The following is a 230686-nucleotide window of genomic DNA, read 5'->3' on the forward strand; positions in this document are numbered from 1 at the left end:
TTTACTGCCGCCGAGGTATTGGCATACACCACGACAGTGCGCTCCGGATGGCTATCGCAAAATGCCGCAAATTCATCCGCCGGGCAACCGAGATCCAGCGAACATTCGGCATTAAGGGTTGGCATCAATACGTGTTTTTCAGGATTGAGTATTTTGGCCGTTTCGCCCATAAAACGCACGCCAGCTACCAATAGAGTTGAGGCCGGATGGTTGTTACCAAAACGCGCCATTTCCAGTGAGTCAGCGACACATCCGCCGGTTTCCTCAGCTAATGCCTGAATTTCGGGATCGGTATAGTAGTGAGCGACTAACACGGCATCACGTTGCTTTAGCAGTGTTTTAATTTTCTCACGGTAAAAAGCTTTTTGATCCACATCCAGCGGGACAGGTCGCGGAGGGAAAGGATAAATAGCCGCATTTACATCAAAAGTTTCGCTCATCGCTCACATCTCTAATTGCCCGTTATTCCGAAGCCACTATACCTTTGAGGCTGCTAGCAGAATTGGTCTGTTTTTTATCCTAAACAAAATACTCAATATCTAGCAAAAAGTCGCTCAATTTTGTCTGATAATGGCAAAAATGTTTAATGGAGTTAAAAATGAGAGGAGAAATTAAGTCACGGAAAGGATATTAGAGGATTATAGGGGGGATATTGAGGATAAGAAGGGGATAAAAAGATTTTTGAGTGAAATGAGTGCGAGGGAAAAGATTGGCTGGGGGAATGATTGTGGGTCATGCGGGATGACTCGCCCTGCGGGTCAACGCTGCCCCGTTGCTGTCTCGCTTCGCTCGGCGCGAACCTGAATGCAGGTCTCACCCACACGATTATTGTGTAGTATGCGGCTTCTGAGTCTGGGGGGATATTTCGATACTTGAGAGAATGGTGGGTCGTGCGGGATTCGAACCTGCGACCAATTGATTAAAAGTCAACTGCTCTACCAACTGAGCTAACGACCCGCTGTCATGCGGTACTACTTACTCTTTTCTGTAAAACATAATGGTGGGTCATGCGGGATGACTTATCCTGCGGACTCGCCCTTTGGGTCAACGCTGCGCGTTGCTGTCTCGCTTCGCTCGGCTCGGCTCAAACCTTTACGGTTCTCATCCCTGCGATTTGATACCCTGATAATGCTGACATAATGGTGGGTCGTGCGGGATTCGAACCTGCGACCAATTGATTAAAAGTCAACTGCTCTACCAACTGAGCTAACGACCCATTATGTATTACTATTTGATGACGATTCAGTGCCAGGCGTGCGGAATAAATTCTACTCGAGGCATTTTAGACAAAACAGGAAGAGGAATATCTATTCGATGATTTCAACTTCTTACATTCAAACCAAACTGCGAAAGAATGGTGGGTCGTGCGGGATTCGAACCTGCGACCAATTGATTAAAAGTCAACTGCTCTACCAACTGAGCTAACGACCCGCTGTCATGCGGTACTGCTTACTCTTTTCTGTAAAACATTATGGTGGGTCGTGCGGGATTCGAACCTGCGACCAATTGATTAAAAGTCAACTGCTCTACCAACTGAGCTAACGACCCATTATGTTTACTGCGGACTATAATTTCCTGCTGCTTTAACGTTTTACAAGTTGTCTTGGCAACGGCGGCATATATTACTAATTTCTCTTCACAGTGCAACTTAAATTTCTGTAAAGACGTCTAACTGCTTGTTCTTCGCTCGCTAAAGCCCAGAAATTAGTCAATAAGACCAATTCCTGGGCTCGAAAAAGGCTAAAGAGCAGATAAACGTTTCTGTGCCTGTTTAGCAGCATCAGTGTTGGGATATTGCTTGATCACTTGTTGATAAACCGCCTTCGCTTTATCGCTTTGGCCTTTATCCTGCATGATCACCCCAACTTTAAACATGGCCTCTGAACTTTTTGGCGACTTCGGATAATTCTTTACAACAACAGCATAATAATATGCGGCATCGTCTTTCTTACCTTTGTTGTAATACAACTGACCTAACCAATAATTGGCGTTAGGTTGGTAAGTCGACTTTGGATACTGTTTCACAAAACCTTGGAAAGCAGTGATCGCTTGATCATATTGCTTTTTCTCAAGAGCCAGTGAAACGGCTGCATTATAATCGCTATTTTCATCACCAGTATTTGCTGCAGGTGCTGCTGTACTAGCTGCGCCTGAAGCTGCAGTATCAGTTCCTGCCGCTGTATTATCTGTCGCAGCGCCAGTCGCCGCAGACGCTGCAGTAGATGCCCCCTGACCACTACTCAGAGAATCCATCTGCTGGTAAATCTGCTTTTGCCGCTCAACAATTTGATTGAGCTGATACTGATTTTCTTGGATCTGACCGCGTAAACTATCAACATCGCGTTGCGAATCAGACAGTTGTTGCTGAAGTTGAGTTAATAGCTGGCTGTGAGCGTTAGAAATACGCTCAAGTTGCGTGACTCGATCTTCTACCGAGCCGGAGCCGACATTACTGATTGGCGCTTGGGCAGTAGCGGCCCATGGGACCGCTACGCCAACCAGTAACGACAGACCCACTAAGTGACGTCTGAAGTTACTGTTCATGCGATTCTCTTAGTAAACCAGAACTGCACGACGGTTTTTAGCGAACGCTGCTTCGTCATGGCCCAATACTGCTGGTTTCTCTTTACCGTAAGAAACGATAGAGATCTGGTCAGCAGAAACGCCTTTACCTTGCAGATACATTTTCACTGCATTTGCACGACGCTCGCCCAACGCGATGTTGTACTCTGGCGTACCGCGTTCATCCGCGTGGCCTTCAACAACAACTTTGTAAGATGGGTTGCTACGCAGGAATGCAGCATGTGCATCCAGCATTTGAGCGAAGTCAGAACCGATATCGTATTTATCGAAACCGAAGTAAACGATATTGTTCTTTTGCAGTTCTTGCATCTGAAGGCGCGCTTGCTCTTCGGAAGACAGGTTGCTGCCGTTTTCTGTACCAGTGCCAGCGCCCATGCCAGATTGGTCATTATTTGCGCTTTTGTTGGAACTACAAGCTGCTACAGCCAGAACTGGCAAAGCCAACATTAGCCCTTTTAGCACTTTGTTCAGTTGCATCTCTTTGATCCTTTTTTATAGTTTGCCATACATACGTATTTACACATGCATCACAGATACGGCGACCAGGCAGGAGATTTGACCTGTCCATCAGTTGCCGGAAGACGCGCTTTGAAACGCCCATCAGTCGAGACCAGCTGTAACACGGCTCCCAGCCCTTGTGTCGAGCTATAGATAACCATGGTGCCGTTAGGCGCGATACTAGGCGTTTCATCCAGGAACGTGTCCGTTAATACTTGAACGGCTCCCGTTTCTAGATCCTGTTTGGCGATGTGTTGTGCCCCGCCATTGGAACTCACCAATGCCAAGAATTTACCGTCAGGGCTCACATCTGCGTTCTGGTTCTGAGAACCTTCCCACGTGATTCGCTGTGGCGCACCGCCATTAATATTCACTTTATACACTTGTGGACGCCCGCCCTGATCCGAGGTATAAGCCAGATTTTGGCTATCCGGGAACCAGCTTGGTTCAGTGTTATTGTTACGGCCATCAGTCACTTGGCTAATTTGGCCAGAGCCCAAGTCCATAACATACAAGTTCAAGCTGCCGCTTTTAGACAAAGCGAAGGCCAGTTTGGTGCCGTCTGGTGAGAAGGCTGGTGCACCGTTATGACGTGGGAATGAAGCCACTTGTCTAATTGCGCCATTCGCCAGCGTTTGAATAACTAGCGCTGATTTGCCACTCTCAAAAGTAACATAAGCAATTTTGCTGCCATCTGCTGACCAAGCTGGTGACATCAAAGGCTCCGGAGAACGGTGAACCACAAACTGATTGTAGCCATCGTAATCAGAAACACGTAATTCGTGAGGGAACTTGCCGCCGTTAGTTTGCACTACATAAGCAATACGGGTACGGAAAGCGCCTTTAATCCCGGTCAGCTTTTCAAATACTTCGTCGCTGGCAGTATGCGCGGCATAACGTAACCATTGTTTGGTCACTTTATACTGATTTTGCGCCAAAACACTGCCGGCTGAGCCTGAAGTATCCACTAACTGGTAAGAAACCACATAGCTGCCATCAGCACTTGGCTGAACTTGGCCGACAACCACGGCATCAATGCCCAGCGCCGTCCAAGCTGCGGGGGTAACTTCAGCCGCTGTGGAAGGTTGTTGTGGCATGCGTGCCGCATCAATTGGGTTAAATTTACCACTGTTACGTAAATCCGCGCCGACAATAGCGCCAATTTCTTCTGGTGGTGTACCTGGCCCCATCCATTTGAATGGAACAACCCCAATTGGACGGGCTGAGTCTACCCCTTGGGTAATCTCAATGCGAACTTCTGCGTGTAACACCGCCGCCCATAAAACTAAAAAGCCTAGCGCAACTCGAAATGCCTGCTTCATCTTATCTCCCTTATCCGAGCGGGATGCCCGCGATAATTAGCAGAATTTTAACAAACCAACGCAAACAAAACTACATAATCCATGGTTGATTAACAACGTTATATCCCTGTCAATCAAACTTTATTGCGGTTTAAAATCAAGTGGAACATTCTTAAACACTTCATAAACATCCTGACTTGGAGGTTTAGGGATTTTAGCAAGTTTGGCTGCGGCGATGGCGGCCTGACACAGTGCCGGGTCTCCTCCTTCCGCCTTAACATCAATTAATAGACCGTCTGGTGCCAATTTAATTCGCAGATTACAGGTACGGCCTTTGTAAAGATCTGCATCATAAAATTTACTTTGGATCGCGGCGGTTACCTGGCCCTGATAGCCACTGATATCACCGGCGGATGCCCCGCTCTTTTTACCACCGCCTTTACCGGCAGCAGCAGCGCCTGCACCTGAGCCACTTTTCGGCGCATTCTTGGAGTTTGCCAAGCCACCGAATAAACTATCGACATCGGTTGCCGCAGCCGCTTCTGCGGCGGCCTTTTTCTTAGCCTCAGCCGCAGCAGCTTTTTTAGCATCAGCGGCGGCTTTCTTCTCAGCATCCGCAGCAGCTTTCTTCTCGGCAGCCTTTTTCGCATCTTCTGCCGCTTTCTTCGCGTCAGCATCAGCTTGTTTCTTCGCAGCAGCGGCGACAGCGGCCTCTTTTTTGGCCTCAGCTTCGGCTTTCTTCTGCGCTTCGGCCTGCGCTTTCACCAGTTTATCGGCTTCTGCTTTGGCCTGAGCCGCAGCAGCCTCAGCTTGCTTTTGTTCTTCTTTTGCTTTTGCCGCCGCGGCAGCGGCCGCTTTCTGTTGTTCAGCCGCCTCTTTTTGCTGTTCTGCAGCTTGTTTTTTCGCTTCTTCAGCCGCCTGCTTAGCATCTTCTTGTGCTTGCAAACGCTCTTTTTCCAATTCTTTCAGTCGTTGTTGTTCAGCCGCCTGTTTTTGCTGCAATTCTTCTGCTTGCTGATCGGCTTTCTTCTGGCGTTGCTGTTCCGCCCGCTTGGCGTCCGTCTGCTGCTGTTGCTGACGGTTATATTGCTCTGTCACCGCACCTGGGTCGACCATGACGGCGTCAATAACTTCACCGCCAGCACCGCCGCCGCCCATTTCAGTCGTCTGCGTCAGAGAGCCCCAAATCAACAGGGCAATCAATATGATGTGCAGAACCACCGACACTATAACAGCGCGATTCAGCTTATCATTTTGCTCGGTTGCCTTACCCACGCTCGATTTCCACACTCGATGTCCGCGCTCTATTGCTAAAAAACGGAACTGCCAAAAACAGGGTCGCTACTGACTGAAGTGACTATCAACCCAGTCAATATCAACGCAAATTTATATCGGTTGAGTCATTAAGCCCACCGACGTTACTCCAGCCTGATGCAGCATATTTAGGGCCTTAATAATTTCATCATAAGGAACCTCTTTTGCCCCGCCAATCAGGAACACGGTCTTCGGATTTGCTTTCAATCTTGCTTGCGCCTCTGCCACGACTTGTTCTGAGGGCAGTTGCTCCATGCGCTGATGGTCAATCACCAGCGAGTATTGGCCTACACCTGAGACTTCGACAATCACCGGAGGATTATCATCGCTGGAGACAGTTTTCGAATCCGTCGCATCAGGTAAGTCCACCTCAACACTTTGCGTAATAATCGGTGCTGTCGCCATAAAAATCAGCAATAACACCAGCAAAACATCGAGCAAGGGAACAATGTTAATTTCAGACTTAAGCTCGCGCCGTTTACGACCACGTACTCGCGCCATACAACCCCCTACTTATTTGCTCTCGGCGCTGGCGAAAGCCTGACGATGCAGAATAGCAATGAACTCTTCCATGAAGTTGTCATAGTTTTGCTCAAGTTTATTCACTCGCAAATTCAGGCGGTTATAAGCCATAACTGCAGGGATAGCAGCGAACAGACCAATCGCCGTAGCAATCAGTGCTTCTGCAATACCCGGTGCGACCATTTGTAATGTCGCCTGCTTGACTGCCCCCAGAGAAATAAAGGCATGCATAATCCCCCATACTGTACCAAACAGGCCGATATACGGACTGATTGAGCCGACAGTACCCAGGAACGGAATATGTGTTTCTAGCGCTTCTAACTCACGATTCATCGAGATGCGCATGGCACGGGAAGCACCGTCAATCACCGCTTCGGGTGCATGGCTGTTTGCACGATGTAAACGCGCAAACTCTTTAAACCCGGAATGGAAGATTTGCTCGGATCCCCCCAGCGTATCGCGGCGAGCCTGACTTTCTTGATACAGGCGAGACAGCTCAATGCCAGACCAAAATTTGTCTTCGAAAGCTTCTGCATCGCGGGTCGCAGCATTCAGAATACGCGTTCGCTGAATGATGATCGCCCAGGAAGCAATAGAAAAGCCCATTAATACCAGCATGATAAGCTTAACAAATAGGCTTGCCTGCAGGAATAAATCCAGAATGTTCATGTCAGCCACTACTTAAACTCCGCGACAATAGACTTAGGAAGCGCTCTTGGCTTCATTTGGTGTGGATCGATACATGCGATCAATACTTCTGCACTACTCAGAAGATTGCCATGTGAGTCGAGAATTCGTTGAGCAAACGTGAGAGAAGCTCCACGCATTGCGGTAATTTCACTCTGAACCTCCAGCATATCATCAAGACGTGCAGGCGCCAGATATTCTACCGTCATGCGGCGGACAGCGAAAGCGACATGCTCACTGAGCAATTGCTGCTGGTGAAAATTGCGTTGGCGCAACATTTCAGTGCGCGCCCTTTCGTAAAAGGCAACGTAGCGCGCGTGGTAAACCACGCCACCAGCATCAGTGTCTTCAAAATAGACACGTACCGGCCATCGAAACAACGTATTACTCACTCTACTTCCCAGTAATGCAATTAACGGACACACTATACTGAAGAGCGCTAAGCTTTGGAATCACTTGCGAGAATAGAACGAAAATAATTATGGGCCAGGCGGCCCATAAAGGAGAGATTGTGTTCAGATTAGGCGAAACGCAGCAAGATTAGACAAAAAAGTAGAATAATCCCGCGCCCAAGATCACAATTGCGGGAAGTGGTGAGAAAAAAGCTCGCAACCACACCCGTTTTGGACGAAAACCGACGCCATGAATCACACCGGTACACACGGCCCACACAATAAAGAATTCTTGCCAAACCTCAAGTGAGCTGGTGGCCGCCGCAAAGCGCGTAGGGTCCCAAAACACACAGAAAGCCACAGCAAAGGCGAGCAGCAGTGAAAGGGCCCGGAGTGGGCCCTTGTCCATGAGGAAATATAGCTTATCGGACAACATCATCTTTGCCATTATTAGCGGCTTTCGCTGCTGCATTGGCTTCACTCTGCTCCAGCGCCAGAGCAGTAATGATACCAAAGGAGCAGGCCAGAAGTGTCCCTAGAATCCAGGCAAAATACCACATGCTTTATGCTCCTTAGTACAGTGAATGCTTATTGTTTTCGATAAAGTCTTTATCAATGCGCCCAAACATCTTGTAGTAACACCAACTGGTGTAAATCAGGATGATAGGAACAAAGATTATCGCAACAATGGTCATCACTTTCAGCGTTAACAGACTAGATGTTGCATCCCACATTGTCAGGCTAACATTTGGCACGGTGCTTGACGGCATAACAAACGGGAACATGGTGACCCCGGCCGTCAAGATAACACAGGCAATAGTCAGTGATGAGAACAGGAAGGCCCAAGCCCCTTTTTCAAAGCGCGACAGCAAAATGGTGAACAGTGGCAAAATCACGCCCAGTGCTGGCAGCGCCCACAGGCTTGGATACTTGTTGAAGTTAATCAACCATGCCCCCGCCTGATGTGCCACTTCTTTGCGCATCGGGTTAGATTCAGCTGCTGTATCCAACACTGAAGTCACAACAAAGCCATCAATACCTTTGACTAACCAAATACCGGCCAGCAAGAAGGCCACCCCCATCACTAATGCAGAGATCTGCGCAGCAGCACGGGCGCGTAGGTGTAGCTCACCGCGAGTACGCATTTGCAGGTAAGTCGCACCTTGAGTGACCAACATGGTTAAGCTGACTACCCCGGCCAGTAAGCCAAACGGGTTGAGTAACTGGAAGAAGTTACCGGTGTAGAACAGCCGCATATAGCTGTCCATATGGAACGGCACACCTTGCAGCAAGTTACCGAACGCCACACCGAACACCACTGCAGGCACGAAGCTGCCGACAAAAATGCCCCAGTCCCACATGTTGCGCCAGCGATTATCCTCCAGCTTAGAGCGGTAATCGAAACCGACCGGGCGGAAGAATAACGCCGCCAGCACCAGAATCATCGCAATATAGAAGCCGGAGAATGCGGCGGCATACACCATTGGCCAGGCCGCAAACAGCGCCCCACCCGCGGTTATCAACCAAACCTGATTACCATCCCAGTGCGGGGCAATCGAGTTAATCATAATACGACGTTCTGTATCATTCTTACCGATGATACGCAGCAGGATACCGACACCCATATCGAAACCATCGGTGACTGCGAAACCAATCAGTAGCACACCGATCAGCAGCCACCAGATAAATCGTAATACTTCATAATCAAACATAAGTGGACTCCTGTTTACCGTGCTTCCTGCACTGGGGCAGTCGGCTGTTCAAAATGATAGCGGCCAGTTTTCAGGCTGCTAGGCCCAAGGCGCGCGAATTTGAACATCAGGTACATTTCTGCTACCAGGAACAGCGTGTACAAACCACAAATTAGCCCCATGGAGAATAGAATATCTCCTGCACTGACCGATGAGTTTGCAATTGCTGTCGGCAGCACTTCACCGATGGCCCATGGTTGGCGACCATATTCCGCCACAAACCAACCTGCTTCTACTGCAATCCACGGTAATGGAATACCGAACAGTGCGGCACGCAGTAACCATTTCTTCTCACCAATCCGGCCACGAACCACGTTATAGAATGACAGGCCGATGATAAGCAGCATCAGGAAGCCACAGGCCACCATGATGCGGAAGGCGAAATACAGCGGCAGAACACGTGGGATAGAGTCCTGTGCTGCGAGCTGGATCTGTTCTTCAGTGGCATCAGTGACATTTTGTGTATAACGCTTCAGTAACAGACCGTAGCCCAGATCTTGTTTGGCCTTACTGAATGCTTCACGCACGGCAGGATCAGTATTACCCGCACGCAATTTTTCTAGCAGACTGTAAGCATGGATACCATTACGGATACGGACTTCGTGCTGAGACATCAAATCACGTAAGCCGATAACCGGTGTATCCAATGAACGGGTTGCAATTATCCCTAGGGCGAATGGAATTTGCACCGCAAAGCGGTTTTCCATGGTTTCCTGATTAGGGATCGCAAATAGAGTGAAAGCTGCCGGCGGTGGCTGGGTTTCCCATTCAGCTTCAATGGCAGCCAGTTTGGTTTTCTGCACGTCACCCATTTCATAACCAGATTCATCACCCAGTACAATAACAGACAACACGGCAGCTAAACCAAAGCTCGCAGCGATAGCAAAAGAACGTTTGGCGAACGGAATATCACGGCCTTTTAACAGATAATAAGAGCTGATACCCAGAACAAACATCGCGCCGGTGACATAACCTGCGGCCACAGTGTGAACGAATTTCACCTGAGCAACTGGGTTGAGCACCAACTCTGAGAAGCTCAGCATTTCCATACGCATAGTTTCAAAGTTGAAGTCAGATGCAATCGGGTTTTGCATCCAGCCGTTGGCAACCAAGATCCACAGCGCCGAGAAGTTAGAGCCTAAAGCTACCAACCAAGTTACGGCTAAATGCTGGTGTTTACTCAGACGATCCCAACCAAAGAAGAAGAGACCGACAAAAGTAGATTCTAAGAAGAACGCCATTAAACCTTCAATGGCCAGAGGGGCACCGAAGATATCACCGACGTAATGTGAGAAATATGACCAGTTAGTCCCGAATTGGAACTCCATAGTCAGACCAGTAGCAACACCCAGAGCAAAGTTAATCGCAAATAACTTACCCCAGAACTTGGTCATATCTTTGTAGATTTGCTTGCCAGACAGCACATAAACCGATTCCATAATTGCCAACATAAACGCCATACCTAGCGTTAGTGGGACAAATAAGAAATGGTACATTGCCGTTAAGGCAAACTGTAACCGTGACAGTTCGACAATATCAAACATCTTGACTCCTTGCTCCTCGCAGGAAGACTCCGACTTGCGGCAACTTAACCTCCATTATATTGGAAGTTTCGTTATTAGCCGCAGTGAATGCCCAAAAAAACACAACAAAAATAACAATATCAACTACCCAGTATTACACCGCGGTAATAGTACGCTTCTAATCCCACACAATAAATAGGATTTTACGTGACCCAGCTTTGAGTTCTGGATACAGGTCAACAAATAGGCCATTTGCCCATCATGCCGTAGTTTGATCCAGGGCAATTTAAGCCCATATGAACATTATTGCCATATTCAAAAGTTGATTTAGAACAATTAATTCTTTTTCATGTTAATTAAAAGTTTGATTGTTTTTATATAATCCCGAGCTGTTAATAAAATGTAATTTTATAGTTTAGCGAATGCTTTATTACGTCGTTATTATGCGATCTAGATTAACTTTTAAATTTAATATTTTCAGGGTGAGTTAAATCACATTTCTGCACTTTATATGAGTATATTAGTCCATCCTGAGGGAAGCGTTCGCAAGTGTTGCCATTTTGTTGCATGATGAAGTGCAATTACTCAATAAAATATTGCATCCTCAACCATGAAAAACCTAGCGCTCACCAGCTTACTCTGTCTCAGCCCGGCCGCTTTCGCCGCGCAACAGGTCGATATAACCATCTTGGGCACCTCTGATTTACATGGCACTTTTGTGCCGTGGGACTATGCCAGTGACAGTGAAAATCTGGCGGGTAGCCTGAGCCAGATTGCCACTAAAGTGGATGAAATTCGTGCCGAACAACCGAATATCATTCTGGTAGATGCCGGCGATACTATTCAGGGGAATTTTGTTGAAACCTTCAAAAATGAACCTATTAGCCCGATGATCCTGGGCTTCAATGCTTTGAAATATGATGCATGGGTGATGGGCAATCACGAGTTTGATTTTGGCCTCAAAGTGCTGTCTAGCTCTGTTAAGCAATTCGATGGTGCCGTGCTGGCGGGCAATATCTTCTGGGATTCGGGTAAACCCTACCTCCCCTCTTATAAAATCATTGAACGCCAAGGGGTTAAAATCGGCATCATCGGGATGGATACTCCCATGACGGCTGAATTTGCTCAGGGCACCTCTCGCATCAATGGCATCCATTTCACTAACCCGGTGCAGGAAGTGAAAAAGGTTATCCAGCAAATCCAACCTCAGGTGGATGCTATTGTTCTGGTGGCCCATATGGGGATCGACAATGAAAATCAGCGGCCGGGAACCGGTGTCGGCGATATAGCCCAAGCCAACCCCGAGCTGGCGGCCATCGTCGCTGGCCATATGCATGTGAAGATTGATAAAGCAGTGGTAAATGGCGTTATTATTACTGAGCCGGATAAATATGGCCGCGCGCTGTCGCGTATTGACCTGAAATTTGAACAACGTGATGGAAAATATCATCTGATAGAGAAAGACAGCTACACCTATCCCATCAAAGACATTGAGTCAGATACCGCGCTGGAAGCTATCTATCAGCCCTACCACGACATTTTGCGTGCCAATGCAAATCGAGTCATTGCTCAATTGAGTGGCAGCAACCTGGTACCACCGGATGAGATTAAAGGCATTCCTCAGGTGCATGTGCAAGACACAGGTATCAGCGCGCTGTATCAGGAAGCCGCGCATTATTATGCGCCGCGGGCGCAAGTCATCGCCTTACAAATTGATAATGACCGTCCCAAAATGAATGTGGGGGATATCACGGCTAAAGACATTGCATTTAACTATCAATATGCTGGCGGTGAAATCACGGTTTATGCTTTGACTGGCAAAGAGTTAAAGCAATATATGGAGTGGGCGGCTGGCTACTTTAATCAAGTCAAACCGGGCGATGTCACTTACAGCTTTAATCCGCAGCGCCGTGCCTCTAAATACTCCACCAACGACTTCTTTGCTGGCGTGACCTATACCATTGATTTACGCCAACCTGTAGGCTCGCGCATCACCAACTTGCGTCTTAATGACGGCACGCCAGTGGCGGATACCACTCCTATTCAGCTGGGGATGAACAGCTATCGGATGGGCCATTTGACACAAAAAGGTGGCGTGCTCGAAGGGCGGACATTCCCGATATTGTCGGACAGCAAAACCGAATACGGTGAAGAAGAAGGCACTATCCGCAATCTGACGATTCGTTACCTCACAGAGATTAAAGCGGGGAAATATGAGGGAAAACCTCAACAACGCTGGCATTTGGTCGGATTAGAGGGCTATGCCACAGAGCGGCAGATTGTTAAGCAACTGATTAATGATGGCAAAATTGCCGTGCCAACCACCGCGGATGGCCGCTATACCAATATTGCATCAATAAATGTCCAAGATAAGTTGCTTAAAGATAAAGCCAGTTACAGCGCCGCGTTGTCAGTATTGCAGCAAAAGGTTTCTAACAGTAGTGATAAGCAGGCTAAACAGCAGGCACAAACAGATATTGTATTAATCACTGCTTTGAATAAGTTCTGATGGAGCATTAAAAAGGCCACCGAGAGGTGGCCTTAGAGTGCTCTCAAAGTCAAATGAAGGGGAATCGTGCCGCTGGGGTCGTAGTCGCGTATGCGACCGGAGTGCCCCGAGGTGCGGTAAACCCTTCACTCACTAAGTTACTTGTCATTAACCTCAAGCCACCGCAAGGTGGCCTCAGGTGTCGAACTAACACTGAAACCAGTGCACTCGATGTTATTTATTACTTTGGTATACCGCTTTCACGGCATTGCCAATTTCAGCCAGGCTGCGGACAGTTTTCACGCCCGCTGCTTCCAGCGCAGCAAATTTATCATCCGCAGTCCCTTTACCACCAGCAATGATGGCACCAGCATGGCCCATACGTTTGCCTTTTGGTGCAGTTACACCGGCGATGTAGCCCACAACAGGTTTGGTCACGTGCTCTTTAATATAAGCTGCCGCTTCTTCTTCTGCATTACCACCGATTTCACCGATCATGACGATGACTTCAGTTTGCGGGTCTTCCTGGAACAACTTCAGAATATCGATAAAGTTAGAACCTGGGATTGGGTCACCGCCAATACCTACACAGCTTGATTGGCCAAAGCCGATGTCAGTCGTCTGTTTTACCGCTTCGTACGTCAAAGTACCGGAGCGAGAAACGATACCGACTTTACCTGGCAAGTGGATATGGCCTGGCATAATACCAATCTTACACTCACCTGGGGTGATAACACCCGGGCAGTTCGGGCCAATCATGCGCGCATCGGATTGATCTAATTTGACTTTGACCACCAGCATATCCAACGTCGGGATGCCTTCGGTAATACAGATAATCAGTTTGATACCGGCGTCGATAGCTTCCAGAATTGAATCTTTACAGAACGGCGCGGGCACATAGATAACAGATGCTGTGGCACCGGTAGTTTCTACGGCTTCACGTACTGTATTGAACACTGGCAGCCCCAGATGCTGGGTTCCGCCTTTGCCCGGCGTCACACCGCCAACCATTTTTGTGCCATAGGCAATCGCTTGCTCGGAGTGGAAAGTCCCCTGGCTACCGGTAAAACCCTGACAAATAACTTTGGTGTTTTTATCAATTAAAATAGACATTATTTAGCCCCCACTGCCGCTACAACTTGCTGAGCCGCATCTGTCAGGCTGGTCGCAGCAATGATATTCAAACCGCTGTCTGCCAGTTTTTTGGCACCCAGTTCGGCATTATTCCCTTCCAGACGAACCACCACCGGCACGTTGACACCCACTTCTTCAACCGCACCAATGATGCCGTCAGCAATCAGGTCACAACGCACTATGCCGCCGAAAATGTTAACAAACACCGCCTTCACTTTGTCATCAGACAAAATGATTTTAAAGGCTTCAGTCACGCGCTCTTTGGTGGCACCACCGCCAACATCCAAGAAGTTAGCCGGATCGCCACCGTGCAGTTTCACGATGTCCATCGTCCCCATCGCCAAACCAGCACCGTTGACCATACAGCCAATGTTGCCATCCAGCGCAACGTAGTTCAGTTCCCACTGTGCAGCATGGGCTTCGCGCGCATCTTCCTGGCTTGGGTCGCGCATTTCACGCAGTTCAGACTGGCGGAACAAGGCGTTACCATCAGCACCCAGCTTGCCATCCAAACAAACCAAATCGCCCTGCTTGGTAATAACCAGCGGGTTTATCTCAACCATGGCCAAATCACGTTCCAAGAACATGGTTGCCAGACCCATAAAGATCTTGGTGAACTGAGCAACTTGCTTGCCGGTCAGACCCAATTTGAATGCCAATTCACGGCCTTGATAAGGCTGCGGGCCAGTCAACGGATCCAATGCGGTTTTGTGGATCAGTTCTGGCGTTTCTTCGGCAACTTTTTCAATTTCAACGCCGCCCTCGGTGGAGGCCATAAACACCACACGACGGGAGCTACGGTCAATAACCGCCCCCAGATACAGCTCTTTGTCGATATCAGTCGCAGCTTCAACCAAAATTTGGTGAACCGGCTGACCATGGACATCAGTTTGATAAGTAACCAGTTTTTTACCTAACCACTGTTCAGCGAAAGCACGAATATCTTCTTTGCTGTTGACCAGTTTCACACCGCCCGCTTTACCGCGGCCACCAGCATGTACCTGACATTTAACCACCCACGGGCCAGCACCGATTTTAGATGCGGCTTCTTCTGCTTCACGCGGTGTAGTACAAGCGTAGCCAGTTGGTGCTGGCATGCCATACCGAGCAAACAGTTGTTTTGCCTGATATTCGTGTAAATTCATGATGTTCTATCCATATAAGGTCTGAGATGGGCCGAAGCCTTCCAGGTAGCCTGATTGCGCGCAGGTAGGTCATCAACACCTTGCAATCAGACTGACCTTGTCATTTATCTTTTTTATACGTCGAGCAGTAAGCGAGCTGGGTCTTCCAGCATCTCTTTCACTGTCACCAAATAACCAACGGATTCACGGCCGTCAATCAAACGGTGATCGTAGGACAGTGCCAAATACATCATTGGCAGAATCACTACCTGACCATTTACCGCCATAGGTCGGTCTTTAATGGCATGCATGCCAAGAATTGCACTTTGTGGTGGGTTAATGATCGGAGTCGACATCAGTGAGCCGAATACGCCGCCATTGGTAATGGTGAAATTACCGCCGGTCAGTTCTTCAACTTTCAGTTTGCCGTCACGGCCTTTTACGGCCAGTTCTTTGATTTTCTTCTCAATATCAGCCATACCCATGGTGTCTACATCACGTAGCACTGGAGTTACCAAGCCGCGCGGCGTCGAAACCGCAATGCTGACATCAAAGTAATTGTGATAGACCACATCTTCGCCATCGATAGAAGCATTCACTTCTGGGTAGCGTTTCAGTGCTTCGACCACCGCCTTGATATAGAAAGACATGAAGCCCAGACGAACACCATGGCGCTTCTCGAAAGCCTCACCATACTGTTTACGCAAGTCCATGATTGGCTTCATGTTAATTTCGTTAAACGTGGTCAACATGGCGGTGCTGTTTTTAGCTTCCAGCAGGCGCTCAGCAACACGTTTACGCAGCCGCGTCATTGCCACGCGTTTTTCACTGCGGCCCGCGATAGGTGCGACAGGTGCTGCGGTTTCAACTTTGGTTTCTGCTGCTACTGGTGCCGACTTGCGGCTTGCCAAATAACTCTCGATATCTTCACGCGTCAGACGGCCACCAACACCACTGCCTTTGATTGCCGCGGCATCCAGAGAATGCTCAGCAATCAGGCGGCGAATCGCCGGGCTGAGGGTATCGTTGCTTTCTTCTTCCAAGCTAGCCGTCTGGCGCTGAGCAGGAGTGGACTCGGTGCTTTGGCTTTTCTCTTCTGTCGGCAGGCCAGAACTATCACTTGGGCGAATGCGGCCCAGCACTTGGCGTGAAACAACCGTAGCACCTTCATCTTCCAAAATCGCATCCAAAATGCCGTCCTGACTTGCAGGAACTTCCAGAATCACTTTGTCTGTTTCAATCTCAACCAGTACTTCATCACGTTTGACGCTATCGCCCGGTTTTTTGTGCCAAGTTGCAACAGAGCCATCGGCGACAGACTCAGGGAGGTCAGGAACATTAATATCTACGCTACTCATTCTCTATCCTTTATGTGTTAACCGGTCGCTATTCAACTGTCAGCGCGTCATTAACCAGAGCTTGTTGTTGTTTCTGGTGTACGGAAATGTATCCAACTGCCGGCGAAGCGGACGCTGGGCGGCCTGCGTAACGCAAGGAGGCACCAAATGGAATCACTTCACGGAAATTGTGTTGGCTGCAATACCAAGCCCCTTGGTTCAGCGGCTCTTCCTGACACCAAACGAAATCATGCACATGAGCAAATTGTTCCAACACCGCTTGCACCGCTTGATGTGGGAACGGATAAAGCTGCTCGATACGCACGATAGCAACATCGGTTTGCCCATTTTTGCGGCGCTGTTCCAGCAAATCATAATAAACTTTGCCAGAGCACATCACGACGCGTTTAACGCCTTTCGGATCCAGCTCGTCAATTTCACCAATCGCCGGCAAGAAGCTGCCATTAGCCAATTCATCCAGTGATGATACCGCCAATGGATGACGCAACAATGACTTAGGTGACATGACCACCAGCGGACGGCGCATACCACGTAATGCCTGACGGCGAATCATGTGGTAAACCTGTGCTGGTGTTGATGGGATACACACCTGCATATTTTGTTCGGCACAAAGTTGCAGATAGCGCTCCAGGCGAGCAGAGGAGTGCTCTGGACCTTGCCCTTCATAACCGTGCGGCAACAACATGACCAAGCCACACATCCGGCCCCATTTCTGTTCGCCAGAACTGATAAATTGGTCAATAACAACTTGAGCGCCGTTGGCAAAGTCACCGAACTGCGCTTCCCAGATAGTCAGAGTGCGCGGTTCTGCTGTAGCATAGCCATATTCAAACGCCAAAACAGCCTCTTCCGACAACACTGAGTCCCATACCTGGAAATCACCTTGTCCACTGTGTACGTTAGCCAGCGGCACGTAAACTGAGCCATTTTTCTGGTTATGAATCACCGCGTGGCGATGGAAGAAAGTACCGCGCCCGGCATCTTCACCCGATAAACGAATCGGGATGCCCTCGTCGACCAAGGTGGCATAGGCCAATGTTTCCGCACCGCCCCAGTCAAATAGCTTCTCGCCGCTGGCCATCAAGGCGCGATCGCCATAGATTTTGGCAACCCGAGATTGCATTTCAATGGCTTCTGGCGCATGGCTGATACGGCGCGCCAGATCTTGCAGCCGCTTCATATCAACTTTGCTAGGATACTCTTCATCCCATTCATGGTTCAGATACGGTGACCAAGTAAAGGATTGCAGATTCATCGGACGCCATTCTTCCACGACACAATCGCCGTGATCCAGTGCATCGCGATACAGGTTGACCATTTCCGTGGCATCTTCCAGGCTGGCGATATTTTGCTCGGTCAGCTTGTCAGCATAGATTTTGCGCGGCGTCGGGTGTTTTTTGATCTTCTGATACATCACTGGCTGTGTTGCACTAGGCTCATCGGCTTCGTTATGCCCATGGCGACGGTAGCAAACCAGGTCAATCATCACGTCACGTTTAAAGGTGTTACGGAAATCCAACGCCAGACGGGTAACAAACGCTACAGCTTCAGGATCATCAGCATTCACGTGGAAAATCGGTGCCTGCACCATTTTAGCAATATCGGTACAGTATTGAGTCGAACGTGCATCCAGTGGATTCGAGGTGGTGAAACCAATCTGGTTATTGATAACGATGCGCACTGTCCCGCCCACTTCATAGCCACGGGCCTGAGACATGTTCAAGGTTTCTTGTACGACACCCTGCCCAGCAATCGCCGCATCACCATGAATGGTGATTGGCAGCACCATATTGCTGCGCGCCTCATCTAAACGGTCACGACGAGCTCGCACTGAGCCAATAACAACTGGGCTGACAATTTCTAGATGTGATGGGTTAAAGGCCAGCGCCAGGTGAACCAAGCCGCCTTCGGTTTCCACATCAGAAGAGAAACCTTGGTGATATTTAACATCACCCGTGCCTAAATGCTCTTTATGCTTGCCGGCGAATTCATCGAACAAATCTTCCGGCTTTTTACCCAACACGTTAATTAATACGTTCAAGCGGCCACGGTGCGCCATTCCCAGAACCACTTCACGTGTTCCATTTTTACCGGCATGGCGAATCATTTCTTTCAGCATGGTGACCAGCGAATCGCCGCCCTCCAGAGAGAAACGCTTAGCACCAGGGAATTTGGCCCCTAAATAACGCTCCAAACCTTCAGCTGCAGTCAGTTCACTCAGGAAACGGCGCTTCTCTTCATCGCTGAATATGGGTTTCCCGACCACCGACTCAATACGCTGCTGGAGCCAACGTTTTTCTTCGGTGTTGGTGATGTGCATGTATTCAGCGCCAATAGAACCACAGTAGGTCTGTTTCAGAGCTGCATACAGGTCAGACAGCTTCATGGTTTCTTTGCCTATAGCAAAAGAACCGACATTGAAGGTGTTCTGGAAATCGGCTTCGGTCAGATGGTGATAGGCAGGATCAAGGTCTGGAACAGACTCCTGCTTCCACAAACCGAGTGGGTCAAGGTTGGCATGTTGATGACCGCGGAAGCGGAAGGCGTTGATTAACTGCAACACCTTGACTTGCTTGGCATCATTTTCAGGATCGCTGATAGATGTGTTGTAACGAGAGGGATCCTTCGCCAAGCGACGGAAATACTCACGTGTTTGAGAGTGGAACTGATCAGGTTTTACACCCGTTGTAGGTAGTTGTAGAAAAATTGAACGCCAACTATCATCAACGGAACCAGGATCGGTTAAAAAGTCTTCATAGAGCTGCTCTATGTAGGACTGGTTCGCGCCCGCCAGATAGGAGGAATCCAGCCAGGCCTTCATTGCGCCGTTCTGCATCATGATCCCTTAAGCTTTGAAGCTTCAGTTTTCGCCGTGGTTAACATATACACCGTAATATCAACGGTTTGCCGTAAAAACGGTTCACTCGATGTGCTCAATGCACATTCTGTTATGGACCTTAACGGTCCCGTTCAAGGAACCTCTAAAAACTGACCGCTCGCCCGTTTTTAGAGATTCCCTACCTTATGTAACCCGGGAAACACATTCCCCGGGTTAATAAACTCACATCATGCACTACGTTGCAACAACATAGATTTAATGTGGCCAATGGCTTTGGTCGGGTTAAGGCCTTTAGGACAAACACTGACACAATTCATGATGCTATGGCAGCGGAAAACACTAAAAGCGTCGTCCAGATCATCCAAACGTGCTGTTGTCTCAGTATCACGGCTGTCTATCAGGAAGCGATAGGCCGCCAGTAACCCTGCCGGGCCAACAAATTTATCCGGATTCCACCAGAATGACGGACAAGATGTTGAGCAACAGGCGCATAGGATGCATTCATACAGGCCATCCAGTTTTTCGCGCTGTTCCGGAGACTGTAAATGCTCACGTGCCGGCGGATTTTTGCCATCATTCAATAGGTAAGGTTTAATTTTCTCGTACTGAGTATAAAACTGCCCCATATCGACCACTAAATCCCGCACCACCGGTAACCCCGGCAATGGGCGAATCACAATCTTTTTATTGCCCTTTTGCAATGCCGACACTGGCGTAATACATGCCAAGCCATTTTTGCCATTCATATTCAAACCGTCAGAGCCACAAACCCCTTCACGGCATGAACGACGAAACGATAGCGTCGGATCTTTTTCTTTTAACTGGATAAGGGCATCCAGCAACATCATATCCCGACCTTCTTCCGCCTCTAACGTGTAATCCTGCATATGCGGCGCGTTATCGACATCCGGGTTGTAGCGATAAATTGAGAACTCAAGTTTCATGACTTTTTCCTCCGCAACGGGTTAGGTTTCACCCTATCAACACAACACATGCCTTAGTAAGAACGCACTTTCGGCGGGAATGCCGCGCGTAGCTTAGGTTGCATGTTTACCTCACGGCGGGTCATGCTTTCAGTGCCTGGCAAATACAGCGAGTGACACAGCCAGTTCGCATCATCACGTTCCGGGAAGTCAAAGCGGCTATGTGCGCCACGGCTTTCGGTACGGAAATTTGCAGACACTGCGGTGGAAAACGCCGTCTCCATCAAGTTATCCAACTCCAGGCATTCAATACGCTGGGTATTGAACTCGCTAGAAGTGTCATCCAGGCGGGCATGGTGTAGACGTTCACGGATAGTTTTCAGCTCCTCCAACCCTTTAGCCATCGCGTCCCCCTCACGGAACACCGAGAAGTTATGCTGCATACAGGATTGTAATGCTTTACGGATTTCAACCGGATCTTCACCTGAACGGGTGTTATTCCAACGGTTCATACGATCCAAGGAAGCTTCAATGTCTGAATCACTGGCATCGCGGCTGGTACCCTGCTCCATCAATGACTCTTGCAGATGCATACCGGCGGCACGACCAAATACCACCAAGTCTAGCAATGAGTTACCACCCAAGCGGTTTGCGCCATGGACGGAAACACAGGCAATTTCACCTACCGCAAACAGACCAGGGATGACAACATCTTCACCCTTTTCATTGACGGTGATGGCCTGGCCGGTCACTTTGGTTGGAATTCCACCCATCATGTAATGGCACGTTGGGATAACCGGAATAGGTTCTTTGATTGGGTCAACATGCGCAAAGGTACGAGATAGCTCAAGAATACCCGGCAGGCGGGACTCCAGCACATCTTTACCCAAGTGATCCAATTTCAGTTTGGCATGAGGCCCCCACGGGCCATCACAACCGCGGCCTTCACGGATTTCAATCATAATGGAACGCGCAACAACATCACGACCCGCCAAATCTTTGGCGTTCGGAGCATAACGTTCCATAAAGCGCTCACCGTGTTTATTCAGCAGATAACCGCCCTCACCACGACAGCCCTCGGTGACCAATACACCCGCCCCGGCAATGCCGGTCGGGTGGAACTGCCACATTTCCATGTCCTGCACCGGAACGCCGGCACGCAAGGCCATACCTACCCCGTCGCCGGTATTAATGTGCGCATTGGTAGTTGATTGATAAATACGCCCAGCACCACCGGTCGCCAGCACCGTGGCGCTTGCTTTAAAATAAACTACTTCACCGGTTTCAATGCAGATGGCAGTACAGCCGACAAAAGCGCCGTCCTGATTCTTCACTAAATCCAGCGCATACCATTCGGAGAAAATGGTAGTGTGATTTTTTAGATTTTGCTGATAAAGGGTGTGTAGCAGCGCATGCCCGGTACGATCGGCTGCTGCCGCAGTACGCGCCGCTTGCTCGCCACCAAAGTTGAGTGACTGCCCACCGAATGGCCGCTGATAAATGCTGCCATCTTCTAAGCGCGAAAACGGCAAACCCATGTGTTCCAGCTCAAGCACCGCTTCAGGGCCAGTTTTACACATATACTCGATGGCATCCTGGTCACCGATATAGTCGGAACCCTTTACCGTGTCATACATGTGCCATTCCCAGTTATCTTCATGGGTATTGCCCAATGCGACCGTGATGCCACCTTGCGCAGATACGGTATGAGAACGGGTTGGAAATACTTTCGATATCAGGGCACAAGACAGCCCCATTTGTGAAATTTGCAGTGCTGCGCGCATACCCGCACCACCCGCACCGATAACAACAGCATCAAACTCTCTGACTGGCAGTTTCATTTAAGCACCCCACACCACAATTGTTCCATACAATAGGTAGACCAGCAGCGTAATCACCACGGCCAGTTGTAACACCAGTCGTACCGCTAGCGGCTTGATATAGTCCGTTAATACCTGCCACAGACCAATCCAGGCATGAGCCAGAATCGACAGCAAGGTCAGCAGGGTAAATACTTTTGTGATGTGCGAAGCAAAGAAGCCACGCCAGATTTCGTAGGTAATGTCTGGGACAATGACAACAAAGCCCAGAATATAGAGAACATACAGAGTGATGACGATCGCAGAAGCACGTAGTAACAGCCAGTCGTGTACTCCATTACGCCCTAACGCAGAAGCATTGCTTACCATACCAGGACTCCAGCTAAAACTGACAGCACCAAGGTTAACACCATTGCTACTTGGGCGGAGCGGGTCCCCGCGGCCAAGCTCTCTTCGATATAGCCGAAATCCATTAACAAGTGACGGATGCCACCGCAAATGTGATAGGCCAGCGCAGTGAGTATTCCCCAGAAGATGAATTTAACAAAAAAGCTATTCATGACAGCCGCCGCTTGCATGAATCCTTCTTGCGAGGAGACAGACAAACCTAACAGCCAAAGGAGGATACCAACGGCAACGAAAGTTATTACGCCAGAGACTCGGTGTAAAATGGACGCTATCGCAGTAACAGGAAATCGAATCGTTTGCAGATCCAAATTGACAGGTCTTTGTTTTTTCACGGTTTTGCCCACACAGCTCTTATTATTTTCCTTCCTCCGGGCCTGGGTGGGGATCAGACAGCGTTAAGAGCCGAAACCCTTCACACCGCACACTTAAACATAACATCCTGCATGCTTAAATGACGTGTTTGATATAACGCTGGGTGCTCCTACTTCAGGGTAATCCGGAGACCTGGCGGCAGTATAGGGGGTTCACATTCTTATTACAATTCCCACACAAACTGATTGGTAACATTTCCCCTGAACAGTGATTAGGATCACGATTTACACAATTTATATAAAATTAATTATCTGATTTGACAAAGAATAAACATTTCCATTACAACTAGGGTAGAAATAAGCCCTATGATGCACTAAAGGTCTGCGGATACACTTCCCCATAAGCTTAAGTTATGCAACAGTGTACTGAGTCAATATCCCCATAGATATCGTAGGCAATGAACCATAAACTATAAGCATCTGACAAATCGTTAACAACTTTGTAACGTCGCCATCAATCTAACCCTTCGGATTGCAGGCCGCATTGGCGAGACACTCTGTACCCTAAATCATGTTGTTACAGTGAATAAAACAGAGCAGTGCTGATGAGAAGATGGCCCCCGGGCCTCTAAGACATTTCAGTTGTTAGGGGTTTTAAAATAAGCGCTAAGGAGACTGTAAATGGCTGACAAAAAAGCGACGCTGAATCTGACAGGCGAAGCTGCGATCGAACTGGGGGTTCTATCCCCAACTCTCGGCACTGACGTGATCGACGTCCGCACCTTAGGTTCCAAAGGGTATTTTACCTATGACCCCGGGTTTACCTCTACCGCATCCTGCGAATCAAAAATCACGTTTATCGACGGTGATGAAGGGATCCTACTGCACCGTGGCTATCCTATTGATCAATTAGCAAAAAATTCTACTTATCTGGAAGTTTGCTACATTCTTTTATACGGCGAAACCCCCACCGCTGAAGAATATGAAACCTTCAAAGCAACAGTGACCCGCCACACCATGATCCACGAGCAGATAACCAGTCTGTTCCGCGGATTCCGCCGTGACTCACATCCGATGGCGGTATTATGTGGGGTGACAGGCGCGCTGGCGGCTTTCTACCACGATGCGCTGGATGTCAATAACGAGCGGCATCGTGAAATCACCGCCTTCCGTCTGCTGTCCAAAATGCCGACGGTCGCCGCGATGTGTTACAAATATTCCATCGGCCAGCCGTTTGTGTATCCGCGCAATGACCTGTCCTATGCCGGCAACTTCCTGCGCATGATGTTCTCTACCCCTTGCGAGGAATATGAAGTTAACCCGGTACTGGAACGCGCGATGGATCGTATTTTCATCCTGCACGCCGACCATGAGCAAAACGCCTCAACCTCTACCGTGCGTACTGCCGGTTCTTCTGGTGCGAACCCATTTGCTTGTATCGCCGCAGGTATTGCATCCCTGTGGGGCCCTGCCCATGGTGGTGCAAACGAAGCTTGCTTGAAGATGCTGGAAGAGATTAAAACCGTTGAGCACATTCCAGAATTCATCCGCCGCGCGAAAGATAAAAACGATTCGTTCCGCTTGATGGGCTTCGGGCACCGTGTGTATAAAAACCACGACCCGCGCGCCACTGTCATGCGCGAAACCTGCCATGAAGTATTGAAAGAGTTAAAACTGGAAGACGATCTGCTGAAAGTGGCGATGGAGTTGGAGCATATTGCGCTGAATGACCCTTACTTCATCGAGAGAAAGTTATATCCAAACGTCGATTTCTATTCAGGTATCATCCTGAAAGCACTGGGTATTCCGTCCTCCATGTTCACCGTCATCTTCGCCATCGCCCGCACCATCGGCTGGATTGCTCACTGGAATGAAATGCACGATGACGGCATCAAAATTGCCCGTCCGCGTCAGCTTTACACCGGTTATGCCGAACGTGATTTTAAGAGCCAATTGAAGAAATAAGCCAATTTAGTCTGCTGCTTAATTCGCAAAACGCCACCTTCTTGGTGGCGTTTTTTATTTTAAAATCAGTGGATTGCGCCACCAGAAATATGCAAATCATGATCAATTTGCAATGCAATCGAGATTGCCAATTCCAATGCTATCATCACAGAGTGCTCTGACATACTTGGCGCTCCGGGGTGATTGACTGCTTGTTCCGGTAAATAAGGGATATGAATAAAACCGCCCTTAACTTCGTCATTAACCTGATGTAACCGATGCAATAACCCATACATAACATGGTTACAAACATAGGTTCCGGCCGTCTGGGACACCGACGCAGGGATACCGGCCTCGCGAATAGCCTGCACCATGGCCTTGATAGGCAAACGGGTAAAGTAAGCCGCGGGGCCATCTTCTACAATTGGCTGGTCTACAGGCTGATTACCCAGATTATCCGCAATGCGGGCATCATCGATATTAATCGCCACCCGTTCGAGACTAATATCAGCCCGCCCACCCGCCTGACCAATGGCCAGCACCAGTACCGGCTGAATATCATCCATAGCGGCATTCAAAGCGGTCAATGCTGCGCCAAAAGCACAAGGTAACTGACGGGCGACCACTTTGACGCCACCGAGCATCAGGTCATTAAGTTTTTTGACCACTTCCCAAGAGGGATTCACTCTTTCGCCGTCAAAGGGCTCAAACCCGGTGATTAATACACTTCTCATCGCCCCTCCTAGAGAAACATCAGGAAATAAAGTAAAAATACGTTAACAATCAAAAGAGTCAGCCCAGTTGGGATCTGAACTTTGATAACCGCATGTTTGTCCGGCAGCTCCAATAATGCAGCCGGAACAATGTTAAAGTTGGCGGCCATGGGGGTCATTAGAGTACCGCAGTAGCCAGAGAACATGCCGATAGCCGCCATAACTGCCGGGTTACCACCATGCTGCAACACCAAAATGGGGATACCAATACCGGCGGTGACGATCGGGAAAGCTGCAAAGGCATTCCCCATGATCATGGTTAACACCGCCATGCCAATAGCATAGACAGCCACGGCAATAAAGCGATGATTTACCGCCAGATATTCCTGCGTCAAATGGGCAATCGCCGTGCCAACACCGGCGGAGGTAAACAACAGGCCAAGAGTCGCCAAAATCTGCGGCAAGATAAATGCCCAGCCAATAGAATCCAACAGACGCCGAGCTTCCTGCACCGGTTGCGCAGCAGTTTCGCGGGTCATCACCACCGCAATCAGCAAGCCCAGCACACAGCCGACAGTCATTGAGAATAAGGTCACCAAAGTGGCATGGTTGCCGCTACCAAATAACCACAGATCCAGCGCAGGAATATTATTAAACAGCAGTACGCCGATAACCGTCACGATCGGAATAGTCAGTGCGGGAATAAACAGCTTGTTCCCCAGGCGCTTAGCGCTCACTTCGCGTTCTTGCTCAGTACGCTGATGATAACTGCCCAGTTTTACCCCGCCAAAACCGGCGATTAACGCCATGATGATGACCACCACGCCGACCGCGATATGTAGAATCCGTTTCTCATCCGGCCCCTCACCCGCCAATGTGTTAGCCAGGCGGTAAGTCCAGTCTCCGACCAGGAAAATCAGGCCGTACAACCCCCAAAATAACCCGGTGGTGATGCGGCGCGGGTTGGCTTTATCTCGAAATGACATTCCGGCCACTATCAGTAAAACGACGCCAGCCAACCAGTATAAATATTGCTGTTGAAAAATCATTGGCCGTCTCCCTTGCTTGCCAAGGCAGACTGATTCAGCGCCGTTAATTCAGCGGCAAGATGTTTATCCAAACGTTGTAAGCGGTAGGCATGAATAAGGAACGCGCAAATCGCCGTCGGAATGCCCCACAGCGCGATATGCAACGGCTCGGTTTGGATACCGCCGGACTCCAGCATAAAGTTGTGCATAAAAATGATGGCACCGAAAGCAACAAAAATATCTTCACCAAAGAACAAGCCAACGTTATCTGTCGCCGCTGACATCGCCCGCAGGCGATAACGTACTTTCTCCGGCAACTCGCCATAACGGGTTTTGGCCGCCCCCTCCGCCATTGGCGCTAATAGCGGGCGCACCATCTGCGCTTGCCCCCCGAGGCTGGTTAAACCCAGCGCCGCCGTGGCTTCACGCACAAACAGATACACAATCAGCAGACGGCCTGAGGTGGCGCTTTTAATGCGCGAAATCCAGGCCTGTGCCCGCTCTTTCAAACCATGGCGTTCAAGCAGACCAATCACCGCCAGGGGCAGTAACAGAATCAAGGGCAGATTGCGGGTGTTCAGAAAACCCTCGCCCAGTTTTTCCAAAATGGTGGCCAGTGGCATAAGTGCCGCCAGCCCCGTGATTATCCCGGCACTGATCACCACCAAAACTGCGTTAATGCGCAGTAAGAATCCGATTATAATCGCCGCGATCCCAATCAGCGGCCAAAGATTTACCGTTTGTTCCAAGATGACTCTCCTGTCCTAAAATAGAGTAAAAAACTGCTATCGATAGATTTTTATCGCAATGCTATTCCACCCGGGCCAGGCGGTTATGATTTTTTGTTGTCCTAACATGTTGTTATTGTTTAACTATTGCGCAGTGATCGTAATATTTTCCTGCTGAAAACTGTCTCGTAAACGGCGGGCGAAATTCAATGCATGGGCACCATCACCATGGACACATACTGTGTCGGCTTGCACCGGCACCCAACTGCCATCACGAGCCTGAACCCGATGGCGCTGCACCATGGCTAGGGTTTGTGACAAAGCCAAATCGTCACTTTCGATAAGTGCATCGGGCTGACTACGAGGAACTAACGTGCCATCGCCTTGATAGCGGCGGTCGGCAAACACTTCCTGCCGGGTGACTAAACCCGCGCGATCACCGGCGCGAATCAATTCACTCCCCGCCAGCCCCACTAGGCGCAATAGCGGGTTGACGGCCTTAACCGCCAGAGCAATAGCATCCGCCAGCAACGGATCACGTGCCGCTTGGTTATACAACATGCCGTGAGGTTTCACATGTTGCATAACCCCCCCTTCGGCTTTCACGATGGCCGCCAAAGCCCCCAGTTGGTAAACCACTTGGGCATAAACTGTTTCAGGCGGTAACTGCATGATTGTACGGCCAAAATTCTCACGATCTGGAAAGCTCGGATGTGCGCCGATAGCCACCCCATACTCAATAGCCCAGCGCACTGACTGGCGCATAGTTGCTGCGTCTCCGGCATGAAAACCGCAAGCAATATTGGCTGAACTGACTAATTGCAGCAGCGCCTGATCATTGGCACAGCCTTCGCCCAAATCGGCATTTAAATCAACTTTCATTGGGCCTCCGTGGCATCAAACCCTTGCTCTAAGCCCCATTCGATCTGTTGCAAAAAATGTTGTTGTTCTAACTTGGCGCGCAGCGCCTCTTCGACGGTACAGGGCACGAAATGGACGGACTCCCCGAGTCGAAGTTGCGCCAAGTGGTACAGATCCGCTTCAATCACGCAAGCAATACGCGGATAACCGCCGGTCGTTTGTGCATCCGCCATCAGCACGATGGGTTGCCCGTTATGCGGCACTTGCACCACTCCGGGTAACAAACCATGGGACAACATCTCGCGTGATGTCGTGCGCGCGAGCTCACGCCCCGTCAGGCGATAACCCATTCGGTTACTTTGTGGGCTAAGTTGCCAGGCTTCACGCCAGAATGCCCCCTGTGACACATCATCAAACTCATGATATTCCGGCCCCTGAACAGCTCGCACACGGTTACCAAATAACAATTGTTTGATACCAACTGATTCACGCGGTAAACGTGTCGGCTTCCCTAGTGGTAGGCAGTCACCCTCTCTAATCAACCGCCCCTGATAGCCACCAAAACCCGCTTTCAAATCGGTGCTGCGCGAACCCAGCATTTCCGGCACATCAATCCCGCCAGAAATCGCCAAATAACTGCGCATTCCACGATGCGGAACACTGAGTTTTAACTGTTGGCCCGGTTTGACTGGATAACGCCATCCAGTCCAAAGCAATTGGTTATCCAGCATCGCCTCACACCCTGCACCAGTGACCGCAATCCAGCCCGGTTGGCTAAATTCAGCCGCAAATTGGCCCAGGGTAATTTCCAGACCCGCAGCACCGGCAGCATTGCCTACCAGCATATTTGCCATATTTAACGCCGGTGAATCGAGAGCACCACCCTGACTGATACCTAACCGACGAAAACCGCCGCGCCCGCTATCTTGTATCGTGGTATAAATTCCGGAACGAATAATCTTCAGCATATGCCCTCCTTTAAGGGCAGGAAGCGCACATTGTCACCAGGCCGCAGCAAAGTTGGCGGCATTTCTAGCGGGTTAAATAGTGCCAGTGATGTGCGGCCAATCAGCTGCCAGCCACCGGGAGTGGCCAACGGATAGATGCCAGTTTGGCTGCCACCAATGCCGACAGTGCCCGGTGGAACCACCAAACGTGGCTCAGCGCGGCGGGGGGTTGCCAGTGGTTCGGGCATCCCACCTAAATATGAAAAACCGGGCTGGAACCCGAGAAAATAGACGATATAATTCGCCTGTGCATGGCACTCCACCACCTGGCGTTCAGTCATCCCGGTATGACGCGCCACCTCAGCCAAATCAGGCCCGGCTTCACCGCCATAAATCACCGGAATGGTGATATCGCGCGATTCAGGGATAAGTGACTCACTCTCTTCCCACCAGTGTTGTAGCCGCTCAATAGCATCCAGCGCGGTATTGTGTGGGTCTGTCAGCAATAAAGTCAGGTTATTCATGCCGGGGATGGCTTCAAGGATATCGGGATGGTGAATTAGACGATCAGCTAAACCCCAAATCCGCTGCTGACTTGCTAATGTTATTGGCGGTTCTAACTCCAAAACCACCGCACTTTCTCCCAATAAATAGCATCTCGCTCGTTGCACTCCTGTCCCCTATTATTTTTATATAAATACTCGTTATAAGTTTATATTTATGCGTTAGCACCTAGCTGCTGTCAATAGAACTGAATTAACCAATAGCTGCCAATAATCATTAAGCCCGGTGAAAAGGTGAAAATTAACCACTATAATTGCTTATTTTTATGGGTTTTTAGCAATAACAGCGCAGGCTACGCGATTTTTTCTTATTTAGAATCAGCATAAAACAGAGGAATATTTTGGGAAATTGCTGTTTTATCATCGCACTGCGTTTAGATGAGTATTTCAGATGGCCGCGCAGTGACAAAACCTTGTTTTAAGTAAGGTTTAATGCGTGTTTGTGGCGAGAGTTTTGACTGCGAATTATGCAACTAAATTTATCATCAGTGCATAATTCGCATTGGATTAAGCTGGGTTAGGAATATCAATAAAGATAACGTCAAGTTGATGATGGGTGGCGAGCCATTCACCCAATGCTTTGATACCATAGCGCTCCGTCGCATGGTGTCCTGCCGCATAAAAATTCACCCCCATTTCACGGGCGATATGAATTGTCTGCTCCGAAACCTCGCCGGTTATGAATGCATCAACACCAAACTCAGCCGCTTGCTGAATGTAACCTTGCCCCCCCCCAGTGCACCAAGCTATACGGCGCACATCAGTTGGCGCGCGATCACCGCAATGCAAAACTGGGCGCTCCAATAATGTTTCCAGCCGCTCACGTAAAATCACTGCGTTTAACGGCACATCAAATTCACCAAAGGGCAGCAGAGATTCAATGTCCCCCAAGACCCGGATACCCAGTAATTTAGCCAGTTGCGCGTTATTGCCTAATTCGGGATGGGCATCCAGCGGCAAATGGTAGCCATACAGATTGATATCATTAGTGAGCAATGTTTTCAGGCGGTTACGTTTCATTCCCCGCACCGCTACCGGTTCATTTTTCCAAAAATAGCCGTGATGCACCAAAATGGCATCGGCTTGTAGCCCCACGGCAGCATCCAGCAGCGCCTGACTGGCTGTCACGCCGGTGACAATGCGCTTGACCTGCTCGCGCCCCTCAACCTGCAAACCATTGGGTGCATAGTCTTGAAAAGCTGAGATATTCAGCTGATTACTCAGTAGAGTTTCGAGTTCAGTATTACGCATTATTTAACTCTCATTAATCTGTGTGTTATAACACTCAAATATCATCAGAACTTCTGGCTATCGCCTTGTTCCATCAGGATAAAATTAACCCCCATATCATTGCCTTGGGCTAACTCGCTAGCAATCACTTTGCGCACATCCAACCCCTGCTGGAGTGAGGGTTTAATGTGGCTAATGACCACCGGCAAATCTTTTAGCGGCTGGCCCTCGCCACTGTATTTCTCAAGATTTTTCAATTCCTTCAGCAACCACTTTGGCGTCATATGGCCATACAACTTGCTATCATCCAGCTCATTCGGGTACGAAACTTCAATTATGATCCCTTTCAATTGCTGCTGTTTGACCTTCTCTGCCAATTTACGCCACACCGTATCCAAATGTTTCGATTTCTCGATTTCATCCGGGCCGGTATCGCCAAAATAGGCAAAAGCGGCATTGTTACTGCTGATAAGCAACATGGAAGATGGCGATTTATCATGACTCAAAGGGTACATTTCACCCGTTAAGTGGGTCAGTCCCAAGCTCAATGATTGAGCCGGGCGCACCAATTGCATCCGGTAAGTGCCCAAACGCGCGCCACTGCCACTGTCAGTAAAATTGGGCCATACGCGCCAGTTAAAATAGTAGTTTCTCAGCACATCAATAGTATCGGCTGATGCATAAAGCGTTTTTTTGCTGTCTTCCGGTGACCCAATAATCAGGCCGGAGACATGGTCAAGATGGGCGTGACTAATAAAATAGCTGTTAATCCGCTGGCGAAAAATATATCCCTGCCGTGTTAGCGGCGCGGCGATGCTATCCGTAACATCGGAAAAATTGCCTTTTTCCAATGCCTTAGCTATGCCCGGCAGCACAGAGCCAGCGTCGAGTGCCAAATAGAGCGGCTGGCTATCATCACGGATCAGATATGATGTCAGGTTACCATCACTGACACCGCCATCAACCCCTAGCGCCACCACTTCAAAACCCGCGGCTGCCGATGCACTATAGAGGCTAAAAGAAACAACCAACCCGGCGCTAAGCAACCCGTGACGATATTTTTGGCGGTGAATGCTGCTGTCAGAGAGTGCCGGTTGAGTCGAAATATAGGTCAAAAACATGAAGGCTCCTGGTGATTAGGGATCCTTGCTGCCATCCCGCTTAGCGGCGTCAAATGCCGCGAGTGTAGCCAATCTGGCCTGCTTATGGTCCACCAGCGGTGGTGGGTAATCCAATGGTTGCTGTTGTCGCTGCGCCCAACGCCACGGCTGGTGAATATCACTGTCGGGTACCGCCGCCAATTCTGGCAACCAGCGGCGAATAAAAACGCCGTCTTTATCAAAACGCTCGCCCTGCGTGGTGGGATTAAAAATACGAAAATAGGGCGCGGCATCTGTCCCGGTTGATGCTGCCCATTGCCAGCCACCATTATTAGCGGCTAAATCACCGTCTAATAATTGCGACATAAAATAACGCTCGCCTTTGCGCCAGTCGATCAGCAAGTCTTTCACCAAAAAACTGGCGCTAATCATCCGCAAACGGTTATGCATCCAACCTGTTTCATTTAGCTGCCGCATTGCTGCGTCGACAATAGGATAACCTGTCCGCCCCTGCTGCCAGGCGATTAATTGCTGTTCTGAGTGATTCCATAATACTGCATCAGTCCAGCCAATAAAGGGATGATGCTGGCATAACCGAGGATAAGCTACCAATAAATGACGATAAAATTCACGCCAAATCAATTCATTAAGCCAAGTAAATGCCCCGCCCTCAGCATTTTCCACCCAATCTGGGCATTCAGCACGTAGGCGATTAACACATTGACGGGGCGAAAGAATCCCCAACGCCAGATAAGGTGACAGGCAACTGGTGCCCGCCACGGCAGGGAAATCGCGTTGTTGTTGATAGTCTTGCACATCCTCGCGGCAGAAACTGCGCAGGCGCTGTAGCGCCGCCTCTTCACCCGCCGGGAATAACTGATTGTCTACTGGCTGTTGCGGATAATCGAAGGGGGCCAAAAGCGGCGAAGTGGCCACGGCCGGGGTGGTCCGAGGTTTCGGTGCCGGTACACTTCGGCAATCACTCATCAGTAAACGCTGAATGAATGCCCGGCGAAATGGGGTAAAAACTTTGTACATTTCATGATTACCGGTCAGGACACTGCCCGGTGGCAATAACACACTGTCATGAAAACGGTGGCAAGTAATAGCTCGGCGACTCAGTCGCGCCACCAATGCTTCATCGCGTAGCTGTTCATTCAACTCATACTGTTGGTTATAAAACAGCGCATCCACTTGTTGTTGTTGGCAAAAATCATCCAGCCAGATAATAGAATCCTGAAAATCATCACACTGATGATAATAAAACGCAATTTCCCGCGCGCTGAGTGCATCGCGCAGCAGCTGTAGATTTTGCAGTAAAAATGCCGCCTGGCGCGGTGCCATATCATGCTTAGCCCATTGCACGGGGGTCGCAATAAACACTGCAATTACGGTCGCTTGCGGATCCTGGCATGCTGCATGCAGCGCCAGATTATCGGTTAGGCGTAAATCATTACGAAACCAAATAAGATGTGTTGCCATGCCCTATTCTTGCTCCGAGTAAAAAGTAAAATAGTGCTGCCCGGCCAAATAATCATTTGGAAATTCATGCAAATATGCAGTTATCTGGGCGATAGGTACACTCAGTGGTAATTCACCTAAGCGGTATTGGCCAATCAGTCGCGCCAATGCTTGGCGCTGGGGGGAGGTGAGATAAGGCCGAAAATAGCCCTGCACATGCATTAACACATTGGTGTGATTAGCTGGCGTGGGTGAGTGCGCGAGTATATGCAGCAGACGCTGACGATACTCAGCAGTAAACTCAATAAGTGATGAGCATTTATCCATTCCCGCAATAAAAGGCCCTATTTCTCGGTATTCCGGCTGTGAATGCGCTAATAACACCAATTTATATCGGCTATGAAACTCCATCAATTTGCCACGGGTTATCCCCGCTGCACACAGCGCATCAAGTTCATCACGTGCGCGGCAATATGCAAAACTTGGCATCACCTGATTGCTTTGCGGCATTTTATTCTCCATCGGCCCATAAAAAAGGCCCACGAGCATTCACTCATGGGCCTTTCACTTTACTGCAATTTACCGTTGCAAACCTGATAGTTTAGCAATCAATAAAAATCTTGTGGCGCCATTTCAGACTGTGCCAACCACACCGGTTTATCACTGGTTTTTATCCAGACACGGTGTAGGTAGCTGTAAAAGCGGGCGCGATCGCGGCGAAAAAGCATGACAGGCAGCGCCAATAACCCCACCAGAATCACGGTGATACGCCGCAAAATAACCTGATGTAATGGATATGCATTGTACATGGACATAATAATCCTCCTTTAAAACGCCTTTATGTGGCCAGCCACTTTAATTAATGGTGCCCGATGGCTGCGTGGCGTTGAAAATAAACAAAATTGTAAATTGAGCAAAATTTTACCGTATTGCTTGCCGACTTGCCACTCATCCGACCACTAAATCACATAAAAAGTAGAAAAAAAATACCAATTCCGTAATTTTGTTACAGAGAAGTTAAGTCAACTCTGTCATGTGTTGCGCGATGGTTGCTGGGTATTTATGAATTAGAAAACTAAATGCATTCCCCCCCAAAATACCCATCTGGCTAAAGCAATTTAATACTATCCACTCTGACTGGTTAATTTACATGCACTTTTTGCTTATATTTTGAGCGTTTTTATACTTTTTTTACACCTCCCGGCATTTTTTTATCAAGAACTTTTCTTACAACTTCCTAAGCTGTTGTTAACAAAAACCTGATTATCAAACTTGGTCAGCAAAAGCTGAGTTAGCAAAAATAATGCCTGTGGAGGTATATCGTGAGTGTCAGCATCATTTGTGGTGCGCTACTGGTTCTGCTGCTGTTGGGCTATCTGGTTTATGCCTTGTTTAATGCGGAGGACTTTTAAATGGCGGCATCAGGATTTCTGCTTATCGCCAGCTTCATGCTGGTGTTATTGGTGCTGTCCCGTCCGTTGGGGAGCTTTTTGGCGCGCCTTATTGAAGGCGAACCTTTCATGCCACTGCAACAAATCGAGGCCGCTTTATGGCGTTGCAGCGGGGTAAAAAATGAAGAAATGAATGGCTGGCAATATGCGCTGGCCATTCTCCTGTTCAATGTGCTGGGCATTGTGCTGCTGTTCGCACTGTTAATGATGCAGGGCTCACTCCCCTTGAATCCGGAAAATATGCCCGGAATGTCATGGCATCTGGCGCTGAATACCGCAGTGAGCTTTGTCACTAACACCAACTGGCAAGCATACAGCGGGGAAAATACCCTCAGCTATCTCAGCCAAATGGCCGGCCTGACAGTGCAGAATTTCCTCTCGGCGGCGACCGGCATTGCGGTTGCTTTTGCCCTTATCCGAGCATTTTCCCGCCATTCAGCCAACACTTTGGGCAATGCTTGGGTTGATTTGGTGCGTATCACCTTATATGTCTTATTGCCGATTGCCCTGGTCATCGCCCTGATTTTCGTCAGTCAGGGAGTACTACAAAATCTGGATGGCTACCTACATATCACCACATTGGAGGGGGTAAAACAGACCTTACCGATGGGGCCGGTGGCATCACAAGAAGCCATTAAAATGCTGGGCACCAATGGCGGCGGCTTCTTTGGGGCTAACTCAGCCCATCCCTTTGAAAACCCGACAGCATTTAGCAATTTTGTGCAAATGCTAGCCATCTTCCTGATCCCCTGCGCCCTCTGTTTTGCATTTGGTCACGTGGTCGGCGATAACCGCCAGGGCCACGCGCTTATCTGGGCTATGTCACTGATTTTTGTGGTGGCGGTAGTGGTGGTGATGTACGCCGAACTGGCCGGTAATCCGCATTTAATGCCATTGGATGCGGACAGCAATATCAATATGGAGGGCAAGGAATCGCGCTTCGGTATTCTGGCGAGCAGCATGTATGCCGTGGTCACGACAGCAGCATCTTGCGGTGCGGTTAATGCGATGCATGACTCCTTTACGGCGCTGGGGGGCATGGTGCCGATGTGGTTAATGCAGATTGGTGAGGTGGTGTTTGGCGGCGTCGGCTCCGGTTTGTACGGCATGCTGCTGTTTGTGCTGCTGACGGTCTTTATTGCCGGGCTGATGATTGGCCGCACTCCTGAATACCTGGGCAAGAAAATTGACGTATTTGATATGAAAATGACCGCACTGGCCATTCTGGTCACCCCCGCTATCGTGCTGTTGGGTACTGCACTGGCGCTGGGTACCGATGCTGGTCGCGCCGGAATACTCAATCCCGGAGCGCATGGCTTTAGTGAAGTGCTCTACGCCCTCTCATCCGCGGCCAACAACAACGGCAGCGCTTTTGCTGGCCTGAGTGTCAATACGCCATTTTACAACCTGTTACTGGCGGCGGCGATGTTCTTGGGTCGATTTGGGGTAATTCTGCCGGTGTTGGCGATTGCCAGTTCACTGGTGGCGAAGAAACGGCAACCGGCTGGCAACGGCACCCTTCCAACCTCTGGCCCGCTGTTCATCGGCTTGTTGGTGGGCACCGTGTTATTGGTGGGCGCATTGACCTTTATCCCAGCGTTGGCCTTAGGGCCGGTCGCCGAACATCTGCAAGTTTGGTTAACACATTAACGAGAGAATGACTATGACTCGCAAACAACGCGCCATTTTTGAGCCTGCACTGGTTCGTACTGCGCTTCTTGACGCTGTGAAAAAACTGGACCCGCGGGTTCAGTGGCGCAACCCGGTGATGTTCGTGGTGTATCTGGGCAGCGGGCTAACCACCCTAATTTGGCTGGCCATATTAAGCGGCCAAACAGCTGGCAGTGCCATATTTACCGGCAGTGTCGCGCTGTGGCTGTGGTTTACAGTGCTGTTTGCCAACTTTGCCGAAGCACTGGCCGAGGGGCGCAGTAAAGCACAGGCCGAAAGTCTGCGCGGAGTGAAGAAAACCAGTTGGGCAAAAAAACTCGCAGAAGCCCGCGTTGATGCACCACAGCAGAAAGTCGCAGCCGACAGTTTGCGTAAAGGTGACCTGGTGCTCATCGAAGCGGGTGATACCGTGCCGTGCGATGGTGAAGTCCTAGAGGGCGGCGCATCGGTGGATGAAAGTGCCATTACCGGTGAATCTGCGCCGGTTATCCGTGAGTCCGGTGGTGACTTCTCCTCCGTGACCGGCGGCACCCGGGTGCTATCTGACTGGCTAGTGGTCGAGTGCAGTGTTAACCCCGGCGAAACTTTCCTTGACCGCATGATAGCCATGGTCGAAGGCGCGAAACGCCGCAAAACGCCAAATGAAGTCGCCTTGACCATTTTACTGGTGGCGCTGACCATCGTCTTTTTACTGGCAACCGCGACTTTATACCCCTTTTCGGTTTTCAGTGTTGCAGCGAATCAGGCCGGTTCACCCGTCACCATCACCGTGTTGGTCGCGTTGCTGGTTTGCCTGATCCCCACCACCATCGGCGGGTTGTTATCTGCCATTGGCGTGGCCGGGATGAGCCGCATGCTAGGGGCCAATGTCATCGCCACCAGCGGGCGCGCCGTCGAAGCCGCCGGTGATGTTGATGTGCTGCTGCTGGATAAAACCGGCACCATCACACTGGGCAACCGCCAGGCATCAGAATTTTTGCCGGCCCCGGGGGTTAGCGAACAACAACTGGCCGATGCCGCGCAACTCTCATCGCTGGCCGACGAAACCCCGGAGGGCCGCAGTATCGTGGTGCTGGCTAAACAGCGTTTTAATTTGCGCGAGCGCGATTTACACAGCCTAAACGCCACTTTCGTGCCCTTCTCAGCACAAACACGGATGAGCGGCGTCAGTGTACAAGACCGGATGATTCGTAAAGGCGCCGTCGATGCTATTCGCCGCCATGTGGAGTCCAATCAGGGCCATTTCCCACGGGCGGTAGAAGAGGCGGTAGAAAGTGTAGCCCGCACCGGGGGCACGCCATTAGTCGTTGCCGATGGCCCGCGCGTATTAGGGGTGGTCGCCCTGAAAGATATTGTTAAAGGCGGCATTAAAGAACGTTTTGCTGAACTGCGCAAAATGGGCATTAAGACCGTGATGATAACCGGTGACAACCGCCTGACCGCAGCGGCGATTGCCGCCGAAGCTGGGGTCGATGATTTTCTGGCCGAAGCCACCCCGGAAGCCAAATTGGCCTTAATTCGTCAATATCAGGCCGAAGGCCGACTGGTGGCAATGACCGGCGATGGCACCAACGACGCGCCAGCACTGGCGCAGGCTGATGTCGCAGTGGCGATGAACTCAGGGACCCAAGCCGCCAAAGAGGCGGGTAATATGGTGGATTTGGACTCAAACCCGACCAAATTGATTGAAGTGGTGCATATCGGCAAGCAAATGCTGATGACCCGTGGCTCGCTGACCACCTTCAGTATCGCCAACGACGTCGCCAAATATTTTGCCATTATCCCGGCTGCATTTGCCGCCACTTACCCACAGCTCAACGCCTTGAATGTTATGCAATTACATTCACCGGCCTCGGCAATATTGTCCGCCGTTATCTTTAATGCGCTGGTGATTGTGTTTCTGATTCCATTGGCCCTCAAAGGGGTCAGTTACAAAGCAATGAGCGCCGCCGCTCTGCTGCGCCGCAATCTGTGGATTTACGGCTTGGGCGGCTTACTGGTGCCCTTTGTCGGTATCAAGCTCATCGACCTGGTACTAACCGCGTTGATAATGAGTTAATCGCTCGATAAACAACCTTAGCCACGGCCACTGCCGCCTTGGGTAGTGGCCGGTTATCCGCTCTAAATTGAGGTAATAAAAGATGTCAGCAACCACCAACATGTCATCAACAGCTCGCATGTCCTACCTGCGCCCTGCATTGGTTTTACTGATATTACTGACACTTATCACCGGAATAGCTTATCCTTTGCTGACCACCGGGTTGGCAAAACTGATGTTTTCATCACAAGCGAATGGCTCACTGGTGATGTTGGGTGATGAAGTGGTCGGCTCCAGCTTAATCGGCCAAAACTTTACTCAACCGGGTTATTTTGCCAGTCGCCCATCGGCAACCTCCGATATGCCTTATAATCCAATGGCTTCCGGTGGTAGCAATTTGGCTATCAGCAACCCGAATCTGGATAAAATCATCAGTGAGCGCGTTAAATTAGTGCGCCAAGCAAATCCGAGCCAAACTGGGCCAGTACCTGTTGACTTGGTCACCACATCCGCCAGTGGTCTTGACCCGCAAATTTCACTGGAAGCGGCCTATTATCAAGCGCCGCGCATTGCCAACATTCGCCAGATGCCGCTGTCTGAGGTAAAGCAGTTAATTGATAGCAACATACAAAAAGCGACGCCTAATTTCTTTGGTGAATCCGTGGTCAACGTGCTGAATCTGAATATGGCGCTGGATGCCCAAAGTCACGTGAAAGTTCCGGCGAGTCCGGCAAAATCTTAAGGACATAACATGGTGGATGCAGAACCAACCCGCCCAAACCCCGACAGCCTGCTTGCGGTGGCGAATGAAAAATCCCGTGGTCGGCTAAAAGTCTTTTTTGGGGCTTGCGCGGGGGTGGGTAAAACCTACGCCATGCTACAAGAAGCCCAGCGCCTGCGGGCACAGGGGCTGGATGTATTAGTTGGAGTGGTGGAAACCCACGGGCGCAGTGAAACCGCCGCATTGCTGGCAGGGCTGGCCATGTTGCCGCCAAAGCGCATTCATCACCGTAATCGCCAAGTGCGCGAATTTGATTTGGATGCCGCCCTCGCCCGCCATCCGGCCTTGATCCTTATGGATGAACTGGCGCACAGTAATGCCCATGGCTCGCGCCATCCCAAACGCTGGCAAGATGTCGAAGAGCTGCTGGATGCCGGCATTGATGTACTGACCACGGTCAATGTACAGCATTTGGAAAGCCTGAATGATGTGGTCGGGGGCGTAACCGGAATTCGGGTGCGGGAAACGGTACCCGACCATATGTTTGATGAGGCCACGGAAGTGGTCTTGGTCGACCTCCCCCCCGATGACCTACGCCAGCGCCTCAATGAGGGGAAAGTGTATATCCCGGGGCAAGCCGAACGCGCTATTGAGCATTTTTTCCGCAAAGGTAACTTGATTGCCCTGCGCGAGTTGGCGCTGCGCCGTACTGCTGACCGGGTTGACGACCAGATGCGCGCTTTTCGTGACACTCAAGGGCGCGAACGTGTCTGGCATACCCGCGATGCCATCTTATTGTGTATCGGCCACAATAGTGGCAATGAAAAACTGGTGCGCACAGCCGCCCGGCTGGCGGCGCGGCTGGGCTGTATCTGGCACGCGGTATATGTTGAAACGCCCCGGCTACACCGCTTACCCGAAGCCAAGCGCCGCGCAATATTGCGCAGCCTCAAACTGGCACAAGAGTTGGGGGCTGAAACCGCGACCTTATCGGAGCCCTGTGAAGAACAAGCAATATTACGCTACGCGCGCGAACACAATTTGGGCAAAATTATTATTGGCCGCCGCACAGAGAAACATTGGAAATTACGTGGCAGTTTTGCTGACCGCTTGGGTAAACTTGGGCCGGATTTAGATTTGGTGATTATTGCACTGGAGGGCGATACCCCCAGCAGTGTTGTCAAGGAGACAGACTCGCGCACCTTCACCGAAAAATGGCGGATGCAATTACGCGGCTGTGCCGCCGCCATCGGCCTGTGCGCGCTGATCACGATATTATCACAGTGGCTAATACCGGGCTTCGACCAAGCCAACCTAGTGATGGTTTATCTGCTCGGCGTGGTCATTATTGCACTGTTTTATGGCCGCTGGCCTTCGGTGTTGGCAGCATTTATCAATGTTGCCAGTTTTGATCTATTTTTTGTCCAACCGCACTGGTCACTGGCGGTCACTGATGTGCAATATCTGCTGACATTTGCCGTCATGCTGATTGTCGGTATCGTGGTGGGTAACTTAACCGCCGGTGTGCGTTATCAGGCCAGAATTGCCCGCTATCGAGAGCAACGCGCCCGCCATCTGTATGAAATGTCTCGCGGTTTAAGCCGCACCCTCACCGCGGCGGATATCGCCAAAACCAGCCGCCATTTTCTTTCCAGCAGTTTCCAAGCTAAAACCGACTTGCTGTTGCCACAAGAAGATGGGCGTTTACAACAAATCACCACCGACGAGGGCGGCGCGCTTTCTGTGAATGAGGCCATTGCCCGCTGGAGCTTTGACCGAGGCGCGCCAGCTGGCGCGGGTACCGATACCTTGCCGGGAGTGCCCTACCAATTACTGCCGCTCACTGCATCACAGCAAACTTACGGCGTGCTGGCGATTGAACCGGCCAACCTACGCCAGTTAATGGTGCCTGAGCAACAGCGCTTGCTGCAAACCTTTACCAGCTTGATTGCCAATGCCTTGGAAAGGTTACATTTGGCCCGCAGCGCCGAATTGGCAAAACTGGATGCGGAACGCGAGCAACTGCGCAACTCCTTGCTGGCCGCACTTTCCCATGATTTACGTACACCGCTGACAGTGCTATTTGGCCAGGCTGAAATCCTGACACTCGATTTGGCCGCCGAAGGTTCGCGCCATGCGCCACAAGCCAACCAAATTCGCCAGCAAGTATTAAGCACCACCCGGCTGGTTAACAATTTGCTGGACATGGCCCGTATCCAATCTGGTGGTTTTAATCTGCGCAAAGAATGGCAGTCACTGGAAGAAATCGTCGGCAGCGCCTTGCATATGCTGGAAACAACACTGAGTCACCACCAGATTCGTGTCGAGCTACCCGGTGACATGGTATTGATTAATTGTGATGGCAGCTTGCTGGAGCGAGTGTTTATTAACTTACTGGAAAATGCCCATAAATACGCCGGTTATGATGCATTGTTGGGGATCCGCGCCACCGTGCAAGGTGAGTGGCTGAATGTTGAAGTTTGGGACAACGGCCCCGGTGTCACGGCTGGGCAGGAGCAACTGATTTTTGATAAATTTTCTCGTGGTAACAAAGAGTCAGCAATTCCTGGGGTGGGCTTGGGTTTAGCCATATGCCGTGCCATTATTGATGTACACGGCGGGCGTATCTGGGTGGAAAAGGGTCAAGACGGCGGCGCGAGTTTCCACTTTACCTTACCCCTGGAAAAACCCCCGGAAATTGATGGTGAAAATATTGATACTGAAAAGTGATATATCCTAAATAATTCAAATTGCCGCCAGGCGGCCAACGCGCCAGCAGTTTGCCGTGTGACAAGCCAGAGGAGAATTGACCATATCCCCGACTAACATCCTGATTGTTGAAGATGAAAAAGAGATCCGGCGCTTTGTTCGCATTGCACTGGAGAGTGAGGGCTGGCGTGTATTTGAGAGTGATACACTGCAACGCGGCCTGATTGAAGCTGGAACACGCAAGCCGGATCTCATTATTTTAGATTTGGGCCTGCCGGATGGTGATGGCCTGAGTTATATTCAAGATCTACGTCAGTGGAGCGCTATCCCGATTATTGTGTTATCTGCACGCAACAGTGAAGAGGACAAGGTCGCGGCACTGGATGCCGGTGCGGATGATTATTTGAGTAAACCCTTTGGTATCAGTGAATTACTCGCGCGAGTGCGTGTTGCCCTGCGCCGCCACAGTGGCGGAAGTCAGGAGAGCCCATTAATCAATTTTTCGGATATCAGTGTGGATTTGATTAACCGCCAGGTCACCCGCGCGGGAGTTGACCTCCATCTGACGCCGATTGAATTTCGTTTACTTTCGGCATTATTAGCGAATGCCGGCAAGGTCATTACCCAACGCCAGTTACTCAGCCAAGTTTGGGGGCCAAATTATGTCGAACACAACCATTACTTGCGTATTTATATGGGCCATCTTCGCCAAAAATTAGAAACCGACCCGACCCGACCTAAGCATCTGTTAACCGAAACAGGTGTCGGCTATCGCTTTATTCCGTAGCCGCGATTAATCACCAGATTGGGGATTGATAGTGGGAAAAAACCGCCCAGCGGAGTAGCATCAGGTTTTTTAATGATAATGGGTTTTATTTATTATGAGCACCTGGTTAATTTATGCCCTCCTGTCTGCCCTGTCGGCCTCTTTAGTCGCCATCTTCGGTAAAATTGGCCTACAACATTTGGATGCCAATACAGCAACCGCGGTGCGTGCGGTGGTCATGGCACTCTTCTTAGTCGGCGTCGTGATTATTCAGGGAAAATTTAATCTGGTCGGCACAGTATTAGCCGATAAAAAAGCACTGCTTTTTGTGGTACTCAGTGGTGTTGCCGGTGCATTATCCTGGCTATTCTATTTTATGGCGATCAAAAACGGGAATGTCTCGCAAGTGGCCCCAATTGATAAACTCAGTGTAGTTTTCGCCGTCATTTTGGCCTTTATTCTGTTTGGCGAAAAAATCTCTTTGGTTGCAGGGTTAGGGGTCGCCCTGATTACGGCGGGTGCGTTGATGGTTGCCTTGGGATAATCTCGGGCAAAACAGATTATTCACTGTGGTTTTGGCGAGTCAGAATCAAACGGCAATAAGCTCTCCGCTTGATTCTGCTGCATTATAGCCAGCGATACGACGTTACTGTTTACCGGCTAATACGTCACTGACAATATCGACGGCTTCCTGCTCAATCTTCTCGCGGTGCTCAGCGCCCAAGAAACTTTCACAGTAAATTTTGTAAGCATCTTCGGTACCCGATGGGCGCGCGGCAAACCAACCGTGCTCGGTCATGACTTTCAGCCCACCAATAGAGGCACCATTACCCGGAGCGGTGGTTAAACGCGCGGTGATAGGGTCACCGGCTAAAGTGCTGGCTTTCACCATCTCAGGCGACAACTTGGCCAGCGCATTTTTCTGTGCCTGCGTGGCCGGAGCCTGGATCCGATTATAACTTGGTGCGCCAAAACGCTGTGCCAAATCATCATAATGGTGCTGTGGATTTCGGCCGGTAACCGCAGTGATTTCAGCCGCTAACAGACACATAATAATGCCGTCTTTATCCGTCGACCAAGGTTTACCGTTGAAGCGCAGGAAAGAGGCTCCAGCGCTCTCTTCACCACCAAAGCCAAAGCTGCCATCGTGCAACCCATCAACAAACCATTTGAAACCGACCGGGACTTCCACCAGCTGGCGGCCCAAATCAGCCACCACTCTGTCAATCATCGCACTGGAGACTAACGTCTTACCCACCGCCACATCAGCGCCCCACAATGGGCGATGCTGGAACAGATAATTGATGGCTACCGCCAGATAATGATTCGGATTCATCAACCCGGCTGGCGTCACAATACCGTGGCGGTCATAATCAGGATCATTGGCAAAAGCTAAATCAAATTTATCCCGCAACGCCAGCAGGCCCGCCATCGCGCATTCTGATGAGCAATCCATGCGGATAACCCCGTCGTGATCCAGATGCATAAAGCGGAAAGTCTGATCAATAGCATCATTCACCAGCGTCAGATCCAACTTATAATGCTCGCCAATGCGCTGCCAGTAGGCAATGCCAGAACCGCCGAGTGGATCGACACCGAGCTTCAGGCCCGCATGTTGAATGGCTGGGATATCAACAACATCGACCAAACCCTCCACATACGGCTGAATCAAATCCTGCTCCCGCAGATGATTGCCACGCCAAGCTTTATCCAGCGTCTGGCGTTTGACGCCCTCTAATTTCAGGCTGAGTAATTGGTTAGCACGCTTTTCAATCACCGAAGTCAAATTGGTATCGGCCGGGCCGCCATTGGGTGGATTGTACTTAATGCCGCCATCTTCCGGTGGGTTGTGTGATGGGGTGATGACAATACCATCCGCCAAATCTTTACCCTGCGCGTTGTAGCAAAGAATGGCATGGGAAATCGCCGGCGTTGGGGTGAAGCCGTTATCCTGCTGCACCACCACATCCACACCATTCGCCGTCAGCACTTCCAACACCGAAATAAAAGCCGGTTCAGACAGCGCGTGGGTATCTTTACCCACATAACACGGGCCAGTAATCCCGTGCTGATGGCGCACTTCGGCGATAGCTTGAGCAATCGCCAGAATATGAGTTTCATTAAAACTGTGGCGCAATGAGCTGCCACGATGGCCCGACGTGCCAAACTTAACCGCATGGGCTGGGTTTTCAGCCTCAGGTTGCAATACATAATATTGCGATGTGAGTTGAGCAACATTAATCAAATCGCTTTGCTGAGCAGCTTGCCCAGCACGAGGGTGATTAGCCACAGTCACGACTCCCTATCAGCTTGCACTTTTACCCTAATGGCGCATTCAAAGCCAACAACGGTAAAAGAGGATGGTTAAATGAAATCAGATAGTCCCGCAGACTTTCTCAGCCAGCTCCGGCGGGAACTGCATTGTCAACATGATATGTTGCACCATGCTGCGCTTACGCTCAGTATTGGTATTGGTTATCACCCAGTATGGCGTACCAGGCACATGTTTAGGCTTGGTATGCGTCCCATTTTGCAACAAAGTCTGTTGATCACCGGCAAAATAAACACGGGTACGGCCATGTAAAGATTCAGTCGCTTCGGCAAATGCCAGAGCATCCAAAGTATATAATGTCGACAGCACCAACATAAAACGGTTCACCGCCCGGTTTTGCTCAGCATACTCATCAGATAACAATAATTCACGCACGGCACGCACCCGATCCCGTGGCGCGGCAGCCGCTACCGTTTGAGCGACATCATGGCGGCTATCTGAGTGATGGGGAGATACGCTAGGTTCCGGCTGACCGGCAGTAAATTTCAGCATGCGCCGTAAAATGTCGGATGCGCTCTCACCAATGTGCTGGGTATGGCTGGCGATGTAGCGATAAAGTTCTTCGTCGAGTTCAATAGTTTTCATCTTTATCCAGTACGGTTTTCTACTTTCTTATGTATATCTTAGGATTATAAAGTCAAAGCGCGCTAACGAGTACCTTTATCATGGCTTTATCCGCGATAAATCCCCATCACATCAACCACAACTGAATAATCCGCATGAACCCTAATGGTGGAGCAGCACACACTTGCTCAGTCATGATACCCTAACCGCAATATCTCTCAGTATGAACTTCACCATGAAATTAAATTTCCGCTTACAAAAAGCACAGTCTCCCACACCGTCCCTGCCGATAATCCTGATCCATGGGTTGTTTGGCAATCTTGATAACCTCGGGGTGCTGGCTCGCGACTTACATAAAGACCATGATGTGATTCAGGTCGATTTACGTGACCACGGTTTATCCCCCCGCACGCCGGAAGTGAATTATCCCGCGATGGCGCAGGATGTGCTAGAACTGATGGATAATCTCGCGCTAGAAAAAGCGATAATTATCGGCCATTCCATGGGGGGAAAAGTGGCGATGGCAATGACCGCCATTGCCCCCGATCGCATTGAAAAACTGATCGCCATAGATATCGCCCCCATCAATTATCAAGTCCGCCGTCATGACCAGATTTTCGCCGCAATTAATGCTGTCAGTGCCGCAGGGGTGACTCAGCGCCAGGAAGCCGCTCAACTGATGCGCGCATTAATCAAGGAAGAGGGCGTTATTCAATTCTTATTGAAATCATTCCACCACGGCGAGTGGCGTTTTAATGCTCCGGCATTATGGGAGCAATACGAAAATATTGTCGGCTGGCAACCTATTGCACCCTCGCCCCACCCTATTTTGTTTATTCGCGGTGAGTTATCGCCCTATATTCAGGATAGTTATCGCGCTGAGATTGCCCGTCAATTTCCACAAGCCCGTGCCTATGTTGTTGCCGGAACCGGTCACTGGGTCCATGCAGAAAAACCAGATTCGGTATTACGTGCAATTCACCGTTTTATTGATGATGACAATGCTGGCGAAAAATAGCGCAGAATAAAAAACGTCCTTGCGCGCTGGATGTTGATTAAAAATCATACCCTGGGGAAAAGAAATGTATTTCCTGTGGAAAAATTGTGCAAAAAAGAATGAATTAGCCCAATCTAATCGCAGTAAACCATTGTCGTTGCTCGGTTGGCTGGGGTATTATGGCGCGCTATAAATTTGCTGCGCAGTGTGGTGGCAAATGCAAATTCAGGCTGTTGGTTCATACCCTAATGGATTGGAGTCGCGGTGTTATTCGCCGCTTCAAATCAGAAAACTACCGGCCTGAAACGTGTAAACCGAATCGTCAGAAATTTCTGATGTAAATCCCTTGTAGTACCGCTACCTATGGCAAAAGAACAAACGGACCGCACGACGCTGGATCTGTTCGCAGATGAACGCCGTCCGGGGCGCCCGAAAACAAACCCATTATCCCGTGATGAACAGCTTAGAATTAATAAGCGAAATCAACTACGGCGCGATAAAGTACGTGGCTTACGACGCGTGGAACTGAAGATTAATGCCGATGCCGTCGATGCTCTCAACAGCCTTGCTGAGCAGCGTAACATCAGCCGCAGTGAACTGATTGAACAGATGTTGCTGGCTCAATTAGCGCACTCACAAGAAGGGTTTTAACCCTACCGGTTATCACGACGGCGTGGCGTAAGTGATTGCGCCACGCCAATATCCTCACCCTAAATTTAAACACACCGGATTAGAACGTTTCCCAGTTGGCATGGTTATCCACCTTGGTCACCGGCGTCGCCACCAGTATCTTGACCCGCGGCTTAACCGTCGCTTTTGCCTGCGCATCTTCTGCGCGCAATTTAAACACCGCCACCGCTTGGTTTAGCTGAGTCGCTTGTTCCTCAAGTGAAGCCGCCGCACGGGAAGCTTCTTGTACTAATGCGGCATTTTGCTGAGTCACACTGTCCATTTCAGCCACCGCCTGCCCGACCTGAGCTATCCCTTTACTTTGCTCATCAGAGGCAGAAGCAATTTCCCCCATCAGATCAGTAACATTAGTGATGGAGCGGACAATTTCATCCATCGTTACCCCAGCACTTTCTACCAATGCGGAACCGCTGCTCACCCGGTTCACTGACTCCGTGATTAAACTATCAATCTCTTTTGCCGCCTGCGCACTACGCTGGGCAAGATTGCGTACTTCACTGGCGACCACGGCGAAACCACGACCTTGCTCCCCCGCCCGGGCCGCTTCCACAGCAGCATTCAGCGCCAGAATATTAGTCTGGAAAGCTATACTGTTAATCACAGTTGTGATTTCCGCGATTTTGCGTGAACTGGCCGAAATCTCATCCATGGTATGCACCACATCGGCCACCAGCGCTCCGCCTTTTTTCGCCGTAATAGAAGCATTTGCCGCCAATTGGCTGGCATGATGGGCATTATCTGCATTGTGTTTTACCGTGGCGGTTAACTGCTCCATGCTGGCAGCCGTCTGTTCCAATGCCGCCGCCTGCTGCTCCGTGCGTGATGATAAATCCGTATTGCCAGCAGAAATTTCTGCCGCCCCGTGATAAATCCCATCAGTGCTGTTACGGATAGCTTTGACCGTATTCACCAAGCTGCCTTGCACATCACGCAGCAGCGGAAATAATTGCCCGACACAGTTGCGGCCAAAATCAGCAATGGGCTGACCCAGTTGGCCTGAAGCAATCACCCGAAAATGGGCGCGGATATCATCCAATGGGCGAACCATGTTGACGAGCAGATAGCGGTCTGTTGCCAATAAAATCACTAATCCTGCCACCAAAGCAGCAATTAATATCATGCTGCTCACTTTTGTCAGATGCGTAAATTGCTCTTTAGCCACCCCAATGGCCTTTGATGCCGCCTGATTAAAACTCTCCGCCACAGAACCATATTGGCGGCTCAGCGCGGGGACGGTCTTTTTCGCTACATCTTGATAAACCGCACTATTATTATCCATCGCCGCCTGATAAAGCGGCATAACACCTTGCTCAATTAATCCACTCCACCCATTAATCACGGCACTGACTAACGCGGGGTCAAGCTGTGCATGGTCAATGGCTTTAAACTGCGCTAGCGCTTTTTTCAGATTCTCAAGTGCTACATTGGATGATTTAAGTTCTTTATCGGCATCGGTCAGGTTACCGCTCTGACGATAATCCACTGCACGGGCAAGGCGTGTCACCATCCGAAAGTATTGTTCCGTCCCCTGATTCACCAAATTCATGTTTTCCACCAACACGCTATTAGCATTAGAGGATTGTGTCAGTTGGTTCAGTGATAACAATGTATAAGCGGATACCCCACCCCATAGCAGGCAAAATGCCCCAAGTACCCAAAGTAGTGCGGCTCTGATAGTAATATTTCTTAACAACTGCATGCTCGTTCCCCTTATATATCGGATAGTTACCGTTAGACGCTCGGGTGTTATTTGATGACCGAAAAGCAATAAAGGACGCTCCATACAGCTCACGACAACTCCTTTCCCAGCAGACTTTCATCTGATGGTTCTCCCCCTGGCACCGCAAATTGCAACCTTTCAGTTACACGAAGGTTATCGGCAATGGTGTTATAAGGTTGAGCGACTCACAAAAATTTAATATCGCATAAACTTGATATCGGCATGGCGAGATTTTCTGGCATTATATCGCCCTATACATGTGTTATATTATCGGGCAGAGTGCTTGGTAATTTTCACAATTATTTGAATTTAAAAGGTATTAAGTTATATGGCAACTGTAGGCATTTTCTTTGGCAGCGATACTGGCAATACCGAAAACATTGCCAAGATGATCCAAAAGCAACTGGGCAAAGAGGTTGCTGAGGTTCACGACATTGCCAAAAGCAGCAAAGAAGATTTGGAAGGCTTCGATATTTTGCTGATCGGGATCCCAACCTGGTATTACGGTGAAGCCCAGTGCGATTGGGATGATTTCTTCCCGACACTGGAAGAGATTGATTTCAATGGCAAACTGGTCGCCTTGTTTGGTTGTGGTGATCAGGAAGACTATGCAGAATATTTCTGTGATGCGATGGGAACCGTGCGCGATATTATTGAACCGCGCGGTGCTGCAATCGTCGGCCACTGGCCAACCGCCGGCTATCACTTCGAAGCCTCCAAAGGCTTAGCGGATGATGATCACTTTATTGGTTTAGCCATTGATGAAGACAGACAACCAGAACTGACCAATGAACGTGTGCAAGCTTGGGTAAAACAAATCAGTGAAGAACTGAATTTGGCCGAGATCGCAGGCTAATTTGTCATGCCCGCTAAATCCTTCAAGAAGCAGCCAGGCAACCAACGCCTTGCCGCTTGAAGTGTAACGGGTAAATCGGAAACGCGAGGTTGATGTTCTACATTGCCGCGCGTTTTCGTTACCGCCCCACACTCGCCATACTCTGTTAAGCCACCCACAAATCCGCATCTTCATCCGCGCAAAATGAAAATAAACCGCTACAAATTTGTAACGTTACGTCTGGCGGCCATATACTTAAATGATGCAACAATCCCATTCATCAATACATTGCATGATTAATCTGACAAAGTGTGCAATTATACCTTTGTTAACAACCACGGTTTTCATTTGGGGCTAGCAGTTCTATAATGAGACGCAATTGTAATTATTGCGCCACGGATGTCATAGGCTGAACAGCCTTAATTTGAATCGATAGTAACAGGACTGAATCCGCATGACTGACAACAACAAAGCCTTAAAAAACGCTGGCCTTAAAGTAACACTGCCCCGGCTTAAGATTCTGGAAGTGTTGCAAGACCCGGCATGCCACCACGTCAGCGCGGAAGATCTTTATAAAAAGCTGATCGATATCGGTGAAGAAATTGGTTTGGCGACGGTGTATCGAGTCCTAAATCAATTTGATGATGCCGGTATTGTTACCCGCCATAATTTCGAGGGCGGCAAATCAGTCTTTGAGCTGACGCAGCAGCATCATCACGATCACCTGATTTGCCTGGATTGCGGTAAAGTGATTGAGTTTAGTAATGAATCCATTGAGTCACTTCAACGTGAAATTGCTAAACAGCATGGTATCAAGCTGACCAATCACAGCCTGTATCTGTACGGCCACTGTGAAACCGGCGATTGCCGTGAAAATGAGTCTGCGCACGATAAAGTATAGAGATTTTAAGCACTGAGATTTTAAGTACCCAATAGCCTTAGGGTGTGTTTTTAATCCGGACCAGAACATACCCCATCCGCAAGATGGCCGCCTTTCCCGCCCAGCTATCCGAGATAACCTCGGTCGGGAGTCAGGTGGTCATTATTATTTATACCCTCCGCCCACAATTCCCTGCATAAAATAAATCTAACGCAAAAAAAAACCCCGGACTTGCCGGGGGAAAACCATCAACTCAACTTCACTTAATAATGTTTACCTAAAAATCGGATAAACAGGAGTTAACATCAGACACAGCGGTTTAAAACAAAAATCAAACTTTAACCGGCTCCGCGCGGCTACTACGTTTACCATCCGGGCTGCTCGAGCGGATCAGCATGTCACCGCTGATTTTAGGCTGAACCTTGGCATCATATTTGTGCCATTGCTGGCCGCCATCAGTGGAATACTCAATAATCAGCCCCGGCAAGGAGATATTGGCTTCCAATACACCGTTGACAACACGCGCCCCCGGCACCGGCAAGCGGTATGCAATACCGGCTTTATCCAATTTTGCCAGTTCGCGTTGACCCATGAGATTAGCAAATAGCTGCCAATCGGCATTTAACGCTTTGGTATCAACCATGTGCGTTGCGCCGCTGTACTCGCGACCCGCTTTATAATCCTGCTCCCAAGAAGCACGATGCCAGGCCCGTTCAGCCAGAGGTAATACCCGTGGGAAAATCATGTACTCCATTTGCTCATCCGTCCGCACGGTTTCATTCCACGATTGCCCAGAAATACCGTGCACACCCGGCCATGGCTTATCACTCTTCGCACTGAAGTGATTACCGTCGCGGTCAACCGAAGTTTCAGCATTTTGTGGCATGTTATCGGGGGCGAAACTAAAGACTTTAGCTTCATCATTAAAACGAGTGGCCCAGTAGTAACCGCGTTCATTTGGGTTAACTTCATACGGCATATCGAAATAAACGTAATCCGGATTTGAGGCCACCACTTCATAACCTTTGTTGGCCCAATCATTGATGGAATCGGCACCGCCCCAATAGAGAGTATCCCAGAAGTTAACGCCAACCCGTTTGGTGGCAAAGGCTTTGGCATCTTTGGCATCTTTCAAACCATCTTGCCAGGCTTGCATTTTTTCGATGCCATGGGCATTAACCAGCTTGCTGACTTCAATGGCAAAGTGGCTGGAAAGGTGCTCAACATCCTGAACTTTGCCTTGCTTGACCCAATCCTGACATACCTGTGATTTGGCCCACGGCTTATCTTCCACACTCTTATCAATGATGCCTTTACCCGGCTCAAGCGGGCTATTTTTATCCTGGAACCCGGCACCCAGACGAATGTTTTTCGCCTCATCACCGCCGAAATGCCAGGTGGTCAGCGGCATCCCCGCTTCTTTGTGCATCTGGGCCATTTCGCCAATCACTTTGTCGACAAAGCGTTTTGAAGAATCCAAGCATGGGTTCAGATAACTTTTACGCTCATAGAACTGAACCGAAGTGGTGTTAGAGTCATCTGTCGGGTCAACCAAGCGGAATTCGTTAGCTTCTTGCTCTTTGCCCTGCTTCATCAAATTGTTGTAACGCGCCTCCATCGATACCACTGCCGCACGAGCATGAGCGGGCATATCAATTTCAGGAATGACTTCAATCTGGCGAGCTTTGGCGTATTTCAGAATTTCAATATAATCATCACGGGTAAAATGGCCGGAACCCAGATTATTGCTCTCTGGGCCAGAACCCAATTGCGGCAGTAAACAGGTGTTTTCCGTCAAATCGTGGCAGCGCTTGCTCCCCACATCTGTCAATTCTGGCAGCCCTGGGATCTCAATGCGCCAGCCTTCATCATCACTCAAGTGGAAGTGGAATTTGTTCAGCTTATATGCCGCCATCTGGTCCAGTAAACGCAGCACCGCATCTTTAGTTTTGAAGTTACGGCCGACATCAAGGAAAACACCACGATATTCAAAACGCGGCGCATCTTTTGCTTCCAATGTCGCTATTTTCTGGCTGCCATCCGTCGGCACTAAAGAAAGAATCGATTGCAAACCATAGAACACCCCGGCGGGGTCAAAACCAATAACTTGCGCCCCCTGCTCGCCGATTTTCAGCTCATAGGCACCGGAAACGGCTAATTCGCCATTAAAGGCCGCCGGCTGGATTGAGGTTTTAATCGGGAACCCGGCAGAGTTGGCCGTCAGGCCGAGTAATTCAAAACGCTGCTGGGCAGCCTCGGCCGCGGGCTTGGGTAATGCACTCAAATCCAGAGCCACACCTTTAGTTAAATCAGCATCTTGGGCGTGAATCTTCACTTCCATAGGGGTGGGGATAATCTGCCCGCGCAGGTTTGCCGCCGCCAATGTTTTTACCGCTTCATTTTTGCTAAAGCGCGATTGCGGTGTCATCAGCACATTATTATCGTCTTTGGTGCGCTTCCATTGATCGCCGGTAAATTGAGTCAAATACTCGTTAATATCCTCAGTATCAGTGCTTTTTAGCACTTTTGGCTGCGCATCACCTGAAGTGGCATACCAACGCGGCATAAAGTCGGTGGCAAATAACTGCCAGTATTCGCCAGTGATAGGGATTTCAACCGCTTGATTCGCCGGGAAGCCGGTAAATTTGGCGCTAGGCTCAATTTTGTGTAGGTCACCGGTCAGGTGAGTAATGGTAAATTGGTCGTTATCTACCGTCAGGATCTGACGAATGCTATGGAAGTAAATGGCCCAGTCCTGGCCTTTTATCTCATCCCCGGTGTTGGTCAGAGTAATTAATACCTTATTACATGAGGCCCAGTCAGCACCCAATTTAGCGCAATCCACGCCATTTTCAGCAGCACGGTTATCCAGCACTTTATAGTTAACTTTCAACGTGCTGAGCTGATCAACAATCTGCTGATTGGTGGTGTCCGCATGTGCGTACCCCATCAAGCCAAAGGTTGCGGTTATCGCCGCTAACGCATTTAATCTGAATTTGTTCATCACTAACCTCATCCTTAATAAATAACCGTTGCCAAAGCCACTACTGAAGTATTGTCGCTGACAGAATTATTGTTAGTTCAACTGCCTGATATGGATTAATTTTTGTTGTGGATTAATTGTTGTGGATTAATTATTGCTGCGAATTTCTTGCCAAAGCTTGCCACACTGCGCGTCATAAGCCTGGCCATTGCCCGTATGGGCCGCATCAATACAGCGCTGATAATCCAATACGCGGACAGTCTCTTTGTCGGTAAAGGCTTGGTGCGCTTTCTCTTGTTTCAAAACATTCAGCACCGCTTTGCAGGGAATTAATCTTTCCGGCTGGCCTTCGCTAGCATTGATACAGGCGCTGTATGCTTGCTTCAGTTTACTGTCTTCTGGCTGAACCGGGCCAGGTGTGGCACAAGCAGTTAATCCCATCACCGCGGTAATAATAAAAAGTATTTTTTTCATGCTGACACTCCATTATGACCCCGGCACACCGGCCGGGGTTGGCAATCAAACGGGTAAAATCAGAAGATGGTAAATGGCGCAATCACGATAAATTTAACGTCTTTTTCATCTTGGAAGATGTTGCCGAAACCACCGCCATAGCTTGGGATATTGGTGTGATTGTCATACATGGTGTAATGCAGTTTGAATAATGTGCCTTTCGCCCGGCCCTCTTGCAGGGTGTAGAGAATATCAAAGTTCCAGGCGGATTCTTTCAAACGCACACTCTGGTCAAAGATTGGATTGGTGCTGGGTTTTGCATCCCAGCCATAAGCATAGGAAGTCCCGACTGACCAACCGGCCATATTCCAGTTTTTCAGGTCATACATCACGCCGCCGAACAGCGCTTTTTCGCCATTGGCATTGAAGTCAGAGCGGGAATCCCACCACACATCCAAACGGCCATTTGAAGTCGCGTAACCTGGCGTCATCCGCTGTAGGAAGTAACCTTGGTTACCATCAGCTTTGGCCCAAGTCCCCTCTAAACGCCAGTCAAATGGACCGGTGGTGTAGCCCAAGGTCAGTGCTTGTAACCAAGCCAGGCCGTCATAGACGTCATTAACATCTTTAAAACCGCCGTCAACTTTGTCTTTTGCCCCGTAGAACTGGTAGGAAGTGCGCAAATCATTGCCGGCAACTGGGAAAGCATAAGATGCCTTGGCAAAGTATTGATCCATATAATCTTTGGCCTGACCGAATGCCGCTTCCAGTACCAATTTATTTTTGAAGTCGTATTTGGCACCAAATGAATGCAGGTAGCTCACACCGGTTTTACCATCGGCCTGCCTGAAGTTGTACATATTCTGATACCACGGCGCTTTATATTCATCAGTCCACATGTAAGACATGGACAGAGCACCGGCGGTATCGAAATCAAATTTCGCGCCGCCCTCGGCACCACGGTAAGTGCCCGGCATAAAGCTCCAATGTGGTGCCAACAGTGTTTGGCCCGTTGGTTGGATATAACCGCCACGCGCCCAGAAATCGCCTAACTTGAATTTGGCGGCCGCCTTGTAAACACTGACGCCACTCTTATCACCCGTCCATTTTTCGTCCCAGCGCGTTTTGGCATCACTGAAACCAATTTCGTTTGGTGCCGCCGGGCCACTGTTAGTCATTTCCACTGCGCCGAAAGCGGCTAAGTCGATGCCGAACATCTCTGCGGCATAACCGGAAGAGAAGTCCAAATTGGCATTAAATGTCGAGTGGTGCAGGTTCGCGACGTACTTGCCATACTCTGCGCTACCTGGCTTTAAATCCTTACGGTCACGCTGACGCTGCCAATAGTAAATCCCCCCCGTCAGGGTTGAATCATCAACAAAGCCTTCAGCCTTAGCCTCTGGGGTCGCCATAAACCCCGTACCTAACAATGCACCCGCGACTGCGAGCGCTAACGTTTTACGTTTAGCACCGTGCGTAACCATATGAAAAAATTCCTCTTTGACATCACATTTAAAGTGCCGCCCTGTGTCCACCACAGCTCACAGGTTTAGCCTCAAAAAAACCCTAGTGGGTAAAATTTTGCTGGAGAGAAATCTCCACCAGCAGTTACTCATAAAAAACAAACTTCACTGTCGAAATACACACTCGCGAAGATTGCTGCTGGAATACAGACTATTTTTCGCGACGCGAATTATCAATCAAAAATGGAGCTAATTATTCAAAGTATGACAATGAGCACATAACTGTGAAAAAATATTACAGAGTTCACAAAAGCTTAAAAAACAATGCATAACATGCTATTTTAAAGGCGAAATCGTCTCATATTGACATCTTGAATGGTTTCAGCTTAACCAATAAAACATAAGATTTATGCGAGTAAAATCGTGATTTTTTCTTAGTTAATTCGTAAAGCGAATATTTAAGAAAGACTTACGGAGAGCAGCTTAAGGGAGAGAAAGGAATGCAATCAGTCGACATTGACCAAAGAATAGGATGGCGAGCGGGAAAATAGACAGCATCAGGTCATGTTTAGTAAAACGAACAATACTCGGATAACAGAGATAAAAAAGGCGTGGACTTAGCCACGCCAATTGAGGTGAGTCTGAGGACTAAAATCAGTTAGTGACTTTAGCAGCCCACGTATCACGCAGACCGACAGTGCGGTTAAAGACCAGAGCTTCTGGGCGCGAATAGCGGCTATCTGCACAGAAATAACCTTCACGTTCAAACTGATAGGTTTTTTCTGGTGCGGCATCAGCCAGGCTAGGTTCAACAAAGCCCTGACGGATAATCAAAGACTCAGGGTTGATGGTTGACAAGAAGTCTTCCGCCGCCGCCGGGTTTGGTACATTAAACAAACGGTCATATAAGCGAATTTCAGCAGGCAGCGCATGTTTAACCGAAACCCAATGGATAACACCTTTCACTTTACGGCCGTCGGCAGGGTCTTTGTTCAAGGTTTCTGGGTCGTAGCTGCAATAAAGCGTGGTGACATTACCTTGCGCATCTTTCTCAACACGTTCAGCTTTGACAACATAGGCATTACGCAGGCGCACTTCTTTGCCCAAAACTAAACGCTTATATTGCTTATTAGCTTCTTCGCGAAAATCAGCGCGATCGATATAAATTTCGCTATCGAATGGGACTTGACGGGTGCCCATTTCTGGATTGTTCGGGTGATTTGGCATCGTCAGCCACTCTTCCCCGGCCGCACGATTTTCAATAACGACTTTGATAGGGTCGAGAACAGCCATAGCCCGCGGCGCATTTTCGTTCAAATCGTCACGAATGCAAGACTCCAGCGCCATCATCTCAACGTTATTATCCTGCTTGGTCACACCAATACGGCGGCAGAACTCGCGGATGGATGCGGCGGTATAACCACGGCGGCGTAAGCCGGAGATAGTTGGCATACGTGGGTCATCCCAGCCCTCGACAACCTTTTCAGTCACCAACAGGTTCAGCTTGCGCTTCGACATAATGGCGTATTCGAGATTCAGGCGAGAGAATTCATACTGACGCGGATGACATTCAATGGAGATATTATCCAGAACCCAATCATACAAGCGACGGTTATCCTGGAACTCTAATGTACAGAGTGAATGCGTAATGCCTTCGATCGCATCAGAAATACAATGGGTAAAGTCATACATCGGGTAGATGCACCACTTATTACCAGACTGATGATGTTCGGCAAACTTGATGCGATACAGCACCGGGTCGCGCATAACAATAAACGGTGACGCCATGTCAATTTTAGCACGCAAGCAAGCGGTACCCTCAGCAAAGCCACCGGCACGCATTTTTTCAAACAGCGCCAGATTCTCTGCCACACTACGGTCACGATACGGGCTGTTTTTACCCGGTGCCGTCAGAGTGCCGCGATATTCGCGCATCTGCTCGGCGGTCAGTTCATCCACATATGCTAGGCCCTTGTTAATCAGCTCTACAGCATACTGGTACAATTGATCAAAATAGTCTGAGGAGTAACGTACATCACCGCTCCAGGTGAAACCTAGCCACTCTACGTCGTGCTTAATTGACTCCACGAACTCCACGTCTTCTTTCACCGGGTTGGTGTCGTCAAAACGCAAATTACATTGCCCTTGGTAGTCTTGTGCAATACCAAAGTTCAGGCAAATAGACTTCGCATGACCAATATGCAGGTAGCCATTTGGCTCCGGCGGGAAGCGGGTATGAACCGACGTGTGTTTGCCGCTCGCTAAATCTTCGTCAATAATCTGACGGATAAAATTACTCGGGCGGGCTTCTGCCTCACTCATTGTTCTATTCCTCAATGCAAACGCAACAAATATAACCGCATATAATCCAACAAGCCCGGCCCGGAAACAACCGTTTGTTACAGTAAACAAAACAAAAAAACGGGAAGAGATTGCTCTCTTCCCGCTGCTTAGACTAAAACTTAAACTGGTTATTCAGAACCTCAGTCCCTTTTAACCGCACGTCTTAAGCCCGTTATTTGCCCTGAATCTCAAACAGTTGGCTTTGACCGGCAACAACAGAGTCACCCGCCAACAGCGTGATACCGGCATAATCATCAATATTACTGACGACAACTGGACTAATCATTGAGCGCGCATTAGCGTTGAGATAAGCCAAGTCCAGCTCCAGCACCGGTTGACCCGCCACCACAGTGGCACCCTCTTCAACCAAGCGCGTGAAGCCCTGGCCGTTAAGTTTCACGGTATCAATCCCGATATGAACCACAATTTCAGCGCCGGTTTCAGTTTCCAGGCAGAAGGCATGGTCGGTATTGAAGATTTTTACGATAGTGCCGTTCGCCGGAGAAACCACCGTTTTATCGGTTGGACGAATAGCGATGCCCTCACCGACGGCTTTGCTGGCAAAGGCTTCATCAGGAACCTGATCCAGAGCCACAACATCACCGGTAATAGGGGAAACCAAGACCAAAGAAGCTGTTTTCGCTGTGTTAATGACCGCCTGAGGTTTAGCCGCAGCAGGAGCAGAACTCGTCGCCGCAGGAACTGCCCCACCCGCCAATACTGTGCGCATGGCTGAAGCAATCAACTCGGCACGAGTACCAACAATAACTTGCACACTTTGTTTGTTCAGACGAATAACACCTGAAGCGCCCAGGCGTTTAGCTGCGCTGTCATTGACCAATGCCGAATCTTTCACATTCAAACGCAGGCGCGTAATGCAAGCATCAATACCGGTCAAGTTATCTGAACCGCCGATGGCACCAATATAACGACGGGCCAACCCATTAATTTCGCTTTCGTTCACTTCTGGCGTTTTATCAACATTCACGTCATAACCATCTTCTTCACTGCCCTCAACGGCCAGTTCACGCCCTGGAGTCAGTAAATTGAATTTCTTGATAGTGAAACGGAATACCAAATAGTAAATAACAAAGAACACCAAACCTTGCGGGATAAGCATGTACCAATGCGTCGCCAGCGGGTTGCGGGAAGACAGCACCATATCCACCAGGCCGGCACTGAAACCAAAACCGGCAATCCAATGCATGCTGGCGGCAATGAACACCGAAATCCCAGTCAACACGGCGTGGATGAAATACAGCACCGGTGCAACGAACATGAAGGAGAACTCAAGGGGTTCAGTGATACCGGTGAAGAAGGCTGCAAATGCCCCCGCCAACATGATACCCGCCACTTTCGCTCTATTTTCCGGGCGGGCGCAGTGATAAATCGCCAGTGCCGCACCGGGTAAACCGAACATCATAATAGGGAAGAAACCTGCCTGATAACGGCCAGTGATACCCACCACCGCTTTGCCGCTATCGATAGACTGCTGGCCACCGAGGAAGTTAGGAATATCGTTAATACCAGCAACGTCAAACCAGAACACCGAGTTGAGGGCGTGGTGCAGACCAACAGGAATCAGCAGGCGGTTGAAGAAGGCATAGATACCCGCCCCCACAGAACCCATATCTTTAATGTATTCGCCGAAAGTAACCAATGCGTTATAAATCAATGGCCAAACGTACATCAAGATGAAGGCAACTACGATCATCAGGAAAGACGTCAGGATCGGCACCAGACGACGACCGCTGAAGAAGGAAAGCGCTTTTGGCAATTCAACGCCGCTGAAGCGGTTGTACAGCTCAGCAGAGATAATCCCCACCAGGATACCGACAAACTGGTTGTTAATTTTGCCGAAAGCAGCAGGAACTTGGTCAACCGGGATCTTTTGAATCATCGAAACCGCGGCCGGCGAACACAATGTCGTTAATACCAAGAAGCCAACAAAGCCGGTCAGTGCAGCAGCACCGTCTTTGTCTTTTGACATACCATAAGCCACACCAATGGCAAACAGCACGGACATATTATCGATGATGGCGGCACCGGACTTGATAAACAATGCCGCGAGCGCATTATCACCCCCCCAGCTGACCGGGTCTATCCAGTAGCCCACACCCATCAGTATCGCGGCTGCAGGCAGTGTGGCCACTGGGACCATCAGAGCCCGACCCACTTTTTGCAAGTAACTAAGAATATTCACCTTTCCCCCTATTCGTCCGATATCGGACCCTTTAAGTAGTTTATTTATTTGACTCACTACCTTTTTGAAAAACGCATGGCACACTTTCTATTTATTCATGGCACGTATTACTCATTGCGGAGTGTAAAAAATTTATTTCGTAACGCAAATTAAAACCCCCTATTCTGTGATAAATGTCACCAAAAACCAGTGAAAAAGCACCAATACACTAGCTATGATATAAAACTTATTTTATCATCCGAAAAATGAACAAAGCATCGTACCAACGCATGAGTCAAAATCTGAGTTACGCTTATCTGAATGATTCAATCCGCGTAGAGTATAGCCACTATTAGCAATCAAAGAGGTGCAAGATGAGACTTATCCCACTGAAAAACACCACAGAAGTTGGTAAATGGGCCGCACGTTATATCGTTAACCGTATCAATGCATTTAAACCGACCGCTGACCGCCCATTTGTTCTGGGGCTGCCAACAGGTGGTACGCCGATGGAAGCGTACAAGCACTTGGTTACACTGTATAAAGCCGGGGAAGTGAGCTTCAAAAACGTCGTTACTTTCAACATGGACGAATATGTTGGGCTGCCGCAAGAACACCCGGAAAGCTATTACACTTTCATGCACAGCAACTTCTTTGATCATGTGGATATCCCTGCTGAAAACATTAATCTGTTGAATGGCAACGCGCCTGATATTGATGAAGAATGTCGTCGCTACGAAGAAAAAATAAAGTCTTACGGCAAAATTCACCTGTTCATGGGTGGCGTTGGCGTTGACGGCCATATTGCTTTCAATGAACCGGCGTCTTCTTTAGCCTCTCGTACCCGCATCAAAACCCTGACCGAAGAAACCCGCGTTGCTAACTCGCGCTTCTTTGGTGGTGATGCAAACCTCGTGCCGAAATATGCACTTACCGTAGGTGTGGGCACCTTATTGGATGCAGAAGAAGTCATGATTCTGGTGACCGGCCGTGGTAAAGCACAAGCCTTGCAAGCCGCAGTTGAGGGCAGCATCAACCACATGTGGACCATCAGTTGCCTGCAACTGCATGCCAAAGCCATCATGGTGTGTGATGAGCCGTCCACGATGGAGTTGAAGGTCAAAACCGTAAAATATTTCAGCGAATTAGAAGCTGAAAACATCAAGAATCTGTAACAGTTATTAGGGGGCTAAGATGTACGCTTTGACTCACGGCCGTATTTATACCAGCCATGAAGTACTGGATAATCACGCAGTTGTCGTGGCTAACGGATTGATCGAACGTATCTGTCCTGCCGATGAACTTCCGGCTGGCATTGAGGTACGCGACTTGGGTGGCGCCATTCTGGCCCCCGGTTTTATTGATGTGCAACTTAATGGCTGTGGCGGAGTGCAATTCAATGACTCACTTGACGCCATATCCGAAAAGACGCTGGAAATTATGCAGCGCGCAAATGAAAAGTCCGGCTGCACCAGCTTCCTGCCGACATTGATTACTTGCAGTGATGAGTATATGAAGCACGGCGTAAATGTTATGCGCTCATATCTCCAAAAAAACCGGCATCAGGCTCTGGGCTTGCATCTGGAAGGGCCTTATATCAGCCCGCAGAAGAAAGGCACACATAACCCAGCATTTATCCGCCAACCTAGCGCTGAGATGATTGACTATCTGTGTGCAAATGCGGATGTCATTACCAAAGTCACCTTGGCGCCAGAAATGGTTGACAGCAAATATATTCGCCAACTAACAGAGGCGGGGATTGTGGTGTCCTCTGGTCACTCAAATGCCACTTATCAACAAGCTCGTCAAGGTTTTGCGGCCGGTATTCGCTTTGCCACACACCTTTATAATGCCATGCCTTACATTTCAGGGCGTGAGCCGGGCCTTATTGGGGCAATTTTCGATACGCCGGAAGTCTACACCGGTGTCATTGCTGATGGTCTGCATGTGGATTGGGCCAATATTCGCAATGCGAAGCGATTAAAAGGTGAGAAATTAGTGCTGGTCACCGATGCAACTGCACCCGCAGGTGCCGAAATTGATCAATTTATTTTTGCTGGTAAAACAATATACTATCGCGATGGTTTATGTGTGGATGAGAATGGCACACTAAGCGGCTCAGCACTGACCATGATAGAAGCGGTACAAAATAGTGTTGAACATGTTGGCATTGCACTGGACGAATCATTGCGTATGGCCACACTTTATGCGGCCCGCGCTATTGGCGTGGATAAGCAGTTAGGGAGCATTGAAGTCGGCAAAGTCGCCAACCTAACTGTCTTTACCCGCGATTATAAAATCACTAAAACTATCGTTAACGGTAACGAGGTTTTAAAATAAGCGAGTAATTTTATTAATGAGCACTGGCGGACTGTCACAAATTGGCAATGTAGATCTTGTGAAACAACTCAATGGTGCCGTGGTTTATCGGCTCATTGACCAGCAAGGCCCGATTTCGCGCATTCAAATTGCCGATCTCAGCCAGCTAGCACCCGCCAGTGTCACCAAAATCACCCGCCAACTGCTGGAGCGCGGGCTTATCAAAGAAGTTGATCAGCAAGCCTCCACCGGTGGCCGTCGTGCGATTTCTATCGTGACGGAAAACCGCCAGTTCCACACCATCGCCGTCCGCTTGGGCCGCCACGACGCCACTATTACATTGTTTGATATGAGCGGTAAGTCGCTGGGTGAAGAGCACTATTCGCTACCCGAGCGCACACAAGAAACGCTAGAACACGCGCTGTTTAATATCATCAGTCAGTTTATTGAGACTTATCAGCGCAAATTACGTGAATTGATTGCCATTGCGGTCATTCTTCCAGGCTTGGTTGAGCCGAGCAAAGGTATTGTGCGCTATATGCCACATATCAGTGTTAGCAACTGGCCATTAGTTGAAAATCTGCAAAATCGCTTTAATGTCACCAGTTTTGTCGGCCATGATATTCGCAGCTTGGCGCTAGCTGAGCACTATTTTGGTGCAACTCGTGACTGTGAAGACTCCATATTAGTTCGTCTGCACCGCGGTACAGGGGCGGGTATTATTGTCAATAGCCAAATATTTCTTGGCAGCAATGGTAACGTCGGTGAAATCGGCCATATCCAGATTGACCCACTGGGTGAGCGCTGCTATTGCGGTAATTTTGGTTGCCTGGAAACCGTCGCCTCCAATGCTGCGATTGAAAACCGCGTACGCCACCTGCTCGCTCAGGGCTATCCCAGCAAACTCACATTAGATGACTGCCAGATTGGCGCAATTTGCAAAGCGGCTAACAAAGGCGATTTGCTGGCAAGTGAAGTGCTTGAGCATGTGGGCCGCTACCTCGGTAAAGCTATTTCGATTGCAATCAACCTCTTTAATCCACAAAAAGTGGTCATTGCCGGTGAAATTATTGAAGCCGACAAAATCCTGCTCCCCGCCATTCAAGGTTGCATAAACACCCAAGTATTGAAAAATTTCCGCCAAAATTTACCTATTGTCACCTCGCAACTTGACCACCAATCAGCTATTGGGGCTTTTGCGCTAGCCAAACGGGCGATGTTAAACGGCGTGTTATTGCAACATCTGTTGGAAAATTAATTCCTCATAGATTAAGACGGCAGCAGGGTCAGTTACCTCATTGGCCATGTTATAGTGACCCATTGCTGCGGCTAAAAGAGTAATTTAAACAATGACAATTAAAAGCGTTATTTGCGATATTGATGGTGTGTTGTTGCATGATAATCACCCTGTCCCCGGTGCTGATGTTTTTCTGGCCCGCATTCAAGAAGCCGGAATGCCGCTGGTTATTTTGACCAACTATCCGTCACAAACCGCTCAGGACTTGGCTAACCGATTCAGTTCAGCCGGGCTGGAAGTGCCGGAGAGCGCGTTTTATACCTCCGCGATGGCCACCGCCGATTTTCTGCGCCGCCAAGGTGGTAAGAAAGCTTATGTGGTGGGCGAAGGTGCATTGGTTCATGAATTGTACAAAGCGGGTTTTACCATCACTGATATCAATCCTGATTTTGTTATTGTCGGTGAAACCCGCTCTTACAACTGGGATATGATGCATAAAGCAGCCTATTTCGTTGCAAATGGCGCGCGTTTCATTGCCACCAACCCAGATAGCCATGGTCACGGTTTCGCCCCTGCCTGCGGCGCATTGTGCGCGCCTATCGAGAAAATTTCGGGCCGTAAGCCATTTTATGTCGGCAAACCCAGCCCGTGGATCATCCGCGCGGCACTCAATAAAATGCAGGCGCATTCAGAGAGCACCGTGATTGTGGGTGATAACCTGCGCACCGATATTTTGGCAGGCTTCCAGGCCGGCCTTGAGACCATTTTGGTTCTGTCGGGGGTGTCGACGTTAACGGATATCGAAGCTATGCCATTCCGCCCAAGCTATGTTTACCCCTCGGTGGCAGAAATCGATATTATTTAATCTTAGTTGGCGGTCATGGCCGCCACTCTTCCCTAAGCTTCATTCCCTTTTTTAGTGCATTGCACCAAAGTTTCTTGCCATTCCTCCCTGTTTTGGCGCATTTTCTTTTTATGCCCTAAGAACCGCGCCTGCTATAGCGATAAATCTATGGCGCTATAAATTGGCGTGTTTTTTGCATTACTTTCTACAAATTATTCGGATGACTGCATCGTCATGGGGCATAACTTGCATCAATCATAAGCAAGTCGGTAAACATAGTTCCAGCGATGAACGATTCAAATTCAACATCATCACCGCCAAAGCAGAGAAGTTAGGGAGATTATTATGTGTTCTATTTTCGGGGTCCTCGACCTTAAAACCGACCCCATTGAGTTACGCAAAAAAGCGCTGGAAATGTCACGTTTAATGCGCCACCGCGGCCCAGACTGGTCTGGGGTGTGGGCAAATGATAAAGCCATACTCGCCCATGAACGCTTATCTATTGTTGACGTCAATACCGGTGCCCAGCCACTGTATAATGCAGCTCACACGCATATTCTGGCGGTAAATGGTGAAATCTATAATCACCAAGCATTGCGCCAACAATATGGTGACCATTATGAATTCCAGACCGGCTCTGACTGTGAAGTCATTCTGGCGCTGTATCAGGAAAAAGGGCCAGAATTCCTTGATGACCTGCAAGGTATGTTCGCTTTCGTCTTATACGATACAGAAAAGGATGCTTACCTGATTGGCCGTGACCACTTGGGGATTATTCCGCTGTATATGGGCCACGACGAACACGGTAATATGTTTGTCGCTTCAGAAATGAAAGCATTGGTTCCGGTGTGCCGCACCATTAAAGAATTCCCGGCAGGGAGCTATCTTTGGAGTCAAGATGGCGAGATTCGCGAATATTATCATCGCGATTGGTTTGATTTCGATAATGTAAAAAATAACGTTACTGACAAAGTAGAATTGGCGAATGCATTAGAAGAAGCGGTAAAAAGTCATTTGATGTCGGATGTGCCCTACGGCGTGCTGTTGTCAGGTGGCCTGGATTCTTCCGTTATTTCTGCCATCACCAAAAAATTTGCCGCTCGCCGCGTTGAAGATGATGAGCGCAGTGAAGCCTGGTGGCCACAACTGCACTCCTTCGCCGTAGGTCTGGTGGGCTCACCTGATTTGCGCGCGGCACAAGAGGTCGCCAATCATTTGGGGACGGTGCATCATGAAATCCACTTCACTGTGCAAGAGGGTCTGGATGCTATCCGCGATGTGATTTATCACATTGAAACCTATGATGTCACCACGATTCGCGCCTCAACCCCAATGTACTTAATGTCCCGTAAAATCAAGGCGATGGGCATCAAGATGGTGCTATCTGGTGAGGGCTCCGATGAAGTGTTTGGTGGTTATCTCTATTTCCATAAAGCACCAAACGCCAAAGAATTACATGAAGAAACAGTACGCAAACTATTAGCCCTGCACATGTATGACTGTGCCCGCGCCAACAAAGCCATGTCGGCCTGGGGCGTTGAAGCGCGTGTACCTTTCTTGGATAAGAACTTCCTTGATGTCGCGATGCGCATTAACCCGCAGGACAAAATGTGCGGTAATGGCAAAATGGAAAAACATGTCCTGCGTGAATGTTTTGAATCCTACCTGCCACACAGCGTCGCATGGCGTCAGAAAGAACAATTCTCTGATGGTGTCGGTTACAGCTGGATTGACACATTAAAAGAGAAAGCCGCTGAGCAAGTGACTGATCAACAGATGGAAACTGCTCACTTCCGTTTCCCATACAACACACCGTCGTCAAAAGAGGGTTATTTGTATCGCGAAATTTTTGAAGAGTTATTCCCACTGCCAAGTGCAGCTGAATGTGTACCTGGTGGCCCGTCAGTCGCTTGTTCATCAGCCAAAGCTATAGAGTGGGACGAATCATTCAAAAGCATGGATGACCCATCAGGCCGCGCTGTGGGTGTCCATCAGGATGCTTATAAATAATCGAACATAATGCAGGGCGTGAACCTGCCTGCAACTGATTATTATCTTCTTAAAGCCACCCGAGGGTGGCTTTGTTTTTTGTTGGCAAATTCAACAATTAATCATTATAAGTGCTGCTTTAATCACCAGACTGTTCACAAGCCAAACAAACGAACCCTTTCAGCGCTTTTTTGGGAAAAAATTAGTTGACGCAATTCGGCCATATACGCATAATGCGCCCCGCAACGCCGATGAAGGTAATGCGGAAAAAAGATGGCTACGTAGCTCAGCTGGTTAGAGCACAGCACTCATAATGCTGGGGTCACAGGTTCGATTCCCGTCGTAGCCACCATCTTTTTTTCCATGAATGCGGGAGTGGCGAAATTGGTAGACGCACTAGATTTAGGTTCTAGCGCCGCAAGGTGTGCGAGTTCAAGTCTCGCCTCCCGCACCATTACTCGTTCATCGGTTTGTCACAGCGGATGGGATATCGCCAAGCGGTAAGGCACCAGGTTTTGATCCTGGCATTCCCAGGTTCGAATCCTGGTATCCCAGCCATCTTTTTTATCGGATGGAAGCCGTAAGACAACCAAGAGTTGCATTGTAGTCAATCAGAAAAAAGAATTGTATTTCAGTTGGGATATCGCCAAGCGGTAAGGCACCAGGTTTTGATCCTGGCATTCCCAGGTTCGAATCCTGGTATCCCAGCCATACAATTTCTCAAGATTAAAGTTTTTAAGATGGCTACGTAGCTCAGCTGGTTAGAGCACAGCACTCATAATGCTGGGGTCACAGGTTCGATTCCCGTCGTAGCCACCATTTTGGGGTATCGCCAAGCGGTAAGGCACTGGATTCTGATTCCAGCATTCCGAGGTTCGAATCCTCGTACCCCAGCCAAATTTAGAAAAGCTCGCTTCGGCGGGCTTTTTGCATTTTAGGATTTCGGTTAATAGTCGCTCTGCGCTTCGCTGGACTCCTCCGCCACAACCACCAGAGTTACAAAGGGATTACGCGCTGGCAGCCCCTTTGTCGATGAAGTCCCCGTCAGGGAGCGGGCATCAATCTCATATCATCCAAACCGGCCCGTTTTTCCCTAAGTATTCAGCTTAAAAAAACAAAAACCGACTACAATCCCAATGCATATCTCAACGCATGTTCTTTCAACTTGCCAGCGCGCTGAGCGGCCATCAATGCCAAATTGCGGGCGAACTTAATCGGAGGTAAATCATTACTAAATGTGGTGTAAAACAGATCCATACCACTTTGCATAACCAGATTATCGGTACGGCGACGGCGCTGATAACGCAGTAACACCTGCTCACTGTGCCAAGATTCGGCCTGTTCGCGGGCCTGATTCAATACATCCAGCAACGCATCAACATCCCGATATCCCAAGTTAACCCCCTGCCCGGCCAATGGGTTAATGGTATGAGCAGCATCACCCAGTAATACCAGACCCGGCTGCACGTATTGCTGCGCATGACGGCGAACCAGTGGGAAAGAACCCGCGGCAATAGCCTTAACAGCTCCCAGACGGGATGGGAAAGCAGCCGCAATCTCCTGATTCAATTGTGCCATTGGCATCATTTGAAGCTGACGAATACGCGCTGGGCTGTCATACCAGACCAGCGATGCCCAATTATCAAACAAGGGGAGAAATGCGCGCGGGCCGCTGGGAAAAAACTGTTGCCAGGTGGTGTCTTGCTGGGTGGTATCCGTTTTGACGGTAATTAACAGACAAGATTGGCGATACTGCCAACCACTGGTGCCAATCCCGGCTAAACGCCGCACCAGAGAATTAGCACCGTCAGCGCCTATCACTAAATGGCTCTGTATCACTTGCTGTGCATCTAATGTTATCTCCCAGTAGTCGTCTACTCTGGCTATCGTTTGTAGCCGTGACGGGCATAACAACGTCAAATTGGGGCAATCTGCCATTTGGTGCCAGAGCGCTAACTGCAAAACGCGGTTCTCAACCATAAAACCCAGTTCAGGTAAAGAGAGCGAAGCTGCATCAAAGACAACCTGTGACCCCGGCTGCTCCCACGTCTCCAGCCGGCGATAAGGCGCAGACCGCATCTGCTGAACATCTGACCAGGCCCCAAGCTGTTGCAGCAAAGACACCGAGGTACATCCAATCGCGGAAACCCGTAAGTCCGGCACACTATCAGCATCAAACGGCTCGGGAGCTTCATGTTCCAATAGCGCCACTGACCAACCCGTTTGTGCCAGCCCCAGTGCCGCGGCGGCACCCACCATACCGCCGCCCACGACCACAACATCATAATTTGGTTGCGATTTATTCATTTCGGCCATGCTTTAAAAGTGATAAATAACACCTGCGCTGGCAAGTGTCTTGTTTGGCCTAAGTGTACCGGATTTTTCATCGCCCAACAGAATAAGTAAGCCGTTATGCGGTGGTCATCGCAACAGCAAGTGACTACAATAGCCCTATAACCACGGAGCCTTTGCGCTGCCGGCTATACTATTAGGGTGCATGGCACAGAGCATGACACCGCGCAATGTGACTTTTATGATGAATTTTTTGGCGGTAGATAGGCAATGACGAAAAAACTACACATCAAAACTTGGGGCTGCCAGATGAACGAATACGATTCATCTAAAATGGCTGATTTACTGGCCAGCACCCATGGCTACCAGCTAACCGACATCCCAGAAGAAGCTGATTTGCTGCTGCTAAACACCTGTTCTATCCGCGAAAAAGCGCAAGAAAAAGTATTCAGTTTGTTGGGCCATTGGAAGCTGCTAAAAGAAAAAAATCCGGCGCTTATCATTGGTGTTGGCGGTTGCGTGGCATCCCAAGAAGGTGAGCACCTGCGCCAGCGCGCCCCTTGTGTTGATGTGATTTTCGGGCCACAAACTTTGCATCGTTTGCCTGAAATGATTAACCACGTCGCAGGCACACACAGCCCGGTGGTAGATATCAGTTTCCCGGAAATTGAAAAATTTGACCGTCTACCAGAACCACGCGCTGACGGCCCGACAGCATTTGTCTCCATCATGGAGGGGTGCAATAAATACTGCACATTCTGTGTCGTACCTTATACCCGTGGTGAGGAAGTCAGCCGCCCAAGTGATGATATCTTGTTTGAAATCGCACAGTTAGCTGCCCAAGGTGTGCGGGAAGTAAACCTGCTCGGCCAAAATGTGAATGCCTATCGTGGCGCCACTTATGATGGTGAAATCTGTAGTTTTGCCGAGCTATTGCGGCTAGTTGCGGCCATTGATGGCATTGATAGAGTGCGTTTCACCACCAGCCATCCTATTGAATTTACTGATGATATCATTGATGTTTATCGGGATACGCCCGAGCTGGTCAGTTTCCTGCATCTGCCGGTACAAAGTGGCTCTGACCGCATTTTGACCATGATGAAACGTGCCCATACCGCCTTGGAATACAAAGCAATTATTCGCAAACTGCGCCAGGCGCGGCCTGATATCCAAATTAGCTCTGATTTTATTATCGGCTTCCCCGGTGAAACTCAGCACGATTTTGAGCAAACCATGAAACTGGTCGCCGATATTCGTTTTGATACCAGCTACAGCTTTATTTACTCCTCACGCCCTGGTACGCCTGCGGCCGACCTTCCGGACGATGTGTCCGAAGAGGAGAAAAAACAGCGGTTGCACATCCTGCAAGAGCGCATTACTCAGCAAGCAATGGAAATCAGCCGCGAAATGGTTGGCACTGTGCAGCGCATTTTGGTGGAGGGGACATCGCGTAAAAACGTGATGGAACTGGCGGGGCGCACTGAAAATAACCGGGTAGTGAACTTTGAGGGCACTCCGGAGATGATCGGTAAGTTCGTGGATGTGGAAATTGTTGATGTTTATGCCAGTTCACTGCGCGGCATCTTACTGCGCACCGAAGACCAGATGGACTTGCGCACTCATGAGTCCCCGCAATCAGTAATTGCCCGCACCCGCAAAGAAAATGAGATAGGTGTCGGCCTATACCAGCCCTGATTTTTCGAGCCACCCCGCACAAACAGGTACTGCATTGTCAGTGCCTGTTTTATTTTAGTGGGATATTGCGCAGATTCAGTTTTTTTAAGTTGCACCAACCAGTAACCCCCATTTGAATAGCGCCCAAAAGCACAGATTCACAAGCCATAAACTTGCGTCAGTAAGGCGCACCATGAATAATTCATAAATGACATGTATGATTGGCGTCATATCAGTGATATCCGCAGTCATAAGAATTACAGCTAGGCTTCAAATAAACCGGCCCTAAGTGACCCAGAGGAACGCAGTGACTCAGAGAAACAGTTTGCACGTAGTGACACAAGAAATCTTGCTGGAACCCGCCGATAATCAGCGCCTGCTGAGTTTGTGTGGGCCTTTTGATAACAATATCAAGCAGTTGGAACGCCGATTAGGTATTGAAATTAATCGTCGCGATAACCGCTTTAAGTTAGTCGGTAAGAATATCTGCGTTGTTGCCGCGGCAGATATTCTGCGCCACCTGTATGTTGATACCGCCCCTATCCGTGGTGTCATCCCTGATATTGACCCCGAAGATATCCATCTTGCGGTGAAGGAAAGTCGTGTACTGGAGCAAACCGCCGAAAGCGTGCCTGATTACGGAAAAGCCGTAAATATTCGGACTAAGCGCGGCATGGTCAAACCGCGAACGCCAAATCAAGCACAATACATCGCCAATATTCTCGATCACGATATTACTTTCGGGATTGGCCCGGCCGGGACGGGTAAGACCTATCTGGCCGTCGCCGCCGCAGTCGATGCTCTGGAGCGCCAGAATGTACGGCGGATTTTGCTGACCCGCCCCGCCGTTGAAGCAGGTGAAAAGCTGGGTTTCTTGCCCGGTGACCTCAGCCAAAAAGTCGACCCTTATCTGCGGCCACTTTATGATGCATTATTTGAAATGTTGGGCTTTGAGCGCGTTGAAAAACTGATTGAACGTAATGTCATTGAAGTCGCGCCCCTGGCCTATATGCGCGGCCGCACACTCAATGATGCGTTTATCATTTTGGATGAAAGCCAGAACACCACCATCGAGCAGATGAAAATGTTCCTGACGCGCATTGGCTTTAACTCCAAAGCGGTGATTACCGGTGATATCACGCAAACTGACTTGCCGCGCCACCAGAAATCAGGCTTAAGCCATGCCATTGAAGTGTTATCTGAGGTAGAGGAATTAAGCTTTAACTTCTTCCATAGCGAAGATGTGGTGCGCCACCCAGTTGTCGCCCGCGTGGTTATTGCTTATGAAGCCTGGGAAGCCGCAGAACAAAAACGCAAAGAGGCTATCGCCGAACAACGTAAGCGGGAAACTCACACCCCATCTGAGCAGGAGGCTCCGTGAGCCAAGTTATTCTCGATTTACAAATTGCCTGTGCCGACAGCCAGGGGTTACCGACCGAAGCAGATTTTCAGCATTGGCTGGAAGCGGTGTTACCGCAATTTCAGGAAATCGCGGAAGTCACTATCCGCGTGGTTGATGAAGCAGAAAGCCATGAGCTCAATCTGACCTATCGCGGTAAAGATAAACCGACCAATGTCTTGTCTTTTCCATTTGAGGCCCCACCTGAGATTGAACTGCCATTACTGGGCGATTTAATCATTTGCCGCCAGGTAGTTGAACAAGAAGCGGTTGAACAAGAGAAAGCACTATTGGCTCATTGGGCGCATATGGTTGTTCATGGCAGTCTCCATCTGCTAGGGTATGACCACATCGTTGACGATGAAGCAGAAGAAATGGAGTCAATTGAAACTGAAATAATGCAAAGTCTAGGTTATCCAGACCCTTACATTTCAGAAAAAGACCCAGAATAAACCTTACTCCATCAGATATAATTGTCTAATGGGGATAAGTAAAAAGCTGTCGGCGGTGTGTGTCTAGCGCGGCCGATAATAATATTAATCTATACCTCAAAAACTTGAAGTTGCAGCTAGGCGGCAGGAGAATTCATCCCAATGAGCTTACTTAGGTAAATGATTTGGCTGAGTAAATGTAGCTAACAATCCTGCGCTTTCAAGTACGAAGGGTAAACATAGGTAAACTTAACTAAAACGCCATGAGCGACGACCACTCACAAAACAACGATAGCCCCAGTCCCAAGAAAGGGTTCTTTACTCTCATCCTTAACCAGTTATTCCACGGTGAACCTAAGAACCGTGGTGATCTGGTAGAGCTTATCCGTGATTCTGAGCAGAATGATCTGATTGACCCCGATACCAGAGACATGCTGGAGGGGGTGATGGATATTGCCGAACAGCGCGTACGGGATATCATGATCCCCCGCTCTCAGATGGTCACACTAAAGCGCAATCAAACGCTGGATGAGTGCCTGGATGTTATTATTGAATCTGCACACTCCCGCTTCCCAGTTATCAGTGAAGATAAAGATCACATTGAAGGCATTCTGATGGCCAAGGATTTGCTGCCGTTTATGCGCACAGATTCCGAGCCATTCAGCATTGATAAAGTCCTACGCACAGCGGTTGTAGTACCGGAAAGTAAACGTGTTGACCGGATGCTGAAAGAGTTCCGCTCTCAGCGCTATCACATGGCAATTGTCATTGATGAGTTTGGCGGTGTTTCAGGCCTGGTGACCATTGAAGATATTCTTGAGCTGATCGTTGGCGAAATTGAAGATGAGTATGACGACGAAGAAGACAGAGATATTCGTCAGCTCAGCCGGCACACTTATACCATTCGTGCGCTGACCCAAATTGAAGATTTCAATGAAGTATTCAACACCCATTTCAGCGACGATGAAGTGGACACCATCGGTGGTTTGGTCATGCAGGCGTTTGGTCATTTACCCGCCCGCGGTGAAACCATTGAAATTGAAGGTTACTTATTTAAAGTTGCCATGGCGGATAGCCGACGTATCATTCAGGTTCATGTAAAAATCCCGGATGATGCTCCGCAACCCAAACTGGAAGAATAAATCCTCGATGCCTATCGCTTCATACCTTCAACGCCAGTGGGTTCGCGCCCTACTGGCGCTATTTTTTGGCGCCTGCGGTACGCTGGCCTATTCGCCATTTGACTACTGGCCAGCGGCCATTATTTCGCTATTTGGCTTACTCAGCCTGACATTGAATCGCAACACCAAACAAGCCGCTTTTATCGGCTTTTGTTGGGGTATGGGGCTATTTGGCAGTGGTATTAACTGGGTGTATGTCAGCATCGCTGAATTTGGCGGAATGCCGACTGCCATCAATATCTTCCTGGTGGTATTGCTAGCGGCGTATCTTTCGCTCTACACCCTGCTGTTTGCCGGGTTATTAGCACGAATATGCCCGAAAACTACATGGTGGCGGCTCGCCATTGCTGCGCCAGTGGTGTGGCAACTGACTGAATTCTTACGCGGCTGGGTCTTGACCGGCTTCCCATGGCTACAGTTCGGCTACAGCCAAATTAACGGCCCACTGCGTGGTATTGCGCCGATTCTCGGTGTCGATGGCATTACCTTTATGCTGATGTCGATTAGCGGATTACTGGTTTACGCCTGCTATCGACGCCGCATCACTGCTGCAATTATCGCCGCCGCTATGTTATTGCTGCCGTGGCCGCTGCGCCAGTTACATTGGTTCACTCCGGAGCCTGAACGGGCGGTCAACGTGGCGATGGTGCAGGGTAATATTGCTCAATCAATGAAGTGGGACCCTAAAGTCCTGCTCTCAACCCTGCAAATCTATCTGGATGAAACTCGCCCATTTATGGGTAAAGCGCCGATTATTATCTGGCCGGAATCTGCCATTCCTGATATCGAAACAGATCAAATCGGCTTTCTGACGATGGTGGATGACCTGATGCGGGCTAACCACAGCAGCTTAATCACCGGTATTGTTGATGCCCGGCCGCGACCAGAGGGCAAAGGTTACCATTTCTTTAATAGCATCATTGTGTTAGGTGATAAAGCTCCCTACCAATACCCGACCCACAACCGCTATAGCAAACACCACTTGGTTCCCTTTGGTGAGTTTGTGCCGCTCGAGTCTCTGCTGCGCCCGTTAGCTCCATTCTTTGATTTACCCATGTCATCATTCAGCCGGGGCAGTTATGTGCAACCGCAGCTCAATGTGGCCGGGTTTAACCTGACCGCCGCTATCTGTTATGAAATTGTTTTGGGCCAACAGGTTCGTGATAACTTCAGACCTGATACCAACTTCTTGCTGACTGTCTCCAATGATGCTTGGTTTGGCCACTCTATTGGCCCATGGCAGCATTTCCAGATGGCCCGCATGCGCGCCCTTGAATTGGGTCGTCCGCTGTTGCGCAGCACCAATAATGGTATTACGGCCGCAGTCGGGCCAAGTGGTGAAATCTTGGCGCAGATTCCACAGTTCACCCAGCAAGTGCTGGAAGTAAAAGTCACCCCAACCACCGGCATAACACCCTATGCTCGGTTTGGTTCGTGGCCAATGTGGATTATCACCTTGGTTCTCGGAGCATTGACGCTATACCGCGCTATTCGCGGCCGTTCAGATAAAAAATAAACCGCTCTACGGGCATGTCATTGATATGCCCGTCATCACTTTAAACTCCCCCATTATCAGTATTGCGAATCGTTATCACTGCTGTTATCTTGCCGTGCAGTACAAATAATTAGCATGATTTGCAATTTGAGAGTCTTATGTCACTAAATCCTGAATTTATCCTCACGACTGAAGCACAGTTAAGTGAGCATTACGCCGCACCTAATCAGAATGTGTTAAATAAGCAAATAGATCACATTGATGATTACGCCAAAAAACTCATTGCCGCCGCACCTTTCGCCGTGCTGGGCACCTTGGGTAGCAACGGCATTGATTGTTCACCTAAAGGCGGGGAAGCGGGTTTTATTCATGTACAAGATAGCAAAACGCTGATGCTGCCAGATAGACCGGGCAATAATCGTCTGGATGGTATTCGCAATCTGCTCCATAACCCATTTATCGGTATTTTGTTCTTGATCCCCGGCTGGACGGAGGGTTTCCGGGTTAATGGCCGAGCAAAAATCTCCATTGACCCGCAATTGTGCGCACGTTTTAGCCAAAACGGCCAACCTGCTCGCAGCGTGTTAGTGATTGAAGTCGATGAAGTGTTTATTCACTGTGGGCGCGCCATCACCTTTGCTGATCTGTGGAACCCTGAGAAACACGTCGGTAAGGAAAGTGTTCCGACGGCACTGGAGGTCTTTAAGGCCCATCTGGCTATCAACAATCAGCTACTAAGCTAATCAAAGAAATCAAGCTAACATGTTGTTAATTTGAGCAATAGTTAAATCAGTCAACAGTAGCGAGTACCTGATGACTGATTAACTCACTCGCTGTCCCCGCATCACATTTTATCGCCCTCGCTAAATAAGCTATTTCTCCCCACTCTCCCCGTGACTGGCACAGACCTTGCATTATTTCTAATCAAATAGTGTGAGCCATCCGTCAATATCTACTGGGTATTGAGCTATCAAAGGTGATGGCCCCACTGGCGAGGCAAAAGCCAGTTTCAGGTGAAGCAGCACCGTTATTTGCTTGCACATTTATGGGGCGCACCACGCACTGGAATAGTGCGAAGCTGTTTTATTGCCTCTATTTGGTGCGATTTGCGTCTCAAAAAACAAACATTTATTCATCATTTACATAACAATTAGCTATTTTTTAAAGATAATCTGATACAAGTAACAACGAAAATAGCGCGTTGACCAACAAATATCTGTGGTTATGCCAGCACAACAAAATAAGACGATTTTTAGTTTTTCACCTTTTTAACATGACTACATTTTAAGTATCACAACATCAAAGGAGTTGGACCATGCATATGCGTAAATTGGCGTTAGCGCTACTGTTAGCTGGGATAACAAGTGGCGTAGCCCAAGCAGAAGAAGCAAAACCAGAGCAAGCCGCAGCAAAGGCAGAGGCTTCTGTTGACACCTTGAAGAAGATCAAAGATAACGGCGTTATCGTGGTCGGTCACCGTGAGTCCTCCGTTCCATTCTCTTATTACGATAACCAACAAAAAGTGGTGGGTTATTCACAAGATTATTCCAATCTGATCGTCGATGCGATTAAGAAAAAACTTAATGCACCAGACTTACAGGTAAAACTGATTCCAATCACTTCGCAAAACCGTATCCCACTGTTACAAAACGGGACTTTTGATTTCGAGTGTGGCTCCACTACCAATAATCTGGAACGCCAGCAACAAGCCGCGTTCTCAAACACCATTTTTGTTGTCGGCACACGTTTGCTGACCAAAAAAGGATCTGAAGTTAAAGATTTCAAAGATTTAGCTGGAAAACCAGTGGTAGTGACATCAGGCACCACCTCTGAAGTCCTGCTCAATAAATTGAATGAAAAAGACAAAATGAACATGCGCATCATCAGCGCCAAAGACCACGGCGATTCTTTCCGCACCTTGGAAAGTGGCCGGGCAGTGGCCTTTATGATGGATGATGCCTTGCTTGCTGGCGAACGCGCCAAAGCCAAGAAACCTGATCAATGGGATATCGTCGGGGCTCCGCAATCTCAGGAAGCCTACGGCTGCATGCTGCGTAAAGATGACCCAGCCTTTAAAGCACTGCTAGATGAGACTATCGCCACGGCACAAACCTCTGGTGTGGCTGAGAAATCCTTTGACCGCTGGTTCAAAAATCCAATTCCGCCTAAAAATCTTAACCTGAACTTCTCACTGTCTGATGAAATGAAGGCGCTGTTCAAAGCCCCGAACGATAAAGCATTGAACTAACAATAATAATCAGGGTGGGCGGTGCCTGCCCTACAGATTGATGATGGACCGATTGGTAGACAGGATGCGGGGTGGCCGTTCCCCACTCCGCATTTTTTTGTTACCCCTCGCGAGGCCGAAACGCATTGAATCATCAGTCATCAGGATGGCTTATTCATCCTTTTAAGGGAGTTTTTTATGTCAATAGACTGGAACTGGGGTATTTTCCTGCAACCTGCCCCTTTCGGTAATACCACCTATTTTGGCTGGATTTGGTCCGGCTTTCAGGTCACTGTGGCCTTATCATTATGCGCCTGGGTTATCGCTTTCTTTGTCGGCTCATTATTTGGGATTCTCAGAACAGTTCCCAATCGTATTCTGTCAAGTATCGGCGCCTGCTATGTCGAGCTGTTCCGCAACGTGCCGCTGATTGTGCAATTCTTTACTTGGTATCTGGTGGTGCCTGAACTCTTGCCGGTCAATATTGGCATGTGGTTCAAAAGTGAATTAGACCCGAATATACAGTTCTTCCTCTCATCAATGATGTGTCTTGGCTTATTCACCGCCGCCCGCGTTTGTGAGCAGGTACGCGCCGGGATTCAATCACTGCCTCGTGGGCAGAAAGCGGCGGGGTTGGCGATGGGATTGACCCTACCGCAAACTTATCGCTATGTTTTATTACCCAATGCTTATCGGGTGATAATCCCCCCGATGACCTCAGAAATGCTCAACCTGGTAAAAAACTCAGCAATTGCTTCAACCATCGGGCTGGTAGACATGGCCGCACAGGCAGGAAAATTGCTGGATTACTCAGCTCATGCCTATGAATCCTTCACCGCCATCACCCTTGGTTATGTACTGATCAACGCCGTGATCATGCTGTTGATGCGATTAGTTGAAAAGAAAGTGCAGTTGCCCGGCAATCTGGGGAGTAAATAATGTACGAGTTTGATTGGAGCTCCATCGCCCCTGCCCTGCCATACCTGCTGCAAGGCCTGGCGGTCACCGCCAAAATAACCCTCATCGCCATTGTCTTTGGCATAGTTTGGGGCACGGTTTTAGCTGTCATGCGCCTGTCGCCGATTAAAGCGATCAGTTGGTTTGCCACCGCCTATGTCAACGTGTTCCGCTCTATTCCGTTGGTGATGGTGCTGTTATGGTTTTATCTGGTGGTCCCGAGCTTATTACAAAATGTGCTGGGCTTATCACCAAAAACTGATATTCGCCTCATCTCCGCCATGGTAGCCTTTTCATTATTTGAAGCGGCTTATTACTCAGAAATTATCCGGGCCGGGATCCAAAGTATCTCTCGTGGGCAATCCTCCGCGGCACTGGCGCTGGGCATGACCCAAGGTCAGTCCATGAGATTGGTTATCCTGCCCCAAGCTTTCCGCGCTATGGTGCCATTACTGTTAACCCAAGGGATCGTGTTATTTCAGGATACATCGCTGGTGTATGTCCTTAGTCTGGCCGATTTCTTCCGCACCGCGACCACCATTGGTGAGCGGGACGGGACCCAGGTTGAAATGGTGCTGTTTGCCGGTTTGGTGTATTTCGTTATCAGTTTTGCCGCGTCGATGCTGGTTAACTATTTGAAGAAAAGGACTGTTTGATGATTTCCCTGAAAAATGTTTCTAAGTGGTACGGCCACTTTCAGGTGCTGGCTGACTGCACCACCGAAGTTAAAAAAGGTGAGGTCGTGGTGGTCTGCGGCCCTTCTGGCTCAGGTAAATCAACCTTAATCAAAACTGTTAATGGGCTAGAACCTATTCAAAAAGGCAGCATTACAGTTAATGGTATTGGCGTGAATGATAAAGGTACCAATTTGGCGCAGTTACGTTCCAAAGTTGGCATGGTATTCCAACATTTCGAACTGTTCCCGCACCTGTCTATTATTGAAAACCTGACTCTGGCCCAAATCAAAGTCCTCAAACGCGATAAAGCAGAGGCGCGAGAAAAAGGGCTAAAACTGTTAGACCGCGTCGGTCTTTCCACTCATGCCGATAAATTCCCTTCTCAGTTATCGGGCGGCCAGCAACAGCGCGTCGCGATTGCCCGCGCATTGTGTATGGACCCCATCGCCATGTTATTTGACGAACCGACCTCAGCCCTCGACCCAGAAATGATCAACGAAGTGCTGGATGTCATGGTCAAACTGGCATTGGAGGGCATGACCATGATGGTCGTGACCCACGAAATGGGCTTTGCGCGTAAAGTGGCCAATCGGGTTATTTTTATGGATGAGGGGAAAATCGTCGAAGACAGCAACAAAGATGATTTCTTTAACAATCCTAAATCTGACCGCGCTAAAGACTTCTTAGCAAAAATCCTACATTAATCGCCACCTCCCCTGCACCCGTGGGGGAGGAATTTGCGCTTGTTCTCCTTTTACGCCCAGCGAGATTGCTTATCCGCTTTATTATCAGCATCCTCCTCTTAATGTTGCGACGAAAAGAGGAAACATGATGCCCCGCCCGATTATCATTGATTGCGACCCCGGCCATGACGATGCTATTGCACTGATTTTGGCACTGGCCTCCCCCGAACTGAATGTAAAAGCCGTGACGACCTGTGCCGGTAACCAAACCCCCGATAAAACCTTGCGCAATGCGCTACGTATCCTGACATTACTTGAGCGCCAAGATATTCCGGTTGCCGGCGGGGCACTCAAACCATTGCTGCGCGAATTAATTATTGCCGACAATGTCCACGGTGAAACGGGCTTAGATGGCCCATCATTGCCCGACCCAGATTTCTCACCGCAGCCGGAAAATGCCGTAGAGTTAATGGCAAAAATAGTGCGCGCCAGCCCTCACCCAGTGACCATCGTGGCAACCGGCCCGCTGACTAACGTGGCGTTATTACTGGCCGGACATGGCGCGCTGATAGCCAAAATAGACCGCATCGTCATCATGGGCGGAGCCGTAATGTTAGGAAACTGGACACCCGCGGCTGAATTTAACATTTTTGTTGATCCCGAAGCGGCTGACCGAGTCTTTAAATCGGGGATCCCCATCACCATGGCGGGGTTGGATGTGACCCATCAAGCACAAGTGATGGATGAGGACATTGACCGCATTCGCCAGTTGAATAACCCAGTAGCTGAAGTGGTGGCGGGCTTATTAGATTTCTTTATGTTATACCACCGCCAAGAGCGCTGGGGTTTTCAAGGCGCGCCACTGCATGACCCCTGCACTATCGCCTGGTTATTGGCTCCGGAATTATTCACCAGTATTGAACGTTGGGTCGGTATTGAAACCCGCGGTGAATATACTCAAGGCATGACTGTCGTCGATTATTATCAACTCACCGGTCATACGCCGAATGCTGAGGTTCTCATGGGCATTGACCGAAAAGGATTTATTGACTTACTGGTCGAGCGAGTGGCCCGTTACGCGGTATAGCGCATGACACTCCGCCAGCGCGGAGTGTCTCTCTTTGGCCCACAGGAACTTAAGGCTGGAATGGCCGACGCGTAAACTGGTCATGGCCACATTTTGGGCAGACGGGAAGCACTTCAGGGGTATAGAAAGCTAGGTGATAATGGCATTTTTCACAGACTAAATTGCCTAATCCGACCACCTCGCCACTATGATAAACCCCATGATGACTGACATCTTTAAACACCTCACGCCACTCTAATTGCGTTTTGTCGGTGATATCAGCCAGTTCCTGCCATAAACTTTCTTTAATCACCCGCATAAATACACTGTCAGTAAACTCATCCTTACTTTCTTCATAGCTGCGAGCAAACTCCTCCAGATCACGCCGCACCGCCTGAATGATTTGCTCAACTTCACTGCGGGTTAACTCCTCTACCGAGTCCAACCGCTGTTCGGCACTCTCCACCAGCTTATCGATATCACGTTCACCATTTTTCAAGCGTTCAGTCAGTGATGCCACTAACTCTCGATAATATTGAGCTACCTTGTTCATACAGTCTCCTCGATCCACGGTTGTGATAAAGCAAAAGTTGTGACAAAGAAAATAGAGATAAAGTGCTTTATTTCGCCTGCTTGGCTGACCTCGCAGTTATTATCTGCTCCTACTAAGCCTGATAGTAAAGCTAACGTTAATTATTTTAGTCGTAAATGACTGAGGTCACGTCATCTTCAGGTTTTTCTCATGCTACTTTGATGATTTCTGCCATTCACTGCGCAGAAAAAGCCTCCTGTAGGATGCAGAGTGTTGTTGCCGCTGCCGCTTATCAGCTATGCTATGCGGATCTCTCTTTATGATACGAAACAGATGATGCTACAGGCGTAGCTGTTTTTCACTATAGGACCACCGGCCGCCATGCAAGAGCAATACCGCCCAGAAGATATCGAAACGCAAGTACAGCTTCACTGGCAAGAGAAGCAAACTTTTAAAGTCACTGAAGATACCAGCAAAGAAAAATATTACTGCCTATCCATGCTGCCGTATCCATCAGGGCGCCTACATATGGGGCACGTGCGTAACTACACCATTGGTGATGTTATCTCCCGTTACCAGCGCATGCTGGGCAAAAACGTGTTGCAGCCCATCGGCTGGGATGCATTTGGTCTACCTGCTGAGGGCGCTGCGGTAAAAAACAACACCGCGCCAGCACCTTGGACTTACGACAACATCGAATACATGAAGAACCAGTTAAAATTACTGGGCTTCGGCTACGACTGGGATCGCGAGATTGCGACCTGTAAACCCGATTATTATCGTTGGGAACAGTGGTTCTTCACCAAGTTGTATGAAAAAGGTATGGTCTACAAAAAGACCGCGGCGGTTAACTGGTGCCCCCACGACCTGACAGTCTTGGCGAACGAGCAAGTGATCGACGGCTGCTGCTGGCGCTGTGACACCAAAGTTGAACGCAAAGAAATCCCACAGTGGTTTATTAAAATCACCGATTACGCGGATCAACTGCTTAATGATTTGGACCGGCTTGAAAGCTGGCCTGAACAAGTTAAGACCATGCAACGTAACTGGATTGGCCGCTCTGAGGGCGTTGATATCGTTTTCGACGTCGCAGATAGCGAAGAGAAACTCTCCGTCTATACCACCCGCCCGGACACCTTTATGGGGGTGACTTACGTTGCCGTGGCTGCTGGTCATCCATTGTCATTGCAAGCCGCTGCCACCAATCCGCTCTTGGCTGATTTTGTTGCTGAATGCCGTAATACCAAGGTTGCCGAAGCTGAAATGGCCACCATGGAGAAAAAAGGCATGGCGACCGGGCTGTATGTCATCCACCCATTGACTGGCGAGAAATTGCCAATCTGGGCGGCAAACTTTGTCTTGATGGATTACGGCACGGGCGCAGTGATGGCGGTGCCAGGCCACGATGCGCGTGACTGGGAGTTTGCGACCAAATATCACCTGCCCATCAAGCCGGTTATTTTAGCCGCTGATGGTAGCGAGCCAGATTTAAGCCAGGAAGCCATGACCGAGAAAGGTGTCCTGTTTAACTCGGGTGAGTTTGATGGCCTGAATTATGAAGATGCCTTCAATGCTGTCGCTGACAAACTGGTCGCACTTGGTGTCGGCGAGCGCAAAGTCAACTACCGTCTGCGTGACTGGGGGGTCTCCCGTCAACGTTACTGGGGCGCACCTATCCCCATGATCACTCTGGAAGATGGCACTGTTGTGCCAACACCAGAAGATCAACTGCCGGTTATCCTGCCAGAAGATGTGGTGATGGATGGGATTACCAGCCCAATCAAAGCCGACCCTGAATGGGCTAAAACCACCGTCAATGGCATGCCTGGCCTACGCGAAACCGATACCTTTGACACCTTTATGGAGTCATCTTGGTATTACGCGCGCTATACCTGCCCACAATTTGATAAGGGCATGCTGGACCCGGCCGCGGCTAACTACTGGTTGCCCGTTGATCAGTATGTTGGTGGCATTGAACATGCCATCATGCACCTAATGTACTTCCGCTTCTTCCATAAATTGCTGCGTGATGCAGGTTTGGTTGATTCTGATGAGCCCGCCAAACGCCTGCTGTGCCAAGGCATGGTGTTGGCTGATGCATTTTACTACACTGGCCCTAACGGTGAACGTATCTGGGTTTCACCGGTTGATGCTATTGTTGAACGTGATGACAAAGGCCGTATTGTTAAAGCGACCGATGCTGAAGGCCATGAGCTGGTGTACGCTGGCATGAGCAAAATGTCGAAATCGAAAAATAACGGTATCGACCCGCAAGTCATGGTCGAGAAGTACGGTGCTGATACCGTGCGTCTGTTCATGATGTTTGCTTCACCGGCAGAAATGACCTTGGAGTGGCAGGAATCAGGGGTTGAAGGCGCTAACCGCTTCCTAAAACGCGTCTGGCGTCTGGCCTTTGACCACACCGCCAAAGGGGCCACCGCCCCACTGGACATCGCCGGCCTGACGGAAGAACAAAAATCCTTACGTCGTGACTTGCATAAAACCATCGCCAAAGTCACTGATGACGTGGGCCGCCGTCAAACCTTCAACACCGCCATTGCGGCGGTGATGGAGTTGATGAACAAATTGGGCCGTGCTCCGCAGGACACTGAGCAAGACCGCGCTCTGCTGCAAGAAGCATTACTGGCAGTCGTGCGGATGCTTTATCCATTCACCCCTCACGTTTGCTTTACCTTGTGGCAAGCTCTGGGTGGCGAGGGGGATATCGATACCGCACCATGGCCAATTGCTGACGAACAAGCGATGGTCGAAGACTCTAAATTAGTGGTCGTACAGGTGAATGGTAAAGTGCGAGGCCGAATTACTGTGCCTGCCAATGCCACTGAACAGCAAGTGCGTGAACGCGCTAGTCAGGAACACTTGGTGGCTAAATACCTGGATGGGGTTACCGTGCGTAAAGTCATCTATGTCCCTGGCAAACTGCTTAACCTGGTTGTAGGTTAAGGCAAGGAGGAGTTGTGCGACATCGTATTCTGACGCTGTTGCTGGGGTTGGCGGTGCTGGTCACCGCTGGCTGTGGCTTTAATCTGCGCGGCACCACTCAGGTGCCACCTGAACTGCAAAAGCTAATCTTGCAAAGTAGTGACCCATATGGCCCATTAACTCGGGCGATACGTCAACAATTGCGTTTAAACAATGTAACCATTGTTGATGACCCAATGCGTAAAGATTTGCCGACCCTGCGGATTCTCGGTTCCACCGAAAATAAAGATACTGTGTCAATCTTCCGCGACGGCGTCACGGCTGAGTATCAGTTAGTGTTGCATGTTCAGGCGCAAGTGCTGATTCCAGGTCATGATATTTACCCAATTCGGGTCAATATCTTCCGCACTTTCTTCGATAACCCGTTAACGGCGCTGGCCAAAGATGCTGAAGCTGAGGTTCTACGTCAGGAAATGCGTGACCAGGCGGCGCAGCAGTTAGTACGCAAACTGTTAGTCGTACATGCTGCAGAAGTTAAAAACGCGCAGGAAAATGGCGCGACGCTGACCGGCAGTCACCCGGCTACGGATACCGCAAAAACCGCGGATGTCGAAGAGATTAACATTGGCAAACCGGCCATCAGTACTACAGCCCAATGATCCGAGTTTACCCTGAACAACTTGTCGCGCAGCTCCATGAGGGGCTGCGCGCTTGTTATCTGTTATGTGGTAACGAACCTTTACTGTTACAGGAGAGTCAGGATCACATTCGCCGTGTGGCAGCATCACATAATTTCAGCGAACACTTCAGTTTTTCACTGGATGCCCACACTGAATGGGAGAATATCTTCAGTCTCTGTCAGGCGCTGAGTTTATTTGCCAGCCGTCAGATACTGCTGTTGAATTTCCCCGACAGTGGATTAACGGCCGCCATGAATGAGCAATTAGTGAAATTATCTGGTCTATTGCACCCAGATATTTTGCTGATATTGCGGGCCAACAAACTCACTAAAGCCCAGGAAAACAGCGCCTGGTTCAAAGCCCTCAGCCCAAATGGTGTGGTCGTCAGTTGCCAGACACCTGAGCAAGCGCAGCTTCCGCGTTGGGTGAACACCCGCGCCAAGAACTTGAATCTAGAAATTGATGATGCTGCTGTCCAGCTACTATGTTACTGCTATGAAGGTAACTTGCTGGCATTATCCCAGGCCTTGGAACGGCTGTCACTGCTTTACCCCGACGGCAAGCTAACACTGCCCAAAGTCGAGCAAGCCGTCAACGATGCTGCACATTTCACCCCTTACCACTGGCTTGATGCCTTGCTGGCCGGGAAAAGCAAACGTGCCTGGCATATTTTGCAACAGTTACAGCAAGAAGACAGTGAACCGGTTATTTTACTGCGCACACTTCAGCGCGAGTTATTGCTGTTGTTAACACTAAAACGCCGGATGGAACAGGCACCTTTGCGAACATTATTTGACCAATTCAAAGTGTGGCAAAATCGCCGTCCGATGATGACTCAAGCACTACAGCGCCTCTCCATGCAACAACTGCAACAAGCCGTGCATTTATTAGCGCAAATGGAGGTTCGCCTAAAACAGGACTATGGCGAGTCGATTTGGCCCGAGTTAGAAACGCTGTCTATGCTGATATGTGGAAAAATTTTACCTGAGAGTTTTTTTGATGGCCAATAAATCCCCGACACGCGCCCTGCATGCCCTGTTCGGTGGTACTTTTGATCCGATTCATTATGGCCACTTAAAGCCCGTTGAAGCATTAGCTCAACAAGTGGGTTTGCAACACATTATTTTGTTACCCAATCATGTCCCCCCCCATCGCCCGCAACCTGAAGCTAATGCACAGCAGCGGTTAAAAATGGTCGAACTGGCCGTGGCCGGCAATCCACTGTTCAGTGTTGATTCACGTGAGTTATTGCGCGATAGCCCATCATTCACGATTGATACACTGGAATCACTACGTAAAGAACGTGGTGCTGAACAACCTTTAGCGTTTATTATTGGGCAAGACTCATTATTGTCGCTTTATAAATGGCACCGTTGGCAATCTTTGCTGGATGTGTGCCATTTGTTAGTTTGCGCTCGTCCTGGCTACTCACAAACCCTGGCCACACCTGAGCTACAGCAATGGCTTGATGACCATCGTGTTTTTGACTCACAGGCACTGAGTCTGCAACCACATGGGGCAATCTATCTGGCAGATACACCTTTACTGGATATTTCTGCTACCGACATTCGCCATCGGCGTCATAATGGTGAAAGTTGCGATGATCTGCTGCCGCGTGCTGTACAGCGATATATTGAGTTACAAGGTTTGTATCGCGGCTGAGGGTTTATATCGCGATGCATTGACCCATGTTATACTCCGCCGCTAAATTTCAGGTATTCGCTGAAAACCCCTGTGAATTAGCATAAACAGCTGGCTTTCAGCGGCATCCTGCCGATAAATACATCATAACAGTTCATTACCGGTCACCGTCCACGGGATATCCCGCGAAACAGCACCAGAGAACGTTATGCACAGAAATCACCCGAGGGGGAACCTTTGCAAGGTAAAGCGCTCCAAGAATTTGTTATCGACAAGCTCGATGATTTGAAAGGCCAAGACATTACGACTCTGGATGTGCAGGGTAAATCCAGTATTACTGATTTTATGATTATCTGTACTGGCACCTCCACTCGCCATGTTATGGCGCTGGCAGATAACCTGGTTCAGGAATCGCGCGCAGCTGGCATGATACCTTTGGGTATTGAGGGTCAAGGTGTCTCTGACTGGGTTGTGGTCGATTTAGGCGAAGTGATTGTGCATGTCATGCAAGAAGAAAGCCGCCGTATGTACGAACTGGAAAAACTCTGGAGCTAAGCGGTGAAACTGCAACTGGTGGCCGTCGGCACCAAAATGCCAGACTGGGTGCAGACAGGTTTTCTTGATTACCTGCGCCGCTTTCCCAAAGATATGCCCCTCGAGCTGGTAGAGATACCTGCCGGGAAACGGGGCAAAAACGCCGATATCAAACGCATTTTGGAAAAAGAAGGCGAGCTGATGCTGGCAGCGGTTGGCAAAAACAACCGCATTGTTACGTTGGATATCCCAGGAACGCCCTGGGAGACCCCGCAGTTGGCTCAACAATTAGAACGCTGGAAGCAGGATGGCCGTGATGTCAGTCTGCTGATTGGCGGGCCGGAGGGATTAGCCCCAGCCTGTAAAGCCGCCGCCGAGCAGAGCTGGTCGCTCTCTCCGCTGACGCTACCCCATCCTTTAGTGCGCGTTTTGGTGGCTGAGAGCCTCTACCGTGCCTGGAGTATTACGACCAATCACCCCTATCATCGGGAATAAGTGGGCGATGAACCTGAGTCAAGTGATGGATCTAAGTAAGATGCTAGTTTTGCGCAACACGCTGGTTTTGGACCATATGAAGTAGCTGCGGGATGAAAAAAGAACCTAATCCTTTTCGCGACTATTCGGCTGAATCAGCCTTGTTTGTCCGCCGTGCCCTCGTGGCTTTCCTCGGTATCCTGCTGTTAAGCGGGATATTGGTTGCGAACATGTACAATTTGCAGATAGTCCGTTTTGAAGACTATCGCACCCGCTCCAATGAAAACCGTATTAAACTGGTTCCTATCGCCCCCAGCCGCGGCATGATATTTGACCGTAACGGCATCCCACTGGCGATGAACCGGACAATTTATCAGTTAGAACTGATGCCGGAAAAAATTGAAAACCTCTCTGCAACCCTCAATGCCCTGCGCCCGATAGTTGATCTGACGGATGAGGATATTGCCAATTTTGAAAAAGAGCGTAAGCGCTCACGTCGCTTCACCTCCATTGCGGTGAAAACTCCCCTTTCCGAGGTGCAAGTGGCCCGTTTCGCGGTTAATCAATTCCGCTTCCCCGGCATTGAGGTCAAAGGCTACCAACGCCGCTTCTATCCCTATGGTTCGGCACTCACTCACGTCATCGGCTATGTTTCTAAAATTAACGACAAAGACGTAGAACGCCTGGATAAAGAGGGCATTCTGGCTAACTATGCTGCAACACACGATATCGGCAAGTTGGGAATTGAGCGCTATTATGAATCGGTCCTACACGGAAAAACCGGTTATGAAGAAGTTGAGGTGAATAACCGTGGCCGTGTTATTCGCCAATTGCATGAGCAGCCACCACAAGCCGGGAAAGATATTTATCTAACACTCGATTTGCACCTGCAAACCTATATTGAACAATTGCTAAGTGGCAGCCGTGCCGCTGTTGTGGTCACAGACCCGCGCAGCGGTGGCATCTTAGCTTTGGTGTCCAATCCAAGCTATGACCCAAATTTGTTTGTTGATGGTATCTCCAATAAAGATTATCAGGGGTTATTGAATGACCCTAACCGCCCATTAATAAATCGCGCCACTCAAGGTGTTTATCCACCCGCATCGACGGTCAAACCTTATATCGCCGTTTCTGCACTGAGCGCCGGAGTTATCAACAAAAACACCAGCTTATTTGATCCCGGCTGGTGGCAGTTGCCGGGTTCAGAAAAACGCTTCCGTGACTGGAAAAAATGGGGCCACGGCCGATTGAATATCACCAAAGCACTGGAAGAATCAGCCGATACGTTCTTCTATCAGGTCGCGTATGACATGGGGATTGACCGTCTATCCTCATGGATGAGCAAATTCGGTTATGGTGAATATACCGGCATCGACTTATCAGAAGAACGAGCTGGCCTGATGCCGACTCGAGAATGGAAGCAGAAACGCCATAAAAAGCCGTGGTATCAAGGGGATACCATCCCAGTAGGGATCGGGCAAGGCTATTGGACGGCCACACCAATCCAGATGGCAAAAGCCCTTATGACACTGATTAATGACGGGGCGGTGAAAACACCGCACTTGCTCCAAAGCACCCGCATTGATGGCGTGTTAGTGCCTTATCAGCAGGAAGATAACACCCAAATTGGTGATATCCACTCCGGTTATTGGGAAATTGCCAAAGACGGTATGTATGGTGTAGCCAACCGTGCGAACGGTACCGGGCGTAAATTCTTTGAAGGAACGCCCTATAAGGCGGCGGCTAAATCAGGTACGGCACAGGTTTATAGCTATGAAACCTATAATGCCCACAAAGTGGCAGAGCATTTACGTGACCATAAATTGATGGTTGCATTTGCGCCCTATGAAAATCCGACAGTATCTGTTGCCATGATCTTAGAAAATGGTGGTGCCGGGCCTGCGGTGGGGACGATTACCCGCCAAATCCTCGACCATATTTTGTTGGGCGATAACAACACCGAATTACCGGATGCAGCACCTCTGCCTCCGGGCGTTGAAGCAGATTAGTTGCAGCGGATTAAGGTAACTCATGACTGATAATCAACAAAAAGGCTCTTTGTGGTACAAAATGCACATCGACCTGCCGTTTCTGATTTGCGTACTGGCGCTGCTGGCTTATAGCGCTTTCGTCATGTGGAGCGCCAGCGGGCAAGACATGGGCATGATGGAGCGCAAAATAGGCCAAATTGCCATGGGGCTGGTGGTGATGCTGGTGATGGCGCAGATACCGCCGCGCGTCTACGAAAGCTGGGCTCCCTATCTTTATTTCGTGTGTGTTATTTTATTGGTCCTGGTCGATGCATTTGGTCAAATCAGTAAAGGGGCACAGCGCTGGCTCGATTTAGGGTTTATCCGCTTTCAACCCTCTGAAATTGCTAAAATTGCGGTTCCCTTGATGGTTGCCCGCTTTATGAACCGCGATGTCTGCCCGCCGTCGTTGAAAAATACCGGCATTGCCCTGATTTTGATCTTTATGCCGACTTTATTGGTTGCAGCACAACCCGACCTCGGAACTTCTATCTTGGTGGCTGCCTCCGGCTTATTCGTTTTATTCCTTTCCGGGATGAGCTGGCGCTTAATCGCCATTGCGGCCATTTTGGTTGCTGCATTTATTCCCATTCTCTGGTTCTTCCTGATGCATGACTATCAGCGCGATCGCGTGATGATGTTATTGGACCCGGAAAGTGACCCACTCGGCGCGGGCTATCATATTATTCAGTCTAAAATTGCTATTGGTTCCGGTGGGTTATCTGGCAAAGGCTGGCTTCACGGCACTCAGTCACAATTGGAATTCTTACCTGAGCGCCATACCGACTTCATCTTTGCCGTGCTGGCAGAAGAGTTAGGCTTGATTGGTGTGCTGGTGTTATTAGCGCTCTATCTGTGCCTGATTATGCGGGGTTTGGTGATTGCCGCCCATGCACAAACCACCTTCGGCCGAGTTATGGTCGGTGGATTAATGCTGATACTCTTTGTCTACGTGTTTGTTAACATAGGAATGGTCAGTGGAATTTTACCGGTGGTTGGCGTACCTTTGCCATTGGTCAGCTACGGAGGCTCGGCACTGATAGTGCTGATGGCCGGGTTTGGTATCGTGATGTCGATACATACTCATCGAAAAATGTTATCTAAGAATTTATAGAGGTGAGCAATGCGTAAGGAATGGCTTTGGGTCGGCATCGCAGGCGTGTTGTTATCAGCATGTACCAGTCAGCCCCCGGCACCGCAGCAACAAGTGCAGCAGACATACAATGGCCCAGTCGAAGAGATAGGCGGTGCAGAGCCACGATATGAGCCGTTTAATCCTAATTTTAATCAGGATTATAAAGTAAACGGCCAATCCTACAGCATCGTCAAAGACCCGCAGAACTTCAGTCAGGTTGGTCTGGCCGCGTGGTATGGAGAAGAGGCAAACGGTAACAGCACGGCGACGGGTGAAATTTTTGACCCAAATGCCTTGACCGCGGCTCACCCAACTTTGCCTATCCCTAGCTATGTGCGCGTCACTAACATCAGCAATGGCCGCCAAATTGTGGTGCGCGTAAATGACCGTGGCCCCTATACCCCAGGCCGAGTGATTGATTTATCCAAAGCCGCCGCTGACCGCCTGAATATTTCGAATAACACCAAGGTGAAGATTGATTTTATTAATGTGGCTCCTGATGGCTCATTATCAGGCCCTGGAATGGTCGGCACCACCATCGCCAAGCAAAGTTATGCGCTACCAACCCGCCCTGACCTGACCTCCAGCGGTATGGGCACGCCAATTCAGCAGGATGCTCCCGCCGTAAACACTGCGGTACGGCCTATCGATAATAGCCATTTATCTGGCGCTGATGCCACACAGCCGGTTGCACCACAAAGCAGTGGGTTCCTGCGCGCATCAACCCCCGTCCCGGCTGGCGTACTGGAAAGCTCCGAGCCGGTAAGCCCACCGGTGGTCGCCAATCCGGGCCCGGTGACCTCACCAGTGGCGACCGCCGCCGCCCCATCGTCCGGTGGTTATGTGGTTCAAGTGGGGGCATTAAGTGATGCCGGGCGAGCTCAAACCTGGCAGCAAAGTCTGAGCCAACGTTTTGGTGTGCCGGGAAAAGTCGCCACCAATGGCAGTGTCCATCGTGTTCAACTGGGGCCATTCAGCAGCCGCCAACAGGCGATTGCACTGCAACAGCGTCTGTCAAATGAAGCGCAGCAGCAGTCATTTGTGGTCGCTGCCCCTTAAAACATACATACCTTGTAGCAATTTAAGGTTCGTCGAATAAAAATAACCGTAACTCTCTGTGCAAACAGAATGTTACGGTTTAAAGCATGACTATGACCGCGCGGATAAATCTGCCGGTAAAATATATAAACGCCGCAGAGTACGGGGTTCACAGGGTGTCTGTGACAACCTCATCTGATATGATGTGGCACGTTTTTAACTTACTTCCACGGATGTTGTTGTCCTGATCATGAAATATGTAACTACTTCTCGCATTATCAAGAGCCTGGCGCTCGGCACTGTTATCGTTATGAGTGCAGCATCTGCTGCGAACGCTGATGACGTCAATTTAAAAACCATGATCCCCGGCGTCCCACAAATCGATGCAGAAGCCTATGTTCTGATTGATTACAACTCCGGCAAAGTATTAGCAGAAATGAATGCGGACGCGCGCCGCAACCCCGCCAGCCTGACAAAAATGATGACCAGCTATGTTATCGGTCAAGCCATCAAAGCGGGTAAAATCGGGCCAGAAGATATGGTGACCGTGGGTAAAGATGCTTGGGCGACCGGTAATCCAGAGTTCAAGGGCTCCTCGTTGATGTTCCTAAAGCCTGGTGACCGAGTGCCTGTATCTAAATTGACCCGGGGTATCAACTTACAATCGGGTAATGATGCTTGTGTGGCTATGGCCGATTATGTTGCGGGCAGCCAAGACTCATTCGTTAATCTGATGAATAACTACGTTAATGCTCTGGGCCTGAAAAACACCCATTTCAAAACGGTTCACGGCTTAGATGCTGATGGTCAGTTCAGCTCCGCCCGCGATATGGCTTTGATCGGCCAAGCTTTAATTCGTGATGTGCCGGATGAATACGCCATTTATAAAGAGAAAGAATTTACCTTCAACAATATCCGCCAAACTAACCGCAATGGCTTATTGTGGGACACCAGTTTAAACGTTGATGGCATTAAAACCGGCCATACCGAAGCGGCGGGTTACAACCTGGTGGCATCGGCCACTGATGGACAAATGCGCTTGATTTCCGCGGTGCTGGGTGGTCACACCTTTAAAGGCCGTGAAACAGAAAGTAAGAAACTGCTGACTTGGGGCTTCCGCTTCTTTGAAACAGTTGCGCCACTGAAAGTGGGCAAAGAATTTGCCTCTGAGCCAGTCTGGTTCGGTGACAGTGACCGCGTACAGTTAGGGGTTGATAAAGACGTCTATCTGACAATCCCACGTGGCCGAATGAAAGACCTGAAAGCCAGCTATGTACTCAATACCCCTGAAATTCATGCGCCACTGGCGAAGAATCAAGTGGTCGGGATGATTAACTTCCAGTTAGATGGAAAAACTATTGATCAGCGCCCATTGGTGGTGATGAATGAAGTTAAAGAAGGCGGCATTTTCAGCCGCATGGTGGACTACATCAAGCTGATGTTCCACCGCTGGTTCGGCTAATCACCGGGCTTGAAAAGCCAAAATCTATCCCCATATTATAAATAATATGAAACTCCCGCTCCGGCGGGAGTTATAATTTTATTGTCGGGTCATTTTTATCCTCACCGTGGCCGACAATAAACGGTCTGCCAACACCCCAGGAGCGCACATGAAAACTAAACTGAACGAACTGCTTGAGTTCCCTTGTTCCTTTACCTACAAGGTAATGGGCATTGCCGAACCTCAGCTGGTTAACCAGGTGGTTGAAGTGGTACAGCGCCATGCTCCGGGCGATTATACCCCACAGGTAAAACCGAGCAGCAAAGGCAATTATCACTCTGTTTCCATCACTATCACCGCGACCCATATCGACCAGGTGGAAACGCTGTATGAAGAATTAGGTAAACTTGAATTGGTCAGAATGGTGTTGTAGCGCCATTTAAATAGTGCCCATTCAGCTATGGCCCGTACTGCTGACTCAGCCGTCGGGCCTTATTCTTTTACGACCAAATTATCTCTTTCATTTGTCAAAATAGTAGCTCCTCACTGCTGGACTGGTATACTGACGCCACCATTTCTGTAACCAAATGATGCCTCGCTTGCAACAATACAAGTTAGTTTTACGTCAGCTAGGGTTACAACCCTATGCCCCCGTATCTCAAGCCATGCACAACTTCACTGAGTTTCGAACTGATACCAGCGCGGATGAAATTTGGCTGGTTGAGCATCAGAAAGTCTTTACTCAGGGTCAGGCTGGCAAAGCCGAACATGTTCTTCTGCCCGGTGACATTCCCGTCATCCAAAGTGACCGTGGCGGCCAAGTCACCTACCATGGCCCCGGCCAGCAAGTCATGTATGTCATGATTGACCTCAAGCGGGCCAAATTGGGTGTCAGGCAGTTAGTCACCGCCATTGAGAACACGGTAATTGAAACATTGGCCCATTTTGGCATCGAATCCCAGGCCCGCCCGGATGCTCCCGGTGTCTATGTCGGCCAACAGAAAATTTGCTCATTGGGCTTGCGCATTCGTCGTGGCTGTTCATTTCACGGCCTGGCCTTAAATGTTGCCATGGATTTGGAGCCTTTCCAGCGTATTAATCCATGTGGTTATGCAGGGATGCAAATGACGCAAGTCAGTGCGCTAAAAACGGGTGCCACTCTGGCTGATATCCAGCCAATATTAGTCCGCGAATTTATTCGTGAACTGGGCTATCCACCGGCAGAACAGCAGCCGTGGTTATTAACTGACTATTTATCATCTAACGTATTGTAAGCATGCCATTAATGCCGCTAACACCGCGGTGACCTCAAGCCGAAAAAATAAACCCATAAAAGTGGGGGCTGAAGGGACGGAACAAAGATGATATAATTTTTAAACAATTTTCAAATATTTTTTAACGAACGCCGCATCTCGTTGAACTTAATGAAAAATCTCAAATTGAGAGATTCAGAACTGGAACCTGCACGATTATGAGTAAACCGATTCAGATGGAACGCGGCGTCAAATACCGCGACGCAGATAAAATGGCGTTAATCCCGATTAAAACCGTGGTTACCGAACGCCAAGAGCTGCTACGTAAACCCGAGTGGATGAAAATCAAGCTTCCTGCTGACTCCAGCCGCATTCAAGGTATCAAGGCAGCAATGCGTAAAAACGGTCTGCACTCGGTTTGCGAAGAGGCATCCTGCCCTAACCTGTCGGAATGCTTTAATCACGGCACCGCCACCTTTATGATCCTCGGCGCGATTTGTACCCGCCGTTGCCCATTCTGTGATGTTGCCCATGGCCGCCCAGTAACACCGGATACCAATGAGCCAGAAAAGCTGGCCCAGACCATTAAAGATATGGGCCTGCGCTACGTGGTTATCACCTCTGTTGACCGTGATGACTTGCGTGACGGCGGCGCTCAGCATTTTGCCGATTGCATCTCAGCAATTCGGGCCAAGAATCCAACGATTAAAATTGAAACCTTAGTGCCTGATTTCCGTGGCCGGATGGATCGCGCGCTAGATATTTTAACGGTCACACCACCGGATGTGTTTAACCACAATCTGGAAAACGTACCTCGGGTATATCGTCAAGTTCGCCCAGGCGCTAACTATGAATGGTCGCTTAAATTATTAGAGCGCTTTAAAGAAGCCCATCCCAATATTCCGACCAAGTCGGGCTTGATGGTGGGTTTGGGTGAAACCAATGCTGAAATCGTCGAGGTTATGCGCGATTTACGTCGCCATGGCGTCACGATGCTGACTCTGGGGCAATATTTGCAACCTAGCCGCCACCATTTACCAGTGCAGCGTTACGTCAGCCCTGCGGAGTTTGATGAAATGAAAGCCGAGGCGATGGCTATGGGCTTTACACATGCGGCTTGTGGCCCGTTTGTGCGGTCTTCTTACCATGCCGACCTGCAAGCAAAAGGGTTGGAAGTAAAATAAATCCATCGGGCCTGAAGTCACTGTTTAGGCAAACTTGATTGAAATATTTTATTACATCTAAAAAGATTACAATTAAAAACGGATCTCCATTGGAGGCCCGTTTTTAGGTTTATTAGCCCGAATTTACCCCAACCAAAGTAGAAATACAGATAACACTTCGGCTAGTGAATAATCATTCTATTACGCCAACCGAAGCATGTCTAAGCCGGGCAAATATCATCAGTCTTTATGTTCGATTGAGGGCTTAACTTCTGTTGCCGCTTTTGATTCAGCCGTTGTGCTGGCGGCAGGAGCATCATCATTGCCCATCGCTTTTTTAAAGCCTTTCAGGGCTGCACCTAAATCCGCGCCCAGAGTGCGCAGTTTACTGGTACCAAACAACAACACAATCAATATGCCGACTACCAGCAATTTGGTAATACTGATACCTTCCATACACACCTTCTTGATTAGCACTGTTTATTAAATCATGGGCTATTTACGAATAAATTGTTGTTTAAAACAAGAGTAATATGTAACAGATTTCGTTAGTGAACTATGATTTACTCAAGAGTCTATTATCACTTATTTTGACTCATCCCGGATGAGACATTGCCGTTAACATCCCCCCAAAGCAGAAACAACGAGGGAGTCGCCAATTGCCTTATTCAAGTAGAATAAATACCCGCCGATCCGGGTTAAGTTTTGCCAAAAGGACTTATTTACCCCGTATATTTGGCTTAGGTGTTGGTATGTTTTGTGTAGGCTCAGTGCTCTACACTCAGAATGCCCCACTGTGGCTATGGTTCATGCTCGTCTTGAATGGGCTAGCATGGCCACATATTGCTTACCTGCTGGCATCACGCTCAGAACAACCATTTGAGCAAGAAATCATGAACATGAAAATAGACTCAGCACTGGGCGGTATCTGGGTCGCAATCATGTCATTCAATGCCCTGCCGTCCATCGTTATTCTCTCCATGATGAGTATGAACAATATTGCTTCTGGCGGGAAAAATATTTTTTGCAAAGGCCTGGCATTGCAAATTGCCTGTAGTTTACTCACCGCCTGGATATTTAATTTACCCTTCAAACCTGAAACCTCACCGTTACAGGTCTATGCCTGCCTACCCATGATAATTATCTACCCCTCCCTACTTGGATTAGTCACTTATCGAACCGCAAAACGTCTGGCCGAAAATAAAGAAGAATTATTGCGTATCAGTGTAAGAGATGGCTTAACAGGGCTATATAACCGCAGGCATTGGGAACATCAACTCCATAACCAATTTGATAGTTGTCGGCGCTATCAACATGGCGCTACATTGATTTTACTTGATATTGATAACTTCAAATCTATTAATGATACCTTTGGCCATGCAGTCGGTGATGAGGCCATTACCATTCTTGCCGAAGAATTATTACTGGGGCTGCGAGCTATCGATATTGTTGGCCGCTATGGAGGGGATGAGTTCGGTGCTATTTTACCGAATACCACTGCAGAACAAACGCGGGAAGTATTAACCCGAATCCAAGAAAGACTGGCCGATATAATTTTCACCCAAGCTCCGCCATTAAAACTTAGAGTCAGTGCCGGTATCGCCGATTATCGGCACGATATGATTAACTATCAACAATGGCTAAAAGCTGCTGACTCAGCGCTCTATCTAGCGAAAGACAATGGGCGTAATCGCATTGAACTCGCCAGCTGAATAGCAAACTATGCCCAATAGATTTAAAGATAAGGGGATACAAATTAATATTCAGTCAGTGTAATATTAATCCCCAAGCTCTGGAGATGACATTCCTCCAAAACCGCCTTTCAAGGCTGATGATGTCTACGTAACCTTTTCAGTCGGGTTCGTAGCATTACGCCTAAGCCTTTCTGAAAAGATCCCTGAATAACGACAAGATACCAACATGATGGTATTCCTAAAGAAAGGTGTTTATGTTTAATACATTACTTGCAGTATTTATTGGTGGCGGTGTGGGCAGTGTCGCCCGTTGGTTAGTCAGCATGAAGCTAAACAGCTTCTCACCCAATATTCCGCTGGGAACACTTATCGTCAATTTAGTCGGGGCTTTTATTATTGGCCTGACATTAGCGCTATTTACCCGCATGGCACATATTGACCCCACTTGGAAGTTGCTGATTACTACAGGTTTTTGCGGCGGCCTAACTACGTTTTCAACCTTTTCTGTTGAAGTCGTCTATTTACTTCAAGATGGGAAGTTAGCTTGGGCGGCAGGCACCATTATACTTAATCTGGCCGGTTCACTCGCAATGACCCTATTGGCTTTCATGCTGGTTAATTACTTTTCTGGCCAATTATGATGGTTAGATACGCCGCTGTTTGCACCGTCTTAATGTTTTCTTAATCTACCAACCGGATAATTATTTAACAGAGAGCAGTTCGCCGATGGGGTGACTGATGTGCTGAATAGAACCTATGTTTAGTTTACCTAAAACAGGAGCCGAATGGCTGGCAGTCATTTTTTGCGTAATTATCATGGTCGCCTTTTTAAAGGTATATCTCTTCTAGTTGCCTCCCCACTTATAACCCGCCTTCCGCTGCTATAAATAAAAAACCCGCCTGATAATAATGAGGCGGGTTTTAAGAGATATGGGCTACTTAGATAGCGATAACATTAGCAGCAGATGGCCCTTTGGCACCGTTCGTGATTTCAAATTCTACACGCTGGCCTTCAGCAAGAGTTTTGAAACCGTTGCTAGCGATGGCTGAGAAATGAACGAAAACGTCCTTGCTGCCATCTTCTGGGGTAATGAAACCAAAACCTTTAGCTTCATTGAACCACTTAACGCTACCTTTAATCTTAGACATCAAACTTACCTTTACGTGAATGTTGGACACAAAATGTGTGTCCAATACAGTACAGCAATAGAACCGTTTTTTGTCCACGGCAGAGATCACAAAAAACAGAGAAAAAGTGAAAAACCCACCTTTCATGCTCAATTTATAGCACAGAAATCCATATTTTTTCCTTTTTCAACTCACCCTAACTGGCCCTAAAAAAGGGTCAGACTGTATCTGAAAGCGATTCCCCTGTATTATACTTATCTATTGGATACGCTAATATGAGATGCATGATGAACGGCAGAATAACAACTTTTTTTGAAGATAAAGGGTTTGGCTTTATCACCGATGAAAACGGAGATAACCGTTATTTTCACGTTATTAAAGTTGCTAATCCCGAGATGATCAAGAAAGGTGCTGAAGTGACTTTCGAGCCAACAACCAATACTAAAGGGTTGTCAGCATTTGCGGTGAAAGTGGCAATTGAAAGCAAATACATATTTATTGCCAATGAGAGAATCAAACTCACCAGTATCAAATCCTTCAATACCTTTACTAAAGAAGTTCCTGCACAGGCCGAAGTCGACAAAGCCAATACAGTTCTCTCAGTCAATTTACTGATGAATAAAATCCGGCCGCAGGATGAAGATATTTCAGAGAAAACTGTGCCATTAAGAATGTTATCAATAACAACCTTCCAGAATATGACTTATACATTCTCAGAACATGAAGTTGATATCGACAGCACCATTGCCAAGTTGAAGAGTATTTAGTTCCGATATTCTGTTACTCAAAACACCGTATCCCAGCCCCATAAACAGCCCCAAATCACTTTGGGGCTGTCCGGGTATTTCTGGGGTTTTGGCGCTGGCATCCCTGCCCGCTAGCACAAGAAAATCCCTTTGGTATTCTCTGATGTTGACGGAAAAAAAAACTAAAAACCCATTCATTTTTATCTTAACTATTTGAACATAAACATTTTAATTAACTCAACGTCCGTACGGGCACCCAGTTTCTTCATGGCAGATCGTTTCTGCCCACTGACGGTTTTCTCACTCTTTTTCAAAATTCTGGCAATATCACCACCCGAAAAACCTTCATTGAATAATTTCAAGACGATATTTTCATTAGGTGTCAAATACTGGCGTTCTGATGATGGTAAGCTCAATACTTTGGTGGATTTGCGATCAGCAAGATTCTCTTTCAGCCCGCGAATCTTGCGTTTAAAAACAGTCGCAATTTTGTTGGTAACAGTATCGACAGAGTCTTCTCTAAAAATTATTGTCACATTACTGAACCTTGGGATACCCTGCAGAAAGCTGTTCAATCGGGCATCACAAATCAAAAAAACATCTGCTTCTGAAGGCGCTTTATCCAGACGTTTTAAAGCCTCAAAAAAACTAAACTCATCCACCCCAATAAAAATGATATCTGCTGAATAAAATGCCTTACGATAGAATTTAAGCTCTTTTTTAAATCCTAACGATGTGAATATCCTTTTTACGATAGCTACCATACCCAATGTTTGATATTTATCGTTATCAACTATCATGCAACTTATCATATTGGCCACACTCGCTGGTGCTTCAGCACCCTGTGAATTGTTAACTCACAACTGTTTGTGATTAAATAAAAACCATTAAAATTATAGACATAGCTCAGAACACACCTTACTTTAAAGTAGACCATAGGGAAGCAGTGAGATATATAGGAAGTCAACACCGGAGAGTGTAGGAAACGTCTTTTTCTTAAAAGAATATTTCTTAATTGCTTATTTCGCGTTGAATCTGCTGGACGTGACAGAATTCGGATTCTATGTAAAAATAGTGAAAAATTAGTGGCCTAATAGGATGATTCTAATGCTGTACCTACGCCGTCTTAAACAGGCCACTCCATTTAATCTTATTTTAAGCCCAACGACTTTATGAGAAATGTCGGTTTACACGCACTGAAAACATTAAGCTGTTTTTCTGCTGTTACTTTTTATTCTGCCAGTAAAACCTGTACAGAGCAGTGTTTTTTAGGTGGTGAAGTAATGGGTGTTCTGTACTTTTTATCAATTATCGCCACCCCACTATTCTTTATGATTATTGGCTACATCGATTCAAATGATGAGATAGATCAAGCGGATATACTTAGAAAATTAAAATCCATTATAACCATTATTATTTTTTGGAACGTACTTTTCTACTTTATCAATGAAGATGGTTTCAAACGAGGTTATTTCCTGCAGAGTTGGCTTTTATTCAGCATTGCTATTATTTACCTGATCAACCCTATAATCTCTAAGGTGTTAAAAAGCAACAGAAGTGCAATCATAACCCTCTCATGTTTAGTGATATTCTCAGTTTCTATCGATTTAATTAGTGCATTCAGCGAAAGACCATATCTGATTGATTTCCCACAATACTTTAGATTGTGGACATGGATTTTCTATTATATGACCGGCAGGTTCCTATACTCCAAGGTTTGTCAGCAAATAACCAAAATGCCGAGAATACTTTTTGTGGCAAAAGTACTGCTTATCCCAACGGCCATCTCCATGTATTACTACGAAAGTTTTATGTCGATATATGTGTACAAAACAGTGAATGCAGGCTATTTCCTCGATAACCTGCATGTTTTAATTCTGAGTTTATGCTTATTCGTTATATTTGATAACTTTGACACTAAACATGCATGGATAAAGAAAACATTAGCCTATATCAGCCCATCAATGATTGGGGTGTATATTTTGCACGATGGGATTTTCTATTTTATTGCTAGCGCATATAATTTATCAGACGTGACATTGAGGTTCACATTGCTGTTATCAGTATTTGCGGCCTCGGTGTTGTTATCACGAGTTCTATTACTCAATAAATACACATCGCGTTTTATCTCATTTTGATTGATATGGCCCGCTGCCACTCTTACTGGCGGTGGGCACCTAAGGTAGAATATGCCCTTATCTCAAATGGTGCTGATTCAAATGCCACGCCAATAGCATCATCATCAAATGAAACAATACGATAGCACCGGCCATTGCCATCTCATTTTGTTATTGAATTTGAATCAAAGTCAGTGTATTGCCAAATACTGCGCCAGTATCTATATAGAGTTGGTTTTTAAATAATGACGGTTTGACTAACGGTGTATGACCGAAAATAAATTTATTTGCCCCGCTAATTTCATGACTTTCCCCCTTCAGGGCCATATTGAGGCGCTTACGGTTCCATATAACTAATTGCCCATCCACCCTTTTGCCGTAAACATACTCATCGGAGGGGTAATCAGCATGGGCGATAACATATTTCCCACTGTCGGTTGTTATCTCAATCACCAGTGGCAATTGCTCAACCTGTTTAATCAGTTGCTCAATCTGATATTTCTTGTTTCCTTCCAATGAGAAAAACCAACGGCCACCATTTGCAATCCAGGTATCCACGGCGGCACCGCCCACCAGCGCATCAATAGCCATCTGTTCATGATTGCCGCGAACAGCACGAAACCAATATGCATTAAGCAATTCAAAACATTCAGTATTCTGAGTTCCGCGATCAGCGAGATCGCCCACAGAGACAAGTAAGTCCGAAGAACGGTCAAAAACAACCTGATCCAATCTATCCATCAATTTTTTATAGCAGCCATGAATATCGCCAACAACAAATATACGTCGGTAATCACTGCCATTTATTTTTTGGTACATAACAGGCCTCACAGTCAATGCATTGCCTATCTTAACTGTAGTTCAATCGCTCGTTTTTTGACCTATTAGTGCTGAATTCAGCAAAAAATAGGGCGGATGTTATGACCACCAGCAGATGTCCATTTTTTGGATGGCCAATGAGCATCATGCCTGTACTCCAACAAATGTATTTGGTCAAATGGTGTGTCGAGCATGGGCCTTGCTTAGCTCGACTTCAATCTGACATGACAATGAGGGAATACGATGTCTATCTCTGCACGAAACCAATTATCTGGCATAGTCCATGCCATTGTTGAAGGTTCGGTCAATGATGAGGTTGTTTTATCTTTAGACGGTGGTGAAAAACTGACTACAGTTATCACCAAAACCAGCTGCAAAGCATTAGGCTTGGCGGTAGGGAAACCGGCAATTGCCTTGATCAAAGCACCTTGGGTTATTTTGGCTTCTTTGGATTGCGGTTTGAATTTTTCAGCGCGCAACCAATTTACGGGAAAAGTCCAAACCGTCACAAAAGGCGCAGTCAATTCAACTGTTGAAGTTATTACTGTTAATGGGCTAGCGCTGATTTCAGTTATTACAAATGAAAGCCTGGAAGAAATGGCATTATCTGTGGGAAGTGAAGTCACGGCATTATTTAAAGCATCGAGTGTGATTCTTGCTACCCAGAAAGCTTAAGAGTGGCTCATTTTTTTATAGTCTGTTTTATCATCGAATAAGCCGCCATCTGGCGGCTTATTTAACGTTGAGCACACGACAAAACTGTCGCACAATCACAGAGGCCGATATATGTCTCTGTAGTGAGCTAATCTTTCCCGGAAGAAATCACATTCATCTGGCGAAAGCTTTGCTTCAATCTCATCAACATTAATTTTCTTTCTTTGATTCTCCATAAAAGCAACCGTGGATGCCACAAAGTCCAGGCTGGTATGGCAATACGCTGAAACGAGTTTCTCAAGTGCTGACATGTTAACCCCCTTATGCGGCCTAGCACATCATATAGAATAACAAAAATAATTATATTTAAAATGAGACCAAGATCAAGCTACAGAGAATTGCTCACCGGTTAGCCCACATCTTGTGGATTCATTGATTTTGCTAACGTTAAACTAAAGCGGAATATTTTATTGTGAGTCGATGATTTTTAGCGGATTCTTCGTTATCGTTCGGATAGACTTGCTAAAACTTACAGTTGATAACAGGAACCGAAGTGAAAATAAGAAAAACAACACTGATTATGATAGCGATTGCGCTAGTAGTTTTTGCTTACACGTATTTTACCGGAGCCTAGTGCAGACAATCCTATGTTAAAAGTCATTGCTCAAGATTTTATAAAACCAGAACACATCGGTGATGTCATGCCACTCTATAAAGAGCTCGTGGCAATGACAAAACTTGAACCCCAGTGTATTTCCTATGATCTGTATATCAATCATAAAGATCCCGGTAACTTCGTCTTTATTGAAGAGTGGCCAGACCAAGCTGCGTTAGATATTCATTGCGCCTCAGAACATTTTCGCCGCCTAGTACCACAGATAAATCAATATCAGCGGAAAGAGTGCAATCTCATTTTTATGCACTCTTTTGAATAATATTGGCAGCAACTCGCTACACCGCAAGTTCCTCCTCTTCGTGATATTGATTCTGCCACATGGCTGCATATCGTCCGTTTTTCAACAATAATTCTTCATGACGACCGCGTTCAACTATCGAGCCTGCGTCCATCACAATAATTTCATCGGCATCAATGATGGTCGATAAACGATGAGCAATAACCAGCGTAGTATGGTTACGGCTAACCTCCCGCAGATGAGTTTGAATTTCGCGTTCGGTATGGGTATCAAGCGCACTGGTCGCTTCATCAAAAACCAAAATAGCCGGATTTTTAAGAATGGTACGCGCAATCGCCACCCGCTGTTTCTCGCCACCGGATAACTTAAGACCGCGCTCCCCTACCCGCGTGTCATAACCATCTGGCAAGCTAATGATAAAATTATGGATATGAGCCAGTTTTGCCGCACGTTCTATCTCTTCAAAGCTGGAAGAAGGCCGACCATAAGCAATGTTATAACGCAACGTGTCATTAAATAGCACCGTATCTTGCGGCACTATACCAATGGCTTCACGTAAACTTGCTTGAGTCACATTGCGAACATCCTGATCATCAAGATAAATTGCCCCTTTAGTGACATCATAAAAACGGAATAATAACCGAGAGAGTGTCGACTTACCGGCTCCAGAAGCCCCGACAACCGCCACCGTTTTTCCCGCAGGGATCGTGAAACTCACTCGATTCAAAATAGGTCTACGTGGATCATAACCAAAACTGACAGCGTCAAACCGCACTTCCCCCTTTATCAAGTGTAAAGCCGCTGCATCAGGGCGGTCGGTAATCTCTTTTTTCACCATTAATAAATCGAGCATATTCTCCATATCAATCAGTGCCTGTCTTATCTCGGAGTAAATAAAGCCGAAGAAATTAAGCGGTTGATATAATTGAAGAAGATAAGCATTCACCAACACAAAATCACCAATAGTCATGCGCCCCTGAGTAATACCTTGTGCCGCCATGGACATCATCACCACCAGCCCGATTGAGATAATAGCAGTTTGCCCCAAACTCAATGCGGTATAACTGAATTGATTCTTTATCGCTGCGTATTCATACAGTTGCCGTGAGGTATTGAAGCGCTCAGCTTCAAACTGTTCATTACCAAAATATTTGACCGTCTCATAATTGATTAAGCTGTCGATAGACTTGGTATTAGCGTCCGAATTGGCTTGATTTAGCTCGCGCCGAAAACGAGTTCGCCAACTAACGGCCATCACGGTAAACAGGATATAGCACACCACGGTCACCAAAATCGCAACCGCAAACCAGCCGTCTAACAGATGCCACATAATAAGAGAGACCAGTGTTATCTCAAATAAAATGGGGAATATAGAGAATAAGATACGCGAAAGCACGGTAGCAACCGCTTGTGTGCCACGTTCAATAGAGAGGGATAATCCCCCCGTTTGTCGGTCCAGGTGAAAACGTAAACTTAACTCATGTAATTGTTTAAATACCCGTAAACCCAGTAAACGCGTCGCGTTTTGGCTAACATGCACAAACATGACGTTACGCAATTCTTCAAATAGAGAAGCACTAATTCTTGCAACCCCATACGCAATTATCAGAGTGATGGGAATGGCCAGCATCTTGGCACTTTCACTGCTTAATGTATCGACCATCGCCTTATAAGCCAGCGGAACCAGTGTCGTGCTGACCTTAGAAACCACCATAAATATGACAGCAGCAATCAGGTAGTAACGGAGTTTCGGATTATTTTTAGGCCACAGATAAGGCAGCAAGAACTTGAGTATTCGGGAACGATCCATATTTATGTATTTATCATCTCAGGTGAAATTGCAGCCATTATTTTTTATATTCTGCCACGTATCAGAGTAATGGCCTAGTGAACAAAGCAATACCAAGAGTCATTGATGACCCTATCGTTGGCAAAGTTGAAAAAGTAAAACATTATTTTGTGAAAATAGAATATCTAATAAGCGGCTTTCAAATTGCGCTTTAATATACATATTCGAAAGCCGCGGTTAAGTGCATGTTTACTCGTCGAAAAACCAATAACCCTGATTAATCAGCTCAGTTAACTCAGCCACAAAAGCAGGATGATGTAATGCCTCTCCCAACTCTTTTTGGCCAATAATGGTATAGCGACACAGCGCATCAGCAGCTTTGGAGTCAACCGTTTCTAACCGCTCACTATTGATAAAGAAGCTATCTCCGACGTGCAGAACCCGTAATCCGCTCAAGCGGGTCAAGACCTCCCCTCCCATCAGGGCATCGACAATTTCAGCCGATTCGTAAGGGGGTTCTGCTGGAGCAATGTCCAACTCATGGCGCGGTGTTGTTGCAAAGCGGCCAAACCACTGTTTGAAATCTTCCGGCTGATTAATCATATCGATCATCATCCTACGCAGACGGTCGAGTTCATACTCTTCAACCTGGCCGGGGTGCTCTCGGCAAGTTAAATCAGGATCACTGTAATGCGCACCACCCAAATCATTTTCCAGTGCATAGTCAGCAAAGCTACTGATTAAATCCCGGCCATTCGGCCCGCGAAAACCGACTGAATAGTTAAAAGCAGTTTCATGAGTGAAACCATCGTGGGGGAAGCCCGGCGGAATATATAAAATATCACCCGGTGACAGATCCTCATCAATAATCGGAGTGAATGGCTCAACATGCAGCAATGCTGGGTGCGGACAAAACTGTTTTAGCGGCAATTTATCACCAACACGCCAACGGCGGCGGCCCATCCCTTGAATAATAAAGACATCATATTGATCAATATGCGGCCCAACACCACCACCGGGGACAGAGAAAGAGATCATCAAATCGTCCAAACGCCAGTCTGGCAACACGCGAAATGGCCGTACCAATTCAGCGGATGGGGCATGCCAATGATTAACCGCCTGGGCTAACAGCGACCAATTAGTCTCGCCCAGATGGTCAAAGCGCTCAAAAGGCCCATTACTCGCCTGCCACTGACCATTTGTATGGCTGACTAAACGGCTATCGACCTCTGCTTCCATAGCCAACCCCGCCAATTCATCCGGAGTAATCGGATCGACAAAATTCGGGAAAGCATTCTTTAATACAACCGGCTGTTTTTGCCAGTACTTTTCTAAAAATTCGGGCCAATTAAGGTTAAGTTGATAAGCCATATTTTATACCAGTAGGAAGACAAATGGCTTTAATTATAAAATGGCTAACATCCGCATCGCCTTGTCATTGGTCAATGACACTGCTCAGTTAAGTAAAAAAGCAGAATATCCAGCACTGAAAAAACTATCAAATACCTATCCTAACAGGGCCACAGCAAAAACAGCCAAGAGCGGCAACCATTCTCAATATAGAGGTAATTTATGCCGCCAATTACTCTCGAAAACATAATGAATAACCTGATATTCAAGCGCCACGGCCAATTTAGAACCCGGTCTTGCCCGTTTATTTAAACGGTTCTCATCAATACGGCTCATTTAACCTAAAGCTGCCGTTTGCCCCAAACACCCTATCAAATGATGATAACAATCAATATCTGCTTGAACTTAACACCGGATTTCTGCTAATTAAATATCAATTCGTAAGCTACGCTATGAGAGAATAAGCCTACGATTATATTTTGGATTACAGCGAAATTAAGGCCCGATATAATGCAGAAAAAATGGACAACTCAGTGGATTCCGGGGCTCACGACGTTCATTCATTATGATAGTGCAAATTTAAAATCTGATATTCGCTCAGGGCTTTCCGTTGCCGCCGTCGCATTACCCGTCGCCATTGCTTACGCCGAATTAATGGGCATCAATGCAATTGTAGGGCTTTATGCTTGTATTTTACCTATGGTTGTCTATGCGCTATTTGGTACATCAAGGCAATTAATTGTTGGCCCAGATGCAGCAACCTGTGCCGTTATCACCGCCGCAATCGCACCTCTTGCCCTTGGTGATCAAGATACTCTCTGGCAAATGGCTATTGCCATGACGATGATGACCGGATTCTGGTGTGTCATTGCCGGTCGCTTCCGTCTTGCCGTCTTTGCAGAATTTCTGTCCCAGCCTATATTGCAAGGGCTTTTGAATGGTGTCGCTATTACTATAATGGTTGGCCAGATTGGCAATATTTTGGGGCTAGAATCACTCCCATCAGATTTAATTAAATGCCTAATTGCTTTACCGCAAAAACTAGCCGATACCCATAAATTAACATTAATACTTTCAGCTACCAGCCTCTTTGTCTTATTCGCTCTACAAGCGCTACGGCCCACATGGCCAACACCACTTATAGTCATGACTATTGCAACACTACTAAGCTGGTATCTAGACTTCAACTCAATGGGAATAGCCATCATTGGCAGTTTAGGCCACGGATTACCCCATATATCCATGCCACATTTTGACCCTAACTTATTGCGTGAACTTATTGTCCCATCACTTAATCTCGCGGTCATCAGTATTGTGAGCTTTATGATGACGGTACAAAGTTTTGCCAGTAAAAACGGTTATGAAGTCGATATTGACCAAGAGCTATATGCATTGGGTTATATCAATATTGTTGCGGGGTTATCACAAGGGTTTGCCGTAAGTGCAGCAACAAGTCGCACCGCGGTCAATGACAGCAATGGGGGTAAAACCCAAATGGTGTCATTGATTGCTGCCTTAATGATTGCACTGGTGCTTTTATTCTTGGCACAAACTCTTAGCTTTATTCCTTTGGGAACACTAGGGGCTGTGCTTATTTATGCGGCATGGTCAATGTTCAGTTTTAAAGCGATATCCTCCATGCGAGCACATAATCGCTCAGCCTATATTCTGACTGTATTTACGTTAATAGCAGTGTTGGCTGTAGGGCTTATCGATGGTATTGGGTTTGCTATTATCCTTGGTGTTCTACAATTCCTTCGCACCGTATTTAAGCCAACAGATCAGTTACTTGGCACTGATAACCAAGGAGTAATTCACCCTATTAATCCTGAAAATGATATTAATCCTATCGATGGTTTAATCATGTATCGCTTCAATTCTATATTGACCTATTTTAATGCAACTTATTTTAAAAGACGTGTAACCCAACTGGTTAACAGTGCAACCATTGCCCCTAAATGGCTAGTCGTCGATGCAACCACCTGTTTTACTTATAATGATGCAAGTGTATTTGCGATGCTTAAAGAACTGATTCCAACTTTGAAAGAGAAAAATGTGACACTTATTCTTGCCGGCAGAAGTACAGAACTGTCTATTTGGCTAGCGAAGAATAATATATCCCATTACATGGAAGATCTTATCTTAGTACCAGACCTTTATTTTGCTGTCAAAATGATTCAAAAGGATGAAATCCAGGACAAAATAAAGAGACAAAAAGCCGCTATAGAATCTGCTCAAGATATTTAAATAGTGCTTTACAGTTAACCAGGCCAAACAGGCAATACAAGATAATTTGCACTTTGGCCTCTGGTTTTACTCACAAATAGCTACCAAGGCAGAGTGTCTTCTCATGCGGAATGACATCTCTCTGACTCGGTAGTGTCAAATATTAATCTACGATGACGCGACCATTAAGTGGCTGCACCGGACGATTGTTGCTGTGGTGAACAGCGGAACGAAATTGGCTAATTTGTTCGCCAGATGCACTAACTTGCTTATCAAGCACCAGCCAGCTCACCCCCTCAGTACATGGAGGCGTGGTCAATGAGCCACTGAAACGGTAGAAATTAAACTGTTTTGGCAACAATGCATTAATATCAAGCGGCTTATCCAATACGGCCGCTTGGTCAATAGTGGTAGGGATTTGCTGCCAAGCATGCGCCAATTGTGAATTCGTTTTACCCTCTTGGAACATCAGCGCCAAGACAACCAGTGCGCCCACTTTATCTTTATACACAAAATGTGCTTCCAACGGATACTGTTTGCCATCAATCTCATTCTCACTCGGGGCGTGGAAATGGAATTGTTGCAACGTAAATGTATCGCCATCCAGTTTTAGCGTATTACCATCACTAACATTAATCTGAATAGTGTGACCATTATTCACAATTTGTTGCTTGCCGGGCTGGAAAGCCAGTTCAAGTTGGCCGTGATGCGTTTTTAGCGCCCCTTTAATATTAACCGGGGACTGATTTTTACCTGTTTCACACAATGAGAAATCTGGCGATAGTTTACCCCAATGCGCTGGGTCTTCCTGCCCCTCATATCCCCAATGTGCATGTTCTGCGGCACTGATAGTAAAGCTGGTAGCCAACATAGCTGCCAATAATAGTTTTCGTTTCATTTCGAATCCTTTCCAAGCAAGAAAATGGTGCTAACCCTAATTGGTCACTGTTATTACGCGCAGGAGAGTAAACTCATTTTTTTTAAGGATAAATCAGCAAGTTCCTACAGAAATGAAGGAAATCACATAACCCATTATGTTTATTGAATTTTTAATTAAGGCGTAAATGTAACTGTTTACGTCCTCAATAAAATAATGCCGTTAACCATATTGCGCGAAATTTATTTCATGCTTATTACCCCAATCCTTGGGGAAGGGTCTTTTCGTGCTGTACTCCTGTTATTTAAGTGTACCCACTGGCGTATTATTGCCATTAGTCACTATTCGATTCTGTCGCATTAGCGTGGGCAAGTTACCTAACAACGCTTTAATGCGATAGAACCGTATTTACAATACTAGCAAACGGCCCAAAGGATTATCTGGCCATGGCAAGGATTCATGCACTACTTTTTCTAAAAAAAGGAGCTCAGTTTATCACCATTAGCTATTTGCAACAGTGCCTGTTTAACTAAAGTGGTTTTCTACACACTATTGGATAAGGAGTAACATTATCTTTACTGAATACATTAACCGAGCCATAAGTCGTATTAACAGCAATAGAATAATCGCTATCAAACCATTCAGATGCCCAAGAATTTTCCTCGTCAAATCCTGCGCCAGAATAACTAGTTAGGCTTCCCCACTCACCGTATAGCCCTCCAATTGAACCAGTTTGAATACTACCGGTATTTCCATTCCAATTATCCGAACTCAACTGTCTGACTGTTGGTAATTTATAATCGGATTTGGTTGCACAGTAAGCATCAGCTTCTGACCGCAATGTTCGGGTTGCCCCCGAATTAATATACCAGCCCTTAACGGTATAACTGTAGTTTATAGTTGCTCCAATTCCACTTTTCGGCGTGCCCGTGATAGTAACCTTATTACCGTTACCGGTCCCGGTGAAAGAGACAACGCCATCGCTTACTGACACCCACGGGGCATCTGCATCCCAGCTGTAATCAGTAGCTGTACCACCACTATCACTCATCAGGTTGAGTGTAAATTTAGCACCCGTAAAGCCAGTGGTTGGAAATCCGGCATCTTTTGCAAAGGTAGAATTGTTTACAAATATATCTTTTAACACTGCCACCCCCCAGATGCGATATGCCACCGACTCGGACTGTGTTACCCAGCCTGTGAGTTTCAGCTGTGCTTTCAGGTCTGAACCCGCCGTCTGTGCAGTATAGAGACGAGTGTAGCTGCCGTCATTATTGTCACTCCAACTGCTACCGGTTTTTACCCCAGCGTTCGGTACAGCCACGGTGCCATTCGTCAATGCTGCTGCCTGGCCGTTCACCGGGTTGTTTAACACATCCCTCAAGGTCACAGTCACTTCCATGTCGCTACCTGCGGCATAAGTGGTGCTGTCAGTCTTGATGGCTGATGTCACCTGCGCTGCTGTACCGGCAATTAGTGTAACCCTCGCGAATAGGTTACCAATAGCGTTCCCGCTGAATTGTGGCACAATCGAGTATTCGCCTGTCTGGGATCCTTTTATAGTTGCGGTGTAGTGGCCCGCTTCACTCTCAATAATGTCGCTTATGGTTACGGCGGACTGCCCTCCTCCCCTGCTGTTACTGTTGTTAGCAACAAATGACAGCCGCTCCTTCAGCCCACTCAGCGCTGTGCCGTCCGCATTTCTCAATATCAACGTCATTACTGACAGTGCGGTGTTATCTGCAAGGATGATATCTGGCGAAGCCGTAAAGGCGGAATGCTGCGCATCCGGTGTCATGTCACTGATAATGACTTGAGCCGAAGGCAGTTTTACCCCCTGAACAGTCAGTGAAATGGTGAGCGTTTCTGCATCATTTCCTGCCGTCACCGTTATATCTATGACACCGGTACCCTTTTTTTCAGGGGAAGAGACTGAAGCGCTTTTTGCACTAGAGCTGTTTATTTCAATACCACTTATCGGCACATTCACGGCGTTGCCCTGACTGTCTTTAACGGTAAGAGTCAGTACCTGTGTGCTTTCCCCATCTGCGGGAAGTGTACTGTTTGCTGGCGTGAATGTACTATTCTCTTTATTCACCTCTGGCACCTGTACCATCACCTGCGTCTCGCTTGGGCTTGATATGTTTCCTCTCTTGTCTATCGCCACAGCACTAATAGTGTATGTGTTTACACTTTCCGGTAACACCACCGCCCAGTCCCCACCCTTCTGTATGACTTTTCCGCCAGCGGCTACCAGATAGGATACTGACCAGTCAATCCGTTCCAGCCCGTACTGACTGTTCACCGACACGTCCAACGATTTCTGCTCACCGGCATATCCAGTCACTAGATCTGCTGTTTGTAGACGGATGACTTCCTGCTTCTGATAATCGAGCACAATATTGTTATTACGTTCGACTAAATCGTAGCGGCTGCCCGCCAGTGTCCGAGTTGAGGCCACTGCTGAGGGATTGATATGGGACTGCCAAGATTCACCCAGCCGGTAGTTCAACTGGAAGTTAATGCTGCTGTCATTCTTACTGCCTTTACCGGCTCGATGTTCTGCTCCCACAGTTAATAATGGGATCGGCGTATAATTCACCCCGGCCGTCACGGCATGGGGGTTCTTTTGGCGATTGTCTTTACCGAACAGGGCCACTTCATCCCCGCGGTATTTCTCATACGCCAACTTAGCGCCCAATTGCGGGTAAGCGGGCAGATAGGCTTCTGCTTGCACATCGTAGCCATTGGCCGGGCGTTCATTGTAGTCGGCAAAATCCCGCGACTGGTGCCAGTCGGTGATGCCGAAATAGCTGTTGGCAGACAGTTTAAGGTAATCGGTCCAGGCTTCAGCCCCCACACCGACTCGGCGGTTTTTGCCCGTTATGTCGTTATCAAAGAAGGTGTTGGCACCATACATCCAGTTATTATGGAAAGTACGTACCCCTGCGCCGATGTTAATGGTATTGCGGCTATCTTTATTACGCGCGCCCAGTTGCGTAAATAACATCGACTTTTGATTATCATAGAGAGGCACTAATACATCAACGGCACTGCCATCGAGCTTAAAATCGTCATTTAGATTCATTTGTACGCGGGCGGTGCCGAACTGACTGAGCCATTGTTGTGCCTGACTGTTGAATTCATTGTTGGCAGCAGAGCGCACCATTTGCTCACCGGACTTGGCAATATGGCCACTGGCTAATGCTGCGGCACCGATTTGAGCATGACCGGCCAGCTTATTTTCCAGAGAAATATCTGTGTTGATATTTTTTTGATTATCAATGGAGAACGGGGAGACTTTGCGGGGCACATCAATTTCATCCCCGGCGGTTAATGCCATAAAAGGTTTGGCGAAGGTGCGGTATATATTGATTCTTTTAAGTTCATCGACCGTCATACCGTTTCTTTTAGCGACGATATTGATATTCTCTCCAGCGCCAAGAATATAAGATTCAGTGGGGCTGTTGATAGCGGCAGCCTTGGATGTCGCCACGGCGGCAATAGCAGGCGTGAAGGATAAACTTAAAGGAAGCAGTAACTGGAATAGAATATTGACCCAAGCAATAACCTTGAACGTTCGCGGCTGTGCGCATGGGGCTGCTAATTTGCCTCCCGAGGGTATTTTGAATGATTTTGTCCAATAGAATTTATGCATTAATGGTGTCCGATTAAGTGAAATAAATATTTGAACCAGAACTGTATTAAGGCGTCTTTATATTTTAAGAGTCATAGACGTAGCGCACCCTTGAGGTGTTCTTAACTACTTTTTCCGTGTATTTTCTCGTTTTATACTTGGCGCCATCGATTGCCGATGCCGACACTAATGCAACAGGGCAAATATTAGCCCCGTTAAACCAATCAAAACGAGTAAAATGGCTAAAACCAGTTGAACTCTGGTACCAGCCTTAATATCAGTATATTTTTTGCATAAAACATACCTTTTCACGTTCGTTCGCCTCTATTCATTAATTTCGCTCATTGTTATCGAAATTTATCGATTTCAAAACAAATAGAGTCTTAATAAAATTTAAATAAAAAATAAATAAAAAAGAATTGCTCTTAAAGGTGGTTGTTTCACATTCAGGAGTCATCAGGTAACATGTTGTTTTTTTTTGCGATGTTACCTGCCCATACCGTTAATCCGAAAAGCCTTCAATATTATTGCTCAGTGTGTCCGCTGGTATCTGGAACTTTGTCGCATTAGTAAGGCTATTTAAGCCGCCAACAAATAGGATTGTTATGCGGGGGCAATCCTTCACTTAGCGGGTGTTGATATTGCCCTTTTCGTGTCGTGTGAATCAGTTCGATGCCAGTTAGGGTCATCTGGGCCCGTCTAAATTATTTGTAGCACAGGCAAGGGAAATGTGGTGGAGAATAACGCGCTAGGCCTCGCCAGAGGAAAAACAGGCCAGACGGGATAAGATCGTGAAAGGAGCAAACATAACCAAAGCGATGTTTGGTCTTTTGGACGCAATGTATTTTGCAACAGTGCCAAAATAACAGCATATTATTCGACGAGCTCTTAATGAGACAAAACCTTTTTTACACGCAACCGCTCAGATTGCAGCAGCGAAAGATAGACTATTCCTATCCAGAACTGGCGTTTAGCCATGAGCAGTTTTATGATCGAATTTGTTCTCACCTTTGATACACTGGCAGTCACACAGAATTATAGACAGGCTCCCTTCAACACCTTGCTACTGCATTTTCGCTGAAAGCATAACTGTGTTTATCATGGCAAACAGAGAAAGATAACGATGAAAACGTCGTCAAGCTTTACGCAAAAAATTATCACTATCGCGATCTGGACGTTAATTTATTATCTTTCAGGTGTTATTTCTCTGAAATTTGACGATCCAGCCTCAAATATTTCGATTGTCTGGTTCCCTGCCGGGGTCGCCACTGCAGCTTTTTTATGCTCACGTTGGCGCCAATGGCCGGTTTTACTCGGCTGTTTTGTCATAATCAATCTGGTACTTGATAGCTCACTTAAAGAAAATTATATATTATCATTGGCTTATGCCTTTCTATCCATGCCATCAACTATGCTTATCGCTTGGGTAGTACGCCGTTTTTCCCGCCGAGGAGACGATCTGCACACTGTTCTAATGTGGATCTTTTCTACCATCATTGTCAGTCTGTTAGATGCACTGCTTGCCTCAATCGGTTTTGTTCTATTTGGTAAAGGAACATTTCAGGAGATTTTCTGGGTTGGATTTGTTGCTGATGTGACCGGAATATTCTTTGCTACCACGGTCATTATGGGGCTCTTTAATATCCAATTTCGTACCCATATTTCACCGGTCAAAAATAAGCTTTCAGGGTCTATTATCTGGCTTCTTTTGTGCTTATTTACTTTATTGATTTTCAATAACTCATTAAAAGAATTTAGTGGCGCTATATTACATATTCATAACGATATGCTCATTTTCACCTTTGCCTGTCTGCCGATCATCTTAGCCGTCATGCTGTCTATTTCGTGGGGAAATCAGGGGGGCTCTATCGCCTTACTGACATTAGCGACCATCGTTATTTACTATACTGGGCAAGGCTATGGGCCATTCTTCATTAAAGGATTGCACCACGGGGAACCCCTGCTGTTAGTCCAATGCTATCTCACGGCAACAGCGCTGCTCATGGTATTCCTACGCGTTCTTACGCGGAGTACACATCATTTTAATGAAACTAGTGGGGCACAGCATGCCGTTTACCAACTCAATCTAAGCACCGGTGAAATTGAATGGGGCCACCTTTCTGACGAGTTGGCCAGTATTGACCCCACTATTATGTCCAAGATGAACAAATTAATTGAGCAGATCCACCCAGATGACAAAAATAAAGTGTTAGAGCATTGGAGCAGTTCGGGTGAGCAACAGCATTTACCTCAGCTCGACTTCCGCTTGAGCATTCAAGAAGGTCATTGGGTCACCATCACCGACAGTGAAAGTATTTTATTCAGCCATCATGAGCCACGCATGATCATTGGGAATTGGCATATTACCCGCTCCGTCCCCCTTTTTAAGGCCAATTGAGGCAGGATAGTAAAGATGATCCAGATTGCATTATTACTCTTTGGCGCAGATTTCGTTCGGACAAAGTCAAAATACCTGTGGTTCATAGGCATTCTATGGGGGATTGCTGGCAGCCTTATTTTTATCGATGGGCTGGATGGGCAACTTTATTTCCCTTTAAAAACGTTCGGTCTTTTCCTGATATTAGAAAGCCTGATAACGCTAAGTGTGGCCTCAAGTGGAGTCGGCGCTCAAAAAGCAGTTCTGTATTTTAAAGGTGGGATCTTTTTCTTCAGCGCCGTGATCATTATTGTTAACCAAGCCTACAGTAATCTGCTGCTGTCGATAATTTTTGGTTTTGCTTACTTTATCATCGGGTTGTTTGTGGGCGTTTCAGCCTGGGTTGTCCGTTTCCCCCGCTGGCAAACGGCACTATTCTATGGTCTGGTACAGATTATTTTTGCATTTTTCCTATTTATTCACTATCAGGCGACTATCTCGTTTTTCCTCGGCTTTTTGATGATAGGCAGTGGACTTAGTTGCCTTAAAATGGCCCGGCGTACCAGCCAGATGAAGCGGGCAACATCCGTATTCCAACTCATGCAACCTACAGATATTTTGATTTATGAGGGAGTTAAAAAAAGTCGGAAAAAAACAGAGACCATAATGGCTGAAAAAACTGCGCCCTCGTTACCCTCCACTCTCATTGTTCATATCTGGACACCGGAAGGTTCTGCAAGCAATCGCCCAGTTCCACGTCCACTTATTAACCGCTACATTGCGGCAGTAGATGAAAACGGGGTCATCTCAACGGGTCACGCGGCACTTGAAGCACTCCCGGACGTGTACATAAGTTTATATCCCGCTGAAGACCTTGATCGTTCCCCATCTGAGTTTTTCCGCTTGCTCAAGGCAACTCGCGACAACGATGTCAAAGGGACTTTCCAACCCAGCTATGCTGTAGAATCAGCAAACTGGTGTGAATCCGACAGGCAGATCCGCTTTAGGGATTTTAATCCCGAGGCCTTATCTGAGTTTTGGCAAAGTTACCGCAGAGAAGAGACGTATAATCTAACTTACCGTAATTGCTCAAGCAGTGTCGCCTATGCGCTGGAAGCCGCGCTTGATGGTGTGCTGTCACAACGCAGCAAAAACTGGTTAACGACCTTTAAAGTGCTTTTCATGCCCGAATTGTGGATAGCCGCCCAAGTGCGTAAACGGGCCTTGATGATGGCCTGGACCCCCGGATTAGTCATGGACTACGCGCGAGCACTCAGTGCCATTGTGCACCCGGTTCCACAACCCTGGCATCAACGAATGCCGTGGAAAGCGAGGGTGGCCAATCAGAATAACGCGCGAGAAAGAGAGTAAGAAAGAGTGCGCCATAGACCCGCAGCCCACCACTATTTGGCCAACGCCGGGTCTTAGCAAGCTGGTCCAGCGGCAGCATTTGAACAAAAACTTACGGTTTCACTTTTTATCGGGTATTTAAACGGTTCTGTCGCCTGTATTATCCCCCCGATTAATAAGCAAAATCGCTGATTCTCATTATTGGCAATAAGCCCGAAAAAAGTATAGATACAACCTCGTCCTAGCCTCGATGGATGGCAAGATTCCGGTTATTTCAATATTCATCTGAATGCAGAAAAACAAAAAAGCCCAGCAAAGTGAGCTTTAAAAATTATGTTATAAAACCGGTACGCTCTCAGCCCTAACCAATGTACTGACCACCTATACAAAACAGTAAAACTTTCAGCGATGACTACAACCAGTTACAGACTATTGTTATTTATATTCCGTAGGCAAAGTTTATGGTCATAGAGCCATCAATTTCAGTATTTTGCGTTATCGGGCCATTCATGCCAGAAACAGTAGACAAATATGTCCCAACAGCCATATCAGTGGTAAATATTTTTCCTGCCGTTTGCACATTATTGGCGGACGCCCAACCATGCACACTATCGTCATTAAATACCTGTGAATCGTTAGCTACCGTAAAAGTACTGGCTTTTGTATTAAACACTTTAACTGGTACACCATCGACCTTGGCATTCTGCATGTTTACAAAGAAAGAACCTATCTTACCGGTGCCATTCACCATCCCCAAACCATAAGTAGAAGTACTTGGAGGAAAAGCAGATGCCGTACGATTATCTATTGTTTTAAAGGTCAAATAAGTTGTAGCATCACACGTTATAGCCCATGTTTTGGTCATTGTATCCAATGAACCAATATTGGTACTTGATATTTTTGTTGAACTAATTTTACCAAGATCATAAATACCACCATCTGGTGAGTTGACCACACATGTTGGTACCGATAATTTACCCGCGACTTTTAATTCGGCAATGGGGGGCGCAGCAACTGCAACCGCTGAACTAAAGATCAAAGAAGATAACATGACGACTTTAACTAATTGCTTACTCATTTAAATATCCAGAAGTTGTACTGCGATGTGAAGTAAAATCAAACTAAAACCGCGTGCGAAATAATAAGTGTTTGAAGAAAGTGAAATACTTTCAGTTTTTATCAGTGTGAAATTATAAATCCTAGTTCAATTTTTAAATATAGGACTAAAAGTTTATTGATGTAGGAATTTTCTTAAATTAGCCTCAGTAATAACTTGATTAAAGAGACGGATTACTCCGACGCAGCAAGTCTTTTTGATTGTGTTGGCTACGTGAGAAAATCATCATTCTGATGCAAGAGTATGTAATTGCAGCAATTCTAACATTTAACTAACCGGTATTACGGGCCACTCAATATCTGGTGCTATCAATGTCTCTACTCTCGTGAGTCACACTCAATACTTTCCCAAGCGGCTAATTCCGTTATCTCTTTAGGTTCAACCTGATTAACCGATACATTAATAAGAAAAATATCAATATAATTCAAAACCATAAAGACAAATCAATAAGAAAATCAATTTTTGTTTAATTATTGTTTCATCACGACTTGTAAAATACTGCCCAACTAAATACATAAAGGAACTTTTTAATTTGAAAATTTCAATCATTGCAGCAACTGTTATATTCAGTACCATTTTAAGTGGGTGTGCAGTACAAAATGACAAAACACAGTTTCACGGCATAGGCTTGACATACCAGTCAGATATCAAAAAGCTAGATAATGGCGACTATTTTACTGAAGTTGAAGCCGCCCCTGCAGCGGGTCGAATTAAAGGCGCTATTGGTACAGCCAGTAAAAAAGCATCAGATTTTTGTCGGGTACAAAATAAAGCCATGAAAGAAGTGAAAACTGATATAGATACTCATTTACTGGTTAATGGTGTTGCTCGCCTGACATTCCAGTGTGTGTAAATATCCTTAAATGGCATTAATTTTCAATATTATCAAGAGAGCCGCAGTGAAAGTGGCTCTCTATTGCTCATTTTAATATTCCCTTTCGCACACGGACTAGGTATGTAGTAGAAATAAAAACCCCGCACCGTAGCCTGGCCTGGCCTCAAATATGAACCATACCTAAACTTGATTAATATGATTATGCGTAATGTTTTAATAACGCATTGATCACATGTAGTAACGAATGGACTAAAAACAAAAATATATAATCACTATTTTTCGATATTCACAGCCAATTAAGTTCATTAAAACCATAAAAGTAATAATATTCATTTAAAAAATAAAAACCATGCCAGTAATTTGACTTAAATCATATAGTAAACGCAAGTTAACCGTACTCTATTAGAACCACTTCAATGTTTCCTTGGTGTTGGCCGATTTGGCATCCCTTACTAGCCTGATAATAGTAAGTTTTTTTTATGCCCAATAGTTAATAGCACAATAATCGTGACTTTGTGGTACTCGATACCCGTGTAATAACGTCCCAATATTACCGCCGTGAAATAGACAATGGCTGCCACTGGCGCACTAACGCGCCAGAAAGCAAAGCCCATTTTCGGGTTTTGTTTGTGTACGTACTATTATTTACTCTTCAAGATACCGACCACTTATTACATCCAATGCACCAGAAAGCATCTTCACCCCCCTGCATTGCCTGTCTTTTCCGGCACTTTTGTTGAATGGCGACTTACAAAACTGATTCATTCTCCCGGCCCAGTAAGCCTTAACTAACGAAGAATCAACCAGTTTTATACATGCAATATGTTCTTTCACCGAATAACTGCGAATACACGCCGCTTCCGATACGCGCGCTATCGCAGGCACTGGAATGTATTCATTTGTCGAAGAAGAACCAGAAAACGCCGAATTTGATATAAGTAGGATGCTTAGAAGTAATTTCATGTTAATTCCTTGTGTAAAACATGTGAAATATAAAATTACCTCCTAATTAACGAAACTTCATATTAAGAATATTCAGTGCAAATATAGCTATGTAAAAAAAAGTGTACGGGGCGGAAAATACCCCCGCCACCGCCCTGCTATCTGGCAATGAGAAATTCGTACCGCAGCAGATTGCCAACCCTACGCCAGACTGTGTTGACCGGGGTCAGACACAGCCGTTCTAATGCTCATCAGGGAATAGCTTAAGATGGAAATAGAATTTGTTGTTTCATTGGGTCTCACTAGGCCAATGAAATATTAAAAAACGCATAAAAATCCACGCCAGAAATCATCTGTATGGCACCATCCCATGTTTCAATCGCAAATATTAGGTTGGAAGACCTGCTCAGCAGGTCTTCTAGTGAGGATTATGGGAGAGTTGGTGGCTTCGGTAATACACCAGGAGGGCAATACTTTAGTAAAGCAGCGATTGCCTTACCCGCCTCTGATGACTCGGCCTGAATTGTATCGAGGTTTGCCGATATATCAAAAATTCGCGCAGAACAAATTTTATCCACGACGCTACTGTCATACGCCCGGCCCTGAACGTGAATATTTTTATCACATTCTTCTTTATAAGTGCGCATGACCGAAAACAACGAAATTAATTTATCTTTATTATCTCTGGCGCCAGCCTGAGAAAGATCAAACTTGCCGTTGAAAATTTTCAATACCTCAACTCTATTATCCGTATTAGCGGCGAGTTTTTGACGCTCTTCGTGCGTGAATTTATTGTTGGCCAGCGCTTGCTCGCTCCAGTGTTTAACGAGAGAACTCATTGCAACACCGTCTACTTTGTTGCTACGAATAGCCTCTAAAAACACATTGGGATCTTTTAATAGCCCGTTTAATGTAGAACGACTGATGTTCGTCTCCCCACGAAACATACGATTTAAATAAGCAGGATCCCTGCACATTTCTTCGCGTACTGCATGACAAACACTCCGGGTAAACTCTACCGAAATAGGGTCAATGGGGATTTTAACCGGCAGCGAAGACGACACGTTTGTCGCCGATGGTTCCTGCTTTGGTCGCCATAGGTTTGATAAACGATGAACTCCCTCTGATACTACTTTTTTCATCGTTGCCACAGAATTAGATATTTTTGCTATGCAGGAGAGAACTCCCTCTTTGCCACTTTGCAGAGCTCGTTCAGCAACGGCGGAACCCTTAACATACAGCGAAGAGGCAATATCAGTCATCTCCCGATACTGATTCTGAGATGGGAAGAAAATCATAATTCTATTTTCCTTTTGTTGAGCATTGTCGCCTTGCCATTGGCTCCGCGATATTTAACAAGAAATATTAGATAACTTCCTGCACGCGCTGGATAATATCCCCGACGGTGAGGTTATTGCTGATATCTGATTCCGGGATCGTTACGCCTATTTCTTCGAGGCGCATCAAGAGATCAATAAGCTCAACAGAATCCAGCGCTAGGTCAGTAATTAAACTGTCCTGCGGCTTAATATCATTTGGCAAAATACCGTTAACCTGATAAATAAGGTTAGCCACCTGCGATTCTACAGACTTATTAATTACTGAATCATTCATAGTTAATTACCTACGGCCGCCCGCCTCTACGTTTGAATTCAGCTAACTTTTCCTGAAAAGGAAGTAATTCCCTCGGCTGTTCAACTTTCTTATTATCGAGATTATCGAATACTGACTGATCCCTTGGCTTTAACTCCGAAAATATCTTACCCAGCTCGTCGGAGTCAGACTCGGAAACCGGGGGCAAATAACTCACCGGATTTGTTTCTCTGTTCCATAAACTCACAGTGCGCTCAGTAGTGTAGACAGGCTTGGTAACAGCCTTCTCCTTGGCATCACTAGTAGCCGTCGAGGCAAATCGGGCTGGCTGGAAACCATCAGCAACAGATTTCCGATTAGCCTGTTCACCGTTCTTTCGCCCAGCCCGAGGATTTAATTGTAATTCACCGTCAACAGCCATTGAGGAGGTAGCTAATATTCTCCCGACATCATGCTCTGCGGTTGGCTTTACTGTCTCTGTTTGAGAGGCGACACGGCCATTTTTATCCAGATGATCGAAAGCTGACGGATCTCTTTGTTTCAATGCTTCAAACTTATCCGCCAGCGTCACAACTTTTCCGCCGGCCTCGTTGAACTTAGGCTCGGTTTGCGTCTTATTCCCACGCAAATCCACCTTATCCAGATTATCTTCTTCTAAATTCTGCGTCTTCTGTGCTTTGGATGCCCCACCATCTAACTCCGTCATCAATTCATTCTGATCAACCAGAATGATTGGTTTTTGTTGATCCGTGGGCACTGAGATAATGTTGGTCTGGTTGCTAGTGTCTGTTTCATCCACACCCGCTGTTTGAGTCGCACTACTCTGCGAGTCAGGTTTTGGTGTCTGGGTTTCGATCTCCGACGTAACATTATTCACATTCACCTGCCGAGGGGCGGTGATCTGCTCCGGCTCAAAGCTCTGCACACTGGCCAGATTTCTCAAGAAATGACCTTCTACTCCGCTGTTCGCTTTAAACAGATCCTTGATCAGATTAATCTTTTCAACATTAGTCAGCCCGGAATCGAGAATATGTTTAACGATGGCGGAGTTAGAGTCTGTCGGCCCAGTAGCCGCAGCGCCAACTGAATGGCTAATATCTCCAACATTTCCACCTTTACTGTTAACATTAACGGTAACCCCCCCCTGTCCTGGCGTGGTTGAAATAAATTGCCGCTGGTTATCAGCACCATCTTCCGGTTCTCTATTCAGAGGCTCGGGGCCTTTTGGAGTAGGCGTTACCTGCTCAGCATCATAAAATGTGAGGGTTTTTGAAATAGCCGTGCAATCATGGACAAAAAAGTTCAACTTCTGGGCCATCGTTTCCCATGGCTGATCGGGTTGCGCTAGGCCCTCCACATCGTGCTGCAACGTAGACTTACACACATCCAGACATTGTTTGAAGATAACTTTATCCTGAACATTCACTGATTTCGCCTCGTGATGGGCTTCCCAGGCATGCATGCAATGTTCAATATACTGGTTAATTACCTTCTCAAAAGCTCCCGCGCTATATTTAGACACCAGAGCAGAGAGTTGCGCTGCCACCTTTTGCTCTTTTTTTTCATTACCACCGGCGGCGGCTAATTTATTACTAACAGTTTTAAGGGCGTTGATATCTTCTACATTTCCGCTATTTTCCACATCGCTATGAATTACACCGATAAGGGTCCTAATCTTATCACCCTCGGTACTTAATTTCTTATTAAGGAAATCAAGCGTGAGATTTTTATGAGTTTCATGATAAACCAATTCTTTAGCATTAATTGTCTGATGCGGCTGCTGTAGAAATAGCGCTATGGGATCGTTTTTAGCTTCTGTAAGCAGACTGATAAAAGCCGGTCTACCGGTTGCACAAGCTGTACACCTTATTTCCCGGGCATAGTTAGCTTGAATATCCTGACTTGCTGCACCATTAACAGATCCAGGCATAATAATTACTCCTCCACAGTCCTATATTTTTATATTGATGCAGGGTATAAAGCATCGGATTAAAACCTTTAATAGTCGTTTCAAGATAGATTTATTTTCTTTAACATCCGTTTCTCGATCGCGACTCTGCCTTTCAGGTTGTTCGATTAATAGTTGTGATGCGCAGTCATTACTCCGGCCATAAATATTTTTTGCGGTGTCTGCCCGCATCTGGAAATAATAACGCTGACCTGCAAGAGGGCCTTCGCCGGCTGGAGAATAATGTTCTGGTCTTACCGAAGCACAGTCAAAATGCTCTGCGAAACTACCTTGCGAGCCATTAGATGACTCACTGCTCATACGACTTAAAAATCGATCTGGCTCTCCAAACCTGATCTGAAGCCCTGAAACACGACAGGCGAATTGGCCGTATGTTTCATTGCCTCCTTGAGTCAGATAACAATCTTGCCTTAGGCTTTCTTGCGATCTGGACGCGTAGATACTCTCCATAGCAATCACTCACCAGGTCATTATCCGAATGCTTTAATAACATCTTTTGCACTTTCCGCCAGTGAGGCGATCGCACCACTCAAGACTTTATTTAAATTATCGAAGGTACTATTGGCCTGCGTATAGCGTTGGGCAAAAGACTGCATATTACCTTGTAAAGCACTCGCCCCCCCATTAAAAGAAGCCAGCCATGCCTGATAGCTGGCAGTGGATACTTTGTCCCCATTCATACCTGACGGATTCCTAGGTGCGGCATTATATTGGTCGAGATTGAACTCAATTTTACCGCTACCATCCACCTTAAAAGCTGGCTCAAGGGTCGTGACCATACTTTTACGCTGTTCAAGCGTCATCTGATCCCAATTTTTAACGCTGCCCAGGGCAAGGGCAATGTTTTTAACTTCCGTCTCGAAGTCGGTATATCCCTGATTCATTTTGGTTGTATCAAATTTAACATTATTCCCATCATCTCCAGAGGCAACTGCTTCTGCTGCTGCACCCTGTACATCCGTATTATAAGCTTTATACATTTCTGTATACTTCTGCATCAGATCAGCATAGAAGTCTACGTAATCACCTTTGATATTCTTAATGGCAAGCGCCATTCTTGCCCATAGTTCGGCATAACTGGTATGGATGGAAATTTCGTCTCTTTTATTACTATCCTCCGGGGCCGCTTCCTGCACTGCCTTTTCTTTATCGGCCATAAATTGACTGACCGAATAGTTCGCTTTGGTACGGTTCGTGGCCACCTCGCGCTGGATATCCGCCAGCGCCAGAGCGGTGTTTTTTACCTGTTGTTTCTGGTTCGCGAGCATCTCAGCCACATCATCCGACGGCTGTGCGCGGTCATTGGTTGTCTTAAGATGCTCTAATGCGGTGCGCAGTTTGCTGTTATTGAAATCTTCTGCACTGGTATCCAGCCCATACTGATTAAGAGTTGCCCTGATACCATCAAGTTTATCCGCCCTATTCGGGGCTTCCATTTGGGCAATCAGTTCTTTCAATAACGTTATATTCAGCTCTGAAGAAGAACCCGCGTGGGTTTCGGCAATTGGCGCAGACTGGGTGGCACTAGTATCAGCTGGGCTATAGTGGATAGCATTGGGCAAAGTATTATTTACGGAAAACATAGCCATATTCCTTTTACAGCAACGTACGCTGACTTTCTCTGCATACGTTGCTGATTCTATAAGAGTTAGCGAGTACGTTCGGCGATGGAAGACACCGCGCTGTTATTAGCGTTGAGCACACTGTCAGTCATGCTTCTTATTGCCGCATTAGTTTCAGCGGCTTTCTTAGCCGTCTGACTCTGGGTATTGGCCAGTTCGTTATTTACATCACGATCAGCACGAGCCAGCTCTGCCTCTTTCTGTTTCTCAGCGGCGGCTACGCCAAACGCGCCTTCTGCAGCCCCCTGCCCGGAACGAATCCCCTGGTTGGCATACTCAGCGGTAACACGACTTTTCTGTGTAGCAAGTTGTACCGCATTGTGGTTATCACGCTTAAGCGAGCTGGCATGCAGATCTGCCGCTTGCGGATGACTCATGGTGGCCTCAACATCACTGGATAGCTTCTTGTTCTGATGCACCATGGTGTCTTTGCCACTTTTGATCGCGCTCTGATGCTCACGAACACCAAGCTCAAGATTTCTTGCCGGTTTGAGGTTTTTGGTGATCGAGGTGCCTTCTTTATTCAGCGCTTTCATCTGAGTCGCGGTCGTTGCCCCCTGACCTGCTATCCCCATCACACCGGAAGTAATTGCACCGTTAAGATTCTGCCGCGCAGCCTCGATGGTTTTATTACCCGCTCGGGCCGCCGCATCGACGCCCCTGATAGTTGCCGCTGCAGCCGCTTTGTTTGCATCTCGCTCAGCATTCAACATCGTGGTGGTGATAGTATTGCTCACTTCAAGCTGCTTCATCGAGCCGACAACGTTGATAAAGTGTGGGCCTACAGCATCTGTGGCGGTGATATCAGTGCCACCTTCAACAGCTGGCTGTGAGCGAGCCTGAGTGGAGGACGACGAAGTGTTGGTGACCGTCGACTCACTAGTGTTTTTGCTATTCTCTGCCGACTTATTATTTGGCTGAGTAATATTAATCTGTGACGTCAGTACGCCAGGCACCGTCGCTGCCAGACGTTCTGCTTTGTTGGCATCGCCTTCCCCTGCGACCGATAACTTCACAACTTTAGCCGGCGAATCAGTTTCTATTTCTCCCCCATTACGTTTCTGTGCCGCTGACATGGCATGGGTAGTGTCACTGCGCAAACTCTGTTTTTCCATCATCAATGACAACATGCCATCCTTTTTCGCCAAGTCAGACACATCTTGGATATTTCTTTTCTCTTCATGAACAACAACATTCTTTATTTCTGTCTGAACATGTTGCGACTGAAAAATACGCTCTTGCGAACCAGCACCATTAATTGAACCAGACATAATTGATAAAACTCCTTTATTTTATTGAGAGTAAAAACATATTCCCGCCGTTTATCCGGCGACAGCACTCATCTGTTTAGTAATATATTTGCCGGCCTGCGCCTGGTTTTCCGCCACTACTGCGATATTTCTAACAATCTCATTTACCGTTTCCATGCGGTGAGTGAAGCTATCAATGGCGCGAGTCATCATTTCATTAAGTAAATCCTGTAAAGCAGCATCTTTCATCATCTCGGCTCTGATCTTCGATGCTTCCAGCAGCATATTGGCCGCAACAATCCCAACTGCCGCCTGACTGCTGGTGTTGACCACATTCAGACCGACGACTGCCTTCTGGCTATAATTCGATACTTTCGCCATTTGCAGCTCATCTGCGCCCAATGAACGGCCAAGCCCCTTGCTAAGGCGCTTTAAAACTTGGCCGAGCGCACTGTCCATTAATCTTTGCATGGTAGACTTTGTCGCTTTTTCAGCCACTTCTTGCGCAACCTCTTCCGCCACCTCCTTCACCGCAGTGCGCACAACATTTTTGGTTACGTCCTTAACAACTTCTTTTTCCACTTCCACAGCAACGTTTTTGGCCATGGTCTTGCCAGCCTCTTGTGCCACGTCGGCGCCAATCTTCTTCATCAACACGCCAAAGAGCTTGCTCATCACGCTACCAGCAACCATCACACCCGCAACAAGTACCGCTGCAGCCGCAATGGCACCGAGGATTTGCCCCACCATATCTGCGGTTTCTTTATCGACACCATAGGCTTGAAGAATGGCGGAGAACATTTTGCCCATCATCTCCATCAGGGGTTTTACAATCGCATCCATCAGCGGTTGCATCGCGTCTGCCATGAAAGACCGCCCACTCACCGCCTGACTTATCTCATCACCAATAGCCAGCGCCAGCCCTACGGCCGCTAGAGCCAGAGAAGCCCCGCCGGTGAATGCTGCGGCGGCAAAACTGACGGCAGTGACTATCCAACCCAGCACCTTGCCAATACAGCCCATGGTCTTCTGCATCTCTTCGGCTTTACGAACTTCCTGTTCGTATTCCTGCGCCTTTTTCTCCGCATCCTTGGCTGCCGCTTCCGCCAGTTTCTGTTTTAGCTCCGCCGTCGCCAGAAGATCGTCGCTGGAGCTTTTATTAATCAGCTGCGACATCAACGCCATCAGGAATGTCAGGGTTTTGGACTCCGGGGCGTTCTGCTTACGCTGCTGTTCAATGGCACTTTGCTGCTGCGGGTTGAATGACTCAACCAACTTCTGCGACTTAACTTGTGCCGCTTCCAGCGCCGAACGCGAACCTTTCTCTGCATTAATCGCAGGGTTTAATGTTTTATTGGCAAAGTTGTTATAGGTACTTGTGGCCTGAGCCAGATTAGCCTGCGCATTGACTACTGCCGTTTTAGCGGCATCAATCTTGCCCTGTAATTCTTCAGAAACCGGATCTTGCTTAGCGGCCTCAGCCTCTAGGGCACTCATTTTTTTCTGCGCATCGCTCAGTGCCGCCTGGGCCTTACTGATATCCTGCGACAGCGTATCCGCCTGTTGTTGAGCAGCCTTAAGTGCGTCAGCATCGCTGGCCCACTGCGTCCCCTGCTGCTCAAGCTGAGACGCCATCTCGGAATAAGCACTTGCGGCTCCCCCCATCATGCCGTTGATGCCCTGCAGCTGCGACAGCAGGTTGCTCATCGACGTCTCAGTGGTGAGCTGCATGACTTTCCCAAGCAGTGCCGTCGCCCAAGCAGAGGCAGAAAGTTTCGCTTCACTACCGCTCTTAGCCATTGCTGGCTCGTCGCTCACAGGAGGCTTGAGCTGAGGCATTTCCTGGCTATCTAAATTCGTCCTTGGGGTATTCCCGTTAACAGTATTAATGGTCGATTTCAGTAGTTTAAGTAACTGATCGGGCTGCAAGGTTTGCAGCGCGCCTTTAACAGAATTCAGCTGCGGGTGATCTTTTAGCTGCGCATTGCCAAGGCGTTTTGCCTGCCCGATTTGTTTTTTTAATTCAACATCTCCGGATTCCAACCCCGCTTGATGATGATTTACCGGCTCCTGGTTTGCTGGTTCCAGCATTGCTGGCCGCGCTACCTGCCTGATTATCTCCATTATTATTCCTCATTAAGTTTCTCCTCTTCAGGAGTACCGGTCTTTTCACTATTTATTTTATTAAGCGCAGTAATATAGGCTTGTGCCTTTTCACTTAATAATGCGTCGTTAGATCTGCTAATTACGATATCGAAACATTTACGAGCTTGGACGCCCTGACGCAGCATCAGATTACATTGACCGGCATAAAACATAGGCCGGTAATCCTCTTTAGATAAAGAATAAGCGAGAGCATAAAACTCAATGGCTTTCGCATAATTCTTTTTCAGTTGATTGACCGCCGCTAACCCCATTGCATATTCAGGATTATAAAAATCATAAATACAGAGAAAGCGAAATAGAGATTCGGCATCGTCTAATTTACCAAGATGATAAAAATCATATGCCAGTTTATAAAGATCCTGCATGGTGTCATTGGGAACAACGTAGACATCCTTTAGCGTTGCCCCATTTTGAATAGCATCCAGTAGACTTTCAGCATAAGAATCTAGCTGTTCATCACTTTTAAATTCTTCTTCATCGTTGAGTAAATCCAGCATATTTTTATTAGCCATTCCAACCTCTTTCCTTATTAATTGATAACGCCCAAAAACAGCCAATTAACCCAAAGACCGACAGTAAAGAAGATATAATCATCATACTGATGGGCTCTGGTGGTTAATACAAAAAAACCGCACAATTACCGGCTACGAATAACCAGATGGAGTATCCTGAGATTCTGGAGAAGTCGTCGCGCTTTCATCCACGTCCATAGTCATCTGAGCCATGCCAGAGATTTCGACCTGACGCAGCCAAATAAGAATGTCCATAACATCAATCAGCACATCATCATTTAGCGAAATGAAACTGAATTGACTATAGGTGTGATAAAGCCTGCGGGTCAGCGGGATATTACGTACTACTGGCACGCCGATTTTTTCCGCATAAGCAATAGCCGCTTTGGCTTTCATATTGGTGCAACGTAGAGCAATAAACGGCAGGGCTGCCATTTCCGGGTTGAAATAGATAGCCATTGCAATATGCGTTGGGTTCGCCATCACTACCTCAGAATTTCTGACTGCCGCCATTTCTTCACCAGAAAGAATGTCCTGATGGGCCCTTCGTCTGGCACTTTTAATTTGTGGGTTGCCGTCGCTCTCTTTACGCTCTTGTTTAACCTCGTGTTTATCCATTTTTAGATCTTTAAAATGGAGAAAGTATTCGACAATAAAATCCGCTATAAGCACAAAAACAGACCAGCCAATAAACACCAGTACGGCTTTCAGGGTCAGTGAGACCCAACAGGCAATAAGCCCAGCAATATCAGTACGATAAAGGGTTAATACCTGGCGAAGATCATTGTGAATCAGGGTATAACAGGTAACGGCGAACACGATGAGGTAGCAAATGGATTTCACCAACTCCTTGACCGTGCGCATGCTGAAGATTTTCTTTATCCCCTCCACCGGATTAAGCGCTTTGAAATTGAGTTTGATCGCTTCCGTCGCCATGGAAAACCCCGTCTGAAGCAGGGTGGCGGCAATACCTACTAGCGCACAGACCGCAATAAATGGCAGGCAAAGTAAGAAGAAAACACGCATCAAGCCGATTAAGAAATCATTGATTCCAATCTGCGTGTTGTACATCAGAGCCATTGAGTAAAAATTGCTGAAATCATCGAAGCTCATGCCATAAGCCAAAAAATAGATCCCGGCCAACAAAATGGCCGTTGTGATGAGATCTTTACTTTTGAATGTCTGGCCTTTTTTTGACGAGTCTTTGCGTTTTTTACTGGTGGGGTGTTCTGTTTTCTCTGCCATAGAAATGTCTCCTCAGGAAATGAATTGCCGGAAGCCCAAAATGGAGAACATTTGCAGCGGTTTCTCAGACAGCGAGTGAAATCCATAGAAAAGGAAAATCGCAAAAGCAATAAAGCTTTTAATGGCGAGCGATAATGAAAAAGGATTAAGCTGCGGGCAATAACGCGCAAACACACCGAGCAATATTTCAGCCACCATCATCACTAACATTACTGGGGCAGAAAGTAATATGCTGTTCTGCATTAATACCACAAGTAGTTGTCCAGCCTGCTCCCAATGAATGCCCTCTAACGTGCTACCGCGCGGAAACATTTGATAGCTTTGCACCATCACTTCCATTAGCAGCCGCATCCCTCCGCTAGCGAAGAAAATAGCGCCAAAGGCAAAGTTCAGAAAACCGGATAATATTGAACTTTGTACACCATTAACCGGGTCAATACTGTCACTGATAGTGGCCCCACGCTGGTTATCAAGAATTTCCCCTAACCCAATAACTACCCAGAAAGGTATACACAGAGTAAAAGCCAAAATTAAACCGATGATGCACTCTTTTATTAGAATAATAAGCCAGCCTTGCTCTGGAGTTATCGTGGTTTCAAAGCAGGGCCAGAGACCAATAATAGTCAGAGAAATAATCGTATTCTTAATAATCAGGTTTGATAAAACCCGTTCACCCAATACCGGCAACATATAAAAGACGATCGCCAGCCGTGCATAAACCATGACAAAAGTCAGCACGCTGTGCTGAAAATTAAGATAAAACGCCACAAACAGCATATATTTTCCGTTTTAACGAAAAGCCATATAAAAAGCCTGAGTGGCAAAATTCATCATTTCGGCTGAAAACCACTCCATCAGCATAAAAATGCTGGCAAATACCGCGAGCATTTTCAGCCCAAAAGGCAGCGTTTGTTCCTGAATTTGCATTATTGTCTGAAATAGGCCAACGAGAATGCCGACAATGGTGGCAAAGGCGATAGGCACCGCCGTCAGCTTCAGCACGACGATCAGCGCGGAATTACCAATAAACAATACATTACTCATGATGTCATCAGATCGGCATACTGAGCGATCAGTCCTTTGGTTAACAAACTCCAACCATTCATTGATACGAATAGAATGAGCTTAATCGGAATGGAGATAGTCACCGGGCTCATCATCATCATCCCTAGCGCCAGTAAGATGCTGGAGACCACCATATCGATGACCACAAACGGGACATAAAGGTAGAATGCAATTTTGAAAGCACTTTGAATTTCGCTTAATGCATAAGCTGGCATCAGGGTCATTAGCGGCAAGTCCGTTAATTCATGGTCTTCAACTTCAGGCTCTGACTCACCGCTTCTTTGCTGCTGTACTTTATTAAAAAAGCGGATTAAGTCATGGTCGGAATATCTCACTAGGTAATCCCGATAGCTCCCCAGCCCCTGATCCACCAGTTGGGTAACGGAGCGGCTGTCATTGAAGTCAATATGGTTTGCTTCGATGTAGCTGGAAATTTTCTGACACACCGGCATCATGACAAATGCACTTAGAATAAGCGCTACACCATTTAGCGTTAAGGTCGAAGGTACCTGCTGGATCCCTAGAGCATTACGCACCATCACCAAGACAATTGAGAACTTAATAAAACAGGTTCCCCCGGCAATAATGAAGGGTAATAAGGTAAAGAACGACAATAGCGCAATTAGAGAAATATCATTACTCAACATCGGGTTGTACCCTGTTACCTTGCAGAGTGGGATTAACGTGATTGACCTCGACTGCAAGAGATCCATTCTCCAGGGCCACCAGCTCACCGCGAGCAAATAGCTTTTTGTTCAGATAGATTTTAATGTTCTGTTCGGCATCGGGGGTCAGCGCTAACGCCGTACCCGGCGTAATCTCTTCTAACTCAGCCAGCGTCACTGTCCGCCCATCCAGCACAAACTCAATGTCGACGGGCAAACTCATCCACTCGTGCAGTACCTCTTCTTCATGGTATTCCTGGTCATGCTCGGCCAACTGTTCTTCCACAATAACCTCCTGATTAGGGTGATAACTCAATTTATAAAGACGGCGATGGCCTACAGCCAAATGGGCGAAATCCTGTGTTATTAACAACAAATCGCCAGGAGCCACATCGGCCAACTGGGCAAGGGGGAGCTGGCTGTATCCCAACACGTATTGCAGCCGGAAAGGCACCCGATAGGATGAGATAGCGGGCACGCCCTGAGCATTATCCTCACTCTTCGGCCAGTCGAGACACAGCAGCGGACATGGCTCGGCGGGAAGCAAAAGCGCCTTTTCCGGCAAAGGGTTCGCAGACAGTGCAATCTGCGCCACATCCCAGACTTGTTCTTCGAATAAAAAGCTCAACTGAAGATGGTTTAACCAACGAGCCAGATAGTTAAGGGGAACTTCCAACCAAGGAATATCGGGGAGATGGGCGTCCATATACTCGAGCCACGCATCAACGTTAAGCCAGGCATGCCCGCGGTTACCTTGTTCATCCTGAAGCAGCAGCTGTAGATAGCGCTCTCCCGCAATGAATTCAGTAATCTCGCTACCCGGATGCCGGCTACACAGCAATTCAAGCATCAATTGGCGGCTGTCTCGCTGGCGCAAATGACTTCTTAAGCTCATTCCTGATCCTCATCCTGCTGTTGCTGCTGCCGGCGCTGCTGTTGCTGTTCATCTCGTTCCTGCTGTGGCCGCAGAAGATCAGGGGAGAGGCTAGTCAAATGGCCCATATTGCGGAGCAGCACGTCCGCCGCGCGGACATCGGAAGGAAGCAGAGTGACATTTCCGTCCCGACGTGCTTCTGTTGGCACTGATATCTTGACCGAGTGGTCACCGGACCAACGTTGAAACTGGTAATTCACCTCCAGCATCTGACCTTCTCTCCCCTCTTTGACCACGTTAGTCCCTGAGCTGGCCTGAGTCTTGAGTTGCTGGAGCGTGGTGGGCATATTTTTGCTTTGCATTGTGGTTTCACCGTGTTTCGGCAATACGCTCTCAGACGGCTTCTCCCCTTGCCAAAACGGTCTTACTTCGCCAAAGTCATCTTTGGTCCGTTGTAGCCGGCCCTGATGGCCCATTTCAGTCTCTGGGACTGACCTATTAAAGGTTATAGGGCTTGCAATCGCGGTGGCCGGAGATTGTTGCACTGGCACTGGTTGCTGAAATTTTGTAGCTGCTGCGGTGGTGGGTAGCAGCTTAAGCGCCGCCTCTTTGCTACTCACTGCTTTGGTTGCTTCATCTTTCTCAGCAGCCCCGGATTTTTGGCCGTGACTCGCCATTGCCGCCACCCCAGCAGCGGCTAATGCCACCTGCCGGCGCAGACTATCGCCCTTATTCATCTGCTGAGAATCGACGGCAAGACCAAAGAAAGGCGGGGTATTTTGTTTCATCGTCTGTTTTTCGGTTTTCAGTAACCCTCCACCATGCGCCAAAGCGGGAGTCAGCCGAACGAGCGTATCCAGCGACAACATGGCAACCGGCACACTATCCTCGCCACCTTCTTTCTGTTTTTTCTTTTTAGCAATCTGGTTCAGCAAGGCACCGTCATCCGCCGCTGAATCTATATTTATCGCCACCTTCATGCTTGCTTCAGAAACTTTTTCTACCATAGCTCGCAATCTCCTGAATTTCATTTTCTATATTATTGTCGCCGCGGCGCATATATTCGCGGCGCAACGGTCGCAAATAATAGGAAAGTTTGTAATGCTTTTTATCCAGCAAGATAATCGCGCTGCGATGCTGCTCGAGACTATGCTCCAGCTTATATTCCTCAGTTTCCAATTGGCTTATTTTATGGAGGACCAACTGTTGGTGTGTTAATAAAGCTCCCTGCTGTCTTATTCCCTTATAAATATCCGCCCGGCTGTGGACTCCGGTAGGCGTTAACATTTTTATCTGTTGGTTTATATCCGCACACTCTTGCTGATATTCAGCCATTTTCAGTCTTATTTGCGCTAACTGACTTTCCGCTTTGGCAATATCACCCAGCAAAATCTGCTGTTTGCGCTCCAGCATAGAGACAAACTCACGCCCTTTACGCCATGCTTCCATTTAAGCTTTCCAGACAAACCTGCATGTCCGTTTTCTCGGCCATACTTTGTTGAAGAAAGGCTTCCATCTGATTTTTGCGGTCAAAAGCAGCATCGTTATCCGGATTTTCCCCCCGGCGATACTCACCGAGATCCAGATACAGCTGCATCTCTTTTTGGCGCAGCAGATATTCCCGAAAGCGCGTGGCCATCTGTCGATGTTTCGGGTCGGTAACCTGTAAAAAAACGCGGCTAATGCTCTGCATAACGTCAATCGCCGGATAATGCCCTTTTGCAGCCAACTTGTTACTCAAGTAAATATGTCCGTCGAGAATGGAGCGAACTTCATCGCCAATCACATCCGACTCTTCTTCATTTTCAATCAGCACTGTGTAAAAGGCCGTGATAGATCCGTTTAAAAAGCACCCTGGCCGCTCCAGCAATTTGGGCAAAGCCTCAAAAACGGAGGCCGGATAACCTCGCCGGGCCGGCAGTTCTCCCATGCTTAATGCCACATCTCGCAGCGCTCGGGCATAACGGGTGATCGAGTCAACAAACAGCAGGACATTTTTACCTTGTTCGCTGAAGAACTCGGCTATCGTCGTGGCTATCTGCGCCGCGTTACAGCGCTCAACACAAGAGCGGTCTGAGGTGGCGTAAACCAGAACAATCTGTGAACAGCGCGACGAACGTTTCAGCTCTTCGACAAATTCCGTGACTTCGCGCCCGCGCTCGCCGATGAGGCCGATGACGTAAATATCCGCCTCAGAGTGTTCAATTATCATGTTCATCAAGGAGGTTTTACCGCAGCCCGCCGCCGCGAAAATCCCCATACGCTGTCCCTGCCCGCAGGTCAGCAGCCCATCAATTGCCCTGACGCCGGTTACTAGAGGTTCAGCGATAGGTTTACGTTGGGTAAAATCCTTGGGCGAGCCACAGGCCTCAAGATTTTTAGCTACAGTCAACCGCACCGGTGCGGCATCGTCCAGACGCCCGCGCTCCGTGCCGGTTGCATCAATAATGGTCCCGGCAATATTTTCATGAACATTGATACGAAAAGGCTTGCCGGTTGGCAGCAGAACATTGCTGCGGGAAAATCCCTTATTATCATTAAGTAGACTCAGTAATGTATGTTCCTTGTTAAACCCGATCACCTGGGCAATCCCCAGCACATCAGGCTCAAGTAAAGATTTCTGAATCTCGCATATCTCGCCGATTCGCGTCCCCGGTAGATGCGCTTCAATCACATTGCCCTGAATACGTAACGGATGTGCCAGATGAACCAGACAATGCGCAACCATCGTGTCAACCTCAGTAATTAAACCAATACCGAACGATAGTCCTGCAAAATACTCAGGTAGTTATCCAACATCGATAAAAAGTCTTCGGAACATTTCAGATGTTTTTCTTTAATCTGGGCGCGCAGTTCAATATCGCTATCAACCGGATATAAACACGGTTGGCCGGTATAAAAGTATTCTTCGTTGTGGTTCAACATCAGTGGTAGAAGGCTGGCGCTGCAATAACTTAAAGACGCCGGAGCCTGTTCAACAATTTTTGCCCATACCCAAACTTCATTATCTTCACTGCGGACATGAATAGTCGGAATATCATCTTTCATATTCAGAGAGATGGTTGAATGATTACTCAAATCGCTATCTAGAATATCAGCCATTCCAGCGTCTTTAAGCATGGTGGAAAGTAGTACAACGACATCGTATTTCATTTATTACCTCGAACTAGTTTTCTAATGAACCAATAACATCAACATCCACGCCGGATGCAACGTCGCCATAAGAAAGCACTTCCATTTCCGGGTAGCTTCCTTCGATAATTTTTTTCACAAAACGGCGGATATCCAGCGACACCATTAAAATAATATCGCGAGCGTTGGCGCCATTACTGTTGATACACATTTCCAAGCTTCTAATAATACTTTCGGTTTCCGGTGGCGGCAGATTGATAAATGTGCCGCCTGAAGTTTGGCGTATTCCGCCGCGCACTAAACTTTCCATATCGTGCGACATAACCAGAGTACGAATCTGCCCATTGGAAGCAAAACGGTTAGAGATATAACGCGATAATACGCCGCGAACATGCTCCACCAGCATAATTGGGTCCTTTTCCTTCGGAGCCCATTGCACTAAGGCCTCAAGAATAAGACGCATATTTCGAATAGAAATCCGTTCCTGTAATAGTCGTTGGAATACTTCAGTAATACGTTGTACGGTATTATTTCGGTAACACTCTTTCAGTAATTCAGGATGTTTTTTCTCCAGATCGTCAAGCAATGTTTTGGCTTCCTGAATACCGAAAAACTCGGAGATATTGTGTACCAGCAAAGTTGAGACGCAGGCATAGAACTCATCGACCGCCGTTCTTGAGTAAAAACCAAGCTGCAACGCCGTTTCGCTATTCTCTTCCGGGATCCAGTACGCAATACCCTGAGCGGTTTCAATGGACTGAACGTTTTCATCAATAATTTGCAGTTCGTCGCCACGCATCAGTACCTTGCACATGCCGGGTAAAATGTCATACGCGCTAACCTGAATTTCATTGATAGCCACCGTTAATTTGCCGCGCACCATCTGCTGGTCATAATTCATCACCACTTCAGGGAGACGAACACCATATTCAATAAAGAAGTTGCGCTTAAGCAGCGAACACAAATTGTGCTCCTGGAAATAATGTTCATACCCTTTCCAGGCAGTAATAATTAACGGGATAGTTTCAGGGATATACTCACCGTCAATCATCACTGGCTTACTTTTCAGTACTGGCTCTTCGTCCTCTTCTGCGGCGTTATGGACTGGCTTCTTACCTTTCTTTTCATCAATCTTATCCTTGATGAAAACCCCCATTAATAAGGCTGCCAGTAGGACAAACACCAATAATGGAAAGCCCGGCAGCATCCCCAGAGCAATCGCCAGAATAGCCGTAATAAGCAGGATAAATTTATTGTGGAACATATCCTGCAAAATTTTGGCACCAAGGTTGGTGTTCTCACTGTTATTAACACGCGTGACAATAAGGCCACCGCTTATTGAGATAAGCAATGCTGGTATTTGCGCGACTAGCGCATCACCGATGGTTAATAATGTAAACACCGACACTGCATGGGATAAATCCATACCGTGCTGTAAGGTGCCAACGGCAATACCTCCCAGGAGGTTAACGAAGATAATAATAATTCCCGCGATGGCGTCGCCTTTAATAAACTTCATCGCCCCATCGAGCGCACCATATAGCTGGCTCTCTGCTTCGAGATCGCTACGGCGTCGTTTTACTTCCTTTTCATCGATGACCCCAGCTTTTAGGTCGGCATCGATGCTCATCTGCTTGCCTGGCATAGCATCCAGAGAAAAGCGTGCGGCCACTTCCGCAATACGCTCCGAGCCTTTGGTTATTACAATAAACTGCACAATGGTCACAATGAAGAAAATAACAAAGCCCACGACCAGATTATCTGCAATAACGAACTCCCCGAAGCTAGTGATAATTTCCCCAGCATCGGCATCCGCTAACACCAAACGGCTGGTACTGATAGAAATAGCCAAGCGGAAAATAGTACTGATTAATAGAATCGACGGAAAAGTCGAAAAATCCAGAATCCTTGTAATATAAAATGAACCAAGAAAAATTAATAAGGCTATTATCAGGTTGAGGCCGATAAGAAAATCAACCAAGTACGTCGGCAATGGTATAATTAACATTACAACGACCATGACCATTATCGTCAGGATAATGAGTTCAGGCCTATTGCGAATTTGGAGAATAAACATTCTAAGCATGAGTAGTTACACATCTTTCCGCAGCAGACAATTTATTTTTGCCCGCAATTATTTGTAATATTCATTCCAGATACCGGTATTCTTCTCTTTCTTGGACATTGTGCGCAGCAGAGAAGCCAGATAGTTGGTAATGACTCCACGATAAATAGCATCGGCAAAAAGAAACTCAGGGGTCATATTATAAATACTGCGCAATTGTTGAATAACCATTGACCGCTGTTTTAGCAATAGCAACGACATAAAGTTTTTACTGAACTCTTTTAACGTTAGTTTAAATTCGTCAGTGTCAACTAATCCCGCTATATAGAGCTCAACAATATCCGCTTCGCCCAGCATCACCTGATTGTTTCTCATCTGTTCCCGGAATGGGAATTTAGCAAAACTCTCATTCAGCAGTTGGTCCAGGGTATGCAACAAACGCGCGTCGGATAATTTTGCGCTGAGTGGGCCAAACTCAGAGAAATGAATGCCGGGTTCATTTGCCTTCATGTCGGCAATGAGGGCCGACAGTGTGAAAGCTAATAAGCGCGTTCTGTTCTGATAACCATAAACATCAATCCAGTCTTTGTAGATAAAGCCCGCGGGCATCTCCAGTTCGAGAAAATTGAGATAACTATTACGCAAGTCCTTGGCTGAAAGTGGTTTGTCGCCGCTGCCATCAATAAACCGTTTTGCCAGACGGCCGACATTAATACCTGACTGCATTTTTTTACTATCACCAAATTTTTCTAAATCGGCGATTGCTTCTTTTATTTTCTTCTTCTGGAGTTCCGAGAGCTGGCGGCTTAATAACATTTCGCGCAGCGCGAGCATTAAATCGCTGTCATTAGGGAAGAGTTGACGAGCGAAATTCAATAAGTTATTCAGATCACGCAGTTTGGCCACGTGCCTTATCAAAGTATCCAGTTTTTCATCTGCCTGATCCTCAAGCATCGAAGAAACAAAATCATTATCTGCATTGTCATTTTTGCGTCCTGCTTTGCTAAAGCGGCCAAATGCGCTGAGGAGATCGGCCATTTCCTCTGCGGCATTACTCATCTCTTGCTGCAAATTTACAGGTAACGCATCCTCACCTGCATCATAAACAGGCTGACCCGCGCGGCTGTCCGGCATTTGAGTTTCAATACGATTAAAGTCAACACCAGCAACAGAACGAATATCCATGACTTAACTGGTCCTTAATTGTTTTTCATCGTTTCGCGTAGCATGGATACCGTTGATTTCAACGTGACCTCGTTCCCCACCCATGTACGGCCCAGCACTGGATTACTCTCTTCCCGCCCCTGCCAGGTTTCGCCGCTAGCCAGCAGCCCAGGCTGAATAAGGAACAAACGAACCATTTTTTTGTGGCTGGTATAGCTGTAATCGAACAGCTTGCCCAACATAGGAATGTCACGCAGTAACGGAATACCGACGCTATGGAACTCATCCTGATCGCGACTATAACCGCCAACCAACAGGCTATACCCGACAGGCACCCGTGCTTCAGTGCTGATCTGGGTGTTATTTACCATTGGCAGGCTATCGACATTTTGGGTTTTACCATCAGCGTTGAGCGGCAGCCCGCCGTCCTGAATATTCAGGATCATTTCGATTTCCTGCTGACGCTGTGCCAAGCGCGGCAAGACGCTAATCATGGTGCCGTAAGTGACTTTTTCGAGAGAAGAGTTACGCTCCCCCACTAACTTGGCGTAAAAGCTACTGTTGTTATCAAACAGCGCTGGAACATTTTCCTGAGTCAGGATCTCTGGCCGTGAAACCACCTGAGCATTACCTTTTTTCGCAAGCGCAGAAACATCCGCCAGAAAATGAATACTGCCTTCTGGGGTCAGCGAGCTGGTATTAAAGGAGACACCGGTATTTCCCAGTTTTGCTGCACCCTGCCAGAGAATACCCAACTCATTAATATCATCCTTCGAGATATCAATGATCCATAGCGACAGCTGGATCTGTTGCTTTGGAATATCAATCGCGCTGACTAAATCCTCAACAAAACTCACCTGCCGCTCGGAACCCTGAATAAGCAGACTGTTGGTATCCGAGTAACCTACGATACTGATAGACGACTGGCCGAGGGCATCTGGCTCATACTGACGCTTCGCCGCGGGTGCCGAATTAAAAGAGGGCAATGGTGGAAAATTACCTTTTTGAGTGGCCGAAGCCGCCTCAAGCGCACCTCGAGTATCACTATCAATAGTGATGTTCGCGCCAGCCGGGGCCAGACGTCCGCTGCCGCTATCGCCAGAGTTGTTCAGCAACTGGTTCAAGGCCGTCGCAACGCCGGGTACGGTAATCGGGGTATCACGCTGGGTAAAGGTGCGATCGTTAACAAAAGTATTTTTCAGTTTGATCACACGAATAGTACTTTCACCTGTTCCAGGGCGGGCATAGGTTTCATCAATATACTTTGCCGCCGCCTTAATAAGCTCCACGTAGACTGGTGGCCCAGAGACATAAAACGATCCAGAACGTCCATCCGAACGCAGCGGAAAGCGGGCATCATACAATCCTGACGATTTTATATAGGCGACCAGACGGTCAAAAGGCGCATAGGACAAACGCACGATGCTGCTTTGTAACTCACTGGTATCGTAGATGTAGACGGAACTGCCATCGTCATACCAAATAAGCCCGGTACGAGCAGCTAACGTATTCAACAACTCTTTAGGTTTACTGAGGTCGAAATTTCCGGAAACCTTTTTTTTGGCCGCTTCAGTGCTAACAATAAAGGGTTTATGAAGCGCACCACCGATAACAAAAAAGAGCTGCTGCACACTGTTATTACTGGCGATATATGTATTTTCGTCATCCCGCGCAATATTGCGGACATCGGCCGAGCCTCCCTGCATATCTTGGGGATCCAAAAGCGCGGCTAGCGCCGAATGACAGCTTATGACCCCCAATAATAAATACGGCAGATAGCGAGCTGGTACTTTCACAACCATCTTATTCATGAAGTAAGCCTTCCATTTTTTTAAACTCCCTCGGTGTGATGCCAAAAAGTGATTTAATTTCACTGGAAAAGTGAGATGACGATGCGTAACCATTATTTCCTGCAATAGCCGCGATCGAGTTATCTTTCTCTATTAACTGCAAGGCACTGTGTGCGGCGCGCCAGAGGCGTAATTGTTTTTTTGGCCCCCGGGTAAAAGCATGGTGACAAAGTTTTCTAAAATAAGATTCAGACACACCGTAGATCTTACTGGCATTACCAATTTTATGTCTGTCACTCTCTTTATCTTCATTCATAACCTGGGATAACAGAAAATGTGCAATCCAATAGCTTTCTACATTCCTGATAAAAGAGAACAGACTTTCCAACTGGCGATCTTGTAGCTTCAATAACGTAGAAATCAGCATTTCCATTATCGATTTATATTCTTTCTCAACCAATACTGCCAAGTTTCGTTCCGTATGCATTAATAATGAAGAATTCTTTTCCTGCTCGCCTCGTTCGGAAATAGCGCTGCGAGATTTAGCCTGATAATCTAAGAATGAAAAAAGCGTCGTCGCCTGTGACATAGTCAGCGTTTCAATAACCCACTTGCCACTAAGAATAATCTTCATACTATCCAGCGTCGCTAATACAAAAGGCTGAGTAATCTCTTCCAGACGACCATCAAAGTCCTTATTCTGTTCACCTGAGGTAAGTAAAACCATAACGGATTCATTATCCAGAGGTCTTGCAAACAGCACGCCATTATTTAATTTAATAATTTCATCGTTCACATTAAGGGGCATTGCAATAAACTCGCCATCATCGCCACGTTGCCGCATTGTATTTCTCTGCTGGCATTGAATATCGCTAATAAGCATATTTTAATCTCATTTCAGTAAGCTTAGCAGTAATATTAAAAGAATAAATTAATGCTTAGTGATATCAGAATCTCGAATTACTAAAGAAGGTATCAGAAAAATATTAATGGTCAACGCAAATTCCGAAAAGTAAAAAAAATAATAATTTATATAAAAATATTCAACAAAAGATCAAAAATTAAGCATTGAGTTCACATTCCAATAAAGATAGAGTGCATATTCTCAAAAGTAGAAGTAGCCACAGCCGTGTTAAGCTTAATAAGATTATCATTACTAGAAGTAATGAATTTAATTTTCAATATATTCTAGTACTGTTTGAATCGTTACTATTAAGCGATATTACTTACATTAGTCAGTTGCATAATAAAATCGCGAGGGACTCTGCTGCCGTCCGGTTACTTGTTTGATATTTTTAATGGCCCTTTTTCTATGAACAGCGACATGAATAAAATAACCGATGAGATGCCCGCACCCGAGGCACAGAAAAAATTCACCCTGAAGGTACTGTTTGGTCCCATGTTTGGCTGTGAACTCCACCTTCCGGCAGATGATTACTTTCTGATTATCAACCCAGGACTTGCGCTCCAGGATACCTCAGCCGCATCAATTTCTGCCGGAGATCATGCCGTAACCTATACGCAGAATACGCTTTATTTACCCTGCGATATGCCGTCACCCAATATTATTTTACGCTTGTCAGCGCCTTTTGAGGATGAAGAATCGACGGGAGGTTATCGCCTTGAAGTCCAAGGGGTGGATAAAAGTTATCCGGCGCTGCTGAATGAGAATGAAATCTTTCTCCACGAACATATTCGTTTTGCCATTAAGTGCAGCGAAGATGAATGGCCTGAAGATATTAAAAACTTTAATCTTCCTCCTTTATTCGATGCTGAATTTATCAAGCAGGAAAAGCTAGAGGAATTTAATATAAAAAAAAGTCATACCCTGATTATCGGTTCAATCGCGCTATTACTATTACTGCTTGCTGCGGCGGTTATCTGGTATAAAAAGCTAGACAACGATCAACAGGTATTAACGCTAAATGAAGTTCTGGCTGGCGCACCAATGCCTCTGGAAATTGTCCGTGGCCATGATAATAATTTAATTTATGTTCTGGCGACAAAATACCAGGCAATGGAATGGGCACAGGAAGCGATTTTCAAATTGCAGGAAAAGAATAGCAACAATAGCGTGGTTCTTGTCTGGTTGTCTCAGCAGAAGAATGAGGCGATATCACAACTGACTAAAGCAGGTTATCCAGTACTACAAATTGATTATTCCAAACCACAATATCCGACCATTGCACTCTACAGGGGATTAACTCCACAGGAAGAGGAACAATTCAAATCGGTTGCTTTACAAAAAATTCCATTTGCGCTCGACATTAAAACTTTGGTGAAAACTAAAGCTCAATTATTACAGGAGGCTCGCCAAGGGCTGGACCGCCTGCATATTTATTACCGCCAAATTAATACTTCTAATGGTTATGCTTTAGTGGTCCGTGACGCTCTCAGCGATACCACTCTTCGAGCCTTGCAGTATTTCATTAAAGAATTCAATCACCAATGGGGAACTCGCGTTATTAATTTCTCAATTAATCTCGATGAAAACTGGCTACAGGATAAGTCATATCTTGACTCCTCTAATGGCTATCTGTTTTTAAATCCTCGTCATTGGTACTTCCCACTAAAAAAGGATATATAAATGCCTGATCCAAATACACCTGCCGTGGATTATAACGGTTACTTCCTAGATAAAGTATCTGCCGGCTTCGAAGCAGGCGCTAAATCTATGATAGACGAATTAAAGGATGCTCAAAAGGCGCTGGAAAAAGACCCTTCCGACCCATCCGTGCTAGCTAACTATCAGGCTAAACTGCAGCAATACACTCTGTTTCGTAACGCCCAGACCAGTACCGTAAAAGCATATAAGGATATTGGCGCGGCAATTATTCAGAACTTCCGTTAATTCATCCGGGTACGGGATCCTCTCGTACCCTTTTCTACTTCGGAGTGATTATGAGTCAATTTAATGAAGCACTGTCAGCATTAACCCGGCTCTCGCCAGACAGTACAAACCTTGAAGATAATGTATCCGTTAGTGTGCATGACCAAAATTTTAATAATTTGGTATCCAGCACATTTAATAAACTCAGCGAAACCGATACACAGTTTAAAAATGTGATTAACACCCTCAGCCAGTCCCCGCATTTCACCAGTGATCCGCAAAAACTGCAGATGCTACAAAACTATCTCGGTGAATACAGCAACTACGTTTCCCTCGTGAGTACCCTTGCCCGCAAGGCGGTAAGCACTATTGAAACTCTGGAAAAAGCGCAATAATGATGAACAAATATTCGCGCGTCCTAGCTGCTGTGCTGTTAACTTTTATGCTTAGCGCTTGTAATGACGAGAGCCTGCTTTTTAACCTTACCCAAGAACAGGCCAATCAGGTTCTGGCCATCTTGCAACAGCATAATATTTCGGCAAAAAAAGACGGAACCCTTAAGGCCGGTTATAGAGTATCAGTGGGGGAATCTGAAAGTACCGCTGCACTATCTATCATTAACCAGTACCAACTGCCATGGGCCGCTGACGTACAAATAGGGCAAGCTTTCCCGGAAAGTTCTCTAGTGGCATCACCTAACGCAGAACAAGCTCGCGTTATCTCTTTGCAAGAGCAGCGGCTAGAGCAATCCCTGCGTATGATATCCCAGGTAGTGAATGCTCGCGTTCACGTCAGTTATCCCCCATTTAATAACGACACTAGCGGCAAAAAAACCATCGGCCACGTTGGTGTCCTTATCTCCTATAAAGGAGATATTGATGACAATATGTTTATTTCACAGATCAAAACATTAATAAAAAACAGTTTTGACGATGTGCGCTACGAAAATATTTCGGTTGTGTTGTTCCCGGCCCCAGTTATTCAGTACGTTGCGCCAACCAAAGTGCCGAGTAACATCCCCGCCCAGTGGATTATCATACTTTCTGCTATGGTTTTGTGCGCTGCTGGTACGGCGGGCTTTATGCTCTATAAGCTCAGCCTTCGACCGCCTTCTACTCAGGATAAAACTAGCGAACTGATTGAAGATGAGGCAACCGAACAATGAAAGTGGAAGATCAGCGCATGATGTCCATTTTATATGCTCCAGCAAGCTATGCGCACCTGAGCCACTTGCCTGAGATGTTTCGAGCAAGTGAAATTCGGGAAGATACGCTGCTCAATTTCTGGCTACTGAAATGTGGCAAACTCGGTGACCTGCCCGCCGCCTGGCAGCCCAGCGACGCCACACTTTCGTTACTGCTTGCGCGCTGGCATCTGATTCCGATTGCTGCACATTTGATTGGCGGGTATCTGCTGCGCAATCGTCTACCGGAACAGGGCGCGGTACTGATGTCTGACCCACGGCTATTGGCTTTCATCTCTCTGCCACTGCTGCATCAGGTCACTCTTGACGGAATAAGCAGTCCGCTTGATACCGTTTCCTGCGGTGCGGTGTTTATTCTCGGCCAGTTCCCCGAATTGCCAGCTGCGCTTCGCCAGCGACTGATGCTGCACTTTCCTTCCTACATGGCGCCGGCGCAATTCCCTGCGCCAAAAACGCTAAATCACATTAATTTGTTACGAATGGCTTTCACTTATGCGCACCATTACTATTGATAAATTACCCGAGGATTTGCACCGACAGGTGGTCATTAAATCCTCTGAGAGAACCCGCCATCAGCGGATGGCCGTGGCGCTGGAGCGTACCCTAAGCCGTTGCAGTGAAATTCATGCCGAGTACGAGTTAAAAACTGTAAAACTCCGTGAAAACTGTGAGAAAAAAGCGTTCCAGGCCGGTTTTCAGCTGTTCTTCTCCCAACTGGTGATGTTGCTCGATGAGTATCAGCGCCAACAGAATAAGCGACAGGCGGCCTTTCGCCAGCAGATCGCCACCGCACTCAGCCAGTCTTTACACGATCCGATGATCGTTGAACGCATTATCCACCACCTGCAGGAACAGTGTGGGCACCAGAAAGCGCTGCGCATCATCATTCCCAGAGCGGTTAAGCTACCGGATGGCGCAGACACTTCGAACTACCAATATACCGATGACAATCACATCACCGTGCAAAATGACATGGACGCAGTACGTTTCCCCAGTGAATCGCTTTGCCGCTCGTGGTTACAGCTCGCGGATGAGAATATTGTTCCTCTCAACGAAACCATTAACAACCTGACTCCCAACCTACTTCGTGACCTTGCCGGGAAACTCATCGCCATGAGCCACCGGAGCCCCTCAGAACCCGTTAACCCTGACGAGGATGAAAACCATGACTAACATCAGCAGTATTTCCTATCCCTCACTGCCCGCTCTAGACAGTGAGCCGGCAGAAGAAAGCTTTAACGATAAAGTACTTCACTATTTCCAACAGAATAAACCGCAGGGCAAACTTAGCGAATTAATGGATAAGATGCGGGCACTCTCACCTGATAAGACGGTTTCAATGCATCAGTTGAACGAAGCGCTGCTCTACTCCGATACCTATTTGCGCCATACCGAAGAGTATAAAGAATATACTGATGAGGAGCTGGACAAGCACACCTTCCGGTTACTTGGTGTGAATATGTTTTTTGATAACATGATGTACAAAAGTTTCACTAAGTCGGATGACGATACATCGTTATAATTTCTTCTAGCTAATAATCCCGGCATTTTGCCGGGTATTCTGATAATGAAAATAAAATCATTCACTCCTATTGCTATCACACTCTCTATGTTGCTCTCACCTTTTGTTGCGGCCCAAAAGGTTGATTGCATCATTGAGGCAGCACAGTGCTTTCAAATTAACCCACTGGTGATTAAAGCAATAATCTGGCAAGAGTCAAAGAACCGCCAGCAGGCAATAAATCGAAATAAAAACAGCACCGTTGATGTCGGCATCATGCAAATTAATACGGTACATTTTGCGGCTTTGAAAGCACTCGGTATTGACGAGACTTTGTTACATGAAAATAGCTGCGCAAATGTTTTCTCGGGTACATGGGTACTCAAACAAAATATTGAGCGCTACGGCTATACTTGGGATGGGATCGGTAACTATCACTCTAAGACACCCGTGCATCATGATAAGTATGTCAAAAAAATCATTTCGCTTATTGCGCACCAAACGTCGGTGATCGATAAAATAGAAGTGACCAGACAAGAAGGTATCCGCGAGCGCTTCACTTGTCGATAAACAAAAAATGACCAGGATTCAGCCCGCGATTTTTAATATTAGTTGTAAAGCATAACGCAAGCATCTTTGCTTGCGTTATGGTGTAAGGATTATAACGCCTCAGAGTCTGTGCAGTTCAGTATAAGGTGAACAGCTAAATGGCAACTGGCGTAAAAGGTATTTCCACTGATATGTTATCTGGTAAAAGGATGCTAGCTATAATACCTGGCATTATTAATTATTTACGGGTATTTTTTTCATGTCTGCACATTTACCACGTAACATGTACGCTGTGTGATTGCAGATTACTCCCTCAGTCGTTTTGCAGCAGTGTAAAAAATTATTGTCGGTTGACGGTTTGAAATCTGCTAATGGTAACGGAGTGAGATTTTTATTATTTTTAATAAAATCCAAAGGATGACTTCTGGCAGACATCGCAGCAAAGACCAAACTAAAAAAAAATGCGGCTATCGCGCTCCAAAGTAATGTTTGGGGCGATACCCTCTTTCTGACCTGAGCTTTAGGGGCAGAATAAGGAATAACTGACATCGAAGTAGCGCAAACCGGAGTGATATTAATAATCGACTGGGTGGAAAAGGAAACATTATCCACTTCGATACTTCCCGGAGATAACGTTGTAAAACTACATTTATCGGGCTCTGCCTCAGGCTCTTCCCAGCAAGGCTGGACAGTAAGTTGATAGCCCAATTTTGGAATAGTAATAATAATGTTTTTTGTATCATCGCCTAAGCTGATCCTGAGGGAACGGATCATCTGTGCTATACTTTGTGAGGTGACATATCCCCCACCCCATACTTCGGCAAGAAATTCCCCCTGAGAGACTGGTTCAGGGTATTTTGCGCAAAGTAGCGCGAGCACATCTGACTGTTTTTTTCGTAATTGCAAAACAGTATCGTCTTGTTGCAGTGTTCTTGAATTTGGATTAAATATAAAATTAAGAAAGTAAATTTTCCCTGCATTTACTACGCGTTTTTTCATTTTAGATCCCTCAGGCGTTTAACTTTATGAGTGAAAATACCATCAGGAGAACGCATGAGCAAATATCTCAATCCATGTTCTTAAATATTTCCTGCTAGTTTACTATATGACAATACACCAACTTTGTGATAATGGCCTTACAGCAAATGGCAGAAATCCGCTGGGTAATTATGCATTCCTTATCACATTACAGAAAACTGAATTGTTGCCAACGCAAATTTACTGTGAATGCAATAACGCACCTCTATCCAGACAATAACATTTGAAATTTTTTTCAACGATCGATGTATATTTTACAATAGTCAAAAAGATCACTCAGTTTATTTTCGGGAAGATATCAGCCAACCCGACATCCTTTATAAATGAGTTTTCAGAAGGGACATCCTTGTCGCCATTGAAAGTAATCTCCCCACGCTACATGAATATTTACTTTCTTCCCCTGATGATAGCTAACGATATATACACAACTTATTTATGGGAATTATTTAATATCCCATCTTTTTTCGCAGGAAAAAATATAACACGCGGTGGGGAGGCGCTCTACCAAAAAACGCCTCAATGGAGGTGACTACTGGGTAATGATCAAACTTGATATGCAGCGACTTACCTATACCAGCCAGCTCGAAATAGAGCCCTATAAACAAACTTTTGCTTCCCTATTTATTAAGATCAAAGATCTTAATCTCTGGTCCTGGCAAGCCACATGGAATCTAGCCACTTTTCATCAACAGGGACATATTTGCGGGGAAGCTACAAATTGAGGTCGGCCATTTTATTTCTACCAATGCTGACATCCGGGCCAACGTTTACACTGACGTCAGCATCGCACTGTGAGTTCAATCAATGGATGTAACACGCAGGCTAAATCTCTCTGCCGCTGATTTAGAGTCTAATGTTTTCCTTGGTCTCTCGGTACAATGTTATTTAATTTGGTTTGATACCAAACTCGCTGGCGTTGGTTTTAGCGTTTTACCGTCAGGATCGCCTCTGCAATTTATCTAGTAGGCAAAAGGCTGTTTATAAACCTTATCAACAATTTCGTGGATATAGACATCACCGAACTCCACCTTAATTGGGTGAGTCAGCTAAAAGTGCATGGCGCGGTTTCCTATTGCATTAGAAATATCTAACCCGATGCCGCGAGCGCCACCATGGAGAGCAAACAGCCCTCCATCCATAATCAGCCCATCAAAGGTCACCATGAAATGCGCCCCGCCTTGTTTGTCAGGGTTCAACTCATGAAACGCGCAATTTTCCAGGTGAATACTGAATGGCTTTGACGGCTCGCCATCACGGGTGATTTGCTCCAGCGAAAGAGTTATCAGGTCAATAGCCTGTTCCCGGCCAGCAGCATCAATCGCGCAGGGTGTGTCGATGACTGAATCCTGCATGCTTAATTTTCCCGACGCATCCATTGCCAACACGCCGAAGACCGCCACGGGTAGCACAAGCCACACCAGTAAGGAGGACATTACAAAAGAAGCACCGTTACTCATAGTATCTCACCATATAGAAAATGCAGAGAGCCTGCCGCGGGCTTACTGATAAGCCAAAATAAAGTTGGTAATCGAGGTGAAAAAGCTCGAGCCACAGTATTGGTTCCACCACTGCCGCTGAGATAGGCGGAATAAGTCAGAGTGTTATCTCCTCGCTATGTTTTGGTCACCGAAGCTGGCGGTACCTGGTTTGTCAGCACAACAATCCCCTAGACCAAAGGCGCAAACCAATTTGGTTAATGGCATTTACTCATTTTTTTAAAAGTTTATTACGAGCGTTACCCACAAAAAAATCACCTAGCTACAACTGCATAATAGGCTTTTATTAATTTACTTAACTATCTTGATAACTAATATCAAAAACTGCTTCAGTTCCAGATAAGAGCGAAATATATAAAAGCGTTTTCTGGAAGAAATTCCATCGGTGGCTCTATACGATCAATAACACTTTATTACACTATATCTATTGTATTTAAATTCGAGATTAAAATAATCATGCCTAACTCATTAAGTGTACGTGATCAAAACAGTTTTGTTTCCGCATATAAAAACTTACTCAACGAGAATGACAGTCGAATTCATAAAAAGGACGTCAACACGTTGGAAAAAATCCTCAGCAAATGTGATAAGGTTGAGGTTGGTCAACTGTTAATGACAAAAATGGAATCCTGCCCAAAAGATCCCGCCACATTGGAAAACACTTTTAGCAGGTTATTTAATAAACTGGTAGATCAGAAATCTGACATGCATCAGGACAAGGAAGATAAACTTAAAAACATTCAAAAAAAACTTGAACCTGTTGTTAAAGACATTCATTCCGCGAAAATAAGTAGTCAGATAAAAACTATTAATAGTAAGGTAAATCTAATTTCAATGAGTATTTCCGACAAAAAAATTAGCATCGAGAAATATCAAAACATTATTTCCAATGCTGACATACAAATAAAAAAATTGCATGATGAGATTAAACCTTTCACGGCTAAACTGAGTAACACCTCAGAGGAAGAATTCGCGGCCAAAGATGGCCTGCGTAAAAAAAATACTGAAGCCTATATTAGTAAACTAGAAACCAAGCAAAATACCGCAATCACGGCAATCAAACGTGAAATTACCGAGCAGGAAAACAGCCGTACGGAATTGCTCAATTTTGCAATAAAGCACAATGTAAGCGGCGCTGAGTCAGACCTAATACGCGCTGAGTCTGGCCTCATTTTCGATAGCCGTGATACCGGTTTTGGTACTACTAGCTGGCGTGACCATCTGGGTAGCGATAAATATGCCATCAAGAATTTTGGCTATATTGAGAAAGAAGGCCGCCGTCAATATTCTGCCCTGACAAAAGCACCAAACCTAGAGGGTAGACAGTGGCAAAAACTGCTGACAAACTTTAATGACGCGCCTAAAAACATTAATGACTTAAACAAGCAATTGACGCAACTGAAGTTCGAATATAAAGGTCAGATAAGTCATGCTAAGTTTGAAAACCAATTGTCTTCAAAACAGGTTATTCAGCAGAATATTAATAATAAAAATCACAGCATCAAATCGTTAGAAGATAAAAAAGTCTCTACACAAGAAAAAATTAATTCAGGTAATAAGTGGATATCTTTACAACAAGAAATGAAAAGTGAGCTGACAGCACAAATAGAATTGCTTCAGTCCCAACTTAAATAATATGTAGTAGCTTAGACTTGATCTGACAGTTTCCGGTTATTTATACCTGTGTCTGTCAGATTAAATCTGTGACCTGTTCCCCGTTGATTCCCCCCCCGATGTTCGTAATATCTTCATAAGCCACATGAGAACATCCCCATGAACAAACGTTTTTCCGACCAACAGATCATCAGTATTCTCCGCGAGGCTGAAGCCTAGACGTCAACCCGCGAATTGTGCAGGAAGCATGCTATTTCAGATGCCACTTTCTACACCTGCTGCAAGAAGTTTGGCGGCACGAAATGTATTTAAGAAATACAAAAATCCCATTTGGGATTATCATTATTGCTGCTGACGCATCAGAGATTACTTACCATACAATTCGTGACTACAACATGATAGCAAGGGGAGCTGATAAGTTATGGTAGATGATATTGAACAGCGGATTTATGATCTTGTACGGCCTTATGCTGGCTTCTATATATTCAGTAGAAAACAAGTGCCTTTAACTCCTGATACAGACTTAGACACTGACCTAAGTATTGATGAGCTAGAAGTAGAAGGTCTGATGAATGATTTTTTTAAAGAATTCTCTGTTCAAAAAGGGAATTTCAATATTAAAAATGACTTCCCTGATGTTCCTTTTTCTTTTAATCCATTCAAGAAAACTGCTCCCATCCCCGTGCCAGACTTCACTGTAGGAATGCTTATCGAATCCGCCAAGGCTGGCCGCTGGCTATATGATTGAAATAGACCGAGCCATAAATCGCGGTTGTGTATTTTATTCTGGCAGTCGGGCCACACAGGGTTGAGTTTCGTCAGTTCAGTCCGATTGACGGCTACTCGATACTGTTTCTACTTCTTCAACATCACAATTTCTTCAGGTTTTGCAGGAAATGGGCGGTTGGGAATCAATCGAAATGGTGCAGAGGTATGCACACCTTGCACCCTGCAGGATTCGAATTGAAGCCTAATATCCCTTGCTATTACTGGTTTTTTCTCTGTTCGAAAAACTCAGGAGCCCCCAATTGGGCCCCCAAACGTATTTCGCTGGGATTGTAAGCTTAAGAGAAACTCAGTTAAGCAAGCTGATTCTATCCCATTGAACTTTCAAACAACATTCCATTCACAACGAACGTAGGGATATTTTTATCTTCCCCGTCGATAAACTGGATTTGAATCTGTTTATTACCCCACCACTACGGAAATCGAATATGTAGATGGCATAATTCGCGCCCTAGAAGCTTATGATTCTGACATTCTGCCATTCTGCCATTCTGCCATCCTACATTTTTCTGAGCCAAACCCACCATGTGCAAGTATGCAAAGATACTGTTTGGCTGCCTGCAGCTCGTTCACTGAAGGTGTTTGCACTAACTCATTAATCTTTAAAGCAAATTTTGGATAAAGAGTCTGCTCTGGTGCACATTCAATATACCATTTCTGTCCGCACTCTATGCAGTGATACATGGATTGTGAGTAATCAAGCTGCGGCTCGAAATACTCACTATCCGGTGTTTCGAAGTAGTTATTATGGATTAAGGCTCCAAAAAACTGAAAGCCCCGATCCAGATATTCGATTTCAGCCACACAAGTTGGGAGCTTTTTACAATTACACATAAAATTAAGTTACCTTTAGCCGCACAACGGGGTAGCCATAGCACGGGTGAAAACATAACACTTTGAGCGTTTCAGTCGTGACTGAATACGAGTTATTGTGGTCATGTTATCCTCCTTTGATCATTTCTTCATCATAGCAAACATACAGTACTTACCCTGCAGCCAACATCCCCGGATAATGTTTAGCAATGATATTGTTCATCCGAACAACCAACTCCAACCGCTTGAAGGTTAAGTGCGCCGTTCCTTTCTGAAAATAACGAATGCTGAAAAACTCATCTTCGTAAACATCCGTCGAAGGGTTATCCCTAATATGATCCATCAACCGTATAGTGATATCGCCACGGTTGTCGGGTATTGGTTTACCATCCAGCAGAAATAGCATTCGTTCTAAGTCTACCAGTTGATCTCGCCGCCGGCCCCAGTTAAGCCCAAATCCCCAGCGGTCACATTTGACCAGTCCTGTCACGATGATTTTCTTGCCAAACTTGCAGGGGCTGTTCGTCTTAAAATCCCAGCTCAGGCCTTTAAAGACGTTGATGACACCCCGTTCAAATACGTCACCTTTGCTCTGATGCAACTGCTCAAACGTACTGAGAATATTGGCTTCACTGACGGCAGGAATGTCATCCCTTTCCAAGCTGTTGTACCACTGCTCACGAGCCTGAGCATCCATGAGGGAAAGCATGCCCGACTTTTTCATTAAATCCCGCCAGATACTGCGATCGAGATTGCGGGTAATGGCTTTCATCGCCGTTTCTGATTTCTCCATTAACCAGCAGCCGCAGCGAAAGTCCTGCTTCATGGCCCAGTCCAGGGCGGTTTTGCCGCCGATACTCTGGGTCAGTATCGAAATATCTTTAAGCTGGTGGATTAATGCTTCAATCTGCGCCAGCGCGCCGTTACGTCCGGTAACGATGCGTTCAATACTGGTAGAGCAAATCACATCAGTGTGGCCAGTGATGACTTCAGGTTCTGTTAGGGTGAGTTCGGGCATTTTAGTTTTTTCCTTTATATAAAACAAAACGCCAACCGGTGAGGGCTGGCGTTTAGATGTGTGATGTTCTGTGGGCTACTCTGATTTTGCGTGTTGCAAAAGTCGTAGGTGATAGAGATTGCGAGCGCCCTACCACGACTGTTCAATCCAGGACAACAATGTCACTCCATCTGACCTGCTCCCCGTTGATTAACACACCCCGATGTTAGTAATGTCTTCATAAGCCACATGAGGACATCCCCATGAAGAAGCGTTTTTCCGACCAACAGATCATCAGTATTCTCCGCGAGGCTGAAGCCGGGGTATCCGCCCGTGAACTCTGCCGCAAGCATGCCATTTCCGATGCCACGTTTTACACCTGGCGTAAAAAATATGGTGGTATGGAGGTGCCAGAGGTTAAGCGCCTGAAGTCACTTGAGGAAGAGAACGCCAGACTCAAGAAGCTGCTTGCCGAAGCCATGCTGGATAAGGAGGCGCTTCAGGTGGCCCTGGGCCGAAAGTACTGACGACAGACCAGAAGCGGGAAGCCGTGGTGTTGATGTGTGATGCGACCGGTCTGTCGCAACGTCGTGCCTGCAGGCTGACAGGTTTGTCCCTGTCGACCTGCCGCTACGAAGCGCAGCGTCCGGCGTCGGATGCACATTTATCCGGACGCATCACCGAACTGGCACTGGAGCGCAGGCGTTTTGGCTACCGCCGCATCTGGCAGCTGCTGCGCCGCGAAGGGCTTCATGTTAATCACAAGCGCGTGTACCGGCTTTATCATCTCAGTGACCTGGGAGTAAAACGTAGACGACGTCGTAAAGGCCTGGCAACAGAACGTCTGCCGCTGCTCCGCCCGGCGGCACCTAATCTGACCTGGTCGATGGATTTCGTCATGGACGCGCTGGCCACCGGTCGCAGGATCAAGTGCCTGACCTGCGTGGATGACTTCACGAAGGAGTGCCTGACGGTGACCGTTGCCTTCGGGATTTCAGGTGTGCAGGTCACGCGTATTCTGGACAGCATTGCGCTATTTCGCGGCTATCCGGCTACGATAAGGACCGATCAGGGCCCGGAGTTTACCTGCCGCGCGCTCGATCAATGGGCCTTTGAGCATGGCGTGGAGCTGCGACTTATCCAGCCCGGCAAGCCGACACAGAACGGATTTATTGAGAGTTTCAACGGACGCTTTCGCGATGAATGCCTGAATGAACACTGGTTCAGCGAGATCAGCCATGCCAGGAAAACCATCAGTGAATGGCGTCAGGATTATAACGAGTGCCGCCCGCACTCCACGCTGAATTATCAGACGCCGTCTGAATTTGCGGCGGACTGGAGAAAGGGTAATTCTGAGAATGAAGGATCCGACATTACTAACTGAGCGTTGTATTTAATCCTGGGGGCAGGTCAGATCAGCTAGTCAGAGATTGGCTAAGTAGTTTAGGTGATCCGGTTGAAGGGGGTGAGTAGTGCGATTTAAAACTGATACCGGCGAATATGCGTGGTTCTTTCCACGAGTGCGCCCAAACATTGGCACCCAAGTTAAAGCATGGGATGAGTCCGGGAATTATTTAGGGGTTGGAGTGGGGTCATATCGACGTAAAAGCGGGGGCGTGATTGTTGTTGATGGTAAATGCTATGACTCCAATCACGTTATTCATTGGCTTCCAGTTCCGGTTGAAGGGGGTGAGTAGTGGGTGTTTATGACGCATATCAGGAATATTTAAAAATAACCGATGAGGTTGTTAATGACGCTTTTGATGGAACAAATTTCGGCAGAACTGATTTCAGAGTGATTCTCGCCGAAGTAGTTATTAAGCGCGGCGCTGGCTACCACTGCGGGCACACAGCCACCACGATAGCTAAAGAGCTGAAACTGATAACCGACAAAACAGAGAAGCCTACGGCATTAGGTTTTCAGGTGGTAATGGATATGTTTTATCGCAAAAAGGAAATGGCTAAACGGGCAGAGGGGAATGCAGATGCTGAGTAAAGAGCAGATTAATAGCGCAATGCTGAGTTCGCTAGAAGGGTTTTCGTTTTCAGTAGTTGACTCTTTGGAATTTGAATTGAGCCGCAAATTGACAGCGAGTGAGCAGCAAGAAGTCTTTGTTATTGTTGAACGTGCCGTTTCAGAGAGCACATCACTGCGTGAGCAACTTGCAGAGTTGAAAGCGTTGGATCCCATCGGCCAAGTCATTAGCTGTAACGGCAATAAAACACTCGGTTGGATTAATGATGCACCAGAAGGCACCTTGTTATTCAGAGCAGCCAAACCAGCGGAGGACTAATGCTCATAGGTTTTGTTCTACTCGTCAGTTCATGCTCTACCTGCACCGCCCAGCCAGTAACCGAAGATATCTACCCCACTCAATCCGAATGCCAACAAATATCAACGCTGATACATGAGCGCAGGCCTGATGCTGTGCTCATGTGCGGCGAAGTGTATCGGCAGTAAATAACCCAGGATTAACGGAAACGGATTTCGCTATCTGGAGATTCCCTATGCGAGTAACCATCTCAGCGCCGGACCCCGGCTGCGTTGAATTTGCCACGCGCGCGTTAAATGCATTCATCAAGGGCCGTGGAAATGGTGAGTTTCCCAATCCAAGCGGCGCAATAAGTAATTCATTCTTTGGTGCTGAATGCACTGAAAAGCCTAACGGTAATTATTCGATTAAGTGCTGGCGCATTCCAACTAAATTAGCGGAGGCAGCGTGATGTGCGACGAAATCGACCAGGCCCAAAAACTTGAGCAACTCAACATTGATATCGGTATCGCTAATCGCAAGCCGACAATGACGTTTACGGGCCGCTGCCACTTCTCAGAGTGTAGCCAGCCCATAGAGCGCGGCTTGTTCTGTGATGCCGGGTGTCGGGATGATTATGAGATTGACGAGCGTAGAAAGGGGATGGCAGCGTGACAGCATACTACAACGAGATTGACCCCTATGCAGCCCAATGGCTGAGAAACCTTATTAAAGCCGGTCACATCGCGCCGGGCTATGTTGACGAGCGGAGCATTGAAGATGTCAGACCCGATGATTTACGAGAATTCACACAGTGTCACTTCTTCGCCGGCGTTGGAGTTTGGTCATACGCATTGCGACAAGCAGGATGGCCCGATGATAAGCCCGTCTGGACAGGAAGTTGCCCATGCCAACCTTTCAGCGCGGCAGGCAAAGGAGATGGGTTTGATGACGAGCGGCACCTATGACCATCTTTTGCCTGGCTCATCGATCAGCAGCGCCCTTCAATTGTATTTGGAGAGCAAGTTGCTAGCAAAGCTGTCGATGCTTGGATCGACCTTGTTCAAGCTGACATGGAAGGAATGGATTACGCCTTCGCAAGTACGCCGTTCCCGTCTGCGGGCGTCGGTGCCCCGCACATCAGGGATAGAAATTTCTGGTTGGCCGACAGCCACCACAATAGACAACAATCAGGTGCGCGGAGAAGCAGCAGCGCAGAATCATCCACGAAGGGGATCGACATTAGGTGGAGTGGCGAGATTGGCGCATTGGGCCACCCCCCGAAGTTGCCACTCTGGACACACAACAGGGAGTATCGAGCGAGCGGAGAACAATCGGGGCAGACTGGAAGACATGATATTTCTGGCTTACTGGCCAACACCGATGGCACACGAAGCAAGGCTGGGGTATCAGAATCGCAACAACGGGAAGAAGGGGACGCAGGAAATCTTAACTACCGTGGTAGTGAATTCAGTGGGTTATCGGGAGCATCTAGCACCCCATCAGCCGGCCCGGTTAACGGCTTCTGGCGAGATGCTGATTGGCTCCTGTGCAGAGATGGAAAGTGGCGGCCAGTTGAACCCGGCACATTCCCGCTGGCTGATGGGATTACCAACCGTGTGGGACGATTGCGCGCCTACGGAAACGCTATCAATGCTGAAGCGGCAAAAGTCTTTATAGAGTCATATATGGAGGTGGCATGAGTGAGATTAAGCACCCGGCAATTCGTTACCACGGCGGGAAATACCGATTAGCTCCGTGGATTATCAGCCACTTTCCGGCCCATACACATTATGTAGAACCTTTTGGCGGTGCTGCGTCAGTATTGCTCAGGAAAGAAAGAAGCTACGCGGAAATCTATAACGATTTGGATGGCGACGTGGTTAATCTCTTTTTCGTTCTGCGCGATATGATGTTGAGGGAATGCCTCATTGAATCGTTAATTTTGACGCCATACTCTCGCATCGAATTTACAGGCGCATACGCTGAAACCGAAACAATGGTCGAAAAGGCCCGTCGATTGATTATCCGGGCAACAATGGGATTTGGCTCTGCCGGTGCAACAAAAGGAACAACCGGTTTTCGGCTGGATACTAAGCGGGGGTCGGCAACCGCACAGCACTTGTGGGCAAGGATGCCTGATAATTTAGCGGCAGTTGGCCAGAGATTCGAAGGTGTGTTGGTAGAAAACCGCGACGCTGTTCAATGCATGCTAGACCATGACACTGATTCAACTCTTCACTTTGTAGACCCACCATACGTTCACGATACCCGTGTTATCTCATCCAAATATTACCGCCATGAAATGGACAATGACGCCCATTTAAACCTGCTAGATACCGTAAATAAGCTTGAGGGGATGGTCGTTCTCAGTGGCTACAACACGGATATGTATAACGACATCCTCTCCGGCTGGCAGAAGCAGGAAAAACAATCATCGGCTGCCGGCCGTAAAGGTTCGGTTAAGCGCCTTGAGTGCCTGTGGCTGAGTCCTAATGTTATTATCGGGAGTAAAGCAGCATGAAAATACCAAAAATACCAGATGTAGCGTGGTTCTTTATCGTCATTATCGCATGGGCGGTACTAGCGACTATTTACACGATTGAGAATGAGATGGTGAGGGGGATGTTCGGATGATGCAATGGAAAATGTTATCAGGTGCGCCACGTGATTTCGACGGTGCACCACATTGGGCCAAGCGACTATGCGTCCAGCGCGGTACCGGGCAGAAACTATGGTGGGATGGCATGCAGAAATATCAGGACAAAGAGCAGTTGCTCGATGCTTACACATCTGACTTTGATGAGTGTGTCGATATTTTGGCAGAGCGGCGACTTGTACCCACTAAAGAGGTGGCACCGGAATGGAAACAACCATTGAAAATGCTATCAGGTCAGTAGCTCGAGGTTGTAGGACAGAAATAATTGAAGCCACGGACGGCAAGCCACTTTAAGAACACGACAAAATCATCACAGAAATCCTCGACCGCCACGCAAAAAAAATCACCACTCTACCCCCTAACACTTTTCCGGCTAAACGCTGGTTAAGTTATTTCGTCCGTCAGATTGATAAAGAGATAAGAGGCCAAAATGGATAAATACAGTCTCACATTCGATGAGGCTTGCGAATTTCTCGGCGTGTCACGCTCAACAGCAAAGAAATGGATTTCATCAGGCCGCCTGGCTGCCACTCGCAAAGACCCAGATAAAAAGCAATCACCCTACCTATTAACCAGAAAGGCCTGTATTGCTGCATTAAGCGATCCGGTACACACTGTGTCCGTGATCGGCGGCGGGGCGACTAAGGAGATACCATGTCAATCTTCCGCAGGGGTTCCGTTTGGTATGCCGACTTCACGGCACCGGACGGAAAACGCGTTAAACAGTCTCTTGGGACTGAGGACAAGCGGCAAGCACAGGAGTTGCACGACAGACTAAAGGCAGAGCAATGGAGAATAGAACGCCTGGGTGATTTCCCAGACGTGACATTTGACGATGCCTGCCTGCGTTGGCTTGAAGAAAAAGCACACAAGAAGTCACTCGATGCGGATAAGGGCCGGATGGGATTCTGGCTTATCCACTTTCGAGGAATGTTATTGAAGAATATTACTGAGGCAAAGATATACGCAGCAATAAGCAAAATGACGAACAGAAAGCATAGGGATAACTGGGAGTCGAAAGCTGGTTCGCTGAGGAAGCGCGGTGAGGTGCCGGATCCATATGTTGATGTACCAGTGAGCATCTCAACAAAGGCAAAACATTTGGCATTAATGAAGGCAATTATGCGAGCTGCTGAGCGTGAATGGAAATGGATTGAGAGGGGGCCGGTAATCAAGGTGCCGCAGGAAAGAGGAAGGCGGGTTAGATGGCTTGAACCGCATGAGGCAGTTCGCCTGATAAATGAATGCTCAGAGCCATTAAAGTCTATCGTGATATTTGCCCTGTCCACCGGGCTGCGCAGATCTAATATCGTTGACCTGCAATGGCAAGATATAGACCTGCAACGCAAGGTTGCCTGGATACACCCGGAGGAAAGCAAATCTGGTCAGGCAATTGGGGTCGCTCTCAACGACACCGCTTGCCGGGTACTTCGAGATCAGATTGGTTATCACAAAAAATGGGTGTTCGTACACCGGAAAGCAAGCACGCTTCCAGATGGAACAAAGTCAGCAGCAATAAGGAAGATGCGCGTTGATGGTAACACGGCCTGGAGGCTGGCTCTGAAACGAGCAGGAATAGAAAGTTTCCGCTTTCATGACCTGAGGCATACGTGGGCAAGTTGGCTTGTTCAGGCAGGTGTTCCGCTAACAGTTTTGCAGGAAATGGGAGGCTGGGAATCAATTGAAATGGTACAGAGGTACGCACACCTTGCACCGCGTCATTTGAGCGCCCACGCCAGGCAAATTGATAGCATTTTTGATGGTTATGTCCCAAATTCGTCCCATACGGATAATTTGGAATTACTGAAAGCTGTATAAGTCATTGATTCTTAATGGTACGCCCTACAGGGCTCGAACCTGTGACCTACGGCTTAGAAGGCCGTTGCTCTATCCAACTGAGCTAAGGGCGCATTTGATATTTACCGCAGCATAGAACGCTGCCGGTAGTCAGTTGCGGGTTGGATTATACGGGCAGTCGCTTTTGAGTCAATGGGTTTTCGCCTTACGATTTATCAACTGGCTATTTAATCGTTAATTAATCGTTATTATACGCCTGACAGCACGCCCCGCTTCTGACAAAATAGCTAGATTCCCGCTTTTTTAATTGATGGACCCTTCCACTGATGTCAGCGAAAATTATAGATGGTAAAACGATTGCGCAGCAGGTACGAAACGAAGTTGCTGCGTTGGTACAGAAACGTTTAGCCGCGGGTAAACGCGCCCCCGGCCTTGCTGTTGTGTTGGTCGGTGAAAATCCAGCTTCACAAATTTATGTCGCCAGTAAACGTAAGGCATGCGAAGAAGTGGGTTTCGTTTCCCGCTCTTATGACTTGCCGATGGCGACCACTGAAGCAGAGTTATTAGCATTGATTGATTCACTGAATAACGATAGTGAAATAGATGGAATTCTGGTGCAATTGCCACTGCCTGCCGGAATTGACAATGTCAAAGTTCTGGAGCGCATCCATCCGGATAAAGACGTCGATGGCTTCCACCCATACAACGTTGGCCGCCTGTGCCAGCGCGCCCCTAAACTGCGCCCTTGCACGCCACGCGGCATCGTTACACTGCTGGAGCGCTATGAAATCCCAACTTACGGCCTAAATGCTGTCGTGGTGGGGGCATCGAATATTGTGGGTCGGCCGATGAGCCTTGAGCTGTTATTGGCCGGTTGTACCACTACCGTCACCCATCGTTTTACTAAAAATCTGCGCCAGCATGTCGAAAATGCGGATTTACTGGTCGTTGCCGTAGGCAAACCCGGCTTTATTCCCGGTGAATGGATTAAGCCAGGCGCTATCGTGATTGATGTGGGCATTAACCGCCTGGAAAGTGGTAAAGTAGTCGGTGATGTAGAATTTGATGCCGCCGCCCAGCGTGCGGGTTGGATTACGCCGGTTCCCGGTGGCGTTGGGCCGATGACCGTTGCGACATTGATACAAAATACCTTGCAAGCCTGCGAGGAATATCACGATATCAACGAAAATAGAGTGAAAGGACAGTAATGGACATTTTTCATTTAGAAAAACACCCGCACGTCGAGTTGTGTGACTTATTAAAGTTGCAGGGCTGGAATGACAGCGGTGCCTCAGCAAAAGCCGCCATCGCTGATGGGCAGGTAAAAGTCGACGGGAATGTAGAAACACGTAAGCGCTGCAAAATCCTGGCTGACCAAGTTGTTGAGTTTCAAGGTATGAAGGTGCAGGTTAAAGCCTGAAGTCTATCTCCCCAGCTGGCAGCATAAAGTATGGGCAAAAAAATTGCGGTCACTGGTCAATGCCAGCACCGCAATTTTTTTCGATTCTATCCGCCAGATGTGCGTGTCCAGCGGGGGCAACAATGCTTATTTACGGCGCCATGTCGTCCCTTGCGGGCCATCCTCCAGCACAATACCCAGCTCATTCAATTGATCACGAGCCGAATCTGCCAGCGCCCAATCTTTACTGCTACGGGCATCATTGCGCTGTTTAATCAGAGCTTCAATTTTTGCCACTTCGTCATCGTCAGTGTGCGCACCACTTTGTAAAAACAGCTCCGGGCTCTGCTCCAATAAGCCCAGCACATGAGCCAATCGCCGCAACTCTGCCGCCAAACCATTCGCCGCAGCGATATCTTCAGTTTTTAAGCGGTTCACTTCACGGGCGATATCAAACAGCACAGAATAGGCTTCGGGGGTATTGAAATCATCATCCATTGCCGCCCGGAAACGCGTTTCAAACTCCGCACCACCTGCAGGGGTTGCATTCGCATCCGTGCCGCGTAATGCCGTGTATAAACGTTCTAATGAAGCACGCGCTTGCTTGAGGTTTTCTTCGCTGTAGTTCAACTGGCTGCGATAGTGGCCGGACATCAAGAAATAGCGCACAGTTTCAGCATCGTAATATGCCAATACATCGCGAATAGTGAAGAAGTTATTCAGTGATTTCGACATTTTTTCTTTGTCAATCATCACCATACCAGAGTGCATCCAGTAATTTACATAGGGGCCATCATGGGCGCAGGTTGACTGCGCGATTTCATTTTCATGGTGGGGGAACATCAAATCAGAGCCACCGCCGTGAATATCAAAATGCGCTCCTAACTGCTTACTATTCATTGCGGAACATTCAATATGCCAGCCTGGGCGGCCTGGCCCCCAAGGTGATTCCCAGCTAGGTTCACCGGGCTTGGACATTTTCCACAACACAAAATCCATTGGATTGCGTTTAACATCAGCGACTTCAACGCGAGCTCCCGCCTGCAACTGATCCAAATCCTGCCGCGACAACAGGCCGTAATCCGGGTCACTTTCAACGGAGAACATAACATCGCCATTAGAGGCCACATAAGCATGGTTGCGGGCGATAAGTCTTTCTGTTAGTTCAATAATTTCCGGGATGTGATGGGTGGCGCGCGGCTCTAAATCTGGACGTTCCAAATTCAGTGCATCAAAATCTTTGTGCATTTCAGCCAACATCCGCGTGGTCAACTGCTCACAAGTTTCATTGTTTTCAATTGCGCGTTTGATGATTTTATCATCAACATCAGTGACGTTACGGACATACGTCAGTGAGTAACCTAAATAGCGCAAATAACGCGCAACGACGTCGAAAGCGACAAAAGTACGCCCATGCCCAATGTGACACAGGTCATAAATAGTGATCCCGCATACATACATACCTATTTTACCGGCATGAATAGGCTTGAATTCCTCTTTTTGGCGACTCAGTGTATTAAAAATCTTTAGCATCGGGACATTCCGTGGTTTTTTGTTTTTGCAGTACGCATGGTTAAATAGGATATCATCAGATGATGCGGTAAATCAGCCCCGATACTGCACTTTTTCGCCTATAAAGGCGGCGTTTCGAGTGCTGACTCAATCTCGCAGATATGATATAAGAGCCGTCTAAAGAGTTACGACTCATTTGTGAATACACTTATTACACTAGCAGGAATATTATTATGGTCACTTTTCATACTAATCACGGCGATATCGTCATCAAGACCTTCGCGGATAAAGCGCCAGTTACCGTTGAAAACTTCCTGAACTACTGCCGTAAAGGTTTCTATGATAACACTATCTTCCACCGTGTTATCGATGGTTTCATGATCCAAGGTGGCGGTTTTGAACCGGGCATGAACCAAAAAACAACTGACGCCCCGATTAAAAACGAAGCCAACAACGGCCTGAAAAACACCCGTGGCACCTTGGCAATGGCGCGTACTAATGATCCACACTCTGCCACTGCTCAGTTCTTTATTAACGTTGCTGACAACGACTTCCTGAACTTCCGCTCAGAACGCCCAGATGGTTGGGGTTACTGTGTATTTGCTGAAGTCACCGAAGGCTTGGACGTGGTTGATAAAATCAAAAACGTTTCTACCGGTCGTAGCGGCATGCATCAAGATGTACCTAAAGAGGATGTCATCATTAAAAGCGTGACTGTCAGCGAGTAATGACAGCTTGATGAGCACACTTTTTATTGCTGATTTGCATCTTAGCATTCAGGAACCGGCAATCACTGCCGGTTTCCTGCATTTTATCCAACGTGATGCTATTCATGCTGATGCGTTATATATCCTGGGCGATTTATTCGAGTCCTGGATTGGCGATGATGACCCCGAGCCACTGTATCGGCAAGTCGCTGCGGCATTAAAATCCCTGCAACAACAGGGTGTGCCCTGCTATTTCATTCACGGCAACCGCGACTTTCTGCTCGGTAAACGCTTTGCAATTGAAAGCGGCATGACCTTGCTGCCGGAAGAGAAAGTAGTCGAGTTATATGGCCGTAAAATAGTTATTTTACATGGCGATACCCTATGTACTGATGATGCTGACTATCAGCATTTTCGCCGCCGGGTACACAACCCAATTATCCAAAAATTATTTCTGTGGCTACCGCTGCGCTTTCGCTTGCGCATTGCCGCTTATATGCGCAATCAAAGCCAGCAAAATAATAGCGGTAAATCGCAGCTGATTATGGATGTCAATCCGCAAGCTGTGATTGATACTTTCGAGCGCAATCATGTTAATTGGATGATTCACGGGCATACCCATCGCCCTGCGGTGCATAATGTAAAATTAGCCGAAGCAACAGCGCACCGGGTTGTTTTAGGCGCTTGGCATGTCGAGGGTTCAATGGTCAAAGTCACTCAAGAGCATGTCGAGCTGATTAAATTCCCGTTTGAATCAACTTGCAGCCAATAATTACCCCACTCTTTTTCATTATCTTCATACAAAAAAACCAATAAAACCCACCAAAAGCCGCGACGCAACCGTTTTCCTCGCCTTTAGCTCATGATATGCTCTACGCCCTCTTCGCCAGTGACAATTCATATAAAGTTGTTCTGGCCGACGCTTGCGCAATCACAGGAGCTTTACACCCATGGGAGCCAACCTCGATTCGGCTTATGCAGCCGGGGTTAAAATCGCTATCGTAATGGGGTCCAAGAGTGACTGGGCCACCATGCAATTCGCCGCCGACGTGCTCACCACGCTCAATGTTCCGTTCCATGTCGAAGTCGTTTCTGCTCACCGCACCCCGGACAAACTGTTCAGTTTTGCCGAGCAAGCCGATACCAATGGCTTGCAGGTCATTATTGCCGGCGCGGGCGGTGCTGCTCACCTGCCGGGCATGCTGGCGGCCAAAACGCTGGTGCCGGTCTTGGGTGTACCGGTGCAAAGTGCGGCCTTAAGTGGTGTCGACAGCCTGTATTCCATCGTGCAGATGCCGCGCGGAATCCCGGTGGGAACACTGGCAATCGGTAAAGCCGGTGCGGCAAATGCCGCCTTACTGGCCGCCCAAATACTGGCGCTGCATGATACTGAATTGGCCGCACGTCTAGCGGATTGGCGTAAAAATCAAACGGATGAAGTGCTGGATAATCCTGATCCGAGGGATGAAGCATGAAGCCAGTTTGCGTATTAGGCAACGGTCAGTTGGGCCGCATGCTGCGCCAGGCCGGTGAGCCGTTGGGTATTGCTGTTTATCCGGTAGGGTTAGATGCCGAACCTGAAGCCGTGCCCTATCAGCACAGCGTGATTACCGCCGAGATTGAGCGCTGGCCAGAAACCGCCTTAACGCGCGAGCTCGCCACCCATACCGCGTTCGTTAACCGCGATATTTTCCCGCGTCTGGCTGACCGCCTGACTCAAAAACAGTTACTCGATAGCCTGAATTTGGCCACCGCGCCCTGGCAATTACTGGCCAGCGCCAGTGAATGGCCGCAAATTTTCACCACACTAGGTGAATGGGCGATTGTGAAACGCCGAGTGGGGGGGTATGACGGCCGTGGTCAGTGGCGTTTACGCGCCGGTGAACAAGCGAGTTTGCCAGCAGATGCTTATGGCGCCTGTATTGTCGAGCAGGGCATTAACTTTTCCGGCGAAGTTTCATTGGTCGGCGCTCGCAGTTATCAAGGTAAATCAGTGTTTTACCCACTCACTCATAATCTGCATGAAGATGGCATTCTGCGCATGAGTGTGGCGCGGCCTCAGCCAGATAGCCGCTTGCCCGCTAATCGATTACAGCAGCAAGCTGAAAAAATGCTATCAGCCATTATGGATGAGCTGAATTATGTTGGTGTGATGGCGATGGAGTGTTTTATCGTCGGCGACAATTTGCTTATCAATGAGTTGGCCCCCCGGGTGCATAACAGTGGTCACTGGACCCAAAATGGGGCGTCCATCAGCCAGTTTGAGCTGCATTTGCGCGCTATTTTGGATTTACCACTGCCGACACCGGTGGTGAATACTCCATCGGTGATGGTCAATCTGATTGGTACGCCGCTGAATACCGCATGGCTGTCCCTGCCCTTGGTGCACCTGCATTGGTACGAAAAAGAGGTGCGTGAGGGGCGCAAAGTGGGCCATTTGAATTTAAATGACCCCGATGGCGCAGCATTAAGCACGGCATTGGCCGCATTAGCCCCGTTGCTACCCGCAGAATATCAAAACGCCCTGCATTGGGCGCAAGAGAAGCTGTAATTGATACGCGGGCCGCTGATTCCGCCCGCGTTACCGCTCTAATCGGTGTAATGACGGAACAAAGCCCGCCCCCGCAGCAATCTGGCCCCTAGCCAGCCACCGCACAGTGACAACAACAGCGCGGCCGCCAGTGGCAACAGCCACCACATTACCCAGTTAAGCTGCCATGGGAAATCAAATACTAAGCGCTGTAATGCCCAAAGGGCGGCTTCTGCACCCATGGCAGCAGCCAGCCCCGCCACCAACCCCAAGAGGGCAAACTCCCACCACAATGTGCCGCGCAGTAAGCGTTTACTTGCTCCTAGAGTGCGATAAACCACCAACTCCTGCCGGCGCTGGCGCATACCTACCTGTATCTGGGCCAATAACAGTAACGTGCCACAGATAATCACCAATACCACCATGACTTCCAGTGCCCGGCTAACCTGCTGTAATACCTGCCCGACCTGTTTTAGCATCGCGCCGATATCCAGCAAACTGAGGGTTGGGAACTGGCGGTTTAATTGCGTCAAAACCGCGCCATCCCCCTGATAGCGGAAACTGGTCAGCCAGGTTTGTGGCTGGCCATCCAGCGCACCCGGCGGGAAAATAAAGTAAAAATTAGGGCGCAAACTTTCCCAATCGACCTGGCGAACACTGCTCACGGTGGCACCAAATGACTGAGTATCGCCACTGAATGTCAGTTTATCGCCGACTTTAATCCCCAGCCGGTCAGCAATTCCCTGCTCGATGGACACTTCATCTGCTTTGGGCGGCCATTGGCCTGCGGTGAGAATGTTATGAGCTGGCAAATCTTGCTGCCAGGTCAGATTCAGCTCCCGATTAACCGCTTCACCACCGGGGGCATCCTCGGCAATCCGCTCGGTCGCCAGTTGCTGATTAATTTCAGACAAGCGAACCCGGACGATAGGATAAAAAGTCGATGGGATTATCTGATGTTGGGTCAGGAACTCCGTGACTTGCGGCACCTGCTGCGGCGTCATATTCAATAAGAAATAATTCGGGCTATCGGCGGGCAACTGTTGTTGCCAGCGATCCAGTAAATCTCCGCGCAATACCAATAATAAGGCTAACAGCATGAATGACAATGAGAATGCCGCCAGTTGAGTCAATGTCATCCATGGTTGGCGCAATAACCGGTTGATAGCCAGGCGCAATGATAAGCGGGTAAATGTCAGGCGGCGTAATAGCAATAATCCGCCCCAGCCAATCACACCTAACAGCAACGCCAAGACCAGCATGCCGCCGAGGATCGCCCATAACAGCGAATTCCCGCCCATCAGTAAGGCCAGCAGCCCCACGACGATGATAATCATCACCGGAATAAAATAGCGCAGCGGCCAAACATTGGCGCTGACATCACGGCGCAATACCCGCAGGGGTTGCGTCGCCAGCAATTGCCGATAGGGGCGAATTCCCACCAGCAACGAAATTAATATCAGCGATCCCATTGACCATATCCATGGCCATAAACCCGCAGCCGGTAAAGCTGCCGGCAATACCGGGGACAACAAGCGGATTAAGATTTTCTCGAACAATAGCCCAATGACGCTGCCACACAGGCCCGCCAGCACCAAAACAGAGAGCCATTGGCCGATGATCAACCGCCGTAAAGCACTGCGCCCGGCCCCCAATGTTTTCAGCACCGCCACTAAATCATAGCGGCTGCGGCAATAATGCCCCATCGCCACGGCAACCGCGGCAATTGATAGCAATAAGGTCAATAACGCCGATAGCAACAAGAATTGCTGCGCACGTTGTAGCGATTTCCCCAGCGCGCCGCCGGATTCTTGCAGGCCATACCAGCGCTGGTCTGGCTTCAATTGCGGGGCCAGCCAATCACTAAATTGAGTGATAGCTTCCGGCGAGCCTGCAAACATATAGCGGTAGCTCAAGCGGCTACCCGGCTGGATTGCACCGGTTTTTTCGACATCCGCCAGGTTGATTAAAACACGCGGCGCAGTCTGGAATGGGTTAAAACCGGAATCAGGCTCTTGAAGCACTTCACCAATGATTTTCAGTGAAGTATCACCGACTTCCAAGCTATCGCCGACATTAACCCCAAGCAGCGCCAGCAATCGCGGGGCCACCAGCGCAGTTCCCGGTTCCAGTTTGGCCTCGGCCGGTAAGGTTTCCAGCTTGCCATACAGCGGATAAGCTAAGTCCGTGGCTTTCACATCGGCCAGTTGCGGGCGGTCACCGGCATAGGTCATCGTCATAAATGACAGCTGGCGGCTGACAGACAGCCCCTGCTGCTGCGCTTCCAATAACCACCCCTCAGGGGCGGGATGGGAAGTTCTTAGCACCCGATCACCGGCTAAAAAATCACGACTTTGCTGACTAAGTCCTTGCTCCATCCGGTCACTAATGCTGCCCAGCGCCAAGACACACGCCACCGCCAGGGTTAATGCCAGCCAGACAATCAGCAGTGAGGGGGAGCGCCATTCACGCCAAAACCAGCGCCAAATCATGCTTCCTCCCACAATTTACCGTCTTGTAGCCGCAGCCGACGCTGGCACCGGCCAGCCAGTTGTACATCATGGGTCACCAGAATCAGCGTGGTGTCATAGTCGCGGTTAAGGGAGAATAACAAATCAGCAATACGGTCGCCGGTGTGCCGGTCAAGATTACCGGTGGGCTCATCGGCAAATAATATTTTGGGCCGACCGCTAAACGCGCGGGCCAGCGCCACGCGCTGCTGTTCGCCGCCGGAGAGTTGGGCCGGCAGATGCTGCAGGCGCTTCTCCAACCCGACCTGTTTTAATAACTCAATGGCATGGATTTTACTGTCGCGATCATTTTCACCGCGGAGCAATGCCGGGAGTTGCACATTTTCCAGCGTATTGAGGGTCGGCACCAACATAAATGATTGGAACACAAAACCGACATTTTTGGCCCGCAGTAACGCGCGCCCCTCTTCATCCATCGCGGTCAAAGATTGGCCGAGTAAGCTCACCTCACCACTGCTGCCATCATCAAGGCCAGCCAGGATCCCCAACAAGGTTGATTTACCTGAACCGGACTCACCAATCAGCGCAATTGTCTGAGCGGGTTTGACAACCAGCTCAACTCCGGTAAGGATGGAGAGCTGTTGCTCACCCTGACCGACGTGTTTATTAAGATGATGAACTTCAAGAACGTTTTCCGCTGGCATCTTCCCTTCCTATTGCTGTTGGGATTATTCAGTTTGCGTGCCGCCGCAACCGATACACTTTTGATTCTCGGCGACAGTTTAAGCGCCGGTTACCGCCTGCCAATTGCCCAAGCATGGCCCTCACGGCTGGATAAAACATGGCAAGCCACCCCAGCATTACCCAAGGTGGTTAACGCCAGTATCAGTGGTGATACTGCGGCACAGGGCTTAGCCCGCCTCCCCGCCCTGCTGCAACAGCATCAGCCGCGCTGGGTGTTGATTGAACTGGGTGCTAATGACGGCTTGCGCGGTTTCCCCACTGCAGATATTGAGCGGGATCTTAGGCAAATTATCACTCTAATCAAACAAGCAAAAGCGCAACCTTTATTAATGCAAATCCGTATTCCGCCCAATTATGGTCGCCGCTATACTGATGCTTTTACCGCCATGTATCCACAGCTGGCACAGCAATTCAACATTCCACTGGTGCCATTCTTTATGGAACAAGTTGCTGTAAAGCCCGAGTGGATGCAGGATGATGGCTTACACCCTAACGCCGAGGCCCAGCCTTTCATTGCCGATTGGATGGCGCAACAACTCCAGCCGTTAGTAACCAATAAGTCTTAGTTAACCACTTGTTTAGATAAATAGAATCACTCACTAGGTAAAGTTATGCAAAAAGCAGTATTAATTACCGGTTGTTCCAGCGGTATTGGCCTGATTACGGCGCAAGACTTAAAAAACCGCGGTTACCGCGTGCTGGCGGCCTGCCGTAAACCCGAGGATGTGGCCAAGATGGCGCAATGGGGCCTGGAGGGGATTGAACTGGATTTGGATGACAGCGCCAGTGTCGAACGAGCGGCGGCGCAAGTTATCGCGTTAACCGCAGGGCGTTTGTATGGTTTGTTTAACAATGGCGGCTTTGGGTTATACGGGCCATTGCAGACCATTTCGCGCCAACAGCTGGAAAAACAATTCTCCACCAATCTGTTTGGTACCCACCAACTGACGCAACTTTTGCTGCCGGCCATGCTGCCACACGGTGAGGGGCGCATCATTCAAACCAGTTCGGTGATGGGGTTGGTTTCAACTGCTGGCCGTGGTGCTTATGCCGCCAGTAAATATGCACTGGAGGCTTGGTCTGATGCATTGCGCATGGAACTGCATGACAGCGGAATTCATGTCAGTTTGATTGAGCCTGGCCCGATAAGCACTCATTTTACGCAAAATGTGAATCAAGCGCAGGTTGATAAACCGGTCAATAACCCCGGGATTGCGAAGCGCTTCACCTTACCGCCTGAAGCTATTTTACCGAAATTGCGCCATGCGCTGGAAAGCCCGCGCCCGCAATTACGTTATCCCGTCACCTTAGTGGCCCATGCGCTCACCATATTACGCCGCATATTGCCTGGGCGGATGCTCGATAAAGTCTTGCGGGGCAATGCCTGATAATAGCGATGAGGGTTGAAGCAATATAATTTGCCCCCATTTACTGCTAAAACGGATGAGAGAAAAAATTCATGCTAGCACCTACTACGATTGATATTACTGAAGCTAACCTACACCAGACCTTAGAACAATCCATGACAGTGCCAGTGCTGTTCTACTTTTGGTCTGAACGCAGCCAGCACTGCCTGCAACTGACCCCGGTACTGGATAGACTGGCCGCTGAATATGCGGGCCAATTCATTTTGGCGCGCGTTGATTGCGATGCACAACAGATGGTAGCGTCCCAGTTTGGCCTGCGCTCCATTCCCGCGGTTTATCTCTTTAAAGACGGCCAGCCGGTAGATGGCTTCCAAGGGCCACAGCCAGAAGAGATTATCCGCGAGTTACTGCAACGGGTATTGCCGAAACCTGAAGAGCTGAAAGCGCAGGAAGCTGCACAATTAATCAGTGAGGGCAAAGTGCAAGAAGCGCTGCCATTACTGAAAGACGCCTGGCAACTGATGCAACAAAGCAATAACCCACAAACCAGCGACATCGCCCTGCAACTGGCGGAGGCACAAATCCTGCTCAATCGCAGTGAAGATGCTGAGGGCGTGTTAGCCACCATTCCACTGCAAGACCGTGATACCCGTTATCAAGGGCTGATTGCACAAATTGAGTTGCTCAAACAAGCCGCTGATACCCCCGAGATCCAGCAGCTACAGCAACAAGTGGCGGAACAACCGGATAATGTCGAACTGGCGGTACAATTAGCCCTGCAACTGCATCAGGTTGGTCGCAACGAAGAGGCACTAGAGTTACTGCTGGGTCACTTGAAGAAAGACCTGAGTGCCGCGAATGGAACCGCGCGAAAGACATTAATGGATATTTTGGCCGCATTAGGCACTGGCGATGCGCTGGCAGCCAAATATCGCCGTCAACTGTATTCATTTCTGTACTGATAGGGATATTTAACAGTCATTCACCGTTATTCTATTGCCATTATTTGCTACTGCGCGGGGGCATCCCGCGCTGTTTTATGCTACCTGTTGCTCACTTTTTCTCATTTACACGCATTTACCTGCCTTTCATTAGGCATTTAGCGCGCGGTCACGTAATATTAAGAAACAATATTCATTGCTGACAGGAAGTTAAATATGTTTACGGTTATCCCTGTTCTTATCGTTGTCGCCCTGATTGTGGTCTTTTCCTCAATCAAAATCGTCCCGCAAGGTTTTCAATGGACTGTCGAGCGTTTTGGTCGCTATACCAAAACTCTGATGCCTGGCCTGAATATCGTCGTGCCATTTATGGATCGTATTGGTCGTAAAATCAATATGATGGAACAAGTTCTAGATATCCCATCGCAAGAAATCATTTCCCGCGATAACGCCAACGTCGCCATTGATGCCGTCTGCTTTATCCAAGTCATTGATCCCGTGAAAGCAGCATATGAAGTAAGCAATTTGGAATTGGCCATCGTTAACTTGACCATGACCAACTTCCGTACTGTTTTAGGCTCGATGGAACTCGATGAAATGTTGTCTCAGCGCGACAACATCAATAGCCGCCTATTGCATATCGTCGATGAAGCCACCAACCCGTGGGGCATTAAAATCACCCGTATTGAAATCCGTGATGTGCGCCCACCAACTGAACTGATCTCTGCGATGAACGCCCAGATGAAAGCTGAACGAACCAAACGTGCAGATATTCTGGAAGCCGAAGGGGTTCGTCAAGCCGCTATCCTGCGCGCCGAGGGTGAAAAACAATCACAAATTCTGAAAGCGGAAGGTGAACGTCAGTCAGCCTTCTTGCAAGCAGAAGCGCGTGAACGTGCGGCAGAAGCGGAAGCTCAAGCAACCAAAATGGTTTCTGAGGCCATCGCTGCGGGTGATATTCAAGCCATTAACTACTTCGTGGCACAAAAATATACCGATGCATTACAACATATCGGTTCGGCCAATAACAGCAAAGTCATCATGATGCCATTGGAAGCCAGTAACCTGATGGGCGCTATTGGTGGTATTGCTGAGCTGATTGGTGAGAGTAAAAACAGCCGGGGTAAATAACCATGCTGGTGGATATTGCAGCAAATCCGAACTGGTTTTGGCTATCACTCGGCGGGCTATTATTAGCCGCTGAGATGTTGGGTGCCAGTGGCTATATGCTGTGGAGCGGCGTCGCTGCCGTGGTCGTGGGTATTCTGGTCTGGCTTTTTCCCTTCAGTTGGGAGATGCAAGGTGTGTTATTCGCTGTTCTGACCGTGATTTCTGCATTTCTGTGGTGGTATTGGTTGAGTAAACGCACCAAACCGCTGCCGGCCATGTTAAACCAACGTAATCATCAATTGTTGGGGACACGCGCGACCTTAACCGAGCCGACAGTTGACGGCTATGGCCGCATGAAAGTGGGTGACAGCAGCTGGCGTATTTATTGCTCTAATGAGTTGAGTGCCGGTAGCGAAGTTGAAGTTATCTTAGTGGAGGGGAATACCTTGCATGTCAGGGCGGTTCACCGTCACTAACCCGCTATAAGGCGCATTTATCTGGATGCGCCGCTCACTACAGGCTCGGGGTTCCCGGCCTGTCAGCTAGCTTCCTCTTGTTTATTAACATCTTGCTTCTCGGCGGTGTGGCAACACCCGGCCAGATTATTAATAATCGGGCAATCCGCGCCGTCATCCCCTGGGCACTCATCCGCCAAAGCCAATAACCGCAACCGCATCTGATTAAGATCATTAATGTGTGTTTCGATTTCCGCTACCTTTTGTAATGTTGCCGCTTTCACATCAGCACTGTGGCGCGCTGGATTATGAAACAGTGCCAGTAACTCGCGACATTCATCCAAGGTAAAACCAATCTGCCGCGCCTGGCGTAACAGGGTTAACTCTTCAATATGCTTGGCGCTGTAGCTGCGATAGCCATTATCCGTGCGGATCGGCGGGGTCACCAGTTTCTTCTCTTCGTAAAAACGAATGGCTTTACTGGTTAAACCGGTTTTTTTTGCAACATCGCTAATATTCACTTTACCCCCTTGACCTTCCCCTTGCTGGAAGGTTTAACCTCTATAATTAGTGAAAGGAACCATGTCAGTCAAGCGGAATAAAACCAGTACAGCTTACCGTCCATTTTTGCCCTGAATAAGGGATATAGCTAGGAATACCGACTAAACTTATCCCGAGAAAATTTATGGATAGGTTCTTATTCGATAAGGAGTTAATTATGTTACAAACCACTGTGTTGGCCTTACACGGCCTCTCCTGTATGAATTGTGCCAAACGGGTCAAAACGGCATTAGAAAGTCGTGAAGATGTTCATCATGCAGAAGTAAATGTTCACTACGCCAAAGTGACTGGCGAGGCCGAAGCCACGACACTTATCGATACGGTCAAACAGGCGGGTTATCAGGCAGAAAAAGCGCAAACCCCCGATATTGAGTTACAGCTTTCGGGTTTGAGTTGCGGGCATTGCATTGAATCGACTCGCAAAGCACTGGAAGCTGTTGCCGGCGTCATTGCCGCAGATGTCACACTCGAGAGTGCCAAGGTGTATGGCAAAGTTGAGGCACAAGCCTTGATTGATGCCGTGGAACAAGCCGGTTATCACGCCACATTAGCAGGGGCGCATGCCCCAAAAACTGAGCCGCTGACTCACTCAGCCCCATCACAGCCGGAATCCCTGGCAGCGGCCTCTTCTACGGTTCCGGCAACAACATCAGCGGCAGCACCCGCCACCAGTGATAGCGACAGTGTTCAGTTGCTACTGACCGGAATGAGCTGCGCCAGTTGTGTATCCAAAGTACAAAATGCACTGGAAAGTGTTGAGGGGGTCGAGGTTGCTCGCGTCAATCTGGCCGAGCGCAGTGCCTTAGTCACCGGGCACCCGAGCAATGAAGCCCTCATCGCTGCGGTCAAAAACGCCGGATATGGTGCTGAAATTATTGAAGATGAAGCGGAGCGACGCGAGCGCCAGCAGCAAATGTCGCAAGCCAGTATGAAGCGCTTCCAATGGCAAGCCGCACTCGGGCTATTATTGGGTATCCCATTGATGGGATGGGGATTATTTGGCGGTAGCATGACGCTAACCCCCGCAAGCCAAACCCCGTGGCTAATTATCGGGATAATCACCCTGCTGGTGATGGTCTTCGCGGGCGGCCACTTTTATCGTAATGCTTGGGTTAGCCTGAAAAATGGCAGCGCCACTATGGATACCTTGGTGGCATTGGGCACCGGCGCGGCATGGATTTACTCCATCACAGTGAACATCTGGCCGGATGTTTTCCCGATGGAAGCGCGCCATCTTTATTATGAAGCCAGCGCCATGATTATCGGCTTAATTAATCTTGGTCATGCCATGGAACAACGCGCCAGACAGCGCTCGTCAAATGCACTGGAGCGCCTGCTAGATTTAGCGCCACCTACAGCACGGCTGGTGAGCGATGAGGGCGAGAAACTCATCCCATTGGTTGATGTGCAACTGGGCATGATCCTGCGCTTGACCACCGGTGACCGTGTCCCGGTTGATGGGGAGATTGTGCAAGGTGAAGTGTGGATGGATGAGGCCATGTTGACCGGCGAACCTATCCCACAGCAAAAGTCAGCGGGTGATGTCGTCCACGCTGGGACACAAGTTCAGGATGGTTCCGTGCTGTTTCGCGCCAATGCTATCGGCAGTCAGACAACATTAGCGCGCATCATCAAACTGGTTCGTCAGGCCCAAAGCAGTAAACCAGAAATCGGTAAACTGGCCGATAGAATCTCCGCGGTATTTGTGCCAACCGTGGTCGCGATTGCGGTTATCGCCGGGCTGATTTGGTATTTCTTCGGCCCGCAACCGCAGTTGGTCTACACCTTGGTGGTCGCCACGACAGTGCTGATTATCGCCTGCCCTTGTGCCCTTGGGCTAGCAACACCCATGTCGATTATCTCCGGTGTTGGCCGCGCGGCAGAGTTTGGCGTGTTAGTGCGGGATGCGGATGCATTGCAGCAAGCCAGCAACCTCGACACCTTAGTGTTCGACAAAACCGGCACTCTGACCGAAGGACATCCACAAGTGGTGGCGATTCATACTTTTAACGGCGTCAGTGAGCAGCAAGCACTGACATGGGCCGCCGCACTGGAAACCGGTTCCAATCACCCACTGGCGCGCGCCATTTTGCAGCGGGCCGAGGGGCTAACACTGGCGACGGTAGATCAATTCCGCACATTGCGCGGTTTAGGGGTCAGTGGTGAAGTCGATGGCGTGCCATTATTGCTGGGGAATAATCGCCTGCTGGAGGAGGAACAAATTGATACCCGCGAGTTGCAATCATTAATGCTACAGCAAGCAGCAACGGGGGCGACGCCGGTTATTCTGACGGCACGGGGCAAACCGGCGGCATTGTTATCTATCCGCGACCCGCTGCGCAGTGACAGTGTCAGCGCGCTGCAACGTTTGCACCAGTTAGGATACAACTTGGTAATGTTAACCGGTGATAATCCCATTACCGCGAATGCCATTGCCAAAGAAGCCGGTATTGATAGGGTGATCGCCGGTGTCCTGCCGGATGGCAAAGCCGAAGCCATCAAGCAACTGCAAGCCGCCGGACATAAAGTGGCAATGATTGGCGACGGAATCAATGATGCCCCCGCACTGGCACAAGCCGATGTCGGCATTGCCATGGGCGGCGGCAGTGATATTGCGATTGAAACTGCGGCCATCACCCTGATGCGCCATAGCCTGCATGGGGTGGCGGATGCTGTTGAGTTAGCCAAAGCCACATTGCGCAATATGAAGCAAAATCTGTTAGGGGCATTTTTCTATAATGCGCTGGGGATCCCCATTGCGGCGGGTATTCTGTTCCCATTCACCGGGACATTACTCAGCCCAGTCGTCGCCGGCGCGGCCATGGCTCTGTCATCCATTACCGTGGTCAGTAATGCCAACCGCTTGTTGCGTTTTAAACCTAAGCAGTAATTAGGAACCGAATGGCACACACCCCTTTATTGTGTGCCATTTAGCGTTTAGCATGTTAAGAAACGCTAATAAGGGAACTCGATGGGCCAATTATTACGCCACCTTGCAAAATTTCTGGGCATAACAGCCCCGACAACCTACACCTACCCTGCACTAGACATGACTTTACCCGGTGGACGTCACTTTCACCTGGTTGGCAGCATTCATATGGGAACCGAGGGTATGTTCCCGCTGCCCCACGAGTTATTAAATAAATTGAATCAGGCCAACGCACTGATTGTAGAAGCAGATATCACTGAAACAACCCCACCATTCGGAAACGATAATCTCAGCCCCCCTTTAATTGACCGGTTATCTGAAGAAGACTATCAACAATTGCTGCAACGTTGCGAAGAGCTGGACAGTGACCCGCAGTTCATGGCCTTGCTGCCCGCATGGCAAGTTGCCTTGATGTTACAGGCCCGCCAAGCCCAGCGCTTAGGGCTACGCGGCGAATACGGCATCGATTATCAATTATTGAAAGCCGCCGCTGCGCAGGAGAAAACAGTGATTGAGCTGGAAGGCGCACAAATGCAGCTCGACTTACTGGCGACCCTGCCCGATAACGGCATGTCATTGTTAAAAGACACCTTAACCCATTGGCACACCAACGCCCGCCTGCTGCAAACCATGATGGGCTGGTGGCTGGAGCACCGCCCGGTAAATGACTTGGCCACTCTGGCCCCCACTTTCAGCCAAGGTCTATACGACGTGTTGATGATTCAGCGCAACAAACGCTGGCAACAGCAGCTCGAACAGTTACCCGCCGGGCACTATGTGGTCGCGGTCGGAGCATTGCATTTATATGGCGAAGGCAACCTACCTGAATTATTGAAACCCAACCATCATTAAAAATCCGAAAAAAATGGCCGATATCACTATCGGCCAGTCAAAGAGGAATTTTCATTATTTTAATTATTCAGCACTCATATTCCTTGCGGATAATATGAGCAGCAACTATAGGGTAGCAACCTGATGATTAGATTAGCAACTGACATTCATCATATATCGTGCCGCGCGCGATCATTGCACTGATTTTGTTGGATTAATTTTTAACCTACGACAATGATTGCGTGTAGGATATCCCACTTGAATAAATTTTCATTTTTAATTGGACGTTTATGATGACACCTGCCGTCGTTTTGCTGGAAAAACAAAAAGTTACTTTCACTTTACACCCCTATCACCATGATGCAGCAGAAACCCATTTCGGTGATGAAGCAGTCAAAAAACTGGGCCTCAATGCGGATCAAGTTTATAAAACATTATTGGTCGCCTTAAATGGTGATGCCAAAAATATGGCAGTTGCCGTCACCCCCGTTGCCACTCAACTTGACCTCAAAAAAGTGGCGCGAGCACTGGGGGCCAAAAAGGCCGAAATGGCTGATCCGCAATTAGCACAGCGCAGCACCGGCTATTTAGTCGGCGGCATCAGTCCATTGGGGCAAAAAAAACGCCTGCCCACCGTGATTGACAGCTCAGCGCAAGAATACGCGACTATCTTTGTTTCCGGCGGTAAACGCGGCTTAGATATTGAATTAGCAGCAACGGATCTATGCCGTTTGCTGCAAGGTACATTTGCCGATATTGCCAAGCGGGATTAATCGTAACCAGCATTGAGTAATTGACCAGTGTTGAACGTGGCAAGTTTCACAGAAATATGTTTGAAAAATCACCAGCCAGACGCGGCGGCCTCTTATCAATACGGTGAGCTCAGGCCTTAAAACAAAACTGGGATGACATACACCGCTTAAGATGCATATCATCCCAATTAATTACAGTTACTTATAAACAATCTCACCTTGCGGCTGATACTGATTAACATCCAGTGGAGAGTGCTTTTCAATATACTGTTTTAGAACTTCTGCATCAATAAAGCCGGTATTCACGTAGCCCGGTAAGGTAGCAATCTTCGGATAGCCATCCCCGCCTAACGCGTTAAAATTCAATGTCGCCAGACGATAAGTTTTATTGGCGTCCAGCGGTTTCCCTTGGATTTTCACGTCGCTGACACCATGGCCATCAGCCACTAAGCTAACGTTGGAAAATTGAGCATAAGCACCTGAATCTACTTTCTTATTTGCCACCACAGCTAGATATTTCTCAATGTCGCCGCCTTTCATATCGGCATAAACTAAGGTATTACCAAATGGTTGAACCTTGAGAACATCTTTATAGGTGATATCACCGGCGTCAATAGAGTCACGAATACCGCCACCACTCATCACTGCAAAGTCAGCACCAGCTCGTTCCATTTGTGCGGCCAATAGCACGCGTGCCAAATTAGTTTGCTCGAAACGAACTTTACTGCGATCTCCCTCGAGTTTGCCATTCACGCTGCCGATTTTAACCTCCAGCTGCGCCTTGCCCTGCTCTTCAAACGGCGTTAGGAGTTTTAGCATTGATGGGTCTTGCGCAATCTGTTGCGTATACAAGACGCGCTCACTGCGCCCATCCGCTTGCTCAACTTTTTGCTTTAAATTGATCGGAATTAACTGATAATTCACTAACTGCAACTCACCATTACGGAATTTGAAATCAGCCCGCCCCACATATTTGCCCCACTCATGCGCCTGCACAATCCAAGTACCATTCTGCCGGTCTGGAACACAAGGCGTACCCGGCACATAATCAGCCTGCTTACGGTTTTCACTGGCCATACAGACGGGATCTTGTGAGTGCCCCCCGACAATCATATCCAGATAACCTGCAGGTAAGCTGCGCGCCATTTCGACATCACCCGGCGCATTAGAGCCATGTTTGCCATCATCATAATGCCCCATATGAGTAGCAGCGATAATAATGTCAGGCTTTTCGGTTTTTCTCAGCTGAGAGACAACTTGCTCCGCTTCAACGGCTGGGACGCGAAATTCAATATCAGTGAAATACTCGGGATTACCGATCTTAGCGGTATCGTCAGTGGTTAAACCAATTACAGCAATTTTCACACCTTGTTTATCAAACAGAGCATAAGGTTTGAATAACCGCTGCTGAGTGCTTTTTTGATAAATATTAGCTGACAATAATGGGAAAGTTGCCCACTTTTCCTGCTGGCGCAACACTCTCAGCGGGTTATCAAACTCATGATTGCCAATGGCCATGGCATCATAACCGACCAGATTCATGCCGCGGAAATCAGGCTCGGCATCCTGTAAATCAGATTCTGGTACACCGGTGTTAATATCCCCACCGGAGAGCAGCAACAGGCTTCCTCCCTCTGCGGCCACTTGTTTGCGAATGTCATCAACTAAGGTTTTCTGAGCCGCTAGACCATATTCGCCGTGATCATTTTGCCAAAAGTGCCCATGGTGATCGTTGGTATGCAGTATGGTGATATCGTAAGTTTTATCTTTCTCCCAAGCCGCTGCCCATCCCGGTGCAAACGCTAGCGATGCAGCCAAAGCATATGCTGTGGTTGATAATGAAAAACGCATGGCAAATCTCCATATTGTCGTTAAAACTAACCAGCTCAGGGCCAGCTTAATCAGTGAAAATGAGGTAATGCATACCAATACCATGATAAATCAAAGTGATACAGTGACACGGTTCATATTGTAATGTAATGACGCATGGAAGAATTTCAGAACATTGCTATATATATCAAATTGTCTCTGCTGTAGTAAAAATCATTCGTTCTGCATAGTATGTATTTATTACCAATTCATTATTAACAGTGAAATTATTAGGCGAATACTCACTATGACCGATCGTTCTGAGACTGAATTCCAGCCCTCCGTTAATACCACTGTAAAACGCACTTCCTTCTCTATATTGGGTGCTATTAGCGTATCTCACTTGCTCAACGACATGATCCAGTCGCTGATTCTGGCGATTTATCCTCTACTGCAAGCTGAATTTTCACTGAGTTTTGCACAAATTGGTTTAATCACACTCACTTACCAGCTTACCGCCTCGTTATTACAGCCATTGATTGGCCTCTATACTGATAAACATCCGCAGCCCTATTCACTGCCAATAGGGATGGGTTTCACCCTATCGGGCATCTTGTTGCTTGCGGTAGCCACATCGTTCCCCATTGTTTTACTGGCGGCTGCACTGGTCGGCACCGGTTCTTCAGTCTTCCACCCAGAATCCTCACGAGTCGCCCGCATGGCCTCCGGTGGCCGCCATGGTATGGCTCAGTCTATTTTCCAGGTCGGGGGTAACTTCGGCAGCGCGCTGGGGCCGCTATTAGCCGCTATCCTTATTGCCCCTTATGGCAAAGGCAATGTGGGCTGGTTTTCACTCGCCGCATTACTGGCTATTGTGGTGCTATTGCAGGTCAGTAAATGGTACCAACAGCAACAAAGAGCAGCACATGGCAAGCTAATAAAGGCCTCATCGGCAAAAGTGCTGCCTAAAAAGACGGTTATTAGCGCGTTAGTTATCTTGATGGTACTGATATTCTCTAAATACTTCTATTTGACGAGCATTAGCAGCTATTACACCTTTTATCTGATGCATAGGTTCGGTGTTTCGGTACAAAATGCTCAAATACATTTATTTGTATTCTTATTCGCAGTTGCCGCCGGCACCATCATTGGCGGCCCTCTTGGCGATAGGATAGGCCGGAAATATGTTATTTGGGGGTCAATATTAGGTGTAGCGCCATTTACCCTTATTTTACCCTATGCATCTCTGTATTGGACTGGGGTTTTGACCGTGATAATTGGGGTTATCCTTGCCTCTGCCTTCTCTGCCATACTGGTGTATGCACAGGAGCTTATACCAGGGAAAGTGGGGATGGTTTCCGGCCTATTCTTCGGTTTTGCTTTCGGTATGGGCGGGTTAGGTGCGGCTCTACTAGGATATGTCGCTGATTTAACCAGTATTGAATTGGTTTATCAAATATGTGCATTCTTACCATTACTGGGGATATTAACGGTCTTCCTGCCTAATATAGAAGATAAGTAATAGTAATAACCTTATAATCCCGACTGAGATAGCAGTTTCAGTTGGGAGATTTCCCTGCGAAATAGAGATAGAAACAGCAAATCCCCCACAAACAACCACTTCAAACAATTTCCATGCCAAAGCTGACTTTTATCGATAAAAAATTAATTTTTATCGCGCATTGATCGCATAAATGCAATAAACTGATGTTATTGCTGTTAAATGCTTGCTGCCCTGGCTATATCCCACCGATTTCACGATGCAGGAAGACAGCCAGTGAATGAATCCCGATGAACTTACTCAGGTAAGTGATTGAACGCAGCCAACACGCCTGCAACTAAGAAGATGGCAGGTATAATGAGAAGGAGTCTGGATGCACCACTCAACACCCTTAATTACCACGATCGTCGGAGGCCTTGTTCTCGCCTTCCTCTTGGGCACCTTGGCTCACCGCCTGCGCATCTCACCACTGGTGGGGTACCTCGCCGCAGGGGTGCTGGCCGGGCCATTTACGCCAGGTTTCGTTGCTGATACCTCATTAGCACCAGAGCTGGCTGAAATTGGTGTTATCTTGTTGATGTTTGGTGTCGGACTTCACTTCTCGCTTAAAGACCTTCTCGCAGTAAAATCAATCGCAATCCCCGGAGCAGTGGCACAAATCGCCGTCGCCACCTTGCTGGGAATGGGCTTGTCTCATTTATTAGGTTGGGATTTGATGACTGGTTTTGTCTTCGGCCTTTGTCTATCAACCGCCAGCACCGTGGTATTACTGCGCGCACTCGAAGAACGGCAACTCATTGATAGCCAACGAGGGCAGATTGCTATTGGCTGGTTGATTGTCGAAGATTTGGCGATGGTGCTCACACTGGTGCTATTACCCGCCTTTGCGGGGGTGATGGGGAACGAAACCACCAGTTTGAGCCAGTTATTCACCGAATTGGCGATAACCATTGGTAAAGTGATTGCTTTCATTACCCTAATGATTGTCGTTGGCCGCCGGTTGGTGCCCTGGATACTGGCTAAAACCGCCAGTACCGGCTCCCGTGAATTGTTTACCTTAGCGGTGCTGGTATTAGCGCTCGGGATTGCTTACGGCGCTGTAGGCTTGTTCGATGTATCCTTTGCTCTTGGCGCATTCTTCGCCGGAATGGTATTGAACGAATCTGAACTCAGTCATCGCGCAGCACAAGACACCCTGCCACTACGCGATGCCTTTGCCGTCCTGTTCTTCGTGTCAGTTGGGATGCTGTTCGACCCCATGATTTTAATACGTGAACCTTTAGCGGTACTGGCCTCCCTGGCAATTATCATCTTCGGTAAATCAGCCGCCGCATTCATATTAGTGCGGATGTTTGGCCATTCAAAACGCACGGCACTCACCATTTCTGTCAGCTTGGCACAAATCGGTGAATTCGCCTTTATTCTGGCAGGACTTGGGATTTCTCTTGGTTTAATGTCAGAACATGGCCGCAACTTGGTATTGGCTGGAGCAATCTTATCCATCATGCTCAATCCGTTGCTTTTCACCCTACTCGATCGCTATTTAGCCAAGAATGAGACAATGGAAGATCTTATTTTGGAAGAAGCAGTAGAAGAGGAAAAACAGATCCCTGTCGATTTATGCAACCATGCATTATTAGTGGGTTATGGCCGAGTCGGCAGCTTATTAGGTGCCAAACTGCATGCGGAAGGTATTCCATTAGTGGTCATCGAGAACTCTCGGCCAAGAGTCGAAGCGCTGCGTGAACAAGGTATTAATGCCGTATTAGGCAATGCTGCCAGCGCAGATATTATGTCACTGGCGCGCTTAGATTGCGCACGTTGGCTATTACTGACCATTCCAAATGGCTACGAAGCGGGGGAAATTGTCGCATCGGCTAGAATTAAACGGCCTGATCTTGAGATAATTGCTCGTGCGCATTATGACGATGAAGTGGTTTATATCTCAGAGCGCGGTGCAAACCAAGTTGTTATGGGCGAACGTGAAATTGCTAATAGCATGCTTAATATGCTGAAGATAGAAACACTGACGGAAGAAGACAAACGCCCACTTTGCCCAATTTAAAAGTCTTCCGTAACGAACCACAATATAAACAAAAAGGGCCGGCAGATGCGGGCCCTTTTTATTATCTGATGTTGGATTATCTTTCCCAGTACGACTCTTCCAAACTGTCTTCTCGTTCTGGCAAACCACGAGTTAAACGCGGCGAATGCTGATTCAATACTTGGTAACTCACGCGATTCGCGTATTTACACACTTGCGCCAATGAAGAGTAACTAAGATAGCTACGAACATGTTTGCTAGAGTTAGGAACATTATTACGATGATAACCATTAGCCGCAATGTCGTGCAGCACGGCGGATAATGCACCATCGCCAGCCCCATTTGTATTCATTATTTTCTCAGGCCCCCCCATATAAGGGGCGATATGAGAATAAATACGTAATGGATTATCACAATGCTCTTTACGCATTGCTCGGCTGAACTCATACAGATTAAATTCGGCAATAGCGCCAGGCAATAAAGGATGCTGAGTTTGCCGCTTATTGGCTTCTTCCGTATAACCCGCCATATAAAGCCCATTTGGGCCTGCGGTACAAAGCACTAAATCAACCCAATTCAAAGCCATATCTGATGCCATCAGAGGATCATTCAACCCCGTCAGTTCATAAGCTTCATCTTCATTCATCGCAACGATAGAAACATGCTCTTTGAGAAAATCACGCCACCACTGAGGATTATCTGCAATGACGTATTTCGTTCCAAGGGTCATCACCACGGGGACATTATATTTCTTCGCATAGTTGATTGCTTGCATGGTCGCATCGGGCATGGGCTCACCCGGTTTGCAGCGCACCAGATAAGCAGTAAGAACCAATGCCGAGGCACCCGCAATAATATCTTCAGGAATACTTTCTGGCCGTAGCTGATTCATTTGGCCGGGGCTGATTGCAAATGTCCGCTCACCATTATCTGTAATTAAAGTAAAACAGCGGCCAATCGCGCCATCAACAGCCTGTAAGTAGTTCAAATCAGTACGGCTTGAGGTATTACATAGGTAACGATAGGCATAACTGCCAATTTTGATATTACTGCACATCGTACCCAGCAAAATAGAGCGGTCATCGGCTAACACAGAATAATTGTGCAACGTATTACCAATAGTCCCACCGGCAAATTCATGAGTGATTAATCCATTAGCTGCTAGCTCCTGATAAAGACACTCGGCAACATCATCCTCGATAACCAAAGAATGCCCTTGGCTAAGGCCATAACGGGTAATAAAGCCCTCATCAACCTTGGCTTCAATATCAACCAGCGTCTGGTCAATGCCCACAATATAGGACGTGCTCACTTCATTCTCTGCCTGTGCCGGTTGCAATAAAGGATCACGGGCATTAACAGGAAAATAGTGCTTAGATTTGCGTTTACCAGGAAATTTCATTGTTGTTTATTAAAAATTAGAAATGAAAAGAGAGTGAATTTTAGCACAACTAACCGGATATTCAGCGAACATAGCCATTGGGATTCAATTGCTGCCACTTCCATGCATCTGCCAACATATCGGTTAAAGTTCTTCTAGCTTTCCAGCCTAACTCTTTAAAAGCAAGCTCTGCGCTCGCCCAACACTCGGCGATATCTCCAGGACGACGAGCTACAATTTCATACGGAATCTTTTTGCCTGATATACGTTCAAACTCTGTTACCATCTGTAGCACAGAATATCCAACACCCGACCCAAGATTATAAGCCTTAAATCCTGGCGCGAGCTTATTAAGTGCACAAATATGCCCCTCAGCAAGATCCATAACATGGATATAATCTCGAACACCTGAACCATCAACAGTAGAATAATCATTACCGTAAACAGCCAATTTCGGTAGTTTTCCTATCGCTACTTGAGTAATAAAAGGCAATAAGTTGTTAGGTTTACCATTCGGATCTTCACCAATCAAACCTGAACTATGGGCACCAACAGGATTAAAATATCGTAATGCTCTGATGGCAAAATCCGGATGAGCAATAGAAAAATCCTTCAATATCTGTTCAACCATCACCTTTGATGAACCATAAGGGTTTGTGGTGCCACCAATACGGGCGTTTTCAGTGAGAGGAACAAATTCAGGATCTCCGTACACAGTGGCAGATGAGCTAAATATTAATTTTCTTATATCAGCAAGCACCATTTCCTCAAGCAACACTATCGAACCGGTAACATTATTTTGGTAATACTCAATCGGTTTAACAACAGACTCGCCAACTGATTTCAAACCCGCAAAATGAATAACCGCATCAATTTTATGCGCAGAAAATATCTGCTTAAGACATTTTCTATCTAATATATCACCTTGATAGAACACTGCCGTGCGACCCGTAATTTTAGATACGCGTAGCAATGACTCAGCAGACGCATTAGATAAATTATCTAATACAACGACATCCTCACCATTCTCTAAGAGAGTTAATACTGTGTGTGACCCAATATAACCAGCACCACCAGTTACTAAAATAGTCATAACTTACCTATTAATCTTTTGAGGAACCAAGACATACTTTATCGCCCAAGAATAATTTCTCTGCATTTATCTTTCACGTTATTTATATCAAATTTATTCTTTTGCTTCTGAGCTGCTTTATAAAATGAATCATAATTAGTAAATACATTTCTCAGAGCAGCCTCTAACTCTTCAGCCGTATTCCCAATTAAAATTCCATTTTGATCAACAACCTCACTACAACCACCTACATCACTCAAAATAACCGGCAAACTGGCGCTGGTGGCCTCGATTGCTGCCATGGGCAAGCCTTCACTTTCTGATGTTAACACAAACACATCATACTCATTAAACTTGTCAAATCCTTTAATCTCACCATAGAAATGAATATTGTCATAGTTACCATATTCACTGTTAAGATCTTGATAGTATTCACCATCGCCAACAATATCGAGATCATATTGAGGGTTAGCAGCAACAACTTTTAAAATTAAATCAGGGCGTTTGGGATAAGCTAACCGACAGACATAAATAATTTTATTCTGACATGGTCGGTTTGGCCGCTTAGCTAAAGGGGTTATAGCATTAAGCTGAGTTATTATCTTCTCCGGTTTAATACCAATAATCTTAACTGCTTTCTCTGCATCACTCTGAGAGACACACCACACAACGTCTGTAATATGCGACAGTAACTTTTCAATATAACAAAATATAAACTTCAATATATTGCCATTGTAAATACATGACCATCCATGAGAAACATACACACCACGAAAACGTAAAAATAAACGAGCTAAGCGACTATAAAGACCTGCATTGGCCGAGCTGGACACAACAACATCAACTTTATTTTCTTTAAGCGCTTTATACAAAACGTAAACAGCCTTAATGCTGGCCATTTTTCTGATCTCAGGAATAATAATGACCTTATCACAGACAATCGTTTCAGTTAACCAACCTGGTTCCGAGGTTATCAAGATAATCTTACAATCATCTTTGAGTAGTTTAACTTGCTCTAATACCCAACCTTGAGCACCACCTATGATTGATTTAGTAATGACAAATGCAACATTCTTCATATCAATTCCATAAACAATAAAAGGAAACCATGATTAGAGAGCGACCTCAACACTGTTAGTGAACAGCAGTATTTTTTGAATTTTCGTCATGCGTTTTTTGCCAAACGACATCACAGATACCATCTGTTGGCTGAAATCCAGCCGGTGCTTCTAATAATAAAGAACGAATGCATTCATAATTAAAGTCATTGCAGGCGGTTTCAATTCTGTTAAGAAGAGAATGTAGTTTATCCCATTCAAGCATGACTTCAGTTGCTGTCATAATTCGGGGATGAAAAGTATTCTGTACTGATTCACCGATCAATAATTCTTCATATAACTTTTCGCCCGGCCGCAACCCCGAAATCTCTATTGCAATATCACCATCAGGGTTTTCATTACTTTTAATCGAAAGGCCTGAAAGGTTAATCATCCGCTTGGCCAAATCAATAATCTTAACGGGATCGCCCATATCTAATACGAAAACATCACCGCCTTGCCCCATAGCTCCTGCTTGAATAACAAGTTGAGCAGCTTCAGGGATAGTCATAAAGTAGCGAATAATATCTTTATGAGTGAGAGTTATCGGCCCCCCTTCGGCAATTTGCTTCTTAAAGAGGGGAACAACAGAGCCAGATGAACCTAAAACATTACCAAAACGGACCATGCAAAATTTTGTTTTACCTTGCTCTTGCGATAATGCCTGTAACACAAGTTCTGCCATTCTTTTGGTCGCCCCCATGGTATTCGTGGGCCGAACAGCCTTATCTGTAGAAATTAAAACAAATTTTTCCACTCCGGACTTAATCGCCGCTTTCGCACAATAAAGGGTACCAAATATATTGTTTCTTACCCCCTCAATCACATTATTTTCAACAAGGGGCACGTGCTTATAAGCAGCAGCATGGTAAACAGTATTGACCTGAAAACTAGACATTACTTGGACTAACCGTTTTTCACTCTGTACGGAACCAAGTAGTGCGAAAAACTGAGTCTCAATGTTATGATTTTTACATATTGCCGCTATTTCATTCTCGATGGAATAAAGTGAAAACTCAGAAATATCAAACAGAACTAATAAACTCGGCTTCTCCATAATAATTTGCCGACATAGCTCAGAACCAATGGATCCCCCTGCCCCAGTCACCATCACAGCTTTGCCTGTTATATTCTTGGCCAGTAATTTTTTATCAGGCTCTACTGGGTCTCTGCCAAGTAACTCTTCGATTGAGACTTTCTTTAAACTACTGATTTGTGCCCGACCTTCAACTAAATCGGACATACCCGGAATAGATAAAACTTCACAAGAAAGATTTTCAAGTTTACCAACAACAGCTCTACGCTGACTTTGGCTAACACTTGGCATGGCGAGTAGTATTTTTTTAACACCGTAGCGCCCAATCAAATATTCTAGTTTTTCAGAAGGATAAACCGTGACACCATGAATAACAGCTTTATGTAATTTTGGATTATCGTCCACAAAGGCAATTGGAAAATATTCGCTGGCTTGCATAAGGGCAGGAACTAATTGCCGGCCTGAAGCACCAGCACCATATATAACAACAGGAATCTGCCCTTTAACCCCATAATTTAACAACATTCTAAAGAACAACCGCGAACCACATATCAGTACTAGTGAAAAAACAAAGAACATAACTGATACGGTTCGGGGTAGGTATACCCCTAAGAAATAGGAACCTGATACCAGTAATCCAGAGGATAGTATGACGCCAATCATTACAGTAGTGACAATTTTTGCACTAACATAACGTAATACTGTTCGATATAAGCCAAGTCGGACATACACTAATAGGGTGGGTGGTATAATGACCGCCAAAGCAACCCACTGTTCAATACTGGTAAAGGGGCTATCTACATCCAGGCGAACCCAAAAAGCACCCCAATATGCCAAAGCAATTAAAATCGTATCTAACAACAGCATGATGACGCGCTTGACGGGCCTTGGAAGCGATAAGATAAACACGAGAAACATAAGATCAACCCTAAGACGGAATACGCCATTTTTAACAATGGGCAATTAAATTCATTTACCTGGCTATAAATTAAAGTCGATTAGTCATTATTAACACCAGCATTGAGTTTATAATCGATACATATAAGAGGCATATAGGAAATAATGAGCGCTATTATTGGATTGACAATGCCCATCCCAACTAACATCGCAATAGGAAACAGCCAAATGATATTGATAGCAATTGCAGATAAAGTTACGGGTAAATGACGTTTGAATCTTCGAGACGCGATTTGGTAACCATGACTTCTATGAGCTTCATATACTTTAAAACCACCAATAATTCTGCGTACCAAAGTCCATGTAGCATCAACAATGAATAAACCCAATAAAATTAACCAACAGAAGAAGAATTTTGTTTCTATCCAACCCGCACTTATCGCTAAAGAGCCGATAATTAATCCGAGGAAACCACTCCCGGCATCACCCATGAATATTTTAGCTGGTGGGAAATTCCAAAGTAAAAAACCTAAAACAGTGCTAGCAAGTAACCCAAGCACTAGATAATGACTCAACTCTATATGGTTATCACTCATAAAATAAATGATAATTGCGCCAATACAGGCTGTTACCGCCTGTGAACTTGCTAAGCCATCAATACCATCCATGAAATTGTAGAGATTTAACATCCATACTAAAAATAACAAGCCAAATAAGTTGCCTAATATCCCCAAATCAATAATAAATCCAGCCACTGTTAATATGGGGAAGCCACCTAAGCAGAATAATAAAAATGCCGCAGTAGCAAAATGGGCCAGAAGGCGCCAGCGGGCAGCAATATGCCCATGGTCATCCCAGAAACCCACCAGCGCAATAACTCCACCTGAGATAACCACGCCTACCGCAGGTAAAAGTGGTAGATAACCTTGAAAATAGAAAATAATTATTCCGACCAGGAAACTAATAACTATAGCTACCCCACCCCCTCTAGGGGTTGGAGTAACATGCGAGCTACGCGAGTTAGGTGTATCAATAATATTATTCTTTAATGCATAGAGTCGTAATAAATACGTTAATCCTGCTGATGTAAGAAAGAATACAAATAGTAATATTATTAAATCAGACATTTTAACCCCAAATTTCTTTAATAGTCATGGGAACTATAAATACACCTTTATAATACTGCGATTCCAAACAAAGTTTAGCTATTGTGAGAGTATTGAGTATATATAGATGTCCAACGGTCAATTATTTTCTCAATGGAATTTCTTTGTATAATTCGCTCTCTCACCTTATGACCTAATATTTCTTTTTCTTCATCAGGTAAATTTATCATTTTATCTATTTCCTGAGATAACATTTTAGGATTTTTAATTGGAACAATGGAACCGCAATCGCCTAAGGCCTCAGTGATACCACCGGCATCGGTAGCTACGATCATTTTCTTACATGCCATCGCTTCAGTTATCACTAGTGGGAAACCTTCCCATTCAGAGGAAAGCACGAATATATCCGCAGCACACATTAATTGTCGGATATCATCTCTGTGTCCAAGGAATGTCACATACTCTTCAATACCAAACTCTTTTGCCATGCTTTTAAGCTGATTATCAAGATGACCTGTTCCGACGATAAAGAGTCGGGGGGATTTTTGATAGTTATTGTCTTTAATAAGCAAAGAAAAAGCAGTTAATAAGTTTGGATAATCTTTTGCTTCTGTTAGTCTCCCTACACTGAGAAGTATTGGAGTATCATCTAATATACCTAACTCTAATCTCTTCGCTTGCCTGTCATTCATTGAAAAATCAAACTGAGAAGCATCAATACCATTTGAGACAACAATCATTCTGCCAGAACTCGAGGCCCCTTTACGAATAAAGGACTCAACGGCATCCTGACTAACATTGGTTGAAAGAGAAGCCAGCTTGTCAGTATATTTGTATGCTAGCATTCGTAATGAACTTCCTTCATTGGTATTATGTGCTGTGCATATTAAAACAGGTATTTTGGTGAAAATACGTAAAATTCGAGAAAATAAGTTAGCATGAAACATATGGCTATGAACAACATCTGGTTTGAATTTCTTCATTATTCCCCGAACTTTAAATAATCCTTTAAATAAACTAAAAGGCGTTTTTTCTAATTTTAGTTCTATCAATTTAACGCCATCACCGGGTTTAACTAAAGTTTCGCCAGTCAACGAAATTATCATAACATTATGCCCCGCCTCATACATTTTATTGGCGATCAAGACAGTTTGTTTCTCGGCTCCACCCATACCAAGCCCAGTGATAATATACAATAAGTTCACTATTAACCTCTTGTTATTGCTTATTTATATCGAGAAAAATTATAATTAATGACTCTGTTTTTTAATTATGTTTAGTTAAGATATTAAAAATGAATTAAATCTCATTTATCAATTTTGTCCATTGCGGACCTATTGTCACTTCTATTTTATATTTCTCTGCATTTTCCAAAGATCTTAGTGACATTGTTTCTCTCAATTCTTCATTGTTCATCAGTATAAGTAGTTGCTGAGTAAAAGCATCACTGTTTGCAAAGGGGATAAGAAAGCCGTCATTATTATTAATAATCAATTCTGAAGGGCCGGTATCACAATCATATGCAATTATTGGTAACCCGCTCGCTTTAGCTTCAAGTAGCACCATGGGGAAACCTTCAAATCGAGAAGTCATTGCATAAATGCTAGATTGGTCATATAAATCATTCACATGAGGAGTTGATGGCAGCAATTCGACATTATTTAAATTCAACTCTTTAATCTTATCTAATAACAACGTTTTATCTTCACCATCTCCAGCAATGATAAGTTTCCAGTGGTTATTTTTCTTTTCTACCTTAGCCCAAATATCGAGCAGAAGATCAAAACCCTTCTGATAATTTAATCGCCCTAATGCTAAAACTTTTTGTGCATTTTTTTTAGTTAATTTATTTTTAGGCTCAAAAGGCAATGGATTGGCTATAGCGATTATTTTTTCAGGATATTGGTTTTTCTCTAGCCAGTAGCCACGATCCTTCTCAGTTAGAGTCACAACTGCATCAGAATATCTGGCAGCTACTTTTCTAGCAAGCTTACGCGATTTTATATTTAGATTACTTTTATAGTTAAAATGCTCCCACGATATATGCTTTATCTCGGTACCTAATAAAGCGGTTGTACTGAACAATGCTAACATTGTATCAACATCGATCAGAATATCGATTGATTCAGTTTTTAAGATACGACGTAATCTAAAGACAACAGAAAGATAGGCAATAGAAAAACGTTTTTTTTCCTCAAAAAGTGAGACTAATTTTATATTCTCATCGACATAAAAATTAGGAGGAGTATTGCCACTTAAGCTGATAATAACAACCTGATAGCCATTTTTAACAAGATAATTTGCGAGCGCTAAACTGACTCGTTCAGTTCCACCGGTATGGCTTATATCACCACCAAAGAAAGCAACCTTTTTCATAGAATAATTATTGCCTTTTAATTTTATTAATTATTGCACCAGGTAAAGTAACAATTTTAACCAAAATAGAAGATTTAGTCTGGTCAATATACTTACTATCCATCATAGCTAAAGCCTGATTAATTCTTAAAACAGATTTTATAAAATCTAATGGACGGGATAGCCACAACTTTAGCGGTACATTTTCTAATAAAGCTTTACGAGAAATATAATGCCCTGCAGCATGTTTTTTTATCGACGATTTACTTAGCCTATTATTTTTTTCATCATCAAAAAAAATACGCACTGGAATTGAGCTATAATAAAAACTATATTTTTTAGCCACATTACTATAAAACCAAATTTCCGGAATAAAATTGATACCAGGTTTGACAGGATATAAATAATTTTTGATTAATTCTGTTTTAAAAAAGTCGATTCGCTCACCGCGAATTCCGGAGGAAAATTCATCAAACCATGAATTTTTTTTATCCCCATTAGATAAATAGCAGTTATTAGGCTGTAATGTCTCTGAATTTATCGATATTGCCCTGATGCCTATAATTTCATTATCGTCAAATACTGTACTCATTGTCAGTAATTTACTGATAGAGTCAGTCACAAGGGCGTCATCAGAATCCAACCCGATAAAATATTCTCCGTGCGCATTCTCTAGCGCTGCATTCCATGCGGCTTGCTTCCCATTATTACTTTGATAGATATAGTTTATTTTTATTCTTTTTTCATTTTGAAATTCTCTAACCACATCACGCGTATTATCTGTGGAGCCATCATCAACTATTAACCACTCTATATCATCTCTATTTTGTTCTAGAATAGAAAGATAGCAACGTTTTAATAGATGTGCTCTATTGAATGTAGGTGTAAATATAGTGACTGCAGTCATTTATTTTTCACCTCATGTTCAACAGATGAAACCAATCTAAAAAATAATTTATATTTAAATATGTAATATAAAATAGACTTTAGTTTCCCCGAATGAAGAATGGCTTTTAATGGAACAATTTCATAAGCTTTATTGTAACTTTCTAAGGCTCGGGATTTATTAATATGATAGATTCTGGCGCATTTTGAAACATGAGACAAAAATACGCTCGCTAAAACCACCGCCCAATATTTACTATTATTTTTTAAGTATTGATCTGTAAACCTGACTAACCCGAACTCACTATCATCAAGGTCGGATATATATATATTTTTAGTAATACTGCTCGATACTTGTCTATATTGTACAATTAAATCTTTGCATTCAAATATTGATTTACATTTATTAATTAATATAGGAAGGAGTAATTGGTCTTCAAATCGTCGGCCAATATCAAAATTAATCCCATTAAAAATATCTCTATTGAAGATACAACGCCATACATAAAACATTTCACTCTCTGCTATTCTCAATTTTACAGAATCAAGATTATCGACAGTTAATTTATTTTCTTTTATTAACTTAAATGCTTTTTCTTTATCGTCTATAATTTCGCTGTAATTAAAAATCAAGCCATCAGATGAATTAGCTCGAATAACTTCCTTGATAGTGTGATAAATATCATCACACCACAAATCATCAGCATCTAAGAAAGTAATATATCTTCCACTAGAGGTCGATATTCCTTTATTTCTAACAACAGAGATACCCGCATTTTCTTGTGCTATATAAACAAACTCAAAATTTTCACTGTATTTTTTTATAATATCTGCTGAGTTGTCAGTTGAACCATCATTAATAATGATGACTTCTAAGGTATTATCCCATTGTGAAAACACTGAAGCTAAACACGAATCAAGATATTTATCAGCATTATATACGGGTATAATCAGTGAGAGTAATTTTTTATTATCCATTTTTATTTCTCGCAAGAATTTCAAATAGTAGTTTCTTTCTCTTAAGAATGATAGCCAAGCATATAAAGGATAATGCCTCAATAGTAATAATTGAAACCACCCCACCCACTGCACCATATTTAGATGCAAGATATGCGCAGAGAGGTATATGAATTACGGCAGAAATCATGGGTAAAATAGTATAAGAGGCTTTATGTCCATGTGGGAGTAAAATATAATTACCAAGAACAGTTGATTGAATCACTAATAAATAAACAGGAGAGAATAAAATCAGTAACCTAGATACCTCTGAATACTCATGGCCAAACATAATCCTGGTAATTAATTTAGAAAAAATAATCACAAATATAGTTATAACGATGCATAGAGCCCCTTGCCAATAAAAAATCTTTCTAATGAGTGCATAAGCTTCATTTTTTTTACTGACTAATAAGGAGTTTATTCTCGGATAAAATGCATTTCCTAAGACGAGAAAGACCCCCAGAATAGCACCTTTTACTCTATCTGCCGCTGTGAATATACTTACCTCATAGACATTACTGAATATACCAATGATAATTGTAGTGCTCATGGTATAAAGACTAATGGAAAGTGTTGCACAGAATATTGGGAATGAGTCTTTTAGGGTATGTGAGACTCTTAGACTGGAGAACTTGACTGTCCTGACTAGTTTTTTTCGATATATATATATTATAGCTATAATACCAGCCAGTAAGTTCATTGATGATTGGATCATCACTGCATATTTAACATCAGCATCACTGTGTACAAATATAAAGAATAGCGGCAGCATCGATAGTTTTGCCACTATCATTAGATTTGTTACAACAGACAGTTTTTCTATTCCTTGGAAAAACCATATTGGCATTAATGTCGTACCTATTAACATAAGTACTGTATAAATCAATTCACGTTGAATAACAGCATGTGAATTAGTCGCAAGAAGTAAAATAACAATTAAAATTGAGATTAAGCATAATATAGATTTTGAAAACAGTGTTTCAAAGAAAACCTTAGATATATATTCTGGATTATCTTGATGTTCAGCTATTTTCTTTGATGCTGATAAATTAAAGCCAAAATCAATTAAAATAACAAAATATTGGGCTAATGAAAGTGTAAGACTATAGACCCCAAACCCTTCGACTCCTAAAACACGAGTTAAGTAGGGTAATGTTAAAAGAGGAATAATATAGTTACTACCCTGCAATAGCAGTAAAGAAAAAATATTTCTTCGTAACACTGACATTTAAATTTCCAGCTATTGGATTAAATTATATATTTCATGAGTTCTGAGTGTATTAATTAGCTCATTATCCCCATAGATAAATCTATTTTGTGTGGTAACAACCAAAATATAGCTAAAATCAAGACACGCTACCGCCCTTGGCTTACAGCTACCAATGCACTGTTTTCAGATTCTATACTGTACTCAACTTAAAAATTAATTATAAAAAACAGTCAGATAAAAATCACGAATACTAGGATAATGAACCAATCTCTTGTTTCACCAACTGCTCTAAAAGATCAATATGAATTTCATCATCGTTCAACGCCGGAATATATTCAAATTTTTCACCACCAGCATGTAAGAAAATTTCTCTATTTTGCTCTTTGATCTCTTCTAGTGTTTCTAGACAATCAGCAGAGAAACCGGGGCAAATGAGTTGAACATGCTTAACACCTTGGGAGGGTAAATTTTTTAATGTTTCGTCTGTATAGGGCGTTAGCCAAGGCTCGCGGCCAAAGCGGGACTGATATGTCATCATAATTTGCTCTGTCGGTAACGTTAATTCCGCCCGTAAAGCATGATAGGTATCTTCACAGCGCTGAGGATAATCATCCCCTAATTGAGCATAGCGCTTAGGAATACCATGAAAAGACAACAGTAATCGGTCTGGTTTTCCATATTGCACAAAAGTGCGTTCGACACTTTGCTGCAATGCAGAAATATAAGCAGGATGCTCAGCATAATCACGGATAAAAGCAATCGATGGCAAACGGCGATAGCCTTTTAAAATCCGCGCCACCGCATCCCAAACTGCTGCACTTGTTGAGCAAGAGTATTGCGGGTAGAGCGGTAATATCACCAGCTTGGTGACACCTTGCGCGAGTAATTTATCAATGGCATCAGGTAGATTTGGCGAACCATAGCTCATGCCTAATTCAACGGGAATATCGGGCATGCGTGCCGCTAATGCTTTTTGCTGCCGCCGGCTGTAGACCAACAAAGGCGAACCTTCGTCCATCCAGACAGATTGGTATAGCTTGGCCACGCGCGGTGACCGAATCGGTAGAATAACACTGCGCAATAATGGCCACCAAAGCAATCGCGACGTATCAACCACCCGGTTATCACTCAGGAACTCGGCCAGATAACGTTTGACAGCTTGCGGTGTAGGAGCATCCGGTGTCCCCAGATTAACCATCAGTACGCCAGGCTTACTTTGCATCATGCAGAAGTCCTTATTGTGTATTGCACCGTTTATTCAAACTCACCAATGCACTTGCAACGGTATCCGTAAAATAATAAAGGCGACCTTAGGCCGCCTCGACTATCTTACCATCCAGAATTAACCGAGAATAGTCGCCAGTTCTGCACTGACTTCTGCTACTTTACGGGTTCCGTCCAGTTTAAAATATTGGGTATTGCCTGCATCAGCTTCTTTACGATAATAAGAAACCAAGGGTGCAGTTTGTTGATGATATTCGACCAAACGTTTACGTACTGTGGCTTCCTGATCATCTTTACGGATAGTCAGTTCTTCGCCGGTCATATCATCTTTATCTTCGACTTTAGGCGGGTTGAATTTTACGTGGTAAACACGGCCTGAAGCCGCATGTACCCGGCGGCCGACAATGCGCTCAACAATTAGCTCGTCCGGCACATCAAACTCCAGCACATAATCAACCTTAATACCGGCTTCTTTCATGGCATCAGCTTGAGGAATGGTACGTGGGAACCCGTCTAACAGGAAACCGTCACGGCAATCGTCCTGTGTAATGCGCTCTTTAACCAATGCGATGACCAGCTCATCAGTGACCAGCTTGCCGGCATCCATAATTTCTTTCGCTTTCAGACCTAACTCAGAACCTGCTTTTACAGCGGCGCGCAACATATCACCAGTAGAGATTTGCGGAATACCGTATTTCTCCATGATGAATTGAGCCTGAGTACCCTTACCTGCGCCCGGAGCGCCCAGCAGAATGATACGCATTGCGTAAATCCCCTTGCTATGTAGTTTTTCTATGTGTTTTTACTTAAATAAGTCGAAAATGCGGAAAACGAACAACCATACCATTTTCAGGGGGGTTGGCTCAAGGCGTGCGAGGTTGCTTAATCGGATTGTATCTGGAGTACGATGGAATAATAGAAGGTAATAGCCTGAAACAACATAGAAAAGCCTCTGGCAGGTTATCTACCAGAGGCTTTCTGTCACTCAATTATGCCGTTAATAACTGATTCATTCGGCGAATAAACTGATTAGGGTCATCAAGTGTTCCCCGCTCAGCGAATAGAGCTTGGTCTAGCAACAACTCGACCCATTGCGCAAATTGGGCATCATCTGCCACATCAGCGGCGCGTTTGACCAAACTGTGCTCTGGGTTCAATTCAAAAATGTACTTCACTTCCGGTGCCTGTTGGCCCGCAGCCGCGAACAATTTCGCCATCTGCGTACTCATTTCATCAGCATCGGTCGTCACAATCGCCGGAGTATCTGTTAAGCGGTGGGTCAGACGGACATCTTTTACCCGCTCACCTAGCAAAGTTTTTACACGCTCAACAAAAGGCTCCAGAGCTTTATCTGCTTCTTGCTGCTCCGGACGCTCTTCATCAGCCAGTTTATTCAGTGAATCATCGGCTTTGCTGACTGATTGGAAAGCTTTGCCATCGAACTCGGTCAGGTAACTCATCATCCATTCGTCGATACGATCGGATAACAGTAAGACTTCAATACCTTTTTTACGGAACAGCTCCAGATGTGGACTATTCTTAGCGGCGGCATAGCTATCAGCAGTGATGTAATAAATCTTCTCCTGCCCTTCTGCCATGCGGCTGACATAATCTTCTAAGGCGACAGTCTGCGCCGAACTGTCTGTATGGGTTGAAGCAAAGCGCAACAATTTGGCAATAGTATCTTTGTTGCTACCATCCTCCGCTGGCCCCTCTTTTAGCGCCATACCGAACTGTTGCCAGAACTGCTGATACTGCTCAGCATCATCTTTAGCCAGTTTTTCCAGCATTTGCAGCACACGTTTTGTCAATGCACTGCGCAGGTTTTGAGTCACACGGCTGTCTTGCAGGATCTCACGCGAAACATTCAGTGGTAAATCATTGGAATCAATCAGGCCACGAACAAAACGCAGATAATTCGGCATAAACTGCTCCGCATCATCCATGATAAACACACGCTGCACATAGAGTTTCAAGCCGTGTTTGTGATCACGATTCCACATATCCCAAGGCGCTTGCGCCGGGATGTACAGCAGGCTGGTGTACTCTTGTTTACCCTCTACGCGGTTATGGCTCCAAATCAGCGGGTCAGTAAAGTCATGAGCAATATGTTTGTAGAATGCTTTATATTCGTCATCGGTGATTTCAGCTTTGCTACGCGTCCATAGCGCTTGGGCTTTATTGATTTTTTCCCAGGTGACCGTGCCGTCTTCTTCATTTTTACTTTGGATTTCTACCGGCAGTGCAATATGGTCGGAATACTTGCTGATAACCGAGCGCAAGCGCCAGTCATCCAGATATTCATCTTCACCCTCGCGCAGGTGCAAGGTGATTTCTGTGCCGCGATCTTCTTTGGTGATATCCGCGATGGTGTAATCACCCTCACCCTGAGACTCCCAGAACACCCCAGCATCTGCTGGCGCACCGGCTGCGCGGGTACGGACAGTGACTTTATCTGCCACGATAAATGCAGAATAGAAGCCCACGCCAAACTGGCCGATTAATTGACTGTCTTTAGCTTGATCTGAACCAATAGATTCAAGGAATGCTTTAGTCCCTGATTTCGCGATAGTGCCCAGATTATCAATGACTTCATCACGGCTCATACCAATGCCGTTATCACTTAGGGTCAAAGTGCGTTTTTCTTTATCAAAAGATAACCGCACACGCAGCTCACCATCACCTTCAAACAATTCAGGGTGAGATAGTGCCCGAAAACGTAGTTTATCTGCGGCATCAGAGGCGTTAGAGATAAGCTCGCGCAAGAAAATTTCTTTATTAGAATAGAGCGAGTGAATCATCAAATGGAGAAGTTGTTTGACTTCAGACTGGAATCCACGGGTTTCTTGACCTTTCATACTCATTAATTACCTCAATCCAAATTACCGATAGGTAGATAAAATCGAACAATGAAAATTAAGTGGGGCCAATAGAGAGCGGTTTCAAGTCATAACGGAGAAAAAAACTGAGAATCAGGGGCGATTTATTGAGCATCACGAATAAAATTATTCATATGATAATCAATAACAAAACAATCGCCCACCAGATTAAATAGCCGCGGTGCGGAATGAAATTAGTACTTAATAGGGTTACGGCCCGCTAACGAGTGGGATAAGGTGGTGCCGTCAACCATTTCCAACTCCCCCCCCACCGGCACACCATGTGCAATGCGGCTGGCTAGCACCCCATACTGGCCACACATCTGGCCAATATAGTTGGCGGTGGCATCCCCCTCGACGGTCGGATTTGTCGCCAGAATGACTTCACTGATAGTTTCAGTTTCCAGCCGTTTCTCCAGCAAGTCCAAACCAATATCACCAGGGCCAATACCATCCATGGGGGATAAATGCCCCATCAGCACAAAATAACGCCCGCCAAACTGGCCGGTTTGCTCGATGGCATGAATATCTGCTGGGCTTTCAACCACACAGATTTGGCCATTTTGTTGCCGTCGCGGATTAGCGCAAATAGTGCAGCGCTCTTGCTCGGTGAATGTCCGGCAATCAGCACAGTGGCCGATTTCGGACATCGCACGAGTCAAAGCCTGCGCCAGACGCATGCCACCGCTACGATCACGCTGTAGCAGTTGGAATGCCATCCGTTGTGCTGATTTTGGGCCAACCCCCGGCAAACAGCGCAACGCCTCCATTAATGACTCAAGGAGTGGACTGGTTTGCATCAGAACGGCATCTTAAAGCCTGGTGGCAATTGCATACCACTTGATACAGACGCCATTTTCTCTTTTTGCGTTTCATCAATACGACGCGCAGCATCGTTGATTGCAGCGGCAATCAGGTCTTCCAGCATTTCTTTATCATCTTCAACCAACAGGCTTGGGTCGATTTCAACCCGGCGGCAGTTATGCGCCCCATTGATAGTCACTTTTACCAAGCCCGCGCCAGATTCACCGGTAACTTCCAATTTGGCGACTTCTTCCTGCATCTGCTGCATTTTTTCCTGCATCTGCTGGGCTTGTTTCATTAAATTGCCAATACCGCCTTTACCAAACATAGTCATCTCTCATCGCAAGGGGCTGCGTCGGTGCACCATGCACTTATCGCAGCGATTAAACCGGTCGGATACTTTCTTCATCCAATTCGGCGTCGAAAAAGCGACGCAGTGTTTGAATATTATTATCCGCAATAATTGACTGGCGTGCTTGTACCAGTTTTTCTTCATAAATGGCTTGCCGCCATTCCAGCGGAGTGCGCTCCGCCGGGTTATCATCTTCAATAACACTCAGGGTGACGGCATTCCCGTGTAATTCGCTCAATGCATCTGCCAATGCCTTTTGGGCCGCTGGCGAGTTTAAATGGCGCTGGGCAGAACGCAAGTGAAGGCAAATATTACCCGGTTCTATTTCTTCTTTAAATGCATTCAGCGCAAGTTGTTGCACCAATTTAGGAATCTGTAGCTTATCAATCTCTGCGGCCCATGGATCTCGCAGCATCGCCTCTTGCGCCAATTTAGCAGACAGTTCCGGCGTCTTTTCATGCTCCAGCGCAGAACGCAAGGCTTTAGGGGTGGCCACCGGCTCTACCGCCACCTCAGGCTGATTCTGCGCCGTCCAGCGGTAAGCTTCTTTCTTCGCTGGTTTCTTTTCTTCTGTGGATTTAGCCGCCAGCCGCTGTTGGCTACGCTCAGTCACCGAAGCTAAGCGCTCCAGTGTTGAGTTTGCCGGCCGCGCTTTTCCTGGCGCTGCCGGTTCATTCTTTTTTGCTGTCGTCGTCCCCGACTGGCGCAGTAATTGCGTGCGTGCTTGAAGCAATTGCGCGGTAGAATCCGGCAGCTCGGCATTGACCTGCACCGCTGCACCTAATGGTGGAGCCTCGTGCTGCGGCGCATGTTGAGTGTGAAGCGCTGCCTGCATATGCTGCGATACTGAAGTACTATCAGCAATTGCAGCCGGGGGGCTGGCAGAGACAATCTGCGGCTCGGCAATGATGGCTTTCGGGTGAAACGCCAATGCCCGCAACAAGGTCATTTCAACCCCCATGCGGCGGTCTGGGGCGTATGCCAACTCTTTTCGCCCCACCAGCAAGGTCTGGTAGTACAACTGAATATCTGTCGGCGGTAGCGTTCGGGCCAGCTCACGTAAGCGCGGTTCGATGGTGGCGTAATGATTATCCAGCATCGATGGCAATAGCTGCACCATCGCAATGCGGTGTAGCAAACTTAAGGTTTCAACTAACAGATTTTCCCAGTCAACACCACGGGAGGCCGCTTGCTCAAGCTGAGCCATCACCCGCGCGCCATCCGCACTCACCAGCGCTTCAATGATCGCCAGCGGCTGTTCATCATCTAACGTACCTAGCATTTGACTGACAGTGGCAGTCGTGACCTGACCATCGCCCATGGCTATCGCCTGATCGGTCAAACTCAGCGCATCGCGCATACTGCCATCAGCCGCTCGCGCCAGTAATTGCAATGCTCGAGCATCACTACTGATTTGTTCAGCTAGCAATATCTTTTCAAGCTGCGCCCGGATCACCTCAACATCAATGACTTTGAGATGAAACTGCAAACAGCGGGAAAGTATGGTGACGGGCAACTTTTGTGGGTCTGTCGTCGCTAGCAGAAATTTCACATGAGCAGGCGGCTCTTCAAGAGTTTTCAACAAAGCGTTGAAACTGTGCCGTGACAACATATGAACTTCATCGATTAAATAGACTTTGAAGCGGCCACGGGCGGGGGCGTACTGGACATTATCCAGTAGCTCGCGTGTATCTTCAACTTTGGTGCGCGAAGCGGCATCAATTTCAATCAAGTCAACAAAACGGCCTTGCTCAATTTCCAAGCAGTTAGCACAGATACCGCAAGGGGTGGCAGTAATCCCCGTTTCGCAATTAAGTCCTTTGGCCAGCAACCGGGCGATAGAGGTCTTACCTACCCCGCGGGTACCAGAAAATAAATAGGCGTGATGAATTCGCCCTAATGAAAGGCCGTTGGCCAACGCCGTCAGAACATGTTCCTGACCAACGACGTCTGCAAACGTTTTGGGGCGCCACTTACGGGCAAGGACCTGATAGCTCATTAATGCTTCATCATTGATTTATAAAAATAATTTAGTCACCAATACAAACCACGATTTAACTTATGTCGCTAGCAGGTGGTCTGTTTTCGAATAGCTGCATTCGAATAGTGACAGGCTAAATCTTAGTGTACCAGTACACCCATCGTCATTCCCAAAAATTTATTTTGTGAATATAGGCTTGTCGATTCTTTGTACCCTGTGCTGAATATTTTAAGACAAAAATTTGATGTGATGAACGGCGTGGGGTGGCTGGTGTGCAATGACACAGGTGCAAATTAAGTCAAGTACAATAGGAATAGCTGATTAATACCGGAGAAATAGTACAGGAAATGAGAGTAAAACAGCCCCATAATTAGCTATGAGGCTGATACTTTTGTACAATTAATGGCCGTCGAAATCAACCAGACTGTAGCAAGTAATCCCTTGCTGATTCAGGCGAGCTTCGCCCCCCAAGTCCGGTAAATTAATCACGAACGCGGCATCAGTAACTTCACCGCCCAGTTGACGAATAAGCTTAACTGTCGCTTCAATAGTCCCACCGGTCGCCAGTAAATCGTCAATAACCAAGACTTTATCGCCCGGTTGAATACTGTCAGTGTGGATCTCAAGTTTGTCAGTGCCGTATTCTAACTCATAGCTTTCGCTGAGGGTGGCGCGTGGTAATTTACCAGGCTTACGTACTGGAACAAAACCCACCCCAAGAGACAAGGCAACCGGCGCACCAAACAGAAAACCACGGGCTTCAGTACCCACAACTTTAGTCACGCCCTTGTCCAAATAACGCTCAGTCAACAACTCGATGCTGGCTGCATAGGCTAAGGGATCTTCCAGCAAGCTGGTCACATCACGGAACAGTATTCCCTTTTTTGGGTAATCGGGGATAGTTTTGATACTGTCTTTAATATATTTAAGCTGTTGTGCTGTATTAGGTGCAGTAGCGGTCATAATTTGTGCCTGATAAAACTGCTGTACATACTAAAACGCGGCCAGGCGATGTTAAAAAGGCATCGACTGAGTCACTCATTCTATCTACCGATCACTCCCCGATAGAAAAAATTACTGCCTCCTTAACCCTAAGGACGCAACGAGGGAATATCCCGCGCACGAAAACGCTCAAATCTATGCAAACTGGCATTAAAATGCAACTAATGTGAGCTGCTCAGTGCCTTTTTTGTTGCGATAGGTCAATAACTGGCATACGCAACATGAATGTCAACAATAGCGTTAATATCACAAGCAAGATTGCCCTGACCCACCAAATTTTCACCAACCAAAGCGAAATGGCGAAAGTGAGTAACGTGACCAATATTGCTTTCCATTTAACGCCAGAGGGTAAAGCGCGATGCTGCTGCCAGGTGCGGATATAGCTACCAAACCATGAACGATAAAGCAGCCAATGATGAAAGCGGGGCGAGGAACGGGCAAAACACCACGCCGCCAATAGCAAAAAAGGCGTGGTAGGTAAAAGAGGAAGCACCACCCCCAAGGTGGCCAAAACCACGGCCAGCCAACCCAACGCTATCAACAACCAACGAGACATATACTCCCTTTATCTACCCTAAATAATTCGAGTTGCTGGAGGGCGGCAATTGAGCGACAAATCCATCGGAAACCGATTTGAACGCAGCAGCAGCTCACACAGGCGAGGCCGGCACGAAAGCAACCAACACAGATGCAGCCTGAAGTATAACGGGTATAATGACATTGATTAAAGTGGCTCTATCATTAACGCATGCACTCATCACCAACAAATATTCTGGTCATTATTAGCGCAAAATAGATATTTGCCGCCCCTTTACTTGTAACCCCCGCCATTCAAAGGCAAGCTGGCGAAAATACCCAGGAGAAGCACCATGAGTACAGAAAAGCTATTGCAGGTGCTTGAGAGCCAAATAGAGGCATTATCGGCGCAGGTTGGCCCACAAGCAAATACTCCGTCTCAACAAGCCCGTTTTGACCTGAATTTATTTAGCAATCATGGTAACCGTTTTCGCGATTACCTACTGGAAGTACACAAAAACATGGCCCAATTAAAACAGGTTGTTGCAGAAAATCGCACACAGCAAGTTGCTTTTTTGGCTGAGAAACTGGTTGCACAAATATCAGCCTTACAAAGAGAATTAGCGACGCAAAAATTGAGACAATCCAATCCTGAGCCTAAATATAATAAATTGGATCCTTACCATAAGCTGGCTGAGCACCAAGACTACGAACGCCGAATAATGACAATGATTCAGGACCGAGAGAGCCTACTGGGTAAACAGAGCCTATTAACTGAGCAGCAAAAAATACAGAAAGAACTTGCTGCCTTGGAGGGCCGTTTAATGCGGTGCCGGCAGGCGCTGACAAAAATAGAGCGGAGCATTGAGAAGAAAGAGAACGGTTTTTGAATATTTGTCACATTTTTTGAATCGCTAGGGTTTCGATTGCGAATAGTTTTCTATAATGTTGAGTATCTACTAACTTTCAAGTTGCCGGTATGTGGCAGGGTTCTAACTCTTTTCTTATATAAGTTCCTTGGCCCCTCTTGTTTGCCTCTGTTTGCAGCTTGAAATCAATTGGTAGATGGATTGAAATCAAGCCAGATGGACACCAGCAGTATGGTATCCCCGCCCGGCTTTCCTAACTCACTGAAAATCAAATGTTGGCCAGATTATGTCAGTTGAAAAAGCTTCACCAGAACTGCAACTGGCAGTAGATCTCATCTACTTGCTGGAATGCAATGAGATAGCGCCGGAAACAGCACTGGCGGCGCTTGCCATCGTGCAACTTGATTATCAGCGTAAGCTGCGCAATCAGAAATCTGATTGACTTGGTTGTTTCTGTTATTTAATCAAGGCGATACAACCGGTATCGCCCTGTTGTGATTCATTACATAGCAGATTATTGAATTCATCAATATCTCCCCACCAGATTCTGTTAAACCAGTGGTTTATTGGTATCCGGCAAATCGGGTTTGCTCTCCCCTAGAGTAGGCGTTTCAGACGCTCCGCGGGGTAACTCTTTGTTATCGAAAGGTCGACTCACTTCTTGAATTTCAGTGCCATCGGGTTTATGCAAGTAAACGTCCAACTGATTAAACGCGATATTAATATCATTCTCGCGGCATAGCTTATCAATCACACTATTTAACTCATCAACTGTATAGCTACGATCCCGTAATTCGCGCACATATACACGCAATTCATGGTCAAGAGTGCTAGCACCAAAATTAAGGAAGAATACATGAGGCTCGGGATCTGTCATTACCCGCGGATTTTCATGAGCGGCTTTTAGCAAAATTTCTTTTACTTTTGCCAAATCAGAACCATACGCAACACCGACCTTAATAATAATCCGGGTTACGGTATCCGATAGAGACCAGTTAATCAGGCGCTCAGTCACAAAAGCTTTATTCGGGATAATCACTTCTTTACGGTCAAAATCGGTGATTGTCGTAGCACGGATACGTATTTTGTTAACATTACCGGAGAAGGTACCAATAGTAATGGTATCGCCGATACGAACAGGACGTTCAAATAAGATAATCAAGCCTGAGACAAAGTTGGCAAATATTTCCTGTAAACCGAACCCTAACCCCACCGACAGAGCAGCAACCAACCATTGTAACTTATCCCACGAAACCCCGAGTGAGCTAAGTGCAGTTATTCCCCCAACGGCAGTAATCAGGTAGGTCAAAATGGTGGTGATAGCGTAAGAGGTTCCTTGGCGTAGTTGTAGCCGCGATAAAACCACCACTTCAAGCAAGCCAGGTAAGTTGCGAGTCAGAATATAAGCAACGACTAATGCCATCAAAGCGACGAGCATATTACCCAAGGTGACAGCCTGGACAACACTGGCGCCCGCTACTGTTGAGGTGTAATGCCACAAAGAGATGCTGTCCAGATAAGAGATAACCGTGATTAAATCAGCCCAAATAGCATAAAAGCAGGTAGCAAAAATCAGGAACAGAACCATGGTGGTCAAACGTAATGACTGCTGGTTAATTTGCTCCAACGCCAATGGAGGCTCTTCTACTGGCTCGCCCCCCTCTGCACCCTCTTTAACCAGATTTTGTCGCCGGGCAATTGCGCGGCGGTAAGCCAAACGCCGCGCTGCAACGCCTAGCCCACGAATGGCTGTCAGATACACAATATTCCATAAGAACAACAAATAAAGGCTATCAATCCAGCGGCCAGCCAGTTGCAGTGTTGTGTAGAAATACCCGGCAACCATTAATCCAATCAATACGATTGGTGTTCCCGCAATAGCAGTGACAATGACCAGCCGTACGGCATGAGAGTCTTTCTCACGCCAGCTATCGCGGCAGAGTGGATAGACGAACAAGGCCAGCAGTGCCAACGCAATGACAATGACAATCTGGCCAATAACATCATCTACCAACCTCAGCGGGCTTTTCTCCCCCAAAGCAGACCAAAAGATAACGGGCAGTAATGCCGCACCTAAACGCACCATTTGGCGTCGATAATGTGCACATCGGTCAGCCGCTATCATGAAATGCCGCTCGGTGATGCCACCTGGAGATAACATGCGATATGTCAGGTCAAACACCAGCCAGAATAGGGCCAGACGTTGGAAGAAGCTCCAGAGGAAATCACTCAGATTGAAGTCTGAACGCAAACACCAATACCCCACGCCCACAATGACCAAAACCCCTGGTAGCACTTTCAGTAAAGTGAGCAAAATGGCCTTCGGGGTGTGCATTTGACTATCGTGCTTTAATTGCCCGACATCAGCGGCCAGCCTATCCAAATGCTTATTAATGATTTGATAGCGGGAACGGATCACGCCAACCACAATCAGCATCGGTATCAAAAACACCAGTGACTTCATTAAGCCCGCTAATACGTCATCCCAGGATAAGGTGAGATGAAAATTACTCAGCTCAGCTTTCAATGCCCCCGGCAATGCTTTCAACCAAGACCAATCCATCGGTTTATTACTGCTAACCCAAAAGATTTGCTGGGTCAGAGTATGTTGCAGTGACTCATTAACACTCAGTAATTGCTGCTGATTAATTTGCAGATTTATAGCCAACGTCAGCTGATTACCTAATTGCTTATTAAGCTGGTCTAAGAGCTCACGCCGGATATCGACTATCTGCCCCAATGCATCCTCGACATCAGGGCTGACTTTCTCTTTACTATCAGTCATTAAGGTTTGAATGTATTCATCCCCTTGGAATAACTGATCTCGCTGCTGATTAATTTCAAATTGCTCTAAACGCAAATCCGCTATGCGTGGCCCCATATTGGTAATTAAACCAGATGCAGGCAAATTGAGTTGCTGCTGATACAAAATACGAGAAAGTAGCAAACTGCCCCGTAAAACGGTGATTTGCTCCTTTAAATTACGTTCAGATTGCAGAGCACGATCCAGCCAATTTTTGACTCTAATATTCTGTTGTACCAGTGTGTTGCCTTCTTTCGTGGCATTAATCAGCCGCTGGCTCAATTCTTTGTTAATCGCCAATTCACGGCTGACCAAGGGATTATTTTGAATGTCAGTCGCATCATCGGGCACCTGCGCTTCTTTCGCCGTTTTCTCTGAGAGAATTAACCGCTTACCACTCACGACCTCTTGCAATAGCTGGACATAACGCTCCAACTGGTTGATGTGCGCAGTTGTGTAATCCCGTTGTTTTTGCAGTAAATCTTGTAAGGTAGTATTCGCGTCCAGATTCTTACGCTGTAGATCGAGCTGCGCATTTAACATCACTTGCTCGGTCAACAGCGCTTGCTGCTGGGTCGGCCGTAAAGCCGCTTGACTCGGAGCCAATCCGTTGAGCTGGTTGCGAATCTGCATTAAACGCATCGATGCGCTATACATGGCACTTTGCACACGTTCTGGTTGAGTTTGCAGGGAAATTAGCTGGCTGTTATAGGCGGAGAGATCTTCTTGCGCGGATTGTAAGTCATCCAATGTTTCATTTAGGCGTGATTCCAACTGGCGTAATGAGTAGTTTGCCAAGGATTCCCGCGTCAACGTATCTGCTGAATTGTTCTTCAGTGCATCCAGCCCTTCCGTCGCTTGGCGTAATTTCGCAGGTGCCTGCGCTAATTGCTGTTTGAGCTGACTGGCTTCCTGCTTAGTACGCTCAATAGTATCAAGGTACTCCAGTGTCTTCGTCAGATCTTGTTGTGATAGTTTTTCAGCTGGCGACAATATTTTTTGTTTTGACAATGTATCCAACTGGCTCAGCACTTCACTACGCGTCGGCACATCTATACTCACCGCGGCAGCAAAAGCCGATGTTGAAGCCAGTAGTGTAACTATAAGCAGGATAAGTATCGTCTGTAGGCGCACTAAAAATGCGCCGGTTAAGCACGAAAACGATAAAGAATAAGGATTATGAAATCTGCTGCTCATATTTGGACTTCATTTCAACAGAGAGGCTGAAATCCTATCACGTTCAGTCTCGAGCTATAATAAGAAAAGTCTTTCAGAGCGTGAATAGCTGTAATTAATGCGGGCAGATACGCACTTGCGGCTGAATAGGATGTAACGGCCAGCAATATCGGTTGATTAGAGCCACCAATAGGCGTATTTCCTTCACAACTCAAAACGTCAGAACTTTCTCGGCGGCTAGCGTCCATTGAGCCAGTTCGCCCAAAGTACCGATTTCCACCCCATCAACTAAGGCTAACCCGCTAATACCGCGCGCATCTGCACAGGTTTTACAGAGTTTAACCGGAACATTTTGTGCTGTAAGGATTTCCAACATTTGTTGCAAATTGTAGCCTTCGCGCGGTTGCTGCCCATTAAGACCGGCAATAACGGCATCAGACATTAAAAATAGACGTAAATCGAGATAAGCCTGCTGTTCTTTTAATGCAATGGCTAAACGTAGCGCATTAAATAAAGATTCCTGACCATACGCAGCACCATTGGCAATGATGACCAGTGAACTCGTTTCATTACTCATATAAACCTCTACAGTTAGTCCGATATCTCGTTAATAGTCTCTTTTAGCAAGCAAGGGCTGTGGCCTAGCATATCCAGATAGGCATCAATTAATACTGGTGCCTCTTGTTTTATATCAAAACTTTCTGGCATAAAAAGCCAGTTTTCCATCAAACCTGTAATATAGGCTCTCATGATAATCGCAGCTCGGCGAGTATCAAGATTGGTGGGCAGTTGATTGGCATCAATACAGCCTTGCAAAACCGTTTCAATTCGCTCATAACTAGCTAAATCAAGAACTTTGCGTGCATCATGGAAGGGGGTCATTTCTCCGACAAATTCACATTTATGGAATACAATCTCCATCAATGCGCGGCGTCGGCAATCCTCACGTGTAGAAACAAGAACATAAATGAGTATTTCACGCAGAATACGGAGTGGATTATCAGGATATTTTGCCTGATACTCTAATTCGAGCTGATCAACTTTGGACTCTGATAACTCCCAAACTTCGTTAAACAGGTCTACCTTATTCTTGAAGTGCCAGTAAATTGCGCCTCGGGTCACGCCGGCGGCGACAGCAATATCAGTCAGTGAGGTGCCGGAAACACCGTGCGCAGAAAATTCCCGCACAGCGGCATCTAGAATTTGTTGCCGGGTCTCTTCGGCTTGCTGTTTGGTTTTTCGTGCCATAGCGTTGTTTTTTCGAGGGGGTGCGATTTACATACATTCACGAATGTATGTACCATAGCACGCACATATAATTTACGCAGCAATGGGTTTTAAAGCTTGTGATCCATTGAATTAAATTAAAAATCGGACACTTGAGGTTTATCTATGAGCAAAAACAGAGGGGTAATGCCTCTGGCTGCAATTCTGGTACTTTCAGGCAGCTTAGTACTTATAGGATGTAATGACAAAGATGCGGCGCAAGCCCATGCTCAACAGGCACCTGAAGTCGGCATTGTGACGTTGAAAGCAGCGCCACTGAATATCACAACCGAATTGCCTGGCCGCACGTCCGCATTCCGTGTTGCAGAAGTTCGTCCGCAGGTTAGCGGTATTATCCTTAAACGTAATTATGTTGAAGGCAGCGACGTCACTGCCGGAACATCACTTTATCAAATTGATCCTGCGACTTATCAGGCCGCTTATGACAGCGCAAAAGGTGATTTAGCTAAGGCCCAAGCTGCAGCTGAAATCGCTCGTCTGACGGTTAATCGCTACAAACCATTGCTGGGTACCAACTACATCAGTAAGCAAGAGTATGACCAAGCGGTGTCTGATTCGATGCAAGCCAATGCTGCTGTTTTAGCCGCAAAAGCAGCGGTAGAAACTGCTCGTATTAACTTAGCTTATACTCAGGTCACCTCGCCAATCAGTGGCCGCACAGGTAAATCTTCAGTGACTGAAGGTGCATTGGTGACCAGTGGCCAGGCAACTGCGCTAACCACTGTTCAGCAGCTTAACCCGATGTATGTTGATGTCACTCAGTCAAGTGATGAGTTCCTGCGCCTGAAAAAAGAGCTGGCTGATGGCACGCTCAAACAAGAAGACGGTAAAGCTAAAGTGCGCTTGTTGCTGGAAAACGGCACTGAGTATGCCGAAACCGGTAGCTTGGAATTCTCTGGTGTGACGGTGGACGAAACCACCGGCTCCATCACTATCCGCGCTATCTTCCCTAACCCGAATGAAGCATTGTTGCCAGGGATGTTCGTCCGCGCCCGTCTGGATGAAGGTGTCCGCCCTGATGCACTGTTAGTGCCTCAACAAGGTGTGACGCGCAATCCTCGTGGTGAAGCCACCGCGATGGTCGTCGGAGCGGATGACAAAGTTGAGCTGCGTACACTGGTCGCAAATCAAGCTATTGGTAATAAATGGTTGGTGACTGACGGCTTGAAAGCAGGCGATCGTCTGATTGTTTCCGGTTTACAGAAAATCAGACCGGGCGTGCAGGTGAAAGTGCAAGAAGTTACTGATACAGAACAAAAAACAGCCCCGGCTGACACAGCGAAGAAGTCTTAAAAGGAGCCGGTAATTCATGGCTAAGTTCTTTATAGATCGACCTATTTTCGCCTGGGTTATCGCCATCATAATTATGTTGGCGGGTGGCCTTGCGATAATGAAATTACCTGTCGCGCAATATCCGACCATTGCGCCACCGGCAATTACAATCTCCGCCAACTATCCTGGCGCCGATGCGACGACTGTGCAGAATACAGTTACGCAGGTTATCGAACAGAACATGAACGGTATCGATAACCTGTTGTATATGTCTTCCAGCAGTGACTCCTCCGGTAACGTTCAGTTGACGTTGACCTTTAACTCAGGCACTGACCCCGATATTGCCCAGGTTCAGGTGCAGAACAAACTGCAATTAGCCATGCCATTGCTGCCGCAAGAAGTTCAGCAGCAAGGTGTGAGTGTTGAAAAGTCCAGTAGTAGCTTCTTAATGGTTGCCGGCTTCATTTCTGAAGATGGCACCATGCAACAGGAAGATATCGCGGACTATGTAGGTTCTAACGTCAAAGACCCTATCAGCCGTACCGCTGGGGTGGGTGACGTTCAGCTATTTGGTTCCCAATATGCGATGCGTATTTGGATGGATCCGCACAAACTGAATAACTTCGGTTTGACGCCTGTTGATGTTATCAACGCGATTAAAGTACAAAACAACCAAGTTGCCGCAGGTCAATTAGGCGGTACGCCACCAGTACCGGGTCAAGAATTGAACTCCTCCATTATTGCTCAAACGCGTTTGACCAATGCAGAAGAGTTCAGCCAGATCATGCTGAAAGTGAATACTGATGGCTCTCAGGTTCGTCTGAAAGACGTTGCTATCGTTCAACTGGGTGCTGAAAGCTATAACATCATTGCCCGTTATAACGGTAAGCCAGCGGCAGGTATCGGTATTAAGCTGGCAACAGGGGCTAACGCCCTGAACACCTCTGCGGCAGTAAAAGCGGAATTGGCAAAATTACAGCCTTTCTTCCCGGCAGGTTTGAAAGTGGTTTACCCGTACGACACCACACCGTTCGTTAAAATCTCTATTAACGAGGTGGTTAAGACGCTGGTAGAAGCTATTATCCTGGTGTTCATCGTCATGTATCTGTTCTTGCAAAACTTCCGCGCAACGTTGATTCCAACGATTGCGGTACCGGTCGTATTGTTGGGAACCTTTGCCATTCTCTCCGCCTTAGGCTATTCGATAAACACGCTGACGATGTTCGGGATGGTGTTGGCGATCGGGCTATTGGTAGATGATGCCATCGTGGTGGTAGAGAACGTCGAACGTGTGATGCAAGAGGAAGGGCTACCACCGAAAGAAGCCACCAAGAAATCCATGGAGCAAATCCAGGGTGCCTTGGTGGGGATTGCGCTGGTACTTTCTGCGGTATTTATCCCGATGGCCTTCTTCGGCGGCGCGACCGGGGCAATTTATCGTCAGTTCTCAGTGACTATCGTTTCAGCCATGGTGCTGTCGGTTCTGGTGGCGTTAATTCTGACACCAGCACTGTGCGCCACCATGCTCAAACCTATCGCCAAAGGCGAACATGGCCCGAAAACCGGCTTCTTCGGTTGGTTTAACCGCATGTTCGACAAAAGTACCCACCACTATACCGACAGTGTTGCCAACATCCTGCGTAGCACCGGGCGTTATTTGGTTATCTATCTGGCACTGGTGGTTGTGATGGGCTTGCTGTTCATACGGCTGCCCTCTTCATTCTTGCCCGAAGAAGATCAGGGCGTGTTCCTGACCATGGTACAAATGCCGGCGGGTGCAACCCAAGAACGTACCCAGAATGTGCTGAATCAGGTGACTGATTATTACCTTACCAAAGAAAAAGACGTGGTTAATTCAGTATTTACTGTTAACGGCTTCGGTTTCAGTGGTCAAGGTCAGAACACCGGTCTGGCATTCGTTAGTCTGAAAAATTGGGATGAGCGCCCGGGCGATCAAAACAAAGTTCCAGCCATTGTTGGCCGTGCTTCTGCGGCTTTCTCAAAAATTAAAGACGGTTTAGTCTTCGCCTTTAACCTGCCAGCGATTGTGGAATTGGGTACCGCTACCGGTTTCGACTTCGAGTTAATTGACCAAGGTAACTTGGGGCATCAGAAGTTAACGGAAGCTCGTAACCAACTGCTGGGTATGGCGGCACAGCATCCAGATATGTTAGTGGGCATGCGGCCTAACGGGCTGGAAGATACACCTCAGTTCAAAGTCGAAGTGGATCAGGAAAAAGCACAGGCGCTTGGGGTGGCTATTTCTGATATCAATACGACCTTGGGCTCCGCAATGGGCGGCAGCTATGTAAACGACTTTATCGACCGCGGTCGGGTGAAGAAAGTTTATGTGCAGGCTGATGCACCATTCCGTATGTTGCCGGGTGATATCGATAAATGGTATGTCCGCAACAGTTCTGGCCAGATGGTGTCATTTGCCACCTTCTCCAGTGCGAAATGGGAATATGGCTCACCGCGATTAGAGCGTTATAACGGCCTGCCATCCATGGAAATTCTGGGGCAAGCTGCACCGGGTAAAAGTACCGGTGAAGCCATGGACCTGATGCAAGAGTTAGCGGCTAAGTTACCTAGCGGTATTGGCTATGACTGGACGGGTATGTCTTATCAGGAACGTCTGTCGGGTAACCAAGCTCCGGCCCTGTATGCCATCTCACTGATAGTGGTCTTCTTGTGTCTAGCTGCGTTATATGAAAGCTGGTCAATTCCATTCTCAGTTATGTTGGTGGTACCGCTCGGTGTGGTCGGTGCACTACTGGCCACCACCCTGCGTGGGTTGGAAAATGACGTTTACTTCCAGGTTGGCTTATTGACCACCATCGGGCTATCGGCCAAGAACGCCATCTTGATTGTTGAATTCGCCAAGGAGCTGATGGACAAAGAAGGGAAAGGCTTGGTTGAATCAACATTGGAAGCGGTGCGTATGCGTCTGCGGCCAATTTTGATGACCTCACTGGCCTTTATCCTAGGTGTTATGCCTTTGGTTATCAGTAACGGTGCCGGTTCTGGTGCGCAGAATGCGGTTGGTACCGGGGTTATGGGCGGTATGATAACCGCTACTGTCTTGGCCATTTTCTTTGTTCCGGTATTCTTCGTGGTGGTTCGCCGCCGCTTTAGCCGGAAAAGTGAAGATGTAGAACATGCTCATGCTGTTGACCACAAGGTGAAGTAAGCCAACTGGGCAATTCATGAAGTCATATTTAAAAGGCCGCAAATGCGGCCTTTTTCTTTACCTCTGGTCAATCGCAGCCACCTCATCCCAGCCGAAAATAAGCCATTATCAACGTCCTAAAGCAGCCAATTTCGTCCGAGTAATTATATTGTGATCAATATACCAAATAACCTTTTGCACATTTGCAGCCAAGCGATAAATTACTATGATTAAATATTCATAAAAATGAAGATAATGGCGAATGGAAACGAGATTAAAAATCTTATATGACGCTCAGCTTATTGATTCCACAGTCTACTTCGGGATGCTTAATGTCCTCACGCGCCTGGAACAATACTGGCAATTATCTATTCGCCATCCGCAAGGAGAAATACTGATTACTCACATGGCGAATGCGCTGATGCGGGCGAGTCAAGGGCAGGTTATTTTGCCTATTGATGATGAAATATTAAAAGAGATTGAAGCCACTGCAGTTTTTGTCAATGTCAGAGAAATCAATAGCGACCTGCTCTCACTGTTTGCCTTTGAAGTCCCAGACCACGAATTAGGATATTTATTAGTAAACTTATATGGCCTGTATCTGGCCCAGTAAATGCAGTGCTCGTCATTTTAGCACTCACTAAATATTCAAAAAAATGAAAAATAAATATCATTTTACTCTCAATAATTCGAGTGCCAGGAAGGCGATAAACGCATATCCAGCTTGAAATATGACGAGGATATTAGGGATAGAATATGCTACTCAAAGCATTACAAAAACAGAATCCAGCGCTCATAGAAGCGGCACTTTCGTTATGGCAACAAGGGATGATTAAACCTGACAGCTACATTATTGATGTTGATCAGGTCAGACAAAATGCAAGTTTACTGCTAGAAACCGCAACAAAATGTGGCATTACTCTTTATTTCATCAGCAAGCAGTTTGGCCGAAATCCCCTGCTGTGCAAGCTCCTGCTGGAATGTGGCTATCAAGGTATTGTGGCGGTGGATTTCAAAGAGGTACGCCAACTCTATCAACATAATTTGCCAGTGGCCCACATTGGCCATTTAGTACAAATCCCAAGCGGGATGGTGGATGAAGTTGTCTCCCATAACCCCGAGGTCATCACGGTCTACAGTGTCGCCAAAGCACGCGAAATTGCTGCAGCTTGCGCGCGCCAAAACAAGGAGCAAGCGCTGTTGTTAAAAGTCTGCCACCCCGGTGACTTGGTTTATCCAGGGCAAGAAGCTGGATTTTCTTTGGATGAATTACCCATTGTTATCAATGAAATAAAAGCAATTCGCGGCGTGCGATTGGTGGGAGTCACCCATTTCCCTTGCATGCTTTTTGATCCCGAAAAGGGCAAAACATTACCCAGTCTGAACCTCAACACCCTGATTGAGGCAAAAAGTATTCTTGAGCAACATGGCATCCAAGTGGAGCAGGTGAATGGCCCTTCCGCGACCAGTGTTGAAAGCTTACCGCAACTGGCTAAATGGGGGGTAACTCATGCTGAGCCGGGCCATTCATTGACCGGAACAATGCCTTCCAACCAGCAGGGTAACCAGCCAGAACAAATCGCCATGCTTTATCTGACTGAGATTTCACATTGCCACCAAGGTAACAGTCATTGCTACGGCGGGGGATACTACCGGCGTGGTCATTTGCGCAATGCGCTGGTGCATGACCGGCACTGGCATGCCAGCCAAGTCCTGAAACCCGCCAATGACAGCATCGACTATACCTTGAGCCTGGCGGAGCCCTTTACTGTCGGCAGCCCGGTCATCATGTGCTTTCGCACTCAAATTTTTGCCACCCGCAGTGATGTGGCCCTGGTCGCCGGGATCCAATCAGGCCAGCCCATACTACTCGGAATTTATGATAGTCAGGGAAATACCATTCCAGCGACCGCCGCACAGGAGGGGTTATGAGTAAGTTCATCGTACTGGTCATTGACAGTTTTGGCGTAGGTGCCATGCCTGATGTTTCTGATGTTCGCCCACAGGATGTCGGGGCAAATACCTGCGCGCATATTTTGCAAACTTACCCCAAATTGCGTTTAGCCAATCTGGAAAAACTGGGGTTACTCAATGCGTTGCATCTTGGTTCTCCTGATTTCCATGACAGCGTAATGCAAGACAGCCCTCAAGCCAGCTTTGGTGTGGCGCTGCTGCAACATGAGGGCGGCGATACTTTCATGGGCCATCAGGAAATTATGGGCACCCTGCCCCGCGCGCCCCTCAGCATGCCATTTTCCACCGTAAAAACGCGCGTGGCTAATGCCTTACGCCAGCAAAGTTATCAAGTTGAAGAGCGCAGTGCGCCTGATGATAGCAGTAATTTGCAATTTCTCTGGGTCAATAACTGCGTCGCAATTGGCGATAATCTTGAAGCAGACTTGGGCCAAGTATTTAATATTTGTGCCAATTTAAGTGAAATTAATTTTGCGCAAGTCGAAAAGATCGGCCGAATTGTGCGCGGTTGTGTGGAAGTAAACCGTGTTATCGCCTACGGCGGGCAACTGAGCCATAGTCATGCAATCATCGGCGCAGCCGAAGTTAAGCAACAACATTACATTGGTATTAACAGCCCGAAATCCGGTGTTTACGATAAGGGTTTCCAGGTTATTCATCTGGGTTATGGTGTGGACGCTAATGTTCAGGTTGCGCAGCAGCTCGACAAAGTCAACATTCCCACAGTGCTGGTGGGTAAAGTTGCTGATATTGTTGCCAACCCTGCCGGGCGAAATTATCAACAACTGGTCGATTCCCAGGCTATTCTGGATATCACATTGGCAGAAATACAACGCGCAGGCAGTGCATTCATCTGTACGAATATTCAAGAAACTGATTTGGCCGGCCATGGTCAGGATGTCGCGCGCTATGCCGAGCGCCTGCAATTGGTCGATAATATGTTGGGTAAAATGACGGCGGCCATGGCAACCGGGGACTGCTTGGTAATAATGGCAGATCACGGCAATGACCCGACTATCGGCCACAGCAAGCACACGCGCGAGCAAGTTCCCTTGCTGGTCTATCAGGCCGGAGTTACTGATTTTCAACCCAACAGCATTCGCCTGGGCACCCGACAAACAATGTCTGATGTTGGCGCAACCGTCTGTGAGTTTTTCGCCGCGCCAGCCCCGCAAAATGGCCACTCTTTCTGGCGACAGCTCACTGAGCACAGTCACTAATGGAATATATTCAGAGTATTTGAAATATATCCCAAATACGGTAACAACAGCCGCCACCGTCAAAAGTCCGCAAATGTCGATTTGCGGTTTTTTTTTATTCGGACTTGAAACTGAAAAATGAATGGAGCATAATTATTGTTATAATATAACATAACAAATGGAGTTCTATATGAAACCCGCCATCCATCCTAACTATCGGACCGTGGTTTTTCACGATACCAGCGCAAACACCTATTTCATCGTGGGTTCAACCATTGCTACTGAGCGCACGATTGAACGCGATGGGCAGACCTATCCTTATGTCACATTGGATATTTCTTCTGCTTCGCATCCGTATTACACCGGTAAACAGAAAGAGTTTTCAAAAGCGGGCAGCGCCGCGCGTTTCCATCAGCGCTTCGGCAGCTTCCTGACCAAAAAAGCCAGCTAATTCTGAGAGTTGATTATGCAAGTATTGAGTTCATTACGATCGGCCAAAAACCGCCATCCCGATTGCAAAATCGTCCGTCGCCGTGGGCGGGTGTATGTCATTTGCAAAAGTAATCCACGTTTTAAAGCCGTTCAGGGAGGAACACATAAGAAACGTTGATATTGAGTTGATTATCTATCATTAAAAAGCCCCGTTGCGGCCCAACGGGGCTTTATTATTTGTCATAAAAGTGTGAGAAATTAGCCCCAGACGTCCCGCCGAGGCTAAATTATTTGACTACTTCATGCTGTTCACCAGGGTATCCACATTGTGTTTAAAAGCTTGTGCATAGGTCGCGGCCGGGCCATCAGCAGCAGATAGTGCTTCCGGATACAGCTCTCCGCCCGCTTGCGCGCCACTGGCCGCCGCAATCTGTTTGACCAGCCGGGGATCCGTCTGATTTTCGATGAAATAGGTTTTTATTTTCTCTTGCTTGATTTGATTAATCAGCGCAGCAACCCCACTGGCACTGGCTTCAGACTCGGTAGAGAACCCGACCGGTGACAGGAAGTTAACCCCATATTCCTGGCTAAAGTAGCCAAAGGCATCATGGCTCGTCAGAACTTTTCGCTGTGCGGCAGGCACCTTGGCAAATTGTGCTTTGGCGTAAGCATCCAGTTTTTCCAGCTGCTGAATGTATTCGCCCCCGCGTTGGCGAAAATAAGCGGCATCTTGCGGGTCTGCAACAATCAACGCATTCATCACGTTATTAGCATATTTAATACCATTCGCCATACTGTTCCATGCATGGGGGTCAGTGACCATTTCCCCCTCTTCATCCATCTTGCGGCTATCGACGCCGGTAGAGGCCACCACCACTTGCCCCTTATAGCCAGAGGCCGTAATCAGCCGCTCCAGCCAGCCCTCTAATCCTAATCCACTGATAAACACCACATCAGCGTTGGACAGTTGCTTGCTATTTTTGGGTGTCGGCTCAAAACTGTGGGGATCACCATTTGGGCCCACCAAGGTCACCACGTTGACATGCTCGCCCCCAACCTGCTGGACGATATCACCGAGAATGGAAAAACTGGCAACAACCTCAACTGTTTTTGCCATCGCCAGTGGGCTTGACAGTAGGGCAGCCACCGCCAAACTAATAGGTAAATACTTCATTTAACTCTCCTTTTATGACAGGTACTTCTCAACGGCGCGCGGCCACTAATACACCACCACGCGTCCCAAATAAGATAGAGGCGAAGAAAATCAGACTGGCGCTCAAGACAATGGCCGGCCCGGCAGGTAATGAGGCGTAATAAGACCACAGTAACCCGACGATACTGGCGAGCATGCCTACGCCGACGGCGATGCCCACTGTCTGCGGCAAGTTTTTGGCCCAAAAGCGCGCACTGGCCGCGGGCAACATCATTAACCCGACCGACATCAATGTGCCCAAGATCTGAAACCCAGCCACCAGATTAAGCACCACCAATGACAGAAACAGTGCATGAACCACCATCAACCAGCGCCCCATGCTGACCCGGAGAAAAACTGGATCAAATGACTCGACCACCAGTGCGCGATAAATGGCCGCCAATGCCAACATGGAGAGTGTGGTAATAACCCCCACCATGGTCATGGCATGAGTATCAACCGCTAAAATAGAACCAAATAACACATGGAGCAGGTCCATACTGGAACCGCGCAAAGAGACCAGGGTGACCCCCAAGGCCAAAGAGCTCAGATAGAAACCCGCGAAGCTGGCATCTTCTTTTAAGAGGGTGCGCCGGCTCACCCACCCCGACATCATGGCAACCGCAAGCCCGGCAATAAAACCACCGACGCCCATCGCAATCAGTGACATACCTGAAATCAAATATCCGATGGCGGCTCCGGGTAATACCGCATGTGACAGCGCATCCCCCACCAGGCTCATTCGTCGTAATAACAAAAAAACGCCCAGTGGCGCTGAACTGAGTGATAGAGCCAAACAGGCCACTAATGCCCGCCGCATAAAACCAAAATCAAGGAAAGGGTCAGTCAGTAAATGAAGCAATATCACGAGTTAACGGCCCTCAGTGAGCCGGGCTGCGCGGCTGGTGAGGAGAGTGGGCAAGATGAGTGATGAGAGTGATGCCACTGCGCTAACACCTGCTCTGAGGGCTGCCAGCAATGGCCCTGAGGTGTTAGCCACAATGTGTGCGGGAAATGCGCTGCCACCATCGACAGGTCGTGTAAGACGGCAATGATGGTTCCGCCTTCATTATGCAGCTGATGAATAACCTCAAGTAATAATCCCACTGTTTGGCTGTCGATGCCGGTAAATGGCTCATCCAGCAAAATCAGTGGGGCTTGCTGTACTAAAAGGCGAGCAAAAAGCACCCGCTGCAACTGCCCACCAGAAAGCTCGCCGACAGGTCGGCGGGCCATATCCAGCATACCGACTGTAGTTAATGCCTGTTTGATTCGTTGCCGTGATTGATGATTAATTCCACCGAGCAATCCACTCTGTGGCCAGCACCCCATGGCCACAACATCTTGCACGACAATAGGAAACTGACTATCTAACTCAGTCTGTTGAGGTAAATAGGCCATCTGCGGGGCGCTGCCAGCAGTAAAGCTGATATGCCCAGCCACGGTGGGCTGTAAACCCGCTAATGTTTTGAGTAATGTGGATTTACCGGCCCCATTTGCTCCGATAATTGCAGTCAGAGAACCGGCCTCAAAATGGCCGTCAATCGGCGGTATCAGAGCATGACTGCCATAGCCAATCTCAGTGTTTCTCAAATTTATCATGGCAATATATTCGCCCAATAAATGGCGCACCACAGCAACGCGCAAAGTAAGGCGACACCGGCAACACGCTGCAATGAGGAGAGAGAAAACAACGTCCAGTGTGGACGTGGAGCAAACCGAGCACAGAATCTGTTCATGTTAGAGAAGAATAGGTGGATTTATTGATACTTTATAACATCACATAATATTCTTGAATTCAAGAACACATCATGACCTGAACCTTTTCAAAGGTAACAAGCTATGACGGGATCCCGACACAATACAAACTGTAGGCAGAGAAAAGTGGCCGCAATGGATAAAACAAACCCTGCTAACATAATTAGTTACAGTAAATGAAACTATCTTTACGCCCGCTTTACTGGTGAGAATGAGACTAATCTTGCTACTCTCCCCCAGCACAATTCGGTGATGCTCGCAAAACAGTGAATGACACAATAAAAAATAAGTCATGTGGTGGTCACTCCTCTTGATCAAATCCGCATAGCATTCTAAATTAATAGAGGTAAGCCGAATTAATCGTAAGTAATAGCCTTAAATATGAAAAATCCTATTTAATAATGGTTATTTTATTGCCATACAGTGTTATTGAAAGATACCGGTCTTAATAACTTCACGGCATGTTAACTCGCCGGTTTAGTTGATAAACCTCGTTAAATTTGATTTTTTTGATTCAAATCATACCAATAGTCACTGAGGAATAAATGTCATCGCATTTTTTGCAACAATGCTAGGGCGTTAATGAATTAATCTTGCCACCATAAGCGAACAATTAATGAACAATGAAATAGCTGGGGACTTCTCCTCAGAGTGTTACCCGGTTTCATTACTCAAAAATGTTATCAAAAATAATATTCGTGAAATTGAAGAAAGTTTAGTTTCTGGGTTAACGTATTATTCTGAAAATGCCCAGTACACTCTTGGTTCATTAGAAATTATTGATATTTTCGCTTTGAAAGATAACTGTTATTCAATGACTTACTGTTATCGTTGGTATATCTTCAACCCATGTTTGGATATCAACACTGAAGAGTCAGTAACAAGTACTGTAACATTTATTGTACATCCCCAAAAAATCATCTTTGATATAATTAACAATGACAGACCTTCAACCGCTGACGAATTGTAAGATTAAGTAATAAAGTTGCGCGGTGAGCGGAGAAATGATTTATATTCATAGCAAGACAAGTTTATTTACTTTACCGATAAACTTCTGCATTTATATGATTACCGATCTACTCACATTGTGTTATCAACACCGAATTAAGCGTTTACGGAGGGGATGATATGGATGAGTACTCACCTAAGCGGCATGACATTGCCCAATTGAAGTTTCTATGTGAGAGTTTGTATGATGAAGGCATTGCTACCCTTGGTGATAGTCACCACGGCTGGGTAAATGACCCAACTTCTGCCGTAAACTTACAACTTAATGATTTGATCGAGCATATAGCTTCATTTGTGATGAGTTTTAAAATAAAATACCCTGATGACGGTGACCTTTCGGAGTTAGTGGAAGAATATTTAGACGATACATATACTCTGTTTAGTAGCTACGGAATCAATGATCCTGAATTGCGGCGCTGGCAAAAAACCAAAGAGCGTTTATTCAGACTTTTCTCAGGGGAATACATCTGTACCCTGATGAAAACTTAAGGGATAGTTTTCCTATATTATTTATATATTGAGAAGAAAAATTGCCATGACAAAAACTGACTACCTGATGCGTTTAAGAAAATGTACGACTATTGATACGTTGGAGCGTGTAATTGAAAAAAATAAGTATGAACTTTCAGATGATGAGTTGGAATTGTTTTACTCAGCAGCAGACCATCGCTTAGCTGAACTCACAATGAATAAACTTTATGATAAAATTCCACCTACTGTTTGGCAACATGTGAAGTAGTCTGCTTAACGCTGGTTAAGACACACAACGTTGAGCCGATCATTGCTATCGGCTTCAATGCAGCAGGCAGGTTATAAGTGTTTAATAGTAGATAAACGTCTTGATAGAACTAAGTGAAGCACGGTATTGAAGGTTATCTTTAATTCCGCGTTATTGCATACCTGTGCCTAGATGAAATTCTGTCAGTTATCAGGGCATTTATGGGATACTGTGCTTTTGCGCTATTTTATTTATTAGTCTCACCTGAATGCTAATAATTTAGAGATATTATTAATTATTTGCTAAAGCAAAATGCAAATAAAAACCCCACCAAGAAATAAATAAGAAAAATCTCATATCAGCATTCAGTAAAATGCTGATACTTCGTGCGCTTGCACAAAAGTGGTATTCATCTCCCGGTGAGCATCTAATCAGTAAAGATGGTAGATACCTGCCAGCTAGCAAATCAGCATAAAAAACCTTTGCTTTCAATCAACTACCCTTAGTGACATACCTGATTAATATTACTATTTTTACAATGCAGCAAGAAAAAGCACAAAGAAACCATCGAGTTAGCAGGGTATGAGAAACTGGTGGATTATAGAGTTATCGGCACGTGTTAATAGAAATAGCCGCCGTATTAATGGCCGCATATTAGAGATAAATGTTAAAAATAAATGTTATCCGTCGTGTCTTTATCATTTTCTGATTGAAAATTGCTCTTCTGCTCCCCCGCCACTCACCAATAAATCAGCAAAAAGCGGTTTACTGAATTTGCCCCTATCAGGAGCGTATGAATTCTGTTTCGCTTGCAGCTATCAAAAAAAACCAGAGGAATTACCCTCTGGCCTTTCGTTTTGGTCAATCCGATAATCGCTTAATACTTTAACGTTAACCTAACTCTAAATGGACGTTAGGTTAATGGACTGATTATTTTATCTGATACACATATAAGCCGCACTTTGGTTACCAGCAGAATGCACTAACCCTGAGTCTGCATGGAAATCCTCACCAGGAGTTGACGTCCACATAAAACTTGTTGCTGGGAAGTCGCTGTAATTATGCAGATTTCCCCATTCCCCAACGAAAGTACCAATGCTGCGTGCTAAGCTCCCGGTGGATACTTCATTGCCTTCAGGTAATCTCATCCCTTGAGCAATGCAGGCGTTATTCGCGACCGACCAAGCCACAGTAGATGTATTAAACTGGCCGACCCAAGAGTCTAACTTAAACTGATAAGTGAATACCTTGCTCTTGTCTTGTTTCCAGGCAGCAGTGATGGTTACGGTTCCCGTGGTGTCATTATCAAGATTAACCAAACCTGAACTGCTGACACTGACGTTGGCATCGCTACTTGTCCACTCATAGTCGCTATTGCTGGCAGCATTGCCGTGCGGCGCTATCTGGAAGTTGGCATTTTTAAACCCTTTAGTTGGGAAACCACTGTTAATACTGAAGCCGCTATAAGCATTCACTGGTGTATTCAGTGATGCTTTCGAGAAGTCAGGATAGAACGTAACGTCTTTATCATGAGAGCTGCTGACACCCGCAGTGTTAGTCATTGCAGCGGTTACTGTACTGATGGTGCCGCCGACATTAGTCATGGTGAGGTCAGTCATGGCTTTACCATCAGCCCCGGTTTGCACTGAAGCTGTTTTTACCGTGACACCATTGGTGGCGCTGAAAGTCACCGTCATGTTAGGCACTGGATTGTCCTGCTTGTCCAGCACGATAGCTTGTACCCTGTTGGTGCCGCTGCCCGCGGTTTGATTATTGACTTCCACAGTAAAGCTATCAGCGGTAATCGTTGCGGTAGCTGCATCAGGGATAAAGCTCACATTCACCTGTTGTTCTGCACCATTAAGGCGCGCTGTTACCGCATAACTACCTGCCTTGGCGCTAGTGATTTTCGCTGTTGCCACACCCTGGTCGTCGGTGGCGGTGAACTCACTAATGGTTGCATCGCTAACCGTGCTGAAAGCGACACTGATATTAGGTACGGTATTACCGAACTTATCGACAACTGTCAGTTTTACACTATTGGCGCTGCTGCCATCGGCAGGTTGGCCGTCAGTAACCAACTGCAATTTATGTTCAGCACTCCCGCTCAATGTGGCACTGCCAGCATCGGCGATAAAGTTCATATCAACCTGTTGTGTTTCACCATTGAGTTCAGCTTTAACGGTATAACTAGCAGCCTTAGTGCTGGTGATTGTTGCCGTTGCTACCCCTTGGCTATCACTGGTTGTTGTCGCCACAATGTTAGCATCGGCATCAACGGTGAAATTAACTGTAACCCCAGACAATTTATTGCCATAAGCATCAGCCACTACCGCTTTCACTTGGTTCGCCGCAACATTGTCAGCTAAGCTGCCATTAGTCACCACTTGCAGGCTATTGTCTTGTAAGGTCGCACTTGCCTCATCAGCCACCATGCTCACTTTCGTTTTGACATCATTTAGCTGCACACCATTAATCTGGGCGCTAATATTCACCAGTTGTGGTTTACTGCCGGCGGTAAGTGTGGCTTGATAAACACCAGGAGCCGACTCGCTGATTTGAGTTATCGAATGCTCGACACTTGGCAATGGCGCGGCACGTGCAACTCTGGCGCGTTTTACGTCAGGCAATTCTGCCAATTCAAGTGAGAATGTCAGTTCATCAGCAATACCCGTAATCGGCTGGTTATTATTGTCCTTGATATTAAGTGCAATAACACTGCTCGCCACGGCATTTGCTGGCAGGGTTGCTGGTGAAGCTACCATATTAGAGGTATCGGCATTCACACCATAGTCATCTACGACGATATCGCTGTATGCAACCGGAGAAGCATTACCTTGGGTATCGTATGCGATGGCGCTGATACGATAAGTATTATTCCCCTGACCACCCGGTAGGTAGCTTGGCAATGTTACCTGCCAATTATTGGCGCTGCCGGTCATTTTCCCGCCAGCCAGCGTCAATGCACTGGTTTCCCACTCAATACGATCCAGACCTTGCTGTGCCGTAGCATTTGCCACTAATGGCATGGTTTGTCGGGCAGAACCACTAACACGTGCGGGTAACTCCAGGGTCACCACATTCTGCTTACGATACTTCATAACAATCTGATTATTACGATCGACCAGATTATAGCGGCTGCCAATCAGGCTACGTTTAATGGCAACAGTATTAGGATCAAGCTGGTGTGCCAGCGGGGTGCCGAATGCGTAGTTAAAGCCAAGATTTAAGCGGGTGTCATTCATTCCTGCGCGCCCCATCTTGTGGTCGACGCCAACAGTAAATAAAGGAATTGGGGTATAATTCACCCCCATAGTAACCGCGAGTGGGTTTTTCTGACGATTATCAACACCAAACAAACCAACTTCATCACCAAAATATTGTTCATAAACCAACTTACCCCCCAATTGTGGCAATGCGGGTAAATAAGCTTCACTACGTATATCAAAGCCGTTCGCGACTTTTTCATCATATTTATCAAGGTCTGGTGAGTTTTTCCAACCACTCACGCCAAAGTAACCGTTGGCGGCCAGGTTAATAAAATCACGGCCATATTCCGCTCCGACGCCAATACGGGTATGGCTATAGCTAGCATCATGATCAACAAACAAGTTATAGCCCAGCATTTGCTCGGCAAAGAAATGACGCTGGCCCAGACCAAAGTTCAATGTCACGCGGTCATCAATGTAGCGACCGCCTAATTGAGTGAAAGTCAGCAAATTTGGGCTATCAGTCAGTGGCAGCAATACATCTAATTGACTGCCTTTAAGGCTCAGTTTTTCATCCAGATTAAGTTGTACTTTCGCACTACCAAACTGGTTAAGCCACTTTTGCACCGCTTCATTACCTGCACTGGTAGCTGTGCCGCGCGCAATGGAACTTGCTTGCTTGGCTGAGTCACCGTCAGCCAATACTGATGCCAGACGCGTTGCCGCATTAGCCGTAGTTTGTTCAGCCTGAGAACTCGAGGCGTCAACGGTTTCAGCCGCCATGACTGCTGGGGTAAAAGCAATACTTAAAGGAAATACTGCCTGGATTACAATATTTGCCCAGACGACCGATTTCGCAAGGCGAGTTCTATTTAGCTGTTTGGTTTGATGTGGTGGTGATACGCGATGGAGTCTCATACTTATTTATTTACACTCTATAAGTCAATAATTAAAAATATTAAATATCAAATAACAACAAGCGCTTATTTGTATTATATTTCTGAATTACGCGGTATTACCCCACATATCAAACACGGGAAATCCGCCATAAAAATGGTGAAATTACTGAGGTGATTGAAACCGGTGAGTGAATATCTATTGATAAGAGATAAAAACAGTCATATTAAGGCTCGTTGCGACTAACACCCAATACCAAAACCCAAGAGGTAATATGATTGATTTAATGACTTTTATTTATAAAAAACACTTACTTTATTTCTATCACGACAAAATCATTACGACACCAGCTTGCCTGGAGTAGATTACAAGAGGTACATTTATAACACCATAGATACATCTAAGTTACAAAATTGATGGCGCTATTAAACATCATATTGCAGATTATATATATAGGATCATAAGAGCCTCTTTCGTAGGAAACATCCTACAATAGGCCGAATTTAAGATTTTGTCTTATTTCCGGCCTTGTTACAGAGAACATCTAGATGTGTGATTTCTGCTTACTTATTAGCCAATATAACTCATCATGAACGTATTCAAAAATCGAGATTAAAGGTTAATGGCTGCTGGTCAAATCTTTAGTATATCATTGATAAAATAGGATATATTATAGATATTATTTATCTCAATGGCGTAACAAACAACAAAACTGCCTACCGGTTTTTGGCGATATTTTAAGCAACGTAAAACATCGGTAGATATCCCGATTTATCAATACGGACAAAGCTTCAACATATGGATGGGCACTGACATTACTGAAAAAATAAGAAAAATGCCCATTAAATGTTAAGCATTAGCAGATTAAATACCGAAATAATGTAAGTGATTGGACCACAGAAATCCTAAGCGGATAACTAGCACCCTTTAATGGCGTGTAAATACAGCTGGAAATAGCCTTTGGACTAACTCGAAGATTTAACGCAAAAAAAATAAGGGGAAATAGAAAAAAAGGTAAGGGATAATGATGATTCAGGAAATTAAAAACTGAAATTGTGTTTTAAGTGGAATAACACAAGTAGGATAACCTGCAAAATCAATAATAAAGTTGGTTCATATGTACCACATTCTAAATGTAGATCCAGGATGGTGCAGCGGACCTGCAAGTCATTTTGAGTTCCGGTATTTAAAGTGTACCTACCAACTCAATCAGGAAACATCGGCACTTTTCCCATAGCGGTTATATGTAATTGTTGTATTGGAATACCCAAGTAGCTAAGAGGTTAATTATTCTGTAACACCATGTTCGTGAAAGTAGCCGCTGCATAATACCATTGTGATAAAAATGATGAAAAAGCTGGAGGCTATCCATTGGTGCGGTAGAAAGGTTGTGAGGAGAAATACGAATTTTGCGGCATTTCTGCGGCGTCAGATAGACTCTGAGCTAGCACCAAATACCGTGACAGGAAAGCATGATTAGCGCCATAAATGATACACAAAAATTGTATCACTGCCGTTTCAATGCAAGAAACAAGTGGATAACATGATAAATATCATGCAGTTAGCTGAAATGGTGGAGGCCCTGCCAGCTACATCCCGGCACACACCTCGCCTGCTGCGGCTGCTTCCTTCCGGACCTGACCGAGTTCACAAGTTAGTGTTGCGGGAGAACCAACAGGGCCTCCATTGACGTTAACGGCTCCTTATACTCTGGAGCGGTGGGCATTATCGGCCATGCACCATCAAATAGCAAGGCACCACCAGCTAACCGGTGGTTTATTGCCCAGCTATTTGATGATGAGTGCAGAATTTATTTTCTTCTGGCAAAAAAAGCCCTGATGATATTATTTGTTCCTATCGCCTCGTGCCAAGAACAGAAAATAAAGAGGATGCTCAGAACCCAATGACCGAGCCAAGCGACCCGCAAATTATCGACAGCTTTCGCCAGCGTGTATTTCAGGTGGTTGCAGCTATTCCCTACGGGCAAGTGACCACCTATGGCGATATTGCCCGACTAATAGGCTCCCCCAGAGCTGCTCGTCAAGTTGGAGGCGTTCTTAAACGCTTACCAGAAGGGTCTACCTTACCCTGGTATCGCGTCATTAATCGCCATGGCGAAATATCGCTAATTGGCGAGGATTATCTCAGGCAGAAAAATGCCTTATTAGCGGAGGGCATTGAAATTAGCCCGACCGGGCGCATTGATTTACAGCAATATCGCTGGCGATACAGCTAGTTTCAGCGCCACAGAGCCATACTCTGTAGCGCATAAAGCCGCTCAAAAAGTTACTGTATCGTCCCTGTGCCTGTCATTGTTGCTGCGGGCGCAGTTTCAATGGCCACAGAAGTGACAGGAACCA

The 230686-nt window shown here is 47.0% G+C and carries 207 protein-coding genes, 11 tRNA genes, 3 other RNA genes, 5 pseudogenes, 1 riboswitch and 1 other annotated feature (2 of these 228 cut by a window edge); of the genes and pseudogenes, 110 read left to right on the plus strand and 116 right to left on the minus strand.

Translation table 11 applies throughout. From position 1 onward, the window contains the following. The 18 genes from nadA to cydA form a co-directional block, all read right to left on the minus strand. Positions 1 to 440 carry the beginning of a quinolinate synthase NadA gene (gene nadA, locus D5F51_RS12520; RefSeq protein WP_025377620.1) on the minus strand. The gene continues 622 nt to the left of window position 1, outside the view, so 440 of the gene's 1062 nt are visible here — the first part of the coding sequence; its start codon is at positions 438 to 440; its stop codon lies beyond the left edge, outside the window. Between the two features lie 285 nt (positions 441 to 725). After that, positions 726 to 837, minus strand: a non-coding RNA gene (locus D5F51_RS12525) — RtT sRNA. Positions 838 to 881: 44 nt separating this feature from the next. Then, positions 882 to 957: transfer RNA gene (locus D5F51_RS12530), tRNA-Lys, on the minus strand. 41 nt (positions 958 to 998) lie between these two features. Beyond that, positions 999 to 1127: non-coding RNA, RtT sRNA (locus tag D5F51_RS12535), on the minus strand. A gap of 13 nt (positions 1128 to 1140) precedes the next feature. Next, a tRNA-Lys gene (locus D5F51_RS12540) sits at positions 1141 to 1216 on the minus strand. A 139-nt stretch (positions 1217 to 1355) separates the two neighbouring features. After that, a tRNA-Lys gene (locus tag D5F51_RS12545) sits at positions 1356 to 1431 on the minus strand. Between the two features lie 41 nt (positions 1432 to 1472). Next, positions 1473 to 1548: transfer RNA gene (locus tag D5F51_RS12550), tRNA-Lys, on the minus strand. Between the two features lie 192 nt (positions 1549 to 1740). Next, entirely contained in the window at positions 1741 to 2544 is an 804-nt protein-coding gene (gene cpoB / locus D5F51_RS12555; protein ID WP_025377619.1) for a cell division protein CpoB, read from the minus strand. A gap of 9 nt (positions 2545 to 2553) precedes the next feature. Next, complete coding sequence (gene pal, locus D5F51_RS12560; RefSeq protein ID WP_005278500.1) at positions 2554 to 3060, minus strand: peptidoglycan-associated lipoprotein Pal; 507 nt, start codon at positions 3058 to 3060, stop codon at positions 2554 to 2556. A gap of 50 nt (positions 3061 to 3110) precedes the next feature. Then, a complete protein-coding gene (tolB, locus tag D5F51_RS12565) occupies positions 3111 to 4403 on the minus strand; it encodes a Tol-Pal system beta propeller repeat protein TolB (protein WP_129197111.1) in 1293 nt (430 codons plus the stop codon). Positions 4404 to 4523: 120 nt separating this feature from the next. Beyond that, positions 4524 to 5657: a cell envelope integrity protein TolA gene (tolA, locus tag D5F51_RS12570; RefSeq protein ID WP_162301736.1), complete on the minus strand. Its 1134-nt coding sequence runs from the start codon at positions 5655 to 5657 to the stop codon at positions 4524 to 4526. 111 nt (positions 5658 to 5768) lie between these two features. Continuing rightward, positions 5769 to 6197 carry a colicin uptake protein TolR gene (gene tolR, locus D5F51_RS12575; RefSeq protein WP_004712292.1) on the minus strand — a complete coding sequence of 143 codons (429 nt, stop codon included), beginning with the start codon at positions 6195 to 6197 and terminating at the stop codon, positions 5769 to 5771. 12 nt (positions 6198 to 6209) lie between these two features. Then, a complete protein-coding gene (gene tolQ / locus D5F51_RS12580; protein WP_025377616.1) occupies positions 6210 to 6896 on the minus strand; it encodes a Tol-Pal system protein TolQ in 687 nt (228 codons plus the stop codon). Beyond that, the gene (gene ybgC, locus D5F51_RS12585; RefSeq protein ID WP_005165498.1) at positions 6896 to 7297 is read right to left on the minus strand and encodes a tol-pal system-associated acyl-CoA thioesterase; all 402 of its coding nucleotides are present in this window, start codon (positions 7295 to 7297) and stop codon (positions 6896 to 6898) included. Before ybgC ends, tolQ begins: the two co-directional genes overlap by 1 nt. Before the next feature lie 148 nt (positions 7298 to 7445). Next, positions 7446 to 7733, minus strand: coding sequence for a cyd operon protein YbgE (gene ybgE, locus D5F51_RS12590; RefSeq protein WP_025377615.1), 288 nt, complete (start codon positions 7731 to 7733; stop codon positions 7446 to 7448). Further along, entirely contained in the window at positions 7720 to 7857 is a 138-nt protein-coding gene (cydX, locus tag D5F51_RS12595) for a cytochrome bd-I oxidase subunit CydX (protein ID WP_005165495.1), read from the minus strand. The genes ybgE and cydX overlap by 14 nt, the downstream gene beginning before the upstream one ends. A 12-nt stretch (positions 7858 to 7869) precedes the next feature. Further along, on the minus strand, positions 7870 to 9009 hold the full coding sequence (gene cydB / locus D5F51_RS12600) for a cytochrome d ubiquinol oxidase subunit II (protein ID WP_025377614.1): 1140 nt from the start codon (positions 9007 to 9009) through the stop codon (positions 7870 to 7872). Positions 9010 to 9023: 14 nt separating this feature from the next. Continuing rightward, positions 9024 to 10592, minus strand: coding sequence for a cytochrome ubiquinol oxidase subunit I (gene cydA / locus D5F51_RS12605; protein WP_129197115.1), 1569 nt, complete (start codon positions 10590 to 10592; stop codon positions 9024 to 9026). 589 nt (positions 10593 to 11181) lie between these two features. Here cydA and D5F51_RS12610 point away from each other — a divergent pair. Next, complete coding sequence (locus D5F51_RS12610) at positions 11182 to 13080, plus strand: bifunctional metallophosphatase/5'-nucleotidase (protein ID WP_129197117.1); 1899 nt, start codon at positions 11182 to 11184, stop codon at positions 13078 to 13080. Positions 13081 to 13293: 213 nt separating this feature from the next. Here D5F51_RS12610 and sucD read toward each other — a convergent pair whose 3' ends face one another. The 8 genes from sucD to sdhC form a co-directional block, all read right to left on the minus strand. Then, the gene (gene sucD / locus D5F51_RS12615; protein WP_025377611.1) at positions 13294 to 14172 is read right to left on the minus strand and encodes a succinate--CoA ligase subunit alpha; all 879 of its coding nucleotides are present in this window, start codon (positions 14170 to 14172) and stop codon (positions 13294 to 13296) included. Then, positions 14172 to 15338 (minus strand): ADP-forming succinate--CoA ligase subunit beta, encoded by a 1167-nt coding sequence (gene sucC, locus D5F51_RS12620; RefSeq protein WP_025377610.1) that lies wholly within the window; start codon positions 15336 to 15338, stop codon positions 14172 to 14174. Before sucC ends, sucD begins: the two co-directional genes overlap by 1 nt. A gap of 113 nt (positions 15339 to 15451) precedes the next feature. Next, positions 15452 to 16675 (minus strand): 2-oxoglutarate dehydrogenase complex dihydrolipoyllysine-residue succinyltransferase, encoded by a 1224-nt coding sequence (odhB, locus tag D5F51_RS12625; protein ID WP_129197119.1) that lies wholly within the window; start codon positions 16673 to 16675, stop codon positions 15452 to 15454. Positions 16676 to 16703: 28 nt separating this feature from the next. Next, positions 16704 to 19511, minus strand: a complete 2808-nt coding sequence (gene sucA / locus D5F51_RS12630) for a 2-oxoglutarate dehydrogenase E1 component (protein ID WP_129199341.1) — start codon at positions 19509 to 19511, stop codon at positions 16704 to 16706. A 230-nt stretch (positions 19512 to 19741) separates the two neighbouring features. Next, a complete protein-coding gene (locus tag D5F51_RS12635; protein ID WP_005165479.1) occupies positions 19742 to 20458 on the minus strand; it encodes a succinate dehydrogenase iron-sulfur subunit in 717 nt (238 codons plus the stop codon). Positions 20459 to 20511: 53 nt separating this feature from the next. Further along, a complete protein-coding gene (gene sdhA, locus D5F51_RS12640) occupies positions 20512 to 22278 on the minus strand; it encodes a succinate dehydrogenase flavoprotein subunit (RefSeq protein ID WP_025377607.1) in 1767 nt (588 codons plus the stop codon). Then, entirely contained in the window at positions 22279 to 22626 is a 348-nt protein-coding gene (gene sdhD, locus D5F51_RS12645; RefSeq protein ID WP_025377606.1) for a succinate dehydrogenase membrane anchor subunit, read from the minus strand. It abuts the gene before it with no gap. Next, complete coding sequence (sdhC, locus tag D5F51_RS12650) at positions 22620 to 23009, minus strand: succinate dehydrogenase cytochrome b556 subunit (RefSeq protein WP_050112713.1); 390 nt, start codon at positions 23007 to 23009, stop codon at positions 22620 to 22622. Before sdhC ends, sdhD begins: the two co-directional genes overlap by 7 nt. Positions 23010 to 23657: 648 nt before the next feature. Here sdhC and D5F51_RS12655 point away from each other — a divergent pair. Further along, positions 23658 to 24941, plus strand: a complete 1284-nt coding sequence (locus D5F51_RS12655) for a citrate synthase (RefSeq protein ID WP_025377604.1) — start codon at positions 23658 to 23660, stop codon at positions 24939 to 24941. Between the two features lie 65 nt (positions 24942 to 25006). On the opposite strand, the gene pcp is transcribed toward D5F51_RS12655, so the two are convergent. The 11 genes from pcp to D5F51_RS12710 all read right to left on the minus strand — a co-directional run bounded on the left by pcp (position 25007) and on the right by D5F51_RS12710 (position 34366). Continuing rightward, positions 25007 to 25654, minus strand: a complete 648-nt coding sequence (gene pcp / locus D5F51_RS12660; protein ID WP_025377603.1) for a pyroglutamyl-peptidase I — start codon at positions 25652 to 25654, stop codon at positions 25007 to 25009. A gap of 8 nt (positions 25655 to 25662) precedes the next feature. Continuing rightward, positions 25663 to 26682: a DUF979 domain-containing protein gene (locus D5F51_RS12665; protein ID WP_129197121.1), complete on the minus strand. Its 1020-nt coding sequence runs from the start codon at positions 26680 to 26682 to the stop codon at positions 25663 to 25665. Then, complete coding sequence (locus D5F51_RS12670; RefSeq protein ID WP_025377601.1) at positions 26679 to 27410, minus strand: DUF969 domain-containing protein; 732 nt, start codon at positions 27408 to 27410, stop codon at positions 26679 to 26681. The genes D5F51_RS12665 and D5F51_RS12670 overlap by 4 nt, the downstream gene beginning before the upstream one ends. A 123-nt stretch (positions 27411 to 27533) precedes the next feature. Beyond that, positions 27534 to 28271, minus strand: coding sequence for a 5-oxoprolinase subunit PxpA (pxpA, locus tag D5F51_RS12675; protein WP_129197123.1), 738 nt, complete (start codon positions 28269 to 28271; stop codon positions 27534 to 27536). Then, positions 28268 to 29218, minus strand: a complete 951-nt coding sequence (gene pxpC / locus D5F51_RS12680; RefSeq protein ID WP_129197125.1) for a 5-oxoprolinase subunit PxpC — start codon at positions 29216 to 29218, stop codon at positions 28268 to 28270. Before pxpC ends, pxpA begins: the two co-directional genes overlap by 4 nt. Next, positions 29212 to 29868 (minus strand): 5-oxoprolinase subunit PxpB, encoded by a 657-nt coding sequence (gene pxpB, locus D5F51_RS12685; RefSeq protein WP_025377598.1) that lies wholly within the window; start codon positions 29866 to 29868, stop codon positions 29212 to 29214. Before pxpB ends, pxpC begins: the two co-directional genes overlap by 7 nt. A gap of 399 nt (positions 29869 to 30267) precedes the next feature. After that, entirely contained in the window at positions 30268 to 31011 is a 744-nt protein-coding gene (locus D5F51_RS12690) for a type 2 GTP cyclohydrolase I (RefSeq protein ID WP_087769396.1), read from the minus strand. 44 nt (positions 31012 to 31055) lie between these two features. Further along, positions 31056 to 32111: an MBL fold metallo-hydrolase gene (locus D5F51_RS12695; protein WP_162301738.1), complete on the minus strand. Its 1056-nt coding sequence runs from the start codon at positions 32109 to 32111 to the stop codon at positions 31056 to 31058. 15 nt (positions 32112 to 32126) lie between these two features. Continuing rightward, positions 32127 to 33572, minus strand: a complete 1446-nt coding sequence (gene phrB, locus D5F51_RS12700) for a deoxyribodipyrimidine photo-lyase (RefSeq protein ID WP_129197127.1) — start codon at positions 33570 to 33572, stop codon at positions 32127 to 32129. Between the two features lie 3 nt (positions 33573 to 33575). Next, the gene (locus tag D5F51_RS12705; RefSeq protein WP_087769395.1) at positions 33576 to 34061 is read right to left on the minus strand and encodes a YbgA family protein; all 486 of its coding nucleotides are present in this window, start codon (positions 34059 to 34061) and stop codon (positions 33576 to 33578) included. Between the two features lie 98 nt (positions 34062 to 34159). Beyond that, positions 34160 to 34366, minus strand: coding sequence for a YbfA family protein (locus D5F51_RS12710; RefSeq protein ID WP_025377594.1), 207 nt, complete (start codon positions 34364 to 34366; stop codon positions 34160 to 34162). Positions 34367 to 34873: 507 nt separating this feature from the next. On the opposite strand from D5F51_RS12710, the gene D5F51_RS12720 reads away from it, so the two are divergent. The 7 genes from D5F51_RS12720 (at position 34874) to D5F51_RS12750 (ending at position 43451) form a co-directional block, all read left to right on the plus strand. Continuing rightward, on the plus strand, positions 34874 to 34963 hold the full coding sequence (locus D5F51_RS12720; protein WP_032819844.1) for a K(+)-transporting ATPase subunit F: 90 nt from the start codon (positions 34874 to 34876) through the stop codon (positions 34961 to 34963). Next, entirely contained in the window at positions 34964 to 36652 is a 1689-nt protein-coding gene (kdpA, locus tag D5F51_RS12725; RefSeq protein ID WP_129197129.1) for a potassium-transporting ATPase subunit KdpA, read from the plus strand. It abuts the gene before it with no gap. A 13-nt stretch (positions 36653 to 36665) separates the two neighbouring features. Continuing rightward, positions 36666 to 38732, plus strand: a complete 2067-nt coding sequence (gene kdpB / locus D5F51_RS12730; protein ID WP_129197131.1) for a potassium-transporting ATPase subunit KdpB — start codon at positions 36666 to 36668, stop codon at positions 38730 to 38732. Between the two features lie 82 nt (positions 38733 to 38814). After that, positions 38815 to 39453: a potassium-transporting ATPase subunit KdpC gene (gene kdpC / locus D5F51_RS12735; protein WP_162301739.1), complete on the plus strand. Its 639-nt coding sequence runs from the start codon at positions 38815 to 38817 to the stop codon at positions 39451 to 39453. Positions 39454 to 39462: 9 nt separating this feature from the next. Next, positions 39463 to 42162, plus strand: coding sequence for a two-component system sensor histidine kinase KdpD (gene kdpD, locus D5F51_RS12740; protein ID WP_129197133.1), 2700 nt, complete (start codon positions 39463 to 39465; stop codon positions 42160 to 42162). 76 nt (positions 42163 to 42238) lie between these two features. Then, entirely contained in the window at positions 42239 to 42928 is a 690-nt protein-coding gene (kdpE, locus tag D5F51_RS12745) for a two-component system response regulator KdpE (RefSeq protein WP_025377589.1), read from the plus strand. A 94-nt stretch (positions 42929 to 43022) separates the two neighbouring features. Next, positions 43023 to 43451 carry an EamA family transporter gene (locus D5F51_RS12750; RefSeq protein WP_129197135.1) on the plus strand — a complete coding sequence of 143 codons (429 nt, stop codon included), beginning with the start codon at positions 43023 to 43025 and terminating at the stop codon, positions 43449 to 43451. A 102-nt stretch (positions 43452 to 43553) separates the two neighbouring features. On the opposite strand, the gene pgm is transcribed toward D5F51_RS12750, so the two are convergent. Beyond that, the gene (pgm, locus tag D5F51_RS12755; protein WP_129197137.1) at positions 43554 to 45197 is read right to left on the minus strand and encodes a phosphoglucomutase (alpha-D-glucose-1,6-bisphosphate-dependent); all 1644 of its coding nucleotides are present in this window, start codon (positions 45195 to 45197) and stop codon (positions 43554 to 43556) included. 84 nt (positions 45198 to 45281) lie between these two features. After that, the gene (gene seqA, locus D5F51_RS12760) at positions 45282 to 45824 is read right to left on the minus strand and encodes a replication initiation negative regulator SeqA (protein ID WP_129197139.1); all 543 of its coding nucleotides are present in this window, start codon (positions 45822 to 45824) and stop codon (positions 45282 to 45284) included. 214 nt (positions 45825 to 46038) lie between these two features. Here seqA and ybfF point away from each other — a divergent pair, with 214 nt between their 5' ends. Together ybfF and ybfE are read left to right on the plus strand one after the other, a co-directional pair. Further along, positions 46039 to 46821: an esterase gene (gene ybfF / locus D5F51_RS12765; RefSeq protein ID WP_025377586.1), complete on the plus strand. Its 783-nt coding sequence runs from the start codon at positions 46039 to 46041 to the stop codon at positions 46819 to 46821. A 342-nt stretch (positions 46822 to 47163) separates the two neighbouring features. Next, positions 47164 to 47451, plus strand: coding sequence for a LexA regulated protein (gene ybfE, locus D5F51_RS12770; protein ID WP_005163374.1), 288 nt, complete (start codon positions 47164 to 47166; stop codon positions 47449 to 47451). Positions 47452 to 47530: 79 nt separating this feature from the next. Here ybfE and D5F51_RS12775 read toward each other — a convergent pair whose 3' ends face one another. Beyond that, on the minus strand, positions 47531 to 49189 hold the full coding sequence (locus D5F51_RS12775) for a methyl-accepting chemotaxis protein (RefSeq protein ID WP_129197141.1): 1659 nt from the start codon (positions 49187 to 49189) through the stop codon (positions 47531 to 47533). Positions 49190 to 49538: 349 nt separating this feature from the next. Between D5F51_RS12775 and fldA the strand changes: the two genes are divergently transcribed. Beyond that, positions 49539 to 50066: a flavodoxin FldA gene (fldA, locus tag D5F51_RS12780; RefSeq protein WP_025377585.1), complete on the plus strand. Its 528-nt coding sequence runs from the start codon at positions 49539 to 49541 to the stop codon at positions 50064 to 50066. 433 nt (positions 50067 to 50499) lie between these two features. Then, a complete protein-coding gene (fur, locus tag D5F51_RS12785) occupies positions 50500 to 50946 on the plus strand; it encodes a ferric iron uptake transcriptional regulator (RefSeq protein ID WP_025377584.1) in 447 nt (148 codons plus the stop codon). Positions 50947 to 51256: 310 nt separating this feature from the next. Here the strand turns inward: fur and D5F51_RS12790 are convergent, their stop codons facing one another. From D5F51_RS12790 to nagE, 5 genes are all read right to left on the minus strand, one after another. Next, positions 51257 to 53929 carry a beta-N-acetylhexosaminidase gene (locus D5F51_RS12790; RefSeq protein WP_129197143.1) on the minus strand — a complete coding sequence of 891 codons (2673 nt, stop codon included), beginning with the start codon at positions 53927 to 53929 and terminating at the stop codon, positions 51257 to 51259. 126 nt (positions 53930 to 54055) lie between these two features. Continuing rightward, the gene (chiQ, locus tag D5F51_RS12795; RefSeq protein WP_025377582.1) at positions 54056 to 54382 is read right to left on the minus strand and encodes a ChiQ/YbfN family lipoprotein; all 327 of its coding nucleotides are present in this window, start codon (positions 54380 to 54382) and stop codon (positions 54056 to 54058) included. A gap of 59 nt (positions 54383 to 54441) precedes the next feature. Continuing rightward, entirely contained in the window at positions 54442 to 55845 is a 1404-nt protein-coding gene (gene chiP / locus D5F51_RS12800) for a chitoporin ChiP (RefSeq protein WP_129197146.1), read from the minus strand. Positions 55846 to 56478: 633 nt separating this feature from the next. Further along, positions 56479 to 58146: a glutamine--tRNA ligase gene (gene glnS / locus D5F51_RS12805; RefSeq protein ID WP_025377581.1), complete on the minus strand. Its 1668-nt coding sequence runs from the start codon at positions 58144 to 58146 to the stop codon at positions 56479 to 56481. A gap of 193 nt (positions 58147 to 58339) precedes the next feature. Beyond that, positions 58340 to 60370: an N-acetylglucosamine-specific PTS transporter subunit IIBC gene (nagE, locus tag D5F51_RS12810; protein WP_129197148.1), complete on the minus strand. Its 2031-nt coding sequence runs from the start codon at positions 60368 to 60370 to the stop codon at positions 58340 to 58342. Between the two features lie 353 nt (positions 60371 to 60723). Here nagE and nagB point away from each other — a divergent pair, with 353 nt between their 5' ends. The 11 genes from nagB (at position 60724) to D5F51_RS12865 (ending at position 67635) form a co-directional block, all read left to right on the plus strand. Beyond that, positions 60724 to 61524, plus strand: a complete 801-nt coding sequence (nagB, locus tag D5F51_RS12815) for a glucosamine-6-phosphate deaminase (protein WP_025377579.1) — start codon at positions 60724 to 60726, stop codon at positions 61522 to 61524. A 19-nt stretch (positions 61525 to 61543) separates the two neighbouring features. Next, entirely contained in the window at positions 61544 to 62689 is a 1146-nt protein-coding gene (gene nagA, locus D5F51_RS12820; protein ID WP_129197150.1) for an N-acetylglucosamine-6-phosphate deacetylase, read from the plus strand. A gap of 16 nt (positions 62690 to 62705) precedes the next feature. Further along, positions 62706 to 63926, plus strand: a complete 1221-nt coding sequence (gene nagC / locus D5F51_RS12825) for a DNA-binding transcriptional regulator NagC (RefSeq protein ID WP_025377577.1) — start codon at positions 62706 to 62708, stop codon at positions 63924 to 63926. A 91-nt stretch (positions 63927 to 64017) separates the two neighbouring features. Next, positions 64018 to 64770, plus strand: a complete 753-nt coding sequence (locus tag D5F51_RS12830) for an HAD-IIA family hydrolase (protein WP_025377576.1) — start codon at positions 64018 to 64020, stop codon at positions 64768 to 64770. Positions 64771 to 65094: 324 nt separating this feature from the next. Next, positions 65095 to 66759, plus strand: coding sequence for an asparagine synthase B (gene asnB, locus D5F51_RS12835; protein ID WP_129197152.1), 1665 nt, complete (start codon positions 65095 to 65097; stop codon positions 66757 to 66759). Between the two features lie 254 nt (positions 66760 to 67013). Beyond that, positions 67014 to 67090, plus strand: a tRNA-Met gene (locus D5F51_RS12840). A 17-nt stretch (positions 67091 to 67107) separates the two neighbouring features. Then, a tRNA-Leu gene (locus tag D5F51_RS12845) sits at positions 67108 to 67192 on the plus strand. Positions 67193 to 67221: 29 nt separating this feature from the next. Next, a tRNA-Gln gene (locus D5F51_RS12850) sits at positions 67222 to 67296 on the plus strand. Positions 67297 to 67374: 78 nt separating this feature from the next. Beyond that, positions 67375 to 67449: transfer RNA gene (locus D5F51_RS12855), tRNA-Gln, on the plus strand. A gap of 31 nt (positions 67450 to 67480) precedes the next feature. Continuing rightward, positions 67481 to 67557: transfer RNA gene (locus tag D5F51_RS12860), tRNA-Met, on the plus strand. Between the two features lie 3 nt (positions 67558 to 67560). Continuing rightward, a tRNA-Gln gene (locus D5F51_RS12865) sits at positions 67561 to 67635 on the plus strand. Between the two features lie 228 nt (positions 67636 to 67863). Here D5F51_RS12865 and ubiF read toward each other — a convergent pair. Next, a complete protein-coding gene (gene ubiF, locus D5F51_RS12870) occupies positions 67864 to 69045 on the minus strand; it encodes a 3-demethoxyubiquinol 3-hydroxylase (protein WP_129197154.1) in 1182 nt (393 codons plus the stop codon). 255 nt (positions 69046 to 69300) lie between these two features. On the opposite strand from ubiF, the gene miaB reads away from it, so the two are divergent. From miaB to rihA, 11 genes are all read left to right on the plus strand, one after another. After that, positions 69301 to 70725 (plus strand): tRNA (N6-isopentenyl adenosine(37)-C2)-methylthiotransferase MiaB, encoded by a 1425-nt coding sequence (miaB, locus tag D5F51_RS12875; RefSeq protein WP_025377573.1) that lies wholly within the window; start codon positions 69301 to 69303, stop codon positions 70723 to 70725. A gap of 286 nt (positions 70726 to 71011) precedes the next feature. After that, on the plus strand, positions 71012 to 72085 hold the full coding sequence (locus D5F51_RS12880; RefSeq protein WP_186368189.1) for a PhoH family protein: 1074 nt from the start codon (positions 71012 to 71014) through the stop codon (positions 72083 to 72085). After that, on the plus strand, positions 72082 to 72555 hold the full coding sequence (gene ybeY, locus D5F51_RS12885; RefSeq protein ID WP_025377571.1) for an rRNA maturation RNase YbeY: 474 nt from the start codon (positions 72082 to 72084) through the stop codon (positions 72553 to 72555). Before D5F51_RS12880 ends, ybeY begins: the two co-directional genes overlap by 4 nt. A gap of 242 nt (positions 72556 to 72797) precedes the next feature. Next, entirely contained in the window at positions 72798 to 73676 is an 879-nt protein-coding gene (corC, locus tag D5F51_RS12890) for a CNNM family magnesium/cobalt transport protein CorC (protein WP_129197157.1), read from the plus strand. Positions 73677 to 73683: 7 nt separating this feature from the next. Beyond that, the gene (gene lnt / locus D5F51_RS12895) at positions 73684 to 75231 is read left to right on the plus strand and encodes an apolipoprotein N-acyltransferase (protein ID WP_129197159.1); all 1548 of its coding nucleotides are present in this window, start codon (positions 73684 to 73686) and stop codon (positions 75229 to 75231) included. A gap of 137 nt (positions 75232 to 75368) precedes the next feature. After that, positions 75369 to 75953: an MSMEG_1061 family FMN-dependent PPOX-type flavoprotein gene (locus tag D5F51_RS12900; protein WP_129197161.1), complete on the plus strand. Its 585-nt coding sequence runs from the start codon at positions 75369 to 75371 to the stop codon at positions 75951 to 75953. Positions 75954 to 76525: 572 nt separating this feature from the next. After that, positions 76526 to 77458, plus strand: a complete 933-nt coding sequence (locus D5F51_RS12905; RefSeq protein WP_129197163.1) for an amino acid ABC transporter substrate-binding protein — start codon at positions 76526 to 76528, stop codon at positions 77456 to 77458. 177 nt (positions 77459 to 77635) lie between these two features. Then, on the plus strand, positions 77636 to 78376 hold the full coding sequence (locus D5F51_RS12910; protein WP_087769565.1) for an amino acid ABC transporter permease: 741 nt from the start codon (positions 77636 to 77638) through the stop codon (positions 78374 to 78376). Beyond that, entirely contained in the window at positions 78376 to 79050 is a 675-nt protein-coding gene (gene gltK / locus D5F51_RS12915) for a glutamate/aspartate ABC transporter permease GltK (RefSeq protein WP_025377566.1), read from the plus strand. The genes D5F51_RS12910 and gltK overlap by 1 nt, the downstream gene beginning before the upstream one ends. Next, a complete protein-coding gene (locus D5F51_RS12920; protein ID WP_025377565.1) occupies positions 79050 to 79775 on the plus strand; it encodes an amino acid ABC transporter ATP-binding protein in 726 nt (241 codons plus the stop codon). Before gltK ends, D5F51_RS12920 begins: the two co-directional genes overlap by 1 nt. Positions 79776 to 79902: 127 nt before the next feature. Further along, positions 79903 to 80841: a pyrimidine-specific ribonucleoside hydrolase RihA gene (gene rihA / locus D5F51_RS12925; protein ID WP_025377564.1), complete on the plus strand. Its 939-nt coding sequence runs from the start codon at positions 79903 to 79905 to the stop codon at positions 80839 to 80841. Positions 80842 to 80890: 49 nt separating this feature from the next. On the opposite strand, the gene D5F51_RS12930 is transcribed toward rihA, so the two are convergent. Beyond that, positions 80891 to 81373 carry a zinc ribbon-containing protein gene (locus D5F51_RS12930; protein ID WP_025377563.1) on the minus strand — a complete coding sequence of 161 codons (483 nt, stop codon included), beginning with the start codon at positions 81371 to 81373 and terminating at the stop codon, positions 80891 to 80893. A 360-nt stretch (positions 81374 to 81733) separates the two neighbouring features. On the opposite strand from D5F51_RS12930, the gene leuS reads away from it, so the two are divergent. The 13 genes from leuS to lipA all read left to right on the plus strand — a co-directional run bounded on the left by leuS (position 81734) and on the right by lipA (position 95705). Further along, the gene (gene leuS, locus D5F51_RS12935; protein WP_025377562.1) at positions 81734 to 84316 is read left to right on the plus strand and encodes a leucine--tRNA ligase; all 2583 of its coding nucleotides are present in this window, start codon (positions 81734 to 81736) and stop codon (positions 84314 to 84316) included. Positions 84317 to 84330: 14 nt separating this feature from the next. Next, positions 84331 to 84954, plus strand: coding sequence for an LPS assembly lipoprotein LptE (lptE, locus tag D5F51_RS12940; RefSeq protein ID WP_025377561.1), 624 nt, complete (start codon positions 84331 to 84333; stop codon positions 84952 to 84954). Continuing rightward, complete coding sequence (gene holA, locus D5F51_RS12945) at positions 84951 to 85985, plus strand: DNA polymerase III subunit delta (RefSeq protein ID WP_129197165.1); 1035 nt, start codon at positions 84951 to 84953, stop codon at positions 85983 to 85985. Before lptE ends, holA begins: the two co-directional genes overlap by 4 nt. Continuing rightward, positions 85975 to 86637 (plus strand): nicotinate-nucleotide adenylyltransferase, encoded by a 663-nt coding sequence (gene nadD / locus D5F51_RS12950; RefSeq protein ID WP_129197167.1) that lies wholly within the window; start codon positions 85975 to 85977, stop codon positions 86635 to 86637. Before holA ends, nadD begins: the two co-directional genes overlap by 11 nt. Positions 86638 to 86853: 216 nt before the next feature. Continuing rightward, entirely contained in the window at positions 86854 to 87171 is a 318-nt protein-coding gene (gene rsfS / locus D5F51_RS12955) for a ribosome silencing factor (protein ID WP_129197169.1), read from the plus strand. A 3-nt stretch (positions 87172 to 87174) separates the two neighbouring features. Continuing rightward, positions 87175 to 87645, plus strand: coding sequence for a 23S rRNA (pseudouridine(1915)-N(3))-methyltransferase RlmH (gene rlmH / locus D5F51_RS12960; RefSeq protein WP_129197171.1), 471 nt, complete (start codon positions 87175 to 87177; stop codon positions 87643 to 87645). A gap of 92 nt (positions 87646 to 87737) precedes the next feature. Next, on the plus strand, positions 87738 to 89633 hold the full coding sequence (gene mrdA, locus D5F51_RS12965) for a peptidoglycan DD-transpeptidase MrdA (RefSeq protein WP_025377556.1): 1896 nt from the start codon (positions 87738 to 87740) through the stop codon (positions 89631 to 89633). Between the two features lie 22 nt (positions 89634 to 89655). Continuing rightward, the gene (gene mrdB / locus D5F51_RS12970) at positions 89656 to 90768 is read left to right on the plus strand and encodes a peptidoglycan glycosyltransferase MrdB (protein ID WP_025377555.1); all 1113 of its coding nucleotides are present in this window, start codon (positions 89656 to 89658) and stop codon (positions 90766 to 90768) included. Between the two features lie 9 nt (positions 90769 to 90777). After that, positions 90778 to 91848: an endolytic peptidoglycan transglycosylase RlpA gene (rlpA, locus tag D5F51_RS12975; RefSeq protein ID WP_025377554.1), complete on the plus strand. Its 1071-nt coding sequence runs from the start codon at positions 90778 to 90780 to the stop codon at positions 91846 to 91848. 229 nt (positions 91849 to 92077) lie between these two features. Then, positions 92078 to 93289 carry a D-alanyl-D-alanine carboxypeptidase DacA gene (dacA, locus tag D5F51_RS12980; protein WP_025377553.1) on the plus strand — a complete coding sequence of 404 codons (1212 nt, stop codon included), beginning with the start codon at positions 92078 to 92080 and terminating at the stop codon, positions 93287 to 93289. A 148-nt stretch (positions 93290 to 93437) separates the two neighbouring features. Beyond that, complete coding sequence (ybeD, locus tag D5F51_RS12985; protein ID WP_025377552.1) at positions 93438 to 93701, plus strand: DUF493 family protein YbeD; 264 nt, start codon at positions 93438 to 93440, stop codon at positions 93699 to 93701. A 154-nt stretch (positions 93702 to 93855) separates the two neighbouring features. Further along, positions 93856 to 94542: a lipoyl(octanoyl) transferase LipB gene (gene lipB, locus D5F51_RS12990; RefSeq protein ID WP_129197173.1), complete on the plus strand. Its 687-nt coding sequence runs from the start codon at positions 93856 to 93858 to the stop codon at positions 94540 to 94542. A gap of 197 nt (positions 94543 to 94739) precedes the next feature. Continuing rightward, positions 94740 to 95705 (plus strand): lipoyl synthase, encoded by a 966-nt coding sequence (gene lipA / locus D5F51_RS12995; protein WP_025377550.1) that lies wholly within the window; start codon positions 94740 to 94742, stop codon positions 95703 to 95705. Between the two features lie 219 nt (positions 95706 to 95924). On the opposite strand, the gene tatA is transcribed toward lipA, so the two are convergent. Next, a complete protein-coding gene (gene tatA, locus D5F51_RS13000) occupies positions 95925 to 96140 on the minus strand; it encodes a Sec-independent protein translocase subunit TatA (RefSeq protein WP_129197175.1) in 216 nt (71 codons plus the stop codon). Positions 96141 to 96343: 203 nt separating this feature from the next. Between tatA and D5F51_RS13005 the strand changes: the two genes are divergently transcribed. Both D5F51_RS13005 and crcB read left to right on the plus strand, forming a co-directional pair. Continuing rightward, complete coding sequence (locus tag D5F51_RS13005; protein ID WP_129197177.1) at positions 96344 to 97396, plus strand: diguanylate cyclase; 1053 nt, start codon at positions 96344 to 96346, stop codon at positions 97394 to 97396. 73 nt (positions 97397 to 97469) lie between these two features. Next, positions 97470 to 97532: riboswitch (Fluoride riboswitch) on the plus strand. Positions 97533 to 97632: 100 nt separating this feature from the next. Next, complete coding sequence (gene crcB, locus D5F51_RS13010; protein WP_129197179.1) at positions 97633 to 98019, plus strand: fluoride efflux transporter CrcB; 387 nt, start codon at positions 97633 to 97635, stop codon at positions 98017 to 98019. Positions 98020 to 98317: 298 nt separating this feature from the next. Here the strand turns inward: crcB and cspE are convergent, their stop codons facing one another. Then, positions 98318 to 98527, minus strand: a complete 210-nt coding sequence (gene cspE, locus D5F51_RS13015) for a transcription antiterminator/RNA stability regulator CspE (RefSeq protein ID WP_025377546.1) — start codon at positions 98525 to 98527, stop codon at positions 98318 to 98320. A gap of 266 nt (positions 98528 to 98793) precedes the next feature. On the opposite strand from cspE, the gene D5F51_RS13020 reads away from it, so the two are divergent. Next, positions 98794 to 99273: a cold-shock protein gene (locus D5F51_RS13020; RefSeq protein ID WP_129199347.1), complete on the plus strand. Its 480-nt coding sequence runs from the start codon at positions 98794 to 98796 to the stop codon at positions 99271 to 99273. 188 nt (positions 99274 to 99461) lie between these two features. Here D5F51_RS13020 and D5F51_RS13025 read toward each other — a convergent pair whose 3' ends face one another. Then, positions 99462 to 100052: a helix-turn-helix transcriptional regulator gene (locus D5F51_RS13025; protein WP_025377544.1), complete on the minus strand. Its 591-nt coding sequence runs from the start codon at positions 100050 to 100052 to the stop codon at positions 99462 to 99464. 372 nt (positions 100053 to 100424) lie between these two features. On the opposite strand from D5F51_RS13025, the gene D5F51_RS13030 reads away from it, so the two are divergent. After that, a complete protein-coding gene (locus tag D5F51_RS13030) occupies positions 100425 to 101390 on the plus strand; it encodes an acyltransferase family protein (RefSeq protein ID WP_129197181.1) in 966 nt (321 codons plus the stop codon). A gap of 150 nt (positions 101391 to 101540) precedes the next feature. Here D5F51_RS13030 and D5F51_RS13035 read toward each other — a convergent pair whose 3' ends face one another. Beyond that, positions 101541 to 102188, minus strand: a complete 648-nt coding sequence (locus D5F51_RS13035; RefSeq protein ID WP_129197183.1) for a metallophosphoesterase — start codon at positions 102186 to 102188, stop codon at positions 101541 to 101543. Positions 102189 to 102431: 243 nt separating this feature from the next. On the opposite strand from D5F51_RS13035, the gene D5F51_RS13040 reads away from it, so the two are divergent. Then, positions 102432 to 102863 carry a TOBE domain-containing protein gene (locus tag D5F51_RS13040; protein ID WP_025377541.1) on the plus strand — a complete coding sequence of 144 codons (432 nt, stop codon included), beginning with the start codon at positions 102432 to 102434 and terminating at the stop codon, positions 102861 to 102863. A gap of 95 nt (positions 102864 to 102958) precedes the next feature. Here D5F51_RS13040 and D5F51_RS13045 read toward each other — a convergent pair whose 3' ends face one another. Beyond that, complete coding sequence (locus D5F51_RS13045; protein ID WP_025377540.1) at positions 102959 to 103153, minus strand: glycogen synthase; 195 nt, start codon at positions 103151 to 103153, stop codon at positions 102959 to 102961. A gap of 336 nt (positions 103154 to 103489) precedes the next feature. Between D5F51_RS13045 and D5F51_RS13050 the strand changes: the two genes are divergently transcribed. After that, a complete protein-coding gene (locus D5F51_RS13050) occupies positions 103490 to 103777 on the plus strand; it encodes a putative quinol monooxygenase (RefSeq protein WP_129197185.1) in 288 nt (95 codons plus the stop codon). A 16-nt stretch (positions 103778 to 103793) separates the two neighbouring features. Here the strand turns inward: D5F51_RS13050 and D5F51_RS13055 are convergent, their stop codons facing one another. Both D5F51_RS13055 and D5F51_RS13060 read right to left on the minus strand, forming a co-directional pair. After that, positions 103794 to 105566: an ABCB family ABC transporter ATP-binding protein/permease gene (locus tag D5F51_RS13055; RefSeq protein ID WP_129197187.1), complete on the minus strand. Its 1773-nt coding sequence runs from the start codon at positions 105564 to 105566 to the stop codon at positions 103794 to 103796. A gap of 228 nt (positions 105567 to 105794) precedes the next feature. Beyond that, complete coding sequence (locus D5F51_RS13060) at positions 105795 to 106916, minus strand: ribosomal protein uL16 3-hydroxylase (RefSeq protein WP_129197189.1); 1122 nt, start codon at positions 106914 to 106916, stop codon at positions 105795 to 105797. A 489-nt stretch (positions 106917 to 107405) separates the two neighbouring features. On the opposite strand from D5F51_RS13060, the gene D5F51_RS13065 reads away from it, so the two are divergent. Further along, positions 107406 to 109142, plus strand: coding sequence for a SulP family inorganic anion transporter (locus tag D5F51_RS13065; RefSeq protein WP_129197191.1), 1737 nt, complete (start codon positions 107406 to 107408; stop codon positions 109140 to 109142). A 142-nt stretch (positions 109143 to 109284) separates the two neighbouring features. On the opposite strand, the gene D5F51_RS13070 is transcribed toward D5F51_RS13065, so the two are convergent. The 3 genes and pseudogenes from D5F51_RS13070 to D5F51_RS22775 all read right to left on the minus strand — a co-directional run. Further along, positions 109285 to 110019 carry a carbonic anhydrase gene (locus D5F51_RS13070; protein ID WP_025377536.1) on the minus strand — a complete coding sequence of 245 codons (735 nt, stop codon included), beginning with the start codon at positions 110017 to 110019 and terminating at the stop codon, positions 109285 to 109287. Between the two features lie 508 nt (positions 110020 to 110527). Continuing rightward, entirely contained in the window at positions 110528 to 113656 is a 3129-nt protein-coding gene (gene yrIlm, locus D5F51_RS13075; protein WP_129197193.1) for a YrIlm family inverse autotransporter adhesin, read from the minus strand. A 558-nt stretch (positions 113657 to 114214) separates the two neighbouring features. Further along, positions 114215 to 114339 (minus strand): annotated as a pseudogene (locus D5F51_RS22775) (IS6 family transposase); the annotation flags it as partial. A 419-nt stretch (positions 114340 to 114758) separates the two neighbouring features. Between D5F51_RS22775 and D5F51_RS13080 the strand changes: the two are divergent. Both D5F51_RS13080 and D5F51_RS13085 read left to right on the plus strand, forming a co-directional pair. Continuing rightward, positions 114759 to 116033 (plus strand): MASE1 domain-containing protein, encoded by a 1275-nt coding sequence (locus D5F51_RS13080; protein WP_129197195.1) that lies wholly within the window; start codon positions 114759 to 114761, stop codon positions 116031 to 116033. 15 nt (positions 116034 to 116048) lie between these two features. After that, positions 116049 to 117383, plus strand: coding sequence for an HdeD family acid-resistance protein (locus D5F51_RS13085; protein WP_025377532.1), 1335 nt, complete (start codon positions 116049 to 116051; stop codon positions 117381 to 117383). A 418-nt stretch (positions 117384 to 117801) separates the two neighbouring features. On the opposite strand, the gene D5F51_RS13090 is transcribed toward D5F51_RS13085, so the two are convergent. Continuing rightward, entirely contained in the window at positions 117802 to 118440 is a 639-nt protein-coding gene (locus D5F51_RS13090) for a DUF1120 domain-containing protein (RefSeq protein WP_129197197.1), read from the minus strand. A gap of 571 nt (positions 118441 to 119011) precedes the next feature. Here D5F51_RS13090 and D5F51_RS13095 point away from each other — a divergent pair. Beyond that, positions 119012 to 119332 carry a hypothetical protein gene (locus D5F51_RS13095; protein ID WP_025377530.1) on the plus strand — a complete coding sequence of 107 codons (321 nt, stop codon included), beginning with the start codon at positions 119012 to 119014 and terminating at the stop codon, positions 119330 to 119332. Positions 119333 to 119959: 627 nt separating this feature from the next. Here the strand turns inward: D5F51_RS13095 and D5F51_RS13100 are convergent. The 21 genes from D5F51_RS13100 to D5F51_RS13200 all read right to left on the minus strand — a co-directional run bounded on the left by D5F51_RS13100 (position 119960) and on the right by D5F51_RS13200 (position 142251). Continuing rightward, on the minus strand, positions 119960 to 120277 hold the full coding sequence (locus D5F51_RS13100) for a hypothetical protein (RefSeq protein ID WP_129197199.1): 318 nt from the start codon (positions 120275 to 120277) through the stop codon (positions 119960 to 119962). Positions 120278 to 120684: 407 nt separating this feature from the next. After that, a complete protein-coding gene (locus D5F51_RS13105; RefSeq protein WP_129197201.1) occupies positions 120685 to 121554 on the minus strand; it encodes a hypothetical protein in 870 nt (289 codons plus the stop codon). 67 nt (positions 121555 to 121621) lie between these two features. Beyond that, the gene (locus D5F51_RS13110; RefSeq protein ID WP_129197203.1) at positions 121622 to 121870 is read right to left on the minus strand and encodes an acyl carrier protein; all 249 of its coding nucleotides are present in this window, start codon (positions 121868 to 121870) and stop codon (positions 121622 to 121624) included. 10 nt (positions 121871 to 121880) lie between these two features. Then, positions 121881 to 123779, minus strand: coding sequence for a hypothetical protein (locus tag D5F51_RS13115; protein ID WP_129197205.1), 1899 nt, complete (start codon positions 123777 to 123779; stop codon positions 121881 to 121883). Between the two features lie 509 nt (positions 123780 to 124288). Continuing rightward, complete coding sequence (locus D5F51_RS13120; RefSeq protein WP_162301740.1) at positions 124289 to 125401, minus strand: IpaD/SipD/SspD family type III secretion system needle tip protein; 1113 nt, start codon at positions 125399 to 125401, stop codon at positions 124289 to 124291. A 65-nt stretch (positions 125402 to 125466) separates the two neighbouring features. Then, a complete protein-coding gene (locus D5F51_RS13125) occupies positions 125467 to 126711 on the minus strand; it encodes a type III secretion system protein (RefSeq protein WP_129197209.1) in 1245 nt (414 codons plus the stop codon). 51 nt (positions 126712 to 126762) lie between these two features. Continuing rightward, positions 126763 to 128814, minus strand: coding sequence for a type III secretion system translocon subunit SseC family protein (sctE, locus tag D5F51_RS13130; protein ID WP_129197211.1), 2052 nt, complete (start codon positions 128812 to 128814; stop codon positions 126763 to 126765). 2 nt (positions 128815 to 128816) lie between these two features. After that, positions 128817 to 129368, minus strand: a complete 552-nt coding sequence (sicA, locus tag D5F51_RS13135) for a type III secretion system translocator chaperone SicA (RefSeq protein WP_129197214.1) — start codon at positions 129366 to 129368, stop codon at positions 128817 to 128819. Between the two features lie 132 nt (positions 129369 to 129500). Further along, on the minus strand, positions 129501 to 130613 hold the full coding sequence (locus D5F51_RS13140) for an EscU/YscU/HrcU family type III secretion system export apparatus switch protein (protein ID WP_129197216.1): 1113 nt from the start codon (positions 130611 to 130613) through the stop codon (positions 129501 to 129503). A 12-nt stretch (positions 130614 to 130625) separates the two neighbouring features. Then, on the minus strand, positions 130626 to 131390 hold the full coding sequence (sctT, locus tag D5F51_RS13145) for a type III secretion system export apparatus subunit SctT (protein ID WP_129197218.1): 765 nt from the start codon (positions 131388 to 131390) through the stop codon (positions 130626 to 130628). A 12-nt stretch (positions 131391 to 131402) separates the two neighbouring features. Further along, complete coding sequence (gene sctS / locus D5F51_RS13150; RefSeq protein WP_025377517.1) at positions 131403 to 131657, minus strand: type III secretion system export apparatus subunit SctS; 255 nt, start codon at positions 131655 to 131657, stop codon at positions 131403 to 131405. After that, positions 131654 to 132322, minus strand: a complete 669-nt coding sequence (locus D5F51_RS13155) for an EscR/YscR/HrcR family type III secretion system export apparatus protein (RefSeq protein ID WP_025377516.1) — start codon at positions 132320 to 132322, stop codon at positions 131654 to 131656. Before D5F51_RS13155 ends, sctS begins: the two co-directional genes overlap by 4 nt. After that, complete coding sequence (locus D5F51_RS13160) at positions 132315 to 133238, minus strand: FliM/FliN family flagellar motor switch protein (protein WP_129197220.1); 924 nt, start codon at positions 133236 to 133238, stop codon at positions 132315 to 132317. The genes D5F51_RS13155 and D5F51_RS13160 overlap by 8 nt, the downstream gene beginning before the upstream one ends. Continuing rightward, complete coding sequence (locus tag D5F51_RS13165; protein ID WP_162301741.1) at positions 133235 to 134224, minus strand: SpaN/EivJ family type III secretion system needle length determinant; 990 nt, start codon at positions 134222 to 134224, stop codon at positions 133235 to 133237. Before D5F51_RS13165 ends, D5F51_RS13160 begins: the two co-directional genes overlap by 4 nt. After that, positions 134205 to 134666, minus strand: coding sequence for a type III secretion system protein (locus tag D5F51_RS13170; RefSeq protein ID WP_129197224.1), 462 nt, complete (start codon positions 134664 to 134666; stop codon positions 134205 to 134207). Before D5F51_RS13170 ends, D5F51_RS13165 begins: the two co-directional genes overlap by 20 nt. Further along, a complete protein-coding gene (gene sctN, locus D5F51_RS13175) occupies positions 134650 to 135945 on the minus strand; it encodes a type III secretion system ATPase SctN (RefSeq protein WP_025377512.1) in 1296 nt (431 codons plus the stop codon). The genes D5F51_RS13170 and sctN overlap by 17 nt, the downstream gene beginning before the upstream one ends. A 17-nt stretch (positions 135946 to 135962) precedes the next feature. Next, positions 135963 to 136370, minus strand: a complete 408-nt coding sequence (locus D5F51_RS13180) for an InvB/SpaK family type III secretion system chaperone (protein WP_129197226.1) — start codon at positions 136368 to 136370, stop codon at positions 135963 to 135965. 13 nt (positions 136371 to 136383) lie between these two features. Continuing rightward, on the minus strand, positions 136384 to 138435 hold the full coding sequence (locus D5F51_RS13185; protein WP_129197228.1) for an EscV/YscV/HrcV family type III secretion system export apparatus protein: 2052 nt from the start codon (positions 138433 to 138435) through the stop codon (positions 136384 to 136386). Positions 138436 to 138483: 48 nt separating this feature from the next. Further along, complete coding sequence (gene sctW / locus D5F51_RS13190) at positions 138484 to 139599, minus strand: type III secretion system gatekeeper subunit SctW (protein WP_025377509.1); 1116 nt, start codon at positions 139597 to 139599, stop codon at positions 138484 to 138486. A gap of 14 nt (positions 139600 to 139613) precedes the next feature. Next, complete coding sequence (sctC, locus tag D5F51_RS13195) at positions 139614 to 141389, minus strand: type III secretion system outer membrane ring subunit SctC (RefSeq protein WP_087769616.1); 1776 nt, start codon at positions 141387 to 141389, stop codon at positions 139614 to 139616. After that, on the minus strand, positions 141382 to 142251 hold the full coding sequence (locus D5F51_RS13200; protein ID WP_129197230.1) for a helix-turn-helix domain-containing protein: 870 nt from the start codon (positions 142249 to 142251) through the stop codon (positions 141382 to 141384). The genes sctC and D5F51_RS13200 overlap by 8 nt, the downstream gene beginning before the upstream one ends. A gap of 441 nt (positions 142252 to 142692) precedes the next feature. Between D5F51_RS13200 and D5F51_RS13205 the strand changes: the two genes are divergently transcribed. Genes D5F51_RS13205 through D5F51_RS13240 form a run of 8 tightly spaced genes read left to right on the plus strand, consistent with a single transcriptional unit; the run spans position 142693 to position 147473 of the window. Then, the gene (locus tag D5F51_RS13205; protein ID WP_245994801.1) at positions 142693 to 143955 is read left to right on the plus strand and encodes a PrgH/EprH family type III secretion apparatus protein; all 1263 of its coding nucleotides are present in this window, start codon (positions 142693 to 142695) and stop codon (positions 143953 to 143955) included. Then, positions 143956 to 144219 (plus strand): type III secretion system needle filament subunit SctF, encoded by a 264-nt coding sequence (sctF, locus tag D5F51_RS13210; protein WP_129197234.1) that lies wholly within the window; start codon positions 143956 to 143958, stop codon positions 144217 to 144219. It begins immediately after the preceding gene. 50 nt (positions 144220 to 144269) lie between these two features. After that, positions 144270 to 144593 (plus strand): type III secretion system inner rod subunit SctI, encoded by a 324-nt coding sequence (sctI, locus tag D5F51_RS13215; RefSeq protein ID WP_129197236.1) that lies wholly within the window; start codon positions 144270 to 144272, stop codon positions 144591 to 144593. Positions 144594 to 144595: 2 nt separating this feature from the next. Beyond that, positions 144596 to 145363: a type III secretion system inner membrane ring lipoprotein SctJ gene (gene sctJ / locus D5F51_RS13220; RefSeq protein WP_227478327.1), complete on the plus strand. Its 768-nt coding sequence runs from the start codon at positions 144596 to 144598 to the stop codon at positions 145361 to 145363. Then, positions 145360 to 145914: a type III secretion protein gene (locus D5F51_RS13225; RefSeq protein ID WP_129197238.1), complete on the plus strand. Its 555-nt coding sequence runs from the start codon at positions 145360 to 145362 to the stop codon at positions 145912 to 145914. The genes sctJ and D5F51_RS13225 overlap by 4 nt, the downstream gene beginning before the upstream one ends. Continuing rightward, positions 145895 to 146575 carry a type III secretion protein gene (locus D5F51_RS13230; RefSeq protein WP_129197240.1) on the plus strand — a complete coding sequence of 227 codons (681 nt, stop codon included), beginning with the start codon at positions 145895 to 145897 and terminating at the stop codon, positions 146573 to 146575. Before D5F51_RS13225 ends, D5F51_RS13230 begins: the two co-directional genes overlap by 20 nt. Continuing rightward, positions 146568 to 146924 (plus strand): type III secretion system protein, encoded by a 357-nt coding sequence (locus D5F51_RS13235; RefSeq protein WP_129197242.1) that lies wholly within the window; start codon positions 146568 to 146570, stop codon positions 146922 to 146924. The genes D5F51_RS13230 and D5F51_RS13235 overlap by 8 nt, the downstream gene beginning before the upstream one ends. A 45-nt stretch (positions 146925 to 146969) precedes the next feature. Continuing rightward, a complete protein-coding gene (locus tag D5F51_RS13240; RefSeq protein ID WP_129197244.1) occupies positions 146970 to 147473 on the plus strand; it encodes a lytic transglycosylase domain-containing protein in 504 nt (167 codons plus the stop codon). A gap of 213 nt (positions 147474 to 147686) precedes the next feature. On the opposite strand, the gene D5F51_RS13245 is transcribed toward D5F51_RS13240, so the two are convergent. Both D5F51_RS13245 and D5F51_RS13250 read right to left on the minus strand, forming a co-directional pair. Next, positions 147687 to 148451 carry a transcriptional regulator gene (locus D5F51_RS13245; RefSeq protein ID WP_087769617.1) on the minus strand — a complete coding sequence of 255 codons (765 nt, stop codon included), beginning with the start codon at positions 148449 to 148451 and terminating at the stop codon, positions 147687 to 147689. A 1085-nt stretch (positions 148452 to 149536) separates the two neighbouring features. Beyond that, a complete protein-coding gene (locus D5F51_RS13250) occupies positions 149537 to 149947 on the minus strand; it encodes a fimbrial protein (protein ID WP_025377497.1) in 411 nt (136 codons plus the stop codon). Between the two features lie 495 nt (positions 149948 to 150442). Here D5F51_RS13250 and D5F51_RS13255 point away from each other — a divergent pair, with 495 nt between their 5' ends. From D5F51_RS13255 to D5F51_RS22665, 5 genes and pseudogenes are all read left to right on the plus strand, one after another. Next, complete coding sequence (locus D5F51_RS13255) at positions 150443 to 151621, plus strand: hypothetical protein (protein ID WP_129197246.1); 1179 nt, start codon at positions 150443 to 150445, stop codon at positions 151619 to 151621. A 138-nt stretch (positions 151622 to 151759) separates the two neighbouring features. After that, positions 151760 to 151897: pseudogene (locus D5F51_RS13260) on the plus strand (transposase); the annotation flags it as partial. Positions 151898 to 151932: 35 nt separating this feature from the next. Next, a pseudogene (locus D5F51_RS23010) lies at positions 151933 to 152028 on the plus strand (STM2901 family protein); the annotation flags it as partial. Next, the gene (locus tag D5F51_RS13265; RefSeq protein WP_129197248.1) at positions 152022 to 152348 is read left to right on the plus strand and encodes a DUF1493 family protein; all 327 of its coding nucleotides are present in this window, start codon (positions 152022 to 152024) and stop codon (positions 152346 to 152348) included. The pseudogene D5F51_RS23010 and the gene D5F51_RS13265, both read left to right, overlap by 7 nt. A 130-nt stretch (positions 152349 to 152478) precedes the next feature. Then, positions 152479 to 152574, plus strand: a pseudogene (locus D5F51_RS22665) (hypothetical protein); the annotation flags it as partial. A 271-nt stretch (positions 152575 to 152845) separates the two neighbouring features. Here the strand turns inward: D5F51_RS22665 and D5F51_RS13270 are convergent. Together D5F51_RS13270 and D5F51_RS13275 are read right to left on the minus strand one after the other, a co-directional pair. Next, entirely contained in the window at positions 152846 to 153190 is a 345-nt protein-coding gene (locus D5F51_RS13270; RefSeq protein ID WP_245994802.1) for a hypothetical protein, read from the minus strand. Between the two features lie 181 nt (positions 153191 to 153371). Next, positions 153372 to 154217, minus strand: coding sequence for a DUF4942 domain-containing protein (locus D5F51_RS13275; RefSeq protein ID WP_129197250.1), 846 nt, complete (start codon positions 154215 to 154217; stop codon positions 153372 to 153374). Between the two features lie 242 nt (positions 154218 to 154459). On the opposite strand from D5F51_RS13275, the gene D5F51_RS13285 reads away from it, so the two are divergent. The 10 genes and pseudogenes from D5F51_RS13285 to D5F51_RS22780 all read left to right on the plus strand — a co-directional run bounded on the left by D5F51_RS13285 (position 154460) and on the right by D5F51_RS22780 (position 160925). Then, a protein-coding gene (locus D5F51_RS13285) for an IS3 family transposase (protein WP_129197252.1) occupies positions 154460 to 155580 on the plus strand; the annotation gives its coding sequence in 2 pieces (ribosomal slippage) (positions 154460 to 154718 and positions 154718 to 155580; 1122 coding nt in all). Positions 155581 to 155668: 88 nt separating this feature from the next. Further along, a complete protein-coding gene (locus D5F51_RS13290; RefSeq protein ID WP_129195587.1) occupies positions 155669 to 155893 on the plus strand; it encodes a hypothetical protein in 225 nt (74 codons plus the stop codon). Further along, complete coding sequence (locus D5F51_RS13295) at positions 155893 to 156192, plus strand: hypothetical protein (protein ID WP_129197254.1); 300 nt, start codon at positions 155893 to 155895, stop codon at positions 156190 to 156192. The genes D5F51_RS13290 and D5F51_RS13295 overlap by 1 nt, the downstream gene beginning before the upstream one ends. Next, positions 156182 to 156490: a hypothetical protein gene (locus D5F51_RS22620; RefSeq protein WP_206197182.1), complete on the plus strand. Its 309-nt coding sequence runs from the start codon at positions 156182 to 156184 to the stop codon at positions 156488 to 156490. The genes D5F51_RS13295 and D5F51_RS22620 overlap by 11 nt, the downstream gene beginning before the upstream one ends. Before the next feature lie 429 nt (positions 156491 to 156919). Next, on the plus strand, positions 156920 to 157123 hold the full coding sequence (locus tag D5F51_RS13305) for a hypothetical protein (RefSeq protein ID WP_129197256.1): 204 nt from the start codon (positions 156920 to 156922) through the stop codon (positions 157121 to 157123). Further along, positions 157120 to 158151 (plus strand): annotated as a pseudogene (locus D5F51_RS13310) (DNA cytosine methyltransferase). Before D5F51_RS13305 ends, D5F51_RS13310 begins: the two are co-directional and overlap by 4 nt. Next, positions 158148 to 158972 (plus strand): DNA adenine methylase, encoded by an 825-nt coding sequence (locus D5F51_RS13315; RefSeq protein WP_129197258.1) that lies wholly within the window; start codon positions 158148 to 158150, stop codon positions 158970 to 158972. The pseudogene D5F51_RS13310 and the gene D5F51_RS13315 overlap by 4 nt, the downstream one beginning before the upstream one ends. Before the next feature lie 109 nt (positions 158973 to 159081). Continuing rightward, positions 159082 to 159348, plus strand: a complete 267-nt coding sequence (locus tag D5F51_RS13320) for a hypothetical protein (RefSeq protein ID WP_129197260.1) — start codon at positions 159082 to 159084, stop codon at positions 159346 to 159348. Positions 159349 to 159537: 189 nt separating this feature from the next. Beyond that, positions 159538 to 159885 carry a helix-turn-helix domain-containing protein gene (locus tag D5F51_RS13330; protein WP_129197262.1) on the plus strand — a complete coding sequence of 116 codons (348 nt, stop codon included), beginning with the start codon at positions 159538 to 159540 and terminating at the stop codon, positions 159883 to 159885. Then, positions 159768 to 160925, plus strand: a complete 1158-nt coding sequence (locus tag D5F51_RS22780; RefSeq protein ID WP_245994953.1) for a tyrosine-type recombinase/integrase — start codon at positions 159768 to 159770, stop codon at positions 160923 to 160925. The genes D5F51_RS13330 and D5F51_RS22780 overlap by 118 nt, the downstream gene beginning before the upstream one ends. A 15-nt stretch (positions 160926 to 160940) precedes the next feature. Here D5F51_RS22780 and D5F51_RS13340 read toward each other — a convergent pair. Then, positions 160941 to 161017: transfer RNA gene (locus D5F51_RS13340), tRNA-Arg, on the minus strand. Between the two features lie 213 nt (positions 161018 to 161230). Between D5F51_RS13340 and folD the strand changes: the two genes are divergently transcribed. Next, positions 161231 to 162112 (plus strand): bifunctional methylenetetrahydrofolate dehydrogenase/methenyltetrahydrofolate cyclohydrolase FolD, encoded by an 882-nt coding sequence (gene folD / locus D5F51_RS13345; RefSeq protein ID WP_025377483.1) that lies wholly within the window; start codon positions 161231 to 161233, stop codon positions 162110 to 162112. Then, positions 162112 to 162324, plus strand: coding sequence for a ribosome-associated protein YbcJ (ybcJ, locus tag D5F51_RS13350; RefSeq protein ID WP_005182436.1), 213 nt, complete (start codon positions 162112 to 162114; stop codon positions 162322 to 162324). Before folD ends, ybcJ begins: the two co-directional genes overlap by 1 nt. A 126-nt stretch (positions 162325 to 162450) precedes the next feature. Here ybcJ and cysS read toward each other — a convergent pair whose 3' ends face one another. After that, positions 162451 to 163836: a cysteine--tRNA ligase gene (gene cysS / locus D5F51_RS13355; RefSeq protein ID WP_129197266.1), complete on the minus strand. Its 1386-nt coding sequence runs from the start codon at positions 163834 to 163836 to the stop codon at positions 162451 to 162453. Between the two features lie 212 nt (positions 163837 to 164048). Between cysS and ppiB the strand changes: the two genes are divergently transcribed. The 4 genes from ppiB (at position 164049) to purK (ending at position 167073) form a co-directional block, all read left to right on the plus strand. Continuing rightward, the gene (gene ppiB, locus D5F51_RS13360) at positions 164049 to 164543 is read left to right on the plus strand and encodes a peptidylprolyl isomerase B (protein WP_025377481.1); all 495 of its coding nucleotides are present in this window, start codon (positions 164049 to 164051) and stop codon (positions 164541 to 164543) included. Between the two features lie 10 nt (positions 164544 to 164553). Continuing rightward, on the plus strand, positions 164554 to 165294 hold the full coding sequence (locus D5F51_RS13365) for a UDP-2,3-diacylglucosamine diphosphatase (protein ID WP_025377480.1): 741 nt from the start codon (positions 164554 to 164556) through the stop codon (positions 165292 to 165294). Between the two features lie 178 nt (positions 165295 to 165472). Beyond that, positions 165473 to 165997, plus strand: coding sequence for a 5-(carboxyamino)imidazole ribonucleotide mutase (purE, locus tag D5F51_RS13370; RefSeq protein ID WP_129197268.1), 525 nt, complete (start codon positions 165473 to 165475; stop codon positions 165995 to 165997). Beyond that, the gene (gene purK / locus D5F51_RS13375) at positions 165994 to 167073 is read left to right on the plus strand and encodes a 5-(carboxyamino)imidazole ribonucleotide synthase (RefSeq protein ID WP_129197270.1); all 1080 of its coding nucleotides are present in this window, start codon (positions 165994 to 165996) and stop codon (positions 167071 to 167073) included. The genes purE and purK overlap by 4 nt, the downstream gene beginning before the upstream one ends. A 38-nt stretch (positions 167074 to 167111) precedes the next feature. On the opposite strand, the gene ybbP is transcribed toward purK, so the two are convergent. Next, a complete protein-coding gene (gene ybbP, locus D5F51_RS13380) occupies positions 167112 to 169544 on the minus strand; it encodes a putative ABC transporter permease subunit YbbP (RefSeq protein WP_129197272.1) in 2433 nt (810 codons plus the stop codon). Beyond that, the gene (ybbA, locus tag D5F51_RS13385; RefSeq protein ID WP_025377477.1) at positions 169541 to 170227 is read right to left on the minus strand and encodes a putative ABC transporter ATP-binding protein YbbA; all 687 of its coding nucleotides are present in this window, start codon (positions 170225 to 170227) and stop codon (positions 169541 to 169543) included. Before ybbA ends, ybbP begins: the two co-directional genes overlap by 4 nt. Between ybbA and tesA the strand changes: the two genes are divergently transcribed. The 5 genes from tesA (at position 170198) to D5F51_RS13410 (ending at position 174161) form a co-directional block, all read left to right on the plus strand. Next, entirely contained in the window at positions 170198 to 170833 is a 636-nt protein-coding gene (gene tesA / locus D5F51_RS13390) for a multifunctional acyl-CoA thioesterase I/protease I/lysophospholipase L1 (protein WP_025377476.1), read from the plus strand. The two genes, ybbA and tesA, sit on opposite strands and share 30 nt — an antisense overlap. Positions 170834 to 170878: 45 nt before the next feature. Then, on the plus strand, positions 170879 to 171655 hold the full coding sequence (locus tag D5F51_RS13395; protein ID WP_129197274.1) for an SDR family oxidoreductase: 777 nt from the start codon (positions 170879 to 170881) through the stop codon (positions 171653 to 171655). Positions 171656 to 171726: 71 nt separating this feature from the next. Then, on the plus strand, positions 171727 to 172596 hold the full coding sequence (locus D5F51_RS13400; protein WP_129197276.1) for a co-chaperone YbbN: 870 nt from the start codon (positions 171727 to 171729) through the stop codon (positions 172594 to 172596). A 195-nt stretch (positions 172597 to 172791) separates the two neighbouring features. Beyond that, positions 172792 to 173706, plus strand: a complete 915-nt coding sequence (locus D5F51_RS13405; RefSeq protein ID WP_005158246.1) for an SPFH domain-containing protein — start codon at positions 172792 to 172794, stop codon at positions 173704 to 173706. Between the two features lie 2 nt (positions 173707 to 173708). Next, entirely contained in the window at positions 173709 to 174161 is a 453-nt protein-coding gene (locus D5F51_RS13410) for an NfeD family protein (protein ID WP_129197278.1), read from the plus strand. A 62-nt stretch (positions 174162 to 174223) separates the two neighbouring features. Here the strand turns inward: D5F51_RS13410 and cueR are convergent, their stop codons facing one another. Continuing rightward, positions 174224 to 174661, minus strand: coding sequence for a Cu(I)-responsive transcriptional regulator (gene cueR, locus D5F51_RS13415; protein WP_025377472.1), 438 nt, complete (start codon positions 174659 to 174661; stop codon positions 174224 to 174226). Positions 174662 to 174858: 197 nt separating this feature from the next. Here cueR and copA point away from each other — a divergent pair, with 197 nt between their 5' ends. From copA to ybaK, 3 genes are all read left to right on the plus strand, one after another. Further along, positions 174859 to 177591 (plus strand): copper-exporting P-type ATPase CopA, encoded by a 2733-nt coding sequence (gene copA / locus D5F51_RS13420; protein WP_129197280.1) that lies wholly within the window; start codon positions 174859 to 174861, stop codon positions 177589 to 177591. Between the two features lie 81 nt (positions 177592 to 177672). Next, on the plus strand, positions 177673 to 178482 hold the full coding sequence (locus D5F51_RS13425; protein ID WP_025377470.1) for a TraB/GumN family protein: 810 nt from the start codon (positions 177673 to 177675) through the stop codon (positions 178480 to 178482). A gap of 272 nt (positions 178483 to 178754) precedes the next feature. Further along, complete coding sequence (gene ybaK, locus D5F51_RS13430; protein WP_087768865.1) at positions 178755 to 179234, plus strand: Cys-tRNA(Pro)/Cys-tRNA(Cys) deacylase YbaK; 480 nt, start codon at positions 178755 to 178757, stop codon at positions 179232 to 179234. A gap of 177 nt (positions 179235 to 179411) precedes the next feature. Here ybaK and ushA read toward each other — a convergent pair whose 3' ends face one another. Continuing rightward, complete coding sequence (ushA, locus tag D5F51_RS13435; protein ID WP_129197282.1) at positions 179412 to 181064, minus strand: bifunctional UDP-sugar hydrolase/5'-nucleotidase UshA; 1653 nt, start codon at positions 181062 to 181064, stop codon at positions 179412 to 179414. Positions 181065 to 181329: 265 nt separating this feature from the next. On the opposite strand from ushA, the gene rosA reads away from it, so the two are divergent. After that, positions 181330 to 182544 (plus strand): MFS transporter RosA, encoded by a 1215-nt coding sequence (gene rosA, locus D5F51_RS13440; protein WP_129197284.1) that lies wholly within the window; start codon positions 181330 to 181332, stop codon positions 182542 to 182544. Between the two features lie 352 nt (positions 182545 to 182896). Then, positions 182897 to 184588: a YbaL family putative K(+) efflux transporter gene (gene ybaL / locus D5F51_RS13445; RefSeq protein WP_025377466.1), complete on the plus strand. Its 1692-nt coding sequence runs from the start codon at positions 182897 to 182899 to the stop codon at positions 184586 to 184588. 76 nt (positions 184589 to 184664) lie between these two features. Here the strand turns inward: ybaL and D5F51_RS13450 are convergent, their stop codons facing one another. The 18 genes from D5F51_RS13450 to D5F51_RS13535 all read right to left on the minus strand — a co-directional run bounded on the left by D5F51_RS13450 (position 184665) and on the right by D5F51_RS13535 (position 205403). Continuing rightward, positions 184665 to 185969, minus strand: a complete 1305-nt coding sequence (locus D5F51_RS13450; protein ID WP_025377465.1) for an inosine/guanosine kinase — start codon at positions 185967 to 185969, stop codon at positions 184665 to 184667. A 61-nt stretch (positions 185970 to 186030) separates the two neighbouring features. Then, positions 186031 to 187041 (minus strand): UDP-glucose 4-epimerase GalE, encoded by a 1011-nt coding sequence (gene galE / locus D5F51_RS13455; RefSeq protein WP_129197287.1) that lies wholly within the window; start codon positions 187039 to 187041, stop codon positions 186031 to 186033. A 38-nt stretch (positions 187042 to 187079) separates the two neighbouring features. Then, positions 187080 to 188099: a glycosyltransferase gene (locus D5F51_RS13460; RefSeq protein ID WP_129197289.1), complete on the minus strand. Its 1020-nt coding sequence runs from the start codon at positions 188097 to 188099 to the stop codon at positions 187080 to 187082. A 55-nt stretch (positions 188100 to 188154) separates the two neighbouring features. Continuing rightward, positions 188155 to 190020 carry a polysaccharide biosynthesis protein gene (locus D5F51_RS13465; RefSeq protein WP_281279602.1) on the minus strand — a complete coding sequence of 622 codons (1866 nt, stop codon included), beginning with the start codon at positions 190018 to 190020 and terminating at the stop codon, positions 188155 to 188157. A gap of 131 nt (positions 190021 to 190151) precedes the next feature. Then, positions 190152 to 191177 carry an MraY family glycosyltransferase gene (locus D5F51_RS13470; RefSeq protein WP_129197293.1) on the minus strand — a complete coding sequence of 342 codons (1026 nt, stop codon included), beginning with the start codon at positions 191175 to 191177 and terminating at the stop codon, positions 190152 to 190154. Between the two features lie 74 nt (positions 191178 to 191251). Continuing rightward, positions 191252 to 192361, minus strand: coding sequence for a glycosyltransferase (locus D5F51_RS13475; protein ID WP_129197295.1), 1110 nt, complete (start codon positions 192359 to 192361; stop codon positions 191252 to 191254). Positions 192362 to 192455: 94 nt separating this feature from the next. Next, the gene (locus D5F51_RS13480; protein WP_129197297.1) at positions 192456 to 193532 is read right to left on the minus strand and encodes a glycosyltransferase family 4 protein; all 1077 of its coding nucleotides are present in this window, start codon (positions 193530 to 193532) and stop codon (positions 192456 to 192458) included. A 7-nt stretch (positions 193533 to 193539) separates the two neighbouring features. Further along, on the minus strand, positions 193540 to 194418 hold the full coding sequence (locus D5F51_RS13485) for a glycosyltransferase family 2 protein (RefSeq protein WP_129197299.1): 879 nt from the start codon (positions 194416 to 194418) through the stop codon (positions 193540 to 193542). Continuing rightward, on the minus strand, positions 194415 to 195374 hold the full coding sequence (locus D5F51_RS13490; protein ID WP_129197301.1) for a glycosyltransferase: 960 nt from the start codon (positions 195372 to 195374) through the stop codon (positions 194415 to 194417). Before D5F51_RS13490 ends, D5F51_RS13485 begins: the two co-directional genes overlap by 4 nt. Continuing rightward, the gene (locus D5F51_RS13495; protein WP_129197303.1) at positions 195367 to 196623 is read right to left on the minus strand and encodes an oligosaccharide flippase family protein; all 1257 of its coding nucleotides are present in this window, start codon (positions 196621 to 196623) and stop codon (positions 195367 to 195369) included. Before D5F51_RS13495 ends, D5F51_RS13490 begins: the two co-directional genes overlap by 8 nt. 232 nt (positions 196624 to 196855) lie before the next feature. Further along, positions 196856 to 197830 carry a ferrochelatase gene (hemH, locus tag D5F51_RS13500; protein ID WP_129197305.1) on the minus strand — a complete coding sequence of 325 codons (975 nt, stop codon included), beginning with the start codon at positions 197828 to 197830 and terminating at the stop codon, positions 196856 to 196858. A gap of 117 nt (positions 197831 to 197947) precedes the next feature. Further along, positions 197948 to 198592 carry an adenylate kinase gene (gene adk, locus D5F51_RS13505; protein ID WP_025377457.1) on the minus strand — a complete coding sequence of 215 codons (645 nt, stop codon included), beginning with the start codon at positions 198590 to 198592 and terminating at the stop codon, positions 197948 to 197950. Positions 198593 to 198818: 226 nt separating this feature from the next. Further along, on the minus strand, positions 198819 to 200687 hold the full coding sequence (gene htpG, locus D5F51_RS13510; protein ID WP_162301846.1) for a molecular chaperone HtpG: 1869 nt from the start codon (positions 200685 to 200687) through the stop codon (positions 198819 to 198821). A gap of 215 nt (positions 200688 to 200902) precedes the next feature. Beyond that, positions 200903 to 201508 carry a recombination mediator RecR gene (recR, locus tag D5F51_RS13515; RefSeq protein WP_087769096.1) on the minus strand — a complete coding sequence of 202 codons (606 nt, stop codon included), beginning with the start codon at positions 201506 to 201508 and terminating at the stop codon, positions 200903 to 200905. Continuing rightward, positions 201508 to 201840 (minus strand): YbaB/EbfC family nucleoid-associated protein, encoded by a 333-nt coding sequence (locus D5F51_RS13520; protein WP_025377455.1) that lies wholly within the window; start codon positions 201838 to 201840, stop codon positions 201508 to 201510. Before D5F51_RS13520 ends, recR begins: the two co-directional genes overlap by 1 nt. A 55-nt stretch (positions 201841 to 201895) precedes the next feature. Next, on the minus strand, positions 201896 to 203863 hold the full coding sequence (gene dnaX / locus D5F51_RS13525) for a DNA polymerase III subunit gamma/tau (protein WP_129197307.1): 1968 nt from the start codon (positions 203861 to 203863) through the stop codon (positions 201896 to 201898). Continuing rightward, positions 202502 to 202566: a sequence feature (DnaX frameshifting element), on the minus strand. (Overlaps the previous gene by 65 nt.) Positions 203864 to 204244: 381 nt before the next feature. Further along, on the minus strand, positions 204245 to 204808 hold the full coding sequence (apt, locus tag D5F51_RS13530; RefSeq protein WP_025377453.1) for an adenine phosphoribosyltransferase: 564 nt from the start codon (positions 204806 to 204808) through the stop codon (positions 204245 to 204247). Between the two features lie 214 nt (positions 204809 to 205022). Further along, positions 205023 to 205403: a DUF454 family protein gene (locus D5F51_RS13535; RefSeq protein WP_025377452.1), complete on the minus strand. Its 381-nt coding sequence runs from the start codon at positions 205401 to 205403 to the stop codon at positions 205023 to 205025. Positions 205404 to 205716: 313 nt separating this feature from the next. On the opposite strand from D5F51_RS13535, the gene priC reads away from it, so the two are divergent. Both priC and rsmS read left to right on the plus strand, forming a co-directional pair. Further along, complete coding sequence (priC, locus tag D5F51_RS13540) at positions 205717 to 206253, plus strand: primosomal replication protein PriC (protein WP_129197309.1); 537 nt, start codon at positions 205717 to 205719, stop codon at positions 206251 to 206253. 265 nt (positions 206254 to 206518) lie between these two features. Further along, on the plus strand, positions 206519 to 206674 hold the full coding sequence (gene rsmS / locus D5F51_RS13545; RefSeq protein ID WP_087769095.1) for a pleiotropic regulatory protein RsmS: 156 nt from the start codon (positions 206519 to 206521) through the stop codon (positions 206672 to 206674). A 108-nt stretch (positions 206675 to 206782) separates the two neighbouring features. Here rsmS and mscK read toward each other — a convergent pair whose 3' ends face one another. The 3 genes from mscK to acrR form a co-directional block, all read right to left on the minus strand. Beyond that, positions 206783 to 210232 carry a mechanosensitive channel MscK gene (gene mscK / locus D5F51_RS13550; protein WP_162301742.1) on the minus strand — a complete coding sequence of 1150 codons (3450 nt, stop codon included), beginning with the start codon at positions 210230 to 210232 and terminating at the stop codon, positions 206783 to 206785. 190 nt (positions 210233 to 210422) lie between these two features. Beyond that, positions 210423 to 210788 carry a DsrE/DsrF/TusD sulfur relay family protein gene (locus D5F51_RS13555; protein WP_025377450.1) on the minus strand — a complete coding sequence of 122 codons (366 nt, stop codon included), beginning with the start codon at positions 210786 to 210788 and terminating at the stop codon, positions 210423 to 210425. A gap of 14 nt (positions 210789 to 210802) precedes the next feature. Further along, positions 210803 to 211459 (minus strand): multidrug efflux transporter transcriptional repressor AcrR, encoded by a 657-nt coding sequence (gene acrR, locus D5F51_RS13560; RefSeq protein WP_025377449.1) that lies wholly within the window; start codon positions 211457 to 211459, stop codon positions 210803 to 210805. Between the two features lie 144 nt (positions 211460 to 211603). Between acrR and acrA the strand changes: the two genes are divergently transcribed. The 7 genes from acrA to ykgO all read left to right on the plus strand — a co-directional run bounded on the left by acrA (position 211604) and on the right by ykgO (position 219722). Then, positions 211604 to 212791, plus strand: coding sequence for an efflux RND transporter adaptor subunit AcrA (gene acrA, locus D5F51_RS13565; protein ID WP_129197311.1), 1188 nt, complete (start codon positions 211604 to 211606; stop codon positions 212789 to 212791). A gap of 16 nt (positions 212792 to 212807) precedes the next feature. Beyond that, positions 212808 to 215960, plus strand: coding sequence for an efflux RND transporter permease AcrB (acrB, locus tag D5F51_RS13570; protein ID WP_025377447.1), 3153 nt, complete (start codon positions 212808 to 212810; stop codon positions 215958 to 215960). Between the two features lie 241 nt (positions 215961 to 216201). Next, a complete protein-coding gene (locus D5F51_RS13575; protein ID WP_129197313.1) occupies positions 216202 to 216552 on the plus strand; it encodes a PRD domain-containing protein in 351 nt (116 codons plus the stop codon). A gap of 143 nt (positions 216553 to 216695) precedes the next feature. After that, on the plus strand, positions 216696 to 217871 hold the full coding sequence (locus D5F51_RS13580) for a YhfX family PLP-dependent enzyme (protein ID WP_129197315.1): 1176 nt from the start codon (positions 216696 to 216698) through the stop codon (positions 217869 to 217871). Further along, entirely contained in the window at positions 217868 to 219133 is a 1266-nt protein-coding gene (locus tag D5F51_RS13585; protein WP_129197317.1) for a phosphopentomutase, read from the plus strand. Before D5F51_RS13580 ends, D5F51_RS13585 begins: the two co-directional genes overlap by 4 nt. Positions 219134 to 219302: 169 nt before the next feature. Further along, positions 219303 to 219563, plus strand: a complete 261-nt coding sequence (locus D5F51_RS13590) for a type B 50S ribosomal protein L31 (protein ID WP_025377443.1) — start codon at positions 219303 to 219305, stop codon at positions 219561 to 219563. Positions 219564 to 219578: 15 nt separating this feature from the next. Next, positions 219579 to 219722 (plus strand): type B 50S ribosomal protein L36, encoded by a 144-nt coding sequence (gene ykgO / locus D5F51_RS13595; RefSeq protein WP_002208618.1) that lies wholly within the window; start codon positions 219579 to 219581, stop codon positions 219720 to 219722. 117 nt (positions 219723 to 219839) lie between these two features. Here the strand turns inward: ykgO and D5F51_RS13600 are convergent, their stop codons facing one another. Genes D5F51_RS13600 through D5F51_RS13610 form a run of 3 tightly spaced genes read right to left on the minus strand, consistent with a single transcriptional unit; the run spans position 219840 to position 222338 of the window. Continuing rightward, on the minus strand, positions 219840 to 220718 hold the full coding sequence (locus D5F51_RS13600) for a metal ABC transporter substrate-binding protein (RefSeq protein ID WP_087769094.1): 879 nt from the start codon (positions 220716 to 220718) through the stop codon (positions 219840 to 219842). A gap of 28 nt (positions 220719 to 220746) precedes the next feature. Further along, positions 220747 to 221604: a metal ABC transporter permease gene (locus D5F51_RS13605; RefSeq protein WP_129197319.1), complete on the minus strand. Its 858-nt coding sequence runs from the start codon at positions 221602 to 221604 to the stop codon at positions 220747 to 220749. Next, a complete protein-coding gene (locus D5F51_RS13610; RefSeq protein ID WP_129197321.1) occupies positions 221601 to 222338 on the minus strand; it encodes a metal ABC transporter ATP-binding protein in 738 nt (245 codons plus the stop codon). Before D5F51_RS13610 ends, D5F51_RS13605 begins: the two co-directional genes overlap by 4 nt. Positions 222339 to 223110: 772 nt before the next feature. Here D5F51_RS13610 and D5F51_RS13615 point away from each other — a divergent pair. The 3 genes from D5F51_RS13615 to ymoA all read left to right on the plus strand — a co-directional run bounded on the left by D5F51_RS13615 (position 223111) and on the right by ymoA (position 224241). Next, the gene (locus D5F51_RS13615; protein WP_129197324.1) at positions 223111 to 223464 is read left to right on the plus strand and encodes a hypothetical protein; all 354 of its coding nucleotides are present in this window, start codon (positions 223111 to 223113) and stop codon (positions 223462 to 223464) included. A 158-nt stretch (positions 223465 to 223622) separates the two neighbouring features. Continuing rightward, positions 223623 to 223991, plus strand: coding sequence for an Hha toxicity modulator TomB (gene tomB / locus D5F51_RS13620; RefSeq protein ID WP_025377437.1), 369 nt, complete (start codon positions 223623 to 223625; stop codon positions 223989 to 223991). A 46-nt stretch (positions 223992 to 224037) separates the two neighbouring features. Continuing rightward, positions 224038 to 224241 (plus strand): expression modulating protein YmoA, encoded by a 204-nt coding sequence (gene ymoA / locus D5F51_RS13625; RefSeq protein ID WP_002208622.1) that lies wholly within the window; start codon positions 224038 to 224040, stop codon positions 224239 to 224241. A 914-nt stretch (positions 224242 to 225155) separates the two neighbouring features. Here the strand turns inward: ymoA and D5F51_RS13630 are convergent. Then, positions 225156 to 228212 carry an inverse autotransporter beta domain-containing protein gene (locus tag D5F51_RS13630; RefSeq protein ID WP_129197326.1) on the minus strand — a complete coding sequence of 1019 codons (3057 nt, stop codon included), beginning with the start codon at positions 228210 to 228212 and terminating at the stop codon, positions 225156 to 225158. Positions 228213 to 229906: 1694 nt separating this feature from the next. Next, positions 229907 to 230003: signal recognition particle sRNA small type (gene ffs, locus D5F51_RS13635), an RNA gene on the minus strand. 226 nt (positions 230004 to 230229) lie between these two features. Between ffs and D5F51_RS13640 the strand changes: the two genes are divergently transcribed. Next, entirely contained in the window at positions 230230 to 230562 is a 333-nt protein-coding gene (locus D5F51_RS13640) for an MGMT family protein (RefSeq protein ID WP_245994803.1), read from the plus strand. 50 nt (positions 230563 to 230612) lie between these two features. On the opposite strand, the gene D5F51_RS13645 is transcribed toward D5F51_RS13640, so the two are convergent. Further along, positions 230613 to 230686, minus strand: partial view of a YbaY family lipoprotein gene (locus D5F51_RS13645; RefSeq protein WP_129197328.1) — the final stretch only. 451 nt of this gene lie beyond the right edge of the window; 74 of the gene's 525 nt are visible here — the last part of the coding sequence; its start codon lies beyond the right edge, outside the window; its stop codon occupies positions 230613 to 230615.

Origin of the sequence: Yersinia hibernica (assembly GCF_004124235.1) — a bacterium.
GTDB lineage: Bacteria > Pseudomonadota > Gammaproteobacteria > Enterobacterales > Enterobacteriaceae > Yersinia > Yersinia hibernica.

Bases quoted from the DNA above. Each gene is read 5' to 3' on its own strand.
- D5F51_RS13185 (WP_129197228.1), bottom strand. From the start codon at position 138,435: ATGCTTAGAATGTTTATTCTCCAAATTCGCAATAGGCCTGAACTCATT.
- D5F51_RS13395 (WP_129197274.1), top strand. From the start codon at position 170,879: ATGCAAAAAGCAGTATTAATTACCGGTTGTTCCAGCGGTATTGGCCTG.
- acrR (WP_025377449.1), bottom strand. From the start codon at position 211,459: ATGGCACGAAAAACCAAACAGCAAGCCGAAGAGACCCGGCAACAAATT.
- cysS (WP_129197266.1), bottom strand. From the start codon at position 163,836: ATGCTAAAGATTTTTAATACACTGAGTCGCCAAAAAGAGGAATTCAAG.
- leuS (WP_025377562.1), top strand. From the start codon at position 81,734: ATGCAAGAGCAATACCGCCCAGAAGATATCGAAACGCAAGTACAGCTT.
- fur (WP_025377584.1), top strand. From the start codon at position 50,500: ATGACTGACAACAACAAAGCCTTAAAAAACGCTGGCCTTAAAGTAACA.
- apt (WP_025377453.1), bottom strand. From the start codon at position 204,808: ATGACCGCTACTGCACCTAATACAGCACAACAGCTTAAATATATTAAA.
- pxpC (WP_129197125.1), bottom strand. From the start codon at position 29,218: ATGCTGAAGATTATTCGTTCCGGAATTTATACCACGATACAAGATAGC.
- D5F51_RS13405 (WP_005158246.1), top strand. From the start codon at position 172,792: ATGTTTACGGTTATCCCTGTTCTTATCGTTGTCGCCCTGATTGTGGTC.
- lipB (WP_129197173.1), top strand. From the start codon at position 93,856: ATGATGCCTCGCTTGCAACAATACAAGTTAGTTTTACGTCAGCTAGGG.
- D5F51_RS13105 (WP_129197201.1), bottom strand. From the start codon at position 121,554: ATGATTTTCTTCCCATCTCAGAATCAGTATCGGGAGATGACTGATATT.
- D5F51_RS13495 (WP_129197303.1), bottom strand. From the start codon at position 196,623: ATGTCAGTGTTACGAAGAAATATTTTTTCTTTACTGCTATTGCAGGGT.
- cpoB (WP_025377619.1), bottom strand. From the start codon at position 2,544: ATGAACAGTAACTTCAGACGTCACTTAGTGGGTCTGTCGTTACTGGTT.
- D5F51_RS13070 (WP_025377536.1), bottom strand. From the start codon at position 110,019: ATGAAACGAAAACTATTATTGGCAGCTATGTTGGCTACCAGCTTTACT.
- nagB (WP_025377579.1), top strand. From the start codon at position 60,724: ATGAGACTTATCCCACTGAAAAACACCACAGAAGTTGGTAAATGGGCC.
- ybbA (WP_025377477.1), bottom strand. From the start codon at position 170,227: ATGCCAGCGGAAAACGTTCTTGAAGTTCATCATCTTAATAAACACGTC.
- D5F51_RS13535 (WP_025377452.1), bottom strand. From the start codon at position 205,403: ATGTCTCGTTGGTTGTTGATAGCGTTGGGTTGGCTGGCCGTGGTTTTG.
- nagA (WP_129197150.1), top strand. From the start codon at position 61,544: ATGTACGCTTTGACTCACGGCCGTATTTATACCAGCCATGAAGTACTG.
- tolR (WP_004712292.1), bottom strand. From the start codon at position 6,197: ATGGCGCGAGTACGTGGTCGTAAACGGCGCGAGCTTAAGTCTGAAATT.
- lipA (WP_025377550.1), top strand. From the start codon at position 94,740: ATGAGTAAACCGATTCAGATGGAACGCGGCGTCAAATACCGCGACGCA.
- tatA (WP_129197175.1), bottom strand. From the start codon at position 96,140: ATGGAAGGTATCAGTATTACCAAATTGCTGGTAGTCGGCATATTGATT.
- purK (WP_129197270.1), top strand. From the start codon at position 165,994: ATGAAGCCAGTTTGCGTATTAGGCAACGGTCAGTTGGGCCGCATGCTG.
- miaB (WP_025377573.1), top strand. From the start codon at position 69,301: ATGACGAAAAAACTACACATCAAAACTTGGGGCTGCCAGATGAACGAA.
- kdpD (WP_129197133.1), top strand. From the start codon at position 39,463: ATGGTGGATGCAGAACCAACCCGCCCAAACCCCGACAGCCTGCTTGCG.
- D5F51_RS13030 (WP_129197181.1), top strand. From the start codon at position 100,425: ATGAGAAATGTCGGTTTACACGCACTGAAAACATTAAGCTGTTTTTCT.
- D5F51_RS13305 (WP_129197256.1), top strand. From the start codon at position 156,920: ATGTGCGACGAAATCGACCAGGCCCAAAAACTTGAGCAACTCAACATT.
- D5F51_RS13520 (WP_025377455.1), bottom strand. From the start codon at position 201,840: ATGTTTGGTAAAGGCGGTATTGGCAATTTAATGAAACAAGCCCAGCAG.
- phrB (WP_129197127.1), bottom strand. From the start codon at position 33,572: ATGGCAACACATCTTATTTGGTTTCGTAATGATTTACGCCTAACCGAT.
- D5F51_RS13365 (WP_025377480.1), top strand. From the start codon at position 164,554: ATGAGCACACTTTTTATTGCTGATTTGCATCTTAGCATTCAGGAACCG.
- D5F51_RS13580 (WP_129197315.1), top strand. From the start codon at position 216,696: ATGCTACTCAAAGCATTACAAAAACAGAATCCAGCGCTCATAGAAGCG.
- glnS (WP_025377581.1), bottom strand. From the start codon at position 58,146: ATGAGTGAGGCAGAAGCCCGCCCGAGTAATTTTATCCGTCAGATTATT.
- sctC (WP_087769616.1), bottom strand. From the start codon at position 141,389: ATGAATAAGATGGTTGTGAAAGTACCAGCTCGCTATCTGCCGTATTTA.
- D5F51_RS12790 (WP_129197143.1), bottom strand. From the start codon at position 53,929: ATGAACAAATTCAGATTAAATGCGTTAGCGGCGATAACCGCAACCTTT.
- D5F51_RS13060 (WP_129197189.1), bottom strand. From the start codon at position 106,916: ATGGCTTATCAACTTAACCTTAATTGGCCCGAATTTTTAGAAAAGTAC.
- holA (WP_129197165.1), top strand. From the start codon at position 84,951: ATGATCCGAGTTTACCCTGAACAACTTGTCGCGCAGCTCCATGAGGGG.
- D5F51_RS13120 (WP_162301740.1), bottom strand. From the start codon at position 125,401: ATGTTTTCCGTAAATAATACTTTGCCCAATGCTATCCACTATAGCCCA.
- D5F51_RS12900 (WP_129197161.1), top strand. From the start codon at position 75,369: ATGTCACTAAATCCTGAATTTATCCTCACGACTGAAGCACAGTTAAGT.
- ppiB (WP_025377481.1), top strand. From the start codon at position 164,049: ATGGTCACTTTTCATACTAATCACGGCGATATCGTCATCAAGACCTTC.
- cydB (WP_025377614.1), bottom strand. From the start codon at position 9,009: ATGTTTGATTATGAAGTATTACGATTTATCTGGTGGCTGCTGATCGGT.
- cydX (WP_005165495.1), bottom strand. From the start codon at position 7,857: ATGTGGTATTTTGCCTGGATTCTAGGGACACTTCTGGCCTGCTCCTTT.
- D5F51_RS13180 (WP_129197226.1), bottom strand. From the start codon at position 136,370: ATGAAATACGATGTCGTTGTACTACTTTCCACCATGCTTAAAGACGCT.
- asnB (WP_129197152.1), top strand. From the start codon at position 65,095: ATGTGTTCTATTTTCGGGGTCCTCGACCTTAAAACCGACCCCATTGAG.
- fldA (WP_025377585.1), top strand. From the start codon at position 49,539: ATGGCAACTGTAGGCATTTTCTTTGGCAGCGATACTGGCAATACCGAA.
- D5F51_RS13140 (WP_129197216.1), bottom strand. From the start codon at position 130,613: ATGGCAGAGAAAACAGAACACCCCACCAGTAAAAAACGCAAAGACTCG.
- D5F51_RS13610 (WP_129197321.1), bottom strand. From the start codon at position 222,338: ATGATAAATTTGAGAAACACTGAGATTGGCTATGGCAGTCATGCTCTG.
- D5F51_RS12695 (WP_162301738.1), bottom strand. From the start codon at position 32,111: ATGTTTTTGACCTATATTTCGACTCAACCGGCACTCTCTGACAGCAGC.
- D5F51_RS13170 (WP_129197224.1), bottom strand. From the start codon at position 134,666: ATGGAAGCATGGCGTAAAGGGCGTGAGTTTGTCTCTATGCTGGAGCGC.
- kdpB (WP_129197131.1), top strand. From the start codon at position 36,666: ATGACTCGCAAACAACGCGCCATTTTTGAGCCTGCACTGGTTCGTACT.
- D5F51_RS12775 (WP_129197141.1), bottom strand. From the start codon at position 49,189: ATGCAGTTGTTAAGAAATATTACTATCAGAGCCGCACTACTTTGGGTA.
- D5F51_RS13110 (WP_129197203.1), bottom strand. From the start codon at position 121,870: ATGAATGATTCAGTAATTAATAAGTCTGTAGAATCGCAGGTGGCTAAC.
- pxpA (WP_129197123.1), bottom strand. From the start codon at position 28,271: ATGAAAGTTGATTTAAATGCCGATTTGGGCGAAGGCTGTGCCAATGAT.
- D5F51_RS13265 (WP_129197248.1), top strand. From the start codon at position 152,022: ATGGTAGATGATATTGAACAGCGGATTTATGATCTTGTACGGCCTTAT.
- folD (WP_025377483.1), top strand. From the start codon at position 161,231: ATGTCAGCGAAAATTATAGATGGTAAAACGATTGCGCAGCAGGTACGA.
- D5F51_RS13480 (WP_129197297.1), bottom strand. From the start codon at position 193,532: ATGAAAAAGGTTGCTTTCTTTGGTGGTGATATAAGCCATACCGGTGGA.
- recR (WP_087769096.1), bottom strand. From the start codon at position 201,508: ATGCAAACCAGTCCACTCCTTGAGTCATTAATGGAGGCGTTGCGCTGT.
- ybfE (WP_005163374.1), top strand. From the start codon at position 47,164: ATGGCAAAAGAACAAACGGACCGCACGACGCTGGATCTGTTCGCAGAT.
- D5F51_RS13205 (WP_245994801.1), top strand. From the start codon at position 142,693: ATGAATAAAATAACCGATGAGATGCCCGCACCCGAGGCACAGAAAAAA.
- acrA (WP_129197311.1), top strand. From the start codon at position 211,604: ATGAGCAAAAACAGAGGGGTAATGCCTCTGGCTGCAATTCTGGTACTT.
- D5F51_RS12655 (WP_025377604.1), top strand. From the start codon at position 23,658: ATGGCTGACAAAAAAGCGACGCTGAATCTGACAGGCGAAGCTGCGATC.
- D5F51_RS13165 (WP_162301741.1), bottom strand. From the start codon at position 134,224: ATGGTAGAAAAAGTTTCTGAAGCAAGCATGAAGGTGGCGATAAATATA.
- D5F51_RS13425 (WP_025377470.1), top strand. From the start codon at position 177,673: ATGGGCCAATTATTACGCCACCTTGCAAAATTTCTGGGCATAACAGCC.
- D5F51_RS13045 (WP_025377540.1), bottom strand. From the start codon at position 103,153: ATGTCAGCACTTGAGAAACTCGTTTCAGCGTATTGCCATACCAGCCTG.
- D5F51_RS13470 (WP_129197293.1), bottom strand. From the start codon at position 191,177: ATGTCTGATTTAATAATATTACTATTTGTATTCTTTCTTACATCAGCA.
- D5F51_RS13460 (WP_129197289.1), bottom strand. From the start codon at position 188,099: ATGAAGAATGTTGCATTTGTCATTACTAAATCAATCATAGGTGGTGCT.
- D5F51_RS12830 (WP_025377576.1), top strand. From the start codon at position 64,018: ATGACAATTAAAAGCGTTATTTGCGATATTGATGGTGTGTTGTTGCAT.
- D5F51_RS13245 (WP_087769617.1), bottom strand. From the start codon at position 148,451: ATGAAAAAACGCGTAGTAAATGCAGGGAAAATTTACTTTCTTAATTTT.
- tesA (WP_025377476.1), top strand. From the start codon at position 170,198: ATGAACTTCAAGAACGTTTTCCGCTGGCATCTTCCCTTCCTATTGCTG.
- D5F51_RS13225 (WP_129197238.1), top strand. From the start codon at position 145,360: ATGAAAGTGGAAGATCAGCGCATGATGTCCATTTTATATGCTCCAGCA.
- ybaK (WP_087768865.1), top strand. From the start codon at position 178,755: ATGACACCTGCCGTCGTTTTGCTGGAAAAACAAAAAGTTACTTTCACT.
- nagC (WP_025377577.1), top strand. From the start codon at position 62,706: ATGAGCACTGGCGGACTGTCACAAATTGGCAATGTAGATCTTGTGAAA.
- sdhA (WP_025377607.1), bottom strand. From the start codon at position 22,278: ATGAAACTGCCAGTCAGAGAGTTTGATGCTGTTGTTATCGGTGCGGGT.
- D5F51_RS13235 (WP_129197242.1), top strand. From the start codon at position 146,568: ATGACTAACATCAGCAGTATTTCCTATCCCTCACTGCCCGCTCTAGAC.
- D5F51_RS13035 (WP_129197183.1), bottom strand. From the start codon at position 102,188: ATGTACCAAAAAATAAATGGCAGTGATTACCGACGTATATTTGTTGTT.
- D5F51_RS13450 (WP_025377465.1), bottom strand. From the start codon at position 185,969: ATGAAATTTCCTGGTAAACGCAAATCTAAGCACTATTTTCCTGTTAAT.
- nadD (WP_129197167.1), top strand. From the start codon at position 85,975: ATGGCCAATAAATCCCCGACACGCGCCCTGCATGCCCTGTTCGGTGGT.
- sucA (WP_129199341.1), bottom strand. From the start codon at position 19,511: ATGCAGAACGGCGCAATGAAGGCCTGGCTGGATTCCTCCTATCTGGCG.
- D5F51_RS13065 (WP_129197191.1), top strand. From the start codon at position 107,406: ATGCAGAAAAAATGGACAACTCAGTGGATTCCGGGGCTCACGACGTTC.
- cydA (WP_129197115.1), bottom strand. From the start codon at position 10,592: ATGTTTGATATTGTCGAACTGTCACGGTTACAGTTTGCCTTAACGGCA.
- D5F51_RS13200 (WP_129197230.1), bottom strand. From the start codon at position 142,251: ATGCTTATTAGCGATATTCAATGCCAGCAGAGAAATACAATGCGGCAA.
- pcp (WP_025377603.1), bottom strand. From the start codon at position 25,654: ATGAGAAGTGTATTAATCACCGGGTTTGAGCCCTTTGACGGCGAAAGA.
- kdpA (WP_129197129.1), top strand. From the start codon at position 34,964: ATGGCGGCATCAGGATTTCTGCTTATCGCCAGCTTCATGCTGGTGTTA.
- D5F51_RS13490 (WP_129197301.1), bottom strand. From the start codon at position 195,374: ATGGATAATAAAAAATTACTCTCACTGATTATACCCGTATATAATGCT.
- ybaL (WP_025377466.1), top strand. From the start codon at position 182,897: ATGCACCACTCAACACCCTTAATTACCACGATCGTCGGAGGCCTTGTT.
- mrdA (WP_025377556.1), top strand. From the start codon at position 87,738: ATGAAAAAAGAACCTAATCCTTTTCGCGACTATTCGGCTGAATCAGCC.
- D5F51_RS13640 (WP_245994803.1), top strand. From the start codon at position 230,230: ATGACCGAGCCAAGCGACCCGCAAATTATCGACAGCTTTCGCCAGCGT.
- D5F51_RS13585 (WP_129197317.1), top strand. From the start codon at position 217,868: ATGAGTAAGTTCATCGTACTGGTCATTGACAGTTTTGGCGTAGGTGCC.
- D5F51_RS12635 (WP_005165479.1), bottom strand. From the start codon at position 20,458: ATGAAACTTGAGTTCTCAATTTATCGCTACAACCCGGATGTCGATAAC.
- sctN (WP_025377512.1), bottom strand. From the start codon at position 135,945: ATGGTTGCGCATTGTCTGGTTCATCTGGCACATCCGTTACGTATTCAG.
- odhB (WP_129197119.1), bottom strand. From the start codon at position 16,675: ATGAGTAGCGTAGATATTAATGTTCCTGACCTCCCTGAGTCTGTCGCC.
- lnt (WP_129197159.1), top strand. From the start codon at position 73,684: ATGCCTATCGCTTCATACCTTCAACGCCAGTGGGTTCGCGCCCTACTG.
- crcB (WP_129197179.1), top strand. From the start codon at position 97,633: ATGTTTAATACATTACTTGCAGTATTTATTGGTGGCGGTGTGGGCAGT.
- D5F51_RS13085 (WP_025377532.1), top strand. From the start codon at position 116,049: ATGATCCAGATTGCATTATTACTCTTTGGCGCAGATTTCGTTCGGACA.
- sctE (WP_129197211.1), bottom strand. From the start codon at position 128,814: ATGGAGATAATCAGGCAGGTAGCGCGGCCAGCAATGCTGGAACCAGCA.
- ymoA (WP_002208622.1), top strand. From the start codon at position 224,038: ATGACAAAAACTGACTACCTGATGCGTTTAAGAAAATGTACGACTATT.
- chiQ (WP_025377582.1), bottom strand. From the start codon at position 54,382: ATGAAAAAAATACTTTTTATTATTACCGCGGTGATGGGATTAACTGCT.
- D5F51_RS12930 (WP_025377563.1), bottom strand. From the start codon at position 81,373: ATGAACAAGGTAGCTCAATATTATCGAGAGTTAGTGGCATCACTGACT.
- sctI (WP_129197236.1), top strand. From the start codon at position 144,270: ATGAGTCAATTTAATGAAGCACTGTCAGCATTAACCCGGCTCTCGCCA.
- galE (WP_129197287.1), bottom strand. From the start codon at position 187,041: ATGACTATTTTAGTAACTGGTGGTGCTGGTTATATTGGGTCACACACA.
- sctW (WP_025377509.1), bottom strand. From the start codon at position 139,599: ATGGATATTCGTTCTGTTGCTGGTGTTGACTTTAATCGTATTGAAACT.
- D5F51_RS13090 (WP_129197197.1), bottom strand. From the start codon at position 118,440: ATGAGTAAGCAATTAGTTAAAGTCGTCATGTTATCTTCTTTGATCTTT.
- priC (WP_129197309.1), top strand. From the start codon at position 205,717: ATGAGTACAGAAAAGCTATTGCAGGTGCTTGAGAGCCAAATAGAGGCA.
- D5F51_RS12705 (WP_087769395.1), bottom strand. From the start codon at position 34,061: ATGCCGCAAAGCAATCAGGTGATGCCAAGTTTTGCATATTGCCGCGCA.
- tolB (WP_129197111.1), bottom strand. From the start codon at position 4,403: ATGAAGCAGGCATTTCGAGTTGCGCTAGGCTTTTTAGTTTTATGGGCG.
- D5F51_RS22620 (WP_206197182.1), top strand. From the start codon at position 156,182: ATGCTGAGTAAAGAGCAGATTAATAGCGCAATGCTGAGTTCGCTAGAA.
- D5F51_RS12905 (WP_129197163.1), top strand. From the start codon at position 76,526: ATGCATATGCGTAAATTGGCGTTAGCGCTACTGTTAGCTGGGATAACA.
- D5F51_RS13615 (WP_129197324.1), top strand. From the start codon at position 223,111: ATGAACAATGAAATAGCTGGGGACTTCTCCTCAGAGTGTTACCCGGTT.
- sctJ (WP_227478327.1), top strand. From the start codon at position 144,596: ATGAACAAATATTCGCGCGTCCTAGCTGCTGTGCTGTTAACTTTTATG.
- D5F51_RS13575 (WP_129197313.1), top strand. From the start codon at position 216,202: ATGGAAACGAGATTAAAAATCTTATATGACGCTCAGCTTATTGATTCC.
- D5F51_RS13315 (WP_129197258.1), top strand. From the start codon at position 158,148: ATGAGTGAGATTAAGCACCCGGCAATTCGTTACCACGGCGGGAAATAC.
- D5F51_RS13250 (WP_025377497.1), bottom strand. From the start codon at position 149,947: ATGAGTAACGGTGCTTCTTTTGTAATGTCCTCCTTACTGGTGTGGCTT.
- rihA (WP_025377564.1), top strand. From the start codon at position 79,903: ATGCCCCGCCCGATTATCATTGATTGCGACCCCGGCCATGACGATGCT.
- D5F51_RS13275 (WP_129197250.1), bottom strand. From the start codon at position 154,217: ATGCCCGAACTCACCCTAACAGAACCTGAAGTCATCACTGGCCACACT.
- ybgE (WP_025377615.1), bottom strand. From the start codon at position 7,733: ATGTTGTCCGATAAGCTATATTTCCTCATGGACAAGGGCCCACTCCGG.
- D5F51_RS13055 (WP_129197187.1), bottom strand. From the start codon at position 105,566: ATGGATCGTTCCCGAATACTCAAGTTCTTGCTGCCTTATCTGTGGCCT.
- tomB (WP_025377437.1), top strand. From the start codon at position 223,623: ATGGATGAGTACTCACCTAAGCGGCATGACATTGCCCAATTGAAGTTT.
- sdhD (WP_025377606.1), bottom strand. From the start codon at position 22,626: ATGGTAAGCAATGCTTCTGCGTTAGGGCGTAATGGAGTACACGACTGG.
- D5F51_RS13555 (WP_025377450.1), bottom strand. From the start codon at position 210,788: ATGAGTAATGAAACGAGTTCACTGGTCATCATTGCCAATGGTGCTGCG.
- D5F51_RS13115 (WP_129197205.1), bottom strand. From the start codon at position 123,779: ATGCCTGGATCTGTTAATGGTGCAGCAAGTCAGGATATTCAAGCTAAC.
- copA (WP_129197280.1), top strand. From the start codon at position 174,859: ATGTTACAAACCACTGTGTTGGCCTTACACGGCCTCTCCTGTATGAAT.
- D5F51_RS13160 (WP_129197220.1), bottom strand. From the start codon at position 133,238: ATGAGCTTAAGAAGTCATTTGCGCCAGCGAGACAGCCGCCAATTGATG.
- chiP (WP_129197146.1), bottom strand. From the start codon at position 55,845: ATGGTTACGCACGGTGCTAAACGTAAAACGTTAGCGCTCGCAGTCGCG.
- D5F51_RS13020 (WP_129199347.1), top strand. From the start codon at position 98,794: ATGAACGGCAGAATAACAACTTTTTTTGAAGATAAAGGGTTTGGCTTT.
- gltK (WP_025377566.1), top strand. From the start codon at position 78,376: ATGTACGAGTTTGATTGGAGCTCCATCGCCCCTGCCCTGCCATACCTG.
- D5F51_RS13410 (WP_129197278.1), top strand. From the start codon at position 173,709: ATGCTGGTGGATATTGCAGCAAATCCGAACTGGTTTTGGCTATCACTC.
- D5F51_RS13040 (WP_025377541.1), top strand. From the start codon at position 102,432: ATGTCTATCTCTGCACGAAACCAATTATCTGGCATAGTCCATGCCATT.
- ybfF (WP_025377586.1), top strand. From the start codon at position 46,039: ATGAAATTAAATTTCCGCTTACAAAAAGCACAGTCTCCCACACCGTCC.
- purE (WP_129197268.1), top strand. From the start codon at position 165,473: ATGGGAGCCAACCTCGATTCGGCTTATGCAGCCGGGGTTAAAATCGCT.
- D5F51_RS13100 (WP_129197199.1), bottom strand. From the start codon at position 120,277: ATGAAATTACTTCTAAGCATCCTACTTATATCAAATTCGGCGTTTTCT.
- dnaX (WP_129197307.1), bottom strand. From the start codon at position 203,863: ATGAGCTATCAGGTCCTTGCCCGTAAGTGGCGCCCCAAAACGTTTGCA.
- D5F51_RS13600 (WP_087769094.1), bottom strand. From the start codon at position 220,718: ATGAAGTATTTACCTATTAGTTTGGCGGTGGCTGCCCTACTGTCAAGC.
- rlpA (WP_025377554.1), top strand. From the start codon at position 90,778: ATGCGTAAGGAATGGCTTTGGGTCGGCATCGCAGGCGTGTTGTTATCA.
- D5F51_RS13465 (WP_281279602.1), bottom strand. From the start codon at position 190,020: ATGCTGTTGTTAGATACGATTTTAATTGCTTTGGCATATTGGGGTGCT.
- D5F51_RS13400 (WP_129197276.1), top strand. From the start codon at position 171,727: ATGCTAGCACCTACTACGATTGATATTACTGAAGCTAACCTACACCAG.
- cspE (WP_025377546.1), bottom strand. From the start codon at position 98,527: ATGTCTAAGATTAAAGGTAGCGTTAAGTGGTTCAATGAAGCTAAAGGT.
- D5F51_RS12910 (WP_087769565.1), top strand. From the start codon at position 77,636: ATGTCAATAGACTGGAACTGGGGTATTTTCCTGCAACCTGCCCCTTTC.
- ushA (WP_129197282.1), bottom strand. From the start codon at position 181,064: ATGCGTTTTTCATTATCAACCACAGCATATGCTTTGGCTGCATCGCTA.
- mrdB (WP_025377555.1), top strand. From the start codon at position 89,656: ATGACTGATAATCAACAAAAAGGCTCTTTGTGGTACAAAATGCACATC.
- sctF (WP_129197234.1), top strand. From the start codon at position 143,956: ATGCCTGATCCAAATACACCTGCCGTGGATTATAACGGTTACTTCCTA.
- seqA (WP_129197139.1), bottom strand. From the start codon at position 45,824: ATGAAAACTATTGAACTCGACGAAGAACTTTATCGCTACATCGCCAGC.
- D5F51_RS12920 (WP_025377565.1), top strand. From the start codon at position 79,050: ATGATTTCCCTGAAAAATGTTTCTAAGTGGTACGGCCACTTTCAGGTG.
- rsmS (WP_087769095.1), top strand. From the start codon at position 206,519: ATGTCAGTTGAAAAAGCTTCACCAGAACTGCAACTGGCAGTAGATCTC.
- D5F51_RS13050 (WP_129197185.1), top strand. From the start codon at position 103,490: ATGTTAAAAGTCATTGCTCAAGATTTTATAAAACCAGAACACATCGGT.
- D5F51_RS13080 (WP_129197195.1), top strand. From the start codon at position 114,759: ATGAAAACGTCGTCAAGCTTTACGCAAAAAATTATCACTATCGCGATC.
- D5F51_RS13330 (WP_129197262.1), top strand. From the start codon at position 159,538: ATGGATAAATACAGTCTCACATTCGATGAGGCTTGCGAATTTCTCGGC.
- yrIlm (WP_129197193.1), bottom strand. From the start codon at position 113,656: ATGCATAAATTCTATTGGACAAAATCATTCAAAATACCCTCGGGAGGC.
- sicA (WP_129197214.1), bottom strand. From the start codon at position 129,368: ATGGCTAATAAAAATATGCTGGATTTACTCAACGATGAAGAAGAATTT.
- sctT (WP_129197218.1), bottom strand. From the start codon at position 131,390: ATGCTGTTTGTGGCGTTTTATCTTAATTTTCAGCACAGCGTGCTGACT.
- D5F51_RS12610 (WP_129197117.1), top strand. From the start codon at position 11,182: ATGAAAAACCTAGCGCTCACCAGCTTACTCTGTCTCAGCCCGGCCGCT.
- D5F51_RS13025 (WP_025377544.1), bottom strand. From the start codon at position 100,052: ATGATAGTTGATAACGATAAATATCAAACATTGGGTATGGTAGCTATC.
- D5F51_RS13125 (WP_129197209.1), bottom strand. From the start codon at position 126,711: ATGTCTGGTTCAATTAATGGTGCTGGTTCGCAAGAGCGTATTTTTCAG.
- D5F51_RS13320 (WP_129197260.1), top strand. From the start codon at position 159,082: ATGATGCAATGGAAAATGTTATCAGGTGCGCCACGTGATTTCGACGGT.
- hemH (WP_129197305.1), bottom strand. From the start codon at position 197,830: ATGATGCAAAGTAAGCCTGGCGTACTGATGGTTAATCTGGGGACACCG.
- sctS (WP_025377517.1), bottom strand. From the start codon at position 131,657: ATGAGTAATGTATTGTTTATTGGTAATTCCGCGCTGATCGTCGTGCTG.
- D5F51_RS12665 (WP_129197121.1), bottom strand. From the start codon at position 26,682: ATGATTTTTCAACAGCAATATTTATACTGGTTGGCTGGCGTCGTTTTA.
- D5F51_RS13240 (WP_129197244.1), top strand. From the start codon at position 146,970: ATGAAAATAAAATCATTCACTCCTATTGCTATCACACTCTCTATGTTG.
- acrB (WP_025377447.1), top strand. From the start codon at position 212,808: ATGGCTAAGTTCTTTATAGATCGACCTATTTTCGCCTGGGTTATCGCC.
- pal (WP_005278500.1), bottom strand. From the start codon at position 3,060: ATGCAACTGAACAAAGTGCTAAAAGGGCTAATGTTGGCTTTGCCAGTT.
- ybcJ (WP_005182436.1), top strand. From the start codon at position 162,112: ATGGACATTTTTCATTTAGAAAAACACCCGCACGTCGAGTTGTGTGAC.
- ykgO (WP_002208618.1), top strand. From the start codon at position 219,579: ATGCAAGTATTGAGTTCATTACGATCGGCCAAAAACCGCCATCCCGAT.
- D5F51_RS13485 (WP_129197299.1), bottom strand. From the start codon at position 194,418: ATGACTGCAGTCACTATATTTACACCTACATTCAATAGAGCACATCTA.
- sucC (WP_025377610.1), bottom strand. From the start codon at position 15,338: ATGAATTTACACGAATATCAGGCAAAACAACTGTTTGCTCGGTATGGC.
- adk (WP_025377457.1), bottom strand. From the start codon at position 198,592: ATGCGTATCATTCTGCTGGGCGCTCCGGGCGCAGGTAAGGGTACTCAG.
- sucD (WP_025377611.1), bottom strand. From the start codon at position 14,172: ATGTCTATTTTAATTGATAAAAACACCAAAGTTATTTGTCAGGGTTTT.
- corC (WP_129197157.1), top strand. From the start codon at position 72,798: ATGAGCGACGACCACTCACAAAACAACGATAGCCCCAGTCCCAAGAAA.
- ubiF (WP_129197154.1), bottom strand. From the start codon at position 69,045: ATGAATAAATCGCAACCAAATTATGATGTTGTGGTCGTGGGCGGCGGT.
- D5F51_RS13255 (WP_129197246.1), top strand. From the start codon at position 150,443: ATGCCTAACTCATTAAGTGTACGTGATCAAAACAGTTTTGTTTCCGCA.
- htpG (WP_162301846.1), bottom strand. From the start codon at position 200,687: ATGAAAGGTCAAGAAACCCGTGGATTCCAGTCTGAAGTCAAACAACTT.
- ybbP (WP_129197272.1), bottom strand. From the start codon at position 169,544: ATGATTTGGCGCTGGTTTTGGCGTGAATGGCGCTCCCCCTCACTGCTG.
- D5F51_RS12710 (WP_025377594.1), bottom strand. From the start codon at position 34,366: ATGTCCATGTACAATGCATATCCATTACATCAGGTTATTTTGCGGCGT.
- kdpC (WP_162301739.1), top strand. From the start codon at position 38,815: ATGTCAGCAACCACCAACATGTCATCAACAGCTCGCATGTCCTACCTG.
- mscK (WP_162301742.1), bottom strand. From the start codon at position 210,232: ATGAGCAGCAGATTTCATAATCCTTATTCTTTATCGTTTTCGTGCTTA.
- D5F51_RS13590 (WP_025377443.1), top strand. From the start codon at position 219,303: ATGAAACCCGCCATCCATCCTAACTATCGGACCGTGGTTTTTCACGAT.
- D5F51_RS12690 (WP_087769396.1), bottom strand. From the start codon at position 31,011: ATGCGTAATACTGAACTCGAAACTCTACTGAGTAATCAGCTGAATATC.
- D5F51_RS12750 (WP_129197135.1), top strand. From the start codon at position 43,023: ATGAGCACCTGGTTAATTTATGCCCTCCTGTCTGCCCTGTCGGCCTCT.
- D5F51_RS13630 (WP_129197326.1), bottom strand. From the start codon at position 228,212: ATGGCGGCTGAAACCGTTGACGCCTCGAGTTCTCAGGCTGAACAAACT.
- rosA (WP_129197284.1), top strand. From the start codon at position 181,330: ATGACCGATCGTTCTGAGACTGAATTCCAGCCCTCCGTTAATACCACT.
- dacA (WP_025377553.1), top strand. From the start codon at position 92,078: ATGAAATATGTAACTACTTCTCGCATTATCAAGAGCCTGGCGCTCGGC.
- D5F51_RS13230 (WP_129197240.1), top strand. From the start codon at position 145,895: ATGCGCACCATTACTATTGATAAATTACCCGAGGATTTGCACCGACAG.
- ybeD (WP_025377552.1), top strand. From the start codon at position 93,438: ATGAAAACTAAACTGAACGAACTGCTTGAGTTCCCTTGTTCCTTTACC.